This is a genomic window from Streptomyces sp. NPDC048521 (assembly GCF_043199855.1).
In the GTDB taxonomy this organism is placed as follows: Bacteria; Actinomycetota; Actinomycetes; order Streptomycetales; family Streptomycetaceae; genus Streptomyces.
In genome coordinates this window covers 1-230064 of sequence record NZ_JBICWR010000006.1, presented here as the reverse complement: position 1 = coordinate 230064, position 230064 = coordinate 1, and the positions used below count along the sequence as shown (strand labels likewise).

Annotated in this window: 198 protein-coding genes, 7 tRNA genes and 1 riboswitch (1 of these 206 only partly in view); of the genes, 142 read left to right on the top strand and 63 right to left on the bottom strand. The window is 71.8% G+C overall.

All coding sequences use genetic code 11. From position 1 onward, the window contains the following. The 3 genes in view from ACGFRF_RS16905 to ACGFRF_RS16895 are tightly spaced (at most 59 nt apart) and all read right to left on the bottom strand, a layout consistent with a single transcriptional unit that may run on beyond the window. A protein-coding gene (locus ACGFRF_RS16905) for a ferric reductase-like transmembrane domain-containing protein (RefSeq protein ID WP_393740502.1) crosses the window boundary here: on the bottom strand, positions 1-750 show its 5' portion. The gene continues 633 nt to the left of window position 1, outside the view; 750 of the gene's 1383 nt are visible here — the first part of the coding sequence; its start codon is at positions 748-750; its stop codon lies off the left edge, out of view. Positions 751-809: 59 nt separating this feature from the next. Further along, positions 810-1262 (bottom strand): FMN-binding protein, encoded by a 453-nt coding sequence (locus ACGFRF_RS16900; RefSeq protein WP_393740501.1) that lies wholly within the window; start codon positions 1260-1262, stop codon positions 810-812. A gap of 8 nt (positions 1263-1270) precedes the next feature. Next, complete coding sequence (locus tag ACGFRF_RS16895) at positions 1271-2623, bottom strand: ferric reductase-like transmembrane domain-containing protein (protein ID WP_393740499.1); 1353 nt, start codon at positions 2621-2623, stop codon at positions 1271-1273. A 208-nt stretch (positions 2624-2831) separates the two neighbouring features. On the opposite strand from ACGFRF_RS16895, the gene ACGFRF_RS16890 reads away from it, so the two are divergent. Both ACGFRF_RS16890 and ACGFRF_RS16885 read left to right on the top strand, forming a co-directional pair. After that, the gene (locus ACGFRF_RS16890; RefSeq protein WP_393740872.1) at positions 2832-3572 is read left to right on the top strand and encodes a response regulator transcription factor; all 741 of its coding nucleotides are present in this window, start codon (positions 2832-2834) and stop codon (positions 3570-3572) included. Next, complete coding sequence (locus ACGFRF_RS16885) at positions 3569-5110, top strand: ATP-binding protein (protein WP_393740497.1); 1542 nt, start codon at positions 3569-3571, stop codon at positions 5108-5110. Before ACGFRF_RS16890 ends, ACGFRF_RS16885 begins: the two co-directional genes overlap by 4 nt. Here ACGFRF_RS16885 and ACGFRF_RS16880 read toward each other — a convergent pair. Next, a complete protein-coding gene (locus tag ACGFRF_RS16880) occupies positions 5097-5801 on the bottom strand; it encodes a L,D-transpeptidase (RefSeq protein WP_393740495.1) in 705 nt (234 codons plus the stop codon). The genes ACGFRF_RS16885 and ACGFRF_RS16880 overlap by 14 nt on opposite strands. A gap of 3 nt (positions 5802-5804) precedes the next feature. Next, on the bottom strand, positions 5805-6392 hold the full coding sequence (locus ACGFRF_RS16875) for a pyridoxamine 5'-phosphate oxidase family protein (RefSeq protein ID WP_393740493.1): 588 nt from the start codon (positions 6390-6392) through the stop codon (positions 5805-5807). A gap of 176 nt (positions 6393-6568) precedes the next feature. On the opposite strand from ACGFRF_RS16875, the gene ACGFRF_RS16870 reads away from it, so the two are divergent. The 5 genes from ACGFRF_RS16870 to ACGFRF_RS16850 all read left to right on the top strand — a co-directional run bounded on the left by ACGFRF_RS16870 (position 6569) and on the right by ACGFRF_RS16850 (position 12667). Then, positions 6569-7762, top strand: a complete 1194-nt coding sequence (locus ACGFRF_RS16870) for an argininosuccinate synthase (RefSeq protein ID WP_393740491.1) — start codon at positions 6569-6571, stop codon at positions 7760-7762. A 133-nt stretch (positions 7763-7895) separates the two neighbouring features. Continuing rightward, entirely contained in the window at positions 7896-9329 is a 1434-nt protein-coding gene (gene argH, locus ACGFRF_RS16865; RefSeq protein WP_393740489.1) for an argininosuccinate lyase, read from the top strand. A gap of 196 nt (positions 9330-9525) precedes the next feature. Beyond that, a complete protein-coding gene (locus ACGFRF_RS16860; RefSeq protein ID WP_393740487.1) occupies positions 9526-10497 on the top strand; it encodes an aldo/keto reductase in 972 nt (323 codons plus the stop codon). Positions 10498-10580: 83 nt separating this feature from the next. Next, on the top strand, positions 10581-11129 hold the full coding sequence (locus tag ACGFRF_RS16855) for a TetR/AcrR family transcriptional regulator (RefSeq protein WP_393740485.1): 549 nt from the start codon (positions 10581-10583) through the stop codon (positions 11127-11129). A 14-nt stretch (positions 11130-11143) separates the two neighbouring features. Next, the gene (locus tag ACGFRF_RS16850; RefSeq protein ID WP_393740483.1) at positions 11144-12667 is read left to right on the top strand and encodes an MFS transporter; all 1524 of its coding nucleotides are present in this window, start codon (positions 11144-11146) and stop codon (positions 12665-12667) included. 38 nt (positions 12668-12705) lie between these two features. Here the strand turns inward: ACGFRF_RS16850 and ACGFRF_RS16845 are convergent, their stop codons facing one another. Both ACGFRF_RS16845 and ACGFRF_RS16840 read right to left on the bottom strand, forming a co-directional pair. After that, positions 12706-14331 carry a multicopper oxidase family protein gene (locus tag ACGFRF_RS16845; RefSeq protein ID WP_393740481.1) on the bottom strand — a complete coding sequence of 542 codons (1626 nt, stop codon included), beginning with the start codon at positions 14329-14331 and terminating at the stop codon, positions 12706-12708. A gap of 134 nt (positions 14332-14465) precedes the next feature. Beyond that, the gene (locus tag ACGFRF_RS16840) at positions 14466-15137 is read right to left on the bottom strand and encodes a lysophospholipid acyltransferase family protein (protein WP_393740479.1); all 672 of its coding nucleotides are present in this window, start codon (positions 15135-15137) and stop codon (positions 14466-14468) included. A gap of 390 nt (positions 15138-15527) precedes the next feature. On the opposite strand from ACGFRF_RS16840, the gene ACGFRF_RS16835 reads away from it, so the two are divergent. The 3 genes from ACGFRF_RS16835 to ACGFRF_RS16825 all read left to right on the top strand — a co-directional run bounded on the left by ACGFRF_RS16835 (position 15528) and on the right by ACGFRF_RS16825 (position 17848). Next, complete coding sequence (locus ACGFRF_RS16835) at positions 15528-16706, top strand: glycerophosphodiester phosphodiesterase (protein ID WP_393740477.1); 1179 nt, start codon at positions 15528-15530, stop codon at positions 16704-16706. Between the two features lie 93 nt (positions 16707-16799). Further along, on the top strand, positions 16800-17306 hold the full coding sequence (locus ACGFRF_RS16830) for an RNA polymerase sigma factor (RefSeq protein WP_393740475.1): 507 nt from the start codon (positions 16800-16802) through the stop codon (positions 17304-17306). Between the two features lie 44 nt (positions 17307-17350). After that, positions 17351-17848, top strand: a complete 498-nt coding sequence (locus ACGFRF_RS16825; RefSeq protein WP_393740870.1) for a GNAT family N-acetyltransferase — start codon at positions 17351-17353, stop codon at positions 17846-17848. A gap of 72 nt (positions 17849-17920) precedes the next feature. Here the strand turns inward: ACGFRF_RS16825 and ACGFRF_RS16820 are convergent, their stop codons facing one another. Then, complete coding sequence (locus tag ACGFRF_RS16820) at positions 17921-18340, bottom strand: hypothetical protein (protein WP_393740473.1); 420 nt, start codon at positions 18338-18340, stop codon at positions 17921-17923. A 1-nt stretch (position 18341) separates the two neighbouring features. Continuing rightward, a complete protein-coding gene (locus ACGFRF_RS16815) occupies positions 18342-18701 on the bottom strand; it encodes a hypothetical protein (protein ID WP_393740471.1) in 360 nt (119 codons plus the stop codon). Positions 18702-18770: 69 nt separating this feature from the next. On the opposite strand from ACGFRF_RS16815, the gene ACGFRF_RS16810 reads away from it, so the two are divergent. From ACGFRF_RS16810 to ACGFRF_RS16770, 9 genes are all read left to right on the top strand, one after another. Next, positions 18771-19421, top strand: a complete 651-nt coding sequence (locus ACGFRF_RS16810; RefSeq protein WP_393740469.1) for an HAD family hydrolase — start codon at positions 18771-18773, stop codon at positions 19419-19421. 400 nt (positions 19422-19821) lie between these two features. Further along, positions 19822-20865 (top strand): methionine ABC transporter ATP-binding protein, encoded by a 1044-nt coding sequence (locus ACGFRF_RS16805; protein ID WP_393740467.1) that lies wholly within the window; start codon positions 19822-19824, stop codon positions 20863-20865. Next, positions 20862-21599, top strand: coding sequence for a methionine ABC transporter permease (locus tag ACGFRF_RS16800; protein ID WP_393740465.1), 738 nt, complete (start codon positions 20862-20864; stop codon positions 21597-21599). The genes ACGFRF_RS16805 and ACGFRF_RS16800 overlap by 4 nt, the downstream gene beginning before the upstream one ends. 64 nt (positions 21600-21663) lie before the next feature. Then, complete coding sequence (locus tag ACGFRF_RS16795; protein ID WP_393740463.1) at positions 21664-22494, top strand: MetQ/NlpA family ABC transporter substrate-binding protein; 831 nt, start codon at positions 21664-21666, stop codon at positions 22492-22494. A gap of 185 nt (positions 22495-22679) precedes the next feature. After that, positions 22680-23318: a GNAT family N-acetyltransferase gene (locus ACGFRF_RS16790; protein WP_393740461.1), complete on the top strand. Its 639-nt coding sequence runs from the start codon at positions 22680-22682 to the stop codon at positions 23316-23318. A 118-nt stretch (positions 23319-23436) separates the two neighbouring features. Beyond that, a complete protein-coding gene (gene cbiE, locus ACGFRF_RS16785) occupies positions 23437-24657 on the top strand; it encodes a precorrin-6y C5,15-methyltransferase (decarboxylating) subunit CbiE (RefSeq protein WP_393740459.1) in 1221 nt (406 codons plus the stop codon). Between the two features lie 346 nt (positions 24658-25003). Then, positions 25004-29485: a nicotinate-nucleotide--dimethylbenzimidazole phosphoribosyltransferase gene (cobT, locus tag ACGFRF_RS16780; RefSeq protein ID WP_393740457.1), complete on the top strand. Its 4482-nt coding sequence runs from the start codon at positions 25004-25006 to the stop codon at positions 29483-29485. A gap of 193 nt (positions 29486-29678) precedes the next feature. Next, positions 29679-30911, top strand: a complete 1233-nt coding sequence (cobA, locus tag ACGFRF_RS16775; protein ID WP_393740455.1) for a uroporphyrinogen-III C-methyltransferase — start codon at positions 29679-29681, stop codon at positions 30909-30911. Between the two features lie 73 nt (positions 30912-30984). After that, positions 30985-31803 (top strand): TrmH family RNA methyltransferase, encoded by an 819-nt coding sequence (locus tag ACGFRF_RS16770; RefSeq protein WP_393740453.1) that lies wholly within the window; start codon positions 30985-30987, stop codon positions 31801-31803. Between the two features lie 16 nt (positions 31804-31819). Here the strand turns inward: ACGFRF_RS16770 and ACGFRF_RS16765 are convergent, their stop codons facing one another. Continuing rightward, positions 31820-33232, bottom strand: coding sequence for a serine/threonine-protein kinase (locus ACGFRF_RS16765; protein WP_393740451.1), 1413 nt, complete (start codon positions 33230-33232; stop codon positions 31820-31822). A 605-nt stretch (positions 33233-33837) separates the two neighbouring features. Here ACGFRF_RS16765 and ACGFRF_RS16760 point away from each other — a divergent pair. From ACGFRF_RS16760 to ACGFRF_RS16750, 3 genes are all read left to right on the top strand, one after another. Continuing rightward, positions 33838-34014, top strand: a complete 177-nt coding sequence (locus tag ACGFRF_RS16760) for a hypothetical protein (RefSeq protein ID WP_014671580.1) — start codon at positions 33838-33840, stop codon at positions 34012-34014. Between the two features lie 392 nt (positions 34015-34406). After that, a complete protein-coding gene (locus tag ACGFRF_RS16755; RefSeq protein WP_393740449.1) occupies positions 34407-35657 on the top strand; it encodes a phosphotransferase in 1251 nt (416 codons plus the stop codon). An 80-nt stretch (positions 35658-35737) separates the two neighbouring features. Then, positions 35738-36031, top strand: coding sequence for a zf-TFIIB domain-containing protein (locus ACGFRF_RS16750; RefSeq protein ID WP_393740447.1), 294 nt, complete (start codon positions 35738-35740; stop codon positions 36029-36031). A 59-nt stretch (positions 36032-36090) separates the two neighbouring features. On the opposite strand, the gene ACGFRF_RS16745 is transcribed toward ACGFRF_RS16750, so the two are convergent. The 5 genes from ACGFRF_RS16745 to ACGFRF_RS16725 form a co-directional block, all read right to left on the bottom strand. Beyond that, positions 36091-36162: transfer RNA gene (locus ACGFRF_RS16745), tRNA-Val, on the bottom strand. Positions 36163-36191: 29 nt separating this feature from the next. Next, a tRNA-Val gene (locus ACGFRF_RS16740) sits at positions 36192-36263 on the bottom strand. Between the two features lie 47 nt (positions 36264-36310). Then, a tRNA-Val gene (locus tag ACGFRF_RS16735) sits at positions 36311-36382 on the bottom strand. 1 nt (position 36383) lies between these two features. Next, positions 36384-36457 (bottom strand) — tRNA-Cys (locus tag ACGFRF_RS16730). A gap of 38 nt (positions 36458-36495) precedes the next feature. Then, positions 36496-36568, bottom strand: a tRNA-Gly gene (locus ACGFRF_RS16725). Positions 36569-36746: 178 nt separating this feature from the next. Here ACGFRF_RS16725 and ACGFRF_RS16720 point away from each other — a divergent pair. The 3 genes from ACGFRF_RS16720 to ACGFRF_RS16710 all read left to right on the top strand — a co-directional run bounded on the left by ACGFRF_RS16720 (position 36747) and on the right by ACGFRF_RS16710 (position 39663). Further along, positions 36747-37826 carry a chorismate-binding protein gene (locus tag ACGFRF_RS16720; protein ID WP_393740445.1) on the top strand — a complete coding sequence of 360 codons (1080 nt, stop codon included), beginning with the start codon at positions 36747-36749 and terminating at the stop codon, positions 37824-37826. After that, entirely contained in the window at positions 37823-38644 is an 822-nt protein-coding gene (locus ACGFRF_RS16715; protein WP_393740443.1) for an aminotransferase class IV, read from the top strand. Before ACGFRF_RS16720 ends, ACGFRF_RS16715 begins: the two co-directional genes overlap by 4 nt. A 194-nt stretch (positions 38645-38838) precedes the next feature. Next, entirely contained in the window at positions 38839-39663 is an 825-nt protein-coding gene (locus ACGFRF_RS16710; protein WP_393740441.1) for a GNAT family N-acetyltransferase, read from the top strand. A gap of 119 nt (positions 39664-39782) precedes the next feature. On the opposite strand, the gene ACGFRF_RS16705 is transcribed toward ACGFRF_RS16710, so the two are convergent. Further along, positions 39783-40307 (bottom strand): DsbA family protein, encoded by a 525-nt coding sequence (locus ACGFRF_RS16705; RefSeq protein ID WP_393740439.1) that lies wholly within the window; start codon positions 40305-40307, stop codon positions 39783-39785. Positions 40308-40571: 264 nt separating this feature from the next. Between ACGFRF_RS16705 and ACGFRF_RS16700 the strand changes: the two genes are divergently transcribed. Continuing rightward, a complete protein-coding gene (locus ACGFRF_RS16700; RefSeq protein ID WP_393740437.1) occupies positions 40572-41012 on the top strand; it encodes a hypothetical protein in 441 nt (146 codons plus the stop codon). A gap of 106 nt (positions 41013-41118) precedes the next feature. Continuing rightward, positions 41119-41319 (top strand): hypothetical protein, encoded by a 201-nt coding sequence (locus tag ACGFRF_RS16695; protein ID WP_393740893.1) that lies wholly within the window; start codon positions 41119-41121, stop codon positions 41317-41319. Between the two features lie 102 nt (positions 41320-41421). On the opposite strand, the gene ACGFRF_RS16690 is transcribed toward ACGFRF_RS16695, so the two are convergent. Next, complete coding sequence (locus ACGFRF_RS16690) at positions 41422-41982, bottom strand: CGNR zinc finger domain-containing protein (RefSeq protein ID WP_393740435.1); 561 nt, start codon at positions 41980-41982, stop codon at positions 41422-41424. Between the two features lie 316 nt (positions 41983-42298). Further along, entirely contained in the window at positions 42299-42712 is a 414-nt protein-coding gene (locus ACGFRF_RS16685; protein WP_004002642.1) for an SsgA family sporulation/cell division regulator, read from the bottom strand. 191 nt (positions 42713-42903) lie between these two features. Between ACGFRF_RS16685 and ACGFRF_RS16680 the strand changes: the two genes are divergently transcribed. The 10 genes from ACGFRF_RS16680 (at position 42904) to ACGFRF_RS16635 (ending at position 52689) form a co-directional block, all read left to right on the top strand. Then, complete coding sequence (locus ACGFRF_RS16680; protein ID WP_393740433.1) at positions 42904-43395, top strand: TIGR02611 family protein; 492 nt, start codon at positions 42904-42906, stop codon at positions 43393-43395. An 84-nt stretch (positions 43396-43479) separates the two neighbouring features. Further along, positions 43480-43551, top strand: a tRNA-Val gene (locus ACGFRF_RS16675). Between the two features lie 655 nt (positions 43552-44206). Next, positions 44207-45241: an alpha/beta fold hydrolase gene (locus ACGFRF_RS16670; RefSeq protein WP_393740431.1), complete on the top strand. Its 1035-nt coding sequence runs from the start codon at positions 44207-44209 to the stop codon at positions 45239-45241. A gap of 196 nt (positions 45242-45437) precedes the next feature. After that, the gene (locus ACGFRF_RS16665; RefSeq protein ID WP_393740429.1) at positions 45438-46721 is read left to right on the top strand and encodes an ABC transporter substrate-binding protein; all 1284 of its coding nucleotides are present in this window, start codon (positions 45438-45440) and stop codon (positions 46719-46721) included. An 11-nt stretch (positions 46722-46732) separates the two neighbouring features. Beyond that, positions 46733-47692 (top strand): carbohydrate ABC transporter permease, encoded by a 960-nt coding sequence (locus ACGFRF_RS16660; protein ID WP_393740427.1) that lies wholly within the window; start codon positions 46733-46735, stop codon positions 47690-47692. Beyond that, positions 47689-48561, top strand: a complete 873-nt coding sequence (locus tag ACGFRF_RS16655; protein WP_393740425.1) for a carbohydrate ABC transporter permease — start codon at positions 47689-47691, stop codon at positions 48559-48561. The genes ACGFRF_RS16660 and ACGFRF_RS16655 overlap by 4 nt, the downstream gene beginning before the upstream one ends. A gap of 10 nt (positions 48562-48571) precedes the next feature. After that, complete coding sequence (locus ACGFRF_RS16650) at positions 48572-49162, top strand: hypothetical protein (protein WP_393740423.1); 591 nt, start codon at positions 48572-48574, stop codon at positions 49160-49162. A 109-nt stretch (positions 49163-49271) separates the two neighbouring features. Next, positions 49272-52010 (top strand): Tat pathway signal sequence domain protein, encoded by a 2739-nt coding sequence (locus ACGFRF_RS16645; protein WP_393740421.1) that lies wholly within the window; start codon positions 49272-49274, stop codon positions 52008-52010. A gap of 121 nt (positions 52011-52131) precedes the next feature. After that, positions 52132-52578, top strand: a complete 447-nt coding sequence (locus ACGFRF_RS16640; protein WP_393740419.1) for an SRPBCC family protein — start codon at positions 52132-52134, stop codon at positions 52576-52578. Positions 52579-52617: 39 nt separating this feature from the next. Continuing rightward, positions 52618-52689, top strand: a tRNA-Val gene (locus ACGFRF_RS16635). 58 nt (positions 52690-52747) lie between these two features. On the opposite strand, the gene ACGFRF_RS16630 is transcribed toward ACGFRF_RS16635, so the two are convergent. Next, on the bottom strand, positions 52748-53473 hold the full coding sequence (locus ACGFRF_RS16630; protein WP_393740417.1) for a 3'-5' exonuclease: 726 nt from the start codon (positions 53471-53473) through the stop codon (positions 52748-52750). Between the two features lie 168 nt (positions 53474-53641). Between ACGFRF_RS16630 and ACGFRF_RS16625 the strand changes: the two genes are divergently transcribed. The 3 genes from ACGFRF_RS16625 (at position 53642) to thrS (ending at position 57665) form a co-directional block, all read left to right on the top strand. Next, positions 53642-54262 (top strand): DUF4365 domain-containing protein, encoded by a 621-nt coding sequence (locus ACGFRF_RS16625; RefSeq protein ID WP_393740415.1) that lies wholly within the window; start codon positions 53642-53644, stop codon positions 54260-54262. Beyond that, positions 54259-55542, top strand: coding sequence for a hypothetical protein (locus ACGFRF_RS16620; RefSeq protein ID WP_393740413.1), 1284 nt, complete (start codon positions 54259-54261; stop codon positions 55540-55542). The genes ACGFRF_RS16625 and ACGFRF_RS16620 overlap by 4 nt, the downstream gene beginning before the upstream one ends. Before the next feature lie 143 nt (positions 55543-55685). Next, positions 55686-57665: a threonine--tRNA ligase gene (gene thrS, locus ACGFRF_RS16615; RefSeq protein WP_393740411.1), complete on the top strand. Its 1980-nt coding sequence runs from the start codon at positions 55686-55688 to the stop codon at positions 57663-57665. A gap of 26 nt (positions 57666-57691) precedes the next feature. On the opposite strand, the gene ACGFRF_RS16610 is transcribed toward thrS, so the two are convergent. Next, positions 57692-58354 carry a potassium channel family protein gene (locus ACGFRF_RS16610; protein WP_393740409.1) on the bottom strand — a complete coding sequence of 221 codons (663 nt, stop codon included), beginning with the start codon at positions 58352-58354 and terminating at the stop codon, positions 57692-57694. Positions 58355-58421: 67 nt separating this feature from the next. Between ACGFRF_RS16610 and ACGFRF_RS16605 the strand changes: the two genes are divergently transcribed. After that, on the top strand, positions 58422-58979 hold the full coding sequence (locus ACGFRF_RS16605; protein WP_393740407.1) for an HIT family protein: 558 nt from the start codon (positions 58422-58424) through the stop codon (positions 58977-58979). Between the two features lie 119 nt (positions 58980-59098). Here ACGFRF_RS16605 and ACGFRF_RS16600 read toward each other — a convergent pair whose 3' ends face one another. Both ACGFRF_RS16600 and ACGFRF_RS16595 read right to left on the bottom strand, forming a co-directional pair. After that, positions 59099-60745, bottom strand: coding sequence for a hypothetical protein (locus ACGFRF_RS16600; protein WP_393740405.1), 1647 nt, complete (start codon positions 60743-60745; stop codon positions 59099-59101). 212 nt (positions 60746-60957) lie between these two features. After that, a complete protein-coding gene (locus ACGFRF_RS16595) occupies positions 60958-63156 on the bottom strand; it encodes an elongation factor G-like protein EF-G2 (RefSeq protein WP_393740403.1) in 2199 nt (732 codons plus the stop codon). A 252-nt stretch (positions 63157-63408) separates the two neighbouring features. On the opposite strand from ACGFRF_RS16595, the gene pgsA reads away from it, so the two are divergent. The 15 genes from pgsA to relA all read left to right on the top strand — a co-directional run bounded on the left by pgsA (position 63409) and on the right by relA (position 78687). Continuing rightward, positions 63409-64137, top strand: a complete 729-nt coding sequence (gene pgsA / locus ACGFRF_RS16590) for a phosphatidylinositol phosphate synthase (protein WP_393740868.1) — start codon at positions 63409-63411, stop codon at positions 64135-64137. Then, the gene (locus ACGFRF_RS16585; RefSeq protein ID WP_393740401.1) at positions 64134-65042 is read left to right on the top strand and encodes a phosphatidylinositol mannoside acyltransferase; all 909 of its coding nucleotides are present in this window, start codon (positions 64134-64136) and stop codon (positions 65040-65042) included. Before pgsA ends, ACGFRF_RS16585 begins: the two co-directional genes overlap by 4 nt. Continuing rightward, complete coding sequence (locus ACGFRF_RS16580; protein WP_393740399.1) at positions 65039-66202, top strand: glycosyltransferase family 4 protein; 1164 nt, start codon at positions 65039-65041, stop codon at positions 66200-66202. The genes ACGFRF_RS16585 and ACGFRF_RS16580 overlap by 4 nt, the downstream gene beginning before the upstream one ends. 37 nt (positions 66203-66239) lie before the next feature. After that, positions 66240-66782 carry a hypothetical protein gene (locus tag ACGFRF_RS16575; RefSeq protein ID WP_393740397.1) on the top strand — a complete coding sequence of 181 codons (543 nt, stop codon included), beginning with the start codon at positions 66240-66242 and terminating at the stop codon, positions 66780-66782. Positions 66783-66909: 127 nt separating this feature from the next. Continuing rightward, positions 66910-67815, top strand: coding sequence for a pyridoxal 5'-phosphate synthase lyase subunit PdxS (gene pdxS / locus ACGFRF_RS16570; RefSeq protein ID WP_393740395.1), 906 nt, complete (start codon positions 66910-66912; stop codon positions 67813-67815). Positions 67816-67833: 18 nt separating this feature from the next. Continuing rightward, entirely contained in the window at positions 67834-68439 is a 606-nt protein-coding gene (pdxT, locus tag ACGFRF_RS16565; RefSeq protein ID WP_393740393.1) for a pyridoxal 5'-phosphate synthase glutaminase subunit PdxT, read from the top strand. Between the two features lie 48 nt (positions 68440-68487). Further along, complete coding sequence (locus ACGFRF_RS16560; RefSeq protein ID WP_393740391.1) at positions 68488-69240, top strand: YebC/PmpR family DNA-binding transcriptional regulator; 753 nt, start codon at positions 68488-68490, stop codon at positions 69238-69240. A gap of 161 nt (positions 69241-69401) precedes the next feature. Next, positions 69402-69941, top strand: a complete 540-nt coding sequence (ruvC, locus tag ACGFRF_RS16555; protein WP_393740389.1) for a crossover junction endodeoxyribonuclease RuvC — start codon at positions 69402-69404, stop codon at positions 69939-69941. Beyond that, positions 69938-70543 carry a Holliday junction branch migration protein RuvA gene (ruvA, locus tag ACGFRF_RS16550; protein ID WP_393740387.1) on the top strand — a complete coding sequence of 202 codons (606 nt, stop codon included), beginning with the start codon at positions 69938-69940 and terminating at the stop codon, positions 70541-70543. The genes ruvC and ruvA overlap by 4 nt, the downstream gene beginning before the upstream one ends. A 25-nt stretch (positions 70544-70568) precedes the next feature. Further along, complete coding sequence (gene ruvB, locus ACGFRF_RS16545) at positions 70569-71639, top strand: Holliday junction branch migration DNA helicase RuvB (RefSeq protein WP_393740385.1); 1071 nt, start codon at positions 70569-70571, stop codon at positions 71637-71639. A 190-nt stretch (positions 71640-71829) separates the two neighbouring features. After that, on the top strand, positions 71830-72366 hold the full coding sequence (gene yajC, locus ACGFRF_RS16540) for a preprotein translocase subunit YajC (protein WP_393740383.1): 537 nt from the start codon (positions 71830-71832) through the stop codon (positions 72364-72366). Between the two features lie 142 nt (positions 72367-72508). Then, positions 72509-74293, top strand: a complete 1785-nt coding sequence (gene secD / locus ACGFRF_RS16535; protein ID WP_393740381.1) for a protein translocase subunit SecD — start codon at positions 72509-72511, stop codon at positions 74291-74293. 3 nt (positions 74294-74296) lie between these two features. Continuing rightward, a complete protein-coding gene (gene secF / locus ACGFRF_RS16530; RefSeq protein WP_393740379.1) occupies positions 74297-75406 on the top strand; it encodes a protein translocase subunit SecF in 1110 nt (369 codons plus the stop codon). Then, on the top strand, positions 75403-75942 hold the full coding sequence (locus ACGFRF_RS16525; protein WP_393740377.1) for an adenine phosphoribosyltransferase: 540 nt from the start codon (positions 75403-75405) through the stop codon (positions 75940-75942). Before secF ends, ACGFRF_RS16525 begins: the two co-directional genes overlap by 4 nt. Positions 75943-76149: 207 nt before the next feature. Beyond that, positions 76150-78687, top strand: a complete 2538-nt coding sequence (relA, locus tag ACGFRF_RS16520) for a GTP pyrophosphokinase (RefSeq protein WP_393740375.1) — start codon at positions 76150-76152, stop codon at positions 78685-78687. A gap of 112 nt (positions 78688-78799) precedes the next feature. Here the strand turns inward: relA and ACGFRF_RS16515 are convergent, their stop codons facing one another. Together ACGFRF_RS16515 and ACGFRF_RS16510 are read right to left on the bottom strand one after the other, a co-directional pair. After that, entirely contained in the window at positions 78800-80029 is a 1230-nt protein-coding gene (locus ACGFRF_RS16515; protein ID WP_393740373.1) for a DUF349 domain-containing protein, read from the bottom strand. Between the two features lie 155 nt (positions 80030-80184). Beyond that, complete coding sequence (locus ACGFRF_RS16510) at positions 80185-81015, bottom strand: peptidylprolyl isomerase (protein WP_393740371.1); 831 nt, start codon at positions 81013-81015, stop codon at positions 80185-80187. Between the two features lie 169 nt (positions 81016-81184). On the opposite strand from ACGFRF_RS16510, the gene ACGFRF_RS16505 reads away from it, so the two are divergent. From ACGFRF_RS16505 to rpsD, 5 genes are all read left to right on the top strand, one after another. Beyond that, complete coding sequence (locus ACGFRF_RS16505; RefSeq protein WP_393740369.1) at positions 81185-81892, top strand: MBL fold metallo-hydrolase; 708 nt, start codon at positions 81185-81187, stop codon at positions 81890-81892. Between the two features lie 13 nt (positions 81893-81905). Next, positions 81906-83168, top strand: a complete 1263-nt coding sequence (hisS, locus tag ACGFRF_RS16500; protein ID WP_393740367.1) for a histidine--tRNA ligase — start codon at positions 81906-81908, stop codon at positions 83166-83168. Positions 83169-83735: 567 nt separating this feature from the next. Beyond that, positions 83736-84392: a vitamin K epoxide reductase family protein gene (locus tag ACGFRF_RS16495; RefSeq protein ID WP_393740365.1), complete on the top strand. Its 657-nt coding sequence runs from the start codon at positions 83736-83738 to the stop codon at positions 84390-84392. Positions 84393-84454: 62 nt separating this feature from the next. After that, positions 84455-85810 (top strand): replication-associated recombination protein A, encoded by a 1356-nt coding sequence (locus ACGFRF_RS16490; RefSeq protein ID WP_393740363.1) that lies wholly within the window; start codon positions 84455-84457, stop codon positions 85808-85810. A gap of 305 nt (positions 85811-86115) precedes the next feature. Beyond that, entirely contained in the window at positions 86116-86730 is a 615-nt protein-coding gene (gene rpsD, locus ACGFRF_RS16485) for a 30S ribosomal protein S4 (RefSeq protein WP_301975067.1), read from the top strand. A 21-nt stretch (positions 86731-86751) separates the two neighbouring features. Here the strand turns inward: rpsD and ACGFRF_RS16480 are convergent, their stop codons facing one another. Further along, positions 86752-88932: an ATP-binding protein gene (locus ACGFRF_RS16480; RefSeq protein WP_393740361.1), complete on the bottom strand. Its 2181-nt coding sequence runs from the start codon at positions 88930-88932 to the stop codon at positions 86752-86754. Between the two features lie 162 nt (positions 88933-89094). Here ACGFRF_RS16480 and ACGFRF_RS16475 point away from each other — a divergent pair, with 162 nt between their 5' ends. From ACGFRF_RS16475 to nusB, 13 genes are all read left to right on the top strand, one after another. Next, positions 89095-89541: a DUF948 domain-containing protein gene (locus ACGFRF_RS16475; RefSeq protein ID WP_393740867.1), complete on the top strand. Its 447-nt coding sequence runs from the start codon at positions 89095-89097 to the stop codon at positions 89539-89541. A 14-nt stretch (positions 89542-89555) separates the two neighbouring features. After that, the gene (locus ACGFRF_RS16470) at positions 89556-89903 is read left to right on the top strand and encodes a hypothetical protein (protein WP_393740359.1); all 348 of its coding nucleotides are present in this window, start codon (positions 89556-89558) and stop codon (positions 89901-89903) included. Further along, complete coding sequence (alaS, locus tag ACGFRF_RS16465; protein WP_393740357.1) at positions 89903-92575, top strand: alanine--tRNA ligase; 2673 nt, start codon at positions 89903-89905, stop codon at positions 92573-92575. Before ACGFRF_RS16470 ends, alaS begins: the two co-directional genes overlap by 1 nt. Positions 92576-92587: 12 nt before the next feature. Further along, on the top strand, positions 92588-93052 hold the full coding sequence (gene ruvX, locus ACGFRF_RS16460; protein WP_393740355.1) for a Holliday junction resolvase RuvX: 465 nt from the start codon (positions 92588-92590) through the stop codon (positions 93050-93052). Positions 93053-93174: 122 nt separating this feature from the next. After that, on the top strand, positions 93175-94839 hold the full coding sequence (gene mltG, locus ACGFRF_RS16455; protein ID WP_393740353.1) for an endolytic transglycosylase MltG: 1665 nt from the start codon (positions 93175-93177) through the stop codon (positions 94837-94839). Beyond that, positions 94839-95666 (top strand): shikimate dehydrogenase, encoded by an 828-nt coding sequence (locus tag ACGFRF_RS16450; protein WP_393740352.1) that lies wholly within the window; start codon positions 94839-94841, stop codon positions 95664-95666. The genes mltG and ACGFRF_RS16450 overlap by 1 nt, the downstream gene beginning before the upstream one ends. A 165-nt stretch (positions 95667-95831) precedes the next feature. Then, complete coding sequence (gene aroC, locus ACGFRF_RS16445) at positions 95832-97016, top strand: chorismate synthase (protein WP_393740350.1); 1185 nt, start codon at positions 95832-95834, stop codon at positions 97014-97016. 32 nt (positions 97017-97048) lie between these two features. After that, a complete protein-coding gene (locus ACGFRF_RS16440) occupies positions 97049-97531 on the top strand; it encodes a shikimate kinase (RefSeq protein ID WP_393740865.1) in 483 nt (160 codons plus the stop codon). Beyond that, on the top strand, positions 97528-98619 hold the full coding sequence (gene aroB, locus ACGFRF_RS16435) for a 3-dehydroquinate synthase (protein WP_393740348.1): 1092 nt from the start codon (positions 97528-97530) through the stop codon (positions 98617-98619). The genes ACGFRF_RS16440 and aroB overlap by 4 nt, the downstream gene beginning before the upstream one ends. A gap of 222 nt (positions 98620-98841) precedes the next feature. After that, on the top strand, positions 98842-99795 hold the full coding sequence (locus ACGFRF_RS16430; RefSeq protein WP_393740346.1) for a Pro-rich N-terminal domain-containing protein: 954 nt from the start codon (positions 98842-98844) through the stop codon (positions 99793-99795). Between the two features lie 145 nt (positions 99796-99940). Next, positions 99941-101047 carry an aminopeptidase P family protein gene (locus ACGFRF_RS16425; RefSeq protein WP_393740344.1) on the top strand — a complete coding sequence of 369 codons (1107 nt, stop codon included), beginning with the start codon at positions 99941-99943 and terminating at the stop codon, positions 101045-101047. A gap of 94 nt (positions 101048-101141) precedes the next feature. After that, entirely contained in the window at positions 101142-101708 is a 567-nt protein-coding gene (gene efp, locus ACGFRF_RS16420; RefSeq protein WP_217129986.1) for an elongation factor P, read from the top strand. Between the two features lie 2 nt (positions 101709-101710). Beyond that, positions 101711-102145 (top strand): transcription antitermination factor NusB, encoded by a 435-nt coding sequence (gene nusB / locus ACGFRF_RS16415; RefSeq protein ID WP_393740342.1) that lies wholly within the window; start codon positions 101711-101713, stop codon positions 102143-102145. A gap of 320 nt (positions 102146-102465) precedes the next feature. Here nusB and bldD read toward each other — a convergent pair whose 3' ends face one another. Next, a complete protein-coding gene (bldD, locus tag ACGFRF_RS16410; protein WP_014671524.1) occupies positions 102466-102969 on the bottom strand; it encodes a transcriptional regulator BldD in 504 nt (167 codons plus the stop codon). A 252-nt stretch (positions 102970-103221) separates the two neighbouring features. Here bldD and pyrR point away from each other — a divergent pair, with 252 nt between their 5' ends. The 14 genes from pyrR to ACGFRF_RS16340 all read left to right on the top strand — a co-directional run bounded on the left by pyrR (position 103222) and on the right by ACGFRF_RS16340 (position 120067). Continuing rightward, on the top strand, positions 103222-103794 hold the full coding sequence (pyrR, locus tag ACGFRF_RS16405) for a bifunctional pyr operon transcriptional regulator/uracil phosphoribosyltransferase PyrR (protein ID WP_393740340.1): 573 nt from the start codon (positions 103222-103224) through the stop codon (positions 103792-103794). Positions 103795-103885: 91 nt separating this feature from the next. Beyond that, positions 103886-104866, top strand: coding sequence for an aspartate carbamoyltransferase catalytic subunit (locus ACGFRF_RS16400; RefSeq protein ID WP_393740339.1), 981 nt, complete (start codon positions 103886-103888; stop codon positions 104864-104866). A gap of 5 nt (positions 104867-104871) precedes the next feature. Then, complete coding sequence (locus ACGFRF_RS16395; protein ID WP_393740337.1) at positions 104872-106158, top strand: dihydroorotase; 1287 nt, start codon at positions 104872-104874, stop codon at positions 106156-106158. Beyond that, positions 106155-106715: a hypothetical protein gene (locus ACGFRF_RS16390; RefSeq protein ID WP_393740335.1), complete on the top strand. Its 561-nt coding sequence runs from the start codon at positions 106155-106157 to the stop codon at positions 106713-106715. Before ACGFRF_RS16395 ends, ACGFRF_RS16390 begins: the two co-directional genes overlap by 4 nt. Further along, positions 106712-107854 carry a glutamine-hydrolyzing carbamoyl-phosphate synthase small subunit gene (gene carA / locus ACGFRF_RS16385; RefSeq protein WP_393740333.1) on the top strand — a complete coding sequence of 381 codons (1143 nt, stop codon included), beginning with the start codon at positions 106712-106714 and terminating at the stop codon, positions 107852-107854. Before ACGFRF_RS16390 ends, carA begins: the two co-directional genes overlap by 4 nt. Beyond that, positions 107847-111155 (top strand): carbamoyl-phosphate synthase large subunit, encoded by a 3309-nt coding sequence (gene carB / locus ACGFRF_RS16380; protein WP_393740331.1) that lies wholly within the window; start codon positions 107847-107849, stop codon positions 111153-111155. The genes carA and carB overlap by 8 nt, the downstream gene beginning before the upstream one ends. 85 nt (positions 111156-111240) lie before the next feature. Next, complete coding sequence (locus ACGFRF_RS16375) at positions 111241-112347, top strand: quinone-dependent dihydroorotate dehydrogenase (RefSeq protein WP_393740330.1); 1107 nt, start codon at positions 111241-111243, stop codon at positions 112345-112347. Beyond that, the gene (pyrF, locus tag ACGFRF_RS16370; protein WP_393740328.1) at positions 112344-113189 is read left to right on the top strand and encodes an orotidine-5'-phosphate decarboxylase; all 846 of its coding nucleotides are present in this window, start codon (positions 112344-112346) and stop codon (positions 113187-113189) included. Before ACGFRF_RS16375 ends, pyrF begins: the two co-directional genes overlap by 4 nt. A gap of 268 nt (positions 113190-113457) precedes the next feature. Further along, positions 113458-113781: an integration host factor gene (locus ACGFRF_RS16365; protein ID WP_003977346.1), complete on the top strand. Its 324-nt coding sequence runs from the start codon at positions 113458-113460 to the stop codon at positions 113779-113781. A gap of 60 nt (positions 113782-113841) precedes the next feature. Further along, positions 113842-114399 carry a guanylate kinase gene (gmk, locus tag ACGFRF_RS16360; protein WP_393740327.1) on the top strand — a complete coding sequence of 186 codons (558 nt, stop codon included), beginning with the start codon at positions 113842-113844 and terminating at the stop codon, positions 114397-114399. Positions 114400-114464: 65 nt separating this feature from the next. Next, entirely contained in the window at positions 114465-114737 is a 273-nt protein-coding gene (gene rpoZ, locus ACGFRF_RS16355; RefSeq protein ID WP_005319902.1) for a DNA-directed RNA polymerase subunit omega, read from the top strand. A gap of 131 nt (positions 114738-114868) precedes the next feature. Beyond that, complete coding sequence (coaBC, locus tag ACGFRF_RS16350) at positions 114869-116074, top strand: bifunctional phosphopantothenoylcysteine decarboxylase/phosphopantothenate--cysteine ligase CoaBC (RefSeq protein WP_393740325.1); 1206 nt, start codon at positions 114869-114871, stop codon at positions 116072-116074. Positions 116075-116357: 283 nt separating this feature from the next. Further along, positions 116358-117566 (top strand): methionine adenosyltransferase, encoded by a 1209-nt coding sequence (gene metK, locus ACGFRF_RS16345; RefSeq protein WP_393740324.1) that lies wholly within the window; start codon positions 116358-116360, stop codon positions 117564-117566. 353 nt (positions 117567-117919) lie between these two features. Beyond that, positions 117920-120067: a primosomal protein N' gene (locus tag ACGFRF_RS16340; RefSeq protein WP_393740322.1), complete on the top strand. Its 2148-nt coding sequence runs from the start codon at positions 117920-117922 to the stop codon at positions 120065-120067. A 342-nt stretch (positions 120068-120409) separates the two neighbouring features. On the opposite strand, the gene ACGFRF_RS16335 is transcribed toward ACGFRF_RS16340, so the two are convergent. Then, positions 120410-120952, bottom strand: coding sequence for a hypothetical protein (locus ACGFRF_RS16335; RefSeq protein WP_393740320.1), 543 nt, complete (start codon positions 120950-120952; stop codon positions 120410-120412). A gap of 274 nt (positions 120953-121226) precedes the next feature. On the opposite strand from ACGFRF_RS16335, the gene fmt reads away from it, so the two are divergent. The 11 genes from fmt to ACGFRF_RS16280 all read left to right on the top strand — a co-directional run bounded on the left by fmt (position 121227) and on the right by ACGFRF_RS16280 (position 133582). Continuing rightward, the gene (fmt, locus tag ACGFRF_RS16330) at positions 121227-122159 is read left to right on the top strand and encodes a methionyl-tRNA formyltransferase (protein ID WP_393740318.1); all 933 of its coding nucleotides are present in this window, start codon (positions 121227-121229) and stop codon (positions 122157-122159) included. Between the two features lie 196 nt (positions 122160-122355). Then, positions 122356-123774, top strand: a complete 1419-nt coding sequence (locus ACGFRF_RS16325; RefSeq protein ID WP_393740316.1) for an RsmB/NOP family class I SAM-dependent RNA methyltransferase — start codon at positions 122356-122358, stop codon at positions 123772-123774. A 143-nt stretch (positions 123775-123917) separates the two neighbouring features. Next, complete coding sequence (rpe, locus tag ACGFRF_RS16320) at positions 123918-124604, top strand: ribulose-phosphate 3-epimerase (RefSeq protein ID WP_393740314.1); 687 nt, start codon at positions 123918-123920, stop codon at positions 124602-124604. Positions 124605-124694: 90 nt separating this feature from the next. Continuing rightward, complete coding sequence (locus tag ACGFRF_RS16315) at positions 124695-125738, top strand: sugar-binding transcriptional regulator (protein WP_393740312.1); 1044 nt, start codon at positions 124695-124697, stop codon at positions 125736-125738. A 62-nt stretch (positions 125739-125800) separates the two neighbouring features. After that, complete coding sequence (locus tag ACGFRF_RS16310; RefSeq protein ID WP_393740310.1) at positions 125801-126208, top strand: ribonuclease domain-containing protein; 408 nt, start codon at positions 125801-125803, stop codon at positions 126206-126208. Beyond that, a complete protein-coding gene (locus tag ACGFRF_RS16305) occupies positions 126205-126534 on the top strand; it encodes a barstar family protein (protein WP_393740308.1) in 330 nt (109 codons plus the stop codon). Before ACGFRF_RS16310 ends, ACGFRF_RS16305 begins: the two co-directional genes overlap by 4 nt. Before the next feature lie 132 nt (positions 126535-126666). Then, complete coding sequence (locus tag ACGFRF_RS16300) at positions 126667-128109, top strand: GuaB1 family IMP dehydrogenase-related protein (protein WP_393740863.1); 1443 nt, start codon at positions 126667-126669, stop codon at positions 128107-128109. 401 nt (positions 128110-128510) lie between these two features. Continuing rightward, a complete protein-coding gene (locus tag ACGFRF_RS16295; protein WP_393740307.1) occupies positions 128511-130001 on the top strand; it encodes an amino acid permease in 1491 nt (496 codons plus the stop codon). Between the two features lie 27 nt (positions 130002-130028). After that, positions 130029-130481, top strand: a complete 453-nt coding sequence (locus ACGFRF_RS16290; RefSeq protein WP_067129751.1) for an Lrp/AsnC family transcriptional regulator — start codon at positions 130029-130031, stop codon at positions 130479-130481. A 548-nt stretch (positions 130482-131029) separates the two neighbouring features. Then, positions 131030-131818, top strand: coding sequence for a carbon-nitrogen hydrolase family protein (locus tag ACGFRF_RS16285; RefSeq protein WP_393740305.1), 789 nt, complete (start codon positions 131030-131032; stop codon positions 131816-131818). Between the two features lie 51 nt (positions 131819-131869). After that, the gene (locus ACGFRF_RS16280; protein WP_393740303.1) at positions 131870-133582 is read left to right on the top strand and encodes a flavin monoamine oxidase family protein; all 1713 of its coding nucleotides are present in this window, start codon (positions 131870-131872) and stop codon (positions 133580-133582) included. Between the two features lie 35 nt (positions 133583-133617). Here ACGFRF_RS16280 and ACGFRF_RS16275 read toward each other — a convergent pair whose 3' ends face one another. Next, positions 133618-134550 carry an LLM class F420-dependent oxidoreductase gene (locus ACGFRF_RS16275; protein WP_393740301.1) on the bottom strand — a complete coding sequence of 311 codons (933 nt, stop codon included), beginning with the start codon at positions 134548-134550 and terminating at the stop codon, positions 133618-133620. A 94-nt stretch (positions 134551-134644) separates the two neighbouring features. Then, on the bottom strand, positions 134645-135331 hold the full coding sequence (locus ACGFRF_RS16270) for a DUF5995 family protein (protein WP_393740299.1): 687 nt from the start codon (positions 135329-135331) through the stop codon (positions 134645-134647). 276 nt (positions 135332-135607) lie between these two features. Here ACGFRF_RS16270 and ACGFRF_RS16265 point away from each other — a divergent pair, with 276 nt between their 5' ends. Then, entirely contained in the window at positions 135608-136744 is a 1137-nt protein-coding gene (locus ACGFRF_RS16265; RefSeq protein ID WP_393740861.1) for a glycoside hydrolase family 6 protein, read from the top strand. Here ACGFRF_RS16265 and ACGFRF_RS16260 read toward each other — a convergent pair. After that, entirely contained in the window at positions 136711-138102 is a 1392-nt protein-coding gene (locus ACGFRF_RS16260) for a uracil-xanthine permease family protein (RefSeq protein WP_393740297.1), read from the bottom strand. The genes ACGFRF_RS16265 and ACGFRF_RS16260 overlap by 34 nt on opposite strands. A gap of 132 nt (positions 138103-138234) precedes the next feature. Between ACGFRF_RS16260 and ACGFRF_RS16255 the strand changes: the two genes are divergently transcribed. Together ACGFRF_RS16255 and ACGFRF_RS16250 are read left to right on the top strand one after the other, a co-directional pair. Beyond that, positions 138235-139491 (top strand): alginate lyase family protein, encoded by a 1257-nt coding sequence (locus ACGFRF_RS16255; protein WP_393740295.1) that lies wholly within the window; start codon positions 138235-138237, stop codon positions 139489-139491. Between the two features lie 98 nt (positions 139492-139589). After that, the gene (locus ACGFRF_RS16250) at positions 139590-140048 is read left to right on the top strand and encodes an acyl-CoA thioesterase (protein WP_393740293.1); all 459 of its coding nucleotides are present in this window, start codon (positions 139590-139592) and stop codon (positions 140046-140048) included. On the opposite strand, the gene ACGFRF_RS16245 is transcribed toward ACGFRF_RS16250, so the two are convergent. Then, positions 140008-141222 carry an MFS transporter gene (locus ACGFRF_RS16245; protein ID WP_393740291.1) on the bottom strand — a complete coding sequence of 405 codons (1215 nt, stop codon included), beginning with the start codon at positions 141220-141222 and terminating at the stop codon, positions 140008-140010. The genes ACGFRF_RS16250 and ACGFRF_RS16245 overlap by 41 nt on opposite strands. Before the next feature lie 165 nt (positions 141223-141387). Between ACGFRF_RS16245 and ACGFRF_RS16240 the strand changes: the two genes are divergently transcribed. The 12 genes from ACGFRF_RS16240 to ACGFRF_RS16185 all read left to right on the top strand — a co-directional run bounded on the left by ACGFRF_RS16240 (position 141388) and on the right by ACGFRF_RS16185 (position 151646). After that, positions 141388-142611: an ROK family transcriptional regulator gene (locus ACGFRF_RS16240; protein ID WP_393740290.1), complete on the top strand. Its 1224-nt coding sequence runs from the start codon at positions 141388-141390 to the stop codon at positions 142609-142611. Positions 142612-142732: 121 nt separating this feature from the next. Continuing rightward, a complete protein-coding gene (locus ACGFRF_RS16235; RefSeq protein ID WP_393740288.1) occupies positions 142733-143422 on the top strand; it encodes a class I SAM-dependent methyltransferase in 690 nt (229 codons plus the stop codon). Positions 143423-143816: 394 nt separating this feature from the next. Beyond that, a riboswitch (FMN riboswitch) is annotated at positions 143817-143947 on the top strand. 161 nt (positions 143948-144108) lie between these two features. Next, positions 144109-144714, top strand: coding sequence for a riboflavin synthase (locus ACGFRF_RS16230; RefSeq protein WP_393740287.1), 606 nt, complete (start codon positions 144109-144111; stop codon positions 144712-144714). Further along, positions 144711-145352 carry a nicotinamide riboside transporter PnuC gene (locus ACGFRF_RS16225; protein ID WP_393740285.1) on the top strand — a complete coding sequence of 214 codons (642 nt, stop codon included), beginning with the start codon at positions 144711-144713 and terminating at the stop codon, positions 145350-145352. The genes ACGFRF_RS16230 and ACGFRF_RS16225 overlap by 4 nt, the downstream gene beginning before the upstream one ends. Beyond that, entirely contained in the window at positions 145349-146662 is a 1314-nt protein-coding gene (locus ACGFRF_RS16220; protein WP_393740283.1) for a bifunctional 3,4-dihydroxy-2-butanone-4-phosphate synthase/GTP cyclohydrolase II, read from the top strand. Before ACGFRF_RS16225 ends, ACGFRF_RS16220 begins: the two co-directional genes overlap by 4 nt. Before the next feature lie 23 nt (positions 146663-146685). Continuing rightward, positions 146686-147171, top strand: a complete 486-nt coding sequence (gene ribH / locus ACGFRF_RS16215) for a 6,7-dimethyl-8-ribityllumazine synthase (protein ID WP_393740281.1) — start codon at positions 146686-146688, stop codon at positions 147169-147171. 33 nt (positions 147172-147204) lie between these two features. Next, positions 147205-147477, top strand: coding sequence for a phosphoribosyl-ATP diphosphatase (locus tag ACGFRF_RS16210; RefSeq protein WP_392200296.1), 273 nt, complete (start codon positions 147205-147207; stop codon positions 147475-147477). Between the two features lie 47 nt (positions 147478-147524). After that, on the top strand, positions 147525-148373 hold the full coding sequence (hisG, locus tag ACGFRF_RS16205) for an ATP phosphoribosyltransferase (RefSeq protein WP_393740279.1): 849 nt from the start codon (positions 147525-147527) through the stop codon (positions 148371-148373). 15 nt (positions 148374-148388) lie between these two features. Continuing rightward, positions 148389-148841: a PH domain-containing protein gene (locus tag ACGFRF_RS16200; RefSeq protein WP_393740277.1), complete on the top strand. Its 453-nt coding sequence runs from the start codon at positions 148389-148391 to the stop codon at positions 148839-148841. 203 nt (positions 148842-149044) lie between these two features. Next, positions 149045-150379 (top strand): hemolysin family protein, encoded by a 1335-nt coding sequence (locus ACGFRF_RS16195; RefSeq protein WP_393740275.1) that lies wholly within the window; start codon positions 149045-149047, stop codon positions 150377-150379. Then, positions 150376-151449, top strand: a complete 1074-nt coding sequence (locus tag ACGFRF_RS16190; RefSeq protein WP_393740273.1) for a hemolysin family protein — start codon at positions 150376-150378, stop codon at positions 151447-151449. Before ACGFRF_RS16195 ends, ACGFRF_RS16190 begins: the two co-directional genes overlap by 4 nt. A gap of 71 nt (positions 151450-151520) precedes the next feature. After that, positions 151521-151646 carry a hypothetical protein gene (locus tag ACGFRF_RS16185; RefSeq protein ID WP_393740271.1) on the top strand — a complete coding sequence of 42 codons (126 nt, stop codon included), beginning with the start codon at positions 151521-151523 and terminating at the stop codon, positions 151644-151646. 57 nt (positions 151647-151703) lie between these two features. On the opposite strand, the gene ACGFRF_RS16180 is transcribed toward ACGFRF_RS16185, so the two are convergent. Further along, positions 151704-152237, bottom strand: a complete 534-nt coding sequence (locus tag ACGFRF_RS16180) for a hypothetical protein (RefSeq protein ID WP_393740269.1) — start codon at positions 152235-152237, stop codon at positions 151704-151706. 172 nt (positions 152238-152409) lie between these two features. Here ACGFRF_RS16180 and ACGFRF_RS16175 point away from each other — a divergent pair, with 172 nt between their 5' ends. Beyond that, positions 152410-152646: a hypothetical protein gene (locus ACGFRF_RS16175; RefSeq protein WP_393740268.1), complete on the top strand. Its 237-nt coding sequence runs from the start codon at positions 152410-152412 to the stop codon at positions 152644-152646. 245 nt (positions 152647-152891) lie between these two features. Here ACGFRF_RS16175 and ACGFRF_RS16170 read toward each other — a convergent pair whose 3' ends face one another. Both ACGFRF_RS16170 and ACGFRF_RS16165 read right to left on the bottom strand, forming a co-directional pair. Then, the gene (locus tag ACGFRF_RS16170) at positions 152892-154769 is read right to left on the bottom strand and encodes an AAA family ATPase (protein WP_393740266.1); all 1878 of its coding nucleotides are present in this window, start codon (positions 154767-154769) and stop codon (positions 152892-152894) included. A 442-nt stretch (positions 154770-155211) separates the two neighbouring features. After that, positions 155212-155820: a uridine kinase gene (locus ACGFRF_RS16165; protein ID WP_393740859.1), complete on the bottom strand. Its 609-nt coding sequence runs from the start codon at positions 155818-155820 to the stop codon at positions 155212-155214. A 272-nt stretch (positions 155821-156092) separates the two neighbouring features. On the opposite strand from ACGFRF_RS16165, the gene ACGFRF_RS16160 reads away from it, so the two are divergent. The 5 genes from ACGFRF_RS16160 (at position 156093) to ACGFRF_RS16140 (ending at position 161451) form a co-directional block, all read left to right on the top strand. After that, complete coding sequence (locus ACGFRF_RS16160; RefSeq protein WP_393740264.1) at positions 156093-157049, top strand: hypothetical protein; 957 nt, start codon at positions 156093-156095, stop codon at positions 157047-157049. Positions 157050-157092: 43 nt separating this feature from the next. After that, a complete protein-coding gene (locus ACGFRF_RS16155) occupies positions 157093-158646 on the top strand; it encodes an amino acid permease (protein ID WP_393740262.1) in 1554 nt (517 codons plus the stop codon). Positions 158647-159067: 421 nt separating this feature from the next. Beyond that, positions 159068-160429, top strand: a complete 1362-nt coding sequence (locus tag ACGFRF_RS16150; protein ID WP_393740260.1) for a peptidase C39 family protein — start codon at positions 159068-159070, stop codon at positions 160427-160429. Between the two features lie 107 nt (positions 160430-160536). Beyond that, positions 160537-160677: an SCO1431 family membrane protein gene (locus tag ACGFRF_RS16145; protein ID WP_362161557.1), complete on the top strand. Its 141-nt coding sequence runs from the start codon at positions 160537-160539 to the stop codon at positions 160675-160677. Positions 160678-160755: 78 nt separating this feature from the next. Further along, positions 160756-161451 carry a TetR/AcrR family transcriptional regulator gene (locus ACGFRF_RS16140; RefSeq protein WP_393740258.1) on the top strand — a complete coding sequence of 232 codons (696 nt, stop codon included), beginning with the start codon at positions 160756-160758 and terminating at the stop codon, positions 161449-161451. Between the two features lie 58 nt (positions 161452-161509). On the opposite strand, the gene ACGFRF_RS16135 is transcribed toward ACGFRF_RS16140, so the two are convergent. After that, the gene (locus ACGFRF_RS16135; RefSeq protein ID WP_393740256.1) at positions 161510-162748 is read right to left on the bottom strand and encodes a glycoside hydrolase family 18 protein; all 1239 of its coding nucleotides are present in this window, start codon (positions 162746-162748) and stop codon (positions 161510-161512) included. Positions 162749-163080: 332 nt separating this feature from the next. Between ACGFRF_RS16135 and ACGFRF_RS16130 the strand changes: the two genes are divergently transcribed. Further along, a complete protein-coding gene (locus tag ACGFRF_RS16130) occupies positions 163081-164253 on the top strand; it encodes an acyl-CoA dehydrogenase family protein (protein WP_393740254.1) in 1173 nt (390 codons plus the stop codon). 591 nt (positions 164254-164844) lie between these two features. On the opposite strand, the gene ACGFRF_RS16125 is transcribed toward ACGFRF_RS16130, so the two are convergent. Further along, entirely contained in the window at positions 164845-165279 is a 435-nt protein-coding gene (locus tag ACGFRF_RS16125; RefSeq protein WP_393740252.1) for a hypothetical protein, read from the bottom strand. Between the two features lie 244 nt (positions 165280-165523). Between ACGFRF_RS16125 and ACGFRF_RS16120 the strand changes: the two genes are divergently transcribed. The 4 genes from ACGFRF_RS16120 to fxsA all read left to right on the top strand — a co-directional run bounded on the left by ACGFRF_RS16120 (position 165524) and on the right by fxsA (position 169598). Beyond that, positions 165524-165964 carry an Lrp/AsnC family transcriptional regulator gene (locus tag ACGFRF_RS16120; RefSeq protein ID WP_067046457.1) on the top strand — a complete coding sequence of 147 codons (441 nt, stop codon included), beginning with the start codon at positions 165524-165526 and terminating at the stop codon, positions 165962-165964. A 76-nt stretch (positions 165965-166040) separates the two neighbouring features. Then, entirely contained in the window at positions 166041-167645 is a 1605-nt protein-coding gene (locus tag ACGFRF_RS16115) for an amidohydrolase (RefSeq protein WP_393740250.1), read from the top strand. Between the two features lie 538 nt (positions 167646-168183). Next, the gene (locus ACGFRF_RS16110) at positions 168184-168978 is read left to right on the top strand and encodes a polyprenol monophosphomannose synthase (RefSeq protein ID WP_393740248.1); all 795 of its coding nucleotides are present in this window, start codon (positions 168184-168186) and stop codon (positions 168976-168978) included. 68 nt (positions 168979-169046) lie between these two features. Then, complete coding sequence (fxsA, locus tag ACGFRF_RS16105; protein WP_393740246.1) at positions 169047-169598, top strand: FxsA family membrane protein; 552 nt, start codon at positions 169047-169049, stop codon at positions 169596-169598. Positions 169599-169681: 83 nt separating this feature from the next. Here fxsA and ACGFRF_RS16100 read toward each other — a convergent pair whose 3' ends face one another. The 4 genes from ACGFRF_RS16100 to ACGFRF_RS16085 form a co-directional block, all read right to left on the bottom strand. Continuing rightward, entirely contained in the window at positions 169682-170056 is a 375-nt protein-coding gene (locus ACGFRF_RS16100) for an RNA polymerase-binding protein RbpA (RefSeq protein WP_003977404.1), read from the bottom strand. Positions 170057-170334: 278 nt separating this feature from the next. Next, positions 170335-171681 (bottom strand): MFS transporter, encoded by a 1347-nt coding sequence (locus tag ACGFRF_RS16095; protein ID WP_393740244.1) that lies wholly within the window; start codon positions 171679-171681, stop codon positions 170335-170337. 61 nt (positions 171682-171742) lie between these two features. Beyond that, a complete protein-coding gene (locus ACGFRF_RS16090; protein ID WP_393740242.1) occupies positions 171743-172519 on the bottom strand; it encodes a glycerophosphodiester phosphodiesterase in 777 nt (258 codons plus the stop codon). Continuing rightward, positions 172516-173166 carry a YitT family protein gene (locus ACGFRF_RS16085; protein WP_393740240.1) on the bottom strand — a complete coding sequence of 217 codons (651 nt, stop codon included), beginning with the start codon at positions 173164-173166 and terminating at the stop codon, positions 172516-172518. The genes ACGFRF_RS16090 and ACGFRF_RS16085 overlap by 4 nt, the downstream gene beginning before the upstream one ends. Positions 173167-173268: 102 nt before the next feature. Between ACGFRF_RS16085 and ACGFRF_RS16080 the strand changes: the two genes are divergently transcribed. Beyond that, complete coding sequence (locus tag ACGFRF_RS16080) at positions 173269-174777, top strand: PLP-dependent aminotransferase family protein (RefSeq protein WP_393740238.1); 1509 nt, start codon at positions 173269-173271, stop codon at positions 174775-174777. A 522-nt stretch (positions 174778-175299) separates the two neighbouring features. On the opposite strand, the gene ACGFRF_RS16075 is transcribed toward ACGFRF_RS16080, so the two are convergent. Both ACGFRF_RS16075 and ACGFRF_RS16070 read right to left on the bottom strand, forming a co-directional pair. Continuing rightward, on the bottom strand, positions 175300-176928 hold the full coding sequence (locus tag ACGFRF_RS16075; RefSeq protein WP_393740236.1) for a hypothetical protein: 1629 nt from the start codon (positions 176926-176928) through the stop codon (positions 175300-175302). A 40-nt stretch (positions 176929-176968) separates the two neighbouring features. Further along, on the bottom strand, positions 176969-177163 hold the full coding sequence (locus tag ACGFRF_RS16070) for a hypothetical protein (RefSeq protein WP_258781179.1): 195 nt from the start codon (positions 177161-177163) through the stop codon (positions 176969-176971). A 308-nt stretch (positions 177164-177471) separates the two neighbouring features. On the opposite strand from ACGFRF_RS16070, the gene ACGFRF_RS16065 reads away from it, so the two are divergent. Further along, a complete protein-coding gene (locus tag ACGFRF_RS16065) occupies positions 177472-177864 on the top strand; it encodes an ankyrin repeat domain-containing protein (RefSeq protein WP_393740235.1) in 393 nt (130 codons plus the stop codon). A 300-nt stretch (positions 177865-178164) separates the two neighbouring features. Beyond that, positions 178165-179583 (top strand): HEAT repeat domain-containing protein, encoded by a 1419-nt coding sequence (locus ACGFRF_RS16060; RefSeq protein WP_393740233.1) that lies wholly within the window; start codon positions 178165-178167, stop codon positions 179581-179583. A 361-nt stretch (positions 179584-179944) separates the two neighbouring features. On the opposite strand, the gene ACGFRF_RS16055 is transcribed toward ACGFRF_RS16060, so the two are convergent. From ACGFRF_RS16055 to ACGFRF_RS16035, 5 genes are all read right to left on the bottom strand, one after another. Then, positions 179945-180814: a biotin-dependent carboxyltransferase family protein gene (locus tag ACGFRF_RS16055; protein WP_393740231.1), complete on the bottom strand. Its 870-nt coding sequence runs from the start codon at positions 180812-180814 to the stop codon at positions 179945-179947. A gap of 187 nt (positions 180815-181001) precedes the next feature. After that, on the bottom strand, positions 181002-181619 hold the full coding sequence (locus ACGFRF_RS16050) for an allophanate hydrolase subunit 1 (protein ID WP_393740229.1): 618 nt from the start codon (positions 181617-181619) through the stop codon (positions 181002-181004). Continuing rightward, entirely contained in the window at positions 181616-182374 is a 759-nt protein-coding gene (locus ACGFRF_RS16045) for a LamB/YcsF family protein (protein ID WP_393740227.1), read from the bottom strand. Before ACGFRF_RS16045 ends, ACGFRF_RS16050 begins: the two co-directional genes overlap by 4 nt. Before the next feature lie 49 nt (positions 182375-182423). Beyond that, complete coding sequence (locus tag ACGFRF_RS16040; protein WP_393740225.1) at positions 182424-183257, bottom strand: putative hydro-lyase; 834 nt, start codon at positions 183255-183257, stop codon at positions 182424-182426. Next, positions 183257-184576, bottom strand: coding sequence for an MFS transporter (locus ACGFRF_RS16035; RefSeq protein ID WP_393740223.1), 1320 nt, complete (start codon positions 184574-184576; stop codon positions 183257-183259). Before ACGFRF_RS16035 ends, ACGFRF_RS16040 begins: the two co-directional genes overlap by 1 nt. Before the next feature lie 127 nt (positions 184577-184703). On the opposite strand from ACGFRF_RS16035, the gene ACGFRF_RS16030 reads away from it, so the two are divergent. The 4 genes from ACGFRF_RS16030 to ACGFRF_RS16015 all read left to right on the top strand — a co-directional run bounded on the left by ACGFRF_RS16030 (position 184704) and on the right by ACGFRF_RS16015 (position 192700). Then, positions 184704-185405 (top strand): GntR family transcriptional regulator, encoded by a 702-nt coding sequence (locus ACGFRF_RS16030; RefSeq protein WP_393740221.1) that lies wholly within the window; start codon positions 184704-184706, stop codon positions 185403-185405. Between the two features lie 135 nt (positions 185406-185540). Beyond that, positions 185541-187070: a hypothetical protein gene (locus ACGFRF_RS16025; RefSeq protein WP_393740219.1), complete on the top strand. Its 1530-nt coding sequence runs from the start codon at positions 185541-185543 to the stop codon at positions 187068-187070. A gap of 31 nt (positions 187071-187101) precedes the next feature. Next, positions 187102-187983: a hypothetical protein gene (locus tag ACGFRF_RS16020; RefSeq protein ID WP_393740217.1), complete on the top strand. Its 882-nt coding sequence runs from the start codon at positions 187102-187104 to the stop codon at positions 187981-187983. A 55-nt stretch (positions 187984-188038) separates the two neighbouring features. Then, a complete protein-coding gene (locus ACGFRF_RS16015) occupies positions 188039-192700 on the top strand; it encodes a hypothetical protein (RefSeq protein WP_393740215.1) in 4662 nt (1553 codons plus the stop codon). 14 nt (positions 192701-192714) lie between these two features. Here ACGFRF_RS16015 and ACGFRF_RS16010 read toward each other — a convergent pair whose 3' ends face one another. The 9 genes from ACGFRF_RS16010 to ACGFRF_RS15970 all read right to left on the bottom strand — a co-directional run bounded on the left by ACGFRF_RS16010 (position 192715) and on the right by ACGFRF_RS15970 (position 205142). After that, positions 192715-194265: a GMC family oxidoreductase gene (locus tag ACGFRF_RS16010; protein WP_393740213.1), complete on the bottom strand. Its 1551-nt coding sequence runs from the start codon at positions 194263-194265 to the stop codon at positions 192715-192717. 36 nt (positions 194266-194301) lie between these two features. After that, positions 194302-195867 (bottom strand): APC family permease, encoded by a 1566-nt coding sequence (locus ACGFRF_RS16005; protein ID WP_393740211.1) that lies wholly within the window; start codon positions 195865-195867, stop codon positions 194302-194304. A 19-nt stretch (positions 195868-195886) separates the two neighbouring features. After that, on the bottom strand, positions 195887-197353 hold the full coding sequence (locus ACGFRF_RS16000) for an aldehyde dehydrogenase family protein (protein ID WP_393740209.1): 1467 nt from the start codon (positions 197351-197353) through the stop codon (positions 195887-195889). Next, the gene (locus ACGFRF_RS15995; protein WP_393740207.1) at positions 197346-198476 is read right to left on the bottom strand and encodes an aromatic ring-hydroxylating dioxygenase subunit alpha; all 1131 of its coding nucleotides are present in this window, start codon (positions 198474-198476) and stop codon (positions 197346-197348) included. Before ACGFRF_RS15995 ends, ACGFRF_RS16000 begins: the two co-directional genes overlap by 8 nt. A gap of 11 nt (positions 198477-198487) precedes the next feature. Next, complete coding sequence (gene solA, locus ACGFRF_RS15990; protein WP_393740205.1) at positions 198488-199642, bottom strand: N-methyl-L-tryptophan oxidase; 1155 nt, start codon at positions 199640-199642, stop codon at positions 198488-198490. A gap of 9 nt (positions 199643-199651) precedes the next feature. Beyond that, positions 199652-202282: an FAD-dependent oxidoreductase gene (locus ACGFRF_RS15985; RefSeq protein ID WP_393740204.1), complete on the bottom strand. Its 2631-nt coding sequence runs from the start codon at positions 202280-202282 to the stop codon at positions 199652-199654. 44 nt (positions 202283-202326) lie between these two features. After that, positions 202327-202947, bottom strand: coding sequence for an MBL fold metallo-hydrolase (locus tag ACGFRF_RS15980; protein ID WP_393740858.1), 621 nt, complete (start codon positions 202945-202947; stop codon positions 202327-202329). A gap of 47 nt (positions 202948-202994) precedes the next feature. Next, complete coding sequence (locus ACGFRF_RS15975; RefSeq protein ID WP_393740202.1) at positions 202995-204080, bottom strand: S-(hydroxymethyl)mycothiol dehydrogenase; 1086 nt, start codon at positions 204078-204080, stop codon at positions 202995-202997. A 222-nt stretch (positions 204081-204302) separates the two neighbouring features. Next, positions 204303-205142, bottom strand: a complete 840-nt coding sequence (locus ACGFRF_RS15970) for an IclR family transcriptional regulator (protein ID WP_393740200.1) — start codon at positions 205140-205142, stop codon at positions 204303-204305. A gap of 362 nt (positions 205143-205504) precedes the next feature. Between ACGFRF_RS15970 and ACGFRF_RS15965 the strand changes: the two genes are divergently transcribed. Both ACGFRF_RS15965 and ACGFRF_RS15960 read left to right on the top strand, forming a co-directional pair. Then, the gene (locus ACGFRF_RS15965; protein WP_393740198.1) at positions 205505-205828 is read left to right on the top strand and encodes a bifunctional 3-phenylpropionate/cinnamic acid dioxygenase ferredoxin subunit; all 324 of its coding nucleotides are present in this window, start codon (positions 205505-205507) and stop codon (positions 205826-205828) included. A 127-nt stretch (positions 205829-205955) separates the two neighbouring features. Next, positions 205956-207143, top strand: a complete 1188-nt coding sequence (locus ACGFRF_RS15960) for an NAD(P)/FAD-dependent oxidoreductase (protein WP_393740196.1) — start codon at positions 205956-205958, stop codon at positions 207141-207143. Between the two features lie 160 nt (positions 207144-207303). Here ACGFRF_RS15960 and ACGFRF_RS15955 read toward each other — a convergent pair whose 3' ends face one another. After that, positions 207304-207837, bottom strand: coding sequence for a hypothetical protein (locus tag ACGFRF_RS15955; protein WP_393740194.1), 534 nt, complete (start codon positions 207835-207837; stop codon positions 207304-207306). A gap of 419 nt (positions 207838-208256) precedes the next feature. On the opposite strand from ACGFRF_RS15955, the gene ACGFRF_RS15950 reads away from it, so the two are divergent. From ACGFRF_RS15950 to ACGFRF_RS15930, 5 genes are read left to right on the top strand one after another with little or no spacing between them, the layout of a single operon-like run. After that, positions 208257-211100, top strand: a complete 2844-nt coding sequence (locus ACGFRF_RS15950) for a nitrate- and nitrite sensing domain-containing protein (protein ID WP_393740192.1) — start codon at positions 208257-208259, stop codon at positions 211098-211100. Further along, positions 211097-211531 (top strand): roadblock/LC7 domain-containing protein, encoded by a 435-nt coding sequence (locus tag ACGFRF_RS15945; RefSeq protein WP_393740190.1) that lies wholly within the window; start codon positions 211097-211099, stop codon positions 211529-211531. Before ACGFRF_RS15950 ends, ACGFRF_RS15945 begins: the two co-directional genes overlap by 4 nt. 9 nt (positions 211532-211540) lie before the next feature. Further along, positions 211541-211936: a DUF742 domain-containing protein gene (locus ACGFRF_RS15940; RefSeq protein ID WP_393740188.1), complete on the top strand. Its 396-nt coding sequence runs from the start codon at positions 211541-211543 to the stop codon at positions 211934-211936. A gap of 24 nt (positions 211937-211960) precedes the next feature. Next, positions 211961-215635, top strand: a complete 3675-nt coding sequence (locus ACGFRF_RS15935) for a hydantoinase B/oxoprolinase family protein (protein WP_393740186.1) — start codon at positions 211961-211963, stop codon at positions 215633-215635. Next, positions 215616-216221 (top strand): ATP/GTP-binding protein, encoded by a 606-nt coding sequence (locus ACGFRF_RS15930; protein ID WP_393740184.1) that lies wholly within the window; start codon positions 215616-215618, stop codon positions 216219-216221. Before ACGFRF_RS15935 ends, ACGFRF_RS15930 begins: the two co-directional genes overlap by 20 nt. A 150-nt stretch (positions 216222-216371) precedes the next feature. Here ACGFRF_RS15930 and glpK read toward each other — a convergent pair whose 3' ends face one another. The 3 genes from glpK to ACGFRF_RS15915 all read right to left on the bottom strand — a co-directional run bounded on the left by glpK (position 216372) and on the right by ACGFRF_RS15915 (position 220735). Beyond that, positions 216372-217892 carry a glycerol kinase GlpK gene (gene glpK, locus ACGFRF_RS15925; RefSeq protein WP_393740183.1) on the bottom strand — a complete coding sequence of 507 codons (1521 nt, stop codon included), beginning with the start codon at positions 217890-217892 and terminating at the stop codon, positions 216372-216374. A 94-nt stretch (positions 217893-217986) separates the two neighbouring features. After that, complete coding sequence (locus ACGFRF_RS15920) at positions 217987-218736, bottom strand: MIP/aquaporin family protein (protein WP_393740181.1); 750 nt, start codon at positions 218734-218736, stop codon at positions 217987-217989. Between the two features lie 346 nt (positions 218737-219082). Next, on the bottom strand, positions 219083-220735 hold the full coding sequence (locus tag ACGFRF_RS15915) for a GGDEF domain-containing protein (protein WP_393740179.1): 1653 nt from the start codon (positions 220733-220735) through the stop codon (positions 219083-219085). 449 nt (positions 220736-221184) lie between these two features. Between ACGFRF_RS15915 and ACGFRF_RS15910 the strand changes: the two genes are divergently transcribed. Next, positions 221185-221721, top strand: coding sequence for an NUDIX domain-containing protein (locus tag ACGFRF_RS15910; protein WP_393740177.1), 537 nt, complete (start codon positions 221185-221187; stop codon positions 221719-221721). 61 nt (positions 221722-221782) lie between these two features. Here ACGFRF_RS15910 and ACGFRF_RS15905 read toward each other — a convergent pair whose 3' ends face one another. Then, entirely contained in the window at positions 221783-224143 is a 2361-nt protein-coding gene (locus tag ACGFRF_RS15905) for a glycoside hydrolase family 31 protein (RefSeq protein WP_393740175.1), read from the bottom strand. Positions 224144-224357: 214 nt separating this feature from the next. Here ACGFRF_RS15905 and ACGFRF_RS15900 point away from each other — a divergent pair, with 214 nt between their 5' ends. Then, on the top strand, positions 224358-226325 hold the full coding sequence (locus ACGFRF_RS15900; protein ID WP_393740173.1) for an acetoacetate--CoA ligase: 1968 nt from the start codon (positions 224358-224360) through the stop codon (positions 226323-226325). 139 nt (positions 226326-226464) lie between these two features. Next, on the top strand, positions 226465-227358 hold the full coding sequence (locus tag ACGFRF_RS15895; RefSeq protein WP_393740171.1) for a hypothetical protein: 894 nt from the start codon (positions 226465-226467) through the stop codon (positions 227356-227358). A 94-nt stretch (positions 227359-227452) separates the two neighbouring features. On the opposite strand, the gene ptsP is transcribed toward ACGFRF_RS15895, so the two are convergent. Both ptsP and ACGFRF_RS15885 read right to left on the bottom strand, forming a co-directional pair. Then, a complete protein-coding gene (gene ptsP / locus ACGFRF_RS15890; RefSeq protein WP_393740169.1) occupies positions 227453-229123 on the bottom strand; it encodes a phosphoenolpyruvate--protein phosphotransferase in 1671 nt (556 codons plus the stop codon). Between the two features lie 78 nt (positions 229124-229201). Next, entirely contained in the window at positions 229202-229651 is a 450-nt protein-coding gene (locus ACGFRF_RS15885) for a PTS glucose transporter subunit IIA (protein WP_393740167.1), read from the bottom strand. Between the last annotated feature and the right edge of the window lie 413 nt (positions 229652-230064).

The window sequence follows — 230064 nt, the reverse complement described above, 5'->3', positions numbered from 1 at the left end:
GCCCGGGGTCTCCTCGATGACCGCCTCCACCCGCATCCGGTGCCGCAGGTTCAGCCGGACGGGGGTGAGGACCCGGTACCAGACGACCAACGCGGTGACCGTGCCGTACAGCGCGTACCAGAAGGTCTTGGCGGTGGGCTCGACCGCGAAGTCGTTGCCGGTGGTGATCTGGTGCCAGAACGTCAGGAACACCGCCGCGTAGGTGAGCAGGTGGACGTGGTACCAGGTGTCGTACGGCAGCCGGCGGCGGATCCCGCCGATCGACGTCAGCCCGATGAGCACGAACAGACCGGTGCCGAGGGCGGCCTTGCCCATGTCGGGCAGCTGGTCGACGGAGTCGACGGTCTGCCGGACGATGTCCCCGAGCGTCCTGCCCGCCTGCAGCGCGTAGCCCCACATGGTGAGGAAGACGTGCGCGACGATCAGGCAGAGCGTGTACCGGCCGCTCATCGCGTGCCAGCGGGCCACCCGGTCGGAGCCGACCCGCCGTTCCAGCGCCGGCACGCGCGCCATCTGGAGCACGACCAGCGCCATCAGATAGCCGGCCAGCAGGCCGGTGATCCGGCCGGCGTTCAGGATCCTGCTGTTGTCGTCGGCGATGGACGGGGTGTTGTGCCACCAGAGCCACAGCACGGCCGCCGCGCCCGCCCAGACCGCCAGCAGCAGCGGGACGGCCGGGGAGCGGCGCGGGCGGATGCGGCGCATCGTCTGGCGGCGGGCGGCACGTCCGCCTGCGAGCGTGGTGGTCACGGTTCCTCCGTGGGGACTTGACCCTTGGCCCACAGATACGGCCCGTGTCCGCCGAGTGTTCAGCGGCCCGCCGAGTCCAGAGCGGACTGGAGTGACTGCCGGTAACCGTCACTCGTGTACGTCGCTCCGGACACGGTGTCGATCTGCGCGCTCTGCGCCGCCAGCGCCTCGCGCCGCAGCTGGGGCAGCGCGTAGCTGTTGATCTCCTGGTCGCGGGGGTTGTCCTGCGGGTACTCGACGGCCGTCACGTCGGTGAGCCTGCCGTCCTGCCACGTGACCCGCACCTGGACCGGCCCCCAGCGGGTCTGGGCCGGGTCCCCGGTGACCGTCCCGCTGCCCGAGGCGGGACCGGGCGTCGAACTGCTCGACGCGGCAGGCGGCTCGGTGCCCGCCGCCACCGCGGTGGGACTGGTGTGGGGCTTCAGCGACAGCAGCAGCACCATCCCGGAGACGGTCGCCGCGCTCGCCAGCACGATGCGGCGGAAGGGACGGTTCTTGTTCAACGCGTGCACAGCGGGCCTCACAGCTCGAACGACTCGTGGTGGATACGGTGGTCCGGTACCCCGGCCGCCCGCAGCGCCCGGTACACGTCCTGGGCGAAACCGTGCGGGCCGCAGAGGTAGACGTCGTGGCCGGGCAGACCGGGAAAGGTCGCGCGCAGTGACTCCGCCGTGAGGGGCGGACGCTCCCCGCCCGGCCCGTTCAGCGCGTACAGCAGCTGCGCGCCCCGCCGGCGGGCGATCGCCTCCAGCTCGCCGCCCAGCGCCAGATCCTCGGCCGAACGCGCCCGGTACAGCAGCGTGACCTCGCCGGGCAGCGTCTCGAACAACGCCCGCAGCGGAGTGATGCCGACCCCGGCCGCGATCAGCAGGGAGCGGTGGCCGGTGGCCCGCTCGGCGGTCAGCGAGCCGTACGGGCCCTCCACCCAGACCCGGGTGCCGGGCCTGAGCAGCGCGACGGCCGCGCTGTGGCCGCCGAGCGCCTTGACGGTGATCCGCAGCAGGTCCGGGCGCGGCGGCGCCGACAGCGAGTACGGCGTCGAGGTCCAGCCGAGTCCCGCGCCGAGGAACCGCCAGCGGAAGAACTGCCCGGGCCGCGCCCCCAGCTCGTCCAGCTGCCGCCCGCGTACGACGACCGAGTACACGCCCGGTGCCTCCCGGTGCACCGACTCCACGCGCAGCCGATGCCGCAGGTTGAGCCGCACCGGAGCGAGGATCCGGTACCAGAGCACCAGGGCCGCCACGCCCAGGTACAGCGCGTACCAGGCGGCGGTGGCGACCGGCCTGCCGCTGAACTCCTCGCCCAGCGCCGGCTGGTGCCCGAAGGCGAGGAAGACGGCCGCGTAGGTGAGCAGGTGAAGGTAGTACCAGAACTCGTAGCCCGTCCGGCGGCGCACGGCCCGTGCCGAGGCGACGCCGACCGCGACGAGGATCACCGTACCGGCGGTGGCCTTGAGCATCTCCGGGTAGTCGAGGACGACGGTGACCGCCTCGTGCGGGAGCGAGGCCCGGTCCTGGGCGGCGTACCCGGCGAGGATCAGCACGATGTGCGCGCCCAGCAGACAGACCGTGTACCGGCCGGCCATCGCGTGCCAGCGCGCCACCCGGTCCGAGCCGATCCGGGTCTCCAGCAGCGGCACCCGCGCCATCAGGCCGACCAGCACCGCGCAGGCGTACCCGCACAGCAGCCCGGCGATCCGCCCGGCGCCGGTCAGCGCGCCCGCCGTACCGACCACGGCACCGGTGTCCGCCCACCAGAGCGCGACCACGGCCGCCGCCCCCGCCCACAGCACGGCCAGCACGGGCCCCGCGGGGGAGCGCCGTGCGGTCACGGGCCGGGGCGGGGCCGCCCGCCTCGCATCCACGGTCGTCATCAGTCGCCGTCCCTTCGTCCGTCGTGCCAGGCCACTGTGCGGGCCGAACCTCTGAGCCACCTCTGAGCGGCGGCCGGGACGGGCCTGTTCAGAGCGGACTCAGAGGCCGCTCTCGGACGGCTCTCACCACCTCGGAGGTCACTCAGAGGAAACTCAGAGGTCCCGGGACGGCCGAGCACTCCGCGCAGGAGCGATGCTGGAAGACGCGATGAACACCACCCGTTCCGGCCGCCCGGCCCTCACCCGCCCCGACGGCACCCCGCTGCGCGTCCTCGTCGTCGACGACGATCCCGACCTCGCCGAGGTGCTCACCGGCGCCCTGCGCTACGAGGGCTGGGAGGTCCGCGCGGCGGGCGACGGCGCCGGCGCTGTCACCGCCGCGCGCGAGCTGCAGCCCGACGCCGTCGTCCTGGACGTGATGCTCCCGGACACCGACGGCTTCGCCGTGCTGCGCCGTCTGCACGAGGTGAAGCCCGACGTGTGCGTGCTCTTCCTCACGGCACGGGACGCGGTCGAGGACCGGATCGCGGGCATCACCGCGGGCGGCGACGACTACGTCACCAAGCCCTTCAGCCTGGAGGAGGTCGTGGCACGGCTGCGCGGACTGCTGCGCCGCGCCGGCATGGCACGGCAGGCGGAGGAGGGACCGCGGCTGATCGTGGGCGACCTGGTCATGGACGAGGACGCCCGCGAGGTGACCCGGACCGGCGAACTCGTCGAACTCTCGCCGACCGAGTTCGAGCTCCTGCGCTTCCTCATGCGCAATCCGCGCCGCGTGCTCAGCAAGGCCCAGATCCTCGACCGGGTGTGGTCCTACGACTTCGGCGGCCGGGCCCATGTGGTCGAGCTGTACATCTCCTACCTGCGCAAGAAGGTCGACGCGGGCCGCGACCCCATGATCCACACCGTGCGTGGCGCGGGCTACGTACTGAAGCCGGTGACCGGATGAACCGCCCGCGCCGGCTGCTCCGACCCCGCACCCTGCGCGCCCGCCTCACCGTCGGACTGGTGGTGCTGCTCGCGGTGAGCTGCGCGGCCGTCGGGCTGGCCGCGGTCGTCGAACTCAACGGCTTCCTCACCCAGCGCCTGGACGAACAGCTCACCCAGGCCGGCATCCGGTTCCCGGAGAGCCTCGAGCACAACGGCCGGCTGCCGGACGACCGGCCCCAGTCCCGCAAGGACGTCACCGGGGGGACCTCCCTCGGCGACGAGCACGGAGACACCCGCCGGATGGCCACCGGCACCTTCGGTGCCCGCCTGCTGCACGGCACCGTCACCCACAAGGGCCTCATCCGCAGCGGCGATCCGTCCGCCGACCTCGACGTCGACGTCACCGCACGAGACGCCCGACGGCTGGCCGCGGTACCCGTCGACGGCAGGCCCCACAGCGTCGAACTCTCCGCCCTGGACGACTACCGGGTGGTCGCGACCGCCGGCCGGGACGGGGACGTCCTGATCGTCGGCCTCCCGCTCGAGCCGGTCGAGGCCACGGTCCACCGGCTGGAACTCGTCTCGGGGATCGTCTTCGGCCTGGCCCTCGTGGTGACCGGCGTGGCCGGGGCCTGCTGGGTGCGCTGGTCGCTGCGACCGCTCAGCCGGGTCGCCGCCACCGCCACCCGGGTCAGCGAACTCCCGCTGGCCGGCGGAGAGGTCGCGCTGCCGACGCGCGCCCCGGACACCGACCCGCACAGCGAGGTCGGACAGATGGCCGCCGCCTTCCACCGCATGCTCGGCCATGTCGAGGACGCGCTGACCAGACGGCAGGCCGGCGAGGAGCGGCTGCGCCGGTTCGCCGCCGACGCCAGCCACGAACTGCGCACCCCGGTCGCCTCGGTGCGCGGCCACGCCGAACTGGCCCTGCTGCATCCGGGCCCGGTCCCACCGGAGGTGACCCGCGCCCTGCACCGCATCACGGCCGAGTCCGCCCGCATGGGCGAGATGGTCGACGACCTGCTTCTCCTCGCCCGCCTCGACGCGGGCCGTCCGCTGGAGAGCCGGCCCGTCGACCTCACCCGTCTGGTCCTGGACGCGGTCGCCGACGCCCGCGCCGCGGGCCCCGGGCACCGCTGGACGCTGGACCTGCCAAAGGACCCGGTGACGGTCGCCGGCGACGCCCACCGCCTCCACCAGGTGCTGGCCAACCTGCTGGCCAACGCACGTGTGCACACACCCGCCGGCACGAAGGTGACGGTGACTGTGGAGACCGACGGCGAGCAGGCCCGCCTCTCGGTCCACGACGACGGCCCCGGCGTCCCCGAGGACATCCGGCCCACCGTCTTCGAACGCTTCACCCGAGCCGAACACCGCCGTCCCCCGGACGCCACCGGCGGCGGGGCCGGCCTGGGCCTGTCGATCGTGGCGGCGGTGGTGGAGGCGCACGGGGGAGACGTGGGGCTGGAGAGCGGGCCGGGGGCCACGACGTTGACGGTGCGCCTGCCCGCCCACGGGACGCGGGGAAGCGCGCACGGCACCTTCAGTACCGGGTGACCGCCGTGGGTCCGTCCACCGTCCCGATGGCGATGTGCGGCTTCTTCCCGGGCTGTGCCCACCGCAGGATCCGGCGCATCGCGTCCTCCGGTACCGACACGCAACCGGCCGTGGCCGCCCGCCCGTTGACATGCAGGAAGATGCCGGCTCCGCGTCCCCGCACCGGCCGGTCGTAGTTGAACCCGATGACCAGGCCGTACGCGTACTGCGTCGGGTAGGTGACCAGGTGCTCGGCCTCCGCGGCACGGCAGTCGTCCGGCAGGGGATCCACCCACCGGTTGTACGACGCCGAGTCGTTGTCCTGGCACCACCAGGAACTCTCCCGCACCGGGAGGTACTCGACCTGTGTCCCGGCCGGCGCCGCCTTGATGCCGAAGGCGAAGGGGAGGTCGTACAGCCCCGTCGGAGTCGTGTTCGTGCCTTGCGTCCGCGAGCCGCCCTCGACGAGCCCGCTGGACCCGAACCGGGCCGGCGCGGTCCCGGACTCCACCCACTGTCCGTCCCGCAGGTCCCACCAGGTGAGCGTCCCCGACGTCGAGCCGGTCGCCGGGGCCTGAGCGGTGATCAGCTGGGTGCCGCCGCCCGTGTCCGCCATCCGTGCGGGCAACGCGGCCGGCTCGGGTCCGGGCGTGAAGCCGAGCAGGGCGAGGCAGGAGGCGGAGACGAGGGCGAGGACGACACCGGGGCGCATGTCTCAGACGGTAGACGGGGGGAGCGGCAACGGCAGCCCGGGTAGTCCGTCCAGGCTCGTCGCGATGTGCTCCTTCTTGGCGAAATAGGCGCTCAGCGAGGCGTCGTCCTCGCGCGCGAAACGCTTTCCGTGCAGCTCGCGGTCCTCCTCGTACGCCATGTAGGGGACGGCGTACCCGCAGCTGTCCCGCACGGTCTCGGCGTGGACGACGATGACCGCGCGCAGCCCGTGCGCGCTCGGGTCGATGTCCGGGAAATGGGCGAGCAGTTCGCCGAAGCGCGGGTCGTCGCGGAAGACCGGCTCGCCCCGGCCGTGCACGCGCACGATGTTCGGCGGCCCCTGGAACGCGCACCACATCAGGGTGATCCGCCCGTTCTCCCTGAGGTGCGCGATGGTCTCGGCGCTGGACCCGGCGAAGTCCAGGTAGGCGACGGTGAGTTCGTCCAGCACGGCGAACGAGCCCCTGAGCCCCTTGGGGGAGAGGTTGACCGTGCCGTCGGCGGACAGCGGGGCGGTCGCGGTGAAGAAGAGGGGCTGCTCCTCGATGAACGTGCGGAGCCTGCCGTCGATGCGCTCATAGGTCTTTCCCATGTCTGACGAGTATCGACGAAATTCGTTCGTTTGTCTAAGGAAATGCTGAACCCGTGCAAGGGGCCGTAGGTGATCGGCCGTGGCCACCGTCCACGTCACCCGGTACGGCGATTGACGAACCATGCAGAGTTCTGCATACTCATGCATGTCAGCGAATGCACTGTGAGGAGAAACCCGTGACCGAGCGCGTCGTACTCGCCTACTCAGGCGGTCTGGACACCTCCGTCGCCATCGGCTGGATCGCCGAGGAGACGGGCGCCGAGGTCATCGCCGTTGCGGTCGACGTCGGCCAGGGCGGCGAGGACCTGGACGTCATCCGCAAGCGCGCCCTCGCGTGCGGCGCGGTCGAGGCCGAGGTCGCCGACGCCAAGGACGAGTTCGCCGACGAGTACTGCCTCCCGGCGATCAAGGCCAACGCCCTCTACATGGACCGCTACCCGCTGGTCTCCGCCCTCTCCCGGCCGACGATCGTCAAGCACCTCGTCGCCGCCGCCAAGAAGCACGGCGCCACCACGGTCGCCCACGGCTGCACCGGCAAGGGCAACGACCAGGTCCGCTTCGAGGCCGGCATCGTCGCCCTCGCCCCCGACCTGAAGTGCATCGCCCCGGTCCGTGACTACGCGATGACCCGGGACAAGGCGATCGCCTTCTGCGAGGCCAAGCAGCTCCCGATCGCCACCACCAAGAAGTCCCCGTACTCCATCGACCAGAACGTCTTCGGGCGCGCCGTCGAGACGGGCTTCCTGGAGGACATCTGGAACGCCCCGATCGAGGACATCTACGAGTACACCTCCAACCCGGCCACCCCGCGCGACGCCGACGAGGTGATCATCACCTTCAAGGAAGGTGTCCCGGTCGCCCTCGACGGCAAGCCCGTCACCGTCCTGCAGGCCATCCAGCAGCTCAACGAGCGCGCCGGCGCCCAGGGCATCGGCCGGATCGACATGGTCGAGGACCGCCTCGTCGGCATCAAGTCCCGCGAGGTGTACGAGGCTCCGGGCGCGATCGCCCTGATCACCGCCCACCAGGAGCTGGAGAACGTCACCGTCGAGCGCGAACTGGCCCGCTACAAGCGGCAGGTCGAGCAGCGCTGGGGCGAGCTGGTCTACGACGGCCAGTGGTTCTCCCCGCTCAAGCGTGCCCTCGACGGCTTCATCGACGAGGCCAACCAGCACGTCTGTGGCGACATCCGGATGACGCTGCACGGCGGCCGCGCGGTCGTCACCGGCCGGCGCTCGGAGTCGTCCCTGTACGACTTCAACCTCGCCACCTACGACACCGGCGACACCTTCGACCAGGCCGCGGCCAAGGGCTTCATCGACATCTACAGCCTGTCGTCGAAGATCGCCGCCAAGCGGGACCTGGCGTAGGCGCCCCGGCGCGTACGGCCTTCGGGTCACCTCACACGCATCAGCCTGACAGCCGCCTCCTCGCCTGCAAGGGTGGGGAGGCGGTCGCACAGCGACATCTGTGCCACAAAGACATCTCCGAGGAGCAACGCAAGTGAGCAGCAACAGCGGTGACGTACGGCTCTGGGGCGGCCGTTTCGCCGACGGTCCCGCCGAGGCCCTGGCGAAGCTGTCCGCGTCCGTCCACTTCGACTGGCGGCTCGCGCCCTACGACATCGCCGGTTCGCGTGCCCACGCGCGCGTGCTGCACAAGGCGGGGCTCCTCACCGAGGACGAGCTGCAGCGCATGCTCGCCGGGCTCGACCGGCTGGAGGCGGACGTCGCCGACGGCTCCTTCGTCGGGACCATCGCCGACGAGGACGTGCACACCGCCCTGGAACGGGGCCTGCTGGAGCGCCTCGGCCCCGACCTCGGCGGAAAGCTCCGCGCGGGCCGGTCCCGCAACGACCAGGTCGCCACCCTCTTCCGGATGTACCTGCGCGACCACGCCCGGATCATCGGCGGCCTGATCGCCGACCTCCAGGACGCGCTGATCGGCCTGGCCGAGGCCCACCCGGACGTGGCGATGCCCGGCCGCACGCACCTCCAGCACGCCCAGCCGGTGCTCTTCGCCCACCACGTCCTCGCCCACGTGCAGTCCCTGTCCCGGGACGCGGAACGGCTGCGTCAGTGGGACGAGCGGACGGCGGTGTCGCCGTACGGCGCGGGCGCCCTCGCCGGCTCCTCCCTGGGCCTGGATCCGGAGGCGGTCGCCGAGGACCTGGGCTTCGAGCACGGCAGCGTCGCCAACTCCATCGACGGCACGGCCTCCCGTGACTTCGTCGCCGAGTTCGCCTTCATCACGGCGATGATCGGTGTGAACCTCTCCCGCGTCGCGGAGGAGATCATCATCTGGAACACGAAGGAGTTCTCCTTCGTGACCCTGCACGACGCGTTCTCCACGGGCTCGTCGATCATGCCGCAGAAGAAGAACCCGGACATCGCCGAGCTGGCGCGCGGCAAGTCCGGCCGCCTGATCGGCAACCTCACCGGTCTGCTGGCGACCCTGAAGGCCCTGCCCCTCGCCTACAACCGCGACCTCCAGGAGGACAAGGAGCCGGTCTTCGACTCCTGCGACCAGCTGGAGGTGCTGCTCCCCGCCTTCACCGGGATGATCGCCACGCTCACCGTCCACCGCGAGCGGATGGAGGAACTGGCCCCGGCCGGTTTCTCGCTCGCCACCGACATCGCCGAGTGGCTGGTCAAGCAGGGTGTGCCGTTCCGCGTGGCGCACGAGGTCGCGGGCGAGTGCGTGAAGGTCGCCGAGGCCGAGGGCAAGGAACTGGACGACCTCACGGACGAGCAGTTCGCGAAGATCTCCGCCCACCTCACTCCCGAGGTCCGCACGGTCCTCAACGTCCCCGGTGCCCTCGCCTCCCGCAGTGGCCGCGGCGGTACGGCACCCAGCGCGGTCGCCGTCCAGCTGGCGGAGGTCAAGGCCGACGTGGCACGGCAGCACCAGTGGGCGACGGCCAAGCAGAAGCAGTAGCGGAGCGCCCCCTCAGCGGTGCGCGGCTGTGTCGATGTGCGGCCCCGCCGCGTGGGCGCGAGCGACCACCGCGAGCGACCACCACGCACCCGCACGCGCCGACGCACCGCAACCCCCTGCTGCTGCCGCGATCACCTGGGCCATCGCGGGTTACGTTGGTCCAAGCCCTCACGGAGCCGACCGAACGGAGCCCGCGATGCCCTTCGAGCGACTGGCCACAGCGACGACCCCGACCTGCCACATCGGCCTCGGCCTGGCCGCCGTCGGCCGCCCCGGCTACATCAACCTGGACCGGGACAGGGACTTCGGCGAGGACCGCAGCGAGCAGGCGCTCCGCACCCGTACCCATGAACTCCTCGACGCCGCCTACGCCCAGGGCGTCCGCTACGTCGACGTGGCGCGCTCCTACGGCCGTTCGGAGGAGTTCCTCGCCGACTGGCTGAACGCCCGCCCCGACATCGACGACGTCGTGGTCGGCAGCAAGTGGGGCTACACCTACACCGCCGGCTGGTCCACCGACGCCGAGCGGCACGAGGTCAAGGACCACGGCCTCGCCACCTACCAGCGGCAGCGCGCCGAGACCGACGCCCTGCTCGGCGACCGGCTCGACCTCTACCAGATCCACTCGGTGACCCCGGACAGCCCCGCCCTCACCGACAAGGAACTCCACGCGAAGCTGGCGGAAGCCGCCGCCGAGGGCCTGACCATCGGCTTCTCCACCAGCGGCCCCGCCCAGGCCGACGCCGTCCGCGCGGCCCTCGCCGTCACGGTCGACGGCGAGCCCCTCTTCCGTACCGTCCAGTCGACGTACAACGCCCTGGAGCCCTCAGCGGAACCCGCCCTCGCCGAGGCGCACGACGCCGGGCTCACCGTGATCGTCAAGGAGGGCATGGCCAACGGCAGGCTGGCCGCGCCGCACGCGCCGGCCGTCCTGAAGGCCGTGGCCGAGGAGGCCTCCCTCGGCTGCGACGCCGTGGCCCTCGCGTGGATCCTGCGCCGGCCCTGGGTCGGTGTCGTGCTCTCCGGCGCCGCGACCGTCCCGCAACTCGCCTCCAACCTCCACGCTCCGGCCGTCGACCTCGACGAGGACCAGCTGACCCGCCTCGCCACGCTGAGGGAGGACCCGCGCGCCTACTGGGAGCAGCGCGGACAGCTGCCCTGGCACTGACAGAAACCGGTGATGACCAGCGGGTATGAGGCACGCATGCCCGTAATGAGACATCAGTGTCTCACCTGGGCTATATTTGTCTCATGGCCCTCGATCGTGACCACGTGCTGCGCAGTGCAGCCGCCCTGCTGACCCGGAAATCCACCGCGACCATGGACGAGGTCGCCAAGGCCGCCGGGATCAGCCGGGCCACGCTGCACCGGCACTTCGCCGGCCGCGACGCGCTGGTACGCGCGCTGGAGGCGCTCGGTATCGCCGAGTGCGAGGCCGCGCTGGACGCGGCCCGCCCGGAGGAGGGCCCGGCGGGCGAGGCCGTACACCGCCTGGTCCGCGCGATCGAGCCCTGCGCCGGACTGCTCGCCTTCCTCTACACCGAGAACCAGCTGTTCGAGGGCGAGCAGCAGAACCAGGGCTGGGCGCGCATCGACGAACGCCTCACCGCTCTGTTCCGGCGCGGCCAGGAGACCGGCGAGTTCCGCATCGACCTCACCCCGGCCTGGCTCACCGAGGCGCTGTACGGCCTGCTGGCCTCCGGCGCCTGGGCCGTGAGCGAGGGCCGCGTGGCCGCGAAGGACTTCACCTACATGATCGTCGAGCTGCTGCTCGGCGGCGCACGACGCACCACCGCGTGACGAAGGAAGGAATCATGACCAGCACCCTGCAGCCGGTTCGCGCGGCGGAGGTGGAGAAGCGCCCGGGCCGCTGGCTCGCGCTCTCCGTCCTCGTCCTGGCCGTGCTGCTGGTGGCCGTGGACGCCACCGTCCTCGGCCTGGCGACCCCCTACATCAGCGAAGACCTCAACCCCTCCGGCACCCAGCTGCTGTGGATCGGTGACGTCTACTCCTTCGTCATCGCCGGTCTGCTGGTCTCCATGGGCAGCCTCGGCGACCGCATCGGCCGCAAGCGGATCCTGCTCGGCGGCGCGACGGCGTTCGGCGCGATCTCCGTGCTCAACGCCTACGCGACGACACCCGGGCTGCTGATCCTCGCGCGGGCCCTGCTCGGCGTGGCGGGCGCGACCCTGATGCCCGCCACCCTGGCCCTGATCCGCAACCTCTTCCACGACCCGCGCGAGCGCAGCCTCGCCGTCGGCGTCTGGGGCGCCACCGCCTCCGCCGGTACGGCCGTCGGCCCGATCGCGGGCGGCTTCCTCCTCGAGCACTTCTGGTGGGGCTCGGTCTTCCTGATCAACCTGCCGGTGATGGCGGTCCTGGTCCTGGTCGGCATCCGCACGCTGCCCGAGTCCCGCAACCCGAACCCCGGCCCCTGGGACCTGACCAGCGTCGTGCTGTCCCTCGCCGGCATGATCGGCATCGTGTACGCGGTCAAGGAGATCGCCACGCACGGCGTCACCTGGCCCACGCCGGCCGCGGGCCTGCTGGGCGCGGCAGCGCTCTACGGCTTCGTCCACCGCCAGCTCACCATGCCCACCCCGCTGCTGGACATGCGCCTGTTCCGGCGCCGCGGCTTCAGCGGAGCGGTCCTCGCCGACCTGCTGACCGTCCTCGGCATGTCCGGCCTGGTGTTCTTCCTCTCCCAGTACCTGCAACTCGTCCAGGGCAGGCGCCCCTTCGAGGCGGGCCTGGCCGAACTGCCCGCGGCCGTCGGCGCGGTGGCGGCCGGCCTGATCGCGGGCCGCGCGGCCCGGCGCTTCTCGGTCCGCGCGGTGGTCTCGGGCGGCCTGGCGGCCGTCGGACTGGCCCTGGCCGCGCTGACGACGCTCGGCCGGTCCACGGGCTACCCGGTCCTCGGCGCCGCCCTCCTGGTCGTGGGCATCGGCGCGGGCTTCTCCTTCACGGTCACCGCGGACGTCATCCTCTCCAGCGTGCCCAAGGAACAGGCGGGCGCCGCCTCGGCGGTCTCCGAGACGGCGTACGAACTGGGCGCCGCCCTCGGCATCGCCCTGCTGGGCTCCATCGTGACCGGCGTCTACCGGGACTTCACGGGCCCGGCCGGCACCCCGGACCGGGCCCACGAGTCACTGGGCGCGGCGGTGGAGGCGTCGGCGCACATGCCGCCGCACCGCGCCGAGGCGCTGCTCGACGCGGCCCGGGATTCCTTCGTCCACGGCCTCCACCTGGCCTCCGGCGCAGGCGCGGCGGTCCTGCTGGGTACGGCGGCAGCGGCATGGTTCCTGCTGCGGAACCAGAAACTGGAAGGCGCCGGCTGAGGTGGCTCCGCAAGGGGCGCGGGCCGGGTGGATACGCGTCACCTCCGATAGCCGAGCACCGTCATCATCCCGCTCTCCGAGTGGTACTGGTTGTGGCAGTGCAGCATCCACAGCCCCGGATTGTCGGCGTCGAAGTCGATCACCAGCTTCCGGTGCGGCAGCAGCACGGCGGTGTCCTTGCGAGCGCCGACCGCGTCGAGACCGGTCAGCGCGAAGGTGTGCCCGTGCAGATGCAGCGGATGCCACATGGCCGTGGCGTTGACGAGGGTGAGCCTCACCCGTTCACCGGCGCGGACCGGGTGGCGTTCGCGGACCGAGTAGGGCCGGTGGTCGAACCCCCAGTCGAAATTCTTCATGTTGCCGGTGAGCCTGATGCGCAGTTCGCGGTCGGGGTGGCGGTGGTCGAGCGCCACGGAGTCGTCGGGCACGAGGCGGCGTGCGGGGACCGTGTTCCCGTCGAGTTCGTCCGGGCGCACACCGGGTGAGGGGAGGTTCTTCCCCTTGTCGGTGCGCAGGACGGCGAGGGCCTGGCCCTTCTTGCCCTCGGGCAGTGCGACCAGGGGGAAGACGCCGTCCCGGGCGGTGATCAGGACGTCGTACCGCTCCGCCATGCCGACGAGGAGGGCATCGGTCTTCTTGTGCTTCACGGGATAGCCGTCGGTGTGCGTGACGGTCATCTCATGGTCGCCCAGCGCGACACGGAAGGCGGTCTCGGAACCGGCGTTGATGATGCGCAGCCGGACACGGTCGCCGGGACGGCAGCGGAACACCGAAGGGTTGCTGGGCAGGCGCCCGTTGACCAGGTAGTAGGGGTAGGCGACGCTGCCGCCCTCGCCGTGGAGGATGCGGCTGTAGGAGTCGTGGAGCACCCGGGAGGGGCCCGCGGGCTTCTTGGCCCGCGACGGGTGCGCCTTCGCCGGCCGGCTGGGGCTCGAGCTGCCGTGGCCGGGACCCATGGCCATGTTTCCCATGTCCATGGAGCCGCCGGGCTTGAGCTGTTCGAGGACGTCCTCGGGGGTGGAGCGTTCCACGCCGTCGAGCCAGTCGTCCAGGACGACGACCCACTCCTTGTCGTAGGCGAGGGGCTCCTTGGGGTCGTCGACGATGAACGGCGCGTACAGGGCTCGGTCGGGCTGCATTCCGACGTGGGAGTGCAGCAGGTACGTCCCCGGGTGCTCGGCGGTGAAGCGGTAGCGGAAGTCCGAGCCGGGGTCGATGGCCTGCTGGGTGAGGTCCGGGACGCCGTCCATGTCGCAGCGCAGCCGCACCCCGTGGGAGTGCAGCGTGGTGGCGGTGGGCAGCCGGTTGGTGAGGGTGAGGTCGAGGATGTCACCGGCGGTGACGCGCACCAGCGGTCCCGGGAGCGCCTCGTTGTACGCCCAGCTCCGGACGGACTTCCCGCCCAGGTCCAGCGTGGTCACGCCGGCCGTGATCCTGTACGTGCGTACCGGACCGGACCCGCGTTTCCGCTCGGCGGCAAGGACCTCCGGGTCCGACGGGTTGACGTACCCCCGTGGCCCGGCCGGGACGAATGGGCCCCGGCCGTCGGCATGTTGGGGGCCGGAGCCGGGCGCGGAATCGAAGCCGGTGCAGGCTGCCAGGAGTCCCGCGCCGGCGGCGGCGACCGGGGTACGGAGGAGGGTACGCCGAGAAGGTTTGAACATGTCTAAATAAGACATGTTGCGTGGTCGTACAGCCGGGTGATTCGGCTGAATGCCCGATGTGTCGGTGACAGATTCCACCGGCAGGCGGACGGACGCGGGCCACGGAGCCGTCGCGTCCGTCCGCCCGTGGGTCGCTAGGCGGCCTTGGCCTTCGTGGCGTACATGTCCACGTACTCCTGGCCCGACAGCCGCATGACCTCGGCCATGACGGAGTCGGTCACGGCCCGCAGCACATACCGGTCCCGGTCCATGCCGTCGTACCGCGAGAACTCCATCGCCTCACCGAACCGGACGGTCACACGGCCGGGCCGCGGGATCCCCGCCCCGCCCGGCTGCAGCTTGTCCGTGCCGATCATCGCGAAGGGGACCACGGGCGCCCCCGTCATCAGCGTGAGGCGGGCGATGCCGGTGCGGCCACGGTAGAGACGGCCGTCGGGAGACCGCGTCCCCTCCGGGTAGATGCCGAAGATCTTGCCTTCCTCGAGGACGCGGCGGCCGGTCATCAGCGCCGCCACACCGCCGCGACCGCCGTCGCGGTCCACCGGGATCATGCCGACGCCCGTGAAGAACCACGCCATGAGCCTGCCCTTGAGGCTCTTGCCGGTGACGTACTCGTCCTTGCCGATGAAGAAGACCTGACGGTCGCAGACCAGGGGCAGGATCATCGAGTCGATGAACGTCAGGTGATTACCGGCCAGAATCACCGGGCCGTCCCCGGGGATGTGCTCCGCGCCCTCCACCTGTGGGCGGAACATCAGGCGCATGATCGGTCCGAGCACTGCCTTGATGAGCGCGAAGCGGGACAACGGGTCCTCCGATGTCGAGGGGGGCGATATGAGTCTGTGCAGGTGAGGACATTACTCGCGGCGCCCGGGCGAGCGCACATCGGGGACGCCCGGTTCACCGAGGTCTTACTAACTGTTGACGCGGGTTTACCTGCGGTGCCGCGTCCGGGACGGGCCGCCACGCCGTGGCGACGGTGTGACGGACATCGCGCGCCCCTCGACCACCGGTTACCCGGGCCGCGCCCGCCGATGCCGACGGTTCGTCATGTCCCGCCTCCCACCGGACACACGGCATCACCCGCGTGTTCGAACCGAGGACTCCCTTCCGTCATGTGCGCCCCCCTACGATCGGCGCGCACCGAAGGCGCGGAGCGCCGCAGACAGACGCAGGGCGACGGCAGGAGGGCGCTGATGGACGGCGACCAGGCGAACGAGCGGACACAGGGCATCACGGGACGGCGGGCGATCCTCGGCGCCGCGGTGCTCGGCGCGGGCGGAGCGGTCCTCGGGCTGCCCGGCGCGGCCAGCGCGGCGGGGGCCCGGACGGCCGGGCACGGCGGGCGCGGGCTGAAGAGCCTGCCGGTGCCGACGATCATCGGCCACCGGGGAGCCAGCGGCTACCGCCCCGAGCACACCTTCGGCTCCTACGAACTGGCCCTCGACATGGGCGCCGACATCGTCGAGGCAGGTGACCTGGTCCCCACCAAGGACGGCCACCTCGTCTGCCGGCACGAGCCGGAGATCGGCGGCACCACGGACGTCGCCTCCCACCCCGAGTTCGCCGACCGCAGGACCACCAAGGTCCTCGACGGCGTCACCACCACCGGCTGGTTCACCGAGGACTTCACGCTCGCCGAGCTGAAGACGCTGCGCGCGATCGAGCGCATCCCGGCCAACCGGCCGCACAACACCCTCTACAACGGGCGCTGGGAGATACCCACGTTCGAAGAGGTCCTCACGTGGCAGGACGAGCAGACCCGCAAGCGCGGCAAGCAGGTCTGGATCTACCCCGAGACCAAACACCCCACCTACTTCCGCAAGCTCGGCCTCGGTCTGGAGGAGCGGGTCGCGAAGCTGCTGCGCAAGCACGGCAAGGACGGCCGGAACGCGCCGGTCATCCTGCAGTCCTTCGAACCCAGCAGCATCCAGAAGCTGAACCAGCTGGTCGACAACCCGCTCGTCGTCCTGCTCTCCTCGGCCGGCAGCCGCCCCTGGGACTTCGTCGAGGCGGGCGACCCGCGCACGGTCGCCGACCTGATCACCCCCAAGGGACTCAGGGAGATCGCCGGTTACGCGCAGGGCATCGGCCCGACCCTGGACCTGGTCATCCCGAGGAACGCGGACGGCTCCCTGGCCGAACCGACCACGCTGGTCGCCGACGCGCACAAGGTGGGCCTGATCCTGCACCCGTACACCATGCGCAACGAGAACCCCTTCCTGCCGGCCGAGTACCGCAAGGGCAGCGCGGCGGACGCCTACGGTGATGTCTTCGGTGCCTTCAGGACGTACTTCGAGACCGGCATCGACGGCGTCTTCACCGACAACGCCGACACCGGCCTGCTCGCCCGCGCCGACTTCCTGAAGGGCTGACCGCGTCAACCGACGCGGCCGCCCGCACCCCCGTTCGGGGTGACTCCGGGCCGCCCCGGCAACCCACCGCCGGGGCGGCTCGTCGTTCCGCATATGACGCACGACCTGGTAGCCACCCTGCACCCGCTGCTCACCGCCGAGGCCTCCGCGGAGGCATATGCCTCCGGGAGTGAGCCCGGCGACCTCGAGCAGGCCGTCTGGCTCCGTCTGCTGGAGCGACTGGAGGCCGACGGGCCGCCGCCGGACCCGCAGGGCTGGCTGCGCAAGGCCGTCCGCGCGGAGGCCCGCCGCACCCGTCGCACCACCCGCCTGGAACGGCCGTACGGCATCGAGCCGGCCGACGACATCCGCCCCGGCCCCGAGCAGCGCGCCCTCACGGCCGCCCGGTACCGCGCCCTGCGGGACGCGGTCCGCCGGCTGCCCGGCCGCTGCCCCCGGCTCATGGAGGCGCTGCTCTCCCCGCAGGACATGACGTACCGGGAGATCGCGGGGGAGTTGGGTATCTCACAGGGCAGTCTCGGCCCGGAACGCTCCAGATGTCTGGGATGTCTTCGTCGTTTACTCGCCCCGGAGGTTGCTTCGCGCGAAGTGCGGGGATAGGAGTGGGGACGACAGGTGATCAGGTGAGCGGGAGGCATGCGCACATGGGCATGAGCGTGACCATCTCGGTGGCGACCGAGCAGGACGCGGAGCAGATCTTCAGGCTCCAGTACCTGTGCTTCCAGAGCGAAGCGGCGCTGTACGGCAACTACCGCATCGACCCGCTCGTCCAAACCCTGGACTCCGTCCGTCAGGAGGTCGCCTCGGACTGCGTCTTCGTCGCCCGGCTCGGCGACGAGGTCGTGGGCTCCGTGCGCGGCAAGGTCACCGAGGACGGCGCCGCGGCCATCGGCAAGCTCTGCGTCCACCCGCGCCTGCAGGGCCACGGCATCGGCGCCCGCCTGCTGCGCGCGGCCGAGGCGGCGCTGGCCGAGGAGCGCGGCGCCACCCGGTTCCGCCTCTTCACCGGCCACCGCAGCGAGGGAAACCTCCGCCTGTACCGCCGCTCCGGCTACCAGACGGTGGGCAGGTCCAAGGGCGCCGACGGGGTGGAGATGATCATCCTGGAGAAGCAGGCGGGCACGTACGTGCAGACCGCCTGAGGGAACACGTGCCCAGGGGCGCGCGGGGAACGGCGCGACGAGCCGCAGTGGTCCGGCAGCCGCCGACGTCCCTCAGGCGCCCCTCCGGTCGCGCGCCTTCCGCAACCAGTACAGGGCGGAAAGCGGCAGCAGCACGGGGATGAACACGTACCCCATGCCGTAGTCGGACCACACGGTCGCGTCCGGGAAGGCCGAGGGATCGACCAGGGTCCACGTACCGACGAGGAGCACGCCCGCAAGCTCGACGGCACAGCACACCAGCGCTGCCCTGCGCGCCGTCTCCCCGCCCCGCACCAGCGTGTACGTGATGAACCCGTACACCACGCCGGCCGCGGCGGAGAGGACGTACGCGAGCGGTGCCCGGTCGAAATCCGTCGCGATCTGGTACGCCGAACGCGACAGCGCGCCGACCACCATCACGCCGTAGAACCAGACCAGCAGCAGGCCCGGCCCGCTGATCAGCCGGGCCGGCTTCTCCTGCGCCGCCGTCACGTCAGCCTCCCCAGATGTCGTAGAGCCGTACCTCGAGGACGGCCAGCACCACACCGCCCGCCGCGACCGTCACCGAGCCCCAGCGGGTCCGCTCGGACAGCGACATCAACCCCGCCACCGGAACGCACGCGAACGCGCCCAGCAGATACGCCACGAAGATCGTCGTGCCCTGCTCCGGCCTCTCGCCCCGCGCCAGCTGCACGATCCCGATCACCAGCTGGACGAGGGCCAGCAGGGACACCACGGCCATGCCGATGAAATGCCAGTCCTTGGTCGGCTGGTCCCGGTAGGCGGCCCAGCCGCACCAGGCGGCGAGCAGCAGCGCGGCGACGCCGGTCACCAGCGTCAGGGCATTGAGCATGACGCGACCTTATTACGGCCGAAACGACCCACCGCGGCCGCCCCCGTCGTACGCCGTAGGGTCTAGACCATGACGATCCACGCGCACGCCCTCCTGTTCGACAACGACGGCACCCTGGTCTCCTCCCTCGACTCCGTCGAGCGCTGCTGGACCCGCTGGGCCGGAGAGTTCGGGATCACGGCCGAGGAGTTCGCGCGCGTGGAACTGCACGGGCGGCCGGCGGCGGAGATAGTCGCCGATCTGCTCCCCGCCCACCTGGTGCCGGAGGCGGTCGCCCGGGTCGAGCAGCTGGAGGTCGAGGACGTCGCGAAGGGCGGGGTGCGGCTGCTGCCCGGCACCCGGGACTTCCTGGACTCCCTGCCGGCCGACCGCTGGGCCGTCGTCACCTCCGCCACCCGGCGCCTCGCCGAGGCCCGCCTCGACGCCGTCGGCATCCGCCCCAAGTCCCTGGTCTGCGCCGACGACATCACCCGCGGCAAGCCCGACCCCGAGCCCTACCTGCTCGCCGCCCGGCAGCTCGGCGTGGACCCGGCCCGCTGCGTCGTCTTCGAGGACGCCCCCGCCGGACTGCGCGCGGGCCGCGCGGCCGGTATGACCACCGTGGCGTTGGCCACAACCCACCGGGCGGCGGAGCTGGACGCCGATCTCGTGGTCGGGGACCTGTCGGCCTTGTCCGCCCTGGTCACCGGCGAGGCAGTGGAGATCTCCGTCCGCGGCTGAGCCCGCGGCCAGGGGCGTCCGCCGCTGTCCACCATGCGGACAGCGGCGGCCGGTCAGGAGCGTACGTCTGCTTTACTGATCGCATGACCACCACGAGCAGCCGCACCCTTGCGACCGAGGCGACCCCCACGCCCGGTGCTCGTTGTATGTGTCCGTGTCGAATGTGCGCCTTCTAGAGGGCCCCCGCACCATCTGAGCCTCGCGCCCCGAAGCGAGAGCCGCGGCCCGCGACGTCCCCGTCCGGACGTACGCGACCCAAGGCCGCCCGCGCCGCGCACACGACGTTCTCCCCGGTTCCACCGCCACCCGAGAACCGTGCCGCGTCCCTGAACGAACGCACGAAACGCATCCGTGCCCGGGCACACCCACGCCCGCGCACTCGACAGTGACGGAAACCCACGTGATCACCACCACGGGCCTGACCAAGGTCTACCGCTCGCGCGGCCGTGAGGTCACCGCCCTCGACGGCGTCGATCTCCACGTCCGCGAAGGCGAGGTCTACGGCGTCATCGGCCAGTCCGGCGCCGGCAAGTCCTCCCTCATCCGCTGCGTCAACCTGCTGGAGCGCCCCACCGCCGGCTCGGTGACCGTCGCCGGGCAGGACCTCACCGCCCTGGCCGGCCGAGGACCGCGCGCGGGGAAGGACCTGCGCCGGGCCCGCAGCCACATCGGCATGGTCTTCCAGCACTTCAACCTGCTGTCCTCGCGGACCGTCCAGGACAACGTCGAGCTGCCGCTGGAGATCCTCGGCAAGTCCGGCAAGGAGCGCTCCCGCAAGGCGCTGGAACTGCTGGACCTGGTCGGCCTCGCCGACAAGGCCAAGGCCTACCCCGCCCAGCTCTCCGGCGGTCAGAAGCAGCGCGTCGGCATCGCCCGCGCCCTCGCCGGCGATCCCAAGGTGCTGCTCTCCGACGAGGCCACCAGCGCCCTCGACCCCGAGACCACCCGCTCCATCCTCCAGCTGCTGCGCGACCTGAACCGGCAACTGGGCCTGACCGTCCTGCTCATCACCCACGAGATGGACGTCGTGAAGTCGATCTGCGACTCCGCCGCCCTGATGGAGAAGGGCCGGATCGTCGAGTCCGGCACGGTCAGCGAGCTGCTGGCCACCCCGGGCTCCACGCTCGCCGCCGCGCTGTTCCCGGTCGGCGGCGAGGCCTCCGGAGCCGAGCGGACCGTCCTCGACGTCACCTTCCACGGCGAGGCCGCCACCCAGCCGGTCATCTCCCAGCTCTCGCGCACCTACAACATCGACATCTCGATCCTCGGCGCCGCCATCGACACCGTCGGCGGCCTCCAGATCGGCCGCATGCGCATCGAACTGCCCGGCCGCTACGAGGACAACGTGGTGCCGATCGGCTTCCTGCGCGAACAGGGCCTGCAGATCGACGTCGTCGGCCGCGAGGGCGAGCAGCCCCTGCTGGTCAAGGAGGGTGCGAAGTGACCTGGTCGGAGAAGTGGGAACTGCTCCAGCCCGAGTGTTGGAACACCCTCTACATGGTCGGGTGGTCCACCCTCATCGCCGTCGTCGGCGGTCTGCCGCTCGGCATCCTGCTCGTCCTCACCGAGCACGGCGGCCTGCTGCAGAACGTCATGGTGAACAAGGTCCTCGGCCAGGTCGTGAACATCACCCGCTCGATGCCGTTCATCATCCTCATGGTCGCGCTGACGGACTTCACCCGGCTCGTCACCGGGACCAGCATCGGCCGTGACGCCGCCATCGTGCCGCTCGCCATCGGCGCCATCCCGTTCTTCGCCCGGCTCGTCGAGACGGCCGTCCGCGAAGTGGACGGCGGGCTCGTCGAGGCCGTGCAGTCGATGGGCGGCGACACCGTCACCATCGTCCGCAAGGTCCTGGTCCCGGAGGCCCTGCCCTCGCTGATCGCCTCGGCGACCACCACCGTCGTGGCCCTCATCGGCTACTCCGCCATGGCCGGCACCGTCGGCGCCGGCGGCCTCGGCGACCTCGCCGTCCGCTACGGCTACCAGCGCTTCGAGACCGGGCTGATGTGGGTGATCGTCGCGATCCTCGCCGTCGCCATCACCGTCATCCAGTTCGCCGGCGACTTCGCGGCACGCTCGCTGCACAGCCGCGGCGCCCGCTCCGGCCCCGCGCCCAAGCTCCGCCTGCTCAAGGCCAAGGAGCCCGCGGCGGCCGACATCGGCAAGGTCGCGTAAGACACCCCCAGACTCCCCGTCACCCGTCACGGGGTCGCACCACCCTTAAGGAAAGGCACTTTTCGTGCGTAACACCGCCAAGCTCACGACCGCCGTCCTCGCCGCCGGAGCCCTCACCCTCGGGCTCACCGCCTGCGGCTCGGACAAGGACTCCGGCTCCTCCGACTACAGCGGCCCGCTGGTCGTCGCCGCGAGCCCGACCCCCCACGCCGAGATCCTGAACTTCGTCAAGAAGAACCTGGCGAAGAAGGCGGGACTCGACCTGGACGTCAAGGAGTTCACCGACTACATCACGCCGAACACGGCGACCGAAGACGGTGACGTGGACGCCAACTACTTCCAGAACCAGCCGTACCTGGACGACTTCAACAAGAAGCGCGGCACCCACATCGCGCCCGTCGTCACGGTGCACCTGGAGCCGCTCGGCCTCTACTCCCACAAGGTGAAGAAGGCCGACGCCCTGAAGAGCGGTGCGACCATCGCGGTCCCGAACGACTCCGTCAACGAGGCCCGCGCCCTGAAGCTGCTCGCCGCCAACGGGCTCATCACCCTCAAGGACGGCGTCGGCACCGAGGCCACCCCGCAGGACATCGCCAAGAACCCCAAGAACCTCAAGTTCAAGGAGGTCGAGGCGGCCCAGACCGCGCGCTCCCTGGACGACGTGGACGCGGCCGTGATCAACGGCAACTACGCCATCTCCGCGGGCATCAAGCCCGCCGAGGAGGCCGTGGTCCTGGAGTCCGCGAACAACAGCCCGTACGGCAACTTCCTCGCCGTGAAGAAGGGCAACGAGAAGGACCCGCGGGTCAAGAAGCTCGCCAAGCTCCTCACCTCGCCCGAGGTCAAGAAGTTCATCGAGGACAAGTACCAGGGCTCCGTCATCCCGTCGTTCTGATCCCTCGTCGCCCGCCGGTTCCAGGCGTACACGGCGCTTCGCGTCGCACGGGGTCCACTGCCTCACCGGGAGTGGACCCCGTCGTGCGGTTCGGTGGTTTCATGCTGCATGCTGGGCAGTTCAGCGGGGCCGGCCGACGGTCCTGATGGCCCATCAACGTTCTTCCGAAGGTTACGGAGCGGCGCATGACTAGCACCTTCCCCAACATCTCCATCAGCACGGAGCGGTTGGTGCTGCGTCCCCTCGACGAGGACGACGTGCCCGCGCTGGCCGAGATGATGAACGACGAGCAGGTCGGTGCCTGGACCGACGTGCCCCAGCCCTACACCCAGGGCCAGGCCCGCCACTGGATCACCGCGTACGCCCCCGCCGAGCGCACCTCGGGCCGTGGCCTCAACCTCGCGGTCACCGAGTTCCTCACCCAGCGCCTGGTCGGCATCGTCCAGCTGACCAAGACCGACTGGCACGTACGCTCGACCGAGATGTCGTACATCATCGCCCCCTGGGCCCGCGGCGAGGGATACGCCTCCGAGGCCGCCCTCGCCACCGCCCAATGGCTCCTCGGCGACCAGAAGTTCGAGCGCATCGAACTGCGCACCGCCGCCGACAACACCGCCTCCCAGCAGGTCGCCCAGAAGATCGGCTGCATCAGCGAGGGCGTCCTGCGCAACGCCTGCATAGCGCACCACCGCACCGAGGACGGCACGTGGATCGACGTGCGCACCGACTACATCGTGTGGAGCCTCCTGCCGGAGGACCTGGAAGGCACCGACGAGCAGCTCGCCGACACCGATGGTTTCGCCTCGTACTCCGACTGGAACTGACGCCCCGGAAACACGGGCTCGGCCCCGGCGCGCGTCCCACAGCCCCACCGGGTAGTCTCACGGAGCCCGCCCACGGGCCCTCCCCTGACGACCTGCGCAAACCTGGAGACACACGACGATGGCCGACCGGGTGACGGTGATCGGCTGGGACGGTTCGCCGCTGACCGACGCGGCACACTCCGCCCTCGGCGCCGCCACGCTCGTGGCGGGCGCGGCCCACCACTTGGCGCTGCCCGAGATCCCACCCGCCGCCGAGCGCGTCCGCCTCGGCAGCGTCGCCCTGGCCGCCCGCCGCATCGCCGCCCACCGCGGCACCGCCGTCGTCCTCGCCGACGGCGACCCCGGCTTCTTCGGCGTCGTACGCACCCTGCGCGCGCCGGAATTCGGCCTGGAGGTCGAGGTCGTCCCCGCCGTCTCCTCCGTCGCCGCCGCCTTCGCCCGCGCCGGCATGCCCTGGGACGACGCCCAGGTGGTCGTCGCCCACCCGCGCACCCTGCGCCGGGCCGTGAACGTCTGCCGCGCCCACACCAAGGTCGCCGTCCTCACCGCGCCGGGCGCCGGCCCCGCCGAACTCGGTCTCCTCCTCGAGGGCGTCCACCGCACCTTCGTCATCTGCGAGGAACTGGGCACCGAACGCGAGCAGGTCTCCGTCGTCACCTCCGACAAGGCCGCCGACCACACCTGGCGCGACCCGAACGTCGTCATCGTCATCGGCGGACCCACCGGACCGGGGGGCGCCGCCGAGGGCGGTGGCTGGATCGCCGGGCGCGACCCGGGCGCCGGACCGCGCGGTTGGGTACAGCCCGACCAGACGTACGGTGGCGGCCTCGGCGAGGGCGAGACCGAACTGCTCCGTGCCGCCCAACTGGCCCGTCTCGGCCCGCGGGTCGGCGACCTCGTCTGGGACATCGGCTGCGGCAGCGGTGCGTTCGCCGCCGAGGCCGCGCGCGCCGGCGCGGCCGTCATCGCCGTCGACCACGACCCCGCGGCCTGCGCCCGGACCGAGAGCGCCGCACGCCGGTACGGCGTACAGCTGCACGTGGTGCGGGGCACCGCCCCGCACGTCCTGGAGGACCTGCCCGAGCCGGACGTCGTACGGGTCGGCGGCGGGGGAGCGGCCGTCGTCTCCGCGGTCGCCGACCGGCGCCCGCAGCGCATCGTCACGCACGCCGCGACCCGCGACGCGGCCGAACTCGTCGGCCGCGACCTGACCGAGCACGGATACCGGGTCGAGTGCGCCCTGCTCCAGTCCGTCGAACTCGACACCCGGGCCTGGACCGAGACCGAGCGGAGCGTTGCGTTCCTGCTCAGCGGGGTCCTGCCGGATCGCGCCCCGTGATCCTGTTGTCGTACCGCGCGCGGTAGGCTGGCCGATCGTTGTACCGCACGGGTGGGCCGGAACTTCGTTCGCCAATGTCCCGGAACGCGCGCCCGTTTTGGGCTGGGTGTGGTACGGCGGAACCGGAGGACGCGCAACGTGGCGCAGTCCACAGCGGGCTGTCGCGGATCATGTTGTCGCGATGGCGGAACGGCCGGGACAATGCCACTGAATGGCTTTGTCGCCTTTTTTGGGCGGGTCGTTCGTGCCGCTGGGCACGGACGCTCGTTCTTCACTACGGGGCGGTCGGTGCGCCGTTCCGGGTGAGCTGGTCGTAGGAGCACTAACCGATGGGCGAGGGGTACGCATGACGGACACCGGCCAGGTCCCGGGCGAGGGGCAGCCGGAGAGCGCAGGCATGGTGGAGCAGCCGGGCGTCTCCGCGCACGGTGCGTACACCTACCTCTCCGAGGCGCCCGCCGAGGACGAAGACCTGCTGCTGCCGGGTGCCCAGGGCGCGTGGGGCAACGAAGTGCCGCCACCCGCCCCGGAACCGGTGGTCGAGGCCGTCCACGAGCCGGGCCCGCACGAGACGGCCGGCCGGGACAGCGGCTCGGTCGACCTCAGCGGCGTCCGGCTGCCCGACTCGGGCCCGGCGTCCGTGCCGCCGTCACCCATCCTCTCGGCCCCGCACGACCCGGCGGCCGCCCCGCAGCCGCCGCGCCGCCCACTGCACCTCGGCCCGCCGATCCCCGACACCTCCGCGAGCCCGGTCCGCTCCCTCGCCGACCGCGGCCCCGCCGGAGCGCCGGTACGGCAGCCCGGTCCGCAGGCCACCGGCCCGGAGTACCTCGACGCGCAGCCCCCGCGCGACATGACCCCGCAGAGCGCGGCCCCCTGGGGCGCGGCACCGGCCGCCCCGGCCGACGCCGGTACCGCTCCCGCCGCGGTGGCGCAGGTCGGCGCGCCGGCACCGGCTGCCGAAACGGTTGACCCCGCCGCTCCGGTGGCGGACGCCTTCGCCGAACCGGTCGACCCGTCCGGCGCCGCCCAGGCCACCCTCGCCCGCCTGGCGACCCAGGCGGCCGCGCACGCCCCGGCCCAGGTGGTGCACGGCCACGACGGCGTCCAGCCGGCGCACGGCCACGACGGGGTGTACACGGCCCCGGTGCCGCAGGGACCCGATAGCACCCAGCAGACCGCCCAGGCGACCGGAGACGCTGCTGCCGTGGACGGTGGCCCGGTCGCAGAGGAGGGCCCCGCTGCGGGGAGCGCACCGGTGGCCGAGGCTCCGGTTGCGGTTCCGGACGCGGCAGAGGCGGAGACCGGGCCGACCCCGGAGGAGCTTCACGGCGTCCAGACGCCTGTTCCCGGCCAGGAGGCGGACACGGTCGAGCCAGCTCCCGTCCAGGAAGCGGCGGCCCAGCAGGCGCCGGAGGGCCACCAGGTCACGGACGCCGCTCAGCCGGGCGAGGCACCGGAGCAGGGCGTGAGCGTGCCGGAGGGTGCGGGCGGGGAGATGGTCGAAGGAGCGGTCCCGGGCCAGGACGCGGCCGAGACCGTTCCCGCCCCGCTCGGCGCCGAGACCGAAGTCACCGTTCCTGCGCAGGACCTGGCCGAGACCGCCGCCCAGCCGCAGCCCGACCCGTACGCCGAGGCCGTGGCCCAGGCTCAGGAAGCGGAGTCCGCGGAAGCCGAGTCCGGAGTCACGGCGGCTGAGCCCACGGCTGCGGAAGCGGCTCTGCCCGCCGCGGCGGACGCTCAGCCCGCCGACGCTGCCGTGCCCGCCGACGCGCAGGCCGTGCCCGCCGACGCGCAGGCCGTGCCCGCCGACGTTCAGATGGCGCCCGGCGTCGAAGCCCAGCCCACTGCCGAGCAGGTGTCGCCCGGCGCGGAGGCCCGGCCTGCCGATGCCGAGACCGTGCCCGCCGATGGTCAGGCCGTGCCTGCCGACGCTCAGATGACGCCCGGCGCCGAGGGCCAGCCCGCCGAGGTTCAGGCCGTGCCCACCGCGGAGCCTCAGCCCGCCGACGTTCAGGTGGCGCCCGGCGCCGAGGGTCAGCCCGCCGACGCTCAGGCCGTGCTTGCCACCGAGGCTGAGCCCGCCGAGGTTCAGGCCGTGCCCACCGCGGAGCCTCAGCCCGCCGACGTTCAGGTAGCACCCGGCGCCGAAGCTCAGCCCACTGCCGAGCAGGTCACGCCCGGCGCGGAGGCCCAGCCTGCCGATGCTCGGGGCGTGCCTGCCGACGCTCAGGCCGTGCTTGCCACCGAGGCTGAGCCCGCCGACGCTCAGGTAGCTCCCGGCGCCGAAGCTCAGCCCACTGCCGAGCAGGTGGCGCCCACCGCAGAGGGCCGGCCCGCCGAAGCACAGGCCGTGCCCACCGACGCTCAGCCCGTGCCCGCCGACGAAGTCGTCCAGGCACCCGTGTCGGCTGCGGCGCCCGAGTCCGTCGCCCCCGGCGCCGTACCGCCTCCGGTGGAAACCGAGGCCCCGGCGGCGCAGGACGCCTCACACGCCCAGGACGCCGTACAGGCCCCGGCCACCCCCGACGGCAGCGGCACGCCCGAGCCGCGTCTCCACCCGGCTCAGGGCCCACAGCTGGCCGGACCCGCCCCGGCTGAGTCCGCCCCGGGGCCGGTCGAGGGCGCCGCGGCCACGGCCACGCAGCCGTCGGCCGACGTCGCCACCGGACACGCGGTGGCTCCCGAGCAGTCGGCCTCCGCCGGTGCCGCCGAGGTGCTGCCGTCCAGCGTTCCGCTGGAGCTGCACCCGGAGCAGCCGCTCGGGCAGTTCGTGCCGGTGGACGGCCTGGTGCCGACCACCCCCCACCTCGCGCCGACCCCGCCGCAGCCCCTCGTGCTGCCCACGGAGGACGCACAGGACCCGCAGGGGCCCCAGAACCCGCAGAGGCCCCAGGCCTCGCAGAACACCCAGGCCTCGCAGGCCCCCCAGGAGGCGGCAGGGCCGGTGGCCACGGTGCCCGCACCGCGCGAGGGCGAGCCGGCCGCGCCGGATGCCACCCCCGATGTCGTACAGCACGCGGAGGACCTGCCGACCAGGGCCGCCGACCAGGAAGAGAGCGCGGCCGCAGTGGCAGAAGCACAGCAGTCCACCGGCCCGGCCGCGCCTGGCTACGCCGACGCCGAACGCGAGGCCGTCCTGAAGGTCATGCGCGAGCGCCGCGACATCCGCAACGGCTTCCGCAGCGACCCGATCCCGCACGAGGTGCTGCTGCGGGTCCTGGAGGCGGCCCACACCGCGCCCTCCGTGGGCCATTCGCAGCCCTGGGACTTCGTCGTCATCCGGTCCGCCGAGACCCGGCGCACCATGCACGAACTGGCGATGCGCCAGCGCGAGGCGTACGCCAAGTCGCTGCCCAAGGGCCGGGCGAAGCAGTTCAAGGAACTGAAGATCGAGGCCATCCTCGACACACCGGTCAATATCGTCGTCACCGCCGACCCCACCCGCGGCGGCCGTCACACCCTCGGCCGTCACACCCAGCCGCAGATGGCGCCCTACTCCTCGGCGCTCGCGGTGGAGAACCTCTGGCTCGCCGCCCGAGCCGAAGGCCTCGGCGTCGGCTGGGTCAGCTTCTTCGACGAGCGGGAGATGGTCCGCACGCTCGGCCTGCCCGAGCACCTGGAGGTCGTCGCGTACCTGTGTGTCGGGTACGTCGACGAGTTCCCGGACGAGCCGGAGCTGATGCAGGCCGGCTGGTCCAAGCGGCGCCCCCTGTCCTGGGTGGTGCACGAGGAGACGTACGGCCGCCGCGCCCTGCCCGGAGAGGACCCCCACGACCTGCTTGCCGAGACCGTCGCACAGATCCGCCCGCTCGACGCCAAGGCGCTCGGCGAGGCGTGGGAGCGCCAGAAGCGCATGACCAAGCCGGCCGGCGCACTCGGCATGCTGGAGATCATCTCCGCGCAGCTGTCCGGGCTGTCCCGGCAGTGCCCGCCGCCGATCCCCGAGCCCGCCGCCGTGGCGATCTTCGCGGGCGACCACGGCGTGCACGCCCAGGGCGTCACCCCGTGGCCGCAGGAGGTCACCGCCCAGATGGTGGCCAACTTCCTGGGCGGAGGCGCGGTCTGCAACGCCTTCGCCAACCAGGTCGGCGCCGAGGTGTGCGTCGTGGACGTCGGTGTCGTCGCCGACCTGCCGGCCACGCCCGGTCTGCTGCCCCGCAAGATCCGCGGTGGCACGTCCGACATGACCACCGGCCCCGCGATGACCCGCGAGGAGGCCAAGGCGGCCATCGAGGTGGGCATCGAGACCGCCCGCGACCTGGTGGCGGCCGGCAACAAGGCGCTGCTCACCGGCGAGATGGGCATCGCCAACACCACCGCGTCCGCCGCGCTGATCTCCGTCTTCACCGGTGCCGACCCGGCGGAGGTGACCGGTCGCGGCACGGGCATCAACGACGAGACCCTGGCCCGCAAGACCGAGGTCGTCCGCCGGGCCCTGGAACTCCACCAGCCCGACCCGGCCGACCCCATCGGCGTCCTCGCGGCCGTCGGCGGCTTCGAGCACGCGGCCATGGTCGGGCTGCTGCTCGGCGGCGCCTCGCTGCGTACGCCGGTGATCCTGGACGGCGTCAGCGCCGGCGCCGCCGCCCTCGTCGCCCGCGCGATCGCCCCCGAGGTCCTCGCGGCCTGCATCGCGGGCCACCGCAGCGCCGAGCCCGGCCACGTGGCCGCCCTCAACAAGCTGGGCCTGCGCCCCCTGGTCGACCTCGACCTCCGCCTCGGCGAGGGCACGGGCGCTCTGCTCGCCCTGCCGTTGGTGCAGAGCACGGCGAGGGCGATGCACGAGGTGGCCACGTTCGACTCGGCGGGTGTCACCGAGAAGTAGGACGTGGGTCCGTGGGCAGTCGTTCCGCACGGCGGGACGGGTGGGCGCGGACCCACGCACCCGCACCCGGCAACGGTGCTCAGCCACTGGACCAGCTGTGTCGCCCACAGCGCCGGCACCTTACAATTCCCGCACGTCAGAGGCCCTGCAGAGCCGCAGAGGCATCGCACCGCTGCACGAGGAGCCATCCCTCATGGCCGAACACCCCGCCTACCCCGTAGGCCTCCGCCTCTCCGGCCGTCGCGTGGTCGTCCTCGGCGGCGGTCAGGTGGCCCAGCGCCGCCTGCCGGCACTGATCGCGGCAGGCGCGGACATCGTCCTCGTGTCACCCGAGGCCACCCCGTCCGTCGAGGCGATGGCGGACGCCGGCGAGATCACCTGGCAGCGGCGGCCGTACGCCGAGGGCGACCTCGCCGAGGCCTGGTACGCGCTCATCGCCACCAGCGACGCCGAGGCCAACGCACAGGCCTCCGCCGAGGCCGAGCGGCACCGCGTCTGGTGCGTGCGCTCCGACGACGCCGACCAGGCGACCGCCTGGACGCCGGCGACCGGCCACAGCGAGGGCGTCACCGTCGCCGTGCTGACCACGCAGGCGCGCGGCCGCGATCCCCGCCACACCGCCGCCATCCGGGACGCGGTCGTCGAGGGTCTGCGCGACGGCACCCTCGTCGCCCCGCACCACCGCACCCGCACCCCCGGTGTCGCCCTGGTCGGCGGCGGGCCCGGCGACCCGGATCTGATCACCGTCCGCGGCCGCCGGCTGCTCGCCGAGGCGGACGTCGTCATCGCCGACCGGCTCGGGCCCCGCGACCTGCTCGCCGAACTCCCGCCGCACGTCGAGGTCATCGACGCGGCGAAGATCCCGTACGGCCGTTACATGGCCCAGGAGGCCATCAACAACGCGCTGATCGAACACGCCAAGCAGGGCAAGTCGGTCGTCCGGCTCAAGGGCGGGGACCCGTTCGTCTTCGGCCGCGGCATGGAGGAGGTCCAGGCGCTCGCCGAGGCCGGGATCCCGTGCACGGTGGTCCCCGGCATCTCCAGCTCGATCTCGGTACCGGGCGCGGCCGGTATCCCGGTCACGCACCGGGGTGTCGCCCATGAGTTCACCGTGGTCAGCGGCCATGTCGCCCCCGACGACGAGCGGTCCCTGGTCGACTGGCCCTCGCTGGCCAGGCTCACCGGCACGCTGGTGATCCTGATGGGCGTCGACAAGATCGGGAAGATCGCCGAGACGCTCGTCGCGTACGGCAGGTCTCCCGAGACCCCGGTGGCCCTGGTCCAGGAGGGCACCACGGCCGCGCAGCGCCGGGTGGACGCCACCCTCGCCACGGTCGCCGAGACCGTGACCGCCGAGGACGTGAAGCCCCCGGCGGTCATCGTCATCGGCGCGGTCGTGAACGTCGGCCCGGAATCCGTGGCTTGATCAGGCGTAACCCCGGGTAACACACCCGCTCCCAGCCGTTGGCACCCCACCCAGGACAAGGCAGTATCACCCTGTGGCCGATCTCATCACCGTCGAGGACCCCGACGACCCCCGTCTGTCCGACTACACGGGCCTGACCGACGTCGAGCTGCGCCGCAGACGCGAGCCCGCCGAGGGCCTGTTCATCGCCGAGGGCGAGAAGGTCATCCGCAGGGCCAAGGAAGCCGGCTACGAGATGCGCTCCATGCTGCTCTCGGCCAAGTGGATCGACGTCATGCGTGATGTCATCGACGAGCTGCCGGCCCCGGTGTACGCCGTCAGCCCGGATCTCGCCGAACGGGTCACCGGCTACCACGTGCACCGCGGCGCCCTCGCCTCCATGCAGCGCAAGCCGCTGCCGACGGCGGCCGAACTGCTGCGCTCCGCCCGCCGGGTCGTGGTCATGGAGTCGGTCAACGACCACACCAACATCGGCGCGATCTTCCGCTCGGCCGCAGCCCTCGGCATGGACGCGATCCTGCTGTCACCGGACTGCGCCGACCCGCTGTACCGGCGCAGCGTCAAGGTCTCCATGGGCGCGGTGTTCTCGGTGCCGTACGCGCGCCTCGACACCTGGCCCAAAGGACTGGAGTCGGTCCGCGAGGCCGGCTTCACCCTCCTCGCGCTCACCCCGGACGAGAAGGCCCGCACCCTGGACGAGGCCGCCCCGCACACGATGGACCGGGTGGCGCTCATGTTGGGCGCGGAGGGCGACGGACTGTCCACCCAGGCGCTGGTCGCGGCCGACGAATGGGTCCGCATCCCCATGTCCCACGGCGTCGACTCGCTCAACGTGGGCGCGGCGGCAGCGGTGGCCTTCTACGCGGTGGCCACCGGCCGGCCGGGGTACTGAGCCCGCCGCTCGGCGCTCACTTCCCGAAATCCCGGCTCGGCGTCGACTGCTGTTCGTCGGACACCGGCTTGCCGCTGCCCAGCGGCGTCACGCTCGGCTGCGCGTGCCGCTGCCGCTGGACGCCGCCGTCACCGCCGAGCCCGCGTGCCGGACCCTGGCAGCCCTGCGCCACCGCGATGCCGAGCGCCACGAGCAGCGTCACCACCACGAACACGAACAGCCGCTGCCGCAGCAGCCGCGGATTGGCCGGCCGCAGCCCGGTCCCCGTCGTACGCTGCCCCGGCCGCTTGGAACCGCCGCGCGGAGCGGGCCGGCTCCCGCTGCCGGAGCGCCCGGAACCGCCGCGCGGCACCGGGGTCGGGCGTGCCGTACCCGGCCGCGAGGTCACACCCGCGCCGCGCGCGCCGCTGCCGCCCCGGGAGGGCACTGCGCCGCGCGCCGGCGTACCGCCACGGGAGGGCGCACCACCGCGCGGCAGCGGTGTGCCGGGGGAGGCGCGCCGCTGGGTGCGCTGCTGCTCCGGATAGGTGTCGACGAGCCGTCCGGTGGGCCGGTCCGCCTCGGCGGCGCGCGGCGCCGGCGGCCGTACGTCGGGCAGGCCCTGCGCCTCGCGGGCGGCGATCTCCTTGAGCCGCAGCGACAGCTGCAGCGTGCTGGGCCGCTCGTCGGGAGACTTGGCCAGACAGGCCCGGATCAGCGGGGCGAGCGCGTCCGGTACGCCGTGCAGGTGCGGCTCCTCGTGCACCACCCGGTACAGCATCACCTCGGAACTGCCCTGCCCGAAGGGCGAGTCGCCGGTCGAGGCGTACGCCAGGGTCGCGCCCAGCGAGAAGACGTCGGTCGCGGGGGTGACCGCCGCGCCGCGCACCTGCTCCGGGGCGAGGAAGCCGGGGGAGCCGACCGCGGTGCCCACATGGGTGAGCGTGGAGGCGCCGGTGGCCCAGGCGATGCCGAAGTCGATGATCCGCGGCCCCTTGGGGGACAGCAGGATGTTGGACGGCTTCAGGTCCCGGTGGACGACGCCGGCCTCGTGCACGGCGACCAGCCCCTCGGACAGGGCCGCGCCGACCGCCGCCGTGTCCGCCGCGCCGAGCGGGCCCTCGTCGGCGACCTTGTCGTGCAGGGACGGCCCGGGCACGTACTGGGTGGCGAACCAGGGCCGCTCGGCCTCCAGGTCGGCGGCGACCAGCCGGGCCGTGCACCCTCCCCGGATGCGCCGGGCCGCGGAGACCTCGCGGGCGAACCGGGACCGGAACTCCTGGTCCTCCGCGAGGTCGGGCCGGATCACCTTGAGCGCGACCCGCTGGCCCTTCTTGTCGGAGCCGAGATAGACCACGCCCATCCCGCCCGCGCCGAGCCGTCGGTGAAGCCTGAACGAGCCGACGACGCGCGGGTCCTCGCGCCTCAGGCGCATCATCGCCATGTTCATCCCCGCTGCCCGGTCCCTGTGACGTGGCACAGCTTACGTTTCCCCGGCCGCCTGCGCGCAGAGGCCGCGCCCTCTCGGGCGGGTGGATTGTGCGGGCCCGGCGCAGGAGATGAAACACGGTCAGCAACCCGTCCCGGCCGGTGTCCTTGAGTGACCGGCTCCCTCAACCGCGCGGCGGAACAGGGAGGTTGGGCTCGCGACGGATCTGTGCAGGCCGGGGCACACTTCCGCCGTGGCGCCGACGCGGACGGCTCGCGGAGGTGGACGAGGAGTGGATCACGCACCACCCATGGCACCGCTCCCACCCGCGGTGGGAGTGATCGAAGTCACTTCGCCCGGCTCATCGGGCGCTTCCCGAAATGACGGGACACACCGGGCACCCCTTCCGGGAAGACCCCGAGACCTGAGACCGCGTCTCCACCCAGGGGAGTAGTCGGCAGGCCATGGCTCATCCTTCGGGAGGCCCGCCAATCGGTACGAGGGCATGACGTCCGCCGCCCGCCCCGCGCCTAGATTTGAGGTCAAGCGGCGGGTGCAGCACTCGTCCCCCGAGGTCAGACACCCGCCGCTGCCGAACGACAACCGAGACGGTCAGGAGAGGAACCATGGCCCACACGGCACCGCGACGCACAGCGTTCGCCCCCCGCCGGACGGGTCGCCGCCACCCCCTGGTGGCGACGCTCATGGCCCTTCCCCTGGCGGCCCTTCTCCTGCTCGTCTTCGACGGCTGGGAGACGGTGGCCACACAGGCGTCGTCCGTGGGTGCGATGCTGGGGCGCTGAGCGGCGACCCCAGGCCCGGAAGAGCGGTCCGGGCGGGGACATCCATCCATGAAACCCCGTGGGGACGGGGGTGCGGCGGACGGCACAAATGCCGGCGCAGCTGGGGAGCTGCGCCGGCATTGCGCCGTTGTAGGGGGAGTGGCGCGGTCGGGCGCCACCTGGCTGTCGACGGTCGTGCCGTCGGGGTCGCGACCCGTCCGGCGGCGGCCGTCGTACCGCCGTGGCTCCGGGCAGTCGTGCCGCCGGGGCGCACGGGCGCAGCGGCACCCCGCAGCGCGGGCAGGCGACCACGGTCCGCCCAGCCCCGGCGCCGGGCACCAGGACAACCCGCACCCGGCACCTCCGCGGCCGCCGCGTACGCTCACCCCGCACCCCCGACCCGCGAGGCCTCCGTGAACCTCCTCCCCGCACTCTCCGCAAAGGTCACAGCCGCCGCCCACCCACAGACCGGCGAAGCCGGCTGCACGTGCGGCACCTTCGCCCCCCTCGCCGACCGGCCCGACGCCACCGTCGTACGCCATGCCGGCACCGTCGCGAAGGCCCACGCCCCCGGTACCGACCCCGCCGAGCTGAGCCTCCGCCTGGCAACCGCCGCGCGCCTCCCCGACGTCCTGCTGCCCCCGCTCACTCCCACCCCGACCCCCCTCCACGACCGTCTGGTCACCTTCTGGCCGTACGGCACCCCCGTGGACCCGGACGACCCGGACGCGGCCCCTTGGGAGGCCGCGGCCACACTCCTGGCCCGACTCCACAACACGGCCCTTCTCCACGCGGCGACCCCTCTCGACCCCACGGCCCCGCCCCACAGACCGCCCCCTCTCGACGTCACGGCTCCTCTCGACGGCGGGGCCGCTCTCCACGGCCCGACCCCTCTCGACGACCCGGCTTCTCCAGACAGCCCGGCTCCTCTAGACGCCGTGGCTCCTCTCGACGGCGGGGCCGCTCTCCATGGCCCGACCCCACCCCACAGCCCGGCCCTTCACCATGTCGTGGCCCCTCTCCACACCCCGGCCCCTCCCCACGGCGGAGCTCCCCTCGCCGGCCCGACCCCGCCCCACGGCAACACCCCACTCGCCCCCCTGCCTCCCATGCGCGGCCCCACCAAGGCGGCCCGTGCCGTCGGTCGGCTGCGCGCCGCCCTGCGCGGTGACCCCCACGAAGGCGCCCGCCCCGTTCTCCGGGCTTGGGCCGCGCTTCCCGGCTGGGCCCGGGCGGAGGCGCCGATGCCAGGACCGGCGGCCCTCTGCCACGGTGATCTGCATCTCGGCCAGCTCGTCCGGCACCCGGCGCCGGACGGTCCCTGGCGGCTGATCGACGTGGACGACCTCGGTGTCGGCGTACCGGCCTGGGACCTTGCCCGCCCCGCCGCCTGGTACGCCTGCGGACTGCTCCCGCCCGACGAGTGGTCCCGCTTCCTGAGCGCCTACCGGCGGGCCGCCGGCCCAGCCGTACCCCCGGACGGCGATCCCTGGCCCGCGCTGGACGTCCCGGCCCGCGCCCTCACCGTGCAGACGGCGGCCGCGGCGGTCACCAAGGCGCTCGCCGCGGGCCGACCCCTGGACGAGGTGGAGCAGGCCCTGGTCGACGCCTGCGACCGAATGACGTCCGTCCCCGCCCAGTTGACGTCCGGATTCCCGGACTAGGCTGCAACCGCCCGGGTCCGGACGGAGTCTGTCCTGGGGAAGCACGAAGCAGGACCGACCGGCGAGGAGTTGAGCCGACCATGCAGTGTCCGAAGTGCCATGCGCCGATGCACACCTACAACCGCAACGGCGTCCAGATCGAGCAGTGCAGCGGCTGCCGCGGCATCTTCCTCGACTACGGCGAGCTGGAGGCGCTGACCCGTCTCGAGTCCCAGTGGTCCCAGCCGGCCCCGCCGCCCCCGCCCGCCCCGCAGGCGTACCCGGCTCCGGCCGCGCCCGCCTGGGGCGCCCCGCACGGCGGCGGCCACCAGGGAGGCCACTACGGCGGTCACCACCGCCACAAGAGCTTCGGCCACATGCTGTTCTCCAGCTGACCGCCGAGTCCACGAAGAAGCCCCCGGCCGTACGAGACGGCCGGGGGCTTCTTGTCGCGTGGACGATACTGGGATTGAACCAGTGACCTCTTCCGTGTCAGGGAAGCGCTCTCCCGCTGAGCTAATCGTCCGCGGGCTGTGACCCGGGAGTCACAGTCTGTGCGCGATACTGGGATTGAACCAGTGACCTCTTCCGTGTCAGGGAAGCGCTCTCCCGCTGAGCTAATCGCGCGGGTACGGATCTCCGAGAAGACCCTCGGACCTTCGAAGAAGACCCAGTGGACGATACTGGGATTGAACCAGTGACCTCTTCCGTGTCAGGGAAGCGCTCTCCCGCTGAGCTAATCGTCCTTGGAGGTGGAGACGGGATTTGAACCCGTGTAGACGGCTTTGCAGGCCGTTGCCTCGCCTCTCGGCCACTCCACCAGGAGTGTAGGGGATCGGGACGACCCCTTCTTCCTTCGAGCGGACGACGAGGCTCGAACTCGCGACCTCAACCTTGGCAAGGTTGCGCTCTACCAACTGAGCTACGTCCGCTTGTCCTTCCGGACCGCTTCCGCGTCCCGGCGACGTGTTGAACTCTAGCGGATTCCCGGGCCAGCACAAAAACGCGTTTGCGCAGCGTGCTGCGGTGCGTTTGGCGGACCCGGTGGTCAGGGCCCCCTCCGGGACATCCCCGGGCCACCTCCCGGACAGCCGCCCTAGACTCGACAACGTGCTCCACCACCCATCCGCCTCTCCTCCGCTGGCCCGTTTCGGCGACCGCGTCGCCACCGGCCTCCTCGACGTCACCAGTGATCCGGCCGCTCTGGACTCCACCGGCTTCTGGGCCGTCTGCGCGGATTTCGAGGGCCGGCTGACCTGCGCCCGCTTCGGGCACGTGCGGCGGGAGCCGGTGCCGGCCCCGGTACCGGGCGGCTGGCGGGGTCCGGCGGTGGGGGAGTGGACCTCCTCACTGGACCGCGACGCGTACACCGCGGCCGTCCGCCGGATCCGCGAGCACATCGCGTCAGGCGAGGTCTACCAGGCCAACCTCTGCCGGGTGCTCAGCGCCCCCGTCGCCCCGGACGCCGACGTGGACGCCTTGACCGCGCTGCTGGCCCGGGGCAATCCCGCGCCGTACGGAGGAACGATTCGCCTTCCGGAGCAGGGCGTGGAGATCGCCACCGCCTCGCCCGAACTGTTCCTGCGCCGGGACGGCCGGATCGTGGAGTCGGGGCCCATCAAGGGCACCGGGCGGACCGAGGCGGACCTCCTGGAGAAGGACTACGCCGAGAACGTGATGATCGTGGACCTCGTCCGCAACGACATCGGGCGCGTCTGCGCGACCGGCAGCGTGACGGTCCCCGACCTGTGCGCCGTCGAGAAGCACCCCGGCCTGGTCCACCTGGTGTCGACGGTCCGCGGCGAGCTGCGGGCCGGGGCCGGGTGGCCGGAGCTGCTGGCCGCCGCCTTCCCGCCGGGCTCGGTGACCGGCGCGCCGAAGTCGAGCGCCCTGAGGATCATCGAGGCCCTGGAGACGGCCCCGCGCGGGCCGTACTGCGGTGGCATCGGCTGGGTGGACGCGGACCGGGGCACGGGCGAGCTGGCGGTGGGTATCCGCACCTTCTGGATCGACCGCGCCGAAGGCGTCCTGCGCTTCGGTACCGGCGCCGGCATCACCTGGGGGTCCGACCCCGAGGGCGAGTGGCGGGAGACCGAGCTGAAGGCGTCCCGCCTGCTCAGGGTAGCGTCGGGAGCGTACGAGGAGCCCGAGGCGGGCGGGGCGGGAAGCAACGAAAGGGCGTTCGCATGAGGATCTGGCTGGACGGTGCGCTGCGGGACCTGGATTCCGCCCGCGTCTCCGTCTTCGACCACGGGCTGACGGTCGGCGACGGCATCTTCGAGACGGTGAAGGCGGTCGACGGCAGGCCCTTCGCGCTCACCCGCCACCTCGACCGGCTGACCCGCTCGGCCCGCGGCCTCGGCCTGCCCGACCCCGACCACGACGAGGTCCGCCGCGCCTGCACGGCGGTGCTGGAGGCCAACCCGATGCCGCTCGGCCGGCTGCGGATCACGTACACCGGCGGTCACGGCCCGCTCGGCTCCGACCGCGGCGAGCACGGACCCACCCTGGTCGTCGCCCTCGGCGGGACCACCCGCCGCCCGGACTCCACCGCGGTGATCACCGTCCCGTGGACCCGCAACGAGCGCGGCGCCCTCACCGGCCTGAAGACCACCTCCTACGCCGAGAACGTCGTCGCCCTGGCCCGCGCCCATCAACACGGCGCCTCCGAAGCGCTGTTCGGCAACACGGTCGGACAGCTCTGCGAGGGCACCGGTTCGAACGTCTTCGTCGTCCTGGACGGCGAGATCCACACCCCGCCGGTCGCCTCCGGTTGCCTCCCCGGCATCACCCGCGCCCTGACGGTCGAGTGGACGGGCGCCAAGGAGACGGAACTGCCGCTGGACGTCCTGGAGCGGGCCGACGAGGTCTTCCTGACCTCCACCCTGCGCGACGTGCAGGCGGTGCACCGGGTCGACGACCGGGAACTGACCGGCACCCCGGGGCCCGTGACCACCAAGGCGATGCGGATCTTCGACGAGCGCTCCGGGCAGGACCAGGACCCCTGATCCCGGCGAACGGGCCGACAGGAGTGAACCGGCTGCCGCGAGCCGACGGGCTGCCGTGTGCCGGTTGCCGTCGGCCAACCGGCTGCCGTGAGGGACCATGCTGCCGCGCATGACCCGGCCATCCTGGGCCGAGGGGCCGCCTCAGCGCCGAAAACGGGCTGACGGGGCGGGCCACCGTGGGTAGAACACCTGTGATGACCACGACCCTGCGGCCGACCGAGCCGCTCCGGCGCCACCCCGACGGGACCCGCTCCCGCCGCTACCAGGTGTGCGTGAACAGCCGTCCCGTCGGCGAGATCCACCTCGGCACCTCGCCGGCCCTCGGCGATTCGGTGGCCCGCGTCCTCGAGCTGCGGATCGCCGAGCCCGACCGGCGGCGCGGCCGGGGCACGGTGGCCGCGCTCGCCGCGGAGGAGGTGGCGCGCGGCTGGGGCTGCCGGCAGATCGAGACACTCGTCCCGGCCGCGGCGGATGTCGCCCTGCGGCTGTTCGGCGCCCTCGGCTACACCGTGCGCAACCGCGGCATGGAGAAGCGCCTCGGGACCACCCCGCCGGAACTGCCGCCCGGCAGCCACGCGCGGCCCATGACCGAGGCGGAGTTCGCCGCCTGGCGCGCGCAGGAGGGCGAGCGGTACGCGCGGCAGTGGATCGAGCGGGGCGTCCCCGAAGCCGCGGCTCGTGCCAAGGCGCGCCGTGACCACGAGCGGCTGCTGCCCAGCGGGCTCGCCACCGACGGCACGGTCTTCAGCGTCCTGGAGCACGAAGGAGCCCGCGTGGGCACCCTGTGGGTGGCCCTGGAGGACGTCAAGGCCTTCGTGTTCGACGTCGAGACCGACCCGGCCCACCGTGGTCGTGGACACGGTCGAACGCTCATGCTGCTGGCGGAACGCCAGGCGATCGAGGCCGGCCTGCCGGTCCTCGGCCTCAACGTGTTCGCCGGCAACGCACCGGCCGAGCGGCTGTACGCGTCACTCGGCTACGAGACGGTGACCCACTCCCTGTCCAAGCCCCTGCTCTAGGACACCCCGCTCCACGCCCCTGCCCCGGTCCTCCAGCCGCTGCTTCAGGACGTCCACTCCACGCCCCTGCTCCGGCGCTCCAGGACATCCAGCCGCTGCTTCAGGACGCCCCGCCCGGCTCAGGCCCCCTGTTCGGCCAGCAGCCGGTCGGCGATCTCCTCGATCCGCTCGCGCAGCCCCTCCTGGCTCTTGCCGCCGTCGAGGCGCTCACCGCCGATGACGTACGTCGGGGTGCCGGTCACGCCGATGGCCTTGCCCTCGGCCTGGTCGGCGTCGACGATCAGGATGTGCCGGCCGTCGATCAGCGCGGTGTCGAACTCCTCGGCGTCCAGCCCGAGTTCGCGGGCCACGTCGACCAGGAAGGGTTCCCCCTGACGGTCCAGCTCCGCCACCCGCTCCAGCACGGCCTCCACGTACGGCCAGCCCTTGCCCTGCTCCAGCGCCTCCTCGGCGGCCTGGGCGGCGGCGAAGGCGTGCTTGTGCTTCTCCAGCGGGAAGTGCCGCAGGCGCAGTTCCAGCCGGTCGCCGTAGCGGGCGCGCAGGGCGCGGACGTCGTCCAGGGCGGTGCGGCAGTCGGGGCACTGCAGTTCGCACCAGACGTCGAGGACGAGGGCATCGGTGCGTGCGGGGGAGGAGTCGCTCATGCGCCCCAGTCTTCCAGGCCGGGCGCGGGTGACCCAATCGGACGCCAGGGCGCCGCAGGCAGGACGGCCCCCGGGGCACCGGCGGCTGTCGGGACACCGGCACTCCAGGAGGAGGCGACCCGGAGATGTCCCTGATGTCCGCCGGGAGCATGGCCTCACGCGGACCGGGCGGTGCAGGATGGAAGGGACGAACCGCACCTCGCCGATGCCGGTGCGGCTTCCATGCCCCCCGTTCACCCGACCGAGCCCGCCCAGGAGGACCGGATGATTGCCGAGACCGTCTGCTCCGCCGTGTCCGCCGCGGGCCTTGGCATCGCGGGAGTCACGGCCTACCGCAAGCGCTTCTTGGCGGCGGCCCGTGTCGCGGCCTACTCGCTCGTGCCGGTCGGCCTCGTGATGACCGGTGTCGTCGGCTGGCTCGCCGACACCGCGTTCAGTCCCACCGCCTGGGCGGGCTTCGGGGTGCTGGGCGCGGCCTGGCTGCTGTTCGCCGGCACCCGCGCCGTGGAACGCCGACGCGGGGGCACCGGATCCCAGCGCGCGGCGGCCAAGGGAGCGGGACGGGAGGTGGTGGCGCCCGCGGCCTCGGCACCTTCCCTGGGCGAGGCCCGTCCCGCGGCCCGACCGGCCGCGGCGCCCCGGGCCGCCGACTCGGGCGACGACTTCGGCGACATCGAGGCCATCCTCAAGAAGCACGGCATATGACAGTCACACGACTCGCGGAAACGACACACTGAGTCCCGGGACGTCCGGAATCGTTCACCAGCCGAACGAGAGATCACGGTAATCGGCGAACTCACGCAAGATCCTCGTGCTTGATCGCGCCCGGTCTGCCGGTTGGGCCATCATCGGCCGCGAGATGCTGGACACGAGACAGAGCGAGGCCACGCCGCCGAAGGACGAGCCGCGCGGATGCCTCTTCGCCCTTTCCCAGCCACCGCTGATGATCTTCCTTGCGGTGATCGGGTGTCTGCTCCTCATGGCTGCGCTGCACGATCTGCTGTTGCTGTGAGCCGTACGCGTCCGTCCCGGCGCCACCCGCCGGGGCCGACGTCGGCACCGGCCACGCACCGGGCGCCGGAGCGGAGCGGACCGCACAGCCCGTCCGGCGGTGTCAGCCCGTCGCTTCCTTGCGCCGGGCCCGGTAGGCGGCGACATGCAGACGGTTGCCGCAGGTGCGGCTGTCGCAGTAGCGGCGCGAGCGGTTACGGGAGAGATCGACGAAGGCGCGCCGGCAGTCGGGTGCCTCGCAGCGCCGCAGCCGCTCCTGTTCCCCGGCCACCACGAAGAAGGCGAGCGCCATCCCGCAGTCGGCGGCGAGATGGTCGGCCACGGAGGCACCGGGCGCGAAGTAGTGCACATGCCAGTCGTAGCCGTCGTGGTCCGTCAGGCGCGGGGTGGTGCCCGCCGCGGCGACCAGCTCGTTGATCAGTCCCGCGGCGGAGCGGGCGTCCGGGGCCGCGAAGATCCCGGCGAACCGGCCCCGGACCTTGCGCACCGCCGAGAGGTCGAACTCGGACAGTACGCCGACGTCGCTGATCTCGTGGCTTCGCACGAAAGCGGCGAGAGCCGTGACGTCCGGCAGTCCGTCCGCCGCCGCGTCATCCTCCGGCGCGGTGTTCACCAGATCCACCACCGTGTCGAGGGCGCACCGGGTGTCGTGGGTGATCAGCACGTTTTGCTCCCTGGCCTGGGTGTCGGGCGGGCGCCCGCCGATGCTGGCCGATGGTAGCGACAACCGCGCCCATCGCACCGGCCTCCGCCCGACCGCGATCGCCGGGAGAACGCCTCCGTGTGCCAGGGGGTTCCCGATCACGCCGACGCGGATGGCCAGGTCGCCGCCCCGCCCGGCAGCGCGGGCGCACAACCCGACGCCGCCCCGCGAACACTCACGGTGACGGCGCCGGCCTGTGCCGTATGCGGTTGTCTTGGCCCGAGCCGTCTCCCCGAGTGGACGGCGCCGGGCTGCTCGGAAGGGCCGCGACCGCGGCCTAGCTCTCCGCCAGGATGTGCGAGAGCTCCTGATCGAGGTCGAAGTGCCGGTGCTCCGTGCCGGGCGGCACGGCGGCGTCGGTTCGCTTCAGGAAGGACTCGAGGGCCCGCGCCGGGGCCTCGAGCAGGGCCTCCCCCTCCGGGGAGCTGAGGGCGATGCACACGACGCCCTGACCATGACTGCGGGATGGCCAGACGCGGACGTCGCCGGTGCCGGTGGGCCGGTGGAGGCCCTCGGCGAGGAGGTCGCGGGCGAACACCCACTCGACGGTCTCCTCGGCTCCGGTGTGGAAGGTGGCGTGCACGGCGTAGGGGTCGGCCGTGTCGTACCGCAGGCCTGCGGGGACAGGCAGGGAGGACTCGCTCGACACAACGAGGCGCAGGTGCAGCTCGCAGCTGACCGTGGTGTTCATAAGCGCCAGGGCCTTTCGCTCAGTGTGCGCTCGGGGATTCGCACGTCGGCGAAATCGACATGCCACCTACGGTGCCGTTGTAAACCCCTCTGAGGGTTTTGCGTGTGTTTACGTAACTCTTCCGGCCGAGAACTCGTACCAGACCTACGACCATTCCAGTGACTGGATTCACTCCGGTAGGGTTTGTCTGTATGAATACGGGGAGTGACCAGCAGGGCGAGATCGCTATGACGGCGGACGGGGTCGCGGCGGCGGACGAGCCGGACGAGACGAAGGCGGACGGACGAGTGGGCGAGGACGGTGCCGAGCACGGGCTCGGCTCCCGCGCGCCGGAATTCATCAAGGCCCGCCGGGCCCTGCACCTGAGCTGGCAGGTCGGCGTCTTCGTGGTCGGCCTGGCGGTCGTCGGCGCCGGCATCGTCATGCTGCCGCTGCCGGGACCCGGCTGGGTGGTGATCTTCGGCGGCATGGCGATCTGGGCGACCGAGTTCGTCTGGGCCCAGCTCGTGCTCCGCTGGACGAAACGCAAGGTCACCGAGGCGGCCCAGCGGGCGCTCGACCCGAAGGTGCGCCGCCGCAACATCACCCTCACCGTGATCGGGCTGGTGATCGTCGGGGCGCTGGCCGGGTTCTACCTGTGGAAGTTCGGAGTCGTGATGCCGTGGAAGATCAAGGACCAGTGATCCACCGCGGGGGCCCGGCCGCCCATCGGCCCGGCCCCCGGTCGGAAGCACGCCCTGACATGGGGTAATGTTCTTCCTGCGCCCGGGCGATTAGCTCAGTGGGAGAGCGCTTCGTTCACACCGAAGAGGTCACTGGTTCGAACCCAGTATCGCCCACCCGGACCGACGGCCCACCTGCCAGAGCAGGTGGGCCGTCGGCGTATGCGCCGTAGTTCCGCAGAGGTCGCGCCCCCGCGTGGGGCAGCGCCCCCGCGTCCGCCCGGGGCCGGCCATCGGCCGCGTACGAAGGTGGCCGGCCGCGGGTGCCCGATCGACCCGCTCCGGGCCCGGGGACGGGCACGCACGCCAGGAGCGTGGGGCGGCGAGCGGCCACCCCCACCCGTCCTCCGGTTCGATCGTCCCGGCTCGGTGCATGGCAGACGCCTGGACGTGCGTGTTTGCCGAACCGGCAACAAACCTCGTGCCCACCATGCCGCGCCCCGGACCATCGTTGTTGCCCAGCCCCGCCCCTGCCCGCACCTCCGCCTCGGCCCCTGCCCACGCCCCACGCCCCACGCCCCACGCCTGCCACACTTCCGCGTCCGCCCTCGACCGCGCCCCTGCCCACGCCTCCATTCCCGACCGCACCCCCACGCCGCCGGGGACTCCCTCGGCCCCAGCCCCGCCCCTGCCCGCACCTCCGTCCCCGCCTCGCCCCTGCCCGCACCTCCGTCCCCGCCTCGCCCCTGCCCGCACCACCGCCTCGGCCCCAGCCCCGTCCCTGCCCGCACCTCCGTCCCAGCCCCGCCTCCGCCCCGTCCCGCCTCTGACCATGCCCCCTTCCGCCCCTGCCCCGCCCCCGCCATCCGCCCACCTCAAGGAGCCTGTCGTGTCACATCACCCGACCCGGATCCACCGCCTGGTGCCCTCCCCGGCCGGCCGCATTCACCTCGTCGAGCAGGGGCGCGGCCCGCTCGTGCTGCTCGTGCACGGGTTCCCGGAGTCCTGGTACGCCTGGCGGCACCAGTTGCCTGCCCTGGCCGATGCCGGTTATCGCGCGGTCGCCGTCGACGTCCGTGGCTACGGCCGCTCCTCCAGGCCGGCGGCCGTGGAGGCGTACCGGATGCTCGAGCTGGTCGCGGACAACGTCGCCGTGGTGGAGGCCCTGGGCGAGGAGTCCGCGGTGGTCGTGGGGCACGACTGGGGTGCGTCCATCGCCGGAATCTCGGCGCTGACCAGGCCCGATGTGTTCCGCGCCGTGGGTCTGCTGGGCGTGCCGTACACCCCGCCCGGTGGTCCGCGGCCCAGTGAGGTCTTCGCGCGGATGGGCGGCGAGGAGGAGTTCTACGTCTCCCGCTTCCAGCAGCCGGGCCGGGCGGAAGGGGAGATCGAGCCCGACGTGCGCGGCTGGCTCGCCGGCTTCTACGCGGCCCTGTCCGCCGACACGATGCCCGCGCCGGGTGCCCCGGACCCGCACTTCGTCAGCCCTGGCGGCACCCTGCGGGAACGCTTCCCCACCGGCCCCCGGCCGGGCTGGCTGGCTGAGGAGGACCTCGACGTCTACGCGGGGGAGTTCGAGCGGACGGGTATGACCGGGGCACTGAACCGTTACCGCACCATGGACCGGGACTGGGCGGACCTGGCCGGTCACAACGGCGCCCCGCTCACGCAGCCGTCGCTGTTCATCGGGGGCGCACAGGACGCCTCGCTCGCCTGGCTGGCCGACGCCGTCAAGGCGTACCCCGAGACCCTGCCCGGCCTCCTGGGCTCGCACGTCATCGACGGTTGCGGCCACTTCGTCCAGCAGGAACGCCCGGACGAGACGAACCGGATCCTCGTCGACTGGCTGGCTTCGCTGCCCGCCTGAGCACTCGTTCGGCCTGTCGGCCGCACCGCGCTCACCTGCGCGAAGGCCGGCAGGCCGGCGCCGGGCCGCCACCGGTCCCAAGAAAATCCTGTCCGAATCATTGACGCACCCCGGGCCCCTCCGTAACTTGTGCCAGCAAGCGCTTACTTGAAACGATTCATGACGGCGGCGACGACGCTGCGGGGAGGGCCCGACTGTGGGAACCAGGAATCTTGAGAGGCGTACGATCCTGAAGGCGGCCGGGGTCTCGGCGGCCACGCTCGGGCTCGCCGCGACGACCGGGTGCGGCAGTGGAAGCGGTTCCGGGAGCGGAACGGTGACGATCCGTTACTCCTGGTGGGGTGCCGAGGAGCGGGCCAAGAAGATCAATCAGACCATCGCGCTCTTCGAGAAGAAGTACCCGAAGATCAAGGTCAAGACCGACTTCCAGACATACCAGTCCTTCTGGGAGAAGTTCCAGACGCAGGCCGCCGGCGGAAATCCTCCGGACGTTTTCCAAAACGCCGTCACTTTTCTCCGGAAGTACGACAAGCGTGGAATTCTTCTCGACCTCAAGTCCCAGGTGCAGGCCGGCAATCTGAGCCTGGATCACTTCCGCGCGGACGTCACCAAGGTCGGCGAGGTCGACGGCAAGCAGCTCGGCGTTCCCGTCGGCTCCAACACCATGGCGCTCGTCATCGACAAGAAGGTCTTCCGGCAGGCGGGCGTCGAACCGCGGCAGGGCTGGACCTGGGACGAGTACTTCAAGGCCCTGAAGACCGTGCACGACAAGACGAAGATCCCCGGGGACACCGGCTACTTCACCATCATGTACCTGTACGACCTCTACCTCCGGCAGAACGGCAAGGCGTTCTTCACCAAGGACGGACTGGGCTTCGACCAGGCCGATCTGACGGAGTGGTGGGCCGACGGCTACAACCGCGTCAAGGCCGGCATCGTCACCGATCCCAAGGTCGTCTCCCAGGACCAGCCGAAGTCCTCGCTCTCCGCCCGCCACGGGGCCTCCGAGTTCACCTGGGACAACTTCACCGTCCGCTACTCGGCGGAGGGCGAGAGCACCTACGGGCTCGCACCGATCCCCACCACGGACGGCAAGCGGACCGGCCAGTACCTCGCCTCCCTGATGCTCAGCGCCTCCGCCCGCACCTCGCACCCCAAGGAAGTCGCCCAGTTCATCGACTTCATGGTCCACGACCCCGCGGTCGGCAGGATCATGGGCTACGACCGGGGCATCCTCGCGAGCACCGAACAGTACGAGGCCTACAAGCCGACCGACGCGGTCAACAAGGAGATCGCGCAGTACGAGGCAGACACCGCCAAGTCAGGGGTCCTTGGCGCGATCACCCCGCACCCCTCCGGTGCCGACACCATCGAGGCCGCCTTCCTGCGCATCGGCGGCGACCTCGGACAGGGCAAGACGAAGGTCACGGACGCGGTGAAGCAGTTCTTCACCGAGTCCGAGGCCGCCTTCGAGGCGTGATGGGAAGTGCCGTGACGCTCGTCAAGGACTCCGTGCCCGTGACCCGCAGGACCCGCTCGGCCGCCACCGCCACCGCGGGGCGGCCGGGCCGCCGGCGGGAGAACCTCGCCGGCTACCTCTTCATGTCCCCGTGGATCGCCGGCTTCCTGCTGCTGACCGCGGGCCCCATGGTCGCCTCGCTGTACTTCGCGTTCACCGACTACAACCTCTTCAACACCCCCAAGTGGGTCGGGTTCGACAACTTCACCAAGATGTTCGACGACCCGAGATGGCAGAAGTCGGTGGAGGTGACGGCCAAGTACGTCGTCATCGGCACCCCGCTGAAGCTGCTCCTCGCGCTCGGTGTCGCCCTGCTGCTCGCGCAGAGCCGGCGCGGCCAGGCGTTCTACCGGGCCGCCTTCTACGCCCCCTCGCTCATCGGCGCGAGCGTCTCGGTCGGCTTCGTGTGGCGCTCGCTCTTCTCCGACGGCGCGATCGTGGACCGTACGCAGACCTTCCTCGGCTTCCACGTCGGCGGCTGGGTGGGCAACGCCGACTGGGTGCTGTACTGCCTGGTCGCGTTGACCGTCTGGCAGTTCGGCGCGCCCATGGTCATCTTCCTGGCCGGACTCAAACAGGTGCCCAGGGAGCTGTACGAGGCCGCCGAGATGGACGGCGCCGGACCCTTGCGGAGGTTCTGGAACATCACCCTGCCGATGATCTCCCCGGTGCTCTTCTTCAACGTGCTCCTGGAGACCATCCACTCCTTCCAGATCTTCGGCTCCGCCTACGTCGTCTCCAACACCTACTGCGGTCCGGCCGACGCCACGCTCGTCTACACCTGCTACCTCTACCAGCAGGGCTTCAAGAACTCCCAGATGGGCTTCGCCTCCGCCATGGCCTGGATGCTGCTGCTGGCCGTGGCCCTGGTGACGGCCGTCCTCTTCTGGTCCCAGAAGAAGTGGGTGCACTACGAGGAGGACGCCCGATGAGTGCGACCACCACCAAGCCCGCCGTCCTCAACCGCCGGCGCACCGGATCCCTCGCCTGGCACCTCGGCGCCCTGCTGATCCTCGCCGTCATCCTCTACCCGGTCGTCTGGGTCGTCGGCGCCTCGTTCAAGCCCAGCAAGAACATCATCAACAGCCTCACGCTCTTGCCGTCCCGCCCGATCCTGTCCAACTTCAAGGGCCTCGCCGACGGCATAGCGGACATCTCGATCTGGACGTTCTTCCAGAACTCCCTCTTCTACGCGCTCGGCGCCGTCGCCGGCGTCCTGATCTCCTGCTCGCTGACCGCGTACGCCTTCGCACGCATCCACTTCGCCGGGCGCAACCTGCTCTTCTCCCTCATGATCGGCACGCTCCTGCTGCCGTACCACGTGCTGCTGATCCCGCAGTACGTGATGTTCCAGAAGCTGGGCTGGATCAACACCTACACCCCGCTGCTGATCGGCAAGTACCTCGCCACCGAGGCCTTCTTCGTCTTCCTCATGGTGCAGTTCATGCGCAACCTGCCCCGCGAGCTGGACGAGGCCGCCCGCCTCGACGGCTGCGGACACCTGCGCATCTACTGGTCGATCGTGCTGCCCCTGTGCCGGCCCGCCCTGATCACCAGCGCGATCTTCACCTTCATCAACGCCTGGAACGACTTCATGGGCCCGCTGATCTACCTGAACGAGCCCGGTAAGTACACCGTCTCCCTCGGCCTGATGATGTTCCGCGACTCCGACGGAGTGGCCGCCAACTACGGCGGCATGATCGCCATGTCGCTGGTCGCGCTGCTGCCGGTCCTGCTGTTCTTCCTCGCCTTCCAGCGCTATCTGATCGACGGCATGGCGACCTCCGGACTGAAGGGCTGAGGCGGTCACCATGGCCGACGTGCGCGTGAAGGCACGCAAGGAGTCCGTGTTCGCCGAGCGGTTCGGGGTCTTCGCCGAGTGTCTGCTGACCGGTGTGTGGATCGCGGTGGCCTCGCTGGGCGTGGTCACCTACCCCGCCGCCTTCGCCGCCGGCGCCCGGCACCTGCGCCGCCGTACGGGGCATCAGGGCGGCGGCCTGCGCGAGTTCACCGCCGACTTCCGGGCCGCCCTGCACGGGGGCTGGGCGGCCGGCCTCGCCGGCTGGGTCGCCGCGGCCCTGGCCTGGGTGGACGTACAGGCCGTGCGGGCCGGGCTGCCCGGCGGGCCGCCGGTGGGGGCCGCGGGACTGTTCGCGCTGCTGGGGCTCGCCGTGGCCGGGCTGCGCGCGGCCGTCGTCTGGACGCCCGGGGACAGCTGGCGGGCACTGCTCGCCGCCGCCGGTCGCCGTACGGTCCGCGACCCCGCCGGATCCTTCCTGCTCGTCGGCGGTGCGGTCCTCACCGTCTGTTCCGCCCTGCTCGTCGCGCCGCTGGCGGTCCCCGTGCTCGGGGCCGTCGCGGCGGCGGCCGTCGCGGTGGAGGAGCGCTACCGGCGCCGCTGAGCCAGGCGGTGTGCTCGCTCAAGGTCGGTGCCCTCGACGCCGCACCTCCAACTGTCATGCCCCTGATCAAACGTATGGAGCAACACGTCCCGCACGGAAAGGAAAGGCCATGTCCCCCATCCCCCGCAGGTCCCTTCTCAAGGCCGCCGCGGTCGCCGGAGCCGCCGCTCAGTTCAGCTGGGCCCTGGGGGCGAAGGACGCCGAGGCGGCGCCGAGAGCAGCGGCCGACGGCGCCGACCCGGTCAGCCTGGACTGGCTGGAGGACGGCGGGCTCGGCGCGGCCCCCGGCTCCACGGTCGGCGTGCCCTGGCCGAGGGGCACCATCCAGGAGGACCAGACCTTCGCGCTCACGGACGCCGACGGCACGGACGTCCCCGTACAGACCTGGCCGCTCGCCTACTGGCCCGACGGCTCCTTGAAGTGGACGGCACACGCGGTCAGTTCGGGCTCGGGCGCACTCACCCTGACCGCCGGCACGCCCAAGGCACCGGACAAGAAGGTCACCGTCGACAGCAGCGGCGGCACCGTCGACGTCTCCACCGGCGTCATCACCGCGAAGATCGGCAAGAGCGGGTCCACGATCGTCAAGTCGGTCACCCGCGGGTCCACCGAGATCGCCAAGAACGGCAGGCTCGTCCTCATCCGGCAGCCCGAGATCGAGGACGAGGACCAGGGCACGGTGAGGACCGAGCGCTTCGACGGCGCCATCGGCGAGGTCACCGTCGAGCAGGACGGCCCCGTCCGCGCCGTGGTCCGCATCGACGGCAAGCACCGCAAGGGCGACCGCGGCCGGCTGCCGTTCTCCGTCCGCCTGTACTTCTACGCGGGCTCCGAGTCCTTCCGGATGGTGCACACCTTCACCTACGACGGCACGCAGGAGCCCGGCAAGGCGAGCGGCGACTTCATCCGCGGGCTCGGCGTCCGCTTCACCGTGCCCCTGCGGGACGCGGCCTACGACCGGCACATCCGCATCGGCGGCGAGGGCACCGGCCTGCTGCGGGAAGCCGTCCAGGGGATCACCGGCCTGCGCCGCGACCCGGGCGCGGCCGTGCAGGCGGCCCAGTACGAGGGCAGGAAGCTTCCCGACCCGGCCACCTGGGACCAGCGCGTCACCACCCGCCTGCAGTACATCCCGCACTGGGGCGACTACACCCTGTCCCAGCTCTCCGCCGACGGCTTCACCCTGCGCAAGCGCACCAGGAAGGGCTACGGCTGGATCGGCGCCGGCGGCGGCAAGCGGGCGTCCGGCTTCGGGTACGTGGGGGGCGCGAGCGGCGGGTTCTCCTTCGGGCTCAGGGACTTCTGGGAGAAGTTCCCCGCCCAGCTCGACATCCGCGACGCCCACACCGACGAGGCCACCGTCACCCTCTGGCTCTGGTCGCCCGAGGCCCAGCCCATGGACCTGCGGTTCTACCACGACGGCATGGGCCAGGACACCTACGCCGAACAGCTCGAAGGCCTCAACATCACCTACGAGGACCACGAGCCCGGGTTCGGCACCCCTTACGGCATCGCCCGGACCTCCGAACTCCTCTTCTGGGCCAACGAGTCCACGCCGGCCGCCGACACCCTCGCCGACCAGGTCAAGGCCGTACGCACGCTTCCGCAGCTCGCCGCCCCGCCCGGACAGCTCATCAAGGCCAAGGTCTTCGGCCCCGGGCTGTACTCCGAGCCGGACCGCTCCACCCCGGCCAAGGCGAAGATCGAGGACCACCTCGACTTCCTCTTCACCTACTACAAGGACCAGGTGGAGATGCGCCGTTGGTACGGCTTCTGGGACTACGGCGACATCATGCACACCTACGACTCGGCGCGGCACGTGTGGCGGTACGACATCGGCGGCTACGCCTGGGACAACTCCGAGCTGTCGCCCGACCTGTGGCTCTGGTACGCCTACCTCAGGAGCGGCCGCTCGGACATCTTCCGCTTCGCCGAGGCGATGACCCGGCACACCGGCGAGGTCGACGTCTACCACACCGGCAGGTGGGCGGGCCTCGGCACCCGGCACGGCGTGCAGCACTTCGCGGACAGCGCCAAGCAGCAGCGCATCGCCAACACCACGTACCGGCGCTTCTACTACTTCCTCACCGCCGACGAACGCGTCGGTGACCTCATGCGCGCCAACGTCGACTCCGACGAGACGTTCCTCGTCCTCGACCCGCAGCGCAAGGTCCGCACCGACCCCTACACCCCCGACCCGCACGCCCTGTCCATCGGGTTCGGCACCGACTGGAGCGGCCTGGTCTCGGCCTGGCTCACCGAGTGGGAGCGCAAGGGCCCGAAATGGGAGAAGGCCAAGGCGCGCGTCCTGTCGACCATGGAGACCATCGCCGCCCAGCCCAACGGCTTCGTCCAGGGCAGCGGCCTGTACGACATCGACACCGGCAGGTTCGCCGTCGCCGACGAGCCGGTGGTGTCCGTCTCCCACCTCTCGGCGGTCTTCGGCCTGGGCGAGCTGTGCGCCGAGCTGATCCACCTCGTCGACATGCCGGAGTTCAAGGAGGCGTACCTGGACTACTGCCGCTACTTCAACGCCACCAAGGCGGAACAGGCGGCCCGTTACGGCTCCCACTTCGGCAGCCTGCTGCTCTTCCAGGGGCACTCACGCCTCGACGCCTACGCCGCCGTACAGACCGGGGACGCCACGCTCGCCGAGCGCGCCTGGACGAAGTTCTACAGGTCCGACGGCTACACCGAGTCCTCGCCGTGGAGGACGGAGAAGCTGACCGGACCGGCCGGCCTGGTCGAGGGCGGTGAGGCGAGCTGGGTGTCCACCAACGACACCGCCCTCTACGGCCTCGCGGCCATCGAGAACCTGGCCCTGCTCGGCGACAGGATGCCGTCGTAGCAGGTGAGGGGAGCGCCGTCGCACGGGCGGCGGCGCTCGTCCCCCGAGTGTGGTCCGCGTCACAGCGCGGCACATGAGTACGCGTACTCATGTGCACGTGTCCGGCGGGCAGACTCGGCCCATGGACTGGAACCACTACCGCTTCCGCAGCCTGTGGTCCCTGCCCGCCCCGCCGGCCGCCGTGTACGCGGTGCTGGAAAAGCCCCAGGACTATCCCCGCTGGTGGCCGCAGGTGCGGGCGGTGACCCGGCGCCACGACGGCACCGGCGTCCTCACCGTCCGCTCCCTGCTGCCGTACGACCTGACCCTCACCGCACGCGAGACGCGCCGCGATCCGGTCGCCGGGGTGCTGGAGGTCGCCCTGTCGGGTGACATCGAGGGCTGGGCCCGCTGGACGGTCACGCCCGGCGGACCAGGCACCCTGGCCCGGTACGACCAGGTCGTCGACGTGACCAAGCCCCTGCTCAGACGGCTGGCCGTGCCGGGACGGGCCGCCTTCCGCGTCAATCACCGGCTGATGATGGCCGCCGGGCGGCGCGGCCTGCTGCGGTACCTCGAAGCGGTTTGAAGTCACACCGCAGGGACCTGTATTGTTCAGTGCGTTCCCGGGCGATTAGCTCAGTGGGAGAGCGCTTCGTTCACACCGAAGAGGTCACTGGTTCGAACCCAGTATCGCCCACCGGGAAAGAGCCGGCCCGCAGCATGCGGGCCGGCTCTTTCGATCTCCGGCGTGCCCCCTACGCCGCCGCCGGCAGCTCCGGTCGCAGTGGCCACTCCGTGCTGACGATCTCCTCCGAGCCACTGCGCGCGAACCACGCCTGGAGGCCGCGCGCCTGCGCCGCGTGCCAGTTGGCCTGGAGCGTGTGCAGGTCGGCGGGGGAGAGGCGCTCGAGGCGGGTGGCGAAACGGCGGCCCAGGGCCCGTACGACGTCCAGCGCGGCCAGCGCGTCCGCGGCCGCGTCGTGCGCGTCCCGCAGTGTCACGTCGTAGTGCGCGCACAGGTCGGTCAGCGTGCGGCGGCCCTTGCGGTAGCGGTCCAGGTGCTTGTCCAGCACCCGCGGGTCCAGCACCCTGAGCGGCACCGACTCGAACCAGCGGTCCAGCGACGACGCCCGGTGCCGGCGCAACTCCCGGTCCAGCAGCGTCAGATCGAACGGCGCGTTCATCACCACCAGCGGCCGGCCCATCGCCGCCTGCTCCGCCAGCTGCTCGGCTATCTCGTACATCACCGGCGCCGGCCAGCGGCCGTTGTGCTGCAGGTGTTCCTCCGTCAGCCCGTGCACCGCCGTCGCCGCCTCGGGCACCGGCACGCCCGGGTTCACCAGCCAGCGCGTGATCCGCGGCCGGGTGCCCGGCGCGTCCTGGACGACGACGGCGGCCGACACGATCCGGTCGGTCTCGACGTCCACGCCCGTCGTCTCCGTGTCGAAGCCGGCCAGCGGCCCCTCGTACCACGTCGTCATCCCAACCCAACTCCTCGTTCACCCACGGCAGCTGACGTTCCGTCTTCTGCCCGTTTGGTGATACCCGGGCCGTTTGCGCCGTACGCCGGGAGGAGACAACAGGAGTACGGGTCTTTGCAGTTCAGCGGCCCACAGCGGGAAAACTCCTGGCTCGGAAGGCTGTTGGTCATGGCCATAGCGCAGCCCGAGCGGGGCGGGCTGCTGCCCGACCGCACGGGTCCCCTTCGCGGCACGCTCGCCACCACCGCCTGCATGGAGACACTGCAGGTCGGCTATCTGCACGCGGTCGTCGCCGCGGCCGGCTGCTCGCTGTCCCAGCCCTTCCCGGACAACGGCATCGACTGGCACGTCAGCCACAGCGCGCCCGGCCACACGGTCGACGACGAGGTCACCATCAAGGTGCAGCTGAAGGCCACCTACCAGGTCCCGCCCAACCCGCCCACCCGTCTCCCACCACTCTCGACGGAGGGGGCCGCGCCCCCGCCCCACCAGTCCCGGCCCTTCTTCTCCTTCACCCTCGACAACGACCATCTGCGCAAGCTCGCCCGCACGCCCGTCTCGGTGCACAAGATCCTGGTCGTCATGCTCGTACCGCGCTCCCAGGACGACTGGCTGCGCGCCGGCCACGACCGGCTCGATCTCAGGCACTGCTGCTACTGGATCAACCTCGCCGGCCACCCCATCACCGGCCGGCACCGCACCACCGTGCGCATACCGACCTCACGCATCTTCGACGACCGGGCCCTCTGCGAGATCATGACGCGGGTCGGGACGGGAGGCAGACCATGAGAAGCCGTCCCCACGGGCAGCCAGGGCAGCAGGTCCGGCCGGACCCCGGCGAACTGCCCTGGAACCGCCCGCCGGAGCCCGCCGAGGTCGACCCCGCCGTGCTCGGTGCCCTGCTGCACCGGCACGGCTGGCAGCGGCGCGGCTCAGCGGCCGGGCGCTACGGCCGCTGGACCCCACCGGGGCCGGGCGGCGGCGGGACCAGCCTGCTCGTCCCGGAGAGCCGCGCCTTCCCGGACAGTGACGACCTGCTCGGCGAGGCCCTCGACGCCCTCTCCCGCAGCGACACCCCCACCGCGCGCGAGGTGCTGATCGCCCTCGCCGTACCGAGCGACGAGATCCGCTGGTGGCGGGACGCCCCGAGCGGGCCCGTCGGCGCCGCGCCCTGGACGGCCGACGAGCAACTGCGCGGCGCCGCCCGCCGGATGCTGCTCGCCGCCGCCCTCGCCACGCGCGCGCGTGCCGGTTACCACGGCGCCCGCCACCGCAGGCCGGCCGCCGCCCTCCTGGAGGACGTCCTCGTCGGCCCCGCGGCCGGGGGCCGCCCCCTCACCGCCTTCGTGCCCGTGCCCACCGGCCGCCCGCTCGCCGTCCGTCTCCACCAGGCCCTGTACGCGGCCCGCGAGGCCATCGACTACCAGCGGGCCACCGGCGGCATGGACGTGTTCGACGGCGCCGTCGAGGCCGGCGTCAGCCGGGAGCTGACCGAGGCGCTCACCGCGCTCGTCCAGGGCACCGAGGGCGCCCGCGTCGCCGTCGCCTGGGCCCCCGGAGCCGGTGTACCGGAGGGCTGCGCCGGCTCCGCCGAACCCGTCGAGTTCTCACCCGGCGACCTGCCCGCCCTGCGCGAGGCCGCCGCCCGCTACCTGCGCGACGAGCCCTCCGTGCCGGTCAGGATCACCGGAGCCGTCGTCCGCATGCGCCGCTCCGGTCCCGGCGGCGAGGGAACCGTACGCCTGCGCGTCCTCGCCGGCGCCGAGGTCCCGCACATCCGCGTCACCCTCGACGAGGCCGACTACCGCGTCGCCGGCCACGCCCACCTCGTCGGACTGCCGGTGCGCGTGCAGGGCCGGCTGGAGCGGCGGGGCGGCTTCCGCAGGCTCACCGGCGCCTTCGGGGTCGTACCCGTACAGGTGGACGACGCGGAGCGGGAGCGGCTGATGAAGTCCCTGCGGGAGACCGACAAGGAAGGCGCCTTCTTCGAGGAGGCGTGCGAGGAGACGTGCGGGGAGACGTACGAGGACGAAGGGAGACGTACTGAGGCGTACGAGGACGAGGGCTGAGGCGTACCCGGACGGGACTGGGGTGTAAGGGGATGGGGACCGAGGGTGACCGTTTCGCGGTCGGAGCCGTCGGGTCGGTACGATCGCCTGTGCGCGCGCTCCTGGTATGGCGCCGCACCCCCACCTTCAGTCAGGAGAGACCGGTGTCAGACGTCCGTGTGATCATCCAACGCGATTCCGAGCGGGAAGAACGCGTGGTGACGACGGGCACTACGGCCGCCGACCTCTTCGCGGGCGAGCGCTCGATCGTCGCCGCGCGCGTGGGCGGCGAGCTGAAGGACCTCGCGTACGAGCTGTCCGACGGTGACGAGGTCGAGGGCGTCGAGATCTCGTCCGAGGACGGCCTGAACATCCTGCGCCACTCCACCGCGCACGTCATGGCGCAGGCCGTGCAGGAGCTGTTCCCCGAGGCCAAGCTCGGCATCGGCCCGCCCATCAAGGACGGCTTCTACTACGACTTCGACGTCAAGGAGCCCTTCACCCCCGAGGACCTCAAGCGCATCGAGAAGAAGATGCAGGAGATCCAGAAGCGGGGACAGCGCTTCTCGCGCCGCGTCACCACCGACGAGGCGGCCCGCGAGGAGCTGGCGAACGAGCCGTACAAGCTGGAGCTGATCGGCCTCAAGGGCAACGCCGCGCAGGCCGCCGACGGCGCCGACGCCGAGGTGGGCGCCGGCGAGCTGACCATCTACGACAACCTCGACGCCAAGACCGGGGAACTGTGCTGGAAGGACCTGTGCCGCGGTCCGCACCTGCCGTCCACCCGCGTCATCCCCGCCTTCAAGCTGATGCGCTCGGCCGCCGCCTACTGGCGCGGCAGCGAGAAGAACCCACAGCTCCAGCGCATCTACGGCACCGCCTGGCCGTCGAAGGACGAGCTGAAGGCGTACCTCGACTTCCTCGTCGAGGCGGAGAAGCGCGACCACCGCAAGCTCGGCGCCGAACTCGACCTGTTCTCCTTCCCCGACGAGCTGGGCCCCGGCCTCGCGGTGTTCCACCCCAAGGGCGGCGTGATCCGCAAGGAGATGGAGACCTACTCGCGCAAGCGGCACGAAGCCTCCGGCTACGAGTTCGTGAACACTCCGCACCTCTCGAAGGAGCACCTCTTCGAGATCTCCGGGCACCTGCCGCACTACGCGGACGGCATGTTCCCGCCCATTCAGTTCGACGAGCAGAACTACCGCCTCAAGGCGATGAACTGCCCGATGCACAACCTGATCTTCAAGTCGCGCGGGCGCTCCTACCGCGAGCTGCCGCTGCGCCTCTTCGAGTTCGGGACCGTGTACCGGTACGAGAAGTCGGGCGTCGTGCACGGCCTGACCCGCTCGCGCGGCTTCACCCAGGACGACTCGCACATCTACTGCACCAAGGAGCAGATGCCGCAGGAGCTGGACACGCTCCTGACCTTCGTGCTCGACCTGCTGCGCGACTACGGCCTGACCGAGTTCGAGCTGGAGCTGTCCACCCGCGACGACTCCGACAAGTTCATCGGCACGGACGAGGACTGGGAGGAGGCCACCGAGGCGCTCCGCCAGGCCGCCGAGAAGCAGAACCTGCCCCTGGTCCCCGACCCGGGCGGTGCCGCCTACTACGGCCCGAAGATCTCCGTCCAGGCCAAGGACGCCATCGGCCGGTCCTGGCAGATGTCGACGATCCAGGTCGACTTCAACCAGCCGAAGCGGTTCGGCCTGGAGTACACCGCCCCGGACGGCTCGCGCCGGCAGCCCGTGATGATCCACCGTGCCCTGTTCGGGTCGATCGAGCGGTTCTTCGGCGTGCTCCTGGAGCACTACGCGGGCGCCTTCCCGGCCTGGCTCGCCCCGGTGCAGGCGATCGGCATCCCGATCGGCGACGCGCACGTGGAGTACCTGGAGAAGTTCGCGGCCGCGGCCAGGAAGCAGGGCCTGCGCGTCGAGGTGGACTCCTCCTCGGACCGCATGCAGAAGAAGATCCGCAACGCCCAGAAGCAGAAGGTGCCCTTCATGGTCATCGCGGGCGACGAGGACATGTCGCACGGCTCGGTGTCCTTCCGCTACCGCGACGGTTCCCAGGAGAACGGCATCCCGTTCGACGAGGCCCTCGCGAAGATCGCGAAGGTCGTGGAGGAGCGGACCCAGGTCTGACCCACGCCTGCGAGGGCCCCCGGGGATCACTTCCCCGGGGGCCCTCGCTCGTCCTCCTCGCCGCGCGCGAACCGCTGCAGCAGCAGCGACGAGAACGACCCCGTCACCGCGCCGAGCAGGGCGAGACCGCAGGCCATCAGGCCCACGGCGATGGTCCGGCCCCACGGCGTCACCGGTGTCACGTCGCCGTAACCGACGGTCGCCAGGGTCGAGCAGGCCCACCACACCGAGTCGCCGAACGTCCGGATCGTGGCGTTCGGGGCCGTGTGCTCCTGCTGGTACACCGCGAGCGCGCCGGCGAAGCCCAGCAGGACCGCCGAGAGACCGGCGTACACGATCACGCGTGCCTGCAGGGGCAGTCGCGGCCGGCCGTGCCGGCGCTCCACCGTCTCGTACGTCTTCACGATCCGCACCGGCCGCATGAGGGGCAGCAGCACCACCACCGTGTCCAGCCAGTGCAGCCGTACGAACCGCAGCCCCATGCCGCTGAGCCACCAGCGCACCGCGTAGTCGACCCCGAACAGCACCCACATCAGCAACTGCAGCGACCGGAGCGCGAGGCGTACCGGCTCGGGCAGCCCGGGGGCGAGGACGTGCACCGCGTAGGAAGCGAGGTAGACCAAGGAGGCGAGCGCCAGCGGGAGGTCCGTCCGCCGTTGCCAGCGCCGCGTACGGCTGTCGTCGTCCACCGGCCAAGCTTGGCCGGAGACCGCCCCCCGGGCGCCCCGGCGACACGCCGGGAACGAGCGAAGCCATATGCTGCCTAGCATGACGAGTGAGCCGGAGCAGCAGATCGGAGTGGGGACGCAGGACGCGTTCCAGCGCCTGTGGACGCCCCACCGGATGGCCTACATCCAGGGCGAGAACAAGCCGACCGGCCCGGGAGCCGGCGACGGCTGCCCCTTCTGCTCGATCCCGGCCAAGTCCGACGAGGACGGGCTGATCGTGCGACGCGGCGAGCAGGTGTACGCGGTCCTCAACCTCTACCCGTACAACGGCGGCCACCTGATGACCGTGCCCTACCGGCACGTGGCCGACTACACCGACCTGACCGGGCCGGAGACCGCCGAACTGGCCGAGCTGACCAAGCAGGCGATGACGGCCCTGCGCACCGCCTCCGGCGCGCACGGCTTCAACATCGGCATGAACCAGGGCACGGTGGCCGGCGCGGGCATCGCCGCCCACCTGCACCAGCACATCGTCCCGCGCTGGGGCGGCGACACCAACTTCATGCCGGTGGTCGGCCACACCAAGGTGCTGCCGCAGCTCCTGGCCGACACGAGGAAGATGCTGGCGGAGGCCTGGCCGGAGTGAACAGCCCGTCCGGCGGGTGAGGACGAGGCCCGAGGGGGCTCATGCGGGGGTGTGGGGGCGGCAGCCCTCGAATGACCGCAACCACCCCCCAAGCCCGCACCGGCCGAACCGCCGGAGGCCTACGCGTCGTAAACGTCGGCCTTCTTCGGCGTCGGGTCCTGCACGTTGCCGCTGAGGAACGCCGAGCGGGCACCGAACTTCTCCGTGTCCACACCGTTCTCCGCCAGCACCTTGATCGCCGCCGAGTGCACCACCCGCAGCACCGGCGTCGCCGCGCGCAGCGCGTCGTCGGCCATGAAGCGGTGCCGCCACGGCTGGTCGGCCCAGGCATGCCGCAGCCCGAACGGCTCGGGCAGGCCCAGCGAGCCGCCCAGCCACTTGAGCAGCGGCGGGTACCAGGTCAGCGGGGCGCGCGCGGCGAGCCGTACCACCTCGTCGGTACCGACCAGCGGCAGCTTGATCGTCCGGTTCTCCCAGGGCTTGAGGGACTTGGCGACCTCCTTGGTCGGCGCCGTCGGCTTCGTGGTGAACAGCGGGTTCACCGGTCCCAGCGCGTGCCCGGTGACCTCGATGCGCAGCGTCTCGTGCAGCACGGTCACCGTGATCAGCATGGTGATGACCAGCTGGCCGTCCCACAGCGTCCACTGCACGCCCAGGTAATGCCGGTCACCGCTGCCGAACTGCTGCTTGTTGCAGATGTCCTGTATGGCGTGCGGCTTGACCTGGAAGGCCTCGACGTCGGTGCCCTCGGGCCGGGACACCGCCGTGGCCTTCTCGCCGATCGGCGTGACGATCCAGTGCCGTATCGACGGCTTGGGGAAGCCGCCCGTGTTCAGCGGCCCGCGCTCCAGCAGGGCCAGCTGGTCGTGGATCGCGCGTACGACGTCCCAGCTGCGGAAGGGGTGGATCTCCCGCGTGGGATCGGCGGGCACCAGCTCCTCGGCGAGCTGCCAGGCGCCCCAGCGGGTGCCCATGCCGAGTATGCCCTTGGGGCCGGCGTAGAAGACCGAGTTGGACTGCTGCTCGGCGCTCAGCCGGGCCAGCGACTGGCGCAGCTCCTCGGCAGCGGTCTGGCCGGGGCCGCGCGGCACCGCCTCCGGGACCTTCGCGCCGACACTGGTGCCCGACAGCAGGCCGTCCCAGCGGGCCCGCAGGTCATGGGCGGTGCGCTCGCAGATCTGCTTCGCCCAGAACCAGCCCAGCACGGGCAGGACGACGCACGCGCGGGCGTACCACGCCCAGAATCCACCGAACGGCATCTTGATCAGGAACAGCGCGGCGAGTACGCCGACGCCGGCCAGCAGCGTGGTGGCCAGCGGACCGGCGCGCTTGTCGTCGCGCTTGCCGACGAACGCGCGCAGCTGGAAGACCAGCAGCCAGCCGATCAGCCCGGGCAGGAAGAGCAGCCCGCACAGGACCGTGACGGTCGTCAGCCGGTTGTCGCGCTCACGGCGGATGTTGTTGGCCGCCAGGCAGTGCTCCACGACGAACTGGGGCTCGGAGCCGAAGGACTGGATGAGCGGCGCGCGGCCGGGCGCGAGCATCCGGTCCACCACGGCCCGCGAGAACGCCTCACCGAGATTCGGCCGGAACAGCTTGATCCGGCCGGGCTTGACGGTCGACTGGTGCCACTCGTTGTCGGCCTTCTTGATCTCCTCGAGCACGCTGTCCCGGTACGCCGCCGAGGCCAGCGCGGAAGTCGCCGCCTGCCCCTCGTCGCCCGAGACGGGCACCTGGGGCCCGTCCCACTCCGTTCCCAACGACATTCCCGCCCCCATCACCGCCGGCGTCGCTCCTGCGGCCTTCCCGACTTCCCTGCTCCGCACACCTGTTGGACCGGCCGTCGTGCAGATACCCGACCACTACCGGACGGCTGCGGCACCACGTGATCAGGTGATCAGCGTATCCGCCACCACCGACAGTCCGCGGGCGGACGGCCGAAGCCGCCCGCCCGCGCGCGGAGCCAGGCACCGCGGAACTACGCGCCCTCCCCGGCCTGTTCGCGGATCCGCTCGGCGATCTGCGGCGGCATCGGCTCGTGCCGGGCGTAGGCCCGGTCGAAGCGGGCCGTGCCGTGCGACAGCGAGCGCAGGTCGACGGCGTACCGGCCGATCTCGAACTCGGGCACCTCGGCGCGGATCAACGTCCGCCCGGAGCCCACCTGTTCGGTGCCCAGCAGCCGGCCGCGCCGGCCCGACAGGTCGCTCATCACGGCGCCCACGTAGTCGTCGCCGACCAGCACGGTCACCTCGGCCACCGGCTCCAGCAGATGGATCTTCGCGTCCGCGGCGGCCTCGCGCAGCGCCAGCGCGCCCGCGGTCTGGAAGGCGGCGTCGGAGGAGTCGACCGAGTGCGCCTTGCCGTCCACGAGCGTGACCCGGACGTCGATGAGCGGATAGCCGGCGGCGACGCCCTTGGCGGCCTGCGCCCGTACGCCCTTCTCGACGGACGGGATGAACTGCCGGGGCACCGCGCCGCCGACCACCTTGTCCACGAACTCGATGCCCGAGCCGCCCGGCAGCGGCTCCACCTCGATCTCGCAGATCGCGTACTGCCCGTGCCCGCCGGACTGCTTCACGTGCCGGCCACGCCCGGCGGCCTTGCTCGCGAACGTCTCCCGGAGGGAGACCCGGTGCGGGACCACGTCGACCTGGACGCCGTAACGGCTGCGCAGCCGTTCCAGGGCGACGTCCGCGTGGGCCTCGCCCAGGCACCACAGGACCACCTGGTGGGTGTCCTGGTTCTGCTCCAGGCGCATCGTGGGGTCCTCGGCGACCAGGCGGCTCAGCCCCTGCGAGAGCTTGTCCTCGTCGGCCTTGCTGTGCGCCTGGATCGCGAGGGGCAGCAGCGGGTCGGGCATCTGCCAGGGCTCCATCAGGAGCGGGTCGTCCTTCGCGGAGAGCGTGTCACCGGTCTCGGCGCGGCCCAGCTTGGCCACGCACACCAGGTCACCGGCGACGGCGTGCGTCACCGGCCGCTGCTGCTTGCCGAAGGGCATGGACAGGGCGCCGATCTTCTCGTCGACGTCGTGGTCCTCGTGCCCGCGGTCGGCCAGGCCGTGCCCGGAGACGTGCACCGTCTGGTCGGGGCGCACGGTGCCGGAGAAGACACGGACGAGGGAGATGCGGCCCACGTAGGGGTCGGAGGAGGTCTTGACGACCTCGGCGACCAGCGGGCCGCCGGTGTCGCACGGCTTCAGCTCGCGCGGCTTGCCGTCGACGGTGGTGACGCCGGGCAGGGGGTGCTCGAACGGGGTCGGGAACCCGCCGGTGATCAGCTCCAGCAGCTCGACCGTGCCGAGGCCCTGCCTGGCGCCCTCGGCCGCCGGCGCGGCGGCCAGGACGGGGAAGAAGCTGCCGCGGGCGACGGCCCGCTCCAGGTCCTCGATCAGCGTCTTGACGTCGACCTGCTCGCCGCCCAGGTAGCGGTCCATGAGGGTCTCGTCCTCGCTCTCGGCGATGATCCCCTCGATGAGCCGGTTACGGGCCTCCTCGATGTCCGGCAGCTGGTCCTCGCCGGGTTCGGACTCCTTGCGCTCGCCGGTCGAGTAGTCGAACAGCTTCTGCGACAGCAGCCCGATCAGGCCGGTCACGGGCGCGTGCCCGTCGGGGCCCTCGGGGCCGCGCAGCGGCAGGTACAGGGGCAGGACGGCGTCCGGGTCGTCGCCGCCGAAGGCCTCCGCGCAGATCCGGGTCATCTCCTCGAAGTCCGCGCGCGCGGACTCCAGGTGCGTGATCACGATCGCGCGGGGCATGCCGACGGCCGCGCACTCCTCCCACACCATCCGCGTCGAGCCGTCGACGCCGTCCGCGGCCGAGACGACGAAGAGGGCCGCGTCCGCGGCGCGCAGACCGGCCCTGAGCTCCCCGACGAAGTCCGCGTACCCGGGGGTGTCGAGGATGTTGACCTTGATGCCGTCCCATTCGACCGGCACCAGCGAGAGTTGTACGGAGCGCTGCTGCCGGTGCTCGATGTCGTCGTGGTCCGAGACGGTGCCGCCGTCCTCGACGCGGCCCGCCCGGTTCACCGCCCCCGCGGTCAGCGCGAGGGCCTCCACCAGAGTCGTCTTGCCCGATCCGCTGTGGCCGACCAGCACCACGTTCCGTACGGACGCGGGACGGTCGGCCGCCAGAGCCCTGCCGGCGGCTCCGGGGTGTGTCTGTGTCTTGTCGCCCATGATCCTGCCTCCCGTGCACGGTGAGGTCACTGTGGGCGCGGGACACGCGGGACCCGCGTGCACTGGCGGCTCCGGCGACGCCCGCGGTCCTTCGAGCTTTCCACTCCCGTCACCCTGCGTCCATACGAGGGACCGCGAACGGTGCGTGCGGGCACCGATCGCGCCGCGCACGCCCCGCGCGCGGGCGCGCGCACCGGTTCGCGACGGCAGGTGCGGGTGCCCGCCCGTCACGCACACGCGCGCGTGGCTACGATGGGCCAGCCGGTGGCCACCAGGGCCGCGGCGACACCGACCGTCGGGAAGGCCATGCTGAACAAGTACGCGCGTGCATTCTTCACGCGTGTCCTCACACCGTTCGCCGCGTTTCTCATCCGCCGGGGCGTCAGCCCCGACACGGTCACGCTCATCGGCACGGCCGGTGTGGTCGCGGGAGCGCTGGTCTTCTACCCCATGGGCGAGTTCTTCTGGGGCACGGTCGTGATCACCCTGTTCGTCTTCTCCGACCTGGTCGACGGCAACATGGCCCGCCAGCTGGGCCGCTCCAGCCGCTGGGGCGCCTTCCTGGACTCCACGCTCGACCGGGTCGCCGACGGCGCGATCTTCGGCGGCTTCGCGCTCTGGTACGCGGGCAACGGGAACGACAACGTCCTGTGCGCCGTCTCGATCTTCTGCCTGGCCAGCGGCCAGGTGGTCTCGTACACCAAGGCGCGCGGCGAGTCGATCGGGCTGCCGGTGGCGGTCAACGGGCTCGTCGAGCGCGCCGAGCGGCTGGTGATCTCGCTGGTCGCGGCCGGATTCGCGGGCCTGCACAAGTTCGGCGTGCCGGGCATCCAGTGGCTGCTGCCGATCGCCCTGTGGATCGTCGCCGTGGGCAGCCTCGTCACGCTGATCCAGCGGGTCGTCACCGTCCGCCGCGAGTCCGCCGAGGCGGAAGCGGCGGCGCAGGACAACGCGTCCCAGGGGAGCGAGGCGGCGAAGTGAGCAGCGCCGACCGGCTCGCCGACGCGCTGTACGGCCTCGGCTGGAGCACCGTCAAGAGGCTCCCCGAGCCCGTCGCGGTCCGCCTCGGCCGCACCATCGCCGACGTCGCCTGGAAGCAGCGCGGCAAGGGCGTGCAGCGCCTGGAGGCGAACTACGCGCGCGTGGTGCCCGACGCCGGTCCCGAGCGCCTCGCCGAACTCTCGCGCGCGGGCATGCGTTCCTACCTGCGCTACTGGATGGAGTCCTTCCGGCTTCCGGCCTGGAGCCCCGAGCGGGTGAAGGCCGGCTTCGCCGCCAAGGACCTCCACCACCTCACCGACGGGCTCGCCTCCGGCCGGGGCGTGATCCTCGCCCTGCCGCACCTGGCCAACTGGGACCTGGCCGGCGCCTGGGTCACCACCGAGCTGCGGACGCCGTTCACCACGGTCGCCGAGCGCCTGAAACCCGAGACGCTGTACGACCGCTTCGTCGCCTACCGCGAGGGCCTCGGCATGGAGGTGCTCCCGCACAGCGGCGGCTCCGCCTTCGGCACCCTGGCCCGGCGGCTGCGCGACGGCGGCCTGGTCTGCCTGGTCGCCGACCGGGACCTGTCCGCCTCCGGTGTCGAGGTCGACTTCTTCGGCGACCGCGCCCGGATGCCCGCGGGACCGGCCCTGCTGGCCCAGCAGACCGGCGCCCTGCTGCTGCCCGTCACGCTCTGGTACGACGACTCGCCCGTGATGAAGGGCCAGGTGCACCCCCCGATCGAGGTACCGGAGTCAGGCACGCGGCCCGAGAAGACGTCTGTCATGACACAGGCGCTGGCCGACGCCTTCGCCGCCGGGATCGCCGAGCACCCGGAGGACTGGCACATGCTCCAGCGCCTGTGGCTCGCCGACCTCGACCCCGCGAAGGGACCCTCGTGAGAATCGGGATCGTCTGCCCGTACTCCTGGGACGTGCCCGGTGGCGTCCAGTTCCACATCCGCGACCTCGCCGAGTACTTCATCCGGCTCGGCCACGAGGTGTCCGTCCTCGCCCCGGCCGACGACGACACCCCGCTGCCGCCGTACGTCGTCTCGGCCGGCCGCGCGGTCCCGGTGCCGTACAACGGCTCGGTGGCCCGCCTGAACTTCGGCTTCCTGTCGGCCGCGCGGGTGCGGCGCTGGCTGCACGACGGCAAGTTCGACGTGGTCCACATCCACGAGCCGACGTCGCCCTCACTGGGCCTGCTGACCTGCTGGGCGGCCTCCGGCCCGATCGTGGCCACCTTCCACACCTCCAACCCCCGCTCGCGCGCGATGATCGCCGCGTACTCCATCCTGCAGGCCGCCCTGGAGAAGATCAGCGCGCGGATCGCGGTCAGCGAGTACGCCCGCCGCACCCTGGTGGAGCATCTGGGCGGGGACGCGGTGGTCATCCCCAACGGCGTCGACGTGGACTTCTTCGCCCAGGCCGAGCCCAGGCCCGAGTGGCAGGGCGACACGATCGGCTTCATCGGCCGCATCGACGAACCACGCAAGGGCCTGCCCGTCCTGATGAAGGCCCTGCCGACGATCCTGGCCGCCCGCCCGCAGACGCGGCTGCTGGTCGCGGGGCGGGGCGACGAGGAGGCGGCCGTCGAGGAGCTGCCGAAGGAGCTGCGCTCGCGCGTGGAGTTCCTCGGCATGGTCAGCGACGAGGACAAGGCCCGTTTCCTGCGCAGCGTCGACCTCTACGTCGCACCCAACACCGGCGGCGAGAGCTTCGGCATCATCCTGGTCGAGGCGATGTCGGCGGGTGCCCCCGTCCTCGCCTCCGACCTGGACGCCTTCGTACAGGTCCTCGACCAGGGCGAGGCGGGCGAGGTGTTCGCCAACGAGGACGCCGACGCGCTGGCCGAGGCGGCCCTACGGCTGCTGGCGGACCCGGAGCGGCGGGCCGAGCTGCGCGACCGCGGCAGCGCCCATGTGCGGCGGTTCGACTGGTCGACGGTGGGCGCGGACATCCTGTCCGTCTACGAGACGGTGACGGCCGGCGCGGCGGCGGTCGCGGCGGACGAACGCACGACGGGGCTACGGGCCCGGTTCGGACTGGCGCGGGACTGACCGGGGGGCGCGCACCGCCGGCCGATAGCCTTCGGCCGTGACCGCAACCCTCATCTGGATCCTTGTCGCACTCGTGGCGATCGGCCTGTACCTGAGCTGGACGGCCGGGCGGCTGGACCGGCTGCACGTACGGATGGACGCCGCCCGGGCCGCGCTCGACGCCCAGCTGCTGCGACGGGCCTCCGTGGCGCAGGAACTGGCGACCTCGGGCGTGCTCGACCCGGCCGCCTCTATCGTGCTGTACGAGGCCGCGCACGCGGCCCGGCAGGCGGAGGAGGAGCAGCGGGAGGTCGCCGAGAGCGAGCTGAGCCAGGCGCTGCGCGCGGTCTTCGGGGAGCCCGTGCAGGTGGAGGCCCTGCGGGAGGCCCCGGGCGGCGAGGAGGCGGCCCATGAGCTGGCCGAGGCCGTACGCCGGGTGCCGATGGCCCGCCGCTTCCACAACGACGCCGTCGGGGCCGCCCGCAGGCTGCGCGAGCACCGCAAGGTCCGCTGGTTCCGGCTGGCCGGCCACGCCCCGTTCCCGCTGGCCTTCGAGATGGACGACGAACCGCCGACGGCCCTGGTGGAGCGCCTGTCCTGACCGGCCCTCCCGACCGGCAGGGGGCCAAAAGGATCCACCGGCTTCCTATTGGCCCTTGCTGTGGCCTGGTCCACTCGCGTTTCCTTCGATGGAGCAGAAACCCTCTTTCCCTTCAGTGAGGTCACCCGTGTCCACCATCGACAACCAGGCTCCCGAGACCGGCACCGCCCGCGTGAAGCGCGGTATGGCCGAGCAGCTCAAGGGCGGCGTGATCATGGACGTCGTCACGCCGGAGCAGGCGAAGATCGCCGAGGACGCGGGCGCCGTCGCCGTCATGGCCCTGGAGCGGGTCCCGGCCGACATCCGCAAGGACGGCGGCGTGGCCCGCATGTCCGACCCGGACATGATCGAAGGCATCATCGACGCCGTCTCGATCCCGGTCATGGCCAAGTCCCGCATCGGCCACTTCGTCGAGGCCCAGGTCCTGCAGTCCCTCGGCGTGGACTACATCGACGAGTCCGAGGTCCTCACCCCGGCCGACGAGGTCAACCACTCCGACAAGTGGGCCTTCACCACCCCCTTCGTCTGTGGTGCCACCAACCTGGGCGAGGCCCTGCGCCGCATCGCCGAGGGCGCCGCGATGATCCGCTCCAAGGGCGAGGCCGGCACCGGCAACGTCGTCGAGGCCGTCCGCCACCTGCGCCAGATCAAGAACGAGATCGCCAGGCTGCGCGGCTTCGACAACCACGAGCTGTACGCCGCCGCCAAGGAGCTGCGCGCCCCGTACGAGCTGGTCAAGGAGGTCGCCGAGCTGGGCAAGCTCCCGGTCGTCCTCTTCTCCGCCGGCGGCGTGGCCACCCCGGCCGACGCGGCCCTGATGCGCCAGCTCGGCGCCGAGGGCGTGTTCGTCGGCTCCGGCATCTTCAAGTCCGGCGACCCGGCCAAGCGCGCCGCCGCCATCGTCAAGGCCACCACCTTCTACGACGACCCGAAGATCATCGCGGACGCGTCCCGCAACCTCGGCGAGGCCATGGTCGGCATCAACTGCGACACCCTCCCCGAGGCCGAGCGCTACGCCAACCGCGGCTGGTAAGCGCAGGTACATCACCCCATGAACACTCCTGTCATAGGCGTCCTGGCCCTCCAGGGCGACGTACGGGAGCACCTCATCGCCCTGGCCGCGGCCGACGCCGTGGCCAGGCCGGTGCGGCGCCCCGAAGAACTCGCCGAGGTCGACGGCCTCGTCATACCCGGCGGCGAGTCCACCACCATCTCCAAACTGGCCGTGCTCTTCGGCGTGATGGAGCCCCTCCGCGCGCGCGTGCGCGACGGCATGCCCGTCTACGGCACCTGCGCCGGCATGATCATGCTCGCCGACAAGATCCTCGACCCGCGCTCGGGCCAGGAGACCATCGGCGGCATCGACATGATCGTGCGCCGCAACGCCTTCGGACGGCAGAACGAGTCCTTCGAGGCGGCCGTCGCCGTCGAGGGCGTCGAGGGCGATCCCGTGCAGGGCGTCTTCATCCGCGCCCCCTGGGTCGAGTCCGTGGGCGCCGGGGCCGAGGTGCTCGCCGAGCACGACGGCCACATCGTCGCCGTCCGCCAGGGCAACGCGCTCGCCACGTCGTTCCACCCGGAACTGACCGGCGACCACCGCGTGCACTCCCTGTTCGTCGACATGGTGCACGCGAACCGGACAGCGGAGTCCTTGTAGGATCTCTGGCGTTCGTACAGAGATGGGTTACGCGAAGGAGACAGGCAGATGTCCGGCCACTCTAAATGGGCCACGACGAAGCACAAGAAGGCCGTGATCGACGCCAAGCGCGGCAAGCTCTTCGCGAAGCTGATCAAGAACATCGAGGTCGCGGCGCGGATGGGCGGCGTGGACGTCGAGGGCAACCCGACCCTCTACGACGCCGTCCAGAAGGCCAAGAAGCAGTCGGTCCCCAACAAGAACATCGACTCCGCCATCAAGCGCGGTGGCGGTCTCGAGGCCGGTGGCGCCGACTACGAGACGATCATGTACGAGGGCTACGGCCCGAACGGTGTGGCGGTGCTGATCGAGTGCCTCACCGACAACCGCAACCGCGCCGCCTCCGAGGTCCGCGTCGCCATGACCCGCAACGGCGGCTCCATGGCCGACCCGGGTTCGGTGTCGTACCTGTTCAACCGCAAGGGCGTCATCATCGTCCCCAAGGGCGAGCTGACCGAGGACGACGTGCTCGGTGCCGTCCTGGACGCCGGTGCCGAGGAGGTCAACGACCTCGGCGAGACCTTCGAGGTCATCAGCGAGGCCACCGACCTGGTCGCGGTCCGCACCGCCCTCCAGGAGGCCGGCATCGACTACGACTCCGCCGAGGCCAACTTCGTCCCGACCATGCAGGTCGAGCTGGACGAGGAGGGCGCCAAGAAGATCTTCAAGCTGATCGACGCTCTCGAGGACAGCGACGACGTGCAGAACGTCTTCGCCAACTTCGACGTGAGCGACGAGATCATGGAGAAGGTCGACGCCTGAAGCACACGGCTGGTGACGGGCCGACGGGACACACCCCGTCGGCCCGTCGCGTTGTCGGGCGTCGGTGCGAGGCGTTGTCAGTGGCACCCGATAGCCTGCACGAACTGGGGGTACCGCCCAGCGGCAGCTGGGGGAGACGGAGTCTTCGAAGGGAGGGGCGCGTGCGCGTACTGGGGGTGGACCCCGGGCTGACCCGCTGCGGTGTGGGCGTCGTCGAGGGGGTCGCGGGGCGCCCGCTCACCATGGTCGGCGTCGGGGTCGTACGGACCCCCGTGGACGCCGATCTCAGTCACCGCCTGCTCGCCGTCGAACAGGGTCTCGAGCAGTGGCTGGACGAGCACCGGCCCGAGTACGTCGCGGTCGAGCGCGTCTTCAGCCAGCACAACGTGCGCACGGTGATGGGCACCGCCCAGGCCAGTGCCGTCGCCATGCTGTGTGCCGCCCGGCGCGGCATCCCCGTCGCCCTGCACACCCCCAGCGAGGTCAAGGCCGCCGTCACCGGCAGCGGCCGTGCCGACAAGGTGCAGGTCGGGGCCATGGTCACCCGGCTCCTCCGGCTCGCCGCGCCGCCCAAGCCGGCCGACGCCGCCGACGCCCTCGCGCTCGCCATCTGCCACATCTGGCGCGCCCCCGCCCAGAACCGGCTCCAGCAGGCCGTCGCCCTGCACACCGCCCACGCAACGAAAGGCCGTACGGCATGATCGCCTTCGTCAGCGGCACGGTCGCCGCGCTCGCCCCCGACGCCGCGGTCGTCGAGGTCGGCGGTGTCGGCATGGCCGTCCAGTGCACGCCCGACACGCTGTCGACGCTGCGGATCGGCCGGCCCGCCAAGCTGCACACCTCCCTCGTCGTCCGCGAGGACTCGCTCACCCTGTACGGGTTCGCCGACGACGACGAACGCCAGGTCTTCGAGCTGCTGCAGACCGCGAGCGGTGTCGGCCCGCGACTGGCCCAGGCCATGCTGGCCGTGCACACCCCGGACGCGCTGCGGCGCGCCGTCGCCACCGGTGACGAGAAGGCCCTCACCGCCGTACCCGGCATCGGCAAGAAGGGCGCCCAGAAGCTGCTGCTCGAGTTGAAGGACCGCCTCGGCGAGCCCCTCGGCGCCCCCGCCCTCGGCGCCCCGGTCAGCCAGGGCTGGCGCGACCAGCTGCACGCCGCCCTGATCGGCCTCGGCTACGCCACCCGCGAGGCCGACGAGGCTGTGGCCGCCGTGGCGCCCCAGGCCGAGGCCGCCGGTGGCACGCCGCAGGTGGGCCAGCTGCTCAAGGCCGCCCTGCAGACCCTCAACCGCGCCCGCTGACCTGCGCCACCCGCTAGGAGACTTCGTGAACTGGGACGACACGACCGACACCTCCGCCGCGGAGCGGCTGGTGGACTCGGTCGCCGACCGGGAGGACCAGGCCGTCGAGGCCGCCCTGCGCCCCAAGGACCTGGGCGAGTTCATCGGCCAGGAGAAGGTCCGCGAACAGCTCGACCTCGTCCTGCGCGCCGCACGCGCGCGCGGCGCCACCGCCGACCACGTGCTGCTCTCCGGCGCGCCCGGCCTCGGCAAGACCACCCTGTCGATGATCATCGCGGCCGAGATGGGCGCCCCCATCCGCATCACCTCCGGCCCCGCGATCCAGCACGCCGGCGACCTCGCCGCGATCCTCTCCTCCCTCCAGGAGGGCGAGGTCCTCTTCCTCGACGAGATCCACCGCATGTCCCGGCCCGCCGAGGAGATGCTGTACATGGCGATGGAGGACTTCCGCGTCGACGTCATCGTCGGCAAGGGCCCCGGCGCCACCGCCATCCCCCTCGAACTGCCCCCGTTCACCCTGGTCGGCGCGACCACCCGCGCAGGCCTGCTGCCGCCCCCGCTGCGCGACCGCTTCGGCTTCACCGCGCACATGGAGTTCTACGAGCCGCACGAACTGGAGCGCGTCGTGCACCGCTCGGCGCACCTGCTGGACGTCGAGATAGAGCCGGACGGCGCCGCCGAGATCGCCGGCCGCTCCCGCGGCACGCCCCGCATCGCCAACCGCCTGCTGCGCCGCGTCCGCGACTACGCGCAGGTCAAGGCGGACGGCGTGATCACCCGCGACATCGCCGCGGCCGCCCTCGCCGTGTACGAGGTCGACGCGCGCGGCCTGGACCGGCTCGACCGCGCCGTGCTCGTCGCCCTGCTGAAGCTGTTCGGCGGCGGCCCGGTCGGCCTGTCCACCCTCGCCGTCGCGGTGGGGGAGGAGCGGGAGACCGTCGAGGAGGTCGCCGAACCGTTCCTCGTCCGGGAAGGACTGCTCGCCCGCACCCCGCGCGGCCGTGTCGCCACGCCCGCCGCGTGGGCCCATCTCGGCCTGACCCCGCCCCGCTCGGCGTCGGGGGGAAACGGACAACAGGACCTCTTCGGGACGTGACGGCGACGTGATCGTTCCGTGACGGCGAGGCCATTGGCCGGGGCAGGAACCCAGGTGCCATGCTGAGCGTTGTTCCATGCGTGTGGACTCGCTTAGACTCCGCCGATGCCGCCTTTGCGGGCGGCGCCGACCCACACCCCCATCCCAAAGGCCGCTCTCCGTCGCGGTCGCGCGAAGGAAACCCCGTCCCGTGAATGCCTTTACCCTTCTCCCCTTCATCGTGCTCATCGCGGCCATGTTCCTGATGACACGCTCGGCCAAGAAGAAGCAGCAGCAGGCTGCCCAGATGCGGAACGAGATGCAGCCCGGCTCCGGTGTCCGCACGATCGGGGGGATGTACGCGACGGTCAAGGAGGTCAACGAGGACACCGTCCTTCTCGACGCCGCTCCGGGCGTCGACCTCCTCTTCGCCAAGAACGCGATCGGCGCCGTGCTCAGCGACGACGAGTACAACCGCATCGTGCACGGCATCGAGCACGACCTGAAGTCCGACGCCGACATCGTCCCGGACGACGCCTCCTCCCTCACCGAGACCGACGAGACCGACGAGCCTGCCGCCGCTGCCGCCGCCTCCGACGACAAGATCGACCTCGGTAAGAAGGACGCCGCCGAGCGCGGGACCGACGCGGTCCAGGCCGCCGAGGACAAGGCCGAAGCGGCCCAGGCCGCCGAGGCCCAGGCGAAGGACGAGCCGAAGAAGACCGACGGCGACTCCGACGCGAAGTAGTCGCGCCCCGGGGTGCGCGGCGGCGGCATGATGACGCCCTGCGCACCCCGGGCGCGTCTGTTTCCCGCACGGGAACCCGACACCATGTCATGGCCGACCGCGCCGACCGGGCGCGGGGCGGCCCGAGAGGGAGTACGAGAAGGTGGCAGCACCTAAGAGGGGCCGAAGCGCGAGCGCCCAGAGCAAGCCAGGGCGCTCGCTGGCCCTCATCCTGATCGCCATCGTGGCGCTGACCGGGGGGATGTTCGCCTCCGGGCACAAGACTCCGCGTCTCGGCATCGATCTCGCCGGTGGCACGAGCATCACGCTCAAGGCGAAGGCCGACCAGGGGTCCGCGATCAACAAGGCCAACATGGACACCGCGGTCGACATCATGAACCGCCGTGTCAACGGCCTGGGCGTCTCCGAGGCGGAGGTGCAGACCCAGGGGAACGACAACATCATCGTCAACATCCCCAAGGGCACCAACTCCAAGGAGGCCCAGGAGCAGGTCGGTACCACCGCCAAGCTGTACTTCCGCCCGGTCCTGGCCAGCGAGCCCAGCGGCTCCGCCACGCCGAGCCCCTCGCCGAGCGCTTCCTCCAGCGGCAGCTCCTCGCCGAACCCGAGCACGAGCCCGTCGGCGAGCGCCTCCGCCAAGCAGAAGGCGTCCTCCTCCGGCTCGGCGTCCCCCACGGCCACGGCGACCTCCCAGGGGCGCGCCGTCACCGACGCGCTGAAGGCCGACTCGACCCCGTCGCCCAGCGGCTCCGCCTCCGGCAGCTCCAAGCCGTCGCCCACGCCCTCGGCCTCCTCCAGCGGTGGTGCGGACACCTCCAAGCTCCAGGCCCAGTACGCGGCCCTGAACTGCACCAAGCCCGCGGACCGCGCCAACGCCGGCAAGAACGCCAAGCCCGGCGAGACCACCGTGGCCTGCGGCGAGATCGACAAGGTCTGGTACAAGTACCTGCTCGGCCCGGCCGCCGTGGACGGTACCGAGGTGAAGAAGGCCCAGGCCGTCTTCGACACCCAGGGCGCCTCCGGCTGGCAGGTCCAGATGACCTTCACCAAGAAGGGTGCGGACAAGTTCGCCGACATCACCGGCGAGCTGGCCCAGAAGCAGCAGCCGCAGAACGAGTTCGGCATCGTCCTCGACGGCGAGGTCATCTCCAGCCCCTTCGTGCAGCAGGCCATCACCGGCGGCCAGGCGGAGATCTCCGGCAGCTTCAAGCAGGACGAGGCGCAGAGCCTCGCCAACGTGCTGTCCTACGGCGCCCTGCCGCTGTCCTTCCAGGAGCAGTCCGTCACCACCGTCACCGCCGCGCTCGGCGGTGAGCAGCTGCACGCCGGTCTGCTGGCCGGCGCCATCGGTCTCGCGCTGGTCGTGATCTACCTGGTGGTCTACTACCGCGGCCTGTCGGTCGTGGCCATGGCCTCCCTGGTGGTCTCCGCGATCCTCACCTACGTGATCATGGCGCTGCTCGGCCCGGCCATCGGCTTCGCGCTGAACCTGCCGGCCGTCTGCGGTGCCATCGTCGCCATCGGTATCACCGCGGACTCGTTCATCGTGTACTTCGAACGCATCCGGGACGAGATCCGCGAGGGCCGCACGCTGCGCCCCGCCGTCGAGCGGGCCTGGCCGCGCGCCCGACGCACCATCCTGGTCTCCGACTTCGTGTCGTTCCTCGCCGCCGCGGTGCTGTTCATCGTCACCGTCGGCAAGGTGCAGGGCTTCGCCTTCACACTGGGCCTGACCACGGTGCTCGACGTGGTCGTCGTCTTCTTCTTCACCAAGCCGCTGATGACGCTTCTCGCCCGCCGCGCCTTCTTCGCGAACGGCCACAAGTGGTCCGGGCTCGACCCGAAGAGCCTGGGCGCCAAGCCGCCACTGCGCCGCACTCGCCGTCCCGCCGGTCCCGCCGGCCCTGTCGACCCGAAGGAGGCCTGAGCGATGTCGAAACTCGGCAACCTCGGCGCCCGGCTGCACCGCGGCGAGATCAGCTACGACTTCGTAGGCAAGCGCAAGATCTGGTACGGCGTCTCGATCCTGATCACCATCACGGCCATCGTCGGCCTGGCGGTGCGCGGCCTGAACATGGGCATCGAGTTCCAGGGCGGCGCGGTCTTCACGACGCCCACCAAGATGAGCACCTCGGTGGCCAAGGCGGAGGAGTACGCCGACGAAGCCTCCGGCCACGAGGCGATCGTGCAGAAGCTGGGCAACGGCAGCCTGCGCATCCAGATCGCCGGCATCGACACCGACCAGTCCGACAGGATCAAGCAGGAGCTGGCCAAGGACCTGAACCTCGACCCCGAGAAGCTCGCCGCCGACCTGGTCGGCCCGAGCTGGGGCGAGCAGATCGCCAACAAGGCCTGGGAGGGCCTGGCGATCTTCATGGTCCTCGTCGTGATCTACCTGGCGATCGCCTTCGAGTGGCGCATGGCCGTCGCGGCACTGGTCGCGCTGATCCACGACATCACCATCACGACCGGTATCTACGCCCTGGTCGGCTTCGAGGTCACGCCCGGTACGGTCATCGGTCTGCTGACCATCCTCGGTTACTCGCTGTACGACACGGTCGTCGTCTTCGACAGCCTCAAGGAGCAGACGAAGGACATCACCAAGCAGACCCGCTTCACCTACAGCGACATCGCCAACCGGTCGATCAACGGCACGCTGGTCCGCTCGATCAACACCACGGTCGTCGCCCTGCTGCCGGTCGCCGGACTGCTGTTCATCGGTGGCGGCTTCCTCGGGGCCGGCACCCTGAACGACATCTCGCTGTCGCTGTTCGTCGGCCTCGCGGCCGGTGCGTACTCCTCGATCTTCATCGCCACGCCGCTCGTGGCCGATCTCAAGGAGCGCGAGCCGGCGATGAAGGCGCTCAAGAAGCGGGTCCTGGCCAAGCGTGCCCAGGCCGCCGCCGAGGAGGACCTCGCACCGGACCACTCCGCCGGCGGTGACGACTCCGACGACGCCGCTCCCGCCGTCGTGGGCCCGCGCAACCAGCCCGCGTCCCGCAGCCGGGGCCGTGGCCGACCCTCGGGGAAGCGCCGATGACGGACATCCAGGAGCTGCTGCTCAGCCGCATCCGCGACGTCGCCGACTACCCGGAGCCGGGCGTGATGTTCAAGGACATCACCCCGCTCCTGGCGGACCCGGCCGCGTTCACGGCCCTCACCGACACCCTGGCCGGGATCGCCGCGAACACCGGCGCGACCAAGGTCGTCGGCCTGGAGGCCCGCGGCTTCATCCTCGGCGCTCCGGTCGCCGTCCGCGCGGGCCTGGGCTTCATCCCGGTCCGCAAGGCGGGCAAGCTGCCCGGCGCGACCCTCCGGCAGGCCTACGACCTCGAGTACGGATCGGCCGAGATCGAGGTGCACGCCGAGGACATCGCCTCCGGCGACCGCGTCCTGATCGTGGACGACGTCCTCGCCACCGGCGGTACCGCCGAGGCCGCGGTCCAGCTCATCCATCGCGCCGGCGCCGACGTCTGCGGCGTCGCGGTGCTGATGGAACTGGGCTTCCTGGAAGGCCGCGCCCGACTGGAGCCGGCCTTGAACGGGGCGCCGGTGGAGGCCCTGCTCCAGGTCTGACCCCTCGGCACGCACAGGGAACGGCCGTCCCGGTACCCCCGGGGCGGCCGTCGCCGTACCGGCGGTGCGGAATCCCACGCGAGTCCCCCGCGTTCCACGGGTACACGGTCCTCACATCCGCCTGAAGGCGATGACTACGCGCAGGATCGCTACCATGGGGTCTCCGGAGCCTGACCGGGGGACCCGGATCGCGCACGAGGAGTCCTCTTGCCAGACGAGGCCCAGCCACTGACCGCCGCCAAGCCCGAGTCCGCCTCGGCCGCCACGGCGAAACCCGCGCCGAACGCGTCCAACGCGAAGAACGACACCCGCGGGTCGGTCGAGCACGCCCAGTCCGCGTCCGTCGAGAAGGGCGCCGAGGCCTCGCGACCCAAGCCGGCCCCGGCCGAGCGTCCGGCACAGCCGCCCGTGGTGCGCCAGCCCCCCGCCCCGCCGGCCCGCAGCGGCTCCTCCAACCGCGTCCGCGCCCGCCTCGCCCGCCTCGGCGTCCAGCGCGCGAACCCCTACAACCCGGTGCTGGAGCCGCTGCTGCGGATAGTCCGGAGCAACGACCCCAAGATCGAGAACTCCACGCTGCGCCAGATCGAGCGCGCCTACCAGGTCGCCGAGCGCTGGCACCGCGGCCAGAAGCGCAAGAGCGGCGACCCGTACATCACGCATCCGCTCGCCGTCACCACCATCCTCGCCGAGCTGGGCATGGACCCGGCCACCCTCATGGCGGGCCTGCTGCACGACACGGTCGAGGACACCGAGTACGGCCTGGAGGACCTGCGCCGCGACTTCGGCGACGTCGTCGCCCTGCTCGTCGACGGCGTGACCAAGCTGGACAAGGTCAAGTTCGGCGAGGCCGCGCAGGCCGAGACCGTCCGCAAGATGGTCGTCGCCATGGCCAAGGACCCCCGCGTCCTGGTCATCAAGCTCGCCGACCGCCTGCACAACATGCGCACCATGCGCTACCTCAAGCGCGAGAAGCAGGAGAAGAAGGCGCGCGAGACCCTCGAGATCTACGCGCCGCTCGCCCACCGCCTGGGCATGAACACCATCAAGTGGGAGCTGGAGGACCTCGCGTTCGCGATCCTCTACCCCAAGATGTACGACGAGATCGTACGGCTGGTGGCCGAGCGCGCCCCGAAGCGGGACGAGTACCTGGCGATAGTGACCGACGAGGTCCAGTCCGACCTGCGCGCCGCCCGCATCAAGGCGACCGTCACCGGCCGCCCGAAGCACTACTACAGCGTCTACCAGAAGATGATCGTGCGCGGCCGCGACTTCGCCGAGATCTACGACCTGGTGGGCATCCGCGTCCTCGTCGACACGGTCCGCGACTGCTACGCCGCCCTCGGCACGGTGCACGCGCGATGGAACCCGGTCCCCGGCCGGTTCAAGGACTACATCGCGATGCCCAAGTTCAACATGTACCAGTCGCTGCACACGACGGTGATCGGCCCCAACGGCAAGCCGGTCGAACTGCAGATCCGCACCTTCGACATGCACCGCCGCGCCGAGTACGGCATCGCCGCGCACTGGAAGTACAAGCAGGAGGCCGTCGCCGGCGCCTCCAAGGTCCGCACCGACGTCCCGAAGGCGTCCGGCAAGGACAAGGACGCCATCAACGACATGGCGTGGCTCAGGCAGCTGCTGGACTGGCAGAAGGAGACCGAGGACCCCAGCGAGTTCCTGGAGTCCCTGCGCTTCGACCTCTCCCGCAACGAGGTCTTCGTCTTCACGCCCAAGGGCGACGTCATCGCCCTGCCCGCGGGGGCGACGCCCGTCGACTTCGCGTACGCCGTCCACACCGAGGTCGGCCACCGCACCATAGGAGCGCGGGTCAACGGCAGACTCGTACCGCTCGAGTCCACCCTGGACAACGGCGACCTCGTGGAGGTCTTCACCTCCAAGGCGGCCGGCGCGGGTCCGTCGCGCGACTGGCTCGGGTTCGTCAAGTCGCCGCGCGCCCGCAACAAGATCCGGGCCTGGTTCTCCAAGGAACGCCGGGACGAGGCGATCGAGCAGGGCAAGGACGCCATCGTCCGCGCCATGCGCAAGCAGAACCTGCCGATCCAGCGCATCCTCACCGGCGACTCGCTCGTCACGCTCGCCCACGAGATGCGCTACTCGGACATCTCGGCGCTGTACGCGGCGATCGGCGAGGGCCACGTCTCCGCACCGAACATCGTGCAGAAGCTCGTCCAGGCCCTCGGCGGCGAGGAGGCCGCCAGCGAGGAGATCGACGAGACGGTCCCGCCGTCCCGCAGCCGCAGTCGCAAGCGGCGCTCCAGCGCCGACCCCGGTGTCGTCGTCAAGGGCGTCGACGACGTGTGGGTCAAGCTGGCCCGCTGCTGTACGCCCGTACCCGGCGACCCGATCATCGGCTTCGTCACGCGCGGCAGCGGCGTATCGGTTCACCGCAGCGACTGCGTCAACGTCGATTCACTGTCCCGCGAGCCGGAGCGCATCCTCGACGTCGAATGGGCGCCCACCCAGTCCTCGGTCTTCCTGGTCGCCATCCAGGTCGAGGCGCTGGACCGCTCCCGGCTGCTGTCCGACGTCACCCGCGTCCTGTCCGACCAGCACGTCAACATCCTCTCGGCGGCCGTCCAGACCTCCCGCGACCGGGTGGCCACCTCCCGGTTCACCTTCGAGATGGGCGACCCCAAGCACCTCGGCCACGTCCTGAAGGCCGTACGGGGTGTCGAGGGCGTGTACGACGTCTACCGCGTCACCTCGGGCCGCAGCCGGTCGTAGCCGGTTCACAGTCGGTTCCAGTCGGGCCCGCCAGGAGCCCGCGAGGAAACCGCGGACATGCCGGAGGGCCCCGTACGGGCGTACGGGGCCCTCGGCACGAGCGACGGGGGTATCAGCCGCCGAACTCCTGCAGGCCCTTCAGAGCCTGGTCCAGCAGCGCCTGGCGGCCCTCCAGCTCTCGCTCCAGCTTGTCGGCCTTGGCGTTGTTGCCCTGGGCGCGCGCCTGCTCGATCTGCGCCGTCAGCTTGTCCACGGCCGCCTGCAGCTGACCGGTCAGACCCTCGGCACGCGCGCGTGCCTCCGGGTTCGTCCGGCGCCACTCGGCCTCCTCGGCCTCCTGGATCGCCCGCTCCACCGTGTGCATCCGGCCCTCGACCTTCGGACGCGCGTCCCGCGGGACGTGACCGATGGCCTCCCAGCGCTCGTTGATCGAGCGGAAGGCGGCCCGGGCGCCCTTCAGATCGGTGATCGGCAGGAGCTTCTCGGCCTCCTCGGCCAGCTCCTCCTTCAGCTTCAGGTTCTCGGCCTGCTCGGCGTCCCGCTCGGCGAACACCGAGCTGCGGGCGGCGAAGAAGACGTCCTGGGCGCCGCGGAAGCGGTTCCACAGGTCGTCCTCGTGCTCGCGCTGGGCGCGGCCCGCGGCCTTCCAGTCCGCCATCAGCTCGCGGTAGCGGGCGGCCGTCGGACCCCAGTCCGTGGAGGCGGACAGCGCCTCGGCCTCGGCCACCAGCCGCTCCTTCGTCCTGCGGGCCTCCTCGCGCTGCGCGTCCAGCTGCGCGAAGTGCGCCTTGCGGCGCTTGGAGAACGCCGACCGGGCGTGCGAGAAGCGGTGCCACAGCTCGTCGTCGGACTTGCGGTCCAGCCGCGGCAGCCCCTTCCAGGTGTCCACCAGCGCCCGCAGCCGCTCACCGGCGGCCCGCCACTGGTCGGACTGCGCCAGCTGCTCCGCCTCCGAGACCAGCGCCTCCTTGGCCTTGCGGGCCTCGTCGGACTGCTTGGCCCGCTGTTGCTTGCGCTCCTCGCGGCGTGCCTCGACGGTCTCCACGAGCTTGTCCAGCCGCCCCCGCAGCGCGTCCAGGTCGCCGACCGCGTGGTGCGCGTCCACCTGCTCGCGCAGGTGGCCGATCGCGGCCTGGGCGTCCTTCGCCGACAGGTCGGTGGTCTGTACTCGCTTCTCGAGGAGGCCGATCTCGACAACCAGGCCCTCGTACTTGCGCTCGAAGTAGGCAAGCGCCTCCTCGGGGGAGCCGGCCGCCCAGGAACCGACGACCTTCTCGCCGTCGGCCGTACGCACGTACACGGTCCCCGTCTCGTCGACGCGGCCCCACGGGTCGCTGCTCACAGCGCCTCCTCCACATGATGCCTGCGAGGGGCCTCAGCACCCCCGGGCATCGTCCACAGTTTCGTCACGGCCAACATAGGCGACCAGCGGGTTACCTGTCCGCATCCAGCGCGACCGAAATTCCACAGTTGGCCGTTCTCTGGTCTGCGACGACGTCAGGACTTGCTGACGGTCGCCTTGTCGATGACGACCGTCGCGTTCGGGGCGGTGTTGCCGGTCGACGGATCGGCGGGCTGGGCGCCGGCCGCGGCGATCTTCTTGAGCACCTTCATACCGGCCTCGGAGACCGTCCCGAACGGGGTGTACGAGGGCGGGAGCGGGCTGTCCTTGTACACCAGGAAGAACTGGCTGCCGCCCGTGTGCTTCTGACCCGTGTTCGCCATCGCGACCGTGCCCGCCGGGTACGTGTTGCCCTTGAGGCTCTTGTCCTTCAGGTTCTCGTCCGGGATCGTGTAGCCGGGGCCGCCCATCCCGGTGCCCTGGGGGTCGCCGCACTGCAGCACGAAGATCCCCTCGGCGGTGAGCCGGTGGCACTTGGTGTGGTCGAAGTAGCCCTTGCCCGCGAGGAAGTCGAACGAGTTCACCGTGTGCGGGGCCGCCGACGCGTTCAACGCGATGTCGATGTCACCGCACGTCGTCGCGAGCTTCATCGTGTACTTCGCCGACGTGTCGATCGTCATCGCCGGCTCCTTCTTCCAGCTCAGCTTCTTCACCGAGCCGGCCGCCGGCTTCTCGCACGGGTCCGGCGCCTTGCTCGTCGGTGTCGCGCTGGGCGTGACCTCGGCGGCGGCGTTCTCCTGCTTGTCGCCGTCCTTCAGCACGCCGGTCGTGTACAGCGCGACGCTGCCGATCACGACCACGCCCAGGACCGACGCGATCACGGAGTTGCGCAGGCGCGCCTTGCGCCGTGCCTGGGTGCGCCGCTGCTGCTGCCGCAAGAACTTCTCCCGGGCGAGCTGACGCCGCCGCTGCTCCTGGCTGACCACCGGGTTCTCTCCTCATGCGTGTCGTGTGTCGGGCGGTACGCGTACGTCCTCGTGAGCCGACCGCTGCGTGTAGCCCCGTACCGTATATGGGTTCGCTGAGGAAACGGCAGCGCCGGTAGGCTCTGACTGCAGCTGAAGCCGCCTGTAATCGACACAACGAAGGACGATCGTGCTCATTGCCGGGTTCCCCGCCGGGGCCTGGGGGACGAACTGTTATCTCGTCGCCCCCGCCGCCGGTGAGGAGTGCGTGATCATCGACCCCGGCCACCAGGCCGCCGAAGGCGTCGAGGAAGCACTGGAGAAGCATCGGCTCAAGCCCGTCGCCGTCGTCCTCACCCACGGCCACATCGACCACGTGGCCTCGGTCGTCCCGGTCTGCGGGGCACACGACGTACCGGCCTGGATCCACCCCGAGGACCGGTACATGATGAGCGACCCGGAGAGGTCGCTCGGCCGTTCCATCGGCATGCCCCTGATGGGCGAGCTGACCGTGGGGGAGCCGGACGACGTCAAGGAACTGACCGACGGCGCCACGCTGGAGCTGGCCGGCCTCACGTTCTCCGTCGCGCACGCGCCGGGCCATACCAAGGGGTCGGTGACCTTCCGGATGCCCGAGACGACCGACGTCCCGTCGGTGTTCTTCTCCGGGGATCTGCTGTTCGCCGGCTCCATCGGACGCACCGACCTGCCGGGCGGATCCATGACGGACATGCTCGAGTCGCTGGCCCGCGTGTGCCTGCCGCTCGAGGACTCCACCGTGGTGCTGTCCGGGCACGGCCCCCAGACGACCATCGGGCAGGAGCGCGCCACCAACCCGTATCTGCGGCAGGTGGCCGCCGGCCAGGGAGCCGCCGAGGCTCCCCGACGAGGAATGTGACGAGAGAGCTTTCGTGAGCACCTTCAAGGCACCCAAGGGCACCTACGACCTGATCCCGCCGGACTCGGCCACGTACCTGGCGGTCCGCGAGGCCATCGCGGCCCCGCTGCGCAACTCCGGCTACGGCTACATCGAGACACCCGGCTTCGAGAACGTCGAACTGTTCGCGCGCGGGGTCGGCGAGTCCACCGACATCGTGACCAAGGAGATGTACGCCTTCGAGACCAAGGGCGGCGACAAGCTGGCCCTGCGCCCCGAGGGCACCGCGTCCGTGCTGCGCGCGGCCCTGGAGGCCAACCTGCACAAGGCGGGCAACCTCCCGGTCAAGCTCTGGTACTCCGGCTCGTACTACCGCTACGAGCGCCCCCAGAAGGGCCGTTACCGCCACTTCTCCCAGGTCGGCGCCGAGGCGATCGGCGCCGAGGACCCGGCGCTGGACGCCGAGCTGATCATCCTGGCCGACCAGGCGTACCGCTCGCTGGGCCTCCGGAACTTCCGCATCCTGCTGAACAGCCTGGGCGACAAGGAGTGCCGGCCGGTGTACCGGTCCGCGCTGCAGGACTTCCTGCGCGGTCTGGACCTGGACGAGGACACGCTGCGCCGCGCGGAGATCAACCCGCTCCGCGTCCTCGACGACAAGCGCGAGTCGGTGCAGAAGCAGCTCACCGGCGCCCCGCTGCTCCGTGACTACCTCTGCGACGCCTGCAAGGCGTACCACGAGGAGGTCCGCGACCTGATCACGGCGGCGGGCGTGGCCTTCGAGGACGACCCCAAGCTGGTGCGCGGCCTGGACTACTACACCCGCACCACCTTCGAGTTCGTGCACGACGGCCTGGGCTCCCAGTCCGCGGTGGGCGGCGGCGGCCGCTACGACGGCCTGTCCGAGATGATCGGCGGCCCCGCACTGCCGTCCGTCGGCTGGGCCCTGGGCGTCGACCGCACGGTGCTGGCGTTGCAGGCCGAGGGCGTCGAGCTGGCCATCCCGGCCACGACCAGCGTCTTCGCGGTCCCGCTCGGCGAGGAGGCCCGCCGCGTGCTGTTCGCGAAGGTCACCGAGTTGCGCAAGGTCGGCATCGCGGCGGACTTCTCGTACGGCGCCAAGGGCCTGAAGGGCGCCATGAAGAACGCCAACCGCAGTGGCGCCCGCTACACGGTCGTCGCCGGCGAACGCGACCTCGCCGAGGGCGTCGTCCAGCTCAAGGACATGGAGTCCGGCGAGCAGACGGCGATCGGCGTGAACGAGATCGTGGCGGAACTGGAGTCCCGGCTCGGCTAGTGAGCAGAAGGGCGCCGGCGTCCCCGGCGCCCTTCCCGCCGGTCCGGCACCCCGTCCCGCACGCGTCACCACCTGCGCCCGCGTCGCGCGGCCGCGGGCAGGAGCGGGTCGAGTGCCGTACCGTCGCACGGGCCGTCAACGCGGCGGGCGGGGATTCGTCCTGCCGGACGCCGTCTGCACGAGGTCTCCACGCGCGCGTGCCCGTCGCCGGGCCGCCGAGGACCGGGACCTCGCCCCCGTCCCGGGATCCGCTGCCGCACAGGATCTCCACCGTGGTGCTCTCGCCCGCCCCACCGGATCCGAGCAGGCCGAACACCTCAGCGCGCCGGATGCCGGGACCGAGCACGTCCCCTCCCGTCACCTCCCCGTGCCGCCCACGCTGTCGCCGTACGTCCGCCGCGGCGTCGTTCGCGTGTGCTGTCATGCCCCCGAGCATCGGCCGGAACCGAACGATCCGTGACTACGTCCGTACCTCCTTATGTGCAGCGAACGGTGGGCACACAGGCCCGTGCGGCACAATGGCCCTGCCCGAAGTTGGTCCGACTCTCAAGTGACGGAATCGGCGTGATGAGCAAGACGACAGTCAAAGACGTCTCCACGGAGCCCGGGCCCGAGCGTGCCGCCGACGCACCCCGCGCGCTGGGCGGCAGCCGCGCCTTCGCCATCCTGCTGGTGATCACCGGCGCGGCCGGACTGCTGGCCGCCTGGGTCATCACGATCGACAAGTTCAAGATCCTCGAGGCCAAGGTCGCGGGCAAGACCTTCACCCCCGGCTGCAGCCTCAACCCGGTCGTCTCCTGCGGCAGCGTCATGGAGAGCAAGCAGGCCGCCGCCTTCGGCTTCCCGAACCCGATGCTCGGCCTGGTCTGCTACGGCATCGTCATCTGCGTCGGCATGAGCCTGCTGGCCCGCGCCCGCTTCCCGCGCTGGTACTGGCTCACCTTCAACTTCGGCACACTCTTCGGCGTCGCCTTCTGCACCTGGCTGCAGTTCCAGTCCCTGTACCGGATCAACGCGCTGTGCCTGTGGTGCTCGCTGGCCTGGGTCGCCACGATCACGATGTTCTGGTACGTCACCTCGTTCAACGTCCGCAACGGCTTCCTGCCGGCCCCGCGCCCGCTGAAGTCCTTCTTCGGCGAGTTCACCTGGGTGCTGCCGGTCCTGCACGTCGGCATCATCGGCATGCTGGTGCTGACCCGCTGGTGGGACTTCTGGACCAGCTGACGAGCGGGGCCCCGCCGACATCCCCGGACCCGATTGTCAGTGCGGTGTTCTAGGGTTTCAGCGTGGAACCCGACCTCTTCACCGCCGCAGCAGAAGAACGCCAGGAGAAGGACCCGGCAGCCAGTCCCCTGGCGGTGCGTATGCGCCCGCGCACCCTCGACGAGGTCGTGGGCCAGCAGCACCTCCTCAAACCCGGCTCCCCGCTGCGCCGACTGGTCGGCGAGGGCAACGGCGGCCCCGCCGGACCGTCCTCGGTGATCCTCTGGGGCCCGCCCGGCACCGGCAAGACGACCCTCGCGTACGTCGTCTCCAAGGCCACCGACAAGCGGTTCGTGGAGCTGTCCGCGATCACCGCGGGCGTCAAGGAGGTCCGCGCGGTCATCGACGGCGCCCGCCGTGCCACCGGCGGCTTCGGCAAGGAGACCGTCCTCTTCCTGGACGAGATCCACCGCTTCAGCAAGGCCCAGCAGGACTCCCTCCTCCCGGCCGTCGAGAACCGCTGGGTGACCCTGATCGCGGCCACCACGGAGAACCCGTACTTCTCGGTGATCTCCCCGCTGCTCTCCCGCTCCCTGCTGCTCACCCTCGAACCGCTCACCGACGACGACATCCGGGGCCTGCTGCGGCGCGCGCTGAGCGACGAACGCGGTCTGAAGGACGCCATCGGCCTCCCCGAGGACACCGAGGAGCACCTGCTGCGCATCGCCGGCGGTGACGCCCGCCGCGCCCTGACCGCCCTGGAGGCCGCCGCCGGTGCCGCCCTGGACCAGGGCGAGACCGGGATCAGCCTCCAGACACTGGAGCAGACCGTCGACCGGGCCGCGGTGAAGTACGACCGCGACGGCGACCAGCACTACGACGTCGCCAGCGCCCTCATCAAGTCCATCCGCGGCTCCGACGTCGACGCGGCCCTGCACTACCTGGCCCGCATGATCGAGGCCGGCGAGGACCCCCGGTTCATCGCGCGCCGCCTGATGATCTCCGCCAGCGAGGACATCGGCCTGGCCGATCCGAACGCCCTGCCGATCGCGGTCGCCGCCGCCCAGGCCGTCGCGATGATCGGCTTCCCCGAGGCCGCGCTCACCCTCAGCCACGCCACGATCGCCCTGGCCCTCGCCCCGAAGTCCAACTCCGCGACCACCGCGATCGGCGCCGCGATGGAGGACGTACGCAAGGGCCTGGCCGGCCCCGTCCCGGCCCACCTGCGCGACGGCCACTACAAAGGCGCCGCCAAGCTCGGCCACGCGCAGGGATACGTCTACCCGCACGACCTGCCCGAGGGCATCGCCCAGCAGCAGTACGCCCCGGACGCCCTCAAGGAGCGCGAGTACTACACGCCGACCCGGCACGGCGCCGAGGCCCGGTACGCCGACGCGGTGGAGTGGACGCGGCACCACCTCGGTCGCAAGCGGTCCTGAGCACCCTGTAGACTGCTCCGAAGTGCTGAGTCCCGTGCTGTCAGAGCGGGGACAGCCAGCCGGAGGTCCAGTCCTCGCGGACTGACTCCAGGAGCGTCGCGCACCGTCGAACGGTGTCGCGGGCAGCCCACCACCACCCGAAGTACCGGGAACGGTCGGTGGGCCACTCGCGTGCTGCACGTATGTGCCCAGACCAGGGAAGCGGCTGCCCGGCAGGTCCCCTGCGGACCCGACGGGTCTTCCCGGCTGCGGATGCGACCTCCCTAACCCTGACAAGCCGGACATCACGAAAAGAGACAGAGACAGTGGCGAACCAGTCCCGCCCCAAGGTCAAGAAGTCGCGTGCCCTCGGCATCGCGCTGACCCCGAAGGCCGTCAAGTACTTCGAGGCCCGCCCCTACCCGCCGGGTGAGCACGGCCGCGGCCGCAAGCAGAACTCGGACTACAAGGTCCGTCTGCTGGAGAAGCAGCGTCTGCGCGCGCAGTACGACGTGTCCGAGCGCCAGCTCGTCCGCGCCTACGAGCGTGCCTCCAAGGTCCAGGGCAAGACCGGTGAGGCCCTGATCATCGAGCTCGAGCGCCGCCTCGACGCCCTGGTCCTGCGTTCGGGCATCGCCCGCACGATCTACCAGGCCCGCCAGATGGTCGTCCACGGCCACATCCAGGTCAACGGCCAGAAGGTCGACAAGCCGTCCTTCCGCGTCCGCCCGGACGACGTCGTGCAGGTCCGCGACCGCTCCAAGGACAAGACGCTCTTCCAGATCGCCCGTGAGGGTGGCTTCGCCCCCGACGGCGAGACCCCGCGCTACCTGCAGGTGAACCTCCGGGCCCTGGCGTTCCGCCTGGACCGCGAGCCGAACCGCAAGGAGATCCCGGTGATCTGCGACGAGCAGCTCGTCGTCGAGTACTACGCCCGCTGACCCCGGTCACGGCGTAAGTCCTCAGCCCGCCGTCTCCCCGCCCTTCCGGGTGGGCGAGGCGGCGGGTTCGCGTTTCCCGGCCGCCCCAGGGCTCCGCGGCACCCGCCCGCGCGGAGCCGGCAGGGCATCCAGCGACCCCACGCCGTCCCGGCCCAGCGCGCGGGCCACGGCCGACTCGCGGTCCAGCCGCGCCCCCCGGCGCACGCACTCCTCGTACCGCGTGTCACCGAGGGCCTGCCGCGCGGCCGCCTCGCACTGCTCGTGCGGGGCGTTGTAGTACGCCGAGCCGAACAGCGGCAGCCCCACCGACGGCCACATCCGGCCCGCCGCGCCCTGCAGCACCGCGGCCTCGGCCGGATCGCCCTGGGTCACCGTCACCAGCGCCAGCAGCTCGATGGAGAGCACCGAGCCCAGCAGGTCGTGGAAGGTGTGCGCGTTGCCCAGGCAGTCCGCGAGCAGCTCCCGCGCCCGCTCCGGGGCGCCGTCCAGCCAGGCCGCGTACGCCAGCACATAGAGCGCGTACGACCGCGCCCAGCGCTCCCCGTGGTCCTCGCAGACCCGGCGCACGTCCTCGCACAACCGCACCGCGTCCGGCAGGTCGCCCTGGAAGGCCCGGGTCATCGCCAGCTCGACCTGGCTCATCAGGACGTTGCTGTTGAGTTCGCCGATCTCCTGATAGCGGTCCAGTGCCGACCGCAGCAGCGTTTCTGCGCGAGCCATGTCATCCGTGACCAGGGCCAGACAGCCGGTGCGGTGCTCCGCGTACGCCACCGCCGTCGCATCGGCCGACCGCTCCGCCTGCTCACGGCACTCGCGCAGCGCCTGCAGCGCGGGCACGGTGTCGCCCTGCAGGATCGCCACATAGCCGAGCACCCACAGCGCCTTCAGCCGGGACCGCTCGTACTCCGACTCCAGCTGCACGCTGCGCTCCAGCCAGCGCCGCCCTTCCGCCAGCCGCCCGCAGCCCACCCAGCAGAACCACAGCGAACCCGCCAGATACTGGCCGAGGTGCGCCTCCTCCGGCTCGGTCAGGCAGAACTCGAGCGCGGCCCGCAGATTCGGCAGCTCCGCCTCGATGCGGGCGGTCACCTCCCGCTGCCGGGGCGAGAACCAGTCCAGCTCGCACGAGGTCGCGAGCCCCAGGTACCAGTCGCGGTGCCGTCTGCGCAGCCGGCCCGCGTCCCCGGTCGCCTCCAGCCAGTCGGCGCCGTAGGCGCGCACGGTGTCCAGCATCCGGTAGCGGGGACCGGTCGGGCTCTCCTCACGGGAGACGACCGACTGGGCGAGCAGCTCCGACAGCACGTCCAGGACGTCCTCGGCGGGCAGCCCGTCCCCGCTGCACACGTACTCGGCCGCCTCCAGGTCGAAGGTCTGCGCGAACACCGACAGCCGCGCCCACAGCAGCCGTTCGGACGGCGTGCACAGCTCGTGGCTCCAGCCGATCGCCGTGCGCAGCGTCTGGTGCCGGGGCAGGGCGTCCCGCCCACCGCCGGTCAGCAGCCGGAACCGGTCGTCGAGCCGCTGCAGCAACTGCGCCAAGGACAGGGCTCGCAGCCGCCCCGCCGCCAGCTCCAGCGCCAGCGGAATGCCCTCCAGGCGGCGGCACAGCTCCCGCACCTCGGGGCCGTCGGCCACCTGGAGCCCCTGCCCCCGGGCCCGGTCCGTGAACAGCTCCACCGCCTCGTCCTCGGCCAGCGGCGCCAGCGGGAACAGCCGCTCGCCGGCCAGCCCCAGCGGGCGCCGTCCCACGGCCAGCACGCGCAGCTCCGGCAGCTTCCGCAGCAGCTCCGCCGTCAGCTCGGCACAGGCCTCCACCAGATGCTCGAACTCGTCCAGCACCAGCAGGGCCCGGCGGCCGGCCAGCTGCTCCAGCAGCATCTCCCTGGGCATGCGGGCGGTGTGGTCGGCCGGCCCCAGCGCCTCCACGACCGCGTACTCCACGAACTGCGGATCGCGCACCGGCGCCAGGTCCACCCGGCCCCAGCTCAGCCTGCTCCCGGCGGCACCGGACGCCCGGAGTGCCGCCGCGCGGGCGGCGAGCCGGGACTTGCCGACGCCACCGACCCCGGTCACGGTCACCAGCCGGGACCGGTCGAGCGCCGTCGCCAGCTCGGCCAGTTCGGCCGAGCGACCGACGAACGCGGTGAGTTCGAGGGGCGGATCGCCGTCCGCCCAGGGGCCGGGGCTGTGATGACCTCGCATGGGACACGGAGCGTACTGAAGTGTGTTCATTCCGTACAATCGCTTCCCGCAACTCGGTTCTCGGCGACCGCTAATCCGGTACGGAGCCGCGGCCCCGGCGCGATAGGCTCGGGACACGACTTTTTCGATGCTCAGGCACGTTTCAGGGAGCGGGTGCGCACAGTGTCCGGTGGAGAGGTGGCCGGAATCCTGGTGGCCGTCTTCTGGGCGATCCTGGTCTCCTTCCTCGCCGTCGCACTGGCGAGGCTGGCCCAGACGCTCAAGGCGACCACCAAGCTCGTGGCGGACGTGACCGATCAGGCGGTCCCGCTGCTCGCCGACGCCTCGACGGCCGTGCGGTCCGCGCAGACCCAGATCGACCGGGTCGACGCGATCGCCACCGACGTCCAGGAGGTCACGTCGAACGCCTCCGCGCTGTCGTCCACCGTCGCCTCCACCTTCGGCGGCCCGCTGGTCAAGGTCGCGGCCTTCGGCTACGGCGTGCGCCGGGCGCTGGGCGGCCGCAAGGAGGACGTGCCCGTCAAGTCGCCCCGGCGTACGGTGATCGTGGGCCGGACGGTACCGGCCGCACGGCGGAGCAAGCGGAACCGCGGAAACACCGGACAGTAGGAGAGCCAGCTCAGATGTTCCGCCGTACGTTCTGGTTCACCACAGGTGTCGCCGCCGGTGTGTGGGCCACCACCAAGGTCAATCGCAAGCTGAAGCAGCTGACCCCGGAGAGCCTGGCCGCCACCGCGGCGAACAAGGCCCTGGAGACCGGTCAGCGGCTGAAGGACCGCGCGGTCGGCTTCGCGCTCGACGTCCGCGACAACATGGCCCAGCGGGAGGCCGAGCTGGAGGAGGCCCTGGGCATCCACGACAGCCCCGGACTCCCCGAGCCCCGGCGGCTCGCCGCCATCGAGAACAACCGCAGCAACCCGAAGTACATCGAGAACACGACGTACTCGTACAACCGGAATGAGGACCACTGATGGAGTCGGCCGAGATTCGCCGCCGCTGGCTGAGCTTCTTCGAGGAGCGCGGGCACACCGTCGTCCCTTCGGCGTCGCTCATCGCGGACGACCCGACTCTGCTCCTCGTCCCCGCCGGCATGGTGCCCTTCAAGCCCTACTTCCTGGGTGAGGTCAAGCCGCCCTTCCCGCGCGCCACCAGCGTGCAGAAGTGCGTGCGCACGCCCGACATCGAAGAGGTCGGCAAGACCACGCGCCACGGCACGTTCTTCCAGATGTGCGGCAACTTCTCCTTCGGCGACTACTTCAAGGAAGGCGCCATCAAGCTCGCCTGGGAGCTGCTCACCAGCCCCCAGGACAAGGGCGGTTACGGGCTCGACCCCGAGCGCCTGTGGATCACGGTCTACCAGGACGACGACGAGGCCGAGCGGATCTGGCACGAGGTCGTCGGCGTGCCCAAGGAGCGCATCCAGCGCCTGGGCATGAAGGACAACTTCTGGTCCATGGGCGTCCCCGGCCCCTGCGGCCCCTGCTCCGAGATCAACTACGACCGCGGCCCCGAGTTCGGCGTCGAGGGCGGCCCCGCCGTCAACGACGAGCGGTACGTGGAGATCTGGAACCTCGTCTTCATGCAGTACGAGCGGGGCGAGGGCATCGGCAAGGACAACTTCGAGATCCTCGGGGATCTGCCGAGCAAGAACATCGACACGGGCCTCGGCCTGGAGCGGCTCGCCATGATTCTGCAGGGCGTGCAGAACATGTACGAGATCGACACCTCGATGGCCGTCATCAAGAAGGCCACCGAGCTGACCGGTGTCGCCTACGGCGACGCCCACGACTCGGACGTCTCCCTGCGCGTGGTCACCGACCACATGCGCACCGCCACGATGCTCATCGGTGACGGCGTCACCCCGGGCAACGAGGGCCGCGGCTACGTGCTGCGCCGCATCATGCGCCGTGCCATCCGCAACATGCGTCTGCTCGGCGCCACCGGTCCGGTCGTCGAGGACCTGATCGACGTCGTGATCCGCATGATGGGCCAGCAGTACCCGGAACTGGTCACCGACCGCGAGCGCATCGAGAAGGTCGCCCTCGCCGAGGAGAACGCCTTCCTCAAGACGCTGAAGGCCGGCACCAACATCCTCGACACCGCCGTGACCGAGACCAAGGCCTCCGGCGGCACGGTCCTCTCCGGCGACAAGGCCTTCCTGCTCCACGACACCTGGGGCTTCCCGATCGACCTCACCCTCGAGATGGCCGCCGAGCAGGGGCTGTCCGTGGACGAGGAGGGCTTCCGCCGCCTGATGAAGGAGCAGCGGGAGCGCGCCAAGGCCGACGCCCAGGCCAAGAAGACCGGCCACGCCGACCTCGGTGCCTACCGCGAGATCGCCGACGCCGCCGGTGAGACCGACTTCATCGGCTACACCGACACCGAGGGCGAGTCGACGATCGTCGGCATCCTGGTCGACGGCGTCTCCTCCCCGGCCGCCACCGAGGGCGACGAGGTCGAGGTCGTCCTCGACCGCACCCCCTTCTACGCCGAGGGCGGCGGCCAGATCGGTGACACCGGTCGGATCAAGGTCGACTCCGGTGCCGTCATCGAGGTCCGCGACTGCCAGAAGCCCGTCCCGGGTGTGTACGTCCACAAGGGCGTCGTGCAGGTCGGCGAGGTGACCGTCGGCGCCAAGGCCCACGCCTCGATCGACGCCCGCCGCCGCACGGCCATCGCCCGCGCCCACTCGGCCACCCACCTCACCCACCAGGCCCTGCGCGACGCCCTCGGCCCGACGGCCGCCCAGGCCGGTTCGGAGAACCAGCCCGGCCGCTTCCGCTTCGACTTCGGCTCCCCGTCCGCCGTCCCGACGGCCGTGATGACCGACGTCGAGCAGAAGATCAACGAGGTGCTCGCCCGCGACCTGGACGTCCGCGCCGATGTCATGGGCATCGACGAGGCCAGGAAGCAGGGCGCCATCGCCGAGTTCGGCGAGAAGTACGGCGAGCGGGTCCGCGTCGTCACCATCGGCGACTTCTCCAAGGAGCTGTGCGGCGGCACGCACGTGCACAACACCGCCCAGCTGGGTCTGGTGAAGCTGCTCGGCGAGTCCTCCATCGGCTCGGGTGTCCGCCGTATCGAGGCCCTCGTCGGCGTCGACGCCTACAACTTCCTCGCCCGTGAGCACACGGTCGTGGCCCAGCTCCAGGAGCTGATCAAGGGCCGCCCGGAGGAGCTGCCGGAGAAGGTCTCCGCCATGCTCGGCAAGCTGAAGGACGCCGAGAAGGAGATCGAGAAGTTCCGCGCCGAGAAGGTGCTGCAGGCCGCCGCCGGTCTCGCCGAGTCCGCCAAGGACGTGCATGGCGTGGCCGTCGTCACCGGCCAGGTCCCGGACGGCACCACGCCGGACGACCTGCGCAGGCTGGTCCTCGACGTGCGCGGCCGCATCCGCGGCGGCCGGGCCGCCGTGGTGGCCCTGTTCACGGTCAACAACGGCAAGCCGCTGACGGTCATCGCCACCAACGACGCCGCCCGCGAGCGTGGCCTCAAGGCCGGTGACCTGGTCCGTACCGCCGCCAAGACCCTCGGCGGCGGCGGTGGCGGCAAGCCGGACGTCGCCCAGGGCGGCGGTCAGAACCCGGCCGCCGTCGGCGAGGCCGTCGAGGCCGTCGAGCGTCTCGTCGCCGAGACCGCCAAGTAGGACGGCCAGACCATGCGCAGAGGACGTCGACTCGCGATCGACGTCGGGGACGCCCGCATCGGGGTCGCCTCGTGCGATCCCGACGGGATCCTCGCCACCCCGGTGGAGACCGTCCCCGGCCGGGACGTCCCCGCCGCCCACCGCCGGCTCGGGCAGCTGGTGGAGGAGTACGAACCGATCGAGGTCGTCGTCGGTCTCCCTCGCTCCCTCAAGGGGGGCGAGGGCCCGGCCGCGGTCAAGGTCCGCGCCTTCGCCCAGGAGCTGGCCAAGGGCATCGCGCCGGTGCCGGTCCGGCTGGTCGACGAGCGGATGACGACCGTGACGGCGAGTCAGGGGCTGCGCGCCTCGGGGGTGAAGTCCAAGAAGGGCCGCTCGGTCATCGACCAGGCGGCGGCCGTCATCATCCTGCAGCAGGCCCTGGAATCCGAACGGGTGTCAGGCAAAGCACCCGGCGAGGGCGTCGAAGTGGTCATCTGATCGCGATACGGTAACGTTCCGCGCGATGCGGCGGTGTTCGAACAGCCGCCGCACAGCAAGAGGCGGAACGGAAACCGGCCCCCCAGCCGCGTGACCGTCGGCCTCGCGGCTCTAGGGGATCGATGACTGAGTATGGCCGGGGCCCAGGCTCCGAACCGTGGCATCCGGAGGACCCGTTGTACGGGGACGGCGGATGGGAAGGGCAGCAGGCGCAGGTCGGCCCGCAGTCTGCCTACGGCGGCCAGCCGCAGCAGCACTACCCGCAGCAGCCGCAGTACGGGGACTGGAGCCAGGAGCAGCAGTCCGGGTACGACGGACAGCAGTATCCCTACTACGAGGGGCAGCCCCAGTCCGCGTACGACCAGCAGTTCGTCGGCCATGGTCAGCAGCAGTTCCACCAGGGCACGTGGGAGGCGACCGGCACTCACGACCCGGTGCCCTACGCCGCCGACCCCAATGATCCGCACAACCAGCACCCCGTGGCGTACGGCGGGGAGCAGCCGGACTTCTACGGCACCGAGGACGCCTATCCGCCGCCGGTGCCGCCCGGCCGCAGGCGCCCCGAGCCGGAACCGCAGCCGGAGCCCGCGGCCGAGGAGGAACACGCCTTCTTCGCGGGAGGCGGCGACGGTGACGACGACGAGGAGCACGAGCTCCAGAGCCGGCGCGACCGGCGCGGCAAGGGCCGCAAACCCGTCAAGAGCAAGAAAGGGCGCACCGGCTGCGCCTGCATGGTGGTCGTCCTGGTGTTCGGCGGCGGCCTCGGCGGAGTGGGTTACTTCGGCTACAAGTTCTACCAAAATCGTTTCGGCGCGGCCCCGGACTACGCGGGCAGCGGAAACGGCCAGCATGTCACGGTCACCATCAACAAGGGCGACGGCGGCTGGGCCATCGGTGCGAAGCTGAAGGACGCCGGCGTCGTCGAGAGCGCGGCCGCGTTCGTCTCCGCGCTGCAGGCGAACCCCAACGGCAAGTCGCTCCAGGACGGCGTCTACACGCTGGAGAAGGAGATGTCCGCCGCGAGCGCGGTGGAACTGATGCTCAGCCCGAAGAGCCGCAGCAACCTGATCATCGCCGAAGGCCGGCGCAACACGGAGATCTACAGCCTGATCGACAAACGCCTCGACGTGCCGGCGGGCACCACGGCGCGTGTCGCGAAGAAGGAGTACAAGCACCTCGGCCTGCCCGCCTGGGCGCTGAACCACCCCAACCTCAAGGACCCGCTGGAAGGCTTCCTCTACCCCTCCAGCTACGGGGTCACCAAGGGCCAGAAGCCTGAGGCCGTCCTGAAGAACATGGTGTCCCAGGCCACCGCCAAGTTCCGGGAGCTCGGCCTGGAGAAGAAGGCCGAGGTCCTCGGCCTCGACGGCCCGTGGCAGCTGCTCACCGTGGCGAGCCTGGTGCAGGCCGAGGGCACCAGCCACGACGACTTCCGCAAGATGGCCGAGGTCGTCTACAACCGCCTGGAGCCCGGCAACCCGCAGACCGCCGGCCGGCTGGAGTTCGACTCCACGTACAACTACGTGAAGAACCAGAGCAAACTCGATCTGAGCATCGCCGAGCTGCGCAGGTACGACAACCCGTACAACACGTACTTCTCCAGGGGGCTGCCGCCGGGTCCCATCGACAACCCCGGCGAGGAAGCGCTCAGGGGCGCGCTCGCCCCGACGCACGACGGCTGGTACTACTTCATCTCGATGGACGGCAAGACCAGCAAGTTCACCAAGACGCTCGATGAGCACAACAAGCTGGTCGAGGAGTGGAACGCGTCGAGGAACAAGAACTGATGACAGTGACCCGCCGGGCCGCCGTGCTCGGTAAGCCCATCGCCCACTCCCTCTCCCCGGTGCTGCACCGGGCCGCGTACGACGAACTGGGGCTCACCGACTGGTCGTACGACCGCTTCGAGGTCGACGAGGCCGGACTGCCCGCTTTCCTCGACGAGCTGGGGCCGGAGTGGGCGGGGCTGTCGCTGACCATGCCGCTCAAGCGGGCGGTCATCCCGCTGCTGGACGAGATCAGCGACACGGCCGCCTCCGTCGACGCGGTCAACACGGTCGTCCTCGCCGAGGACGGCCGCCGCCTCGGCGACAACACCGACATCCCGGGCATGATCGCCGCCCTGCGCGAGCACGGCATCGAGGAGGTCGGCTCCGCCGCGATCCTCGGCGCCGGCGCCACCGCCTCCTCCGCGCTCGCCGCGCTGTCCCGGGTCTGCACCGGGGAGGTCGTCGCCTACGTCCGCGGCGAGGCCCGCGCCGCCGAGATGCGCCGGTGGGGCGAGCGGCTGGAGGTGGACGTGCGCACGGCGGACTGGGCGGACGCGGCCGAGGCCCTGCGCGCCCCGCTGGTCGTCGCCACCACACCGGCCGGTACGACCGACGCCCTCGCCGCCGCCGTGCCCGAACGCCCCACGACCCTCTTCGACGTGCTCTACGATCCCTGGCCCACCGAGCTGGCGGCCCGCTGGTCCATGTTCGGCGGCGCCGTGGTCAGCGGCCTCGACCTGCTGGTCCACCAGGCCGTCCTCCAGGTCGAGCAGATCACCGGCCGCTCCCCGGCCCCGCTGGAGGCCATGCGCCACGCCGGCGAGAAGGCGCTCGCCGCCCGCTGAGTCGCCACCGTCGCGTCCGCCTGCTGGACCGCCGGCCGGACACCGGGCCCGGACGTGGGAGGATCGGAGGTGGCGTACCGGGGTCGCGCACCCGGTGGCGCCGTCGCCGTACGCGAGGACGTGCGTACGCAGGGCAGTACCGGGCGCGAACACTGAGGAGCACCGTTGAGCAGGCTGCGTTGGCTGACCGCGGGGGAGTCCCACGGTCCGGCACTGGTCGCAACGCTGGAGGGCCTTCCCGCCGGCGTGCCGATCACCACGGAGATGGTGGCGGACCACCTGGCACGGCGGCGGCTCGGTTATGGCCGCGGTGCGCGCATGAAGTTCGAGCGCGACGAGGTCACCTTCCTGGGTGGCGTCCGGCACGGACTCACGCTCGGCTCCCCGGTCGCGATCATGGTGGGCAACACCGAGTGGCCCAAGTGGGAACAGGTCATGGCGGCCGACCCGGTCGACCCCGAGATCCTCGCCGGGCTCGCCCGCAACGCGCCGCTGACCCGGCCCCGGCCCGGCCACGCCGACCTGGCCGGCATGCAGAAGTACGGCTTCGACGAGGCCCGCCCGATCCTGGAGCGTGCCTCCGCCCGCGAGACCGCGGCCCGCGTGGCCCTCGGCGCCGTCGCCCGTTCCTACCTCAAGGAGACGGCCGGCATCGAGATCCTCTCCCACGTCGTGGAGCTGGCCTCCGCCAAGGCCCCCTACGGCGTCTACCCGACCCCGGCCGATGTGGAGAAGCTGGACGCGGACCCGGTGCGCTGCCTGGACGCGGACGCCTCGAAGGCGATGGTCGCGGAGATCGACCAGGCCCACAAGGACGGCGACACGCTCGGCGGTGTGGTGGAGGTGCTGGCCTACGGCGTTCCGGTCGGCCTCGGCTCGCACGTGCACTGGGACCGCCGCCTGGACGCCCGCCTGGCCGCCGCCCTGATGGGCATCCAGGCCATCAAGGGTGTGGAGGTCGGCGACGGCTTCGAGCTGGCCCGGGTGCCGGGCTCGAAGGCGCACGACGAGATCGTGACCACCCCCGAGGGCATCAAGCGGGCCTCCGGCCGCTCCGGCGGCACCGAGGGCGGCCTGACCACCGGTGAGCTGCTGCGCGTCCGCGCGGCGATGAAGCCGATCGCGACCGTCCCGCGGGCCCTGAAGACCGTGGACGTCTCCACCGGCGAGGAGGCCCAGGCCCACCACCAGCGCTCGGACGTCTGCGCGGTGCCGGCCGCCGGGATCGTCGCCGAGGCCATGGTCGCGCTCGTGCTGGCGGACGCGGTCGCCGAGAAGTTCGGCGGCGACTCCGTCCCCGAGACCCGGCGCAACGTCCGGTCCTACCTCGACAACCTGCGGATCCGGTGAGCGCCGTGCCCGCTGTCGTACTCGTCGGCCCGATGGGCGTCGGCAAGACCACCGTCGGCCGGCTGCTGGCCGAGCGGCTCGGGACCGGTTACCGGGACACCGACGAGGACATCGTCGCCGCCGAGGGCCGCACCATCGCCGACATCTTCGTGGACGAGGGCGAGCCCGCCTTCCGCGCGATGGAGAAGCGCGCGGTGCGTACCGCGCTCGCCGAGCACGAGGGCGTCCTCGCGCTCGGCGGCGGCGCCATCCTCGACGCCGACACGCGCGCGTTGCTCGCCGGGCACCAGGTGATCTACCTCTCCATGGACGTCGAGGAGGCCGTCAGGCGCACCGGCCTCAACGTGGCCCGCCCGCTGCTCGCGGTCAATCCGCGCAAGCAGTGGCGCGAGCTGATGGAAGCCCGGCGGCACCTGTACGAGGAAGTCGCCGGCGCCGTCGTACCGACCGACGGCCGCACCCCCGAAGAGGTCACGCAAGCAGCGCTGGACGCACTGGAGTTGAACGAAGCATGAGCGAGGCAGTCACCCGGATCCAGATCGCCGGCACCGCGGGCACCGATCCGTACGAGGTGCTGGTCGGCCGGCAGCTCCTGGGCGAACTGGGCGGGCTGATCGGGCCGAAGGCCAAGCGTGTCGCGGTGATCCACCCGGAGGCCCTGGCGGAGACCGGGGACGCGCTGCGCGCCGATCTGGCCGAGCAGGGCTACGAGGCCGTCGCGATCCAGGTGCCGAACGCGGAGGAGGCCAAGACCGCCGAGGTCGCCGCCTACTGCTGGAAGGCGCTCGGGCAGTCCGGCTTCACCCGCACCGACGTCATCGTCGGTGTAGGCGGCGGCGCGTCCACGGACCTGGCCGGCTTCGTGGCCGCGACCTGGCTGCGCGGGGTGCGCTGGATCGCCGTCCCGACCACGGTGCTCGCCATGGTGGACGCGGCGGTCGGCGGCAAGACCGGCATCAACACCGCCGAGGGCAAGAACCTGGTGGGTGCCTTCCACCCGCCGGCCGGTGTCCTGTGCGACTTGGCCGCGCTGGACTCCCTCCCGGTCAACGACTACGTCTCCGGGCTCGCCGAGGTCATCAAGGCCGGTTTCATCGCCGACCCGGTGATCCTGGACCTCATCGAGTCCGACCCCGAGGCGGCCCGGACCCCGGCGGGTCCGCACACGGCCGAGCTGATCGAGCGGTCGATCCGGGTGAAGGCCGAGGTCGTCTCCTCGGACCTGAAGGAGTCCGGCCTGCGGGAGATCCTCAACTACGGCCACACGCTGGGCCACGCCATCGAGAAGAACGAGCGCTACAAGTGGCGGCACGGCGCCGCCGTCGCCGTCGGCATGCACTTCGCCGCCGAACTGGGCCGCCTGGCGGGCCGGTTGGACGACGCGACGGCGGACCGGCACCGCACGGTCCTGGAATCCGTCGGCCTGCCCCTGCACTACCGCTACGACCAGTGGCCCAAGCTGCTGGAGACGATGAAGGTCGACAAGAAGTCCCGCGGCGACCTGCTGCGTTTCATCGTCCTCGACGGCCTGGCCAAGCCGACCGTCCTGGAGGGCCCCGACCCGGCCGTCCTGCTCGCCGCCTACGGAGAAGTGGGCCAGTAGGTCCCGCACCGCTCCGCACGTCCCCCTGCCCACCGTCCGATGCGCCGGGCGTACCGGGCACTTCGGGTCGCCCCCGGCCGTTTCACCGAACGACGGCCGGGGACGGTACCGTTCGGTAGGGAGCGCGCAGGTCCGAGGGGCCGAGCAGGATCGGGCTGTCGACACCGACTCGGGCGCCCCGGAGGCGAACGAGCCGAAGACGACGAGATGGAGTGGCAACGGATGCAGCACGCAGTGGGGTCGCCGCTGCCGCCGCCCCACCAGCCGGGGCAGGGACCGCACGTCGGCTGGGCGCCGGCCGGACACCACCCGGGAGCCGCCCCGGGCCCGGCCCCCGTCCCGCCGCCGCACTCGGGCGCTTCCCAGGGCCCCGGCCCCGTCCCGCCGCCGCACCCGGGAGTCTCGCAGGGTCCCGCCCCCGTCCCCCCGCCGCACCCGGCGCCGGGCTTCCCGGCCCCGTCCGTCCCCGTGCCGCCGGCACCTCCGCAGCCCCCGGCCGCGCAGCACGCCGCTGCCCAGCCGGCCCCGGATACCACCGGCCATGTGGCGCTGCCACCCGGTGGTCCCGTGGCAGTCCCCGCGGCGCCACCCGCCGCGGCCGCGGTCCCCGACGCGACGGCCACCACCCTGGCGGTCCTGCTGATCGGCCCGGCGGGCGCGGGCAAGACGAGCGTCGCCAAGTACTGGGCGGATCACCGGCGCGTGCCCACGGCCCACATCAGCCTGGACGACGTCCGCGAGTGGGTCCGCTCGGGCTTCGCCGACCCCCAGTCCGGCTGGAACGACCACTCCGAGGCCCAGTACCGCCTCGCCCGCCGCACCTGCGGCTTCGCCGCCCGGAACTTCCTGGCCAACGGCATCTCCTGCATCCTGGACGACGCCGTCTTCCCGGACCGCCCGGTCGTGGGCCTCGGCGGCTGGAAGCGGCACGTGGGCCCCGGCCTGCTCCCGGTCGTCCTGCTCCCTGGCCTGGACATCGTCCTGGAGCGCAACGCCGAACGCACCGGAAACCGCCGCCTCACCGACGAGGAGGTGGCCCGCATCCACGGCCGCATGGCCGGCTGGTACGGCTCGGGCCTGCCGATCATCGACAACTCCCAGCTGGACGTCCCCGGTACGGCGCGGATCCTGGACGAGGTCCTGGCGAGGGCGATCGCGAGCCCACCGAGCTGGTGAGCGGGGGCCGCCGCTCCCGCCCGAGGGGCCGTCGCGACCAGCTCTCGCCCGTACGTCCGCCGGTATACGGCGGCCCCAGCCCTCACCGACCCCACTCGGCCCCCCTCAATCGGCACAAACGGCACAAAACTCCTACGCTCGTCTCATGTCAGAGGTGTACGCGAACCGCCGATCCCGGCTGAGGGAACACTTCAACGCGGCCGGTACTGCGGCAGCGCTCGTCACCCGCCCCGCCAACGTGCGCTACCTCGCCGCCGCCGCCCCGCAGGGCTCCGTCCTGCTCCTCGGCAGAGGAGAGGACCTGCTCGTCTGCGCCGGCCCGCCCGAAGACCGTCCGTACGAAGGCCGGCCGGACGAGAACCTGCGGCTTCACATCCTGTCCGCACCCGACGGCGACCCCGCGGTCGCCGCGGCCGGCCTCGCCGCGGCCCAGGGTGCCGACGCCCTGGCCGTGGAGGAGCACCATCTCACCGTGGCCCGTCACCGGGCCCTCACCTCGGTGTCCGCCGGGCTCCGCCTCGCCGACCTCGGCGCGGCCGTCGAGCAGCTCAGGGTCGTCAAGGACGAGGAGGAGATCTCCTGCCTGCGCATCGGTGCGGAGATCGCCGACCAGGCCCTCGGCGAGCTGCTGGAGTCGATCCTGGTCGGCCGCACCGAACGGCACCTCGCGCTGGAGCTGGAACGGCGCCTGGTCGACCACGGCGCCGACGGACCGGCCTTCCCCACCTCCGTGGCCACCGGACCGCACTCCGGCCGCCGCGGCCACCGCCCCACCGACCGGCGCGTGGAGGAGGGCGACTTCCTCTCCGTCTGCCTCGGCGCCACCTACCGCGGCTACCGCTGCGAGATCGGCCGTACCTTCGTCATCGGCACCTCGCCCGCCGACTGGCAGATCGAGCTGTACGACCTCGTCTTCGCCGCCCAGCGCGCCGGGCGCGAGTCCCTGGCGCCCGGGGCCGCCTACCGTGACGTGGACCGCGCGGCGCGGCAGGTACTGGACTCCGCGGGGTATGCGGAAGCTCTGCCCCCGCTGACCGGACACGGCGTCGGACTCGAAATCGACGAGGACCCGCAGCTGGCCCCCGCGGCCATGGGTAAACTGGACGCTTGCGTGCCGGTCACCGTCGAACCGGGGGTCCACCTCCCGGGCCGGGGCGGCGTCCGGATCGATGACACGCTCGTCGTACGCCCCGAGGCGGACGGCGGACCCGAGCTACTCACCATCACGACCAAGGAGCTGCTCGCGCTCTAAGCGACACCAGGGAAGTTCAGGCACCCGCACTTCCCGGAGCCGCTAATAGGCGCGTGACCCGGGGTCGTACGTCAGTCCAGGAGATTCCGCAACCGTGGCTTCCACGAACGACCTCAAGAACGGCATGGTGCTCAAGCTCGAAGGCGGCCAGCTCTGGTCCGTCGTCGAGTTCCAGCACGTCAAGCCCGGCAAGGGCCCGGCCTTCGTGCGCACCAAGCTCAAGAACGTGCTCTCCGGCAAGGTCGTCGACAAGACCTTCAACGCCGGTGTCAAGGTCGAGACGGCCACTGTCGACAAGCGCGACATGCAGTTCTCGTACATGGACGGCGACTACTTCGTCTTCATGGACATGGAGACCTACGACCAGCTCATGGTCGACCGCAAGGCCGTCGGCGACGCCGCCAACTTCCTCATCGAGGGCTTCACGGCCACCGTCGCCCAGCACGAGGGCGAGGTGCTCTTCGTCGAGCTGCCGGCCGCCGTCGAGCTGACCATCCAGGAGACCGAGCCGGGCGTCCAGGGTGACCGCTCTACCGGTGGCACCAAGCCCGCCACCCTGGAGACCGGCCACCAGATCCAGGTCCCGCTCTTCATCACCACCGGTGAGAAGATCAAGGTCGACACCCGCACGAGCGACTACCTCGGCCGGGTGAACAGCTAACCGTGGCTGCCCGCAACACGGCCCGCAAGCGTGCCTTCCAGATCCTCTTCGAGGGCGACCAGCGCGGAGCCGACGTCCTGACGGTCCTCGCGGACTGGATCCGGCTCTCCCGGTCCGACACCCGGCAGCCGCCGGTCAGCGAGTACACGATGCAGCTTGTCGAGGGCTACGCGCAGCACACCAAGCGCATCGACGAGCTGATCGCGCAGTACGCGGTGGGCTGGACGCTCGACCGGATGCCGGTCGTCGACCGCAACATCCTGCGGCTGGGCGCGTACGAGCTGATCTGGGTCGACGAGACCCCGGACGCCGTCGTCCTGGACGAGATGGTGCAGCTGGCGAAGGAGTTCTCGACCGACGAGTCGCCTTCGTTCGTCAACGGCCTGCTCGGCCGGCTCAAGGAACTGAAGCCTTCCCTGCGCCGGGACGAGGCGTAACCGGTACGTCCGGTGTCGGCAGGGCCCGCGGATACTTTCCGCGGGCCCTCGGCGTCTTTCCGGCCCGCGCCGGAGGGCAGCTCCCCGGACCCTCGGCCGTGCGGCTTCCGAGATCCTGGGCGGCCGTGACGAGGGCGAAGGCGGAGGGCTCGTACAAGTCCCGCCTCCGGGCGCGGGGCGACCCCCGTACCGGGCAGCACGGCCGCGCGTGACCTCCTCCACGGTGCCCAGCCGCGCGGGCGGCCGGAGCAATGCCTCAGGGGCGGAGCCCCATGGCTCCGCCCCTGGTAGAGACGTTTCTGCGCAAGATGTCCGGTGTCTCAGGCCTCTTCGTGCGTGGCCACCGCGCGGCGCGCGTCCGCGTCCAGGACGCCCCAGCTGATCAGCTGCTCGGTGAGGACCGAGGGGGACTGGTCGTAGATGACGGCGAGGGTGCGCAGGTCGTCCTGGCGGATCGACAGCACCTTGCCGTTGTAGTCACCGCGCTGGGACTGGATCGTCGCCGCGTAGCGCTGGAGGGGGCCGGCCTTCTCGGCCGGCACCGTGGCCAGCCGCTCCAGGTCCAGGACCAGCTTCGGCGGCGGCTCGGCGGCACCGCCCGGCGTCGTGCCGGGCAGCAGCTCCTGCACAGGAACGCCATAGAAATCGGCCAGCTCGGCAAGGCGCTGCACGGTCACGGCACGGTCACCGCGCTCGTACGAACCGACGACCACGGCCTTCCAGCGACCCTGGGACTTCTCCTCGACACCGTGGAGGGAAAGGCCCTGCTGGGTGCGGATGGCCCGGAGCTTGGCCCCGAGCTGTTTGGCGTATTCGCTGGACATATAGCTCCCCGGACACTGTGTCGACGCGGCCGGCTGTCTGCCCGCCGCGCGGCTGGTAACTCACTGTGAGGTTACGCAGCGTGACTCTTGTGCGTCAAGCCGAATGGTCCACACCGACTCTTCCGTGGTAGTGACGGCGGATTACGCCAAGGGGGTGATCGGGGGGCTCCTTCCGACCTGCTACCGTGGATGGCGCAAATCCGACGTCCTTTAAGGTCCGTCCCGTGAGGCGGAGAAGGAGGTCCGTTTCGTATGGACACGCACGCACATGCGCCTGCGGCCGATGCCCGGCCCGTACTCGAGGGTCCCGACATCGCACGGGTGCTCACCCGCATCGCCCACGAGATCGTCGAGCGCGCCAAGGGCGCCGACGACGTGGTGCTCCTAGGCATTCCGACCCGGGGCGTCTTCCTCGCCCAGCGGCTCGCCGCCAAGCTGGCGCAGATCACCGACCGCAAGGTCCCCGTCGGCTCTCTCGACATCACCATGTACCGCGACGACCTGCGCATGCACCCGCCGCGTGCGCTGGCCCGCACCGAGATCCCGGGTGACGGCATCGACGGCAAGCTGGTCGTCCTCGTCGACGACGTGCTCTTCTCCGGCCGCACCATCCGCGCCGCCCTCGACGCCCTGAACGACATCGGGCGTCCGCGCGCGGTGCAGCTCGCGGTCCTGGTCGACCGCGGCCACCGCGAACTGCCCATCCGTGCCGACTACGTCGGCAAGAACCTCCCCACGTCGCTGCGGGAGACGGTCAAGGTCCAGCTCGCCGAGGAGGACGGTCGCGACACCGTGCTGCTCGGTGCGAAGCCGGCCGGCCAGTAGCAAGTCAGGCGCACGGCCCGCTCCGGCGTGCCCGCACACGCGCCGGTCTGCCCCGATCCTCCCGAATGAACTGCCTTACGGAGCCTGACAGATGCAGCGTCATCTCATCTCGGCCGCCGACCTCACCCGCGACGACGCCGTCCTGATCCTCGACACCGCCGAGGAGATGGCCCGGGTCGCCGACCGGCCGATCAAGAAACTGCCGACCCTGCGCGGCCGCACGATCGTCAACCTCTTCTTCGAGGACTCCACCCGCACCCGGATCTCCTTCGAGGCCGCCGAGAAGCGGCTGTCCGCGGACGTCATCAACTTCTCCGCCAAGGGGTCGTCGGTCTCCAAGGGCGAGTCCCTCAAGGACACCGCCCAGACGCTGGAGGCGATGGGCGTCGACGCCGTCGTCATCCGGCACGGCGCCTCCGGAGCCCCCTACCGCCTGGCCAACTCCGGCTGGATCGACGCGGCCGTCATCAACGCAGGCGACGGCACCCACCAGCACCCCACCCAGGCCCTGCTGGACGCGTTCACCATGCGCCGCCGGCTGATCGGCCGCGACGCCGGCCTCGGCCAGGACCTGTCCGGCAAGCGGATCACCATCGTCGGCGACGTCCTGCACAGCCGGGTCGCCCGCTCCAACGTCGACCTGCTGCACACCCTTGGCGCCGAGGTCACGCTGGTGGCCCCGCCCACCCTCGTCCCGGTCGGCGTCGGGAACTGGCCGTGCGAGGTGTCGTACGACCTCGACAGCACGCTGCCCAAGTGCGACGCCGTGATGATGCTGCGCGTCCAGCGGGAACGGATGAACGCCGCCTTCTTCCCGACCGAGCGCGAGTACGCGCGGCGCTACGGCCTCGACGGCGACCGCATGGCCAAGCTGCCCGAGCACGCCATCGTGATGCACCCCGGCCCGATGGTCCGCGGCATGGAGATCACCGCCGAGGTCGCCGACTCCGACCGCTGCACCGCCGTCGAGCAGGTCGCCAACGGCGTCTCCATCCGGATGGCCGTCCTGTACCTGCTGCTCGGCGGCAACGAACCCGCCGTCACCCACGCCCGTACCACCGAGGAGAAGTAAGACCCATGAGCAAGATCCTGATCCGTGGTGCGAAGGTGCTCGGCGGCGCGCCGCAGGACGTGCTGATCGACGGCGAGCGGATCGCCGAGGTGGGCACCGGCCTCGGTGCGGAGGGCGCCGAGGTCGTCGAGGCCGCCGGCAAGGTGCTGCTGCCGGGCCTGGTCGACCTGCACACCCACCTGCGCGAGCCCGGCCGCGAGGACTCCGAGACCGTGCTCACCGGTACCCGGGCGGCGGCGAGCGGCGGCTACACCGCCGTGTTCGCCATGGCCAACACCTTCCCCGTCGCCGACACCGCCGGTGTGGTCGAGCAGGTCTACCGGCTCGGCCAGGAGCACGGCTACTGCGACGTCCAGCCCATCGGCGCCGTCACCGTCGGCCTGGAGGGCAAGAACCTCGCCGAGCTGGGTGCCATGCACGAGTCCGCCGCCGGCGTCACCGTCTTCTCCGACGACGGCAAGTGCGTGGACGACGCCGTGATCATGCGCCGCGCGCTGGAGTACGTGAAGGCCTTCGGCGGTGTCGTCGCCCAGCACGCGCAGGAGCCGCGGCTCACCGAGGGCGCCCAGATGAACGAGGGCGTCGTCTCCGCCGAGCTGGGCCTGGGCGGGTGGCCGGCCGTCGCCGAGGAGTCGATCATCGCCCGGGACGTGCTGCTCGCCGAGCACGTCGGTTCCCGGGTCCACATCTGCCACCTGTCGACCGCGGGCAGCGTCGAGATCGTCCGCTGGGCCAAGTCCCGCGGCATCCAGGTCACCGCCGAGGTCACCCCCCACCACCTGCTCCTCACCGACGAGCTGGTGCGCACCTACAACCCCGTCTACAAGGTCAACCCGCCGCTGCGCACCGAGCGCGATGTGCTGGCCCTGCGCGAGGCGCTCGCCGACGGCACGATCGACATCGTCGCCACCGACCACGCCCCGCACCCGCACGAGGACAAGGACTGCGAGTGGGCCGCGGCCGCCATGGGCATGGTCGGGCTGGAGACCGCGCTGTCGGTGGTCCAGGAGACCATGGTCGACACGGGCCTGCTGGACTGGGCCGGCGTCGCCGACCGCATGTCCGTCAAGCCCGCGCGCATCGGACAGGCCACCGGACACGGACGTCCCGTCTCGGCTGGTGAGCCCGCCAACCTCACCCTCGTCGACACGGAATACCGTGGCCAGGTGGACCCCGCGGGCTTCGCCTCGCGCAGCCGCAACACCCCCTACCAAGGGCGTGAGCTGCCGGGCCGTGTGACGCACACGTGGCTGCGGGGCAAGGCCACGCTCGTCGACGGGAAGCTCACGTGACACCTGTAATCCTGCTGGCCGAGGCCAAGAAGTCGGCCGAGGTCACCGACTGGGGGGCCCGCATCGGCTGGCTCGTCGGCCTCGCCCTCTTCGTCGCGCTCGTCTACTGGCTGATGCGCGAGGGCTGGAAGTGGCGCGGCACGCTGCAGAGCGACCTGCCCGCGCCGCCCAGCGCGCCCGAGGAGACCGGCCCGGCGAGACTGAGCATGAGCGGCCGCTACCACGGCTCCACCACCGCCGGGCAGTGGCTGGACCGCATCGTGGCCCACGGCCTGGGCACCCGCAGCCGGGTCGAGCTGACCCTGACGGACCAAGGCCTGGAGGTGGAACGCCCCGGCGCCACCGACTTCTTCGTCCCCACTGCCGCACTGCGCGAGGCCCGGCTCGACAAGGGCATCGCCGGCAAGGTCCTCACCGAGGGCGGGCTGCTGGTGGTGACCTGGGCGCTCGGCGACAAGCTGATCGACTCAGGCTTCCGCTCCGACCACGCGGCCGAGCACACCGAGTGGGTCGACACCCTGAACCAGATGATCAACGACACGGAAGGCGCACGATGACGACCTCCACCAGGGGAGCTGCCAGGGTTCCCGCCGTACTCGTCCTGGAGGACGGCCGCATCTTCCGCGGCCGCGCCTACGGGGCCGTGGGGGAGACCTTCGGCGAGGCCGTGTTCTCCACCGGCATGACCGGCTACCAGGAGACCCTCACCGACCCGTCGTACGACCGCCAGATCGTCGTCGCGACCGCCCCGCAGATCGGCAACACCGGCTGGAACGACGAGGACGACGAGTCGGGGCGCATCTGGGTCTCCGGCTACGTCGTGCGCGACCCCGCGCGCGTGCCGTCCAACTGGCGCTCGAAGCGCTCCCTGGACGACGAGCTGCAGCGGCAGGGCGTCGTCGGCATCTCCGGGATCGACACCCGCGCCCTCACCCGCCACCTGCGTGAACGCGGCTCGATGCGGGCCGGCATCTTCTCCGGCGAGGCCGTCGCTGCCGACTCCGCACTGCTCGAGCGCGTGCAGGCCCAGCCGCACATGAAGGGCGCGAGCCTCTACGAGGAGGTGGCGACGAAGGAGGCGTACGTCGTCCCGGCGGTCGGCGAGAAGCGCTTCACCGTCGCCGCCATCGACCTCGGCATCAAGGGCATGACCCCGCACCGCATGGCCGAGCGCGGCATCGAGGTGCACGTCCTGCCCGCCACCGCCACCGCCGACGAGGTCTACGCCGTCGACCCGGACGGAGTCTTCTTCTCCAACGGCCCCGGCGACCCGGCGACCGCCGACGGCCCGGTCGCGCTGATGTCGGCCGTCCTGGAGCGCAGGACCCCCCTGTTCGGCATCTGCTTCGGCAACCAGATCCTCGGCCGCGCCCTCGGCTTCGGCACCTACAAGCTGAAGTACGGCCACCGCGGCATCAACCAGCCGGTCCAGGACCGTACGACCGGCAAGGTCGAGGTCACCGCGCACAACCACGGCTTCGCCGTGGACGCGCCGCTCGACAAGGTGAGCGACACCAAGTTCGGCCGCGCCGAGGTCTCGCACGTCTGCCTGAACGACAACGTCGTGGAGGGGCTGCAGCTGCTCGACCAGCCGGCCTTCTCCGTCCAGTACCACCCCGAAGCGGCAGCGGGCCCGCACGACGCCGCCTACCTGTTCGACCGCTTCGTTTCCCTGATGGAGGGCCAGCGTGCCTAAGCGCACCGATATCCAGTCCGTCCTGGTCATCGGCTCCGGCCCGATCGTCATCGGCCAGGCCGCCGAGTTCGACTACTCCGGCACCCAGGCGTGCCGCGTCCTGAAGGCCGAAGGCCTGCGGGTCGTCCTGGTCAACTCCAACCCGGCGACGATCATGACCGACCCGGAGATCGCCGACGCCACCTACGTCGAGCCGATCACCCCCGAGTTCGTCGAGAAGATCATCGCCAAGGAGCGCCCCGACGCCCTGCTGCCCACCCTGGGCGGCCAGACGGCCCTGAACACCGCCATCTCGCTGCACGAGAACGGCGTCCTGGAGAAGTACGGCGTCGAGCTGATCGGCGCCAAGCCCGAGGCGATCCACAAGGGCGAGGACCGCGACCAGTTCAAGGCCGTCGTGGAGGCCGTCAAGGCCAAGATCGGCCACGGCGAGTCCGCCCGCTCGGTGATCTGCCACACCATGGACGACGTCCTCAAGGGCGTCGAGACGCTCGGCGGCTACCCGGTCGTCGTCCGCCCGTCCTTCACCATGGGCGGCGCCGGCTCCGGCTTCGCGCACGACGAGGAGGAGCTGCGCCGCATCGCCGGCCAGGGCCTCACGCTCTCCCCGACCACCGAGGTGCTCCTGGAGGAGTCCATCCTCGGCTGGAAGGAGTACGAGCTGGAGCTGATGCGCGACAAGCACGACAACGTGGTGGTCGTCTGCTCCATCGAGAACTTCGACCCGATGGGCGTGCACACCGGCGACTCGATCACCGTCGCCCCGGCGATGACGCTCACCGACCGCGAGTACCAGATCCTGCGCGACATCGGCATCGCCGTGATCCGCGAGGTCGGCGTCGACACCGGCGGCTGCAACATCCAGTTCGCGGTGAACCCCGAGGACGGCCGGGTGATCGTCATCGAGATGAACCCGCGTGTGTCGCGCTCGTCGGCCCTCGCATCCAAGGCGACCGGCTTCCCGATCGCCAAGATCGCCGCCAAGCTCGCCGTCGGGTACACCCTGGACGAGATCCCGAACGACATCACCCAGGAGACCCCGGCCTCCTTCGAGCCGACCCTCGACTACGTGGTCGTCAAGGCCCCGCGGTTCGCCTTCGAGAAGTTCCCGCAGGCCGACTCCACCCTCACCACCACCATGAAGTCGGTCGGCGAGGCCATGGCCATCGGCCGCAACTTCCCGGAGGCCTTCCAGAAGGCGCTGCGCTCGCTGGAGAAGAAGGGCAGCCAGTTCACCTTCGTCGGCGAGCCGGGCGACAAGGACGCCCTGCTGCGCGAGGCCGTGCGGCCCACCGACGGCCGGATCAACACGGTCATGCAGGCCATCCGCGCCGGCGCCACGCCCGAGGAGGTCTTCGAGTTCACGAAGATCGACCCGTGGTTCGTGGACCAGCTGTTCCTGATCAAGGAGATCGCGGACGAGCTGGCCGAGGCGCCCGAGCTGACCGCCGACCTGCTCGCCGACGCCAAGCGGCACGGCTTCTCCGACCAGCAGATCGGTGAGATCCGCGGCCTGCGCGAGGACGTCGTCCGCGAGGTCCGGCACGCCCTCGGCATCCGCCCGGTCTACAAGACGGTCGACACCTGCGCCGCCGAGTTCGCCGCGAGGACGCCGTACTTCTACTCCTCGTACGACGAGGAGACCGAGGTGGCCCCCCGCGAGAAGCCCGCGGTGATCATCCTGGGCTCCGGCCCCAACCGCATCGGCCAGGGCATCGAGTTCGACTACTCCTGCGTCCACGCCTCCTTCGCGCTGTCCGACGCCGGGTACGAGACCGTGATGGTCAACTGCAACCCGGAGACCGTCTCCACGGACTACGACACCTCCGACCGCCTGTACTTCGAGCCGCTGACGCTCGAGGACGTGCTGGAGATCGTCCACGCCGAGTCCCTCGCCGGTCCGATCGCCGGTGTGGTCGTCCAGCTGGGCGGCCAGACCCCGCTCGGCCTGTCGCAGGCCCTGAAGGACAACGGCGTGCCGGTCGTCGGCACCTCCCCCGAGGCGATCCACGCCGCCGAGGACCGCGGTGCCTTCGGCCGCGTCCTCGCGGAGGCGGGCCTGCCGGCCCCGAAGCACGGCACGGCCACCACCTTCGAGGAGGCCAAGGCCATCGCCGACGAGATCGGCTACCCGGTCCTCGTCCGGCCGTCGTACGTGCTCGGCGGGCGCGGCATGGAGATCGTCTACGACGAGACCCGCCTCGCCTCCTACATCGCCGAGTCGACCGAGATCAGCCCCTCCCGGCCGGTCCTGGTCGACCGCTTCCTGGACGACGCCATCGAGATCGACGTCGACGCGCTCTACGACGGCGAGGAGCTGTACCTCGGCGGCGTCATGGAGCACATCGAGGAGGCCGGCATCCACTCCGGCGACTCGGCGTGCGCCCTGCCCCCGATCACCCTCGGCGGCTTCGACATCAAGCGCCTGCGCGCCTCCACCGAGGCCATCGCCAAGGGCGTCGGCGTGCGCGGCCTGATCAACATCCAGTTCGCGATGGCGGGCGACATCCTCTACGTCCTGGAGGCCAACCCGCGCGCCTCCCGTACGGTGCCCTTCACCTCGAAGGCGACCGCGGTGCCGCTCGCGAAGGCCGCCGCCCGCATCTCGCTGGGCGCGACCGTCGCCGAGCTGCGCGCCGAGGGCCTGCTGCCGAAGAACGGCGACGGCGGCGAGCTGCCGCTGGACGCGCCGATCTCCGTCAAGGAGGCCGTCATGCCGTGGTCCCGCTTCCGCGACATCCAGGGCCGCGGCGTCGACACCGTCCTCGGCCCGGAGATGCGCTCCACGGGCGAGGTCATGGGCATCGACTCGGTCTTCGGCACGGCCTACGCCAAGTCGCAGGCGGGTGCCTACGGCCCGCTGCCCACCAAGGGCCGCGCGTTCATCTCGGTCGCCAACCGCGACAAGCGCTCGATGATCTTCCCGGCCCGTGAGCTGGTCGCCCACGGCTTCGAACTGCTCGCCACCTCCGGCACCGCCGAGGTCCTCAAGCGCAACGGCATCAACGCCACCGTGGTGCGCAAGCAGTCCGAGGGCACCGGCCCGAACGGCGAGCGGACCATCGTCCAGCTCATCCACGACGGCGAGGTCGACCTCATCGTCAACACCCCGTACGGCACCGGTGGCCGCCTCGACGGCTACGACATCCGCACGGCGGCCGTGGCGCGGTCCGTGCCCTGCCTGACGACCGTCCAGGCGCTCGCCGCGGCCGTCCAGGGCATCGACGCCCTCAACCACGGTGACGTGGGCGTCCGCTCGCTCCAGGAACACGCGGAACACCTGACCGCGGCCCGCGACTAGCAGCCCTGAGGGGGACACCGGAAACGGTGTCCCCCTCTTCATGAGGACCCCTGAGGCCTCATGAAGACCCCTGAGGACTTACGAGATGTACAAGCTCTTCTTCCGTCTGGTTTTCACCCGGATGGACCCGGAACAGGCCCACCACCTGGCCTTCCGCTGGATCCGCCTCGCCGCTCGCGTCCCGGTGCTGCGCACGTTCGTCGCGGCCGCGCTCGCCCCCCGCTACAAGGAACTGCGCACCGAGGCCTTCGGGCTGCGCATGCACGGCCCCTTCGGGCTCGCCGCCGGCTTCGACAAGAACGCCGTGGCCATCGACGGGATGTCGATGCTGGGCTTCGACCACGTCGAGATCGGCACCGTGACGGGGGAGCCGCAGCCCGGCAACCCCAGGAAGCGGCTGTTCCGGCTCGTCGCGGACCGGGCGCTGATCAACCGCATGGGCTTCAACAACGACGGCTCGCTGGCCGTGGCGGCCCGTCTCGCGACCCGTGAGCCGGTCTTCAGGACCGTCGTGGGCGTCAACATCGGCAAGACCAAGGCCGTACCGGAGGCGGAGGCCGTCGGCGACTACGTGAAGTCGGCCGAAAGGCTCGCCCCGTACGCCGACTACCTGGTCGTGAACGTCTCCTCGCCGAACACGCCCGGCCTGCGCAACCTGCAGGCCACCGAGGCGCTGCGCCCGCTGCTGAGCGCCGTGCGCGAGGCCGCGGACCGCACGGTCCCGGGCCGGCGCGTCCCGCTCCTGGTGAAGATCGCCCCCGACCTCGCCGACGAGGACATCGACGCCGTCGCCGACCTGGCCGTGGAGCTGGGCCTGGACGGCATCATCGCCACCAACACCACCATCGCGCGCGAGGGCCTCGGTCTCCGGTCCGCCCCCTCGCTCGTGAAGGAGACCGGCGGCCTGTCCGGCGCCCCCCTCAAGGAGCGGTCCCTGGCGGTCCTGCGCCGCCTGTACGCGCGCGTGGGCGACCGGATCACCCTGGTGGGCGTCGGCGGCGTCGAAACCGCCGAGGACGCCTGGACGCGGATCCTGGCCGGTGCCACGCTGGTGCAGGGGTACAGCGCTTTCGTCTACGAGGGCCCGTTCTGGTCCCGCGCGATCCACAAGGGCCTCGCCGCGCGCCTGCGCACCAGCCCGTACGCCACCCTCGCCGACGCGGTCGGCGCCGATGTGAGGAAGACCGCATGAGTGTTCTCGAACCCTTCGGCGCCCGGCTGCGCCGGGCCATGGACGAGCGCGGCCCGCTGTGCGTCGGCATCGACCCGCACGCCTCCCTGCTCGCCGAGTGGGGCCTGAACGACGACGTCACCGGTCTGGAGCGGTTCAGCCGCACGGTCGTCGAGGCGGTGGCCGACAGGGTCGCCGTCATGAAGCCGCAGAGCGCCTTCTTCGAGCGGTTCGGCTCGCGCGGCATCGCCGTCCTGGAGAAGACGGTCCAGGAGGCGCGCGCGGCCGGCACCCTCGTCGTCATGGACGCCAAGCGCGGCGACATCGGCTCCACCATGGCCGGATACGCCGAGGCCTACCTGCACAAGGACGCCCCGCTGTTCTCCGACGCCCTCACCGTCTCGCCCTACCTCGGCTACGGCTCGCTCAGCCCGGCCGTCGTGCAGGCCCGGGAGAGCGGTGCCGGGCTGTTCGTGCTGGCCCTGACCTCGAACCCCGAGGGCCCCGAGGTCCAGCACGCGGTTCGCACCGACGGCCGCGGGGTGGGCGCGACCATGCTGGCGCACCTGGCCGCCGAGAACGCCGGGGAGGAGCCGCTGGGCTCCTTCGGGGCGGTCGTCGGCGCCACGGTCGGCGACCTGTCGACGTACGACCTCGACATCAACGGCCCGCTCCTCGCGCCCGGTGTCGGCGCGCAGGGGGCGACCGCGGCCGACCTCCCCAAGGTCTTCGGCTCGGCGGTGCGCAACGTCGTGCCGAACGTCAGCCGGGGTGTGCTGCGTCACGGTCCCGGCATCGGGACGCTGCGCACCGCCACCGAGCGCTTCGCGGAGGAGATCCGGACCGCCGTCGGCGGTGCCTGAGTCCTCCGACGAGTGCCCGGCCGGGCGACGCCGGGGCGGCTTGAGTGTGAATACATCCTCAAATCGAGGGCAGTATGTCTGAAATGTCCGGCCTGGCGGAGGCTGACCAGGACTTTTCCGCTGTTCTCGCTGACTCTGGCGGACTTGCCCGCTAGTCTCCGAGCAGAGTGAACGGGCGAAGCGTGTTGCTCGTAGCTCCCCAGGTGTGGGGCGACTAGGTTCCTCACCGGTCCGTATCCGACAGTTCGACATCCGAGGTGACGTAGGCGTGGCTCTTCCGCCCCTTACCCCTGAACAGCGCGCAGCCGCGCTCGAAAAGGCCGCCGCGGCTCGCCGGGAGCGGGCCGAGGTCAAGAATCGACTCAAGCACTCCGGCGCCTCCCTGCACGAGGTCATCAAGCAGGGCCAGGAGAACGACGTCATCGGCAAGATGAAGGTCTCCGCACTGCTCGAGTCCCTGCCGGGCGTGGGCAAGGTCCGCGCCAAGCAGATCATGGAGCGTCTGGGCATCTCCGAAAGCCGCCGCGTGCGGGGCCTCGGTTCCAACCAGATCGCGTCCCTGGAGCGTGAGTTCGGCAGCACCGGCTCCTGAGTCCGGCCCCCGCCGGACCGGGAGTCCCGGGTACTCCGGGATTGCTGGAATAATCGCTGCATGAGTGAACGTCCGCGGCTGACCGTGCTCTCCGGCCCCTCGGGGGTCGGCAAGAGCACGGTCGTCGCCCATATGCGCAAGGAACACCCCGAGGTCTGGCTCTCGGTGTCGGCGACCACCCGCAAGCCGCGACCCGGCGAGCAGCACGGAGTCCACTACTTCTTCGTCACCGACGAGGAGATGGACAAGCTGATCGCCAACGGCGAGCTGCTGGAGTGGGCCGAGTTCGCCGGCAACCGCTACGGCACGCCCCGCGCGGCCGTGCAGGAGCGGCTGGAGAACGGCGAGCCCGTCCTGCTGGAGATCGACCTCCAGGGGGCCCGGCAGGTCCGCGAGTCCATGTCCGACGCCCAGCTGGTGTTCCTGGCTCCGCCCTCCTGGGAGGAGCTGGTGCGCAGGCTCACCGGGCGGGGCACCGAGCCGCCCGAGGTCATCGAGCGCCGCCTGGAGGCGGCGAGGACCGAGCTGGCGGCCGAGCCGGAGTTCGACGAGACCTTGGTCAACACCTCCGTCGAGGACGTGGCCCGCGAGCTGCTAGCCTTGATGGACGTTGTGTGATCCTGACCGCCGCATGCGCGCCGGTCACACCGACTGAATCTTTCCCACCCATCGGAAGGTAGAGCGTGTCCTCTTCCATCACCGCGCCCGAGGGCATCATCAACCCGCCGATCGACGAGCTTCTCGAGGCCACCGACTCGAAGTACAGCCTCGTGATCTACGCGGCCAAGCGTGCCCGTCAGATCAACGCGTACTACTCGCAGCTCGGCGAGGGCCTCCTCGAGTACGTCGGTCCGCTCGTCGACACCCACGTGCACGAGAAGCCGCTCTCGATCGCCCTGCGCGAGATCAACGCCGGTCTGCTGACCTCCGAGGCCATCGAGGGCCCGGCGCAGTAGTACTTTCAGATCGCAGTTGCTTTATCCACAGGCCCGGCAGTCACGCTGCCGGGCCTGTGGTGTGTGATGGTCTCGTACGTAGCCTCGTACGTAGCCTCACGTGGTGCCGAGCCGGGGAGAGATGGCGAGAGATGGCGGACAAGCCGAGGGTTGTTCTGGGGGTCAGCGGCGGGATCGCCGCGTACAAGGCCTGTGAGCTGCTGAGAAGGTTCACGGAGTCGGGCCACGACGTGCGGGTGGTGCCCACCGCCTCCGCGCTGCACTTCGTCGGCGCCGCCACCTGGTCCGCCCTGTCCGGCAACCCCGTCTCCACCGAGGTCTGGGACGACGTCCACGAGGTCCCGCACGTCCGCATCGGCCAGCACGCCGACCTGGTCGTCGTGGCCCCGGCGACGACCGACATGCTCGCCAAGGCCGCGCACGGCCTCGCCGACGACCTGCTGACCAACACGCTCCTCACCGCCCGCTGCCCGGTCGTCTTCGCGCCCGCCATGCACACCGAGATGTGGGAGCACCCCGCCACCCAGGAGAACGTGGCCACGCTGCGCCGCCGCGGCGCCGTCGTCATCGAGCCCGCCGTCGGCCGCCTCACCGGTGTCGACACCGGCAAGGGCCGGCTGCCCGACCCGGTGGAGATCTTCGAGGTCTGCCGCCGGGTGCTGGCCCGAGGTGTCGCGGAGCCCGACCTCCAGGGACGCCATGTCGTCGTCTCCGCGGGCGGCACGCGTGAGCCCCTCGATCCGGTCCGCTTCCTCGGCAACCGCTCCTCCGGCAAGCAGGGCTACGCCCTGGCCCGCACCGCCGCGGCCCGCGGCGCCCGGGTGACCCTGATCGCGGCCAACACCGGCCTGCCCGACCCGGCCGGCGTCGACGTCGTGCGCGTCGGCACGGCCGTCCAGCTGCGCGAGGCGGTCCTGAAGGCGGCGGCGGACGCCGACGCCGTGGTCATGGCCGCCGCCGTCGCCGACTTCCGCCCGGCCGCCTACGCGGCCGGGAAGATCAAGAAGAAGGACGGCCAGGACCCCGACCCGATCGTCCTGGTACGTAATCCGGACATCCTCGCGGAGATCTCGGCCGACCGCGCCCGCCCCGGCCAGGTGATCGTCGGCTTCGCCGCCGAGACCGACGACGTCCTCGCCAACGGCCGCACCAAGCTCGCCCGCAAGGGCTGCGACCTGCTCGTCGTCAATGAGGTGGGGGAGCGCAAGACGTTCGGCTCCGAGGAGAACGAGGCGGTCGTGCTGGGTGCCGACGGCAGCGAGACCCCCGTTCCGCAGGGACCCAAGGAAGCCCTCGCGGACACTGTCTGGGACCTCGTGGCCCCCCGGCTGGGCTGACCCGTTCGGCCGTCCGGGGGCAACCCCGTTCGGCCGTTCGGGCCGATTTGTTTCAGCCGTTCGACGTCTCTTTCCCACCGGACAATGTCGCGTGGACGCCCTGGCCAAGGCCGCTCGGCATTGTGCAGAATGCCCGTGCCGCAGGTCACAGCGCTCCCGAGAGGCGAGACGGTGGCCCATCGGCAGAGTGCGACCGATAAACTGTTGACGGCCGACGCCGGGCGCAGCCCTCGCGTCGTCCGCAAATGATCAGCCAGCAGCCGCTGCAACCACAGGGAGCGTTGTGTCCCGTCGCCTGTTCACCTCGGAGTCCGTGACCGAGGGTCACCCCGACAAGATCGCTGACCAGATCAGCGACACCATTCTCGACGCGCTTCTGCGCGAGGACCCGACCTCCCGCGTCGCCGTCGAGACGCTGATCACCACCGGCCTGGTGCACGTGGCCGGCGAGGTGACGACGAAGGCGTACGCGGACATCGCGACCCTCGTCCGCAACAAGATCCTCGAGATCGGCTACGACTCCTCCAAGAAGGGCTTCGACGGCGCCTCCTGCGGAGTGTCGGTGTCCATCGGCGCGCAGTCCCCGGACATCGCGCAGGGTGTCGACGCGGCGTACGAGGCCCGGGTCGAGGGCGACGAGGACGAGCTGGACCGGCAGGGCGCGGGCGACCAGGGCCTGATGTTCGGGTACGCGTCCGACGAGACGCCGACCCTCATGCCGCTGCCGATCTTCCTGGCGCACCGGCTGTCCAAGCGCCTCTCGGAGGTCCGCAAGAACGGCACCATCCCCTACCTGCGCCCGGACGGCAAGACGCAGGTCACCATCGAGTACGACGGCGACAAGGCCGTCCGCCTCGACACGGTGGTCGTCTCCTCCCAGCACGCCTCCGACATCGACCTGGAGTCGCTGCTGGCCCCCGACATCCGCGAGTTCGTCGTCGAGCCGGAGCTGAAGGCGCTCCTGGACGAGGGCATCAAGCTGGACACCGAGGGCTACCGGCTGCTGGTCAACCCGACCGGCCGCTTCGAGATCGGCGGCCCGATGGGCGACGCCGGCCTCACCGGCCGCAAGATCATCATCGACACCTACGGCGGCTTCGCCCGCCACGGCGGCGGCGCCTTCTCGGGCAAGGACCCGTCCAAGGTCGACCGCTCGGCCGCCTACGCCATGCGCTGGGTCGCCAAGAACGTCGTGGCGGCCGGTCTGGCCTCGCGCTGCGAGGTCCAGGTCGCCTACGCCATCGGCAAGGCCGAGCCGGTCGGCCTGTTCGTGGAGACCTTCGGCACGGCCAAGATCGACACCGAGAAGATCGAGAAGGCGATCGACGAGGTCTTCGACCTCCGCCCGGCCGCGATCATCCGCGACCTCGACCTGCTCCGCCCGATCTACGCCCAGACGGCGGCGTACGGCCACTTCGGCCGCGAGCTGCCCGACTTCACCTGGGAGCGCACCGACCGCGTGGACGCCCTGCGCACGGCCGTGGGCCTGTAACCCCCGTCCTGCTTCTCGCCGAGGCCCGGCCTCCCTTCGGGGGCCGGGCCTCGGCGTGTCCGCGGGCCGCCTCGTCGTGTCCGCCGGGCAGCCGACCGCCGCCAGGTGGGTGCGGTGGCGAGCACCACCCTCGACGAGTCTTCGAAGACGGTCCGGGACAGGTGCTGCCTGGTGATGCCCGCCGACGCCCCGTCCGGGTCGTCGCCGTCGCTGCCCTTCCCGGAGGGACGGGCAGCGAGACCGGCGCGGAAGACCGGGGGAACGGCTGCGTCGGGTCCGGTCATGGCCGCAGACGTAGGGGCGGTGCCCGCCGGCAGGCGCTGTTGTCAGCGCCGTTTGGTAAGAATGCAAGCGTGAGCAGCGGGAACGGAGTGGGGGACGGCGGGGGCGAAGGCGCGCCGCCGGAGCAGCTCGCGCTCATTCGGGAGAGCGTGCGCCAGGCGAAGGCGCCGCGTGCCAAGCCGCGGACCTGGCGGGGGGCCGCGCTCGCCAAGGAACTGCCCGTGGCGCGGGTCCTGGTCGACAAGGGTGTGCTGCACCTCGACCGGTACTTCGACTATGCGGTGCCCGAGGAGCTGGACGAGCAGGCGCAGCCCGGAGTGCGGGTACGGGTGCGGTTCGGGGCGGGGCGTGGCCGCGTGCGCGAGGGGCGCCGGGAGGGCGGCGGGCTCATCGACGGCTTCCTCGTCGAGCGGCGGGCCGAGACCGACTACTCCGGACCGCTGGCCGCACTCGCCCAGGTCGTCTCGCCGGAGCCGGTGCTGAGCGAGGAACTGCTCGGGCTCGCGCGGGCCGTCGCCGACCGGTACGCCGGGAGCCTCGCCGACGTCCTCCAGCTGGCCGTCCCCCCGCGCAGCGCGCGGGCCGAGCAGCGGCCGTCGCCCGCCCCTCTGCCGCCTCCGCAGGCCCCGGACGCCGGGTCCTGGACGCGGTACGAGCACGGGGGTGCCTTCCTGGAGGCGCTCGCCTCCGGGGGAGCCCCCCGTGCCGTGTGGAACGCGCTGCCCGGCCCGCTGTGGAGCGAGGAACTCGCCCGGGCCGTCGCCGCCACCCTCGCCTCGGGACGCGGCGCCCTCGTCGTCGTACCCGACGGGCGGGCCGCCGCGCGGGTCGACGCCGCGCTCACCGCGCTGCTCGGTGCCGACCGGCACGTGCTGCTCACCGCCGACGCCGGGCCCGAGAAGCGGTACGCGCAGTGGCTCGCGGTGCGGCGGGGCTCGGTACGGGCGGTCGTCGGGACGCGTGCGGCCATGTTCGCTCCCGTACCGGACCTGGGGCTCGTCGCCATCTGGGACGACGGCGACGACAGTCACAGCGAGCAGCACGCCCCGCAGCCGCACGCGCGGGACGTCCTGCTGCTGCGCGCCGCGCTGGACAAGTGCGCCTTCCTGGTGGGCGCCTTCGGCTGCACCGTGGAAGCCGCCCAACTCGTCGAGAGCGGCTGGGCCCGGCCGCTGGTCGCCGGGCGGGAGCAGGTGCGGCGGGCCGCACCCCTGGTGCGGACCGTGGGGGACAACGACCTCGCGCGCGACGAGGCCGCCCGCGCCGCCCGGCTGCCCACGCTGGCCTGGCAGGCGGCCCGCGAGGGTCTGCGGCACGGTCCGGTACTGGTCCAGGTGCCCCGACGCGGTTACGCGCCCCGCATGGCCTGCGCCCAGTGCCGCGCCCCCGCGCGCTGCCGGCACTGTTCGGGGCCGCTCGAAGGGCAGGACGGGGGCATCCTGCGGTGCGGGTGGTGCGGGCGTGAGGAGAGCGCCTGGCACTGCCCGGAGTGCGGCGGTTTCCGGCTCCGCGCCCAGGTCGTGGGCGCGCGGCGGACCGCTGAGGAACTGGGCCGGGCCTTTCCCGCCGTACCGGTGCGCACCTCGGGGCGGGAACACGTGCTGGACACCGTGCCGGGCACGCCCGCGCTGGTCGTCAGCACCCCGGGTGCCGAACCGGTCGCCGAGGGCGGTTACGCGGCGGCGCTGCTGCTGGACGGCTGGGCCATGCTCGTACGGCCCGACCTGCGGGCCGGTGAGGACGCGCTGCGCCGGTGGATCGCGGCGGGAGCACTCGTACGGCCCCAGGAGCAGGGCGGGACCGTCGTCGTGGTGGCCGAGCCGACTCTGCGGCCCGTGCAGGCACTCGTGCGGTGGGACCCCGTCGGGCACGCGGTGCGAGAGCTGGCCGAGCGGGCCGAGCTGGGCTTTCCGCCGGTGTCGCGGATGGCGGCCGTGTCCGGCACGCCCTCGGCCGTCGCCGACTTCCTGGCGGCGGTCGAACTGCCACCGGACGCCGAGGTGTTGGGGCCGGTACCGGTTCCGTCCACGGTGCCCGGCCGGCCCCGCAGGCCCGGTGCGCCACCGCCGGGCGAGCACTGGGAGCGGGCGCTCGTACGCGTACCGCCGGGCAGCGGGGCCGCGCTGGCCTCCGCCCTGAAGACCGCGCAGGCCGCTCGCATGGCGCGGGGGAGCGAGGAGCCGGTGCGGGTACGGATCGATCCACCGGACATCGGCTGACGCGGTCTTGCCGCCGGCCGGCGCACAGAGGTCATGGCTGCGTTGTTGCCGGCGCTCGTCCTGCTGCTGCGGGGGCGTTCGCGGTGACGGGCGCGTCGTGCGGGCGGGGTTCGCGGTGACCGGTGACCAGCGGGTCGGCAGGTGCAGCGCGGGGGCGGACGTCCGCGGTGGCGGGCGCGGGGCCGTGGTGGCGTTCCGCCGCCGGCACGAGGTGGGCCCGCCGTCGGCGTGACCAGGCGCGTGTTCCGCGGCGTGACCGGGCGCGGCTGCCCGGTCGTGGGCCGGGACGCTCCCCCCTCCCGGAGGGCTTCCGGGGGCTTCCGGGAGGGCAGGGGCGGGTCGTCAGCCGTTGCGTGGAGCCGGGAAGGCCGTCGGCCGGGCGTCGTCGCGCAGGGCCGGGCTGCCCGCGGTCGGCTGGGTGGGCATGGAACGGGCGGCGGGGACCGTCGGCACCGTGGGCAGGCCGGTGTTCACATTGATCGTGCGGCTGCCGGACGGCTCGGTCGTCCGCTCCGACTCGGCGGCCGCCTGGGCCGCGGCACGGCGGGCGCCGTAACGGCGGTGCACCGCCTGCTTGGTGACCCCGAGCGCCGAGCCCACCGCGTCCCACGAGAAGCCGAGTGAACGGTCGAAGTCCACGGCGGCCGTGACCAGGGTTTCGACACTGTCCCGGAGTTCCTGGGCCAGGCGCACCGTCGGGGCGGGGGCGCGTCCGTAGACGACGAAGCCCGTGGACGGGCCGGAGCGGCGCGGGCGGTAGACGTTGCCCAACTGGGCGGTGAGCGTGCGCAGCGCGTCCACCTGCCGGCGGACCCGCTCGATGTCCCGCACCAGCAAGTGCAGGCTGGCCCGGGCCTGGGCGTCGTGGGTTGCGTGGTCGGCCATGAACAAGCCTCTCGAACCGGCGTTGAAAGGAATTGGGCCGCGAAGGCGGCCCGATGTGGTCAACTCTTTCTTGACCAACGCGCTTACGCTCCGCTGGTCACGGGCTGGGGGCGTACGGGCATATGCGTACGCCGCCCCCCGGCTCGCGCGCCGCCCGCCTGTGGGCCGAGACGCGTGAACGCGCAGGGGTGTTCGCCGTCTGCGGCTTTCCGAGCGTGGTCATAGACTGGTGCGCCGCCCGTCCAACCCCCGCCCGAGAGGCCCGATCCCGCCCATGAAGCTCGTCTTCGCCGGTACCCCCGAGGTCGCCGTTCCCGCCCTGGACGCTCTGCTCGCCTCCGGGCGGCACGAGGTGGCCGCCGTCGTCACGCGGCCCGACGCGCCGGCCGGGCGCGGGCGCAGGCTGGTCGCGTCGCCCGTGGCCGAGCGGGCGGAGGAGGCCGGGATCGAGGTGCTGAAGCCGGTCAGGCCGCGGGACCCCGAGTTCCTGGAGCGGCTGACGGAGATCGCGCCCGACTGCTGCCCCGTCGTCGCCTACGGCGCTCTGCTGCCCAGGGTGGCCCTGGACATCCCCGCCCACGGCTGGGTCAACCTGCACTTCTCGCTGCTGCCCGCCTGGCGCGGGGCCGCACCCGTGCAGCACGCCGTCATGGCGGGCGACGAGATCACCGGTGCCTCCACCTTCCTCATCGAGGAGGGCCTCGACTCCGGGCCGGTCTACGGGACCGTGACCGAGGAGATCCGGCCCACCGACACCAGCGGCGACCTGCTCACCCGGCTCGCCTTCGCGGGTGCCGGGCTGCTCGCCGCGACCATGGACGGCATCGAGGACGGCACCCTGAAGGCGGTGCCGCAGCCGTCCGACGGCATCACCCTAGCGCCGAAGATCACCGTCGAGGACGCCCAGGTGCACTGGTCGGCGCCCGCGCTGCGGGTCGACCGGGTCGTACGCGGCTGCACCCCGGCGCCCGGCGCCTGGACCGTGTTCCGCGGGGAGCGGCTCAAGCTGATCCAGGTCAGGCCCGTGCCCGAGCGGACCGACCTCGCGCCGGGACAGCTCGCGGTGGGCAAGAACAGCGTGCACGTGGGCACCGGCTCGTACGCCGTCGAGCTGCTCTGGGTACAGGCCCAGGGCAAGAAGCCGATGCGCGCGGCCGACTGGGCACGCGGCGTCCGCATCGCGGAGAGCGAGACGCTCGGCGGCTGAGGCCGTGGGGGCTCCGTGGCCGACGACGGCCGGGCCATGGAAGCCGGGCAGGCGGGTGCGCCAGCGCCGCCATGTCACGCAGGTCCGACGGCTCGGCCGGTCGCGCCGGACGACGAGCCCCGGGCGGCCGGGGCCGTGCGCCGCCGACGTAGGCTGGGGGGCGCACCCCCCTCTTCACATCCGGAGCACCTTTTTCGTGAGCGAGCAGTCCCGGCGGCCCCGCAGGCCCGCCAAGCCCTACCGCCGTCCCCAGAAGGACCCCGTCCGCATCCTGGCCTTCGAGGCGCTGCGCGCGGTCGACGAGCGGGACGCGTACGCCAACCTCGTGCTGCCGCCGCTGCTCAGGAAGGCGCGCGACAAGGGCGACTTCGACGCCCGGGACGCCGCCCTCGCCACCGAGCTGGTGTACGGCACGCTGCGCCGGCAGGGCACGTACGACGCCGTCATCGCCGCATGTGTGGACCGGCCGTTGCGCGAGGTCGACCCGCCGGTGCTCGATGTGCTGAGCCTGGGTGCGCACCAGCTGCTCGGGACGCGGATCCCGACGCACGCCGCCGTGTCCTCCTCCGTCGAACTGGCGCGGGTGGTGCTCGGGGACGGGCGGGCCAAGTTCGTCAACGCCGTGCTCAGGAAGGTGGCGCAGGACGATCTCGACGGGTGGGTCGAGAAGGTCGCCCCGCCCTATGACGACGACCCCGAGGACCACCTCGCCGTCGTGCACTCGCACCCCCGCTGGGTCGTCTCCGCGCTCTGGGACTCCCTCGGCGGCGGGCGCGCCGGTATCGAGGACCTGCTGGAGGCCGACAACGAGCGGCCCGAGGTGACGCTCGTCGCGCGGCCGGGACGGGCCACCGCCGAGGAACTGCTGCGCGAGGAGTCCGCCGTGCCGGGGCGCTGGTCGCCGTACGCCGTGCGGCTCGCCGAGGGCGGGGAGCCGGGCGCGGTCGAGGCCGTGCGGGACGGGCGCGCCGGAGTGCAGGACGAGGGCAGCCAGCTGGTCGCGCTCGCGCTGGCGAACGCCCCGATCGACGGGCCGGACGAGAAGTGGCTCGACGGGTGCGCCGGGCCCGGTGGCAAGGCCGCGCTGCTGGCCGCCCTCGCCGCCGAGCGCGGGGCCGCGCTGCTCGCCTCGGAGAAGCAGCCGCACCGGGCCGGCCTGGTGGCCAGGGCGCTGGCCGGGAACCCCGGGCCGTACCAGGTCATCGCCGCCGACGGGACCCGGCCGCCGTGGCGGCCCGGCACCTTCGACCGCGTGCTGATGGACGTGCCCTGCACCGGGCTCGGCGCGCTGCGCCGGCGCCCCGAGGCCCGCTGGCGGCGGCGCCCCGAGGATCTGGACAACTTCGCGCCGCTCCAGCGTTCCCTGCTGCGCACCGCGCTCGACTCCGTGCGGGTGGGCGGGGTCGTCGGCTACGCCACCTGCTCGCCGCATCTCGCCGAGACCCGGGCGGTCGTCACCGACGTGCTCAAGCAGCAGCCCGACGCCGAGCTGATCGACGCCCGCCCGCTGCTGCCCGGCGTCCCCGCGCTCGGCGATGGCCCGGACGTGCAGCTGTGGCCGCATCTGCACGGCACCGACGCGATGTACCTGGCGCTGATCCGCCGGACCGGCTGAGGTACGCGATCCGTCCGCCGGGCCGGGGACACCGGACGCTCGCTGTCCCCGGGCGACCGCGCTGAGTGTCACACGGTCCTGTGAGGGGCCTTGCCTGTGGACCAGTGGGAACATCAGTGCCCCGAACATGGCAGGCTTGGGTCATGGCCGTGCAGATCAACCCCAGCATCCTGTCCGCCGACTTCGCCCGCCTCGCGGAGGAGGCCAAGGCGGTCCAGGGCGCCGACTGGCTCCATGTCGACGTCATGGACAACCACTTCGTCCCCAACCTGACGCTCGGCGTGCCGGTGGTGGAGTCCCTGGCCCGTGCGACGGACACCCCGCTGGACTGCCACCTGATGATCGAGGACCCCGACCGCTGGGCTCCCCAGTACGTCGAGGCGGGGGCCTCCTCCGTCACCTTCCACGTGGAGGCCGCCGCCGCCCCCGTGCGGCTCGCCCGGGAGATCCGCGCCAAGGGCGCCCGCGCCTCGATGGCGCTCAAGCCGGCGACGCCGATCGAGCCGTTCGAGGACCTGTTGCCGGAACTCGACATGCTGTTGATCATGACGGTCGAGCCCGGCTTCGGCGGCCAGGCGTTCCTCGACATCATGCTGCCGAAGATCCGCCGCACCCGAGAGCTGATCGACAAGCACGGTCTCCAGCTCTGGCTGCAGGTCGACGGCGGTGTCTCGGCCTCGACGATCGAGCGGTGCGCGGACGCGGGAGCGGACGTGTTCGTGGCCGGCTCGGCCGTGTACGGGGCGAAGGACCCGGCCGAGGCGGTCCGTGCACTGCGCAGCCAGGCGGAGACGGCCACCGCCAAGGCGTCGTGGGCTTGCGACCACTGAGCCACAGCTAGATGAACGGTTAAGTGAACGGCGCCCATCAGGGCGGATCAGTTGCGCCGAATCTGCAAGGATGAACGGCGAATCCAGAGTGTGAACAGCAGTGAGGAGATCGCCGTGTCGGGTATGTCGGCGGGCCGGTCAGCCATGCGGATGGGACCCGCTGAGCTGGTGCAGGCGGCGGCCATGGCCCGCCGCTTCTACCTCGAGGGCAAGTCCAAGATCCAGATCGCGGAGGAGTTCGGCGTCAGCCGCTTCAAGGTGGCCCGGGTCCTGGAGACCGCCCTCGAACGGGATCTCGTACGCATCGAGATCCGCGTGCCGGCCGAGCTGGACGCCGAGCGCTCCGACGCGCTCCGCGCCCGCTACGGCCTGAGGCACGCCGTCGTGGTCGAGTCCCCGGCCGACGCCGAGGAGACCCCCGACCCCGAGAACCTCGGCGAGGTCGCCGCCGACCTGCTCGGCGAACTCGTCGACGAGGGGGACGTGCTCGGGCTGGCCTGGGGCCGGTCCACCATCCACATGGCGGCTGCGCTCGACCGGCTGCCGCCGTGCACGGTGGTGCAGCTGACGGGCGTGTACGACGCCGGGACCGCCGAGCGCGGCTCGGTGGAGGCCGTGCGCCGCGCCGCCCAGGTGTCGGGCGGCGACGCCCACCCCATCTACGCGCCGATGCTGCTGCCCGACGCGGCCACCGCGGCGGCGCTGCGCCATCAGACCGGGATCGCCCGGGCCTTCGAGTACTTCGACAAGGTCACGGTCGCCTGCGTCTCCATCGGCTCCTGGGAGCCGGGCATCTCGACCGTGCACGACATGCTCAGCGACGAGGAGCGCGCGCACTACGCCTCGCTCGGTGTCGCCGCCGAGATGTCCGCGCACCTCTTCGACGCCGAGGGGCGCCGGATCGGGCGCGACCTGGGGGAGCGGTGCATCACGGTCAAGACCGACCAGCTGCGCCGTATCCCGGAGGTCGTGGCGATCGCCGGCGGACAGCGCAAGGCGGCCGCGATCGACGCGGTGCTGCGCTCCGGGCTGGTCACCAGCCTGGTGACCGACACCTCCGCCGCGGACTACCTGATGACGGCGGGGCCGACGCCGAAGCCCGCGCTCAGCCGCGCGGACCCGGACGGCGCCTGAGCCGGTCCCCGCGGCGGGTGGTGGCGTCGTCGTGACGGGACGGCCGTGGCAGCATCGTCCGCATGCTGCTGCGGTCCGTCCCCCGTGCGCTCGCGGGACTGCTGGTCTGCCTCTCCGTCCTGCTGACGGGATGCTCGCCCCCCGCCGGCACCGCCACCGGCTCGAGCGCGTCCACTCCGGCGTGGGCGAAGGGCATGGGCACCGTCGAGGAGTCCCGGCTCCCCGCCGAGGCCCGCAGGACGCTCGCCCTCGTCGACCGGGGCGGTCCCTACCCGTATGCCAGGGACGGGGCCGTCTTCGGCAACTTCGAGGGACATCTGCCGGGGCACCGGCGCGGCTACTACCACGAGTACACCGTCAGGACGCCCGGCTCCCGCGACCGCGGGGCCCGGCGCATCGTCACCGGGCAGGGCGGGGAGACCTACTACACCGATGATCACTACGAGTCGTTCCGGGCGGTGCTGAGATGAGCGAAGAACTGGCGGGCCGCCTCCTGGTCGCGCTGGACCTCGACGGCGTCGGGGACAAGGCCGGCCTGATGGACCGCGTGGCCCGGGCCCTCGCGCTGCCCGACTGGTTCGGCCGCAACTGGGACGCGCTGGCCGATTCGCTCTCCGACCACACCGTCTGGCCCGAGGGCGCCGTGGAGCGGGGGCTGCTGATCGTCGTGCGCGGCTGGCAGGCGTACGCCGAGGAGCGCCCGCAGGAGTGGCGGACCGCGCAGGAGGTGTTCACCGAGGCGGTGAAGCGTACTGACTCCCTGGCCGTCGTCCTGGCCCTTGGAGGATCCTCCTAGGTGATCGGCGTGCACCCTGGATGTTCTGTCAGGGCATGACACGGGCCGTGACATGGGAGAATGAAGTACGTGCTCTTTCCCCCTGGCACACCTGTCAGGGGGTCGCCTCTGATCGACTGGGATGTGCAGCACGTGCGTTTCCTCAACGACATCCAGCCCGCGTACGACCTGACGTACGACGACGTGTTCATGGTGCCGAGCCGCTCCGCGGTGGGCTCGCGTCAGGGCGTGGACCTCAGCTCGCCGGACGGCACGGGCACCACCATCCCGCTCGTCGTCGCCAACATGACCGCCGTCGCCGGCCGCCGCATGGCCGAGACGGTGGCCCGCCGCGGCGGCCTGGTGGTCATCCCGCAGGACATCCCGATCGACGTGGTCACCGATGTCGTCTCCTGGGTGAAGAGCCGCCATCTGGTGCTGGACACCCCGATCGTGCTCGCCCCGCACCAGACCGTCGCCGACGCCCTGGCGCTGCTGCCCAAGCGGGCGCACAACGCCGGTGTGGTCGTGGACGACAGCCACCGGCCCGTCGGCGTCGTCACCGACGCGGACCTGACCGGCGTCGACCGCTTCACCCAGCTCGAAGTGGTCATGTCCAAGGACCTGCTCCTGCTGGACGCGGACATCGACCCGCGCGAGGCCTTCAACACCCTCGACGCGCACAACCGCCGCTACGCCCCGGCCGTCGACAAGGACGGCAAGTTGGCCGGCATCCTCACCCGCAAGGGCGCCCTGCGCGCCACGCTGTACACCCCGGCCGTGGACGCGAACGGCAAGCTGCGGATCGCCGCGGCCGTCGGCATCAACGGCGACGTCGCGGGCAAGGCCAAGCTGCTGCTCGACGCGGGCGTGGACACGCTCGTCATCGACACCGCGCACGGCCACCAGGAGTCGATGATCAGCGCCATCAAGGTGGTGCGTGCCCTCGACCCCCGGGTGCCGATCGTCGCGGGCAACATCGTCTCCGCCGAGGGCGTCAAGGACCTGATCGACGCCGGCGCGGACATCATCAAGGTCGGTGTGGGCCCCGGCGCGATGTGCACCACCCGCATGATGACCGGCGTGGGCCGGCCGCAGTTCTCCGCGGTCCTGGAGTGCGCCGCCGAGGCGAAGAAGTACGGCAAGCACGTGTGGGCCGACGGCGGGGTCCGCCACCCGCGCGACGTCGCCATGGCCCTCGCGGCCGGCGCGTCCAACGTGATGGTCGGCTCCTGGTTCGCGGGCACGTACGAGTCGCCGGGTGACCTCCACCTCGATGCCGACGGCCGTGCGTACAAGGAGTCGTTCGGCATGGCCTCCGCCCGTGCCGTGGCCAACCGGACGTCGGAGGAGTCGGCGTACGACCGCGCCCGCAAGGCGCTGTTCCAGGAGGGCATCTCCACCTCGCGCATGTTCCTCGACCCGGCCCGCCCGGGCGTCGAGGACCTGATCGACTCGATCATCGCGGGCGTCCGCTCCTCCTGCACCTACGCCGGTGCCGGCTCCCTGGAGGAGTTCGCCGAGAAGGCGATCGTCGGCATCCAGAGCGCGGCCGGCTACGCCGAGGGCAAGCCGCTGCACGCCAGCTGGGTCTGAGCCGACTCCCGTTCCCACGGCCCCCGTCCTCCCGTCATCCGGGACGAACGGGGGTCGTCGGCATGTCCGGGGCCCGGTGTCGCGGCAAGGGCGCGGAGCGATCCCGGAGTGCGTCGAGACCCGCGCCCTCCTGAGGAAGGCCCTGGGGCGCCCGGCCTGTGGCCTGTGAGGCAGCGTGCAACGGTCGACAGTCCGTGCGCAACGATTTGGCATTCCGGTGCGAGGAACGCAATGATCATGCGGGCATGCGCAAGGTTGCTGCATTACGCCCGTGAAGCCGTCCCCCGTAGGGTGCTGCGCTGTACGTGGTGCGGCGGGGACTCCGCTCGGCGGGTTCCTGCCCTGGGCGGAGCGCCGCCGGTCCCCACCCTCAATGACCGGCAGCGATAAGGAGCCAGCACGTGCTCGACCAAGGCGCACCCCCGCAGAACCAGAGAACGGCCGCCCCCGCGTCCCCGGGCGTCGCCGCGCGCCTCATGCGTCGCAAGCCTGTAGAACGCCTGGTCGCAGAGGGCGGCCAGGGTGAGGGTGGGCAGCTGCGCCGCTCCCTCGGGCTGTGGCAGCTGACCATGATCAGCATCGGTGCCACCCTGGGTACCGGCATCTTCGTCGTGCTCGGCGAGGCCGTCCCGAAGGCGGGACCGGCCGTCACCCTCTCCTTCGTGATCGCCGGTCTCACCGCACTGTTCTCGGCCCTTTCCTACGCCGAGCTGGCCGGCACCATCCCGGTCTCCGGCTCCTCCTACTCGTACGCATACGCAACGATGGGCGAGCTGATCGCCTGGGTCTGCGGCTGGTGTCTGCTGCTGGAGTACGGCGTCTCGGTGGCCGCCGTGGCCGTCGGCTGGGGCGAGTACCTCAACGAACTGCTGGACGGCACCCTCGGCGTGACCATCCCCGACGCCTTCGCCAACCCGCCCGGCGTCGACGGCGGCGTCTTCAACCTGCCCGCCCTGATCGTCGTGCTCCTGGCGATGGTGTTCCTGCTCGGCGGCGCCAAGGAGTCGGCGCGCGCCAACACCGTCATGGTGTGCGTGAAGATCGCCGCGCTGGTGCTGTTCTGCGCCATCGGCTTCATGGGCTTCAAGTCCGGCAACTACTCCCACTTCATGCCGCTCGGCATGGCGGGCGTCAGCGCGGCCGGCGCCACCCTGTTCTTCTCGTACATCGGCTTCGACGCCGCCTCCACCGCCGGTGAGGAGGCCAAGAACGCCCAGCGCGACCTGCCCCGCGCGATCATGCTGTCCCTGGTCATCGTGACCGCCCTGTACGTGCTGGTCGCGGCCGTCGCGGTCGGCGCCAAGCCGTGGCGGACGTTCGAGGACTCCGAGGCAGCCCTCGCCCAGATCATGACGGACGTCACCGGACAGAGCTTCTGGGGAACCCTGCTGGCCTTCTGCGCGGTCATCGCCATCGCCAGCGTCGTGCTGACCGTGCTCTACGGCCAGACCCGCATCCTCTTCGCGATGTCCCGCGACGGCCTGGTGCCCAAGGTCTTCTCCAAGGTCCACCCGAAGAGCGGCGCACCGCGCGCCAACACGATCATCGTGTCCCTGTTCTGCGGTGTCCTCGCCGCCGCGATCCCGCTGGGCCAGCTGGCGGATGCCACCAGCATCGGCACGCTGTTCGCCTTCGCGCTGGTCAACGTGGCCGTCGTGGTGCTGCGCCGGAGCCGCCCGAACATGGAGCGCACGTTCCGCGTCCCGCTGTCGCCGGTGCTGCCCGCGCTGGGCTTCGCCTTCTGCGTGTGGATGATGGGCAGCCTGTCCGCCGTCACCTGGATCGTGTTCGGTGTCTGGATGGCCGTCGGGCTCGTGTTCTACTTCGTATACGGCTACCGCCGTTCCCGGCTCGCGACCGACGGGGACCTCGCGGTGGCGGCAGAGAAGTGACCGGACCGAAGAAGTGAACCACCCCCTGTGCTGAACGATCTCGACGAACGCATCGTGCACGCCCTCGCCGAGGACGCCCGCCGCTCCTACGCCGACATCGGGCAACTGGTCGGCCTGTCCGCGCCCGCGGTGAAGCGGCGCGTGGACCGGCTGCGCGCCACCGGAGCCATCACCGGATTCACCGTACGGGTGGACCCGGCGGCGCTCGGCTGGGAGACCGAGGGGTACATCGAGATCCACTGCCGGCGCAACACCTCGCCGGAGACCATCCAGCGAGGGCTGGAGCGCTACCAGGAGGTCGTGGCCGCGTCGACCGTCACCGGTGACGCGGACGCGATCGCCCAGGTCTTCGCCTCCGACATGCGCCACTTCGAGCGCGTGCTGGAACGCATCGCCGGCGAGCCGTTCGTGGAACGCACCAAGTCGGTGCTGGTCCTGTCACCGCTGCTGCGCCGGTTCTCGTCCGGGGCGCCGGGGTAGGCGTTCACCTCGCCGCCCGGGCGATCGCCCGCAGCAGGCGGCGCATGCCGGCGGCGTGCCCGCGGGTGCCGATCGCGGCAGCAGGTACGGCCTTCCGCCCCAGCCGGGAAAACGGCCCGGGTCCGCGCGCTCACACGCGTGCGGCCCGGGCCGTCCGCTTCGAGCCGGAAGGCCCGGGCGTTACGTCGGGAAGCGGAGACGGCCGCCGAGGACCGGGCGCCGTCGCGGATCCCCATGGTCACCCGGAAGTCCGCGATTCCCGGCTGCGGCAGGCGATCCGCCCGATCCTGGACCGCTCCTTCGGCTGCGGAACCCGTCGTGCCCGCCTGGTGGATCGCGCCGACCGCAGCGCCTCCGGTCGTCGGCCCCCCCGTCTGCACCCGCGCGGACGGGCGCCCCTCCGGGGACGCGCAACGAATCGCCGTTCGACACCCGCCGCACGCAACGATCCGCGCACCGGCGCGCAACGGCTCCTTCTTGTCCGGCCGAGCGCGCCGACCGTACCGTCTTTCTGACCCCCGAAAAACCCGTTCCGGTGAGGATCACGCATGCGTACCGCCCTGCTCCAGAGCTCCGGCCGCCCCGGCTCCGTCGCCGAGAACCTCGAGGTCCTCGACGAGGCCGCGGGCCGTGCCGCCGCCGCGGGCGCCATGCTGCTGGCCGCTCCGGAGATGTTCCTGACCGGGTACGCGATCGGCGACGACATCGCCCGCCTCGCCGAGACCGCCGACGGCGACTCCGCCGACGCGATCGCCGAGACCGCCACCCGGCACGGACTCGCCATCGCCTACGGCTACCCGGAGCGCGACGGCGAGACCGTCTACAACTCCGCCCAGCTGATCTCCGCCGACGGCACCCGGCTCGCGAACTACCGCAAGACCCACCTCTTCGGCTGCTTCGAACGCGACCACTTCACGCCGGGCGAGCAGCCGGTCGTCCAGGCCGAGCTGAACGGTCTGACCGTGGGCCTGATGATCTGCTACGACGTCGAGTTCCCGGAGAACGTCCGCGCCCACGCCCTGGCCGGCACCGACCTCCTCGTCGTCCCGACCGCGCAGATGCACCCCTTCCAGTTCGTCGCCGAGTCGATGATCCCGGTGCGCGCCTTCGAGAACCAGATGTACGTCGCCTACGTCAACCGGGCCGGACAGGAAGGCGAGTTCGAGTTCGTCGGCCTCTCCGTCCTGGCCGGCCCCGACGGCGTCGCCCGCACCCGCGCCGGGCGCGCCGAGCAGCTGGTGATCGCCGACGCCGACCCCGCCTTCCTGGCCGCCGCCCGCGAGGCCAACCCGTACCTGAAGGACCGCCGCCCCGGTCTGTACGGGTCCCTCGTCTGAGCCGCCGGCCCAGCCTCCCCCCAGTTTCACCACGCAAGGAGTCCGTACCCCATGACGTCCACGGTGCCCAACGCCGTCGAGCACACCGACGAGCAGCAGCCGCCGATCACCATGTTCGGCCCGGACTTCCCCTACGCCTACGACGACTTCCTCGCCCACCCCGCGGGCCTCGGCCAGATCCCCGCGACCGAGCACGGCACCGAGGTCGCGGTCATCGGCGGCGGTCTGTCCGGCATCGTGGCCGCCTACGAGCTGATGAAGATGGGCCTCAAGCCCGTCGTCTACGAGGCCGACCAGATCGGCGGCCGGCTGCGCACGGTCGGCTTCGAGGGCTGCGACGCGTCGCTGACCGCCGAGATGGGCGCGATGCGCTTCCCGCCGTCCTCCACCGCCCTCCAGCACTACATCGACCTGGTGGGTCTGGAGACCCGGCCCTTCCCCAACCCGCTGGCCGAGGCGACGCCCTCGACCGTCGTCGACCTCAAGGGCGAGTCGCACTACGCCGAGACCATCGACGACCTGCCCCAGGTGTACCGGGACGTCGCCGACGCCTGGAACAAGTGCCTGGAGGAGGGCGCCGACTTCTCGGACATGAACCGCGCCATGCGCGAGCGGGACGTGCCGCGCATCCGCGAGATCTGGGCGAAGCTGGTCGAGAAGCTCGACAACCAGACCTTCTACGGCTTCCTCTGCGACTCCGAGGCGTTCAAGTCCTTCCGGCACCGTGAGATCTTCGGCCAGGTCGGCTTCGGCACCGGCGGCTGGGACACCGACTTCCCTAACTCCATCCTGGAGATCCTGCGCGTCGTCTACACCGAGGCCGACGACCACCACCGCGGCATCGTCGGCGGCTCCCAGCAGCTGCCGCTGCGCCTGTGGGAACGCGAGCCGGAGAAGATCGTCCACTGGCCGTACGGCACCTCGCTGAAGTCCCTGCACGTGGACGGCGAGCCGCGCCCGGCCGTGACCCGGCTGCACCGCACCGCGGGCAACCAGATCACCGTGACGGACGCGAACGGCGACATCCGCACCTACGAGGCGGCCATCTTCACCGCCCAGTCCTGGATGCTGCTGTCCAAGATCGCCTGCGACGACTCGCTCTTCCCGATCGACCACTGGACGGCGATCGAGCGCACCCACTACATGGAGTCGAGCAAGCTCTTCGTCCCGGTCGACCGGCCGTTCTGGCTGGACAAGGCCGTCGACGACAGGGGAAATCCGACGGGCCGGGACGTCATGTCGATGACACTCACCGACCGCATGACCCGCGGCACCTACCTGCTGGACGACGGTCCGGACAAGCCCGCCGTGATCTGCCTGTCCTACACCTGGTGCGACGACAGCCTGAAGTGGCTGCCGCTGTCCGCGAACGAGCGGATGGAGGTCATGCTGAAATCGCTCGGCGAGATCTACCCGAAGGTCGACATCCGCAAGCACATCATCGGCAACCCGGTGACCGTCTCCTGGGAGAACGAGCCCTACTTCATGGGCGCGTTCAAGGCCAACCTGCCGGGCCACTACCGCTACCAGCGGCGCCTGTTCACACACTTCATGCAGGACCGGCTGCCCGAGGACAAGCGGGGCATCTTCCTCGCCGGCGACGACATCTCCTGGACGGCCGGCTGGGCCGAGGGTGCCGTCCAGACCGCGCTGAACGCGGTCTGGGGCGTCATGCACCACTTCGGCGGCGAGACCGACGCGGCGAACCCGGGCCCGGGTGACGTCTACGACGAGATCGCGCCGGTGGAGCTTCCCGAGGACTGACCGGGAGCCGATGACCAGGGCGCGGGCGCCCGGACTCAGACTCCGGCCGCCCGCGCCTTCTCGAACACCTCGGCGGCGATGTCCTTCAGTTCCTCCGCGTCCCGCGCGATGCTCTGCAGGTCGACCATGATCTCCTCGAAGCCGATCCGCGCGTGCGCGACCAGGTCCTCGACGGTCTCGTCCACGCGCGCCTGGACGAGCCGCCGGCCGACGCCCTCGTCCCCCCTGGGCAGGCGGAAGCTGTTCACCCGCAGGACCGTCCGGATCGGCTCCGTGCGCCCCCGCTCGTGTGCCAGCTCCCGCAGCCGGCGCCACTGGGCGGCGATCAGCTCCGGTTTCCCGATGTTCACCGGCAGCCAGCCGTCGGCGTGGTCCACGAGCCGCCGCCAGGCCCGCTTGTTGCCCGCGGCGAGCAGGATCGGGATCGGCCGGGCCGGCTTGGGCCCGACGACCGCGGAGGCGATCCTGGTGACCGAACCGTCGTGGACGACCGGATCCGGACCCCAGACCTTGCGGCACACCTCGATGACCTCGTCCAGCACCGCGCCGCGCTCCTCGAAGGGCCGGACGCCCGAGGCCGCGTACTCGTCCAGGGACCAGCCCGTGCCGAAGCCCGCGATCACCCGGCCGCCGCTCGCCGCGTCCAGCGACGCGAGGGCCTTGGCGAGCTGGAACGGCACGTGCAGCGGCGCCACCAGGACGCTGGAGCCCAGCCGGACCCGCTCGGTGGCCGCCGCGGCCAGCGTGAGCGTGACCAACGGGTCCGCCGTGTTGCGGTACTCGTCGGGCCAGGCCATGCCCTCGATGCCGTAAAGGCCCTGCGTGGCCGGGTCCGGGAACAGGGCCCGCTCGAAGACCCACACGCTCTCGTAGCCGATCCGCTCGGCCGCGCGTGCCACGTCGGGCACGTCCCTGCCGAGGGCGTACTGCCGCATCTGGGGAAGACCGAGACCGAGCCGGGTCGTCATACCGCTGCTCCTCTGCAATCGGATGCGCGGCACCGACGTGCCGTGATCACCGGCACGTTCCGCGGGCCGCGCGGGACGCTGAGATCAGGCCGTGTCAGCAGGCCAGGGGGGTCAGCAGCATCCGGCCGGCGAAGCCCACCGCCGCGTCCAGCCGCTCGGTGAACTCCTCGGCGACGTCCTCGAACCGGCGCAGCGTCCACAGGGCCCGGGCCGCCGCCCAGGTCGCGTCCCGGGCCCGCTCCAGGCTCCAGGAGCCCAGCAGATGGGTGAGCGGGTCGGCGATCTGGAGCAGGTCGGGGCCCGGCATCAGTTCCTCGCGGATGCGCTCCTCCAGCGTGACGAGGAGGTCGCCCACGCGGTCGAACTCGTCCTCCAGCTCGGCCGGATCGCAGCCGAGCGTACGACAGGTGTCCACCACGGCGAGCGCCAGATCGTGTCCGATGTGCGCGTTGATGCCCGCCAGCGCGAACTGCAGCGGCCGTACGCCGGGATGGCGGCGCAGCTGGAACAGCGGCCGCCAGCAGGCGGGCGGACGGCGGTCCGCGGCCGCCGCGTCGACCGCCGCCAGATACCGCTCGGCGAACCGCACGTCCAGCGTGATCGCCGCCCGTCGGTCGGTGAACTCGCCGCTGTCCAGGCGCCGGTCGACCTCCTCGGTGACGGCGAGGTAGACGCGGTTGAACACGGCGACCCCGTCCCGCTCGGGCAGGACCGCGTCGAGCGCCCGCATCCGGGAGACGACCGCGTCGACGGGAGTGGTGAAGTGTTCCGACCGCGCCATGGGGGAAGGGTCCCAGCCCTGGGCCGACCGGCGTGCCGACCGGCCCGGTGCTTCGCCGGAACGGGGGAACGCGCGGCGGTCGCGAGGGGGACTGGCGCGGTGGCGGGGAGAAGACACCGTGTCAGGCCTACGTGCCGGGCGCCCGGCGAGCGGCGGGCCGCGCACAGGCGTGCCGTACGACGCCCGGTGGAGGGGGGAGACATCGTGTCAGGCTCACGTGCCCGGCGCCTGGCCGAGCGGCGGGCCGCGCACAGGCGTGCCGTACGGCGCGCGGTGATGGTCGTGGCGGCCTCGGCCGTGACCGGGATCGGCACCGTCACCGGAGTGCTCTCGGCGCTCGGCGACGGCCACGGCTCCGACCGGGCCCGGCCCGAGGCGAGGCATCGTCCGGCCCCGGCGAGCCCGCCCGCCGTACCACCGCCGGCCACGAGCGAACGGGGCACGAGTGCGCCGGTCACGGCGAAGCCGACGCCGACCCCCGGGCCGGTGACCAGGACCCCCGCCGCGGCCCGCAGCGAGAGGGAACAGCGGCTCGGCGCGATGTCCCCGCTCCTGTACCGCCACCCCGATTCCCGGGCCCAGGACTGGGTCCGGGCCCACCCCGACGATCCGCGCGCCGCCGTCATCGCGTCCCGGATCGCCGAACAGCCGGCCGCGGTGTGGTTCACCGACCCCGGCACGGACACCGTCGCGGCCCGGGTGCGCGCGGTCACCGCGGGAGCGGCGGCGCGGGGCCGGGTCCCGGTGCTCGTGCCGTACGCGATCCCGGACCGCGACTGCGGCGGCGCCTCCCAGGGAGGCGCCGCCGATCTCGCCGCCTACGACGCCTGGATCGACGCCTTCGCCGAGGGGCTGGGCTCGGGCGAGGTGATCGTGATCCTGGAACCGGACTCCATCGCGCAGTCGGACTGCCTGACGGAGGCCGACCGCGCCGCCCGGTTCGCCTCGCTCGCCCGCGCCGGCCGGGTCATGAAGACCGCGAACCCGCAGGCGCGGGTCTACTACGACGCCGGCCACTCCGGCTGGCACCCGCCCGACCGGCAGGCGGCACTGCTGAGACAGGCCGGCGCCGCCTCCTTCGACGGCATCTTCAGCAACGTCTCCAACTTCCGCGCCACGGCCGACGAGATCGCCTACGACCGTCAGGTCCTCGACGCCCTCGGCGGCCCGGCGGACCTCGGCGCGGTGATCGACACCAGCCGCAACGGCAACGGTGCCCCACCGGACGGCCGGTGGTGCGACCCGCCCGGCCGGAAGATCGGCCGGGCGCCGAACCTGACCACCGGCGAGGCGCGGATCGACGCCTACCTGTGGGTCAAGCTGCCCGGGGCGTCCGACGGCTGCAAGGGCCCGGCCGGGACCTTCGACTCCTCGTACGCCTACGAGTTGGCGCGCGGAGCCTCGGGGTCGTAGCTGGACGTGCCCTCGTCCAGCAGCGGCCCCTGCTTCTTCAGATGGGCCGGGGCGAAGGCGCGCAGCGCGTGGTACCCGGTGATGACGACCAGGGTGCCGAGGGCGATGCCGCTGAGCGAGAAGGTGTCGGTGAACTTCATGGTGACGTTGCCGACGCCGATGATGATGCCCGCGGCGGCCGGCACCAGGTTCAGCGGGTTGCGCAGGTCCACCTCGGCGTGGAGCCAGATCTGGGCGCCGAGCAGGCCGATCATGCCGTAGAGGATCACGGTGATGCCGCCGAGGACGCCGCCCGGGATCGCGGCCACGACCGCGCCGAACTTCGGGCAGAGGCCGAAGAGCAGGGCGAAGCCGGCGGCGGCCCAGTAGGCGGCGGTGGAGTAGACGCGGGTCGCGGCCATCACGCCGATGTTCTCGGAGTAGGTGGTGTTCGGCGGGCCGCCCACGGCGGTGGACAGCACGGAGCCGATGCCGTCGGCCGCGATCGCCGTGCCGAGCTTGTCGTCCAGCGGGTCGCCGGTCATCTCGCCGACCGCCTTGACGTGCCCCGCGTTCTCCGCGACCAGCGCGATGACGACGGGCAGCGCGACCAGGATCGCCGACCACTGGAAGGACGGCCCGTGGAAGGAGGGCAGGCCGATCCAGTCGGCCTTGGACACGCCGGAGAGATCGAGGCGCCAGTGGTCGGTGACCTTGCCGCTCGGGCTCATGGAGTGGATCTTGCCGAAGATCCGGTCGAAGGCCCAGGAGACGCCGTACCCGAAGACCAGGCCCAGGAAGATCGCGACGCGTGACCAGAAGCCGCGCAGGCAGACCACGGCCAGCCCCGTGAACAGCATGACCAGCAGCGCCGTCCACTGGTCCTGCGGCCAGTAGGTGGAGGCGGTCACCGGGGCCAGGTTGAAGCCGATCAGCATGACGACCGCGCCGGTGACGATCGGCGGCATCGCGGCATGGATGATCCGCGCCCCGAAGCGCTGCACCGCGAGCCCCACCAGGAACAGCACGGCACCGACGACGAGGACCGCGCCGGTCACGGTCGCGCTCGTACCGCCCTGCGCGCGGATGACGGCGGCCACGCCGACGAACGACAGGGAGCAGCCGAGGTAGCTCGGCACCCGGCCGCGGGTGGCGAGCAGGAAGATCACGGTCGCCACGCCCGACATCATGATCGCCAGGTTGGGGTCGAGGCCCATGAGTACGGGCGCCACGAAGGAGGCGCCGAACATCGCGACCACGTGCTGGGCGCCGAGGCCCACGGTACGGGGCCAGGAGAGCCGTTCGTCGGGGCGTACCACCGCTCCGGGCGCGGGCGTGCGCCCGTCACCGTGCAGCTTCCAGCGCACGCCGAGGTCCATGGTGGGGTTTCGCTTTCTCTGTACGTGAAGACGGTCCGAACCATTGTCAGGGGTACCTGGTGGCTCTACGCTCCCACGGTCCTACACGTGAATTCTGTTCACATAGCTGATCGAAGACGATCGGAGTGCCTGATGAATGGAAGATCCCGGGCGGCCGTGCTGCTGGCCGCGGTGGTGACCTTCGCGGCCGTGCTCGTCCCCTCCGCCCACGCGGCACCCAGGGCCCCGCGGACGGCCGTCCTCGACGGCGCCCGCCTCCAGCAGACCCGGGCTCACCTGGATCGCGACCCCCGACTGCGCCGTGCCCTGCGGGACTTGACCACCCGCGCGGACACCTGGCTGGACCAGGGCCCCTGGACGGTCGTCGACAAGCCGAAGCCCGCACCCGGCGGCGACGTCCACGACTACCTGAGCCAGGCCCCCTACTGGTGGCCCACGACCACCCCCACCGCCGACAACCCCTGGGGCTGCCCCTACGTCCAGCGCGACGGCCGGCGCAATCCGGAGGTCGACACCGGGACGGACCGCCAGGACGCCGAAAAGGTCTTCGACTCCACCTATGACCTCGCGCTCGCCTGGTACTACACGGGCGAGCGACGCTACGCGGAGAAGGCCGGGCGGATCCTGCGCACCTGGTTCCTGGACCCGGTCACCCGGATGAACCCGAACCTGGACCACGCCCAGTTCATCCCCTGCAAGTACGACGGCCGGGCCATCGGCATCATCGACTTCTCGCAGTCCTACACCAGCGTCCTCGACGCCCAGGCGATCCTCGCCACCGGCGCACCCGGCTGGACGGCCGAGGACCGCAGCGCCATGGGCCAGTGGAACTCCGACTTCCTCGGCTGGCTGAGGAACAGCGACTTCGGCAGGCAGGAGGGCGCCGCCGCCAACAACCACGGCACCTTCTACGACATGCAGCTCGCCGCCCTCGCCTACGCTACCGGCGACACCGCTCTGGCCCGGCGGACCGTGCTGGAAGCGCGCGGCAAGCGGATCGACCCGCAGATCGCGGCCGACGGCAGCCAGCCCCAGGAGCTGGCCCGCACCCGCAGCTGGCACTACTCGACCTTCGACCTGGTCGCCTACACCCGGCTCGCGGCCATCGGCCGGCACGTGGGTGCGGACCTGTGGGGTCATCAAGGGCCGGACGGGCAGAGCCTGTTCAAGGCGGTCGACTATCTGCTGCCGGCCGCGACCGGCGCCGCCGCCTGGCCGCACCCGGAGCTGGAGTTCTACCGCTACGCGGCGAGCGACGTCGTGCACGCGGCCGCGGACGCCGGGGACGCGGCGGCGCGGGCGGCCGTGCCGAAGCTCCAGGCGCCGCCCGGCGGAGACCTGTGGGCGCTGCGGCCCGCCGCCGAGCAACTGGACTCGATAGCGGGCTGACCAGCCACCTTCCCGACCGGGGCTCCTGAGCGGTCGCTTAGTATGGGACGTTGCCCGGGGGCGTGCCAGCCCCTTCCCACCGTTCAGGAGCCCTTTCCGTGACCGCCGAAGCCCCGACCGCCCCCGCCGTGTCCTACGGCCGGCTGATCCCCGTCACCGTCCACTTCGACGACCTCGACGCGCTCGGGCTCCTCCACAACGCCCGCTACCCGCTGATGGTCGAACGCGCCTGGACCGAGCTGTGGAGCGAGCACGGCGTCCGCTTCGACGGCGACTGGGTGGCGGCCGAAGACGCCTGCAACGCGGTCAAGGAACTGCGGATCAGCTACGAGGCACCGGTGACCCGCCCCGGCACCTACGCCGTCCACCTCTGGCTGGAACGGCTCGGCACCACCGGCCTGACCTACGGCTTCCGCTTCTGCTCGGCCGACGGCACGCAGACCTACGCCCAGGGCGCCCGGGTACTGGTCCGGCTGGACGCGACGACCCTGCGCCCGGCGCCGTGGACCGATGCCTTCAGGGCCGCGGGTCGGGAACTGCTGCGGCCTGCGGACTGATCTCCTTGCGGCCGCCGCGCTCGGCGGTGCGCAGCACACCCGCGAACACCACGAGCCCGCACGCCAGCGCCGTCACCACGCAGAACGACACCATCAGGCTGGTCGCCTGCGCCACCCCGCCGATCAGGCTCGGCGCGACCAGCCCCGAGGTGTAGGTGATGGTCGCCACGCCCGCGATGGCCTGGCTCGGGTTGGGCCCGGCGTGCCCGGCCGCCGCGAAGCACAGCGGTACGACCACCGCGATGCCGAGACCCATCAGGGCGAAGCCGCCCATCGCCACGGCCGGATGCCCAGCGAGGACGATCAGCAGCCCGCCCAGCCCGGCCAGGACTCCGCCGGCCCGGACCGTGCGGACCGCGCCGAAGCGGTTCACCACCGCGTCCCCGGCGATCCGGGCCACGGCCATCGTCAGCATGAAGCCGGTGGTCGAGGCCGCCGCCAGACCGGCCGAACTGTCCAGCCGGTCCCGCAGGAACACCGCCGACCAGTCCAGGCTCGCGCCCTCCGCGAACACCGCGCAGAACCCCACCGCGCCGATCAGCAGCGCGGAGCGGGGCGGGAGGGCGAACCGCGGGGGCGGCTCCTCGTCCTCGGCGGGCTGCACATCGAGCACCCAGGTGCAGGCCAGCAGTCCGAGGAGGGTGAGGGTGGCCGCGGCGAGCGCGTGGTGCAGGCGGGCGTCGGAGCCGAGGTGCGCGGCGAGCGTGCCCGCCGCCGAGCCGACGAGTGCCCCCGCGCTCCACATGCCGTGCAGCCCGGACATGATCGACTTCTCGAGCCGCCGCTCGATCTCGACACCCAGCGCGTTCATCGCCACATCGGCCATGCCGGCGGTGGCGCCGTAGACGAACATCGCCAGGCACAGGGTGTACAGGTTCGGCGCGAGGGACGGCAGGATCAGCGACAGCGTCCACAGTGCGAGCAGCCCGCGCAGGGCCGTACGACTGCCGAAGCGGTGACTGATCCGGCCCGCCAGTGGCATCGCGCACGAGGCGCCGAACGCCGTGAAGGCCAGCGCGAACCCCAACTGGCCCGCGCCGAGCGAGGCGTGGTCCTGGATCCACGGCACGCGGGTCGCGAAGGAGCCGGTCACGGCACCGTGCACGGCGAACACGGCCGCCACGGCGTACCGGGCGCGCCGCACCTCGTCGCGCGTAAAGCCCACGTCACTCATGTTCCAGCCCCTCCCCGGGAGTCGCCCGGACACGCGTCTGCTGCCCGCGCCGTAAACTATCAGGGAGCCTGCCTGATAGATAGACGGTCGTACGGCCGCAGGTCCCCTCGGCGCCGTCCCGGCCCCCGGCCGGTACGGTCGCAGCGATCTGGGAGGATTCCCGTCATGCCCGCATCACCCAGCACCGCCCGGGCCATCAACGACCGGTTGGCCCTGCGGCTGCTGCAGCAGGAAGGCCCGCTGACGGCAGGCCAGTTGAAGCAGCTGACGGGCCTGTCCCGGCCGACCGTCGCCGACCTCGTCGAACGGCTCACGGCCTCCGGACTGATCACGGTGGTCGGCGAGTCCGGCGAACAGCGCCGGGGCCCGAACGCCCGGCTGTACGGCATCGTCGCCGACCGCGCCCACCTCGCCGCCCTCGACGTCCGTACCGAGGGCGTCTTCGTGCTGGTCTCCGACCTGGTCGGGCGGGTGCTCGCCGAGGCGTCCGTGCCGATCGGCGGTGACGCCGGGACCGGACCGGCCGTGGAGCAGGCGGTGGCCGCCGTGGAGCGGACCGCGAAGGAGGCCGGGGCGGACCGGCTGCACACCGTCGGGATCGGCGCCCCCGGGCTCATCGACCCGGCCACCGGCGACCTGCGTGACTCCGCCGGACTGCCCGCCTGGCACCGCAGCCTGGCCGCGGCCCTGCAGGAACGGCTGCCCGGGGCCCGGGTCACCGTGGAGAACGAGACCAACCTGGCCGCCCTGGCCGAACAGCGCGAGGGCGCCGCCCGGGACCGGGACACCTTCGTCCTGCTCTGGCTCGGCCACGGCGTCGGCGCCGCGGTCGTCCTCGACGGCACGCTCCGCCGAGGTGCCTCGGGCGGCACGGGCGAGATCGGCTTCCTGCCGGTCCCCGGAACCGGCTCACTGCCCTCGGCGACGGACTGCGACGGCGGCTACCACTCACTGACCGGGGCGGCGGCGATCGTGTCCCTGGCGGGGGAGTGCGGTCTGCCGGTGCCGGCCACGGCGGACGGACCGGGGGCGGCCGTGGCGGTGCGGGGGGCGGTGGCAAAGGTGCCGCCGGAGCCGGTTCCGGCGGCACCGTCGGCAGTGGCTGCCCCCGCCCACCGCTTCCTGCACGCCCTGGCCGACCGGATCGCCGTGGGGGCCGCCTCCGTCGTGGCCGTCCTCGACCCTGGGTGCGTGGTGCTCGGCGGGGAGGTCGGCCAGGCCGGGGGAGCGGTGCTCGCCGCGCTCGTGGCGGAGCGACTGCAGGGGATGTCGCCGCTGCCCACCGAGGTACGGCCGAGCAGCCTCGGCGGTACCGCCGTGCTGCGAGGCGCCCTGTTGACCGCCCGCGAGCGGGCCCAGGACGAACTCTTCGCCCCGCCGGAACGCTAGGCCGTCGCTCCTCGCGTGCGGCGCGTTGCTCCTCGTATAGTCCGCCTTTCTTGTTACGGTTCGTCCGCCGGTCTTTCCTCGAGACATGAATATGAAAAAATCGCAGCGACGGAGCCGTTCGATGCGCGAGATTTCATACGAAGAGCAAACGGTCGAATCTGGCAATCCCCTGGCGCGTTTCGCCCATCGCACCCGCATGGCGATGGCAATCGAAATCGTCACCGATCTGTGCGCGCATCACGCCACTGTCGTCGATTTCGGCGCAGGGCCGGGCCTTTTTCTGCACACGCTCGGCGAGGCGCGCCCCGACGTCACGCTCGTCGGACACGACCCGTACATGCAGCCGACGTTCCCCGAAGTGAAGTACGCGGACTCGCTGGACGGCATCGCGCCGCGGAGCGTCGACGTCATGACGGCGTTCGAGGTGTGCGAGCACCTTTACGAAAAGGAAGTCGATGCGCTGTTGGAAGACGCGTCGCGCATTCTCCGGCCCAGCGGCGCGCTCGTCATTTCCGTACCGATCATGTATGGCCTGGCGATCGTTCCGAAGGTGTCCAACTGGATGATCCGCAGCCGCTCGCTCAGAACGGAATACACGGCTGCGGAAGTATGGAAGGCGATGGTCGGAATCCGTGTGCGCCGACCGGATGATCCGCGAACGACGCACAAGGGTTTCGACTTCCGTGAACTCCGTGAGGTGGTGAGCGAGCGGTTCTGCATCGATGCCGTGCGTCTGAGCCCGGTGCGGCGCGTGCCCTGGTGGCTGAGTTCTCAGTACTTCATGATCTGTCGACCGAAGGCGCGGAACTGAGGCGCGCGGCCCGGTGGCGAGCCAGGCGCCCGGGTGCTCGATGCCCGCGCGGTCGGCGCCGCCGGCCGTACAGCCGGGGACGGTGGGCCTCGAACGCGTCGGCGGGCGTCGTGCGGTCACCCTGCCAGGGGGCCGCGGGTGAACATGCCGTGCCCCCTGGCGGCCCGGCGGCGGGCAAGGGCCGTCGTCACCGCCGCCGGGCCCGCCCGCACCCTAAAAGGACTAGACCAGTGCGGTCAATGGGTGCGGACCACGGTCAACGCTCTTTCGCCGCGCACCAGTTGGCGGACACGACTTCGCCGCGCAAGGCCGGTGACACGCAGTGTGAGCGAGCCCACACCCTTCACCTGTCTGGGCGAGCGTCGGGCGTGGCACACTGGCCGTGTACCAGAAGCAGCGCACTCCGGGGTCGGTGAAAGTCCGAACCGGCGGTTATAGTCCGCGACCCGGTCGCTTCCAGCGGCCGGTTGACCAGGTGGAATTCCTGGACCGACGGTTAAAGTCCGGATGGGAGGCAGTGCGCGGCGGGCGGGCATGCGTCACGTGTGCGCGCCGCCGTATCTGGACCCGTCCGTACACGGACGCGTCCTGTTCGGCGACGCCTCCGGTGTGTGCTCATCCGTAGATTCTGTCGTCATCGACAGGCCCCGGAGTCCGTGCCCCAATGAGGCAGGAGGACCCGGGAAGTGTTCACCGGAATCGTCGAAGAGCTGGGTGAGGTCACCGCCGTCGAGAACCTCGGCGACGCCTCCCGCTTCCGGCTCCGCGGACCCGTCGTCACCGAGGGCGCGCAGCACGGCGACTCCATCGCCGTGAACGGGGTCTGTCTCACCGTGGTCGACCACGAGGGCGACGAGTTCACCGCCGATGTCATGGCCGAGACGCTGAACCGCTCCAGCCTGGGCGCGCTCGCCGTCGGCTCCCGCGTCAACCTGGAGCGCCCCACCGCCGTGGGCGCGCGCCTCGGCGGGCACATCGTGCAGGGACACGTCGACGGCACCGGACAGGTGCTGGAGCGCAAGCCGTCCGAGAACTGGGAGATCGTCAGGATCTCGCTCCCCGCGGACCTCGCCCGCTACGTCGTGGAGAAGGGCTCCATCACGGTCGACGGCATCAGCCTCACCGTCGTCGAGGCCGGTCAGGACCACTTCACCGTCAGCCTCATCCCGACCACCCTCGCCCTGACCACGCTCGGCCACAAGCAGCCCGGCGACCCGGTCAACCTCGAGGTCGACGTCATCGCCAAGTACGTGGAGCGGCTGCTCGCGGCCGGACAGGGGGCCGGCCGGTGAACTGGCTGAACTCCGAGGCGTTCACCCTCTTCGGCCAGCACATCATCTGGTCGGACATGGTCGGCAACATCCTCGGCCTGATCACCCTCGCCCTCGGCTGGCGCCGCTCCCTGCTGACCTGGCCCGTGCAGTTCCTGTCCGGCCTCGTCCTCTTCTCCGCCTTCTACGGCCACCTGACCGGCAGCGCCGGCAAGCAGGTCGTCGTCATGGCCGTCGCGCTGTACGGCTGGTGGCAGTGGCAGCGCAGCAAGAACCGGTCCGGGGACGGCCACATCACCCCCCGCTTCGCCACCTGGCGCGAGCGTGCGGCGATGCTCGGCGCGGCCGCCGCCGGCACGGTCGCGGTGGCCCTGCTCTTCAAGGCCTACCCGTCCCTCTCCTGGGACCCCTGGCCCGACGCCTACATCTTCGTCGGCACCATCGTCGCCATGTACGCCCAGGCCAAGGGCATGGTCGAGTTCTGGTTCGCCTGGCTGCTCGTCGACCTCGTCGGCGTGCCCCTCAACTTCGCCAACGGCTACGCCTTCTCCGGTTTCGTCTACGTCATCTACGGCGCACTCGTCCTGTGGGGCATGCGCGACTGGTGGCTGCGCTCCCGCAGGGGCCCGCGGCCCGTCCTGGAAGGAGCGCCGGCATGACCTCGGCACCGCCGCTGTACGACACCGACACCCCGGAGAACTTCGGGCTCGACCCCGTCGAGCAGGCCATCGCCGACATCGCGGCCGGCCGACCCATCGTGGTCGTCGACGACGAGGACCGGGAGAACGAGGGCGACCTCGTCATCGCCGCCGAGAAGGCGACCCCCGAGATCGTCGCGTTCATGATGAGCGAGTGCCGCGGTCTGATCTGCGCGCCCATGGAGGGGGAGGAGCTGGACCGGCTCCGGCTGCCGCAGATGGTCGAGGACAACACCGAGTCGATGAAGACCGCGTTCACCGTCTCCGTGGACGCCTCGGCCGCCCACGGCGTGAGCACCGGCATCTCGGCCGCCGACCGCGCGACCACCCTTCAGCTCCTCGCGAGCGGCACGGCGGAGCCGACGGACTTCGTCCGCCCAGGCCACGTCTTCCCGCTGCGCGCCAAGCCCGGCGGGGTACTCGTCCGCAACGGCCACACCGAGGCCGCCGTGGACCTCGCCCGGCTCGCGGGCCTGCGCCCGGCCGGCGCCATCGTGGAGATCGCCGGCGAGGACGGCCGGATGCTGCGGCTGCCCGAGCTGATCCCGTTCGCCCGCAAGCACGGCCTGACGATCATCTCCATCGAGGACCTGATCGCCTACCGCCGCAGCAGCGAGCCCACCGTCCGCCGTGAGGCCGAGACCCGCCTGCCCACCCGGCACGGCACCTTCCGGGCCTACGGCTACCGGTCCACCGTCGACGGCGTGGAACACGTCGCCCTCGTGCACGGCGAGATCGGTGACGGCGCGGACGTCCTGGTCCGCGTCCACTCCGAGTGCCTCACCGGTGACGTCTTCGGCTCCCTGCGCTGCGACTGCGGGCCCCAGCTGGACAGCTCGCTGGAGCGCATCCAGGCCGAGGGCCGCGGTGTCGTCGTCTACCTGCGCGGACACGAGGGACGCGGCATCGGGCTGCTGTCCAAGCTGCGCGCCTACGAGCTTCAGGAGCAGGGCCGCGACACCCTCGACGCCAACCTCGAACTCGGGCTGCCCGCCGACGCCCGCGACTACGGCGCCGGGGCGCAGATCCTCGCCGACCTCGGCGTCCGCAGCGTCCGGCTCATGACGAACAATCCCGACAAGACCGACGCGCTGCTGCGTCACGGCCTGAAGGTCACCGGCCGCGTGTCGATGCCGATCCAGGCCGGCGAGCACAACCTCCGGTACCTGCGCACCAAGCGGGACCGGATGGGGCACGACCTGCCATGGCTGGACACGTCCGCCGTGGCAGCCCCCGCGGCCGGGTCCGCGACCACCTGTGGCAACCAGTAAGCGAAAGAGCATCGAGGAGAGACGTGAGCGGCAAGGGTGCACCGGAGCTGTCCGTACGCAACGCCAGCGACCTGAGGGTCGCCGTCATCGCGGCACAGTGGCACGAGAAGGTGATGGACGGTCTGGTGAACGGCGCCCTGCGCGCCCTGAGCGAACTGGGGATCGACGAGCCGACCCTGATCCGGGTCCCCGGCAGCTTCGAGCTGCCGGTCGCCGCCAAGGTCCTCGCGGGCCGCGGCTACGACGCGGTGGTCGCCCTCGGTGTCGTCATCCGCGGCGGCACCCCCCACTTCGACTACGTGTGCCAGGGCGTGACCGCGGGCCTCACCCAGGTCTCCGTCGAGACCGGCGTCCCCGTCGGCTTCGGCGTGCTCACCTGCGACACCGAGGAGCAGGCCCTGGACCGGGCGGGCATCGAGGGCTCCAACGAGGACAAGGGGCACGAGGCGGTGACGGCCGCCGTGGCGACGGCGACCACACTCCGCTCAGTATCTGAACCCTGGCACTGAGGTACCGCCCGAACCGCGTAGGGTGGGACCACCATGTCCAAGAAGACGTTCGAGCAGCTCTTCACCGAGCTGCAGCACAAGGCCGCCCACGGCGATCCCGCCACCTCCCGCACCGCCGAGCTGGTCGGCAAGGGTGTCCATGCCATCGGCAAGAAGGTCGTCGAAGAGGCCGCCGAGGTGTGGATGGCCGCCGAGTACGAGGGCACGGAAGCGGCCGCCGAGGAGATCTCGCAGCTGCTGTACCACGTCCAGGTGATGATGGTCGCCCGCGGCATCTCCCTGGACGACGTCTACGCCCACCTGTGAACCCACCAGCTCGCATTCACTCTCTCAACGCGAAGGAAGCCGACCTCATGCTGCGCATCGCCGTCCCCAACAAGGGTTCCCTTTCCGGCCCTGCGGCGGAGATGCTGCATGAGGCCGGCTACCAGCAGCGCCGCGAGTCCAAAGAGCTGCGGATCGTCGACCCGGAGAACGAGGTCGAGTTCTTCTACCTCCGCCCCCGCGACATCGCGATCTACGTCTCCTCCGGCCGCCTCGACATCGGCATCACCGGCCGTGACCTGCTGATCGACTCCGGCGCCGACGCCGAGGAGATCCTGCCGCTGGGCTTCGCCCGCTCCACCTTCCGCTTCGCCGCCAAGCCGGGCACCGCGAGCGGCATCGAGGACCTGAAGGGCAAGACGGTCGCCACCTCTTACGAGGGGATCGTCGCCGGGCACCTCGCCGACAGCGGCATCGACGCCTCCGTCGTCCACCTGGACGGGGCCGTGGAGACCGCGATCGAGCTGGGCGTCGCCGAGGTCATCGCCGACGTCGTCGAGACCGGCACCAGCCTGCGCAACGCGGGCCTGGAGGTCTTCGGCGAGCCGATCATGAAGTCCGAGGCGATCGTCATCCGCCGCACCGGCGCCGACGGCGAGGAGCCGAAGGTCCAGCAGTTCCTGCGCCGCCTCCAGGGCGTCCTGGTCGCCCGGACCTACGTGATGATGGACTACGACTGCCGCGTCGAGCAGCTCGAGAAGGCCGTGGCCCTCACCCCCGGCCTGGAGTCGCCGACCGTCTCCCCGCTGCACAACGAGGGCTGGGTCGCGGTGCGCGCCATGGTTCCCGCCAAGGAGGCGCAGCGGATCATGGACGATCTCTACGCCATCGGCGCCCGCGCCATCCTGACCACGGCCATCCACGCCTGCCGCCTGTAAGGGGTCCGCACCGAGATGTCCGATGTCCCCACCCTTCCCGTCACCTTCCGGCCGGGCCACACCCGGGCGATCCTGCTGACCGCCGGCGTCGTGATCTTCCTGGTGATCTCCGGGATAGCGATGCTGCTGGAGCTGGGCCCGGGGGAGCGGCTCAGCTTCGTCGTCACCGGTGCGCTCATCTTCTGGGTGCTGGCCCAGCTGGCCCGGGTGAAGGTCGTCGCCGACGAGTCCGGCGTCACCGTCGTCAACATCGCCAGCAGGCGGCGCCTGGACTGGGCGGAGATCGTCCAGGTGAACCTCCGTCCGGGCGATCCTTGGGTGTTCCTCAACCTCAGCGACGGCACCAGCCTGCCCGCGCTCGGCATCCAGCCGGGCCTCGCCAAGCAGCGCGCCATCGCCGACGCGCGAGCCCTGAGGGCGCTCGCCGAGGCCCGCTCGGCCGCCCGTCAGGCGCAAGATCAGGGATGACTCCGGGGCGCCCACCCTGCCCGTGCGGCCCGTGTCTTGATTAATCTGGTGGCGGAGGCCTTTTCGCTGCGCCTCCGCCCCTGCGCGCCGCCCGGTGCACAGGGGTTCCTGCTACCCGAGGAGTGACTCCCTCCAGCGATGGACGGATCGTCCTGTAGTACCTGCGCCGCCCCGACCCGACAGCACGGGAAGGCGGTGGCATCGTGACCATCCCCCTGCTGCTCCTCGGAGCGGCCTTCCTGCTCATCCTGGCCAACGGCTTCTTCGTGGCGGCCGAGTTCGGCCTGGTGACGGTCGAGCGCCCGGAAGCCGAGAAGGCCGCCGCCGACGGCGACAAACGCGCCCGTACGGTCGTGGAGTCGCTGAAGGAGCTGTCCTTCCAGCTCTCCGGCACCCAGCTCGGCATCACCATCACCTCCCTGGTCGTCGGCATGCTCGCCGAACCGGCCCTGGCCGAGCTGCTGCACGGCCCGTTCGCCGCCCTCGGCATCCCCGAGGGCGCCGCCTCCGGGGTCGCCGTGGTCGTCGGCATGCTGCTGGCCTCCGCGATCCAGATGGTGATCGGCGAACTCGTGCCCAAGAACTGGGCGGTGTCCAAGCCCCTGCAGGTCGCGCGGTTCGTGGCCGGCCCGCAGCACCATTTCTCCCGCCTGTTCCGGCCGGTGATCGCCGCACTCAACACGGTCGCCAACCGGCTGGTCCGCGCGCTCGGCGTCGAACCCGCCGAGGAGCTGGCCTCCGCCCGCACCCCCGGCGAACTGGTCTCCCTGGCCCGGCACTCCGCGCAGGCCGGCGCCCTGGAGCAGGACACGGCCGACCTCTTCGTCCGCACGCTCTCCCTGGGCGAGCTCACCGCGCAGCACGTCATGACCCCCCGGGTGAAGGTCAGCGCGCTGCAGGACTCGGCCACCGCCGAGGACGTCGTCAACCTCACCCGGGCCACCGGCCTGTCCCGCTTCCCCGTCTACCAGGAGAAGATCGACGAGATCGTCGGCATGGCCCACCTCAAGGACGCGCTGGCGATCCCCGTGCACGACCGGCTGCGCACCCCGGTCGGCCGTATCGCCCGCAAGGCGCTCCTCGTCCCCGAGACCCTGCCCGTCCAGCCGCTCCTGTCCCGGCTGCGCAGCGAGCAGCCCATCGCGGTCGTCGTGGACGAGTACGGCGGCACGGCCGGCGTGGTCACCTTGGAGGACATCGTCGAGGAACTCGTCGGCGAGGTCCGCGACGAGCACGACGCCAAGGACGTGCCCGAGCTGGCCGCCGCTCCGCCCGAGGACGGCAAGCCGGCCTGGGACGTCGACGGCAGCTGCCGTGTCGACATCCTCCAGCGCATAGGCCTCGACGTGCCGGAGGGGCCGTACGAGACCGTCGCCGGTCTGGTCGCCGACCTGCTCGGCCGCATCCCGGCCCCCGGCGACCGGGCCGAACTGCCCGGCTGGCGGCTCTCCGTCCGGCAGGTCGGCCACTACCGCGCCGAACGGGTCCGCCTGGTCAGGACGGCCCCGGCGGTCAACGTCATGGAGGCGGCCCGATGAGCGTCCTCCAGTTGGTCTTCGCCGCGCTGCTCGTGCTCGCCAACGGCTTCTTCGTCGGCGCCGAATTCGCGCTCGTCTCCGTCCGCCGCAGCCAGATCGAACCCCTCGGCACGGCACGGGCCCGCCAGGTGCTGTACGGCCTGGAACGGCTGCCCGAGATGATGGCCGCGGCCCAGTTCGGCATCACCGTCTGTTCCCTGACGCTCGGCGCGGTCGCCGAGCCGACGGTGGCGCACCTGCTGGAACCGCTGTTCGAGGCGATCCACCTCCCGCACGGCATGATCCACCCTCTCGGCTATGTCGTCGCCCTGGCCGCCGTGGTCTTCTTCCACCTGGTCATCGGCGAGATGGTCCCCAAGAACCTCGCCATGGCGGCGCCCGAGAAGGCGGCACTGTGGCTCAGCCCGGGCCTGGTCTACTTCGCCCGCCTCTGCAAGCCGATCACCGTGTCTCTCGGCGCCTGCGCCCAGGGCATCCTGCGGCTCTTCCGCGTCGAGCCGAAGGACGAGGTCGAGGCCGTCGTCACCAGCGAGCAGCTGAACCGCCTGCTGGAGGACTCGGGCCAGGCGGGCCTCCTCGACCCCGAGGAGCAGGAGCGGCTGGAGGACGCGCTGGAACTGGGTTCCCGGCCGGTGACGGACGTCCTGCTGCGCCGGGAGTCCCTGGTCACGGTGACGCCGTCGGTGACGCCGGGCGAGATCGTCGAGCTGACCGCCCGCACGGGCTACTCCCGCTTCCCGGTGGCGGCGGCGGAGAAGGGGCCCTTCATGGGGTACGTCCATGTGAAGGACGTCCTCGACCTGGAGGACTCCGACCGAGCCGTCCCCCAGCACGTGTGGCGCCCCATGACCACCCTCCGTGCCGAGCTGCCGCTCGACGACGCTCTGACGGTGATGCGCCGGGCGGCCACGCATCTGGCCCAGGTGGCGGACGCGACCGGCAGGGTGCTGGGCCTGGTGGCCCTGGAGGACGTACTGGAGCTGCTGGTCGGAGAGGTACGGGATCCGGCGCACCGCGAGATGCCGGAGCCCAGGGCGAGCGGGGAACCGGAGGAGGCACTGGCGGGCTGAGGCCACCCGTCGACCGGAGGCGGGTTGACCGGAGCATGCCCGTGTCACCGGTACGGCTCTAGAGTCCTCGCATGACCGAAGATCTCAACGCTGTCCTCGCCCGCCTCGACGCGTGGCTGGAGTCCCACGCGCCGGCGGACCACGCCGCGCTGAACCCGCCCGCCGCGCAGGAACCCTTGGAGGCGCTCCGGCACTGAGCCGCCCGCCCACCCGACCCCGGCCGCGCGTCCGTCAGACGAGGAGACATGGCGTATTCACCGACCGGCCAGAGCCAGATTGGCCCCGTCCCGCAGATCCTCCAGGCCCTGCGCGACGACGGCGGCCGGGGCGAGGCACGCCTGGCGGACGTCCGTCGCGGCGGGCCCGGTCGCGCAGCCCAGCCGGTCGTACTCCCCAGCCGCGGCCCGCACCTTCCGTGCGGTCGTGTCCAGGGTCGCGAATCCGCTCCGCCCGTCGATGTCCCGCAGGGCCAGGCCGGCGGTCTCAGCGGTGGCCTCGGCCGCCGCCCCGCACGCGACGGTGAACATCCGGGGCGACGACGTGGAGCAGGGCGAGTGCACGCCCGAACCGAATCTGGCCTCGTCCGCCGAAATGCTCCGCTCGAGATCCTCCTTCACTTTTTCGGCAGCCCTCGCCTTGGCGGACTCGGCCGGTGCGGATCCCCGCGACGGTGCGGTGGAAAGGGCGGACGGCCGGGACGCACTCTCCTTGGGCGCACCGGTGCAGCCGGTGAGGACGGCCCCCGAAACTCCCAGTACGGCCATCGCCCGAAGTACATGCCATTTCATGTCCGTCTCCATTCGAAAACTTTGCCCGGTCCTTGCCGATGCTTATCCGCTCGAAAAGCGCGAGACAAAATCTAACCCCTTGACGTGTACAGGTAAAGCTGCGATCTTTTTTTCGGGCGGGGATTATCATTCCCGGCCCGAAGGTGAAAAGAGAAACTACAAAGGGGATGTCGTGCGCATACGATTCGCTTTCGGTGCGGCCTTGCTCGCCGCATGTGCCCTGCTGTTCGGGGCGTCCTCGGCCCAGGCCCTGGGCAACGGGAGCACCACGCTCTGCTCGCACTACGGGGGCACGCTCTGCCTCTTCTACAATTCCAACCTCGGAGGCTCCCGCGTCGGTATCTACGGCCAGGTCCCGAATTACGCCGTCAACGCCCCCGCGTGCAGCTCGCAGGGCTGCCCCCAGTAGGAGTTCCTGACGAGCGGAACCGGTCAGTACAAGCCCGTGAAGAACGACGCCGCCTCCGTCTACAACGAGGCCAGCCGGGTGTACTGGGTCTACTACAACAGCAGCTACAGCGGTTCCGCGGGACCAGTGGGACCCGGAAGGCTACGGCACGTTCTACGGCAATCTGAACGCGACCTACAACGAGAACGCCTCACAGCTGGCGAACGCTGACCTCTGATCCCGGCGCACACCCGGAACACGGTGATTCAGGCGGGCGAAGGCCCGCCTGAAGGCTCGCTCGGACCTCTGCCGGACAGCACCTCCCCGTACGCCTGCATGAGGTCCGGCAGCCGCAGCGTCGCCAGATCCTCCCGGGAGAGCGAGCCGGCATACGTCGACAACCGGAGATCCCGATACGCACAACTCTTCTCGTACAGGGTCCGCAGAAAGCGCCCGTTGCCCAGCTCGTCGATCCACCCCTGATCGACCACGTGCCCGGCGATCGACCGCAGCTCCTCCAGCGCCTCCTCGTCCCATCCGTCGCCGTTCTCCGAGGCGAGCACCTTCCCGATCTCGGTGAGTTCCTGCGGCCGGTAGGAAGGGAAGTCGACACGGGTGGTGAAGCGGGACGACAGCCCGGGATTCGCCGCGAGCAGCCGGTCCATGCCCTCCGGATAGCCGGCCAGGATCACCACCAGGTGGTCCCGGTTGTCCTCGGCCCGCTTGAGCAGCACCTGCAGCGCCTCGTCGCCGTACGCGTCCCCCTTGCCGTACCCGGAGTTGGACAGCGAGTACGCCTCGTCCACGAACAGCACCCCGCCGATCGCGGAGTCGATCAGCTCGTTGGCCTTCACGGCGGTCTGCCCGAGGTACTCGCCGACCAGATCGGCCCGCTGGGCCTCCACCAGGTGATCCCCGCCGAGCAGGCCCAGCGCGTAGAACACCCGCCCGAGAATCCGCGCGACCGTGGTCTTGCCGGTGCCGGACGGCCCGGAGAAGACGAAATGCCGTTTCGGCGGCTGCACCGGCAGCCCCTGCCCGGTCCGCAGCCGGGCCATGTTCAGCTGCGCGGACAACGCCTTGACCTGGCGCTTGACCGGCTCCAGCCCCACCATCCGCTCCAGCTCGGCGAGCGCCTCCTCGAGCAGGCCCGGATCGGTCGGCCCGGCGGGGATCGCGGACGACGACACCCCTGTCGTCTTCACGCGCACCGCCGGATCGCTCACCGACGGCAGGGGCCCCGTCGGCAGATCCGGTTCCGTCAGCCGCAGATCGCGGCTCTCCGTGCCGAAGATCGGATCGAAGCCGTCCGGCCCGTCCACGGTGTCCTGCCCGACGCCGGTCAACGTGATCGAGGCGAGTCCGGCCGCGTCGTCGTACCCGTCGCCCTCGGCGATCGCGGCGAGCCGCGCGGAGGTGTCCATGAAGGCCGGGTCGACGCGGTGCACCGCCCGGTACAGCGGGAGCGCGGCGGCCGAGCGCCCGGTGCCCTCATGGGCGCGCGCCAGCCAGTACCGCAGCTCCTTGCGCTGCGGCTGCTCGCTGCGGCACCGCATCAGCGCCGCGGAGAGCAGGGGCTCGGCCTGCCCGTACATCTCCAGCCGTACCCGGGCCATGCCGCCGAACAGGCCCGCCTCGATGCCGAGCAGGGGATCGTCCAGCAGCGGATCGGTGTGGCGGACGAGCTGGTCCCAGTCCTTGACCAGGTAGGCGCGGCAGGCGTGCAGGAAGCGGACGTGCGGATCGGTGTCGACCGGCGGCAGCCCGGCGAGGGCCCGGTCCAGCTCGGGCACGTGCCGGCCGTCCAGCCAGTGCGAGGCGTGCGCCAGCAGCAGATCGCGCGGGCTCTCCAGCACCGGCTGCACCCACCAGCCCAGCCAGTACCAGGAGTTGAGGGCCCGGCGGTGCCGGGTGCGCTGTTCCCCGAAGCGGTCGCGGTGCCGGAACATCCTGAGCAGCGCGGTCGTCGTGTCGACCCGCAGCGCGTGCAGCCCGAGCCAGGCGTCCGCCATGCCCGGGTCCATCCGCACCGCGGTGCGGAACTCCTCCTCGGCCTGCGGGTAGGCGCCCATCGTGTAGGCGTCCACACCTCGCAGCCAGGCGAGGTCGGCCGGGGCCTCGGGGCCCTGCGTGCCGAAGTCCATCACGTCCCCCCACAGACCGTGCCCCCGTGGTTCACCACCGGGCAGTCGCCCGACGGCCGCCGCGGTCGAACCGCTGTGCCGCGGACCGGAGTTGCAGGTGCGCGAGGCAGCCGCTCGAAGGTCGCACCGAGGGCATCGTACCCGCGGGCCGCCCGCCTGCCGAAGGGTGCCGCACAGGCCGTTCGACGAGGCGGAAGCAGACGGGGCGCACACCATGTCGTGACCGTGGGTGACCGTATCGGTGCGCGGGGCGCCCGGAAAACGGGCCGCGGGCAGAACGAAGCCCCCGGTCACGGGGGAACAACCGGGGGCTTCGCGTCGGTGGGCGGCACCGAACGGCCGCACATTGAGAACGTAAGACCTGGACGGGCCCCCGGTCAAGCGCAGTTGAGGCACTTGGAGAAGTTCGCCCGCAAGGGCCTTCACGACTTCACCACATTGCCTACAATCCCTCACGCTGCGTAGTCATTTGGTCCGGTCCAGGAGGCGACCCCGGCCCCGGCAGCACCTCATATCCCTCAGGTGTCTGCAGCACCAGCAGATCGGCATGGGGGCGCGAAGGGTCGGCGGCGAAGTGCGCCCGCTCCGCCGCGACCCAGCCGTCCCAGAACTCCCGCTGCTCCGCGCCGTCCCGCGAGCGTCCGCGCCTCCAGGACTCTGCCGCGGGCAACTCCATCCACAGCAGCCCCGCCAGATGCGGCCGCAACGCACGGCGGCCGGCGCCGACGCCCTCCAGCAGCACCACGGGCGCGGGCGGCAGCGGGCGGGGCGCGCCGAACACGCGAGCGCGCCAGTCGTAGGGGGCGTAGCGCGCCGTTTCGCCACGGGCCAGGGGCTCGATCACCTGCGCCATGAGCCGGTCGGTCCACGCGAAGAGCTGCTCGTGGCTGGCGATGTCGTCGAGATGGAGCACCGGTGCCCCGCCCAGCGCGGCGGCCAGGCGCGCGGCGAAGGTGGACTTTCCGGAGCCGGCGTGCCCGTCGACGCCGATCAGCCGGACCGGCCCCACGGAGGGGGGAAGCCCGCGCAGCCGGGCGGCGAGGTCGTGAATGGTGCTTCCCGAGGTGTGGTGCGGTGTGGCGGGTTTTTCCGGAAACAGTCTAGTAGTGGCCCGGCGTGCCGCGGCCACCCGTACTCCACCCGTGCCATCGGGCCGGAAGACGTCTCGATTTGAACCATCGGCTGGCAGCCAGTCAATCACGGCGATAAGCGATCCGAATCCCCTGACCGATATGTCGAATTCGGCGTTCCGGGTGTGCCCGCCGCTGAGTAAGGTGCCTCCTGCGCAACTGTGACGCGTCGAACGGGGACGGGCGGGTGGGCATGGCCGCGGAGTTATTCGAAGGGCACTATGTATGGCATCCGGCGGCCGACGACCGTGTCCTGGCAAGCGTTTGCGTCGATGTGCGCGCCGGACGTTATCGATACGCGTTCGAGGCGCTCGCCGAGACGCGTTCCGACTTCGCCCTGCGCGCCCACCGCTCGTTGGTGCTCGCCTCCGAGGCGGCCGGCACCGATCTGGTGGAGCGCTGGCTGGCCGAGGAGCCGACGCCCGAGGCGGCGCTGATGTGGGCGCGGGTCGCGGTGCAGCGCGCGCTGCGGGCGGCCGACGCGCGGGACGAGCGCGCCGAGGCGCTGGAGCGGATCGCGCTGACCGCCTGCGACCGCGCCGCCGCCCTGGCCCCCGACGACCCCACCCCCTGGGTCGCCAAGCTGGCCATGGCCCGGCTGCACCGGCTGCGTGACCCCGCCCCGCAGGGGATGCTCACCGCCCCGCCGGGTCCCTGGCGGCTCTTCGCGCACGTCCTGTCCCTGGACCCGTGGCACCGCGAGGCCCACCACCGCTTCCTGTCCTGCTTCTTCACGCGCCACGGCGGCTCGGTCAACGCCGCCTGGGACGTGGCCGCCTTCCTCAGCCAGCGGGCACCCGCCGACTCCGCCCTGCGGCTGCTTCCCCTGGTGGCCCTGGTGGAGAGCTACAACCCGACCCAGCTGCTCGCCGACCGGGTCTGGGAACAGCCCCAGTGGCGCTCCACCGCGCTGGCGATCTACCACAACTGGCTGCCGGCGGTGGCCGGTTACCGCTTCACACCGGTGCTCGACCTGGCCTACCTCGCGCACGCGCTGGTCATGGCCCAGCGCGAGTTCGAGGCCCGGGCGGTGTTCACAGCGATGGGCCCGTACGCCTCGCGCATGCCCTGGAGCGCCTTCGGCGACCCCGCCGAGCAGCTCTCCCGCGCCCGGCGCGCCTGCGGACTGCCCGTCCCCGGGCCCGCCTGACCCCGCTCGTCCCCCTTTTCCCCATCGAGAGAAAGGCCGATCAGTGTCGGAACGGACATCGTCGCCCCGAGCGAAAGCTCGCGCGAAATCCGGCGCGGGTGAAGACGCGGTCGTGCTCGACGACGACGCGACCCTGCACGCGATGGGTTATCCGCGAAAACTCACCCGACGCTTCAAGGCGTTCGACAATTTCGCGATCTCCTTCACCATCATCAATATCCTCTCGGGTATTTTCTCGTCCTTCGGATTCGGGATGAGTGCGGGCGGCCCCCGCATTCTCGTGTTCGGCTGGATCGGCGTCTCGGTCATGGTGCTGCTCATCGGTGCGGCCATGGCAGAAGTCGCCTCGGCCTATCCGACGAGCGGTGCGCTGTATTTCTCCGCCGGTAAACTCGCCAAGCGGCACAAGGGCGCCTGGTCCTGGTTCACGGGCTGGTTGAACTTCGTGGGCCAGATCGGTGGCACCGCCGCCACCGGCTACGCGGCCGCCACCTTCATCCAGGCGTTCGTGCAGCTGCAGTGGCCCTCCTACCAGCCGACCGCGCACCAGACCGTGCTGATCACGGCTCTGATCATCGTGCTGCAGGGACTCGCCAACACCTACACCGTCCAGCTCGTCGCCCTGCTGAACCGCATTTCCGTGTGGTGGCTGCTGATCGGACTCGTCGTGATCGTCGGCGCACTCATAGTGATGCCCGATCATCATCAGCCGGCGTCCTTCGTCACCCATTTCGAGAACAACACCGGCTTCACGAGCGGACTTTACGGCGGCATGCTCGGCCTGCTGGTCACCAGCTGGACCTTCACCGGGTTCGACGGCAGCTTCCACATGTCCGAGGAAACGGTCGGCGCCACGGTCAACGCCCCGAAGGGGATCACCCGCGCCATCGGCTATTCGGCGATCACCGGCCTGATCCTCATGCTTGCACTGGTCTACAGCATTAACGACTACGCCAAGGTGGCCGGGGCGGGTACGCCGCCCGTCCAGATTCTCATCGACGGCCTCGGTCTCGGCACCGCCAAGGTCATGCTCCTCATCGTCATCGGCGCGATGCTCTTCTGCGGTCTGGCCAACCTCACCAGCAACACCCGGCAGATCTTCGCCTTCTCCAGGGACGGCGCCATGCCCGGTTCCCGCTGGTGGCACTCGGTCTCGCTGCGCACCCGTACCCCCGTGAAGGCGGTGTGGCTCGCGGTGGGCTGCTCGCTGGCCCTCGTCGTCCCCGGCTGGTGGTCGCACACCGCGTTCACGGCCATCGTCAGCGTCAATGTGGTCGGGCTCTTCCTCGCCTACGCCGTACCGATCTTCCTGCGGCTCCGGCTCGGTGACGCGTTCCAGCCCGGCCCTTGGCATCTGGGTCGCTGGGGCCGGCCGGTCGGCTGGCTCGCGGTGATCTGGATCCTGCTGAGCAGCGTCCTGTTCATGCTGCCGCAGGCCTCGCCGATCACCGTCGACTCCTTCAACTACGCGCCGATCGCGCTCGCCGTCGTCCTGCTCGTGGCCACGGTGTGGTGGTTCGCCACCGCCCGCCGCCGCTTCCAGGGCCCGGTCAGCTACGGCCGCCCCGACGAGGTCGCCGCGATGGACCTCGTCTGACCCATCCGGCCGCCAGGGACCCACCTCCCGGGCCGTCCGGCGGGACCCATCCGGCCGCCTGGGACCTACACCCCGGCGATCCGGCCCGACCCGTCCGGCCGCCCGGGACCTACACCCCGGGCCGTCCGGCGGGACCCGCCCGGCCGCCCAGGGCCTACGTCCGAGGCGATCCGGCCGGACGGGCCCGGCCCCGGTCCCACTCCTCGGGCCGCCCCCACCCGCCATCCGGCCCCGGCGCACGGCATTTGGCCCGCGTCGGGGCCTTCGCGCACCTTGGGGAAACCCCTTTCAGTGGCCCAGACCAATATTGGTGGCACGGCATACGCCGAAGTGCTGGCAGGGGCATGCCGCTTGATCCATAGTTGGCGCACAACCGTCACCGGACCAGCCCCGACTCGGACACCTGGGGGTATTCACGCCCATGAGCAGAGCCGAACAGCCGTCCCGCAGAACCGTTCTGGCCGTCGCCGTCGCCGCGGCGATGAGCGGCGCGGCGGCCCCAGCCGCCGCGCAGGGACCCGCCGACGCCGCAGCGCCACTCCAGGCGCAAGGCCGCCCGATCGACTACCACGCCTGGACCACCCACCGAGAGTGGCGCTCCGGCACCGCCCAGGGCACCCGGGCCGTCTCCGGCCTCCGCCCCGGCCTCGTGATCGGTGCCCCCGCGGGACGCACCGACTACACCGACCCGCACACCGGCACCACCGCCACCTGGGAGTACGCCACCTGGACCTCCCCGGTCCACCGGCTGACCGTCCCCGCCACCGAGGTCATCGCCTCCTGGAACGCGCACACCCCCGACGGCACCTGGCTCCAGGTCGAGTTGCAGGGCACGTACTCCGACGGCACCGACACCCCCTGGTACGTGATGGGCCGCTGGGCGGCCGGCGACCAGGACATCAAGCGGACCTCGGTGGACGACCAGACCGACGGCAAGAGCTCCATCTGGACGGACACCTTCGCCATCGACGACGCGAGCACCGGACTGCGCCTGACGTCGTACCGGCTGCGCCTGACGCTCTACCGCAAGCCGGGCACGCACCTCACACCCACCGTCTGGCGGCTCGGCGCGATGGGCTCCGACATTCCCGACCGCTTCACCGTCCCGGCCTCCACTCCCGGTCTCGCCCAGGAACTGGCCGTCCCGCGCTACTCGCAGGAGATCCACAAGGGTCAGTACCCGCAGTACGACAACGGTGGCGAGGCCTGGTGCAGCCCCACGTCCTCGCAGATGATCATCGAGTACTGGGGCGGCCGGCTCACCCCCGAGCAGCTGTCCTGGGTGGACCCGTCCTACGCCGACCCGCAGGTCTGCCACGCCGCCCGCGCCACCTACGACCACCAGTACCAGGGCTGCGGCAACTGGCCCTTCAACGCCGCCTACGCGGCCACCTACGCGGGCCTGCAGGGCGTGGTCACCCGGCTCGCCTCCCTCACCGACCTGGAGACGCTGGTCGCGGCCGGCATCCCCGCCATAACGTCCCAGTCCTTCCTGAAGACCGAGCTGACCGGCGCCGGGTACGGCACCTCCGGCCACCTGATGACCGTGATCGGCTTCACGGCCGACGGCGACGTGATCGCCAACGACCCGGCCTCGCCGAGCGACGAGGCGGTACGGCGGGTGTACCTGCGCCGGGAGTGGGAGAACATCTGGCTGCGGACCAAGCGGTACAACGCCTCCGGCAAGGTCGTCTCCGGCACCGGAGGGGTCTGCTACCTCTACTTCCCGGCCCACCCGAGCCCGCGCCAGCGCAAGGCCCTCGCCGCGGTGGGCGTGCGCTGACCCGACCTGTGTGAGCAACGTCTCTGCCGCAAACGCCGTCGCGGGTGGCAAGGTGGACAAATGGGTGGGGGGAGTCCACTCCGTACGTCCGACCTCTGTGAGAAATCATGACCGCACATCCGGCCACCGCCACCCGCGTCCGCACCGGCGGCCCCCAGGAAGACGGCCCGAAGATCCTCGAGCACGTCATGGGCTGGGTGCTCGTCGTGGTGACCGCGATGCTCGTGACCCAGCTGGGTCTGCTCTGACCCGAGCCTCGCGGGGCGGCATGTTCTGACATACTGCGGAGGTCCCACCGACCTCCCAGACCAAGGTCGAAATTGAATATGCCTCAGCAGCGTGCCGCCGCGGCCCTTCCCCAGGCCCTCGACCCCGCTCGCGCAGGGGACGCCCCCCTCCGGGTGCGCGGCACCGAGCGCTCGGTGGCGCGTCGCGCCGAACTCATCGCCATCGGGCGGAAGTTGTTCGCCGACACGTCCTACGACGCGCTGTCCATGGACGACATCGCCCGCCAGGCGCATGTCGCCAAGGGGCTGATCTACTACTACTTCCGGTCCAAGCGCGGTTACTACCTGGCGATCGTCCAGGACTCCGTCGCCGACCTGGTCTCCTCCGCCTCGAGCGGCCTCGAGCTGGACGCCCGGGACCGCGTCCACCGCACCATCGACGGCTATCTGCGCTACGCCGAGCAGCACCAGGCCGCGTATCGCACGATCGTCAGCGGCGGAGTCGGCTTCGACGCCGAGGTGCACGCCATCCGGGACGGCGTCCGCGCCGCGATCATCGCCACCATCGCCGAAGGGGCCTACGGCCGGGGCGACATCGCCCCGCTCGCCCGTATGGGCCTGCTCGCCTGGGTGTGCAGCGTGGAGGGTGCCACCCTGGACTGGATCGCCCGACCCGAGCTGTCCCGCGACACCATGTGCGAGCTTCTGGTGAAGACGCTCGGCGGAGCCCTGCGCGCCATCGAGGAGCTGGACCCGGCATACCCGGCCCCACCCCCCGCCCGCCGCGCCGGTTGACCTGCACGAGGGAGCGGAGGCTCGTGGTCCTCCGCTCCCAAGTCCCCCGTGGCTTCGGTCAGTTGATGGCCTTGATCAGCTCACCGCTCGTGGTGTCGCCGCTCAGCTCCCAGAAGAAGGTGCCGCCCAGGCCCTGCTGGTTCTTGTACGTCATCTTGGTGGCGATGGTCGCCGGAGTGTCGTAACTCCACCAGTCGTTCCCGCACTTGGCGTAGGCCGTGCCGCCCACCGTGCCGGTCGCCGGGCACTTGGTCTTGAGCACCTTGTAGTCGTCGATGCCCTGCTCGTAGGTGCCCGCCGCCGGACCGGTCGCCGAACCGCCGGGCGCCGCCTGTGTGACACCGGTCCAGCCGCGCCCGTAGAAGCCGATGCCGAGCAGCAGCTTGGAGGCGGGGATGCCGAGGCCCTTGAGCTTGGAGATGGTCGCCGAGGTGTGGAAGCCCGCCTTGGGGATGCCCGAGTAGGAGTTGAGCGGGGAGTGCGGGGCGGTCGGGCCGGCGGCGTCCCAGGCGCCGAAGTAGTCGTACGTCATGGGGTTGTACCAGTCGACGTACTGGGCGGCGCCCGCGTAGTCCGCCGCGTCGATCTTGCCGCCGCTGGTGGCGTCCGCGGTGATCGCCGCGGTCACCAGGTTCCCGGAGCCGAACTTCGACCGGAGGGCGGCCATCAGGTTCCTGAACGCGTCCCGCCCGCTGGTGTCGCAGGTGTCGCCGCAGGCGTTCGGGTACTCCCAGTCGATGTCGATGCCGTCGAAGACACCCGCCCACTTGGAGTTCTTCACCAGGTCGTAGCAGGACTGGGCGAAGGCGGCCGGGTTCTTCGCGGCCTCCCCGAAGCCGCTGGACCAGGTCCAGCCGCCGAAGGACCACAGGACCTTCAGGCCCGGGTGCTTCTTCTTCAGCTTCAGCAACTGGTTGAAGTTGCCGCGCAGCGGCTGGTCCCAGGTGTCGGCGACGCCGTCGACCGACTCGGCGGCCGTGTAGGCGCGGTCGGTGGCCGCGTAGGAGTCGCCCAGCGCGCACTTGCCGCCGGTGACGTTGCCGAACGCGTAGTTGATGTGGGTCAGCTTGGCCGCGGAGCCCGAGGTCTCGATGTTCTTGACGTAGTACTTGCGGTCGTAGGTGCCCCATTCGGTGAAGTAGCCGACGACCTTGGAGCCGGCCTTGATCTGCTCGGCGGCGGGGGCGGCCGCGGTCGCGGTGCCGGCGCCGGCCAGCAGTCCGGCGCCGAGGACGGCGGAGCACGCGGCCGCGACGAGCGCCCGGAACCGGGTGCCGGGGCGGTGGGGAGAGTGCATCGGGGTGGCTCCTCGTGGGGGAGAGGGGAACGCGCGCCGATTGGCATGAACGCGGTAAAGCGTTGGTCATGCACAGTAGGAGGACTAGACCAGTAGGTCAATGGTTCGGACCAATCTCGACGGCCGGGAAGTGGTCGACCGGATTCCTGAAGTAAGCGGTCGTTAACTGGTGACGGAAGGCCGCTGATCGGGCATACTCACAGCGCACAGCCGCTGGTCAGCAGCTTCCGAGACCCGGAAGCGGCACCTTCGGCCGACCGCGACGATCAGGCGGAGCCGCCCCCACCCACGGGCCGGAACGCCGGTGCCCGAACAGGGAGGAGACCGACGCCATGTCCGACCGCGACCCGCAGCCGGTGGAGCGTCAACTGCCGACGGAAGAGGCGAGGGACCTGCTCGCGCTCGTCCGGGAGATCGCCCAGCGCGAGATCGCGCCGAAGGCCGCCGAGGAGGAGGACGCGGGACGCTTCCCGCGCGAGGTCTTCACCCTGCTCTCCGAGTCCGGCCTGCTCGGCCTGCCCTACGACTCCGAGTACGGCGGCGGCGACCAGCCCTACGAGGTCTACCTCCAGGTTCTGGAGGAGCTGGCCGCGGCACGGCTCACCGTGGGCCTCGGCGTCAGCGTGCACACGCTCGCCTCCTACGCGCTCGCCGCCCACGGCACCAAGCAGCAGCAGGTCGAGCACCTGCCCGCGATGCTGGGCGGCGGCCTGCTCGGGGCGTACTGCCTCTCCGAGCCGGCCTCCGGCTCGGACGCGGCCTCCCTGCACACCAAGGCCGTCCGGGACGGCGACGCATGGGTGCTCACCGGCACCAAGGCCTGGATCACGCACGGCGGCATCGCCGACTTCTACACCGTGATGGCCCGCACGGGCGAGGACGGCCCGCGCGGGATCACCGCCTTCCTCGTTCCGGGCGACGCGCCGGGCCTCAGTGGCGCGGTGCCCGAGAAGAAGATGGGCATGAAGGGCTCGCCCACCGCGCAGGTGCACCTCGACGGCGTCCGGGTCCCCGACGACCGGCGCATCGGAGAGGAGGGCCAGGGCTTCTCGATCGCCCTGTCCGCCCTCGACTCGGGACGGCTCGGCATCGCGGCCTGCGCCATCGGCCTCGCCCAGGCCGCGCTGGACGAGGCGGTCGGCTACGCCACCCGGCGTCGGCAGTTCGGCCGGCCCATCGCCGACTTCCAGGGCCTGCGCTTCATGATCGCCGACATGGCGACCCAGATCGAGGCCGGCCGCGCGCTGTACCTCGCGGCCGCCCGGCTGCGCGACGCGGGCAGGCCGTTCGCGAAGCAGGCGGCCATGGCCAAGCTGCACTGCACCGACACGGCCATGAAGGTCACGACGGACGCCGTGCAGATACTCGGCGGCTACGGCTACACCGCCGACTTCCCGGCCGAGCGCTACATGCGCGAGGCCAAGGTCCTGCAGATCGTCGAGGGCACCAACCAGATCCAGCGGATGGTCATCGCCCGTCACGTGGCGGGACCGGAGGGTCGCTGAACTGCCCCCTGAGGACGGTCGGGGCCGCCAGCCTGATCCACTCCGGGTCGTGGCGGCCCGGCAGGGTGCGGCCCCGGTCGGCCCAGACGCGCATCAGGTCGCGGTAGATGGGCGGATCCTGCGGTGCGGGCGGTGGCGGAACCGATTCTGCGGGGCGGGGGACGAAGATGCGGCGCTGACGCCCGGTGGCCGAGTGCAAGGGGGTCATGCCAGGAGAACGCGGGGAGGGCCGGACAGGTTACCCTCGGCCGAATCGCGCGTGAGTTCACGGACGACGTCCGGTTCCCGCTCTGGCCCCCTCCCGGCGGACCGACCTACCGACGCCCACGGGGCGTCCGTGGCCGACGACCGTCTGGTACCGCTCCAACGCGTACCCGGTGCACCGCGCGGCGCTGTCCATGGAGCACGTGGCGACCGGTGACGGGAACGCCGGCGACCGCTGCGTCTTCCACGTCCTCGACCACCCGGGCCGCGGCGTGCTCGTCCTCGGCCCCGGACAGGCCCCGGACACACTGATCCTGCACCACGACAGGCTGCGCGTCGTGGTGCAGGACGGTTGCCGGGCCGGGGCCGGGCCTGCCGTGGAGCGGCTCAGGCGGCCTGGCGGCGCATCGCCGGTACGCGCATCGGGCGCGAGCCCGGGCCGCCGACGTGCGAGAAGGGCTGCGTCCGCCAGTTCAGGCCCTGGGGGAGCGTCAGCAGCAGGGCGGTGTCCTGCTCCTGCGGTGTGAAGGACTCGTCCGCGGGGCGGGCGTCGGCCGCCGCACGGCCCGTACCCGCACAGACCGTGAGCCCGAACGGGTTCCACGGTGACGCGCACAGCGCGTGCTCCGGCAGAACCTCCTCGTCCGCCAGCAGCGCGATCGGCTGCGCGCAGTCCGGGCAGATCACCCGGTACATCTCGAAGGTGTCGTAGGCGTCCAGTTCGTCCTCGAAGGCGTCGGGTTCGACGCCCTCCGGCACGGACTCGACGACCGGCTGCTGCCGCTTGGACGCGGATCGACCAGGGCGCTTAACACTCTGCATGGGATTCTCCCCCTAAGGCTGGGCCGTGACGGCGCTGCGGCCTCGACCACAGCAAGCACTTCCCGTCCGGTCTCGGCGGTAATCACGAGGACATCACGGAGCGCGTTCGAGGCGTGTGGTGTTCGTCACATGCCGCGCGCAGATGCTCATCGGGAGACCGGTTCGGTGCTTTTTGTATCGAACCGGCCATGACCTGCGCTCTCGGCTATCCGAAGAGATCAAGCGCCCTGTAGGTTTTGGCGCCATGGAGGAGCTGGACCGTCAGATCGTGCAGCTGCTCGTCAAGGACGGGCGGATGAGCTACACAGACCTGGGCAAGGCCACGGGCCTGTCCACGTCGGCCGTGCACCAGCGGGTGCGCCGGCTCGAACAGCGTGGCGTCATCCGCGGCTACGCCGCGGTGGTCGACCCCGAGGCCGTGGGACTGCCGCTCACCGCGTTCATCTCGGTGAAACCGTTCGACCCCAGCGCCCCCGACGACATCGCGGACCGGCTCGCCGGCGTCCCCGAGATCGAGGCCTGCCACAGCGTCGCCGGCGACGAGAACTACATCCTCAAGGTGCGCGTGGCCACCCCGCACGAACTGGAGGAACTGCTGGCCCGCCTGCGCTCCCTGGCCGGGGTCTCCACGCGGACGACGGTGGTCCTCTCGACGCCGTACGAGGCGCGCCCGCCGAAGATCTGAGCCCGGCGCGACCCGCGGCCCGGGACGCGCCGCCCCGGTGCCCGGCGTGCCCCGCGCACGCGAGAGACTGTCCGTCATGAGTGAGCAGTCCGCCGAGCCCGACACCGTCCTGCTGCGCCGCGGGGAGGTGCACAGCCCCGCCGACCCCTTCGCCACCGCGATGGTGGTGGAGCGCGGCCAGGTCGCCTGGGTCGGTTCCGAGGGTGCCGCCGACGCCTTCGCCGACGGTGTGGACGAGGTGATCGACCTCGACGGTGCCCTGGTCACGCCGGCCTTCACCGACGCCCATGTGCACACCACCGCCACGGGCCTCGCCCTGACCGGCCTCGACCTGTCCGGCGCCCCCTCCCTGGAGGCGGCCCTCGCCCTGGTCCGCGAGTTCGCCGCCGCCCGCCCCGGCGACCGGGTCCTGCTGGGCCACGGCTGGGACGCCGCCCGCTGGCCCGGCGGCCGTCCGCCCACACGGGCCGAACTGGACGAGGCCACCAGCGGCCGTCCCCTGTACCTCACCCGTATCGACGTCCACTCTGCGGTCGTCACCACCGCCCTGCTCGACCTGATCCCCGGGGACGTGCCGCGTGAGGACGCCCCGCTCACCCGGGACGCCCATCACCTCGTGCGCGAGGCCGCCCTCGCCGCCATCACCCCCGCCCAACGGGCCGAGGCCCAGCGCACCGCCCTCGCGCATGCGGCCTCCCTCGGCATCGGCTCGGTGCACGAGTGCGGCGGTCCGCAGATCTCCTCCGAGGACGACTTCACCGGCCTGCTCGAGCTCGCCGCCGAGGTCCCCGGCCCCCGTGTCGTCGGCTACTGGGCCGAACAGGACGTCCGCAAGGCACGGGACCTGGGCGCCTCGGGCGCCGCGGGCGATCTCTTCGCTGACGGCGCCCTCGGCTCGCACACCGCCTGCCTGCACGAGCCGTACGCCGACGCCGGCCACACCGGCACCGCCTACCTGGACTGCGACGCCGTCGCCGCCCATGTCGTCGCCTGCACCGAGGCGGGCCTGCAAGCAGGCTTCCACGCCATCGGCGACGCCGCCGTGACCGCCGTCGTCGAGGGTGTACGCGCCGCCGCCGAGAAGATCGGCCTCGCCCGCGTCCGCGCCGCCCGGCACCGCGTCGAGCACGCCGAGATGCTCACCCCGGAGACCGTCGCCGGCTTTGCCGAGCTGGGCCTGATCGCCTCCGTGCAGCCCGCCTTCGACGCACTGTGGGGCGGCGAGGACGGCATGTACGCCCAGCGCCTGGGCGTCGAGCGGGCCCGCACCCTCAACCCCTTCGCGGCTCTGCTGCGGGCCGGTGTGCCCCTCGCCTTCGGCTCCGACAGCCCGGTCACCCCGCTCGACCCCTGGGGCACGGTCCGGGCCGCCGCCTTCCACCACACGCCCGAGCACCGGGTCTCCGTCCGCGCCGCGTTCACCGCGCACACGCGCGGCGGCTGGCGGGCCGTCGGCCGGGACGACGCGGGCGTCCTGGTCCCCGGCGCACCCGCCGACTACGCGGTCTGGCGCACCGACGAGCTGATCGTCCAGGCCCCCGACGACCGGGTGGCGCGCTGGTCCACCGACCCGCGCTCCGGCACCCCCGGCCTGCCCGATCTCACCCCGGGCCGCGACCTGCCGGTCTGCCTGCGCACCGTCGTGGGCGGACGGACGGTGTTCGTACGGCCGGGCGAGTGATCTCCCGGGGTGGCGCGGCGGTGATCTTCCCCGGCCGCCCCGTCGCCCCACCTGCGCATCCTCTCGGCACACCGCCGTGGAGCCCGTGTCCTTGCAGATCAGGGGGCTGTTGACAGTCGGCGGCCGGGGGCCGGTAGGTTCGGCCGAGTCCACCACCGGACGCCCGACCGGGGAGTGTTCACGCAACTCGTCGCAGCGCCCGCTGGGTCAGGGACGGTGTGCCGCACCGGGGCACCGTCGCTGGGAGCCAGGCTCAGCGCCCGCGCCGACGAGCGATCGTTCCGGCCGGTCGGCAAGGTGTGACCCGGGTGGGGCCCGGGCGCTCAGTAGACAACGGCTTTCGGTCGATCCGCAGCCAGCGGGTCCCAGGTCGGCCCGAAGGGCGCCGGGGCCCCCATCCGCCGCGGAACGCAGGTGCCGAAACAGGTTTTCTTACCCCACTCCCGGGGAATCGACACCGGCAGTCGAACGAGTCGGCACGTCATCCCAGGCCGCGGCCACTATGGTGGATCCCTGCGTACAACATGAAGGGGCAGCAGTGAACGACGGCGACGGGACCCTCGCGGCCAAGGCCCAGGGGAGGCAGTTCGGTCCGCTCGGCACGGCCTTGGTGATCATCCCGACCTACAACGAGGCCGAGAACATCAAGACCATCGTCGGCCGGGTACGCGAGGCCGTCCCCGAGGCGCACGTACTCATCGCGGACGACAACAGCCCGGACGGCACCGGCAAGCTCGCCGACGAACTGGCCGCCGAGGACGACCACGTCCAGGTGCTGCACCGCAAGGGCAAGGAGGGTCTCGGCGCCGCCTACCTCGCGGGCTTCCGCTGGGGCCTGGAGCGCGGTTACGGCGTGCTGATCGAGATGGACGCCGACGGCTCCCACCAGCCCGAGGAACTGCCCCGCCTGCTCACCGCCCTCAAGGGTGCCGACCTGGTGCTCGGTTCCCGCTGGGTGCCCGGCGGCCGGGTGGTGAACTGGCCCAAGTCCCGTGAGTTCATCTCCCGCGGCGGCAGCCTCTACTCCCGCCTCGCCCTCGACCTGCCGCTGCGCGACATCACCGGCGGCTACCGCGCCTTTCGCCGCGAGACCCTGGAGGGGCTGGGTCTGGACGAGGTCGCCTCGCAGGGCTACTGCTTCCAGGTCGACCTGGCCCGCCGCGCGGTCAAGGCCGGCTACCACGTGGTCGAGGTGCCCATCACCTTCGTCGAGCGCGAACTCGGCGACTCCAAGATGAGCAAGGACATCCTCGTCGAGGCGCTGTGGCGGGTCACCGCCTGGGGTGTGGGCGACCGCGTCGGCAAGATCACCGGCAAGGACAAGCAGGCCTAGCGCCCCGCACAGCTCCTATTGATCCACCCCTTATCCCGCGCTGAGCCGCTCCCAGGCACACTGGGAGCATGACGACTGGCGCTCCGACCTCTGCGCACACCGCCCGGCCCCGGCGCTCCCGGCTGCGCAGGTATCTGCCCCTGGGTGTCGCCGCGTGGCTGGTGCTGGAGATCTGGTTGCTGACCCTGGTCGCGGGCGCGACGGGCGGGCTCACCGTGTTCCTGCTTCTCGTCGCGGGCTTGGTGGCCGGCTCCGTGGTCATCAAGCGGGCGGGCCGCCGCGCCTTCCAGAGTCTCAACGAGGCGCTGCAGCGGGGCGGTTCGCCCGAGCGCGGGGGCGGCAACGGCCTGATGATGCTCGGCGGCCTGCTGCTGATCATCCCCGGCCTGGTCTCGGACGCGGCCGGTCTGCTCCTGCTGCTTCCGCCGGTCCAGAAGGCGGTGAGCCGGTACACCGAGAACGCCCTGGCCAAGAGGCTCCGCACCGCCGCTCCCGGCAGCCTGGGCGACGCCTTCCAGCAGGCCCGCATCCACCGCCCCGACGGCAAGGTGGTGCAGGGGGAGGTCATCCGGGAGGACCGCCCGGAGGCGGGGGACCAGCGGCCGCCGCTGACGCGCTGACCGCGTCCGGCACGCACACGAAACCGCGGGCGCCGTACGTGCATGCACGTACGGCGCCCGCGGTTACTCGTATGCGGAGTCGGTTATGCGGACTTACGGCTGTCCCGAGGATGAACCGCGATGTTCATCGCCCCCGAGCGCAGAACCGCCAGGCGCTCCTCGAGGACCTCTTCGAGCTCCTCACGGGTGCGCCGCTCCATCAGCATGTCCCAATGGGTACGCGCGGGCTTGGCCTTCTTCTCCTCAGGGCCGTCGCCGTCAACGAGGAGTGCCTGGGCCCCGCAGACCTTGCACTCCCACTCCGGCGGAATCTCCGCCTCGACCGAGAAGGGCATCTCGAAACGGTGCCCCTTCTCGCATGCGTACTCCACGGCCTGGCGCGGGGCCAGGTCGATACCGCGGTCCGTCTCGTAGCTGGTCACTACGAGGCGTGTACCGCGAAGAGCTCGCTCACTCATGAATCGTGCCTCCCGGGCTTGTCGCCCACAGGACAGGTGTCGCTGTCGTCGTCATCCGGTCAACGTCCGGTCGGCGGTAAAGATTCCCGTTCCGAGTCCCGTTCCGGGTCATGCGTCGCCGTCGTAGCCGCCCCTTGTTCTACCCACAGGCGCCCGGTTTGTCACATCTGCTAGCAGATGTCACCCAGCGTTTCGGCATCTTTGACGCGCAGTAACGGTACGCCTGGCAGGCCAAACGCGTACACTACCGCCCTTTCGTGTTGAACGCTAAATCGGTGCTAGATCCTCTCCGGAACCGCATTGCCCGCCTCGCCGATCGCACGCCGTACCGGCACCCGGGCGAGCAGGGCGAAGCCGAGGACGAAGAAGGCCACCAGCGAGATGATCGCGTCGCGGTAGCTCCCGGTCAGCTGGTAGGTCACGCCGAACAGCAGCGGCCCGAGCCAGCTCATTCCGCGATCGCTCATCTCGTAGGCCGAGAAGTACTCGGCCTCCTTGCCCGGCGGCACCAGATGCGAGAACAGCGACCTGGACAGCGCCTGGCTGCCGCCGAGGACCAGCCCGATCCCGCCCGCCAGCACGAAGAACCACACCGGGGCCTGCGCGGGCAGGAAGTACCCGGCGGCCAACGTCACCGTCCAGGCCACCAGTGAGCCCAGGATCGTCCGCTTCGCGCCGTACGTCCGGGCCAGCCGCCCCATCGCCAGCGCCCCGGCCACGGCGAGCACCTGCACCAGCAGCACGGCGCCGATGAGTGTCGACTGCCCGAGCCCCAGCTCCTCGGAGCCGAAGACCGAGGCCTGCGAGATCACCGTCTGGATGCCGTCGTTGTAGATCAGGTACGCCAGCAGGAACGCCAGGGTCAGCGGATACCGGCGCATGTCCCGGACCGTCGCCGCGAGCTGCCGCCGCCCCGGCGCCGTGGCGCGCTCCACGCGCGCGTGCCGGTCACGCAGCCTGCGCAGCGGTACGAGCGTGAAGGCGCCCCACCACAGGCCCGCCGAGGCCAGGCAGACGCGGACCGCGGCCGTCTCGGACAGGCCGAAGGAGTCGTGCGCCGAGTACAGGACCAGATCGGCCACGAGGACCAGGGAGCCCGCCGCGTAGCCGAAGGCCCAGCCCCGGGAGGAGACCGCGTCGCGCTGCTCGGGCGGGGCGATCTGCGGCAGGTAGGAGTTGTAGAGCATCATCCCGACGGACTGCGCCGCGTTGGCCACGAGGAGCAGCACCCCACCGAGCAGATACCGGTCGCCGTCGAGGAAGAACATGCCCGTGGTCGCGGCCGCCCCGGTGTACGCCGCCGCCGCGAGCAGCGGTTTCTTGCGGCCCGTACGGTCGGCCGCGCTGCCGACGAGGGGCATCACGACCACGGCCAGGATCACCGACAGGGACACCGAGTAGGCGAAGAAGGAGCCCGCCCGGACCGGGACGCCCAACGGGTGCACATAGCCGCCGGCGTCCGCGGCGTTCTCCGCGACCGAGGTGAGGTACGGGCCGAGGAACACGGTGAGCACGCTCGTCGAGTAGACCGAGCACGCCCAGTCGTAGAAGTACCAGCCGCGCTGCTCGCGTCGGAGACCGGCGGTCTCGTCCGCGGCCTGTGTGCGCACGGTGTCGGTGCCCACCCGTGCCCTCGCTTCCCCGCCGAAGTGCCGTGCGAAGGCGCGGTCCGGTGGGCCCGGGCGGTCAGACCCAGACGCCGCGGTCCTCCATGACCTTGCGCAACATGTCGATGTGATCGGTCATGATGCCATCGACCCCCAGGTCCAGGAGCCGGTGCATGCGCTCCGGCTCGTTGATCGTCCACACGTGCACCTGCAGCCCGCGCGCGTGGGCGGCACGGACGAAACGGTGGTCGACCACGGGGACGCCCGACTGGGCTTCGGGCACCTGCGCCGCGACGGCCGACCGGCGTACCGCGGCCGGCAGCCCCCAGGAGCGCAACCGCAGGTTGAGCACCCCACGGGTGCCGAAGGAGGTGGCCAGGCGCGGCCCCGCCAGGCGCTGGGCCCGCAGCACGCGCGCCTCGGAGAAGGAACCCGCGCAGACCCGGTCCCAGGCGTTCATGCGCTCGACCAGCTCGAGCAGGGGGCGCAGCGCGGGCTCCGCCTTCATGTCGACGTTCCAGCGGACCTCGGGGAAGGTCTCCAGCAACTCCTCGAACAGCGGCACCGGTTCGCGGCCGCCGACGCGCGCCTGCCGTACGTCCTCCCACGGCAGGTCGGCGATGTGGCCCACGCCGTCGGTGACCCGGTCCAGGGACGCGTCGTGGAAGGCGACGAGCCTGCCGTCCGCCGTGGCGTGCACGTCGGTCTCGATGTACCGGTAGCCCAGTTCGACCGCGTGCCGGAACTGCGCCACGGTGTTCTCCAGCCCGTCGGCGGCCCCGCCCCGGTGGGCGAAGGCGATGGGGCCCGGGTGGTCGAGGTACGGGTGCCGTACGGGCGGTGTCGTGAGGGTCACGTACGCAGTATCGCTCCCTCCGGTGTCCCGGCGGCAACGACCGTGCCGCCCGATGCCGCCGGGACGGTGAAGACCCGCAGGAACAGCTGGGCCAGCGGACCGATGGACACGGCGTACAGCACGGTGCCCACCCCGATGGTGCCGCCGAGCACGAAGCCGGTGACCACCACCGCCACCTCGACCACCGTCCGCATCAGCCGGATCGAGCGGCCGGTGCGCCGGTGCAGGCCCGTCATCAGCCCGTCGCGCGGACCCGGACCGAAGCGCGCGGCGATGTACAGACCCGTCGCCACGCCGTTCAGCACGATCCCGGCGAGCAGCAGCGGGATCCGCACGGCGAGGGAGTGGGACTCCGGAACGAGGGCGAGCGTGCCGTCCATGGCGAGGCCGACGACGAAGACGTTGGAGACCGTGCCCAGCCCCGGGCGCTGGCGCAGCGGGATCCACAGGAGCAGCACCGCCGCCCCCACGACGATCGACACCACGCCGATGGTCAGCCCGGTGAGTTCCGCGAGCCCCTGGTGCAGCACGTTCCACGGCTCCAGGCCGAGGCCCGCCTCCACGAGCAGCGCGGAACTCGCGCCGTACAGCGCGAGTCCGGTGTACAGCTGGATCAATCGTCGTCCGAGACGGTCCCGAGTGGACACGACATACCCCCCTGGGTGGTGGCGGTGGCCTGATGCATGACACTCTGTGGCTTGGGATGACTCGCCATCCATGGCCAATTCGGGGAAGGTGGACTGATCGTCATGGCGCAGTGGACCTCGGCGGTGGGAGCGGCGCAGCTCGCCCGGCTCCTCACCTCCCAGCAGGAACGGCCCGCCGGCCCCGGCACCCGCCGCCCGCCCGCCTACCGCGCCCTCGCCGACGGCATCCGGCTGCTGGTGCTCGAGGGCCGCGTCCCGGTGGCCGCCCGGCTCCCCGCCGAGCGGGAACTCGCCCTGGCCCTCTCCGTGAGCCGCACCACGGTCGCGGCCGCCTACGAGGCGCTGCGCAGCGAGGGCTTCCTGGAGTCCCGGCGCGGAGCGGGCAGCTGGACCGCCGTACCGGCGGGCAACCCGATCCCCGCCCGCGGCCTGGAACCGCTGCCCCCGGAAGCCCTGGGCTCGGTGATCGACCTGGGCTGCGCCTCGCTCCCGGCCCCCGAGCCGTGGCTCACCCGCGCCGTACAGGGTGCCCTGGAAGAGCTGCCTCCGTACGCCCACACGCACGGCGACTACCCGGCCGGGCTGCCGGCCCTGCGCTCGATGATCGCCGAGCGCTACACGGCTCGCGGGATCCCCACGATGCCCGAGCAGATCATGGTGACGACCGGCGCGATGGGCGCCATCGACGCGATCTGTCACCTCTTCGCGGGCCGCGGCGAGCGCATCGCCGTGGAGTCGCCGTCCTACGCCAACATCCTCCAGCTGATGCGGGAGGCGGGCGCGCGACTCGTACCCGTCGCGATGGCCGGGGGCCTGTCCGGCTGGGACATGGACCGCTGGCGCCAGGTCCTGCGGGAGGCCGCCCCCCGCATCGCCTACGTCGTCGCCGACTTCCACAACCCCACCGGCGCGCTGGCCGACGAGGACCAGCGGCGCCGGCTGGTGGACGCGGCCCGCTCGGCGGGCACGGTCCTCGTCGCCGACGAGACGATGTCGGAACTCTGGCTGGACGAGGACTTCGGGGACGGCGCGATGCCCCGCCCGGTGTGCGGCTTCGATCCGGCCGGCTCCACGGTGATCACGGTCGGCTCGGCCAGCAAGGCGTTCTGGGCGGGCATGCGGATCGGCTGGGTCCGCGCGGCGCCGGACGTCATCCGCAGCCTGGTCGCCGCGCGCGCGTACGCCGACCTGGGCACGCCGGTGCTGGAACAGCTCGCCGTGAACTGGCTGTTCAGCACCGGGGGCTGGGCACAGGCGGTCGAGCTGCGGCGCGCCCAGGCCCGGGAGAACCGGGACGCGTTGGTGGAGGCGGTCCGGCGCGAACTGCCGACCTGGGAGTTCGAGGTTCCGCAGGGCGGTCTGACCCTGTGGGTGCGCGCCGGTGGGCTGTCCGGCTCCCGCCTCGCGGAGGCGGGCGAGCGGGTGGGCGTCCGCGTCCCCTCCGGCCCTCGCTTCGGCGTCGACGGCGCCTTCGAGGGCTACGTCCGCCTTCCGTTCACGGTCGGGGGAGCGGTGGCGGAGGAGGCGGCGGTCCGGCTCGCCGCCGCGGCTCGGCTGGTGGAGAACGGGATGACGGGCGGCACGGAGGCTCCGCGGACGTTCGTCGCGTAGACGCGGGTGCATCCTCCCTTCGGGGAGCGGGTGTGCGCGGCTTCGGCTTCGACCTGCGGGGCCGGTGGGGGCTGGTCGCACGGTTCCCCGCGCCCCTGGGGAACTGCAGCACCGTCGGCCCCGTGCCGGCGCAGCCGGGGGCACCCGCGGCACCGCCCCAAGCAAGGCGGTGCCCCGCCGGGGTGGGTGCGTGACACCCATCCCTGTGCGGCCAGGGGGGTGCCCCGCGGGCGGGGGTGAGTGACACCCGTCCCGCGCGGCGGGCGGTCCCCCGCGGGCGGGGGTGAGTGACACCCGGCCCCGGGCGGCCAGGGCGGTGCGCCGCCGGTGTGTGTGGGTGACACCCATCTCAGGCCGGTCAGATCCCCGTGCGGCCAGGGGGGTGCCCGCGGGCGGGGGTGAGTGACACCCGTCCCCGGGCGGCCAAGGCGGTGCGCCGCGGTGCGGGTTAGCGACACCCACCCTTGTCCGCCCAGGCCGTACTTGGCCTCCCGCCGACCGGCCGGGGCGCCGGGTGCCTGGCTAGCTCTCGGCCGCCACGGCCTCCGCGACCACGGGTGCCGCCTCGGCCTCTGGCTTCGTCATGTCCGTCGGCTGCGTCGGCTGCGTCGGCTCCGCGTCCGCGGGAGTGGTCCGCGGTGGCAGCAACGCCAGCACCGCCTGCCGATCGGCATCGCTGGTCGCGTCGTCGTACGGATCAGGCGTACGGGGCACCTGAAGCCGGTGCACCTGCCCCGACCCCAGCCGGGCGTACCCCCGCCCCAGTGGCACATGCCCCGGCGGCGTCGTGTGCGGCGGCACCCCGAGTACCGCCTCCACCTGCCGCGGTGCCGCGGCGCCGAGCACGACACGCGCGCGCGTGTGCTGCCGGACCGCGTCGCTGAGCGCCTCCGCGCTGTCGAACTGCTCGGCCACCACCACGGTCACGTTCGCCGCGCGTCCGTGCCGCAGCGGCACCTGGAGCAACCCCTGCGGATCCTTGCGGCCGTCCGTCGCCGCGAGGTGGGTGAAGACGCTCGGGCGGTCCAGCAGGATCCACAGCGGCCGTCGGGTGTCGTCCGGCGGCGGGTCGCCCGCCTGCCGGGCCAGGTTGATCGCGATGAGCCGCCGCTCGGTCTCCTGCGCGGCCCACTCCAGGCTGGCCAGCGCCCCGGGGAGCGCGCACTCCACGGCCAGCACACCGTCCCGGCCGGTGAGGCACGCGTACTCGCCGGTGCCCCCGCCGTCGACGATCAGGACGTCGCCGTGGCGCAGGGCCTGGAGGGCGATGCAGCGCAGCAGGGTCGAGGTGCCGCTGCCCGGGTGGCCCATGGCCAGCAGGTGCGGCTCGGTGGAGCGGATGCCGGTGCGCCAGACGACCGGCGGGACGTCGAGGTGTTCCTCTCCGTAGGAGAGGGGAAGCGTGCGCTGGACCTCGCTCGGGTCGGTGAAGCCGAGCACGGTCTCGCCGGGCGCGGTGACGAAGTGCTGGGCGGCGATGTCGCTGGGCAGCGGGGCGAGGACGGTGACGGTGAGCTGATTGCCCTCCTCCTCCCAGGCGAAGTGGTACTCGCGGCCCCGGCCGGCCTTCGCGGTGAGCAACTGCTCGATCCGGGCGCGGGCCTCGGGCTCGCCGTCCGCGAAGTAGGCGGGGTAGCGGATCACGAGGTGACCGATGCGCCCGCCGTCCTCGAACTCGTGCGCGATGAAGGCCTTCTGCCACTCCCCGCCGTGCGCGTACAGCGGAGCGGGGTCGTCCGGGCTGGAGAAGTACGGCACCAGGGCCTCGTACAGCGCCTGGAGCCGTTCGCTCTGGGACTCGTCGGGCCCGTCCGGCGCCGGCGGGGTGCGGTCGCGGCCCTGCCAGGCCGCCGCCGCCATCACGGTGATGACGGCGAGCAGCGGCCCGTACGGCACCAGCGCCACGACCAGGACCACGGAGGCCGCCAGGAACAGCAGTGGCCCGCGTTTGTCCTTGGGTGTGTCCGCCCACTTGCGCCGCCCGGCCGAGGCCAGTCGCCGCAGCCCGCGCGAGACGGTGATCAGCGGGTGGAGGACGTCGGTGGCGCTGTCGGCCGCCGTCCGGGCCAGCTCCCGGCTCCGGGCGAGCTGCGTCCGGGCGATCTGGGCGCTGTCCTTGCTCAGAATGCGGGGGAGGGGGCGCCGGGCCACTGCTGTCTCCTGTGGGTGCGAACGGGCGGGACAGGCGGGGTCAGAACTTGATGCCGCCGAGGAGGCTCGCCAGGCTCTCGCCGCCGGCCTTGATGCTGGGGGCGATGCCCGTGCTGGCGAGGTAGAAGCCGAACAGCGCCGAGGTGCATGCGTGCGAGCCTTTGAGGCCGTCCTTCCGGAAGAAGAGGAAGACGATGATGCCGAGCAGCAGGACGCCTGACAGGGAGAGGATCATTTCGGGTCTCCTGGTGTCGAGAGGGGACAGTCACCATGAGTTCTTCCAGGATCACAGGATGTATCCATACGATTAAAGGTGCAACTGGGTGAAATATGGTTGATTTCGCCCACTCGGCGGAGTCGCTCCGACCCGCTTGACCAGGGCTGTTGCCTCCAGCTGGGTCCGCTGCTGATCTTTACCTCGGGCACATCGGGTCATGTGCCGCGCGAGACAGTACGCTGGCGATTCACTCGTACGGCCGCGTTCCGCTCACTGCCGTACGCTCCCTGACGTCACCGAAGTTCGAAGGAGAGGCGGTCCGGCCGATGAGTGAAGCCCCCGACCCCGAGGTCGTGGAGCTGGCGACCAAGATCTTCGATCTGGCCCGCCAGGGCGAGACCGAGGCGCTCGTGGCGTACGTGGACGCGGGCGTTCCGGCCAACCTCACCAACGACCGCGGCGACTCCCTGGTGATGCTCGCCGCGTACCACGGTCACGCCGACGCGGTGCGCGCGCTGCTCGCCCACGGCGCGGAGGCGAACCGGATCAACGATCGTGGTCAGACCCCCCTCGCGGGTGCCGTCTTCAAGGGCGAGACCCAAGTGATCAAGGCCCTCCTGGAGGGCGGAGCCGACCCCTCCGCGGGGACGCCGTCGGCCGTCGACACGGCCCGGATGTTCGGCAGGACGGAACTCCTGGAACTGTTCGGCGTCAACTGACTCGAACGTCCTGACCAGGTACGACACGGAAAACGGGGGAGGCGGTAAAGGGCCGCCGGAAATACGGTCGCGGCAGCACACACCGCGGGTCATCATGACGTCGTGATTCACGGACGCGATGGCTGGGCAGGTGTTGCCGCACCGCGCGGACCGTGATGCGGTCCGCATGGGCCACCGACGAGAGGCAGAGAGAGATGGTCTACAGCAAGCAAGAGACGGCGGGCGCTCCGACGTTGTGTCACGCGGCCAGGTAATGCGTGTTCCCCGGTTGCGTCGACGCTTGATGTGAGGCTGTTTCCCATGTTCGATCCGGTCATAGCGCCCAGCGGTACGCTGCTCGGGCTGCTCCAGCGCGGCCGTGGCGACGGCACGCTGCACGCGCTCACCGCCCCGCGCGCCGAAGCGCTCGCGGCCCTGAACCACTGCGTGCTGCGCGACCCCCGCCACGACTGGCAGGTGGAGAACCGCTCCCTCTACTACGCCCGGCTCTACCTCGACCTGAACGGTGAGCTGGACGCCGTCGAGGCGCACCTCTTCGACCCCGAGGACATCCTCGACACCGACGAGTCCCGTACCGGCCTCGCCCTGGCCGTCCTCGGGCACCTCGCCTCCTACGGCAGGAGCGACGCGCTCGAACTGTTGCGCAGGTACGCCGCCCACGGCTCCAACTGGGCATGGGCCCTGGACGAGCTGGCCCTGCGGGACGACGACGCGGGCCTGCGCGCCCTCGCCGCCCCCGTCCTGGCCCGTTTCCCCGCCGATGCCGAGGGCGAGGCCGAACTGGCCGCCGCCGTACGCGACGCCTTCGAACCGCGGCCCTGGCGGCTGTGGGCCGAGGATCCGCGGGAATGGATCGCCACGCGGGTGCGTGCCGCCAGGGAGACGGGCTGTTTCGACCGCTGGCAGCGGCAGATGCGGCCCACCGGCCCGCGCCCCGGCTGGAGCGTGCGCGCCGTGTTCGAGTGGGCCCAGCAGGGCATGGAGCGCGGCGCCGCCCTCCACGTGCCCGCCGCCCGCTGCCTGGTCGCCGTGGCCGGCCCCGAGGACCGGCACGAGATCCTCCAGGCCGCCCGGAACGGCATGGACGGAGCCCGCTGCACCGCCCTGCGCTACCTCGCCGACAGCAACGACCCCGACGCCCTCGAGCTGATCGAGACCGCCGTCACCGATGGCACGGCGCCCGTCGTGGAGGCGGCCGTCGACGCCTTCGAACGAATGCGCAGCGTCGCCGCCGTCGACCGCGCGCGCCGTTGGGCCCAGCGCCCCGACGCGCTCGGCGCCGCCGCCGGACGCATGCTCGCCTGCCTCGGCGGCACACAGGACAGCGATCTCGTCCTCGGCGCCCTCCGTGAGGCCGTACGGGGCGAGGGCCCCGACGCACCCACCCTGTGGACCCTCGTCGACGGCGCCGGACGCCTCGGTATCTCCTGCGCGGCCCCCGTGCTGCGCCACGTCTACCGCGAGACGGCCTCCTCCCACCTCCGCGGGCGCGCCGCCCGAGCCCTGGCCGCCACCGATCCCTCCTTCGCCGCCGGCTTCGCCGTCGAATGCCTGTGGGACTGCGAGGAGACCACCCGCGAACTCGCCGCCCGGCACGCCGAGACCGGTGACACCCGGGTGGTGGAACGACTCCGCCGCCTGGCCGCCGACCCGGCCGAGGAGGACGAGGTGCAGACAGCGGTACGCAGCCGCTTCGGGCCGGACATCGCCGCCGGCTGACCCCTCCCGCACACGGTCCGGGCGGACGACCGCCCGCCGGGTGAACACGGGGTGACCCACAGGCCAGGCGGCCATGACGGCCGTCCGACCTGCTCGGGTGCGCGGCTCGATGATCAGGGCCGCGCCGGAAGACCTAGGTCGACGCGGCCACGTCCGGAGTCCTCCGCTCCGGCCGGACGGCGAGCCCCGTGGTGGCCGGCCACCCAGCCGGTACCGGCCGGGTGGCCCGGCGGTGCGCGGACCTGCCGCGAGAGCTGGACCGCCTCCCCGGCGACGAACCGCGCGGCCACGCGCCTCGGCGCTCACGCGTCGGCGGCGGTCTCGGCGGCCCGGCCGCGGGGCGCCCCGACGGTGCCGCGGCTCAGCGCCGCCGTACCGGTACGAACCGGACTAGGGTGCCCGGCACCGCCTGGGCGGCCGCCGGGAGGTCGGCGGCGCGGACCACCGCGATCACCGGGTAGCCCCCGGTGGTCGGATGGTCCGCCAGGAAGACCACAGGGCGCCCGTCCGGGGGGACCTGGACGGCGCCGAGGACCATTCCCTCGCTGGGCAGCTCCCCGGGCCGGGCCCGCTGCAGCGCGGGGCCCTCGGTGCGCAGGCCGATGCGGTTGCTCGCCGAGGAGACCCGGTACGCGCGCGTGGTCAGATCCCGGACCGCCCCGGCCGTGAACCAGTCGGCGCGCGGCCCCAGGGTCACCCGCAGCAAGAGGCAGGCCGGGGGCCGCGGCTGCGGGACGCCGTCCACCCGTGCGGGCGGCCCTGCCGGGGCGCCGAGCGGCAGCACCGTGCCGTCGGCGAGCGGTGCCGGACCCAGGCCGGACAGCAGGTCCGTGGCACGGCTGCCGAGGACCGGCTCGACGGCGATGCCGCCGGAGACGGCCAGGTAACTGCGCACGCCGGCCGTGGCCGCCCCCACCTCCAGCAGCTCACCGGCCGGCACCACGACGGGTGCGCCCCATGCGGCCGGCCGACCGGCCACCGTGACCGGACAGGGCGCGCCGCCGACCGCCATGGTCACCGTGGAACGGGGGCGCACCGCACAGCCGTTGAGAGTGGTCTCCAGAACGGCGGCGTCCGGCGCGTTGCCGACGAGCCGGTTGACGAGCCCCGCCGCGGGCGGGTCGAGCGCCCCGGAGCGGGGCACGCCGAGATGCGCGTACCCCGGCCGCCCGCGGTCCTGCACGGTGGTCAACGCCCCGGAGCGCACGACGACGAGCGCACGGTCGGTCATGCGCCCTCCCCAGGCACGACGCCCACCCGCGCGTGGCGGGTCGCCTGCGCTGTGCGGGTGCGCGGCGTACGCGCGCGTGGCCCGGTCATGCGTCCTCCGGAGGTACGACGTTCATGTCCGCGTGGCTCGCGTGCGTGGCCGGTCGCCTGCGCTGTGCGGGTGCGCGGCGTACGCGCGCGTGGCCCGGTCATGCGTCCTCCGCCGGTACGAACCGTACGCGGGTCCCCGGTGACAGCAGAGCGGCCGGTACCCGTGCGGGGTCCCACAAGACCGCGTCGGTCGTGCCGATCAACTGCCAGCCGCCCGGCGAGGAACGCGGGTACACGCCCGTGTAGGGGCCCGCCAGGGCCACCGCACCGGCCGGGACCGCCGTGCGCGGGGTGGGCCGGCGCGGGACGTCGTAGCGGGTCGGCAGCCCGGTGAGGTAGCCGAAGCCGGGGGCGAACCCGCAGAAGGCCACCGTGAACGCGGTGCCCGCGTGGATGCGGGCGACCTCGCCCTCGGACACGTTCCAGTGCGCGGCGACCTCCGAGAGGTCCGGGCCGTCGTAGCGCACGGGCAGTTCGATCAGCTCACGCGCGCGTGGGGGCGACGGCGGCACGTTCGAGGAGGTCAGTTCGGACACCCAGCGGGCCGGGTCGTGCAGGCCGTCGAGCAGGACCGTCCGGGCCGCGGGCACGATCTCGCGGACGGTCAGCGAGCCCTCCGCACGGCGCCGCAGCAGCTCCGCGTGCAGGGCCTGCGCCTCCTCGCCCGAGGACACCTCCACGAGCAGCGCGTCGTCGCCGACGGGAAGCGCCCTCACGCGAAGGCCTCCACCCGCACCCCCGCCGCCACCAGCCGCGCGCGCACCCGGCGGGCCAGTTCCACCGCGCCGGGCGTGTCGCCGTGCAGACACAGCGACCGCGCGCGCACCTGGATTCGCGCGCCGGAGTGCGCGATGACCGCGCCGGAGCGCGCGAGACTCACCGAGCGCTCCACCACGGCCTCCGGGTCGGTCACCACGGCGCCGTCCCGGCCGCGGGGGACCAGCGTGCCCTCGTCGGTGTACGCGCGGTCCGCGAACGCCTCCGTGACGGCCGGCAGCCCCGCCTTCGCGGCCAGCTCCAGCAGACGCGAGCCGGGCAGGCACAGCACCGGCAGCGCGGCGTCGGCGAGGAGCACGCCGTCGATGACCGCGCGGGCCTGCTCCTCGTCGTGCACGACCCGGTTGTACAGCGCGCCGTGCGGCTTGACGTACGCCACGCGCGCCCCGGCGGCCCGCGCGAACACCTCCAAGGCGCCGATCTGGTAGGCCACTTCGGCCGCCAGTTCGGCAGGCGGCACGTCCATCGCGCGCCGGCCGAACCCGGCGAGGTCCCGGTAGGACACCTGCGCTCCGATCGTCACCTGGCGCTCGGCCGCCAGTTCGCACACCCGGCGCATGGTGGCCGCGTCCCCGGCGTGGAACCCGCAGGCCACGTTGGCACTGGTGACGACGGACAGCAGCTGGTCGTCGTCGGTCAGCCGCCAGCGGCCGAAGCCCTCGCCGAGGTCGGCGTTCAGATCGATCGCGGTCATGGTGTTGTCGTGTCTCCGGTTCGCGTGTGGTCCGTCGGGGTCACCGGGCTCAGTCGAGGCCGACCAGCCGGTACTGCTCGTCGCGGGCGTCGGTCAGGAACATCTGGCCCGGCGCGTGGGTGATGGCGAACGGCGGCCTGGAGGCCGTCACCGCCGCCTGCGGGGTCACCCCGCACGCCCAGAACACCGGGATGTCGCCGTCGGCGAGGGTCACCGGGTCGCCGAAGTCGGGCCGGGCCAGGTCCTCGATGCCGAGGGCCGCGGGGTCTCCGCAGTGCACCGGGCCGCCGTGCACGGCCGGCAGCAGGCTGCTCTCCCGGATCGCGGCACGCAGGTGCTCGGGCGGCACCGGGCGCATGGACACCACCATCGGCCCGCGCAGCCTGCCCGCGGCACGGCACTCCCGGCCGGTCACGTACATCGGCACGTTGCGGCCCTGCTCGACGTGCCGGATCGGCACCCCGGCCCGGGCCAGCGCCCACTCGAAGGTGAAGCTGCACCCGAGCAGGAACGACACCAGGTCGTCGCGCCAGTACGCGCGCGCGTCCGTGGGCTCCTCGACCAGCTCGCCGTCCTGCCACACGCGGTAGCGCGGCAGATCGGTGCGCAGATCGGCGCCCTCGGCGAGGACGGTCGTCGCGGCACCCGTGTCCGTGACGTCGAGCACCGGGCAGGGCTTGGGATTGCGCTGGCAGAACAGCAGCATGTCGTAGGCCCAGTCGGCGGGCACCGCGATCAGGTTGGCCTGCGTGTGGCCGGCCGCGACCCCGGCCGTGGGGCCGGCCAGGCCCTCGCGGAATCGGGCCCGCGCGATCCTCGGGCTCCACGCGTGCGCGTGCTCGTCGACCGCGGCGACTGGCCGGTCCTCGGTACGGTGCCGCATCAGGCCAGCTCCTTTCCGCGCGTCTCCGGCAGCCCGAGCAGGGCCAGTGCCGCCAGGCCGTAGCCGATCGCCCCGAAGACCAGGGCGCCGCCCACGCCCCAGCTGTCCGCGAGGAAGCCCACCAGGGTCGGGAAGACCGCGCCCACCGCGCGGCCCGTGTTGTACGTGAAGCCCTGACCGGTGCCGCGCACCGCCGTCGGGTACAGCTCGCTCAGGTACGAGCCGAAGCCGCTGAAGATGGCCGACATGCAGAAGCCGAGCGGGAAACCGAGCACCAGGAGCAGGGTGTTGGCGCCGTCAGGGATGTTCGCGTACGCCAGGATGCACAGGGCCGACAGCAGCGCGAACAACCAGATGTTGTTGCGCCGGCCGAGCCGGTCGGTGAGGTGACCGCCCGTCAGGTAGCCGAGGAACGCGCCGGAGATCAGGAAGGTCAGGTAGCCGCCGGTCCCGACGACCGACAGGCCGCGCTCGGACTTCAGGTAGGTCGGCACCCAGGTGGCCAGGGTGTAGTAGCCGCCCTGCACGCCCGTGGAGAGCAGGCCCGCGAAGACCGTGGTGCGCAGCAGGCCCGGGGCGCCGTCCCGGCCGGGCCGGAAGATCGCCGCGAACGAGCCCCGCGCGGGGTCCTGTTCGCGGGCCGCCGTCGCCGTGGGGGCGTCGTGCACCCGGCGGCGCAGCCACACCACGAGCAGCGCGGGCAGCGCGCCGGTCCAGAACATCACCCGCCAGGCCATGTCGTCGCCGGCGAAGGAGAAGACCAGCGTGTAGACGATCGCCGCCAGCGCCCAGCCGACCGCCCAGGAACTCTGGATCGCGCCGAGCGTACGGCCCCGGTGCCGCGCGCTCGCGTACTCGGCCACCAGGATCGCCCCGACCGCCCACTCGCCGCCGAAACCGAGGCCCTGCAGCGCGCGGAAGACCAGCAGTGTCTCGTAGTCGGGTGCGAAACCGCAGGCCACGGTGAAGACCGCGTAGGTGATCACCGTGATCATCAGGGCCTTGACCCGGCCCACCCGGTCCGCGACCACGCCCGCCACGGCACCGCCGATCGCGGAGACCACCAGCGTGACGGTGGTGAACAGGCCGGTCTGACCGCTGTCCAGACCGAAGTACGCCGCGAGCGCCACCATGCTCAGCGGCAGCGTGAAGTAGTCGTAGGAATCCAGGGCATATCCACCGAAAGCACCGGCGAAGGCGCTCCGGCCGCGTGGACCGAGGGCGCGCAGCCAGCCGAACGCGCCGTCCTCGACGGTGTGTTCGGCCGGGGTCGGTCGTACTCCGGAGGGCGCGGACTGGGGCGGTGGGGTCGTGCTCATGGGCACCTCGCAGAAGGGGGACGGAGGGTGCGGGGAAGTGAGCCGTGCGGAGCACCGTAGAGGATCGTTCAACGATCCTTCAATACCTACGTTGTTTCGTCCCGGTGTCTGCGATTGAATTCCGGGCATGGCAGAGCAGCTGGCGGGACTGGCCGACGACCGCGCCCTCCTGGGGCGTACCAGCACGGCGGAGCGCGTTTCGGACATCCTGAGGAGCCGCATCGCCGACGGGTACTTCCCGCCCGGCACCCGCCTGTCGGAGGACAGCATCGGCGGCGCGCTCGGCGTCTCCCGCAACACCCTGCGCGAGGCGTTCCGGCTGCTCACGCACGAACGCCTGCTGGTACACGAACTCAACCGGGGCGTGTTCGTGCGCGTGCTGACCGTCGAGGACGTCGAGGACATCTACCGCACGCGCTCCCTCGTCGAGTGCGCCGTCGTCCGGGGTCTCGGCGAGCCGCCCTACCCGCTCGAAGGACTGGCCTCGGCGGTCGCCGAGGGCGACACGGCGGCCGTCGAGAATGACTGGAAAGCGATGGGTACCGCCAACATCCACTTCCACCAGGAGCTGGTCGCCCTCGCCGGCAGCGAGCGCACCGACGAGCTGATGCGCAGCGTCTTCGCCGAGCTGCGGCTGGCCTTCCACGTCGTCGACGACCCGCGCCGGCTGCACGAGCCGTACCTCGCCCGCAACCGGGAGATCCTGCGGGCCCTCCAGGCCGGGGACCGGCGCGCGGCGGAACGGCTGCTGGAGACCTACCTCACCGACTCCCTGGAGCGGATCGTCGAGGTGTACCGGCGCCGGGTCGGGGAGGAAGGCGCCCCCTGAGGGACCGCCCTTGGGGGCGGGGAACCGCGGCCCGCCCCGGACGGCCCGCGCCGGGAGAACACGCCCCACCCCCGGCCGAGCCGGCGGAGCCGCTCGTTTGGGTCCATGTCAGACCGAGGACCTAGTCTGTGCACCGTGACTTCGCCTGCATCGACGGACAGCGTTCCGCCCCAGCTCAGCGCGGGGCCGCGCCCTGCTCCGGGCCCGGCCGCCGACGAGGGGCTGGCGCGTCGGCTGCGCGCGCTCGCCTGCACCGCGCCGCTGCACGACCTCGACGCGCGCAAGGCCAACCTGGCCGGTGAGTACTCGGTGTACGGCATGGCGGAGGTGGCGCTGGCCGCCATCGACCTGGTCACCCTCAACATGGACTTCGACACCGGCGCCGACCACGAGCAGATCGTGGCCCGGCTCCTCCCGCGCATCGCCGCCCAGGCCCCGCACCGGCCCACCGCCGAGCACGAGCGCGTGGCCCGCTGGGTCCTGGAGAACCTGATCAACGTCGGCAGCGTCGACCGCGGCTTCCGCGCCGTCTACGGCACCTTCGCGCCGGACGGCAGCTACGTCCGCCGTGATTACGACTTCAAGCTGATCGAAGAGGTCCCCGGCCCCGGCGGCACGGTCTACCTGCGGACCACCGACGAGGCGGTCAACGTCCTGGTCGGCGCCCTGGACACCGACGTCACCAGCGCCCAGATCGCCGCCGAGGTCAAGCTCGAGGTGCTGATCAACCGCGGCCGCCTCGCCGACGCCCAGCTCGCCGCCGAACAGGCCCGCTACCGCACGGTGCAGTACTCCGAGACCCTGCGCCGCGCCCTGGACGCCACCCGGCGCAACGTCCGCGCGGTCGACTGGCTGGGCGCCGTACCCGACATGATCGCCGAGGCCCTCGACCACGTCGCCGAGCGCTACCGCCACGAGAACGCCATCCTCACCAACATCCGCAAGGCCCGCGACGAGAGCGAGGACCCCGGGCACAAGCGCCGCGCCGCCGAACTCGTCGACATCGTCAAGGACTGCATCCGGCGCCACACCCAGCTCCAGTCGCGCCTGCTGGAGGCCGGCCCGCTGTTCCGCGCCGAACAGGACCGGCAGGCCTTCGCCACACCGGCCACGACGTCCGGGATCGACCTGTACGGCCATCTCGTCGCCCCCGTCCTGCCGTTGCCGCTGGAGCGCGCGATCCGGGTCACGGACGCCTTCTTCGCCAACGGCACGGGGCTGCGGACGCCGGTGTCGGTGCGGGTCGGCGACCTCGTCGACATCCTGCTGACGCCACCGGTGGAGCGGGAGCACCTGGGTGCGGAGATGCCGGAGCCGGACCTCATCGCCACGCCGGACGACAGCCGGTTCAGCGAGGAACAACTGGCCGCCGCCACGGAGCTGCTGGACCTGCCGGCGGACGCGCCCAGGAGGTTGTCGGGGCTGCTTGCCGAGGCCCGGCGGACCGGCGACCCCGACCTGGCCTATCTCGTGGCCCTGCTGGCCGTCCACGCGGCCAGCCCCGCCGTCGGCACCGCCTACCGGCAGGGCGAGCAGAAGCTGTTGTTCGCCGTGGACGACGGGACCGAACTGGACGATCCCGAGTTCGGCGGGGCCGACCTGATCGTGGGAACGGCACTGCTGGACGCGGCGGGGATGGCGGCGGACCGGACGGAAGCAGCATGAGTGAGCAAGAACGCGACAAGGAGTCGAAGCCGTGAGCGAGCACGTCGAGTGGAGTGACACGCAGGCCCCGGCCCCGTCGGCATCCGCCGCCGTCACCCCCGCCGACGCCGCCGACGCGGCGCGGCTCGTCGCCTTCGGGCTGCAGCCCAAGCTGCAGCCCGCACGTGACCAGGAGTACGCGGAGCTGCTGCGCCGCTACCGCGACGATCCGGCGTTCGCACGCCTCGCGGACGCCGTCGCCACCGGTCTGGGGCTCGTCGTGCTGGAGGTGTCACCGCGCGCGGGGATGGCCGTGACCGCGGCCGAGGACTCCGTCTTCGCGGTCCGCATGGGCGACTACGCGCGTCGCACCGCCGCCGACTCCGGCGACCGGTTCCTGCACGGGCTGGCCCATCTCGCCGTCGCCGCACTGGCCTTCCCGCGCCCGGAGGACCTGGCCGACGACACGTACTTCGGCCGCGTCACGGTCAACGGCGTCGACACCTTCGTACGGCAGGCCTGCCGGCGCCTGGAGGAGCGCGCCGAGGAACAGGGCGAGAACACCGACCCGGTGACCGACGCGCCCGGCCTGGAGGCCGCCTGGCGGATCTGGGCCAGACGCAGCGCCACCGGCGCCACCAAGGACGCCCGCCGCCCGGCCGCGTCCACCACCGGCATCGTGGCGAAGGCCCTGGCCTTCCTCACCGACTCGGGTTTCCTGCAGCGCACCGGAGACGACAACGGCGGCACCTACCGCACCACGGCCCGCTATCAGCTCCAGGTCCGCGACATGGCCGGCAGCGCCGCCATGGCCGAGCTGCTGGAACTGGGCGTCGTCCCGGTCACCGACGGCACGGCCAGCCTGCTGCCCGCCGAGGACACCGACGACCTGGAGCTGGTGGCCGAAGCCGGGCTGCCCTTCCACGCGCCCTAGGGCCTGTCTGACCATTCCCGACCCCGATCTGCCAGAAGACTGACGAGAGTCCGCCATGTACGAGCTGTCCCGGGTCCGCCTCTACTCCATCGGGCCCGCCGGTGCGCGCTACGCCGACACCGTGCTTGACCTGCGGGGCGTGGGCGAGCCCGTGCCCGACCCGGCGCCCACGCAGGCGGAGTTCTTCGAGGAGGAGCCGTCCGGGCCGCCGCGCCGGCCCGCGCCCGCGGGCGTGCTGTTCCTGGAGAACGGCGGCGGCAAGTCCGTGCTGCTCAAGCTGATCTTCTCGGTGATGCTGCCGGGTCACCGCAACACCCTCGGCGGCGCCAGCTCCGGCGTGCTGCGCAAGTTCCTGCTCGCCGACGACTGCGGGCACGTGGCCCTGGAGTGGCAGCACGTGCTGACCGGCGAGTGCGTCGTCGTCGGCAAGGTCAGCGAGTGGCGCGGACGGCAGGTCTCCAACGACCCGCGGAAGTTCGCCGAGGCCTGGTACTCCTTCCGGCCCGGCCCCGGCCTGAGCCTGGACAACCTGCCCGTCGCCGAGTCCACCGCCGTCCGGCCGCCCGTCGAGGGCACCTCCGGTGCCCAGGGCCGCCGCCGGACCATGAAGGGCTTCCGCGACGCGCTCACGGAAGCGGGCAAGACCTACCCGCATCTGGAGGTGCACTGGGAGGAGATCCACGACCGCTGGATCGAGCACCTCGGCGACCTCGGCCTCGACCCCGAACTCTTCCGCTACCAGCGCGAGATGAACGCCGACGAGGGCGAGGCCGCCGGCCTCTTCGCGGTCAAGAAGGACTCCGACTTCACCGACCTGCTGCTGCGCGCGGTCACCGACACCCGCGACACCGACGGCCTCGCCGACCTCGTCAGCGGCTTCGGCAACAAGCTCGGCCGGCGCGCCGAACTGATCGCCGAACGGGACTTCACCGCAGGCTCCGTCGACCTGCTCGGGCGGATCGTCGAGGCCGCAGAGGCCCGCTCACGCGCGCGTGATGTCCACACCGGCGCCGAGCGCCGTACCCGCACGCTGGCCCGGCGGCTGTCCGCGCGGGCCGTGCGGGAGCGGGTGCGGGCCACCGACCTCGCCCAGCGCGTCACGGCCGCCGCGTACGCCGTCACCCACTCCGAGGGCGCGCGGGAGCGCAGCGCCCTGATCGCCGCCGAACTCGCCTACCGGCACGCCTCCCTGGCGCTCGCGGCGGCCGAGAAGTCCGCCGCCGCCCAGAAGCGCGAGCTGGCCGACGCCCGCACCCTGCATTCGGCCTGGCAGGCGGCCGAGGCCGTGCTGCGCCACCGCGCCGCCGCCGACCGCGTCGCGCGCGTGTCCGCCGCCATCCAGGAGGCCGAACGGGACGCGGCCCCCGCGCTCGCCGCCCGCGCCAAGGCCGCCGTGGACCTCGTACGGGCCCTGCACGCGGCCGCCGCGAGCGCCGAGGCCCTCGCCAACGAGGAGGAGGAGCGCTCCGCCGGGCTGCAGGAGGTCAGCGACTGCGCCTACCGGGACTCCACCGCCGCCGCCACCGAGGCGCAGCGCGCCCGCAGCGAGGCCGGGCATCTGCGCCAGCGGCTCGCCGAGGTCGAGCAGGAGACCGCCGAGGCCGTCCGTGCGGGCTGGCTCGACGACAGCGCCCCGGACGCCGACCCGGCGCGTGCCGCGCTCGCCGCCAGCGACGCGGAGAAGACCGCCGTCGCCGCCTGGGACGCGGCCCGCGAGGCCGCCCGCAAGGCCACCGAGCACGCGCGCGAGGCGGCCTCCGCCGAGTCCCGCGCGGAGCTCACCGCGGCCCGCGCGGCCGACGCGGCGACCGCGGCCGAGCGCACCCACGAGGCCGAGCGGCGCCTGGCCGAGTCGCTCGCCGCCGAGGAGCGGCTCGCGGAGCTGCTGAGCCTGCCGGGCGCACCCGGAGCGGCACGCGTGGGCGTGCCCGCACCCCGGACGGGAGCGGACGACGGCATCCGCGACGCGTCGGTCACGGGCTCCGCAGCCCGGTCCGAAGGGCCGCTCACCGCCGAGGAACTCGACCGCTTCGCCGACGAGTTGCGCGCACTCCTCGACGACGCCGTGTCGACCGCCGAGCGGCACCTCTTCGAACTGCGTACGGCCGCCGCGGACGACGCCCGCATCCTCGGCGCCCTCGGTGACGGCGGACTGCTTCCGCCCGGCCCCGACGTGCTGGCCACCGTCGAGTTCCTCGGCGAGCACGGCATCCCGGCGCTGCCCGGCTGGCGCTACCTCGCGCAGGCCGTCGACCCGGCCGACCACGCGCGCGTGCTGGCCGCCCGCCCCGAGCTGGTCGACGGTGTGATCATCACCGACCCGGACACGCACGCGCGTGCCCGCGAGGCACTCGGGCAGGCGGCCCTGCTGCCCCGCTCCGCCGTCGCCGTCGGCACGGCCGCCGCCCTGCTCGCCCCGCCCCCCGCCGCCGACGCCACCCCCGGCGACGTCTTCCTGGTGCCGCCGAACCCGGCCATGCACGACGAGCACGCCGCCGACGAGGAACGCCAGGCCCTGCGCGCGCGGGCCACCGAGCGCGACGAGGAGATCCGCAGCCTCGCCGCCCGGCTCGGCAAGGACCGCGAACTGGCCGCCCGGCTCTCCTCCTGGCGCACCGGCTGCCCCGCCGGACGCCTCACCGAACTGGCCCAGGCCGCCCAGGAGGCCCGCGCGTTCGCCGAGGAGGCCGAGGCCGAACTCGCCGAGGCGCGGACCGTGCGCGCGGAGGCCGACGAGTCCGCCGCCGAGGCCGCGCAGGTCCGCGACGAGCGGCAGGAGGCCGCGCAGAAGGCCCGCCGCGCCGCCGACGCCCTGGCCGGTCTCGCCTTCCGGCTCCGCGAGCGCGCCGGCTGGCAGGTGAGACTGCGCGAGCTCGCCGACGAGGCGGCCGAGTCCGAGGCCCGCGCCCAGGCGTGCCTGGAGCGTGCCCGCGCCGCCGACGAGGACCGCCGTGCCGCCCAGCGCGCCGCCGACGACGCCCGCCGCACCGCGCGCGCCCTGCGCGCCGAGCGCGCCGAGATCGCAGGCGCCCCCGACGACGTACCGGTCGAGGACGCGGACGCCCCCGAGGCGTCCCTGCCCGCCCTCCGCGAGGCCTACCGGGCCGCCTCCCAGGTGTACGAGAAGGTCGGTGTCGGCGCCGACCTGCGCGCCGAGCAGGCCCGCGCGGAGAGCGACGAGAGCGCCGCCCGCGCCGAACTGGACCGGCTCAGCAACAAGGTCCGCACCCGCGCCGAGCAGCTCCTTCAGTCGCCCGACGGCTCCGACGGGCCCTCCCGGCAGGCGGCGGCCGCGCGCGCGGAGGAGCTGGTGCAGCTCCTGGAGACCCGTATGTCGACCGCGAGCGAGCAGCTCGGCCGGCTGCGCGGCGAGGCCGAGCGGCACGCGCCCGAGGACGGCGAGGCGCACACCGAACTGCCCGAGGAACTCGTGCCGCGCGACGCCGAGCACGCGCAGGCACTGCTGCGTACGGCCACGACCGAACTCGCGTCCCGCACCGGGGCGTTGGCCGAGGCACGCGAGGCGCACGCGGAGCTGCTGGAGGCCCACCGCGCCGCCGAGGACGCGGCGGGCGGCTTCGACGAGATCGCCGCGATGCTCCGCGACCTGCTGCGCGAGCACACCCCCGAGGAGGAGCAGGAGGAGCCGGAGCCGTACCCGGGCAGCCTGGAGGAGGCCCGGCACTCCGCCGCCGAGGCCCGCCGTTCGCTGCGCGGCTGTGCCGCCGACCTGTCCGCCGCGGAGGCGGCCGTGCGCGAGGCGAGCGACGTCCTCGTCCGGCACGCCAACTCCACCCGTTACGAACAGGTCCGCACCCCCGCCCGGCAGCAGATCCGCGAACTGCCCGCCTCCGCGCTGCCCGAGCACGCCCAGAAGTGGGCGGACGCCTTCGCACCCCGGCTGCGCGTGCTGACGGACGAACTGGCCCAGCTGGAGCGCAACCGGGACTCGATCGTGGACCGGCTGCGCGGTCTGGTGGAGTCGGCCCTGGCGACCCTCAGGTCCGCCCAGCGGCTCTCCCGGCTGCCGGAAGGGCTCGGCGAGTGGTCCGGGCAGGAGTTCCTGCGGATCCGCTTCGAGGAGCCCGACCAGGCCACGCTCACCGAACGGCTCGGCGAGGTCATCGACGAGGCCACGCGCGCGGCCGTGAGGAAGAACTCCGATCTGCGCCGCGACGGCATGTCCCTGCTGTTGCGGGGAGTCGCCGCGGCGCTTCAGCCCAAGGGCGTGGCCGTCGAGATCCTCAAGCCCGACGCGGTACTGCGCGCCGAGCGCGTCCCCGTCGGCCAGATGGGCGACGTGTTCTCCGGTGGTCAGCTGCTCACCGCGGCCATCGCGCTGTACTGCACCATGGCCGCGCTCCGGTCGAACGACCGGGGTCGGGACAAACACCGGCACGCCGGCACGCTGTTCCTGGACAACCCGATCGGCCGCGCCAACGCGACCTATCTGCTGGAGCTCCAGCGGGCCGTCTCCGATGCCCTCGGTGTGCAGCTGCTCTACACCACCGGCCTGTTCGACACGACGGCCCTGGCCGAGTTCCCGCTGGTCATCCGCCTGCGCAATGACGCCGACCTCCGGGCGGGCCTGAAGTACATCAGCGTCGAGGAGCACCTCCGGCCCGGGTTGCCCCAGCAGCCCCAGGCCGGAGAAGCGGTGCACAGCGAGATCACGGCGACACGGATGTTCAGGAAGCCGGTGTCGAACACGCCGTAGACCCCGGACAGACCCTAGGCGTCCTCCTTCACCAGGTCCGCGCACTTCTCGCCGATCATCATCGTCGTGATGCACGGGTTGACCGCGATCAGGTCCGGCATCACCGAGCCGTCGGCGACTCGCAGTCCCTCGACCCCCTTGACCCGCAGCCGCGCGTCGAGCGGGGCCGAGGGGTCGTCGTCGGCGCCCATCTTCACGGTGCAGGACGGGTGGTAGACGGTGTTGTGCGTCCTGTGGATGTAGTCGAGGAGTTCGTCGTCGGTACGCACATCCGGGCCGGGCGCCAGCTCCGCCCCCGCCCAGCCGCTCAACGCGGGCTGTGCGGCGATGCGGCGCGCGAGCCTCAGCCCGAACGTCATCACCCGCACGTCGTGCTCGTGCGTGAAGTACCGCGGGTCCACCCTCGGCTTGTCCCGGTAGTCCCGGGTCCGCAGCCGTACCGTGCCGCGCGACTTCGCCTTCGTGACGTTCGGCGTCAGGCAGAACGCGTTCTCCGAGGTGGGATAGCCCCAGCGCGCGGTGTTCATGTCGAACGGCACCGAGCCGTAGTGGAACATCAGATCGGGCCGGTCCAGGCCCGGCTCGGTGTCGTAGAAGACGCCCGCCTCCCACCACTGGCTGGAGGTGGTCGGCATGGGCCGCTCGGCCTGCCACATGATGACGCCCTCGGGGTGGTCCTGGAGGTTCTCGCCGACGCCGGGGGAGTCGACGACGACCTCGACGCCGACCTCGCGCAGGTGCTCGGCAGGGCCGATGCCGGACAGCATCAGCAGCTTCGGGGAGTCGATCGAGCCGCACGAGACGATCACCTCGCGCCGGGCCCGTACCGTGCGCGTGTGCACCAGATCGGGGTCCAGGTATGAGGCGCCCACGCACCGCCGCCCCTCCAGCACCAGCTTCTTGGCCCGCACCCCCGTCCGGACGTCCAGGTTCGGACGTCTGCCGAGCACCGGGTGCAGATAGGCCACCGACGACGACTGGCGGATGTTGTTCTCGTCCGAGTTGATCTGGAACCAGTTGGCCCCGCGCACCACCGTCTTCCCGGTGTTGAACGGGACCGTGGGTATACCGGCCTGCGCGCACGCCTCCAGCAGCGCCGCGCCGCACGGGTCCCCGCCCTTGAGCGTGCGCAGCTTCACCGGGCCGGAGCGGCCGTGGTGGTCGCCGGGCGCGTCGTTGTTCTCCAGCCGCCGGTACAGGGGGAACAGGTCGGCCGCGCTCCAGCCCCTACAGCCCTGGGCCGCCCAGTCGTCCAGGTCCTCCGCGGGCGCCCAGAAGGCGATACAGGAGTTGTGCGACGAACAGCCGCCCAGCACCTTCGCCCGCGCGTGCCGCATGAAACTGTTGCCGCTGGTCTGCGGCTCGACCGGATAGTCCCAGTCGTAGCCGGACTCCAGCAGGCCCATCCAGCGCTCCAGTTTGAGCACGTCGTCGTCGCCGACGTCGCTGGGGCCCGCCTCCAGGACGCACACCGTCACCGAGGGGTCCTCGGAGAGCCGTGCCGCCACCACGTTGCCCGCGGTGCCGCCGCCGACCACCACGTAGTCGAACTCGTCCATGCTCATGAGCAGTGACCTCCTTGCCGGCCGGATCGTGCGGAATCAGTCGGCCGCCGGAGCGGCGAGGGGAGCGGTCGGGGCGGCGGCCTCCAGGCGGTGCTCGGCGAGGACGCCGGTGCGATGCCGCTGGACGAACCAGTAGTAGGCGAAACCGCCGCCCGCGATGACCGCGACGAACAGCACCGCGCCCCAGCGCAGGTACCAGTGGTAGGGCGCGGCCGCGTTGTACACCGCCGACCGGGGCCAGATCAGGTTGACCGTCATGGCCGCGCCCCACACCACGGCGACGACGTTGACGAGCAGCCCCCAGCGGCCCAGCGAGAACCTGCCCTCCCCGGCCGGCTGCCACGTCCCGCGCAGCCGGGCCACCAGCATCGGCGCGGTGACGCCGAGGTAGGCGAGGTAGATCATGACGATGCCGATGCTGGTGACGACCGTGAAGATCTGCGGCTGGCGGATGTTGACCACGAGGATCGCCAGCGCCAGCACGCCGATGATCGCGGCCGGCAGTACCGGGGTCTGGAAGCGCGGGCTGACCCGGGCCACCAGCGAGGACGCGGGCAGGTTGTTGTCCCGGGCCATCGCGAACGCCAGCCGGATCGCCGCCGTGTGCACGGCGAGCGCGCACACCGTGACCGCGATCAGCACGCACCAGAGCATCGCCTTGCCGGCCGTCGGGCCGAGCACGTCCAGCACGACGTACTGCAGGCCGTCCGTGGACAGCTTGTCGCCCTTGAGGCTGGAGACGCTCATGAGCGCCAGCAGCAGCACCAGTCCACCGAGGACGAAGGAGGCGACGATCGCGCGGATGATCGCGCGCGGGGCGTTGCGGGACGGGTCGAGCGACTCCTCGCCGAGCGAGGCGGCGGTGTCGAAGCCGTACATGACGTACGCGGACGCCAGCGAGGCCACCAGGAAGGCGCCGAGATAGCCGGTGGAGTAGCCCGCGCCGGTGTGGTTCGTCTGCATGACGACGTGCGGGCCGCGGGTGATGTGGACGGCGAACAGGACGATCAATACAACGGTGGCGATCAACTCGATGAACACGCCCGCGGTGTTGATCGTGGCCATCAGCTTGACGCCGAAGGCATTGACCAACGTGGTGAACAGGATCAACACGGCGGCCAGGACGACCGCGTTGGTCGCCACGTCGTACTTTCCGGTGCCGTCCCCGACGAACTGGAAGGCGGACGAGATCTGCGGCAGCGTCAGCTGGTAGGCCAGCGCCACCGCCGAGATGGACACGATCGACGCGATCAACATCATCCACCCGGCCAGCCAGCCGAGATGCGGATTGCCGATCTTCTTCGACCAGTTGTAGACCGAGCCGGCGACCGGATAGCGGGCGGCCAGTTCGGCGAAGCACAAGGCCACCGTGAACTGGCCGACGAACACCATCGGCCACGACCACCAGTAGGCGGGGCCGCCGCTGCCGTAGCCGAAGTAGAACAGCTGGAAGGTGCCGGTCAGGATCGAGATGTAGCTGATCCCGGCGGCGAAGGTGTGGAAGTTGCCGAGGGTGCGCTTGAGTTCCGGCCTGTAGCCGAACTCGGCGAGTTCGGTGTCGTCGTGGTGGTGGGGGCCTGGCGATTGCTCGGTGGTCGTCATGAGCGGACTCCTCTGGCTGTCAGTCGAACCAGCCCTGGGGTGCCGGCGCGGTGTTGCGCCAGATGTGCTTCGTCTCGCGGTACTCGGCGAGCCCCGCCGGTCCGAGTTCGCGCCCGAACCCGGACTGCTTGTAACCACCCCATTCGGCCTGTGGCACATACGGGTGGTAGTCGTTGATCCAGACCGTGCCCAGGCGCAGCCCCGCCGCGACCCGGGCGGCCCTGCCCTCGTCGCGGGTCCATACGGCGCCCGCGAGGCCGTAGATCGTGTCGTTGGCGAGCCGGACGGCCTCCGCCTCGGTGGTGAACCGCTCGACGGTCAGCACCGGCCCGAAGGACTCCTCCCGGACCACCGACATCTCGCTCGTGCACTCGTCCAGGACGGTCGGCAGGTAGTAGAAACCCGCCTCGTGGCCGGTACCGGAGGGCCGGGCACCGCCGCAGCGCAGCACCGCGCCCTCGCGAAGCCCCTTCGCCACATAGGCCTCGACCTTCGCCCGGTGGGCCGCCGAGATCAGCGGCCCGGTCTGCGCCCGCTCGTCGAACGGCCCGCCCAGCCGGATGGCCCGCGCCCGCCGCACGACCTCGTCCACGAACCGGTCGTGCAGCGCGTCCGCCACGAGCAGCCGGGCCCCGGCGGAGCACACCTGCCCGGAGTGCAGGAACACGGCGGTCAGCGCCATGTCGACCGCCGCCTCGAAGTCGGCGTCCGCGAAGACGATGTTCGGGTTCTTCCCGCCGAGTTCGAGCGCGACCTTCTTCACCGTGCCGGCCGCCGCCGCCATCAGCCGGCGGCCGGTCTGCAGTCCGCCGGTGAAGGAGACCAGGTCGACGTCCGGATGGTCGCCGAGCGGGGCACCCGCCTCCGGGCCGGCGCCCAGCACCAGGTTGGCCACGCCCGCCGGCAGCCCGGCCTCCGCCAGCAGCCGCACCAGATGGATCGCGGTGTGCGGGGTCAGCTCGCTCGGCTTCAGCACGAAGGTGTTCCCGGCCGCCAGCGCGGGGGCGACCTTCCACGCGGTCTGCAACAGCGGGTAGTTCCAGGGGGTGATCAGGGCGCAGACGCCGACGGGCTCGTGCACCACCCGGCTGTCGACGCCGTCCCGGCCGGTGTCGATCACCCGCCCGGTCTCGTGCGCGATCAGCCGCCCGAACCAGCGGAAGCAGTTGACGACGTCGTCGATGTCGTACGCGCTCTCCACCAGCCGCTTTCCCGTGTCCAGGGACTCGGCGCGGGCCAGGGCGTCCCGGTCGCGGACGAGGAGGTCCGCGACCCGCAGGAGCAGATCGCCGCGCTCCTCGGGCGACGTGCGCGGCCAGGGACCGGTGTCGAAGGCGCGCCGGGCCGCCGCGACGGCCTCCACGGTGTCCTTGCCGCCCGCCTCGTCCACGACCCCGACCAGGGAGCCGTCGGCGGGACAGCGGATCTCCCGGGTGCGCTGGTCCAGGGCGCCGCGCCAGGCGCCGTCGATGTAGAGGTCAGGCATGGGCGTCTCCCAGCCGGGTCAGCAGCCACTCGTGGAAGATCCCGATGTGGTGCTCGTTGGGCACCAGCACGCCACCGTCGCGGTAGGCGCGCGAGGACATCGCCGGCTGGGTGCGCTCGCAGGCCTCGAAATCCTGGACGTTGACACGGTGGAACAGTTCCACGGACTTCGACACGTCCGCGCCCGACGCCACCACCTCCGGCGCGTACAGCCAGTCGCACTCCACGACCGTGCGGTCCTCGGCCAGCGGGAACATGCGGTGCAGGATCACGTGGTCCGGGACGAGGTTGACGAAGACGGTCGGCTTGACCGTGATGGCGTAGTAGCGGCGGTCCTGGGCGGCGCTCACCTCGGGCAGCTTGGCGAAGCCCTCGCTGCCGTCCACCGTGAAGCCCTTGACCTGCTCGCCGAACTCCGCACCGTGGCCCACGTAGTATTGCGCCGCGTATCCGTGCGCGAACTCCGGCAGGACTTCGGTGAGTTCGGGGTGGATCGTCGCGCAGTGGTAGCACTCCATGAAGTTCTCGACGATCAGCTTCCAGTTGGCCTTCACGTCGTAGGTGACGCGTTTGCCGAGGGCCAGCTTCTCGGTGCCGTAGTGCTCGATGGCGGCCGCGTCGCCGAGCCGCTCCACGGCCGCGGACATCACCGTCTCCTCGAAGGAGGGCGGTTCGCCGGCGAGGCACACCCAGGCGTAGCCGAGCCACTCGCGCAGAGCCACCTTGATCAACCCGTACGCGACTCGATCAACGTCCGGCATCTTGATCAAGTTGGGCGCGGCGATCAACCTGCCGTCAAGGTCGTACGTCCATGCGTGGTACGGGCACTGCAGACTGCGCCGCACCTCGCCGGACTCCTCGGTGCACAGCCGGGCTCCGCGGTGCCGGCACACATTGAGGAAGGCGCGCAGTTCTCCGGCGCGGGTACGGGTGATGATGACGCTCTCCCGGCCCACCTGGACGGTACGGAAGGCGCCCGGCCTGTCCAGATCTGCGCTGCGGACCGCGCAGAACCACATGGACTCGAAGAGCTTCTCCTGCTCCAGCCGGAAGACGTCCGGGTCGGTGTAGTAGTGGCCCGGAAGCGTAGCGATGAGGCTCGGGGAGATCGGGGTCGTCGTCACGGGCGTGCTCCTCAGGCGGGCGCGGCGGCGAGGCGGGCGGGGTCGAACAGGCCGATCGGGTGCGCGGTGGAGCCGGTCAGGGACAGGTCGGCCAGGATCTCGCCGACGACCGGCACGAACTTGAAACCGTGCCCGGAGAACCCGCAGGCCACGGTCACCGACTCCGGGTGGGCGGGATGCCGGGCGATCACGAAGTGCTCGTCCGGGGTGTTGGAGTACATGCAGGTGGCGGCCTTGAGGAAGGCACCGGGCAGGTCCGGGATGCAGCGGGACATGTGGTCGGCCATGGCCCGGACCTCGTCCTCGTGCACGGTCCGGTCGATGGTTTCCGGCGTGGTGACCCGGCCCTTCCGGAAGAAGGCGACCTTGGCGCCCAGCTCGGGGCCGTCGATGGCCGGGAAGCCGTACACCTGGACGCCGGCCGCGTCCTCCCAGATGTAGATCGGGTGGTTCCGCGGCACGAACCGCTCGGTGCCGCCGTTCGGCTGGAACCAGTACATGACCTGCCGCTCGATCGTGAACGGCACCCCGAGATCGGTGAGCAGCTGCGGCGCCCACGCGCCCGGGCAGATCACCAGCTGGGCGGCCGTGTAGGTGTTCTCGGCCGTATGCACGCGCACCCCGTCCCGGTACGGCTCCCAGCGCAGCATCGGCTCCTCGAAATGCAGCTCGGCGCCCTGCCGGGTGGCCAGCTGCAGATGCGCGGCGACGGTGTTCTCGGGCCGGAGCAGGCCGGCCTTCGTCTCGTACAGCGCCACCTCCTCGTCGTCCGGGTTCAGCGTCGGGAAGCGGCGGCGGATCTCCTTGGCGTCGAGCATCTCGTGCGGCAGGTCCCACTGCTGCGCCGAGCGCAGCGAACCGGAGACGGTCCGCGACTGGGGGCGCCCGACCATCACCCCGCCGCCGAGGATCGCGATCTCCCGGCCGCTGGCCCGCGCCAGGTCCTCGTACAGCTCGTAGGCGCGCAGCAGCAGCGGTACGTAGGCCGGGTCCTCGAAGTACGACTGCCGGGTGATCCGCGAACCACCGTGGCTGGAGCCCCGATTGTGCACCGGGCCGAACTTCTCCAGGCCGAGCACCCGCGCACCGCGGGCGGACAGGTGGTGAGCGGCGGCGCTGCCCATGCCGCCCAGACCGATGACGATGACGTCGTAAGACGGTGACACAGGTGCCTCCTACCGGCGGATACGGGTCATCTTCGGGTCGAACAGCGGCTCGTCGGCGACCGTGGCCGGGACCTTCTCGCCGACGTACTCGATGTGCACGCCCGCGCCGGTGGCGAGGCCGGCCGGCAGCCAGGCGTAGGCGACGCAGCGGCCGAGCGTGTAGCCGTACGACGCACTGGTCACGTAGCCGGCCGGGGCTCCGTCGACATACACGGGCTCCTTGCCGAGGACCACGGCGGCGGGGTCGTCCAGGAGGAGCGGGGTGAGCCGGCGGGTGGGCTCGGCCCGCTTGCGCAGGGCCTCCTGACCGACGAAGCCTTCCTTGTCCATGCGGACCGCGAAACCGACGCCCGCCTCGAAGGGAGTGTGCTCGTCGGTCATGTCGGTGCCCCAGGCCCGGTACCCCTTCTCCAGGCGCAGGGAGTTGAAGGCGGAGCGGCCGGCGGCGATCACGCCGAGTTCCTGCCCGGCCTCCCACAGCGTGTCCCAGAGCCTCAGCCCGAGGTCGGCGGTGGTGTACAACTCCCAGCCCAGCTCGCCGACGTAACTCAGCCGCATTGCCGTCACCGGCACGTGCCCGAGGTACGCCTGCTTCGCCCGGAAGTAGCCGAAGCCCTCGTGGGAGAAGTCGTCGCGGGTGAGCGGCTGGACCAGATCGCGGGCCAGGGGACCCCAGACACCGATGCAGCAGGTGCCGGAGGTGATGTCCCGGATCTGCACGTCCGCCGGCGCGTGACGCAACAACCGGTCGAGGTCGGCGGGGGAGTTGGCACCGACCTGGAAGCGGTCGGGGGCGAGGCGGGCGACGGTGAGGTCGGAGCGGATGCCCCCGGTCTCGTCCAGGAGGAGCGTGTAGGTGACCGCGCCGGGCTTCTTGCGCAGGTTGTTGCTGGTCATCCGGTCGAGGAAGGCGAGCGCGCCGGGGCCGGTGACCTCCAGGCGGCGCAGCGGGGTCATGTCGTACAGCGCGACCTTCTCGCGGGTCGCCCTCGCCTCGGCCGCGGCGATCGGGGACCAGTAGCGCGCGGACCAGGCGTCGCGCTCGGGGAGATCACCGAGGGCGTCCACGAGCGGGGCGTTGGCCTCGTACCAGTGCGGGCGCTCCCAGCCGTTGCTCTCCAGGAAGAAGCCGCCGAGTTGCTGCTGGCGGGTGTGGAACGGGCTGACGCGGAGGGGCCGCGGCCGCTCCATCGGCTGGAGCGGGTGGAGAACGTCGTACACCTCGACGAACTGCTGTGAGCCGCGTTCACGGACGTACGACGGTGAACGCTGCGCTTCCTCGAACCGGGTGAGGTCGCACTCGTGCACGTCGAGGGAGGGCCGCCCGTCGACCATCCACTCGGCCACCGCCTTCGCCACCCCCGCGGAATGGGTCACCCAGACGGCCTCGGCCAGCCAGAACCCCCGCACCTGCCGTGCCTCCCCGAGCACCGGCATGCCGTCCGGGGTGAAGGAGAAGACACCGTTGAACCCGCTCTCGATCTCCGTCCCCCGCAGGGCGGGCAGCAGCCGACGGCAGTCCTCCCAGCTCGGCGCCCAGTCCTGCGCGGTCAACGGGTACGAGGACGGCATCTCCATGTCCTGGGCGCGCGCCTCGTCGTACGCCGGGACGGTGAACGGGTCGACCGGCATGGGCCGGTGCGCGTACGAGCCGATGCCGATGCGGTCGGTGTGCTCACGGAAGTACAGATCGCGGTCCTGGAAGCGGAGGATCGGCCTGGTGGCCTCGGCCGTGGCACCGCTCAGCTCGGGAACCGGCCCGGTCCTGGCGTACTGGTGCGCGAGGGGCTGCAGCGGTACGTCGACTCCGGCCATGCGCCCGATGACGGGCCCCCAGAAGCCGGCCGCGGAGACGACGTGGTCCGCCGGGAAGGTGCCCCGGTCGGTGACGACCGCGGTGACCCGGCCGCCCGTCTGCTCGATGCCGGTGACCGTGTGCCGGTCCAGGAAGCGGGCGCCGCGCGCGGTGGCCCGGTCCATCTGGGCGCGGGCCGCGAGCAGGGCCCGTGCCAGGCCGTCGTCGGGGGTGTGGAAGCCGCCGAGGACCACCGACTCGTCCAGCAGGGGCCAGAGTTCCTTGCAGCGGGCGGTGCTCACGACCTCGCCCCGGATTCCCCAGGCGGCGGCGTACCCGGCTCTGCGGTGCAGCTCGGCCAGGCGTTCGGGGGTGGTCGCGAGTTCCAGGCCGCCGACCTGGTTGAAGCAGGGGACGCCGTCCACTTCGAGTGAACAGAATTTCTCCACCGTGTACGTGGCGAACTCCGCGAGCGTCTTCGAGGGGCTGGTCCGGAAGACGAGTCCGGGCGCGTGGGACGTGGAGCCGCCCGGGGCGGGGAGGGGGCCCTGTTCGAGGACGGTGACGTCGGTCCAGCCACGTGCGGTCAGCTCGTCGGCGAGGGAGCAGCCGACGATCCCGGCACCGATGACGACGACACGCGGGCCCTGGGGCCGGTCCTCGGAGGTGTGGGGGTGGTCTTGGGGAGTGCGGAGGCCGACTTCGGGAGTGTGGGGGGCGACTTGGGGCGTGCGGGGCTGGTCGTCGGGCGTGCGGCGGGTCTCTTCCAGGAGGTTACGGGTGTCTTGGGGCGCGCTGCGGTGGCCTTCGGGCGTGCGGCGGTTGTCTTCGGGGGTGCTGGACATGCCCCTCCTTGTGGTGGCGGGGATGGCAGGTGCGGGGGAGCCGTTCAGGCAGCGGGGACGCCCGGCCGCTCGGCGGCGATCGTCGTGTCCTGGCCGTGGCCGGTGTGCACGACGGTGGCGTTCGGCAGGGTGAGCAGCCTGTCCCGGACGGACGCCACGATGGTCGGGCGGTCGGAGTACGAGCGGCCGGTGGCACCCGGGCCACCGTGGAAGAGCGTGTCGCCGGTGAAGACGGCGTCGAGGAACGGGGCGTTCAGGGAGCAGCTGCCCCAGGTGTGACCGGGAGTGTGGACGACCTTCAGCTCGATGCCCGCGACCGAGAGGACACGGCCGTCGAACAGCTCGCCGTCCGGCTTGCGGGCCGGGTGCGTGTGCGACCACAGCTCGTGGTCGGCGGGGTGGAGCAGGACGGGCGCCCCGGTCAGGACGGAGAGCGCGGGCGCCGCGCCGACGTGGTCGTCGTGGGCGTGGGTGCAGACGATGGCGGTGACCCGGCGGCCGGCTGTTGCCCGGTGGATCGCCGCTGCGTCGTGCGCGGCGTCCACGACCAGCACTTCCTCGTCGTCACCGATCAGCCAGACGTTGTTGTCCACGTCGAAGGTTCGACCGTCGAGGCTGAAGGTGCCGGAGGTGAGGACGCGTTCGACGCGGACGGAGCCGTGCACGCCGGATCCGTCGGCGCTCGGTCCGTCGGTGATCGGTCCCTGTGCGCTCACAGGACCACCACCGAGCGCAGCACCTCACCGCGGTGCATCTTGCCGAACGCCTCCTCCACCTCGTCCAGGGCGATCGTCTCGGACACGAACGCGTTGAGGTCGAGCAGGCCGTACAGGTACTGGTCGATCAGGAACGGGAAGTCCCGGCTCGGCAGACAGTCCCCGTACCAGGAGGACTTGATGGCGCCGCCGCGGGAGAAGACGTCGATCAGCGGGAGTTCGACCTTCATCTCGGGGGAGGGCACACCCACCTGGACCAGCAGACCCGCGTGGTCGCGCATGTAGAAGGCCTGCCGGAACGTCTCCGGCCGGCCCACCGCGTCGATCGCGATGTCCACGCCGTGGCCGTCGGTGAGTTCCCTGACGGCCTCGACCGGGTCGGTGCCGCGGGAGTTGACGGTGTGGGTGGCGCCGAACTTCTCCGCCTGGTCGAGCTTCCTGTCGTCGATGTCCACGGCGATGACCTTCATGGCACCGTTCAGGCAGGCGCCCGCGATGGCCGCGTTGCCGACGCCGCCGCAACCGATGACGGCGACCGAATCACCGCGGCCGACGTTGCCGGTGTTGACCGCCGCGCCGTATCCGGCCATCACCCCGCAGCCGATGAGACCCGCCGCCTCGGGACGCGCGGCCGGGTCGACCTTCACCGCCTGGCCTGCCGCGACCAGCGTCTTCTCGGCGAAGGCACCGATGCCGAGGGCGTTGCTGAGCGGCGTGCCGTCCCGCAGGGTCATGGGCTGCGCGGCGTTGCGGGAGTCGAAGCAGTACCAGGGCCGGCCACGGCGACAGGAGCGACAGCTGCCGCAGGGCGCCCGCCAGGCGAGCACCACGTAGTCACCGGGCCGCAGATCGGTGACACCGGGGCCGACCGCCTCGATCGTACCGGCCGCCTCGTGACCCAGCAGGAACGGGAAGTCGTCGGTGATCGCACCCTCCCGGTAGTGGAGATCCGTGTGGCACACCCCGCAGGCCTGCACGTCGACGAGTACCTCACCGGGCCCCGGATCGGGGACGACGATCGTCCGCACCTCCACGGGTGCGCCCTTCTTCACAGCGACTACGGCACGGACCTCGTGTGGCACGACAAGCTCCTCTGCTGTTGCGCATTGCACGATGGGTTGCGCGATGGGGAACATATTGAGAACGGCGTCGTGGGGCCGTCAAGGGGTGCGCGTTAACCCTTGGCAAAAGGAACCTGCGGGGTGAAACCTCTTGGACACACGACGGCGCGGGACCAGGAACGTCCCGGTCCCGCGCCGTCGTCCGTGCGCTGTGAACGCTGCGCGCGTCTGCCCGCCGCTCGGTCAGAAGCCGTAGCCCATACGGCGTGACAACTCGGCGCCCGCCGCCACCGTCCGCTTCGCCACCTCCGGCAGGCGGTCCGCGTTCAGCCGGTACACGGGCCCGGAGACGCTGATCGCCGCGATCACCTTGCCGTCGTGCGCGCGCACCGGCGCCGCGACGGCCGCGAGCCCCAGCTCCAGCTCCTCGAGTGTGACGCCGTAGCCCTGTTGGACCACGGCCTCCAGCTCGGCGCGCAGCATCGTCGCGCCGGTGATCGTGCGGTCCGTGAACCGCGGCAACGGCCGCGCCAGCAAGCCCTCGCGCAGGGTGGGCGGCATGTGCGCGAGCAGTACCTTGCCGCTGGACGTGGCGTGCAGCGGGGTGCGTCTGCCGAGCCAGTTCTGCGCGGTGACCGACGCCGTGCCGCGGGCCTGCATGATGTTGACCGCCGCATCGTCGTCGAGCACGGCGATGTTCACCGTCTCGCCCAGCTCGTCGGCGACCTCCCGGCATACCGGGACACCCTCCTGGGAGATGTCCAGACGCACTGCCGCCGCCCCCGCCAGGCGCAGTACGCCGGCCCCCAGGTAGTACTTGCCGCGGTCCTTCGCCTGGGCCACCAGACCGCGGTTCTCCAGGACCCCGAGCAGCCGGAACGCCGTGGACTTGTGCACGTCCAGCTCCTCGGCGATCTCGGTTACGCCCGCCTCGCCGTGCCGCGCGAGGATCTCCAGCACGCTCACGGCACGGTCCACCGACTGCACCGCACTGGCCGCTCCGCGGCCGTTCTGCCTCTCCGGGGCCCTTGGGTCCTGCGTGGTCTCCTCGTTGCGGTCAGACTGCTTCTGCGTGCGGGTCATGGCTCAACTCTCACCACCTGGGGGCCCGGTTCGGGCCGCATCTGCGGGTAGCCCTTGACGCGACGGCCGTCCCGCCCGGATTCTGTTGCGCATGGCGCTAGCTCGTGCGCCATACGAAACACCATGTTACCGAAGCGTCCGGATCCCGGAAGAGTGCCGGACCTCCCGGCCGGTGCCCGACACATCCGGCCGGTGCCGGACCACCCGGTCCCGGGCCGGGCCGGTGCCGGACCAACGTCGGTCCGCCACTCCCGTGACGCTTCACCGGCCCGGACCGCCCGAGGTCCGGACGCCCGCCTGCATCCCTGACGCCTGCATCGAGCAGGTCCCGGACCGAGTGTCCCGGACCGAGAGGGGGGCCCGTGATTCCCGTCTGCCGCCTGGAAGACCTCCCCGAGGGCGAGTCCGTCCGCGTCGAGACCACGCCACCGATCGCCGTGTTCCGCACCGAGGACGGTGAGCTGTACGCCATCGACGACACCTGCACCCACCAGGACGCGTCCCTCTCCGAGGGCTGGCTGGAGGGCTGCCTGGTCGAATGCCCGCTACACGCCGCGTCCTTCGACCTGCGCACCGGCGAGCCGACCTGCCTGCCGGCCCGCCGTCCCGTCCGCACCCACCGCGTCACCGTCCAGGACGGCGTCGTCCACGTCCACCTCACGGCGGAGGAGGGCACAGCCGCATGAATGCTGCCAGGGGCCGGTTCGGCCGGCCCGGTCCCACGACCACCCCCTTCCCCCTCACCCCCTGTCCGGCCGGTGCGGCAACCACCGCTCCCCGGTGTCCCGCCCACCTCGCGAGGAGCCGTGCCCTATGAGGACCGTGACCATCGTCGGCGCCTCCCTCTCCGGGCTCTACGCCGCCCGTGAACTGCGTGCCCAGGGCTTCGACGGCCGACTGGTGATCGTCGGCGAGGAGCCCCACCGCCCCTACGACCGCCCTCCTCTCTCCAAGGACTTCCTCACCGGCCTCGCCGACGAGGAGCACCTGGCCCTCACCGACGCCGACGAGACCGCCGACCTCGACGCCGAATGGCTGCTCGGCGTCCGCGCCCGCGGACTCGACACCCGCGGCCGCACCGTGCTTCTCGGCGACGGACGTACGCTCGCCACCGACGGCGTCGTCATCGCCACCGGCGCCGCCGCCCGCCGACTCCCCGGCGACAGCTTCGCCGGCGTGCACACCCTGCGCACCCTCGACGACGCCCGCGCCCTGCGCGCCGACCTCACCCAGGGCCCCCGCCGGGTCGTCGTCATCGGCGGCGGCTTCATCGGCGCCGAAACCGCCTCCTCATGTGCCCGGCTCGGCCACGCGGTCACGGTCGTCGAGGCCGCCCCCTTGCCGCTGCTGCCCCAACTCGGCGCGCGCATGGCCGCCGTGTGCGCCGCCCTGCACCGCCGGGGCGGTGTGGAACTGGTCGCCGGAACCGGAGTAGCCGGGCTGCGCGGCACCGGCACCGTCACCGGTGTCGACCTCACCGACGGCCGCACCCTGCCCGCCGACGTGGTCGTCGTCGGCATCGGCGCCGCCCCCAACACCGCCTGGCTGACGGGCTCGACGCTCGCTCTGCGCGACGGCGTGCTGTGCGACGACGGCTGCGTGACCGCCCTGCCCCACGTGGTCGCGGTCGGCGATGTCGCCCGTGTCGGCGGCACCCGGGCCGAGCACTGGACCTCCGCCACCGAGCAACCCCGGGTCGCCGTGACCAACCTGCTCGCCGGCCGTACCCGGGACAGCGTCCGCACCGTGCCGTACTTCTGGTCCGACCAGTACGGCACCCGCATCCAGTTCGCGGGCCGCCACCGCGACGGCGACACCGTCCAGGTCACCGAGAGCGAGATCTCCGGGGGCCTGCCCGGTGAGACAGGTTTCCTGGCCCGCTACGAACGGGACGGCCGTACCGTCGCGGTGCTCGGCGTGGACCGCCCGCGCGCCTTCATGCAGGCCCGGCGCGCACTCCAGCGGGAGGAGCGGCAGCGGGTCGAGCCGGCCGTGCTCTAGGGCGGCAGGGGTCGAGCGCGTCCGGTCCGGCGCTGTCAAGACGGAGCCCCTCGCCCGACCCCGTGTTGGCAGACTCGGGTGGGTCACGGCCGCCCGGGAGGGTCAGTGCCGCCCGGGCGGTCAGCGCCGTACGTCCGATCTCGCCGCGTCGGGCTTCGGATCAGGAGTGAGACAGCTGTCCGGCGCCGCCCCGCCGACCTATTCGCTCCGGCTCGCCCAGCGGCGCCCGCTCCTCGCGTCGGCGGGCGCGCCGCTCCCGGCGGAGCGCCCGGGCCGTGCTGCTCGGCTCGGAGACCACGCCGTACCGCTGGTTCCACACCTGACGGGTCACCCATACGTCGACCACGGCCCAGGTGGCCACCACCGTGCTCGCCACACTGCTGATCACCATGGGAAACGCCAGCCAGGACCCGGCCATCGTGCACAGGAACGCCACCATCGCCTGGATCAGCGTCACCGCGATGACGATGACCGCGCGCACCGCCGCCGTACGCACCGGATCAGGCAGCGGGTGCCGCCGCGCGGGCTCCTCGACCCACAACGGCCGGGATATGCGCTCCTGTTCGCCGCCGGTCGACTCCCCGGTGCGCCGAGGCGCCGAAATGTCGCGATGCGGCGCCTCGAGGCCCCGCCGCGCCGCCGAGCGCTCCGCCGCGCTCTCCCCGGGCGCCTCGCGCCGCTCCACCGTGCCCATCACCGTGTCACTCCCCACTGCCGGCAGACCGCTCGCCCCGGCGTCCGAAGACTCCGACTCCCCAGTGGCTGCCCGGCTTGCGCTGTTTTACGCCGCCGGGATGCGGGATGCGGCTCCTGTGGCCCATTCCGCCCCCATCTCCCATAGACAAGGACGAACGAGATCGCGCGAAGATTCCCAAACGGCGAAAAAATCCAGCCAACCGCCCGCACGCGCGGCCGAGACCGATCCTGGCGCAACCGCCGAATCCCGGTGGCAATCTCCCCCAATGACCGGACAACTCGCCATGTCTCGCCGCTACTGCGGAAGTTCACCCTCCGGACGTGTCTTCGAGTTAACTGTCAGGCGGTAGTAGGCTCGCGCCGTTTGTTGACGCACATGTGCACCCCCGACCGGCGGGGGTCGAGCTGGGGGAGGCCATGCGCTTTCGCGGGAAGTCGATCCGCCGGAAGATCGTGGCGCTGCTTCTCGTGCCGCTGGTGTCCCTGACCGCCATCTGGGGCTTCGCCACGATACTCACGGGGCGTGAAGTCGCCCAGCTGTTCCGGGTCACCGACGTCGTGCAGGACATCGGCTATCCCACCGAGGACACCGTCCGCGTCCTGCAGCAGGAACGTCGCCAGACCCTCGTCTACCTCGCCGATCCACGGGCCGCCGACGCCCTCTCCGCGCTGCGCCGCACCCGCGGCGCCACCGACCGGGCGATCGGCGAGGTCCGGAAGAACGCCAAGGTCCGCGACATCCGCGACGGCATGGACCAGGACGACAACGAGCGGCTCACCGCCGTCCTGGACGCCTTCGACGGCCTCGACTCCCTGCGCCGCAGCGTCGAGGAGGGAACGGTCACCCGTGCCCAGGCCTTCGGCCTCTACAACCGCCTCGTCGACCCCTGCTACTCGCTGCTCGCCGCCCTCGACGGCATCGACGACGTAGAGATGGACAAGCAGGGCCGCGCCCTGGTCAACATCACCCGCGCCCGTGAACTGCTCTCTAGGGAGGACGCCCTCCTAGGCTCCTCCCTGGTCGTCGGCCGCCTCACCCGCGACGAGACCCGCGACATCTCCGACCTCGTCGCCCAGCGCACGCTCCTGTACGACATCAGCCTGCCGCTGCTGCCCGCCGCCGAACGCGAACGCTACGAACACCTCTGGAAGAACGCCACCACCGCCCCGCTGCGCGTGGCCGAACAGACCGTCATCGGCGCGGGCTCCGGTACCCCCCGCGGGATGACCGCCAAGCACTGGGATTCCGCCGCGGCCGGCGTCCTCGACGAACTGGGGACCCTCGACGACCAGGTGGGCGACCGTTTGCAGGACCGTGTGCGCCCCGTGGCCGTGGGCGTCATCCTGCAGGCCGCCGTCGCGGGCCTGCTCGGCCTGATCGCCCTCGTGCTCTCCGTCGTCCTCTCCGTCCGGGTGGGCCGTGCCCTCATCCGCGACCTGAGGCAGCTGCGCCTGGAGGCCCATGAGGCGTCCGGCGTCCGGCTGCCCGGAGTGATGCGCCGCCTGTCGGCCGGCGAACAGGTCGACGTCGACACGGAAGTGCCACGGCTCGAGTACGACAAGAACGAGATCGGAGAGGTGGGCCAGGCCCTCAACACCCTCCAGCGCGCCGCCGTCGAGGCCGCCGTCAAGCAGGCGGAACTGCGGGCCGGTGTCTCCGAGGTCTTCGTCAACCTTGCCCGCCGCAGCCAGGTGCTGCTGCACAAACAGCTCACCCTGCTCGACACCATGGAGCGCCGGACCGAGGACACCGACGAACTCGCCGACCTGTTCCGCCTGGACCACCTCACCACGCGCATGCGCCGTCACGCCGAGGGCCTGGTGATCCTCTCCGGCGCCGCGCCGTCCCGGCAGTGGCGTCGCCCGGTGCAGCTGATGGACGTCGTCCGCGCCGCCGTCGCCGAGGTCGAGGACTACGAACGCATCGAGGTACGGCGCCTGCCGCGCATCGCCGTCACCGGCCCGGCCGTCGCCGACCTCACCCACCTCGTGGCCGAACTCCTCGAGAACGCCACCGTCTTCTCGCCCCCGCACACCGCCGTCCAGGTCCTCGGTGAGCGGGTCGCCAACGGGTTCACGCTGGAGATCCACGACCGGGGTCTCGGCATGACGGCCGAGGCACTCCTGGACGCCAATCTGCGTCTCGCCGAGACCCCCGAGTTCGAACTCTCCGACACCGACCGGCTCGGCCTCTTCGTGGTCAGCCGCCTGGCCCAGCGCCAGAACGTCCGTGTCTCCCTCCAGCCGTCGCCCTACGGCGGCACCACCGCTGTCGTCTTCGTCCCGGACACGCTGCTCAGCGACGACGTCCCGGACACGAACGGCATCGGCTTCCGCCTCGACCGGGACCGTCCGGCAAGGGAGCCCGGACAGGCGGCGAGTCGCGCCGCCGGACGGGTCCAGGCACCGGTGCAGTTGCCGGGCCTGCCGACCTCCCTGCTGGACGGCCCCGTCGAACTGGAGTCGCCCGTCGATCTGGACGCCCTCGACGACTTCCCCGGGATCCTGGTGGACGAGGACAGCGAGCGCGGCGGACTGTTCCGCCACCGCCGCTCTCTCGCCGGCGCCGAGGACCGGACGGCCGCCCTCCCCGGTGACCATCCCTCGTCCGAGGAGCCCGGCGACCGAGAACCCGTACCCCTGCCGCGGCGGCAGACACCCAAGCTGGTCAGCTCGCACGGCAAGCCCGTCACCGGCCAGCGCTCCCGCCGTGCGGAACCGGACCAGCCGCCCTCCGGCGGCCCGCGCCGCGCCGACACGGGTGGACTGGCCCCGCTGCCCGCCCGGCGCCGCGGTGCGACCCCCCGGCGTGCCGCCCCCGAAGTCACCGGCCGCCTCGGCGAGCCCGCGACCACTGCGTCCGGCGGCGTCGCCGAGACGTCCGCGCCCCCGGCGCTGCCCGGGCGGAGCCGGCCCCAGGCGCTCTCCTCCGGCGGTCCGAGCGACACGCCGCCGCCCAGCAGCGATGCGGCCGGGACCGGCGGCGCCACCACCCCGCCCGCCGGTGAGGCGGCCGCCGAACCGGGCACGGGGCCGCTGCCCCGGCGTATCCGCCAGGCCAACCTGGCCCCCCAGCTCAAGCAGGGCACCGAACGGCGCGCCGAGCACGCGGCCCAGCCCGCCGACCGCGATGCCGAGGAGGTCCGCAGCCGGATGGCCTCCCTCCAGCGCGGCTGGCAGCGCGGCCGTGAGGAGAACGCCGCGGGCGACGAGGCCCCAAACGGCACAGCACAAGGAACGACTAAGGGGGACGGTCGATGACCGCACCGAAGGCGACCGACCACACGGCGACGAACAACGGGGAGCTGAACTGGCTCCTGGACGATCTCGTCGACCGCGTCGCCAGCATCCGCAAGGCCGTCGTCCTGTCCGGCGACGGGCTGCCCACCGGCGTGTCCACGGACCTGACCAGGGAGGACAGCGAGCACCTGGCCGCCGTCGCCTCCGGCTTCCACAGCCTCGCCAAGGGAGTGGGACGCCACTTCGAGGCGGGCAGCGTGCGCCAGACGGTGGTCGAGCTCGACGACGCCTTCCTGTTCGTCACCGCCGCCGGTGACGGCAGCTGCCTCGCCGTCCTCTCCGACGCCGACTCCGACGTCGGACAGGTCGCGTACGAGATGACGCTTCTGGTCAAGCGGGTCGGCGTGCACCTGGGCACCGCCCCGCGCACCGATCTGCCCGCAGGCGGGTAGTGGGATGGCATGAGCGGAGACGGTCAGGGAAGAACGCACTGGTTCGACGACGAGGCCGGACCGGTCGTCCGTCCGTACGCCATGACGCGCGGCCGCACCACGAGTGCGGCCCAGCACCGCCTCGACCTCATCGCGGTGGTCGTCACGGAGCCCGACGCGGGCGACCCGGAAGCAGACCCGACGCTGTCCCCCGAACACGTGGAGATCGTCGGACTCTGCCGGGACACGCCGCAGTCGGTCGCCGAACTCGCCGCGGACCTCGATCTGCCCATCGGCGTGGTCCGCGTGCTCATCGGCGATCTCGTGCACGCGGAACTCGTCCATGTCACGCGCCCGGTACCACCGGCCGAACTGCCGGACGAGAGTATTCTGCGCGACGTGATCAACGGCCTCCGGGCGCTGTGACCGGCGCGGAAGCGGGGTAGTGACGTGACAGGCTGGCAGTTCTGGGTCGACCGAGGCGGCACCTTCACCGACATCGTCGCGCGTCGCCCGGACGGCCGGCTGCTCACGCACAAACTGCTGTCCGACAACCCGGCCCGCCCGCACTCTCGGCTTCGCTCGAGCGGGGGGACCCCCATCGCCGACGCGGCCGTCGCCGGCGTACGCGCGCTCCTCGGCGGCTCGCAGGAGCCCGTCGAGGCCGTCCGCATGGGCACCACGGTCGCCACCAACGCCCTGCTGGAACGCAAGGGCGAACGTACCCTCCTCGTCATCACCCGCGGCTTCCGCGACGCCCTGCGCATCGCCTACCAGAACCGCCCCCACATCTTCGCCCGCCGCATCGAACTGCCCGAACTGCTCCACGAACGGGTCGTCGAGGTGGACGAGCGCGTCGCCGCCGACGGCACCGTCCTGCGCGCCCCCGACCTGGATGCCCTCGCGGGCCCGCTCCGGCAGGCATACGACGACGGGATCCGCGCCGTTGCCGTCGTCTGCCTGCACAGCCACCTGTACCCCGCCCACGAACAGGCGATCGGCGACCTCGCCGCCCGCACCGGCTTCCCCCAGATCTCGCTCTCCAGCGAGGTCAGCCCGCTGATGAAGCTCGTCCCCCGCGGGGACACCGCCGTAGTCGACGCCTACCTCTCGCCCGTGCTGCGCCGCTACGTGCGGCACGTCGCCGAGGAACTCCACGGCGTGCGGCTGATGTTCATGCAGTCCAACGGCGGGCTGACGGAGGCCGGGCAGTTCCGCGGCAAGGACGCCATCCTCTCCGGCCCGGCCGGCGGCATCGTCGGCATGGCACGCATGTCGCAGCGCGCCGGATTCGAGCGCGTCATCGGCTTCGACATGGGCGGCACCTCCACCGACGTCTCGCACTTCGCCGGCGAGTACGAGCGCGTCTTCACCACGCGGATCGCGGGCGTCCGGCTGCGTGCCCCCATGCTGGACATCCACACCGTCGCCGCCGGCGGTGGCTCCGTCCTGCACTTCGACGGCTCGCGCTACCGGGTCGGGCCCGACTCCGCCGGCGCGGACCCGGGTCCCGCCTGCTACCGCGCCGGCGGCCCGCTCACCGTCACCGACGCCAACGTGATGCTCGGCCGCATCCACCCCGACCACTTCCCGGCCGTGTTCGGGCCAGGCGGCGACCAGCCCCTGGACGCGGCCCTCGTCCGTGACCGGTTCACCGCCCTCGCGCGCCGGATCCACCGACGGACCGGCGACGACCGCACCCCGGAGCAGGTGGCCGAGGGCTACCTGCAGATCGCCGTCGCCAACATCGCCAACGCCGTGAAGCGGATCTCCGTCCAGAAGGGGCACGACGTCACCCGCTACGCCCTGACCACCTTCGGGGGCGCCGGAGGCCAGCACGCGTGCCGGGTCGCCGACTCGCTCGGCATCCGCACCGTGCTCGTACCCCCCATGGCAGGCGTCCTCTCCGCACTCGGCATCGGCCTCGCCGACACCACCGCCATGCGCGAACAGTCCGTCGAGGCGCCCCTGGAAGCCGCCACCATGCCCGGCATCCGTGAGACCGCCGGCTCCCTGGAGGCCGCCGCCCGCACCGAACTCCTCGCCGAGGACGTCCCCGCGGACCGCATCCGGGTCACCTGCCGGGCCCAGCTGCGCTACGACGGCACCGACACCCCCCTCACCGTCGAGCTGGCCGAGCCCGACGCCATGAAGCACGCCTTCGAAGAACGTCATCGCGCCACGTACTCCTTCACCCTCGACCGCCCGCTCGTCGTCGAAGCCCTCTCCGTCGAAGCCACCGGCATCACCGCACCCCCCGATCTCTCCGCCCTCGCCCCTTACGAGGGCCGACCCGCAGCGCCCGAAACCGTCCGTCTCCACACCGGCGGCGCCTGGCGCGACGTACCCCTCCACCGCCGCGAGGCCCTTCCCCCCGGCGAGACCGTCACCGGCCCCGCGATCATCACGGAGGCCAGTGCGACGACCGTCGTCGACGACGGCTGGCGGGCCGTGGCGACCGACGACGGGCATCTGGTCATGGAACGCACGGCGATTACGCAGAGTTCCGATCTCGACACACAAGTGGACCCGGTTCTGCTCGAGGTCTTCAACAACCTCTTCATGTCGATCGCCGAACAGATGGGCGCCCGGCTGGAGTCCACGGCCCAGTCGGTCAACATCAAGGAGCGCCTGGACTTCTCCTGCGCCCTGTTCGACCCGGACGGGAACCTGGTGGCCAACGCGCCCCACATCCCCGTCCACCTGGGGTCCATGGGTACCAGCGTCAAAGAGGTCATCCGCCGCCGCGGCCCCGCCATGCGGCCGGGCGACACCTACGCCGTCAACGACCCGTACCACGGCGGCACCCACCTGCCGGACGTCACCGTGATCACCCCCGTCTTCGACACCGACCGCGCCACGGACACGGAGCGTGACCCGAAGATCCTCTTCTACGTCGCCTCACGCGGCCACCACGCCGAGATCGGCGGCATCGCCCCGGGCTCGATGCCGGCCCACAGCCGCACCATCGAGGAGGAGGGCGTCCTCTTCGACAACTGGCTCCTCGCCGAGAACGGCCGCTTCCGCGAGGAGGAGACCCGCCGCCTGCTCACCGAGGCGGCTCACCCCTCCCGCAACGTGCGGACCAACCTCGCCGACCTGCGCGCGCAGATCGCCGCCAACCAGAAGGGCGTCGAGGAAGTCGCCCGCATGATCGGCGAGTTCGGCCTCGACGTCGTCCAGGCCTACATGGGGCACGTCCAGGACAACGCCGAGGAGGCCGTCCGCCGCGTCATCGACGCCCTGGACGACGGCGAGTACGCCTACGAGACCGACTCGGGCGCCGTCATCCGCGTGCGCGTGCGCGTGGACCGCGCCGAGCGCCGGGCGACCATCGACTTCACCGGCACCTCGGCGCAGCTCCCCACCAACTTCAACGCCCCCGTCGCCGTCGTCAACGCGGCTGTCCTCTACGTCTTCCGGACCCTGGTCGCCGACGACATCCCGCTCAACGACGGCTGCCTGCGCCCCCTGGACATCGTCGTGCCGCCCGGCTCGATGCTCGCCCCCGAGGCGCCCGCCGCCGTCGTCGCGGGCAACGTGGAGACGTCCCAGGCGATCACCGGCGCCCTGTACGCCGCGCTCGGCGTCCAGGCCGAGGGCTCCGGCACCATGAACAACGTCACCTTCGGCAACGAGCGCCACCAGTACTACGAGACCGTCGCCTCCGGATCGGGAGCGGGCGACGGCTTCCCCGGTGCCGACGTCGTACAGACCCACATGACCAACTCCCGGCTCACCGACCCCGAGGTCCTGGAGTGGCGGCTGCCGGTCAGACTCGAGGAGTTCGCCGTCCGGCGGGGGAGCGGCGGCGCCGGACGGTGGCGCGGCGGCGACGGCGCCGTGCGCCGCATCAGGTTCCTCGAGCCCATGACCGTCTCGACGCTGTCCCAGCACCGCCGTGTGCCTCCGTACGGCATGGCGGGCGGCGAGCCCGGAGCGCTGGGCGCGGGTCGTGTGGAGCGAGCCGACGGCACGGTCACCGACCTCGGCGGCAGCGGCTCGGCTGAGGTCGGTCCCGGCGACGTACTCGTCATCGAAACCCCCGGTGGCGGCGGCTACGGCCGACCGTCGCCCGACCCCCATCAAGCAGGAGAAGAGATCGATGATGTTCGGGCGTTCTGAGCGCGGCAAGCCCCCGGTCGAGCCCGTCACGCTCAAGATCCTGGTGGCCGGCGGCTTCGGCGTGGGCAAGACGACGCTCGTCGGCGCGGTCAGCGAGATCAGGCCGCTGCGCACCGAGGAACTGCTCACCGAGGCCGGACGCCCGGTCGACGACACCAGCGGGGTGGAGGGCAAGCACACCACCACCGTGGCCATGGACTTCGGCCGCATCACCCTGCGTGAGGACCTGGTGCTGTACCTCTTCGGTACGCCCGGGCAGGAACGGTTCTGGTTCATGTGGGACGAGCTGTCCGAAGGTGCGCTCGGCGCGGTCGTCCTCGCCGACACGCGCCGCCTGGAGGACTGCTTCGCCGCCGTCGACTACTTCGAGCGACGGTCCATACCCTTCCTCGTCGGCGTCAACTGCTTCGAAGGAGCCGCCCGTTACCCGGCCGATGCCGTCCGCCGGGCCCTCGACCTGGACGACGACGTGCCCGTCCTGCTGTGCGACGCGCGCGACCGGGAGTCGGTCAAGGAGGTGCTCGTCGGCGTCGTCCGGCATGCGATGGAGTACACGGCCGAGGCCCGCCCGACCGTCAGCACCTGAGCCACGGACACGACCCGTACCTCCGCCGACCGGGGCACGGGCCGTGATCCGGTGAGGAGCACCCACGCGCGCGTGCGGCGATCGTGCGCACCGCCTCGTGCAGTTTCGCGCGCCGTTCTTGCGCGGTTCCGGCGCCGCCCTGCGGTGCTGCTACGCGCCCCCCTCCTCCAGCCAGCCGAAGCTCTTTTCCACGGCCTTGCGCCAGTTGCGGTACTCCCGGTCGCGCGCCGGCGCCTCCATGGCGGGCGTCCACTCCGCGTCCTTCTGCCAGTGGGACTTCAGCTCGTCCAGGTCGTTCCACACACCGGTCGCCAGCCCGGCCGCGTAGGCGGCGCCCAGACAGGTGGTCTCGGACACCCGCGGCCGGATCACCGGCACGCCGAGGACGTCCGCCTGATGCTGCATGAGCAGGTTGTTCTTCGTCATGCCGCCGTCGACCTTCAGGGCGGTGATCCGCACCCCGGAGTCCTGGTACATGGCGTCCACGACCTCCCGGGTCTGCCAGCTCGTCGCCTCCAGCACCGCGCGCGCGAGGTGCGCCTTCGTGACGTACCGGGTCAGCCCGGTGACGACCCCGCGTGCGTCGGAGCGCCAGTAGGGCGCGAACAGGCCCGAGAACGCGGGCACGATGTAGGCGCCACCGTTGTCCTCGACACTCGCCGCGAGTGGCTCGATCTCGTCGGCGGTGCGGATGATCCCGAGCTGGTCGCGGAACCACTGGACCAGGGCGCCCGTTATCGCTATGGACCCCTCCAGGCAGTACACCGGCGCCTCCCCGCCGATCTTGTAGCCCATCGTCGTCAGCAGCCCGCTCTTGGACGGCACCGGCCGGTTGCCGGTGTTCAACAGCAGGAAACTACCGGTGCCGTAGGTGTTCTTCGCGGTCCCGACGTCGTAGCAGGCCTGCCCGAACACGGCGGCCTGCTGATCGCCGAGCGCGGAGGCCACGGGCACCCCGGCGAGCTGCCCGACCGCGGTGCCGTAGACCTCGGCGGAGGACCTGATCTCGGGCAGCACCGCCTCGGGCAGGTCCATGGCGGACAGGATGGAGGGATCCCACTGGAGCGAGTCGAGGTTCATCAGCATGGTGCGGCCGGCGTTCGTGACGTCGGTGACGTGCCGACCACCGTCGGTGCCGCCGGTGAGGTTCCAGATCAGCCACGAGTCGATCGTCCCGAACGCGATCTCGCCGCGCTCGGCCCGCCGCCGCAGACCGGGCACGTGGTCCAGCAGCCAGGCCGCCTTGGGCCCGGAGAAGTAGCTGGCCAGCGGCAGTCCGGTTCGCTCGCGGAAGCGGTCCTGGCCGTCCGCGCCGCCCAGTTCGTGGCACAGCGCGGCGGTGCGGGTGTCCTGCCAGACGATCGCGTTGTGCACCGGCTTGCCGGTCGAACGGTCCCACAGGACCGTGGTCTCCCGCTGGTTGGTGATGCCGAGCGCGCTCAGCTGGTCGGCGCGCAGGCCGGCCTTGGCGAGCGCTCCGGCCACCACGGCCTGCACCTTGGACCAGATCTCGGTGGCGTCGTGCTCCACCCAGCCAGGCTTGGGGAAGATCTGCCGGTGTTCGCGCTGGTCCACGGCGACGACGGCGCCGCTGTGGTCGAAGACGATGCAGCGGCTGGACGTGGTGCCCTGGTCGATGGCGGCGACGTACTTCTCGGCGGTGTCCGTCATGGCTGTCCCTGGGTCGCTGGGTCGGGTCGCTGGGCAGAGGGCCGCGCGGTAAGGCACCCGTGGCGTCGGGCGGGCCGTGTGCGGCCTCAGGGCCTCAGAAGGCCGCGTTGTAGATGAGGCCGGCGAGCGCCCCGCCGATGAGCGGGCCGACGACCGGGATCCACGCGTACCCCCAGTCGGACGTGCCCTTGTTGGGGATCGGCAGGAAGGTGTGCACGACGCGCGGACCGAGGTCGCGGGCCGGGTTGATGGCGTAGCCGGTGGGGCCGCCGAGGGAGAGCCCGATGCCGACGACGAGCAGCGAGACGATCAGCACGGTGGTGCCGGACTCGCCGAGGCCCTTCGTGAGCCCGAAGGCCAGCACGGGCAGCACGAGCGCGATGGTGGCGATGATCTCGGTGACGAGGTTGGCGACCGGGTTACGGATCTCCGGGATGGTCGAGAAGACACCGAGGGTCGGTACCGGCTCGCCGGTCGTGCCCTCGGTGGTGCCCTCCGTGCGGACGTTGGCCCGGAACTGCGCGAGATACACCAGGTAGGCCAGGACGGCGCCCAGCATCGCGCCGACGATCTGGCCCAGCAGATACACCCAGACCTTGCCCCACGTGCCGGTGTCCACGGCGATGCCGATGGTGACCGCGGGATTGAGCTGGCCGCCGGAGAGGGGGGCGGCGGTGTACGCGCCGGCGAGCACGCCGAAGCCCCAGCCGAACGCGATCACGACCCAGCCCGAGGCCCGCGCCTTGGAGTATCTGAGGGTGACGGCGGCGCAGACACCGGCACCGAACAGGATGAGGATCGCGGTGCCGATGACCTCGCCGACGAAAATGTCTCCGTTGCTCATGGCGGCTCCCTTGGCGCCGGCGGGGGCGATCAGCCCCGGCCCTCCGTGCAGGAACGGTTCCCTTGGCGACTTCAGCCGAAGGCAGGGAAGCCCCGCGCCCCGCCCGGCGTCCGTGACGAGCGTGCCGTCGCAGCCGGATCGCCACGGTGGGACGGGCCGTGGAGCAGGACAGACCCGTGGCACAGTGCCTGATAACGCCGAGAATGTACGGCGATGTCGGCTGGCACCGGGAAGTGTTCACCGGCACCCCGGGGCCGTCAAGGTTGCCGACGACGACGGTGACACCGGCTCACCCCACGGGCCCGCACCGCGGCGGCACCTCAAGGGCCTTGTCCGGGAAGGTCGTTCACCACCGTGGCTCGACGGCCCCGTACCCGGCCTCGGCCGGTGCGGTCCCCGAGCCGCCGCGCCGGACCTCGTGGCCGGGCAGCCCGGCGCGGCCGAGCACCCAGCTCCCGCCGTCCAGCGCCTTGGCCGCCTTCTTCAGCGGGGCCAGACGGGCGGCGGCCTGGCGATGATCGCTGACGCTGCCCGGGGCGCACACGAGGGTCGCGAGGGAGAGCGTGACCGGCCGGCCGCCCGCCGACCAGGGCCCGTCCAGCACGGCGGCGACGAGCGGATCCAGCACCTCCTCGTCGGCCAGCACCAGAAAGTCGTCACCACCGATGTGCCCAACGCGCGCGTGGCCCGGCACCGCCTGCTGCAGCGCTCGGCCCACCGACCGGATCAGCTCGTCACCGACCGCGAACCCGGCACCGTCGTTGACCTGCTTGAAGTGGTCGATGTCCAGCCAGCTGAGCGCGAACGCCCGCCCGTCCGCTATCCACCGGTCCACCTCACCCGTGATCGCGTCCGAACCGGGCAACCGGGTCAGCGGATTGAGCCCGGCCGCCTCCTCGACCCGGCTCTCGGCCAACGCCCGCACGAGGTCCGCCAGCCGCACGACGCCTACGCACCGGCCATGCCCGTCGACCACCGCCACATCGTCGGAGGTCCGGTCCCGGCCGCCGACCGCGACCACGTCCAGCACCTCCCAGGCGGTGGCGTCGACGCCGACGGTCCGGGGTGCGTCCCCGAGCTTGAAGGCCGGTCGGTCGGCATACAGGGCATGCCCGTAGCGGCCCGACATCGACAACAGGAACCGCGACCGGTGCACCGACCGGACCGGCCTGCCGGCCTGGTCGACCAGCAGTACCCCGGAGACGTCCGGCGACCCGGTCAGCAGTGCCCGTACCTGCCCCGCCGGAGCTGTCACCGGCAGGACGGCGGCCGGGCGCACGAACTCCCGTACCGAAGGTCCCGACCGCGGCATGGGCAGGGAACCCGGCGAGCGGGGCGGAACGTAAACGTACGCCGCCGGGATCCGGGCCGGCGGCGCGAACAACTGGCCCTGTGCCAACTGCGCGCCGGCCGACACCGCCGCAGCGCACTGCAGTTCGGTCTCCACGCCCTCCACCGCGATCAGGGCACCCAGTTCCTCGCACAGCGTGCGCATCGCCCGTACCGCGGCCGGTCGGGCCAGCAGTGAGGCGTCGAGTTTGACCAGGTCGGGCGAGAGGTCGGTGAGCAGCCTGAGCGGCACGTCGCCGTCCCCGATGCCGTCCGCACAGATCCGGAATCCCTGTGCGCGGAGCGCGGCCACCGCCTCCAGCAGGGCCCGCTGCGGCACGTGCGTGCAGGGCGGGACGATGTCGAGCGTCACCTCCCACGGCATGCGTCCCGCCGCGCGCACGGCGTCGTGCAACGGCGTCAGACCGCCGAGGTCGGCGAGTGTGGCCGCGAACACGTTCAGGTGGAGCGGCAGCAGCGTCTCCTTGCGCGTCGCCGCACGGAGGGCCAAGACCGTCAGCGTGCCGTCGAGTTCGGGGTCGCGGCGGGCCTGGGCCAGGACGTCACCGGTCTCCGGGCGGGCAAGTATCTCCAGTGCGGCGACCACGCCCGTCCTCAGGTTGACCACCGGCTGGAAGGCGAAGCGGAGAGTGTCCGTCCAGGAGTGCACGGGAGCATGATGGCGCCGCCCGTCCGCGCCCAGGCGCAGTTCATGAGACGTTCACGCAGGATTCCGAAGCGATCACACAGCGTGGAGAGTCTTAAGGGGTGCCTTCGCCGTACAGCGTGCTGGGGGTGACGGAGGGCGGTACCGCTGTCGGTGTACGACCGGATTCGTCCCGTCGCCCTCGCCGTTGAACCAGCCGGCGACCGCGCGTGCGCGTGTATGCGGCAGGGCTCATCCCCGTAACGTTGTCCGACTGAGTGTCAGGAGTGTGCCACGCGTCACGGCACATGGGCAGGCCGTCCCTGTGAACCGTGCGCCTCCTTCCGGCGTCCTGGTACGGGAGGGGCGGCCGGGATCGACGGGGGTGATTCCGGCCGCCTCTTGTGATTCCCGTCGTTCCGGGCGCGTCACTGCCGGAAGACGTCCTTCCCCTGATCGGATACAGTCCGCGCGTGTCCGAAATTCAGCACCCAACTGCCAACTCCGGGCCGAACTCGCACTGTTCGAGCTGCGGAGCGCTCTACGGAGAAGGCGTTTCCGACTGGCCGCGCACCTGCCCGAGCTGCGGCACGGTCGCCTATCGCAATCCGCTGCCGGTCGCGATCGCGCTCCAGCCCGTGTACGACACCAAGGGCACGGCCCTGGTCGTCATCACCCGTACCATCGCCCCCGCGCGCGGAGGCACGGCCCTGCCCGGTGGTTACATCGACGACCGGGAGGACTGGAAGCAGGCCGTCGTGCGGGAACTCAAGGAGGAGACCGGTATCGACGCGGCCGCCCGCGACGTGCGGCTCATGGACGCCATGAGCTCGCCCGACGGGCACCTGCTTCTCTTCGGGCTCCTCCCGGAACGCCCGGCCGACGGGCTGCCGCCGTCCGACCCCACGGACGAGACCGAGGGCTGGCACCTGCTGCGCAGGCCCGAGGAACTCGCCTTCCCGCTGCACACCGTGGCCGTACGGGCCTGGTTCGAGGGCCGGTACGTCTGAGCCACCGGCCGGCCTTCCGCACACGGCGCAGCTCGGCCGAGTCGACCCCACGAGGTGCCGCTCAGCCGAGCCCCCGTACGCGCACCGGGTAGGGCGGCTCACTCGTGCCGTTCTCCCGCTCCCGGGTGACCACCACCCGTCGGCCCTGCCGGCGGGCGACGTACCGTTCGATCTCCGGATCGTCCCACCCGTCGCCCGCGTCCGGCACCACCAGGCCGCCTCCCGTCCGGCCGGGCACGGGCGCCCACACCTCCAGCTCCAGCCCGCCGTCGGCGCCCCGCACGGGCACGACCGCTCCCGCGCGCGCGAATACCGGTATCCGTGACAGCGGTGCGTCGACGAGAACCTGAGCCGGCCCCTCGTACGCCTCCTCCGTCACCGTGTCGTACCAGCGGCCCCGCGGCAGCTGCACCGCACGCCGGTCGGCACCGGGGTCCAGGACCGGAGCCACCAACAGGCTGTCACCGAGCAGAAACGTGTCCTCGCAGGCACGCAGCGCCCGGTCCTCCGGCGCCCCCCACCACAGCGGCCGCACATAGGGCGCGCCGGTCCGTCGGGCCAGCTGCGCCAGCGTCACGAAGTACGGCAGCAGTCTTCGGCGTTCGAGCAGCGCCACGCGCGCGTGCTCCAGCACCTCGGCACCGAACTCCCAGGGCTCCCTGCGCCCCGCACGCAAACTCCCGTGCGTACGGAACAGCGGCAGGTACGCGCCGAGCTGGAACCACCGCAGGTACAACTCCGGCGACGGACTGCCGTCGAAACCGCCCACGTCCGGACCCGAGTACGGCACCCCGCACAGCCCCAGCCCCAGAACCAGCGACAGGGACGCCCGCAACCCGGGCCAGCCCGTCGCCACATCCCCCGACCAGGCGCCCCCGTACCGCTGCATCCCCGCCCAGCCGGAGCGCGAGAACAGAAAGGGCCGCTCCCGCGGCGACAGCTCACGCAGCCCCTCGTAGCCCGCCTGGGCCATGCACAGCGCATACACGTTGTGCGCCTCCCGGTGGTCGCCGCCGCGCCCCTCCAGGGCGTGCCGGGCCGAACGCGGCAGCGTCCGCTCACCGAAGGCGTTGAACGACGTCGGCTCGTTCATGTCGTGCCAGAACCCCGCGAAGCCCTGACCCAGCCGTTCCTCGTAGAGACCGCCCCACCACTTGCGCACGCGCGCGTGCGTGAAATCCGGGAAGACCGACTCACCGGCCCACACCTCGCCCCGCACCGTCCGCCCCGAGGCGTCCCGCACGAACGCGTCCATCACCGAACCGCTGTCGTAGACGGCATTGCCCGGCGCGGCCTTCACAGCCGCGTCGACGATCGACACCAGTCGGATCCCGTCCCGGCGCAGCTCCTCGGCGAGCACGGGCAGCTTGGCGAAACGCTCCTGGTCGACGGTGAACACCTGGTGCTCGTCGTAGTGGTCGATGTCCAGGTGGACGGCATCCAGGGGCAGGCCGTGCTCCTGGTAGCCCGAGACGATCCGGCGCACCTCCTGCTCGTCGCCGAAACCCCACCGCGCGTGATGGTGGCCGAGCGCCCACGCGGGCGGCACCGCGGGCGCCCCCGTCAGAGAGGCCCACGTGTACAGCACGCGCGTGGGAGTGCCCACCATCACCCAGCAGCGCAGCGGACCGCCCTCCATGCGCACCTCGCAGCGCCCCGCCCGATCGTGCCCGGACCCGGCGCCCTCCTCGCCCTCCCGCAACGCCACCGTGCCGTCCCACGTGGTGTCGTGGAACACCAGATGCGTGCCGGCGTCGGCCACCACCAACTGCACCGGCATGGTCAGGTACAGCGGATCGTCACCGGGGCCGAACGCACGGCCCGGATCGGTGTTCCACAGCCGGTACGTGCCGTCCCGCAGCCGCGGCCCCGACGCCCGCCCTCCCAGGCCGAAGAACCGGGCGTCCGCCGTCACCTCCGACCGCTGCATCCAGCGTGCCGTACCGCCGTCGACCGGCTCCCACCAGCGCGGCGGCAGGTCCCGCCGCAGCGTCACCCCGCCGGGCGTGCACACCTGCACCGCGCCGTGCCGTGACACGACGACCGTCACCCGCTCGGCGACCACCCGCCAGCCACCGTCCTTGTCCGGCTCCAGCACCGCCCGCGGATCCGGATCCGGACTGTTCCCCATGAGCGCGTACGACGGCTGCGGACCAGCCCCGTCCCACCCCCAGAAGACGGCCCCGTTCACCGCGACGGTGATCCGCAGTTCGGACCGGCTGAAGCGGATCAGCCCGCCCCCCGGCCCCGGCTCCACCCCCTCCACCTGCCCCGGGACCCGAGCCCGCTCCGCCCCCCGCCGCGGCAGCCCGGCGGCGTCGATACGCCTCCTGCGCCACGCGGCCCGAACGGTACGCAACCCCCGAGCCGCCCTCCCCGAACCGACCACACTCACCGAACGCACCAGGTCACGACCGTCCATGCTGCTCACCCTGCCACTGAGCCCCGCACCCGCGCGTGTCGTTCAACTGCCGTTCACCCGTGATGGGACCACATCTTCACGACACGGAGTATGTGGGGCACACCCTGGTGTAGAAGTCGATCACATGGCATCGTCCCTGTCAGCCGCGTCACGCGCACACCCCAGCCCGTGCGCGGACGGACGCACACGACGCGCACAGCCCGGGAGCCGCCCCATGTCGACAGCGAACCCCCAGCCGCTCTGGCAGCCCGATCCCGAGCGGATCGCCCAGGCACGCATCACCCAGTTCCAGGCCTGGGCCGCCGAGCACCACGGCGCACCGGCCGAGGGCGGCTACCCAGCTCTGCACCGGTGGTCCGTCGAGCAACTGGACACTTTCTGGAAAGCCGTCACGGAGTGGTTCGACGTAAGGTTCACGACCCCCTACGCGCGCGTGCTGGGCGACCGCTCGATGCCAGGCGCCCAGTGGTTCCCGGGGGCCACCCTGAACTACGCCGAACACGCCCTGCGCGCCGCGGACGACCGCGCGGACGAACCCGCCCTCCTGCATGTGGACGAAACGCACGAACCGCGTCCGGTGACCTGGTCCGAGCTGCGCCGCCAGGTCGGCTCCCTCGCCGCCGAACTCCGCGCCCTCGGCGTACGCCCCGGCGACCGCGTCAGCGGCTACCTCCCCAACATCCCCCAGGCCGTCGTCGCCCTCCTCGCCACGGCCGCCGTGGGCGCCGTCTGGACCTCCTGCGCCCCCGATTTCGGCGCCCGCAGCGTCCTCGACCGCTTCCAGCAGGTCGAGCCCGTCGTCCTGTTCACCGTCGACGGCTACCGCTACGGCGGCAAGGAGCACGACCGCCGCGAGGTCGTCGCCGAGCTGCGCCGCGAGCTGCCCACCCTGCGCGCCGTCGTGCACATCCCGCTCCTCGGCACCGAGGCACCCGAGGGCGCGCTGGAGTGGTCGGCGCTCACGGCGGGGGACACCGAACCCGTCTTCGAGCAGGTTCCGTTCGACCACCCCCTGTGGGTCCTGTACTCCTCCGGGACGACCGGCCTGCCCAAGGCGATCGTCCAGTCCCAGGGCGGCATCCTGGTCGAACACCTCAAGCAACTCGGACTGCACTGCGACCTCGGCCCCGAGGATCGTTTCTTCTGGTACACCTCGACCGGCTGGATGATGTGGAACTTCCTCGTCTCCGGCCTGCTCACCGGAACGACGATCGTCCTGTACGACGGCAGCCCCGGCTACCCGGACACCGGCGCCCAGTGGCGGGTCGCCGAACGCACCGGAGCCACCCTCTACGGCACCTCGGCCGCCTACGTCATGGCCTGCCGCAAGGCCGGCGTCCACCCCGCCCGCGACCACGACCTGTCCACTGTGCGGTGCGTCGCCACCACCGGCTCGCCCCTGCCGCCCGACGGCTTCCGCTGGCTGCACGACGAGGTCCGCGACGACCTGTGGATCGCCTCCGTCAGCGGCGGCACCGACGTCTGCTCCTGCTTCGCCGGGGCCGTACCCACCCTCCCCGTGTACACCGGCGAACTCCAGGCGCCCGGCCTCGGCACCGACCTGCAGTCGTGGGACCCGAGCGGCAAGCCGCTCACCGACGAGGTCGGGGAACTCATCGTCACCAACCCCATGCCGTCCATGCCGATCCACTTCTGGAACGACCCCGACGGCAGCCGCTACCACGACAGCTACTTCGACACCTACCCCGGCGTCTGGCGCCACGGCGACTGGATCACCGTCACCTCACGCGGGTCCGTCATCATCCACGGCCGCTCCGACTCCACCCTCAACCGGCAGGGCGTGCGCATGGGCTCGGCCGACATCTACGAAGTCGTCGAACGGCTCCCACAGATCAAGGAATCCCTCGTCATCGGCATCGAACAGCCCGACGGCGGCTACTGGATGCCGCTGTTCGTCCACCTCGCACCGGGCGCCACCCTCGACGAGACACTCCTGAACCGCATCAAACAGGCCATCCGCGAACAACTCTCACCCCGGCACGTGCCCGACGAGATCATCGAAGTGCCCGGCATCCCGCACACCCTCACCGGCAAGCGCATCGAGGTCCCCGTCAAGCGCCTCCTGCAGGGCACACCGCTGACACAGGCCGTCAACCCCGGATCCATCGACAACCTCGCCCTGCTCGGGTTCTACGAGGAACTCGCCCGCAAGCGCGCCTGACCCGACGCAGACGTCACCGCCCCCCTGTCACCTGCGCAGTCGACCGCACCGCCGGACCCACGACCTCCTGCGACCCCCCGTTGTCAGTGCCGCCGGTTACGGTGAGTGAGCATTGATCGACTGCGCACCAGGGGGAAACATGGCGCACACCGAGCACCAGACCATGCGACGCGTCCTGCGCCGCGAGATCGCCGGCACCATCGGCCTGCTCACCGACGAACACGACTTCCGCGCCATGCGGCGCTACCGCAGTTTCACCTTCGACGACCACGCCACCTACCTGCAGCAGGTGGAGGCCGTCCTCAGGACCCGCGCCGCCCAGGGCACCCACACGACACTCGCCCTGTTCGACCCGGAGGACTACGCCGCCTACTGCGCGGAAACCGGCCTCGATCCGGAAGCCGCGACCAGCCGCAGTCGCTTCACCGCGGAACTCGCGGCCACCGGCCCCACCATCCCCTACGACGGCCGACCCCTCGCCACCCTCCTGCCCACCCTCGTGGACGAAGCCGTGCGCCAGGCCACCTGGGAGTACGCCACCACCCTCCTCACCCGCCTCGGCCCCTGCCCCACCTGCGGCGAGGACATCGGCAGGGCGGCCTTCAACCGCGCCGCCGACCTCCTGGTCCGCATCCTCGACACAGCGCCGCCCGGTGACCGGCACATGGTGTGCAGCGTCTCCGGACCACCGGACACGCTCCTTTCCGTCCTGCACGGCGACCAGGACCCGCAGGGCGCCACCCGGCTCGACGAGGCCGAGGCCCTCGAATTCACCAGCGTCCTCGCGCTCGGCCTCGCCACCCGCAGCCCCGGCGGACTCGTCATGCGCGCCAGCGCCCCCGGCACGGCCGACCGCGTCTACGGCTGGCGGCTGCGCGCCGGCGGACTCGAACCACTCACCGCCGCGGAAGTGTTCGACGCCTACTGCACCGACATCGAATCCGGTGACCTCATCTCCCCGGAATCCGGCGTCGACTACTGCGAGCCACCCGACCTGGGAGAGGAGACGGCAGCACAGGGGCACCGCCACTGACGCACGCCGGAAGGCACACAGAGCGCACCAGGGGCGCCCCACCCGAAAGGCGGGACGCCCCTGATCACCCGGCACGCCACACGCGCCGGTACGGCTACTCGCCCGACAACACCGCCTGGGCCGCGCTGCGCGCCTCCTCGGCGCTGTCCGCCGCACGCGCGGCCGCCGCGGCCCGCTCGCACTGCGCCAGCGTGTGCTTCGCCAGCGTCGCCCGGACATACGGAATGGACGCCGCACCCATGGAGAGCGAGGTGACACCCAGACCGGTCAGCACACAGGCCAGCAGCGGGTCGGACGCGGCCTCACCACACACGCCACAGCTCTTGCCCTCGGCCTTGGCCGCCTCCGCGGACAGGGCGACCAGGTCGAGCAGCGCAGGCTGCCACGGGTCCTGAAGCCGCGAGACCGCGCCGACCTGCCGGTCCGCGGCGAAGGTGTACTGCGCCAGGTCATTGGTCCCCAGCGACAGGAACTCGACCTCCTGCAGGATCGAGCGCGCCCGCAGAGCGGCGGAGGGGATCTCCACCATCGCGCCGAACTTGGCGCGCAGCCCCGCCTCGCGGCAGGCGGACGCGAACGCCTTCGCGTCCGCGCGGTCCGCCACCATCGGCGCCATGACCTCGAGGTAGACGGGCAGCCCCTCGGCGGCCCTCGCCAGCGCGGTGAGCTGCGTGCGCAGGACGTCGGGGTGGTCGAGCAGCGTGCGCAGACCACGGACGCCGAGCGCGGGGTTCGGCTCGTCCGCCGGCGTCAGGAAGTCCAGCGGCTTGTCCGCACCCGCGTCCAGGACCCGCACGACCACACGGCCCTCGGGGAACGCCTCCAGCACCTGCCGGTAGGCCTCCACCTGCTTCTCCTCGGAAGGAGCGTTCTTGCTGTCGTCCAGGAAGAGGAACTCGGTACGGAACAGACCGACACCCTCGGCCCCCGCCTCCACGGCCGCCGGCACATCCGCCGGGCCGCCGACGTTGGCCAGCAGCGGCACCTTGTGCCCGTCAGCGGTCGCACCCGGCCCGGTCGAGGCGGCCAGCGCGGCCTTGCGCTCGGCGGCCGCGGCCTCCAGCTCCGCCTTCTTCTCCGCGCTCGGGTTCACGAAGACATCACCGGTGCTGCCGTCCACAGCGACGACAGTGCCCTCGGCCAGCTCACCGGCACCCGGCAGCGCCACGATGGCCGGCACGCCCAGCGCACGCGCCAGGATCGCGCTGTGACTGGTCGGACCGCCCTCCTCGGTGACGAAACCGAGCACCAGAGACGGGTCGAGCAGCGCCGTGTCGGCAGGCGCCAGGTCCCGTGCCACGAGCACATAAGGCTGGTCGCTGTCCGGTACACCCGGCATCGGAACGCCCAGCAGCCGGGCGACGATACGGTTGCGCACGTCATCGAGGTCGGCCACCCGACCGGCGAGGTACTCACCCGCGCCGGCCAGCAGCTCCCGGTAGGCCGCGAACGCGTCGTACACCGCGCGCTCGGCCGTGCTGCCGACGGCGATCCGCCGGTCCACGTCAGCCATCAGCTCGGGGTCCTGGGCCATCATGGCCTGCGCCTCGAGCACCGCCTGTGCTTCGCCGCCCGCCAGATTGCCGCGCGCCATCAGGTCGGCGGCCACGGCGTCCACCGCCTGGCGGGCGCGGCCCTGCTCGCGCTCCGCCTCCTCGGCGGGGATCTGCTTGGCCGGCGGCTCCAGCACCGCCGTGCCCATGTGCCGAACCTCGCCGATCGCCACGCCATGGCTCACGCCGACGCCTCGCAGCGTTGTCTCCATCTCACCCGTCTCCGATAGTGCGGCGGGTCCCGCCGCCGCGGTGGTTGTCATATCCGCCGTCTTGCGACGGCACTGCCGTCAGTTCCAGGCGAAGAGACTGTCGCCGGCCTTCACGTCACCGCTGTCACGGAGGTCGGAGAGGGACTCGGCCGCGGCTTCGAGCGCGACGACGGGGCACACCGGGGACTTGCCGGCGGCTTCGACCGCGGAGGGGTTCCAGCGCACGATGCTCTGCCCGCGCGTCACGGTGTCGCCCTTGTTGACGAGCAACTCGAAGCCCTCACCGTTGAGCTGCACGGTGTCGATACCGAGATGTGTGAGCACGCCGTGACCGCTCTCGTCCACCACGACAAAGGCGTGCGGGTGCAGGGAGACGATGACGCCGTCCACGGGCGCCACGGCCTCGGAGGGCTCACGAACGGGGTCGATCGCGGTGCCCGGGCCGACCATGGCCCCGGAGAAGACCGGATCCGGCACCGCGGCCAGTCCGATGGCCCGTCCGGCGAGAGGGGACGTCACGGTGGTCATGGGAAGCCTCCCAAGGAGTGGAGCTGCTTACGGGCCGTCACTGCCTGTCCCGGACGACACTGAGCAGCAGGGTATGTCATATGAAGTGGCGGTTCCGGATGGAAGCTATCAGCTGGTGGTCTAGACCACCAACCCAGCAGATTTGCACCGGCTTCGAAGCCCCGTGTACAGTCATACCCCTGCTTGGGGCGGAGGGGCGCGAGAGCGTCCACGCTCAGCAGCACCCAAACTCGTCAGATCCTATCTCCGGATCTCCTTTCTGCATGCTCGCAGGGGGGTGGTCAGAGAGACGGAAAAACCCTGGTAGAGTTTGAAACGCCGAAGGGAAGCGCCCGGAGGAAAGCCCGAGAGGGTGAGTACGAAGGAAGCGACCGTTCCTTGAGAACTCAACAGCGTGCCAAAAGTCAACGCCA

Excerpts from the sequence above, each read along its gene's own strand:
- ACGFRF_RS16895 (WP_393740499.1), bottom strand. The coding sequence starts at position 2,623 with ATGACGACCGTGGATGCGAGGCGGGCGGCCCCGCCCCGGCCCGTGACC.
- ACGFRF_RS16890 (WP_393740872.1), top strand. The coding sequence starts at position 2,832 with ATGAACACCACCCGTTCCGGCCGCCCGGCCCTCACCCGCCCCGACGGC.
- ACGFRF_RS16885 (WP_393740497.1), top strand. The coding sequence starts at position 3,569 with ATGAACCGCCCGCGCCGGCTGCTCCGACCCCGCACCCTGCGCGCCCGC.
- ACGFRF_RS16880 (WP_393740495.1), bottom strand. The coding sequence starts at position 5,801 with ATGCGCCCCGGTGTCGTCCTCGCCCTCGTCTCCGCCTCCTGCCTCGCC.
- ACGFRF_RS16875 (WP_393740493.1), bottom strand. The coding sequence starts at position 6,392 with ATGGGAAAGACCTATGAGCGCATCGACGGCAGGCTCCGCACGTTCATC.
- ACGFRF_RS16860 (WP_393740487.1), top strand. The coding sequence starts at position 9,526 with ATGCCCTTCGAGCGACTGGCCACAGCGACGACCCCGACCTGCCACATC.
- ACGFRF_RS16855 (WP_393740485.1), top strand. The coding sequence starts at position 10,581 with ATGGCCCTCGATCGTGACCACGTGCTGCGCAGTGCAGCCGCCCTGCTG.
- ACGFRF_RS16850 (WP_393740483.1), top strand. The coding sequence starts at position 11,144 with ATGACCAGCACCCTGCAGCCGGTTCGCGCGGCGGAGGTGGAGAAGCGC.
- ACGFRF_RS16845 (WP_393740481.1), bottom strand. The coding sequence starts at position 14,331 with ATGTTCAAACCTTCTCGGCGTACCCTCCTCCGTACCCCGGTCGCCGCC.
- ACGFRF_RS16835 (WP_393740477.1), top strand. The coding sequence starts at position 15,528 with ATGGACGGCGACCAGGCGAACGAGCGGACACAGGGCATCACGGGACGG.
- ACGFRF_RS16830 (WP_393740475.1), top strand. The coding sequence starts at position 16,800 with ATGACGCACGACCTGGTAGCCACCCTGCACCCGCTGCTCACCGCCGAG.
- ACGFRF_RS16825 (WP_393740870.1), top strand. The coding sequence starts at position 17,351 with ATGGGCATGAGCGTGACCATCTCGGTGGCGACCGAGCAGGACGCGGAG.
- ACGFRF_RS16815 (WP_393740471.1), bottom strand. The coding sequence starts at position 18,701 with ATGCTCAATGCCCTGACGCTGGTGACCGGCGTCGCCGCGCTGCTGCTC.
- ACGFRF_RS16810 (WP_393740469.1), top strand. The coding sequence starts at position 18,771 with ATGACGATCCACGCGCACGCCCTCCTGTTCGACAACGACGGCACCCTG.
- ACGFRF_RS16790 (WP_393740461.1), top strand. The coding sequence starts at position 22,680 with ATGACTAGCACCTTCCCCAACATCTCCATCAGCACGGAGCGGTTGGTG.
- cbiE (WP_393740459.1), top strand. The coding sequence starts at position 23,437 with ATGGCCGACCGGGTGACGGTGATCGGCTGGGACGGTTCGCCGCTGACC.
- cobT (WP_393740457.1), top strand. The coding sequence starts at position 25,004 with ATGACGGACACCGGCCAGGTCCCGGGCGAGGGGCAGCCGGAGAGCGCA.
- cobA (WP_393740455.1), top strand. The coding sequence starts at position 29,679 with ATGGCCGAACACCCCGCCTACCCCGTAGGCCTCCGCCTCTCCGGCCGT.
- ACGFRF_RS16765 (WP_393740451.1), bottom strand. The coding sequence starts at position 33,232 with ATGAACATGGCGATGATGCGCCTGAGGCGCGAGGACCCGCGCGTCGTC.
- ACGFRF_RS16760 (WP_014671580.1), top strand. The coding sequence starts at position 33,838 with ATGGCCCACACGGCACCGCGACGCACAGCGTTCGCCCCCCGCCGGACG.
- ACGFRF_RS16750 (WP_393740447.1), top strand. The coding sequence starts at position 35,738 with ATGCAGTGTCCGAAGTGCCATGCGCCGATGCACACCTACAACCGCAAC.
- ACGFRF_RS16715 (WP_393740443.1), top strand. The coding sequence starts at position 37,823 with ATGAGGATCTGGCTGGACGGTGCGCTGCGGGACCTGGATTCCGCCCGC.
- ACGFRF_RS16710 (WP_393740441.1), top strand. The coding sequence starts at position 38,839 with ATGACCACGACCCTGCGGCCGACCGAGCCGCTCCGGCGCCACCCCGAC.
- ACGFRF_RS16705 (WP_393740439.1), bottom strand. The coding sequence starts at position 40,307 with ATGAGCGACTCCTCCCCCGCACGCACCGATGCCCTCGTCCTCGACGTC.
- ACGFRF_RS16700 (WP_393740437.1), top strand. The coding sequence starts at position 40,572 with ATGATTGCCGAGACCGTCTGCTCCGCCGTGTCCGCCGCGGGCCTTGGC.
- ACGFRF_RS16685 (WP_004002642.1), bottom strand. The coding sequence starts at position 42,712 with ATGAACACCACGGTCAGCTGCGAGCTGCACCTGCGCCTCGTTGTGTCG.
- ACGFRF_RS16680 (WP_393740433.1), top strand. The coding sequence starts at position 42,904 with ATGAATACGGGGAGTGACCAGCAGGGCGAGATCGCTATGACGGCGGAC.
- ACGFRF_RS16670 (WP_393740431.1), top strand. The coding sequence starts at position 44,207 with ATGCCCCCTTCCGCCCCTGCCCCGCCCCCGCCATCCGCCCACCTCAAG.
- ACGFRF_RS16655 (WP_393740425.1), top strand. The coding sequence starts at position 47,689 with ATGAGTGCGACCACCACCAAGCCCGCCGTCCTCAACCGCCGGCGCACC.
- ACGFRF_RS16650 (WP_393740423.1), top strand. The coding sequence starts at position 48,572 with ATGGCCGACGTGCGCGTGAAGGCACGCAAGGAGTCCGTGTTCGCCGAG.
- ACGFRF_RS16645 (WP_393740421.1), top strand. The coding sequence starts at position 49,272 with ATGTCCCCCATCCCCCGCAGGTCCCTTCTCAAGGCCGCCGCGGTCGCC.
- ACGFRF_RS16640 (WP_393740419.1), top strand. The coding sequence starts at position 52,132 with ATGGACTGGAACCACTACCGCTTCCGCAGCCTGTGGTCCCTGCCCGCC.
- ACGFRF_RS16630 (WP_393740417.1), bottom strand. The coding sequence starts at position 53,473 with ATGACGACGTGGTACGAGGGGCCGCTGGCCGGCTTCGACACGGAGACG.
- ACGFRF_RS16625 (WP_393740415.1), top strand. The coding sequence starts at position 53,642 with ATGGCCATAGCGCAGCCCGAGCGGGGCGGGCTGCTGCCCGACCGCACG.
- ACGFRF_RS16620 (WP_393740413.1), top strand. The coding sequence starts at position 54,259 with ATGAGAAGCCGTCCCCACGGGCAGCCAGGGCAGCAGGTCCGGCCGGAC.
- ACGFRF_RS16605 (WP_393740407.1), top strand. The coding sequence starts at position 58,422 with ATGCTGCCTAGCATGACGAGTGAGCCGGAGCAGCAGATCGGAGTGGGG.
- ACGFRF_RS16600 (WP_393740405.1), bottom strand. The coding sequence starts at position 60,745 with ATGTCGTTGGGAACGGAGTGGGACGGGCCCCAGGTGCCCGTCTCGGGC.
- ACGFRF_RS16595 (WP_393740403.1), bottom strand. The coding sequence starts at position 63,156 with ATGGGCGACAAGACACAGACACACCCCGGAGCCGCCGGCAGGGCTCTG.
- pgsA (WP_393740868.1), top strand. The coding sequence starts at position 63,409 with ATGGGCCAGCCGGTGGCCACCAGGGCCGCGGCGACACCGACCGTCGGG.
- pdxT (WP_393740393.1), top strand. The coding sequence starts at position 67,834 with ATGAACACTCCTGTCATAGGCGTCCTGGCCCTCCAGGGCGACGTACGG.
- ACGFRF_RS16560 (WP_393740391.1), top strand. The coding sequence starts at position 68,488 with ATGTCCGGCCACTCTAAATGGGCCACGACGAAGCACAAGAAGGCCGTG.
- ruvA (WP_393740387.1), top strand. The coding sequence starts at position 69,938 with ATGATCGCCTTCGTCAGCGGCACGGTCGCCGCGCTCGCCCCCGACGCC.
- secF (WP_393740379.1), top strand. The coding sequence starts at position 74,297 with ATGTCGAAACTCGGCAACCTCGGCGCCCGGCTGCACCGCGGCGAGATC.
- ACGFRF_RS16525 (WP_393740377.1), top strand. The coding sequence starts at position 75,403 with ATGACGGACATCCAGGAGCTGCTGCTCAGCCGCATCCGCGACGTCGCC.
- ACGFRF_RS16495 (WP_393740365.1), top strand. The coding sequence starts at position 83,736 with ATGAGCAAGACGACAGTCAAAGACGTCTCCACGGAGCCCGGGCCCGAG.
- ACGFRF_RS16480 (WP_393740361.1), bottom strand. The coding sequence starts at position 88,932 with ATGCGAGGTCATCACAGCCCCGGCCCCTGGGCGGACGGCGATCCGCCC.
- ACGFRF_RS16470 (WP_393740359.1), top strand. The coding sequence starts at position 89,556 with ATGTTCCGCCGTACGTTCTGGTTCACCACAGGTGTCGCCGCCGGTGTG.
- alaS (WP_393740357.1), top strand. The coding sequence starts at position 89,903 with ATGGAGTCGGCCGAGATTCGCCGCCGCTGGCTGAGCTTCTTCGAGGAG.
- ruvX (WP_393740355.1), top strand. The coding sequence starts at position 92,588 with ATGCGCAGAGGACGTCGACTCGCGATCGACGTCGGGGACGCCCGCATC.
- mltG (WP_393740353.1), top strand. The coding sequence starts at position 93,175 with ATGACTGAGTATGGCCGGGGCCCAGGCTCCGAACCGTGGCATCCGGAG.
- ACGFRF_RS16450 (WP_393740352.1), top strand. The coding sequence starts at position 94,839 with ATGACAGTGACCCGCCGGGCCGCCGTGCTCGGTAAGCCCATCGCCCAC.
- ACGFRF_RS16440 (WP_393740865.1), top strand. The coding sequence starts at position 97,049 with ATGGGCGTCGGCAAGACCACCGTCGGCCGGCTGCTGGCCGAGCGGCTC.
- aroB (WP_393740348.1), top strand. The coding sequence starts at position 97,528 with ATGAGCGAGGCAGTCACCCGGATCCAGATCGCCGGCACCGCGGGCACC.
- ACGFRF_RS16430 (WP_393740346.1), top strand. The coding sequence starts at position 98,842 with ATGCAGCACGCAGTGGGGTCGCCGCTGCCGCCGCCCCACCAGCCGGGG.
- ACGFRF_RS16425 (WP_393740344.1), top strand. The coding sequence starts at position 99,941 with ATGTCAGAGGTGTACGCGAACCGCCGATCCCGGCTGAGGGAACACTTC.
- bldD (WP_014671524.1), bottom strand. The coding sequence starts at position 102,969 with ATGTCCAGCGAATACGCCAAACAGCTCGGGGCCAAGCTCCGGGCCATC.
- pyrR (WP_393740340.1), top strand. The coding sequence starts at position 103,222 with ATGGACACGCACGCACATGCGCCTGCGGCCGATGCCCGGCCCGTACTC.
- ACGFRF_RS16400 (WP_393740339.1), top strand. The coding sequence starts at position 103,886 with ATGCAGCGTCATCTCATCTCGGCCGCCGACCTCACCCGCGACGACGCC.
- ACGFRF_RS16395 (WP_393740337.1), top strand. The coding sequence starts at position 104,872 with ATGAGCAAGATCCTGATCCGTGGTGCGAAGGTGCTCGGCGGCGCGCCG.
- carA (WP_393740333.1), top strand. The coding sequence starts at position 106,712 with ATGACGACCTCCACCAGGGGAGCTGCCAGGGTTCCCGCCGTACTCGTC.
- ACGFRF_RS16375 (WP_393740330.1), top strand. The coding sequence starts at position 111,241 with ATGTACAAGCTCTTCTTCCGTCTGGTTTTCACCCGGATGGACCCGGAA.
- pyrF (WP_393740328.1), top strand. The coding sequence starts at position 112,344 with ATGAGTGTTCTCGAACCCTTCGGCGCCCGGCTGCGCCGGGCCATGGAC.
- gmk (WP_393740327.1), top strand. The coding sequence starts at position 113,842 with ATGAGTGAACGTCCGCGGCTGACCGTGCTCTCCGGCCCCTCGGGGGTC.
- coaBC (WP_393740325.1), top strand. The coding sequence starts at position 114,869 with ATGGCGGACAAGCCGAGGGTTGTTCTGGGGGTCAGCGGCGGGATCGCC.
- ACGFRF_RS16335 (WP_393740320.1), bottom strand. The coding sequence starts at position 120,952 with ATGGCCGACCACGCAACCCACGACGCCCAGGCCCGGGCCAGCCTGCAC.
- fmt (WP_393740318.1), top strand. The coding sequence starts at position 121,227 with ATGAAGCTCGTCTTCGCCGGTACCCCCGAGGTCGCCGTTCCCGCCCTG.
- rpe (WP_393740314.1), top strand. The coding sequence starts at position 123,918 with ATGGCCGTGCAGATCAACCCCAGCATCCTGTCCGCCGACTTCGCCCGC.
- ACGFRF_RS16310 (WP_393740310.1), top strand. The coding sequence starts at position 125,801 with ATGCTGCTGCGGTCCGTCCCCCGTGCGCTCGCGGGACTGCTGGTCTGC.
- ACGFRF_RS16305 (WP_393740308.1), top strand. The coding sequence starts at position 126,205 with ATGAGCGAAGAACTGGCGGGCCGCCTCCTGGTCGCGCTGGACCTCGAC.
- ACGFRF_RS16285 (WP_393740305.1), top strand. The coding sequence starts at position 131,030 with ATGCGTACCGCCCTGCTCCAGAGCTCCGGCCGCCCCGGCTCCGTCGCC.
- ACGFRF_RS16280 (WP_393740303.1), top strand. The coding sequence starts at position 131,870 with ATGACGTCCACGGTGCCCAACGCCGTCGAGCACACCGACGAGCAGCAG.
- ACGFRF_RS16275 (WP_393740301.1), bottom strand. The coding sequence starts at position 134,550 with ATGACGACCCGGCTCGGTCTCGGTCTTCCCCAGATGCGGCAGTACGCC.
- ACGFRF_RS16270 (WP_393740299.1), bottom strand. The coding sequence starts at position 135,331 with ATGGCGCGGTCGGAACACTTCACCACTCCCGTCGACGCGGTCGTCTCC.
- ACGFRF_RS16265 (WP_393740861.1), top strand. The coding sequence starts at position 135,608 with ATGGTCGTGGCGGCCTCGGCCGTGACCGGGATCGGCACCGTCACCGGA.
- ACGFRF_RS16260 (WP_393740297.1), bottom strand. The coding sequence starts at position 138,102 with ATGGACCTCGGCGTGCGCTGGAAGCTGCACGGTGACGGGCGCACGCCC.
- ACGFRF_RS16255 (WP_393740295.1), top strand. The coding sequence starts at position 138,235 with ATGAATGGAAGATCCCGGGCGGCCGTGCTGCTGGCCGCGGTGGTGACC.
- ACGFRF_RS16245 (WP_393740291.1), bottom strand. The coding sequence starts at position 141,222 with ATGAGTGACGTGGGCTTTACGCGCGACGAGGTGCGGCGCGCCCGGTAC.
- ACGFRF_RS16240 (WP_393740290.1), top strand. The coding sequence starts at position 141,388 with ATGCCCGCATCACCCAGCACCGCCCGGGCCATCAACGACCGGTTGGCC.
- ACGFRF_RS16235 (WP_393740288.1), top strand. The coding sequence starts at position 142,733 with ATGCGCGAGATTTCATACGAAGAGCAAACGGTCGAATCTGGCAATCCC.
- ACGFRF_RS16220 (WP_393740283.1), top strand. The coding sequence starts at position 145,349 with ATGACCTCGGCACCGCCGCTGTACGACACCGACACCCCGGAGAACTTC.
- ACGFRF_RS16210 (WP_392200296.1), top strand. The coding sequence starts at position 147,205 with ATGTCCAAGAAGACGTTCGAGCAGCTCTTCACCGAGCTGCAGCACAAG.
- hisG (WP_393740279.1), top strand. The coding sequence starts at position 147,525 with ATGCTGCGCATCGCCGTCCCCAACAAGGGTTCCCTTTCCGGCCCTGCG.
- ACGFRF_RS16200 (WP_393740277.1), top strand. The coding sequence starts at position 148,389 with ATGTCCGATGTCCCCACCCTTCCCGTCACCTTCCGGCCGGGCCACACC.
- ACGFRF_RS16190 (WP_393740273.1), top strand. The coding sequence starts at position 150,376 with ATGAGCGTCCTCCAGTTGGTCTTCGCCGCGCTGCTCGTGCTCGCCAAC.
- ACGFRF_RS16185 (WP_393740271.1), top strand. The coding sequence starts at position 151,521 with ATGACCGAAGATCTCAACGCTGTCCTCGCCCGCCTCGACGCGTGGCTG.
- ACGFRF_RS16180 (WP_393740269.1), bottom strand. The coding sequence starts at position 152,237 with ATGAAATGGCATGTACTTCGGGCGATGGCCGTACTGGGAGTTTCGGGG.
- ACGFRF_RS16170 (WP_393740266.1), bottom strand. The coding sequence starts at position 154,769 with ATGGACTTCGGCACGCAGGGCCCCGAGGCCCCGGCCGACCTCGCCTGG.
- ACGFRF_RS16160 (WP_393740264.1), top strand. The coding sequence starts at position 156,093 with ATGGCCGCGGAGTTATTCGAAGGGCACTATGTATGGCATCCGGCGGCC.
- ACGFRF_RS16150 (WP_393740260.1), top strand. The coding sequence starts at position 159,068 with ATGAGCAGAGCCGAACAGCCGTCCCGCAGAACCGTTCTGGCCGTCGCC.
- ACGFRF_RS16145 (WP_362161557.1), top strand. The coding sequence starts at position 160,537 with ATGACCGCACATCCGGCCACCGCCACCCGCGTCCGCACCGGCGGCCCC.
- ACGFRF_RS16140 (WP_393740258.1), top strand. The coding sequence starts at position 160,756 with ATGCCTCAGCAGCGTGCCGCCGCGGCCCTTCCCCAGGCCCTCGACCCC.
- ACGFRF_RS16135 (WP_393740256.1), bottom strand. The coding sequence starts at position 162,748 with ATGCACTCTCCCCACCGCCCCGGCACCCGGTTCCGGGCGCTCGTCGCG.
- ACGFRF_RS16130 (WP_393740254.1), top strand. The coding sequence starts at position 163,081 with ATGTCCGACCGCGACCCGCAGCCGGTGGAGCGTCAACTGCCGACGGAA.
- ACGFRF_RS16125 (WP_393740252.1), bottom strand. The coding sequence starts at position 165,279 with ATGCAGAGTGTTAAGCGCCCTGGTCGATCCGCGTCCAAGCGGCAGCAG.
- ACGFRF_RS16120 (WP_067046457.1), top strand. The coding sequence starts at position 165,524 with ATGGAGGAGCTGGACCGTCAGATCGTGCAGCTGCTCGTCAAGGACGGG.
- ACGFRF_RS16115 (WP_393740250.1), top strand. The coding sequence starts at position 166,041 with ATGAGTGAGCAGTCCGCCGAGCCCGACACCGTCCTGCTGCGCCGCGGG.
- fxsA (WP_393740246.1), top strand. The coding sequence starts at position 169,047 with ATGACGACTGGCGCTCCGACCTCTGCGCACACCGCCCGGCCCCGGCGC.
- ACGFRF_RS16100 (WP_003977404.1), bottom strand. The coding sequence starts at position 170,056 with ATGAGTGAGCGAGCTCTTCGCGGTACACGCCTCGTAGTGACCAGCTAC.
- ACGFRF_RS16080 (WP_393740238.1), top strand. The coding sequence starts at position 173,269 with ATGGCGCAGTGGACCTCGGCGGTGGGAGCGGCGCAGCTCGCCCGGCTC.
- ACGFRF_RS16070 (WP_258781179.1), bottom strand. The coding sequence starts at position 177,163 with ATGATCCTCTCCCTGTCAGGCGTCCTGCTGCTCGGCATCATCGTCTTC.
- ACGFRF_RS16065 (WP_393740235.1), top strand. The coding sequence starts at position 177,472 with ATGAGTGAAGCCCCCGACCCCGAGGTCGTGGAGCTGGCGACCAAGATC.
- ACGFRF_RS16060 (WP_393740233.1), top strand. The coding sequence starts at position 178,165 with ATGTTCGATCCGGTCATAGCGCCCAGCGGTACGCTGCTCGGGCTGCTC.
- ACGFRF_RS16055 (WP_393740231.1), bottom strand. The coding sequence starts at position 180,814 with ATGACCGACCGTGCGCTCGTCGTCGTGCGCTCCGGGGCGTTGACCACC.
- ACGFRF_RS16045 (WP_393740227.1), bottom strand. The coding sequence starts at position 182,374 with ATGACCGCGATCGATCTGAACGCCGACCTCGGCGAGGGCTTCGGCCGC.
- ACGFRF_RS16040 (WP_393740225.1), bottom strand. The coding sequence starts at position 183,257 with ATGCGGCACCGTACCGAGGACCGGCCAGTCGCCGCGGTCGACGAGCAC.
- ACGFRF_RS16035 (WP_393740223.1), bottom strand. The coding sequence starts at position 184,576 with ATGAGCACGACCCCACCGCCCCAGTCCGCGCCCTCCGGAGTACGACCG.
- ACGFRF_RS16030 (WP_393740221.1), top strand. The coding sequence starts at position 184,704 with ATGGCAGAGCAGCTGGCGGGACTGGCCGACGACCGCGCCCTCCTGGGG.
- ACGFRF_RS16015 (WP_393740215.1), top strand. The coding sequence starts at position 188,039 with ATGTACGAGCTGTCCCGGGTCCGCCTCTACTCCATCGGGCCCGCCGGT.
- ACGFRF_RS16010 (WP_393740213.1), bottom strand. The coding sequence starts at position 194,265 with ATGAGCATGGACGAGTTCGACTACGTGGTGGTCGGCGGCGGCACCGCG.
- ACGFRF_RS16005 (WP_393740211.1), bottom strand. The coding sequence starts at position 195,867 with ATGACGACCACCGAGCAATCGCCAGGCCCCCACCACCACGACGACACC.
- ACGFRF_RS16000 (WP_393740209.1), bottom strand. The coding sequence starts at position 197,353 with ATGCCTGACCTCTACATCGACGGCGCCTGGCGCGGCGCCCTGGACCAG.
- ACGFRF_RS15985 (WP_393740204.1), bottom strand. The coding sequence starts at position 202,282 with ATGTCCAGCACCCCCGAAGACAACCGCCGCACGCCCGAAGGCCACCGC.
- ACGFRF_RS15970 (WP_393740200.1), bottom strand. The coding sequence starts at position 205,142 with ATGACCCGCACGCAGAAGCAGTCTGACCGCAACGAGGAGACCACGCAG.
- ACGFRF_RS15960 (WP_393740196.1), top strand. The coding sequence starts at position 205,956 with ATGAGGACCGTGACCATCGTCGGCGCCTCCCTCTCCGGGCTCTACGCC.
- ACGFRF_RS15955 (WP_393740194.1), bottom strand. The coding sequence starts at position 207,837 with ATGGGCACGGTGGAGCGGCGCGAGGCGCCCGGGGAGAGCGCGGCGGAG.
- ACGFRF_RS15950 (WP_393740192.1), top strand. The coding sequence starts at position 208,257 with ATGCGCTTTCGCGGGAAGTCGATCCGCCGGAAGATCGTGGCGCTGCTT.
- ACGFRF_RS15945 (WP_393740190.1), top strand. The coding sequence starts at position 211,097 with ATGACCGCACCGAAGGCGACCGACCACACGGCGACGAACAACGGGGAG.
- ACGFRF_RS15940 (WP_393740188.1), top strand. The coding sequence starts at position 211,541 with ATGAGCGGAGACGGTCAGGGAAGAACGCACTGGTTCGACGACGAGGCC.
- ACGFRF_RS15930 (WP_393740184.1), top strand. The coding sequence starts at position 215,616 with ATGATGTTCGGGCGTTCTGAGCGCGGCAAGCCCCCGGTCGAGCCCGTC.
- glpK (WP_393740183.1), bottom strand. The coding sequence starts at position 217,892 with ATGACGGACACCGCCGAGAAGTACGTCGCCGCCATCGACCAGGGCACC.
- ACGFRF_RS15920 (WP_393740181.1), bottom strand. The coding sequence starts at position 218,736 with ATGAGCAACGGAGACATTTTCGTCGGCGAGGTCATCGGCACCGCGATC.
- ACGFRF_RS15905 (WP_393740175.1), bottom strand. The coding sequence starts at position 224,143 with ATGGACGGTCGTGACCTGGTGCGTTCGGTGAGTGTGGTCGGTTCGGGG.
- ACGFRF_RS15900 (WP_393740173.1), top strand. The coding sequence starts at position 224,358 with ATGTCGACAGCGAACCCCCAGCCGCTCTGGCAGCCCGATCCCGAGCGG.
- ACGFRF_RS15895 (WP_393740171.1), top strand. The coding sequence starts at position 226,465 with ATGGCGCACACCGAGCACCAGACCATGCGACGCGTCCTGCGCCGCGAG.
- ptsP (WP_393740169.1), bottom strand. The coding sequence starts at position 229,123 with ATGGAGACAACGCTGCGAGGCGTCGGCGTGAGCCATGGCGTGGCGATC.
- ACGFRF_RS15885 (WP_393740167.1), bottom strand. The coding sequence starts at position 229,651 with ATGACCACCGTGACGTCCCCTCTCGCCGGACGGGCCATCGGACTGGCC.